We start from the raw sequence: 212,972 nt of genomic DNA, 5'->3' as shown, positions 1-212,972 counted from the left end.
GAATGACCTTCCTCATATAAATCGAAGATTTGCTGAAATGTTTCCGGTGATAGCTTGATTTTTCGCATAGAAAAACTCCCTATAAAGTTTTACTTTTTTAAGTGTCTACTTTATAGGGAGCATATCACATCCCGGTGAATCGCATTTTTTATCTTTTCTCTTTTACAGCTATAGTACAGCGGGCTATCGATACTAAACGTTCCTCCGCTGTCACGCGAACTTCCCACACTTGAGTGGATTTCCCGTGATGCAACACAGTCGCTCGCGCATACACACGTCCTGCTCTTACAGAAGAAATATGATTCGCATTGATTTCAAGTCCGAAAGCAAGCGAGTGGTTCAAGTCTATCAGGTCTACTGCACCTAATGATGCGGCAGTCTCACATAATGCCACTGTCGCGCCGCCGTGCAGATAACCGAAGGGCTGTCTGACTTTATCGGTGACAGGCATGCTGATACAAAGTTCACCTGGCTGTCTCTCTTCCAGTTGCATCTCAAAGTTCGAGAGCATATTCTGCTGTTCAAATAAAGCTTCAAAATCCATCTTCTCACCTCAACTCTTATAATACCATGGCTGCAATATAGCCGAAAATGAGAAGCGGGATATTAAAGAGCATGAAAGTCGGCACGCACGTATCCCAGATGTGATCGTGCTGCCCGTCCATATCGAGTCCTGCTGTCGGCCCGAGTGTTGAATCACTGGCCGGACTGCCGGCATCTCCCAGCGCGCCTGCTGTCCCGATGATACTGATCAATGCGAGGGGGCTGAGTCCGATCTGCTGGCCAAAAGGAATGAATAAGGCAGCGATAATCGGAACAGTCGCAAAGGAAGACCCGATGCCTAACGTAATAATCAGACCCGCAGTCAGCATAAATATAATACTGAGTGATCTATCGCCATTTGTAATATTCACCATGCCATGTACAAGCGATTCCACCTGCCCTGAATGGTTCATGACACTCGCGAAACCGTTCGCTGTCAGCATCACCACACCGATATACGCCATTATCTTGATTCCTGTCACCAGTTCATTATCAAGCGTCTTCCAGTCATAGACACGGAATAGGAAGAAGATGAGAATACCAGCCAGCGCACCAAAAATCATCGATTCTGTCAGCAGCTGAACGATAAATGTCATGACAATGGCCAAGATTGTGACAAAGACCGTGTAACGGCTGATTTCCTTCACTTCAAACGCTTCATCCGCAGTTTGACGATAGTCGCGGGGCTTACGGTAAAGAATGATACCGATCAGTAAACCGACTACAAACCCCATGGAAGGAATCAGCATCGCTTTCCAGATATCATCAAACTGGATCGTATAGTGGGCCTGATCGAATCCTTTCTTGATGATTTCGTGAAAGATATGACCGAAACCAAACGGCAGCAATGTATACGGGAAACAAAGACCGAATGTCAGGACAACTGCTATCATTCTTCTATCCAGTTTCAGTTCATTGAATAAACTGAGCAGCGGTGGAATGACAATCGGTATAAATGCGATGTGGATAGGCAGGATATTCTGTGACATACAGGCAAGAATAAGCAGGCTGACCACTATCACCACTTTTGTCCAGACTCTCGTTTTAACTGTGCTATCCTGCTTGATCAACCGGATGATACGTTCCACGAAATAATCGGTGATGCCGCTATATGATATTAAGGCAGCAAAACCTCCCAGTAAGGCATAACTGAGCGCCACTTCTGCACCGTCACCAATGCCTGCTGTAAAATAGCTGATTGTATCAGCAAGGCTCATATGGGCAGTCAGGCCTCCTACTAATGCACCGATAAACAATGACAGTACGACATTCAGCCTGCAGAGACTGAGTACAATCATCACAATTACTGCTATTAAGACAGCATTCATTTAAAAACCCCTCTTCTTTATCTTGGTAAAGTGCTACCATACTAAAGTAAATGAAATTTTATACTTTGTCAACTGTTATTATTTCGTGTATCAGTTCGACCTGGTATTTAAGAGGCAGTAAATGCGTCATTTCTGCTATCGTGAATGTCTCGCCGAATTGATCGGCAAAATAGTCATAAGACAGGACAGATAACTGCCGGTACTTAGAGGGAAATAACGTGTAGTGAGGATTCTGCATGCGATACTTCAAGGCTGTCTCACTGGAACGTTTAACACCGTATAACGTGATCTGCCTGTTGTCACCCGGTAAATAATCGAGCACAAGCGGCTGGACTTTATATTGCAGGCCATAATGAATCAGATCGTTCATGATAGCAAGTCTCACTGACTGAAGTACGACGAGTCTGCCGTCCCGTGCCAGACGTCTTGCCTCACTCATCTGATTGTCATACGCTACTGTCAGTACGACTGTCTCTCTAGTTGCTGCAAGAAGTGCCGGCTGGATTAAATCAGGATGCAGCACGATTACGACCTGATTGGCCCTCGTCCCACTACGCCATTCCGTGACTTTGACTTTATAGTCGTGATAGGTCAGGGGAAGCAGCTGATACATATCGTGCTCGCTTAGTGCATTCGGCTCAACGTGTGGTGCAGGCAGCTCCTCGTGATAGCCCAGGACTTCAGCATGTGGCCACTTATCTTTGATTGTCCAGTATAAGCCGGAGACATCCATATAGTGATTCAGCGTCGCCAGATCAACGATCAGCGCTGTATCGATATGTAAAGCCCCGATTCTGTCATGCAGCATCAGTTCGTCTTCCATGGTATATCGCTTCGGATTACCGGCAGGAATTCCGATAAGCCGTCTGTTCTCATATCGTACATCCAGTTCTGTGTCATGCTGATTATAAAAGTGTTCTATCTCTTCATCGATCCAGTGAATGCCCGTCTGCTGCCATTGATTGGACTGAAAAGGTAAAAAGCACATATAGACTGACTCTATATGTGCCGGTGGGTTAGTCATATTCATCACTCCTAGAACATCGTGTAGCCGCTGCGGCGTAGGTTTCTGATCACAATACCCGCTGCCACAGCTCCCACTAATCCTGCCGAGAGCATGATGATGTCGGCAGGCAGAAGATGCGTCAGTCCACGCCAGAGCTGACTGAACGCATAGCGTGGTTTCAAGATATAGTCAGCTGTCGAAATCTTGTCAACAATCGCAAAGACGACAAAGGGATAGAAGGCAGTCATGATCCATGTGGATTTAAGGAGCATATTTAAGATAAAGGCAATCCCGAAAAATAAGACAAAAAATAGTACAACGCTGATAATTAACTGAACTAAGGCAGTCATTGTTTCCTCCTCATGTTACAAAAAAAGTCATTGCACCTATTATAGCATGAAATATAGAACATGGCGGCTATTAAAGGCAGTCTGACCCGCACAAAAAAAGCAGGACTCCTCTGTCAGAGTCCTGCTTGATCAAGAATTATAAAAATTTACCTTTTTTAAGTGCTAAGCCCGTACCACCGATTTTGAAAACGGCACGTGTGTCAATCACTTTTTTCATGAAGGCTGCTTTTTTACCTGTGATTTCTTTACCCATTACCACACCTACGCCGTCATGAGCGCCGAGTGATGCAACCGTACCTCTTTCGTTGTAGACGAATTTTCCAAGCGGCTGGTTATTGAGTAATTTAACGATGGCATCAGCAGTGAATTCACCTTGCTGCATCGCAATCTGTGCAGTTGTAGGATAAGGACGTTTATTGTCGCCTTCACCTGCCATAACCGCTGAGCAGTCACCGATAACAAAGATGTCATCGTAACCGTCAATACGGTTATCTTCACGAACGACGATACGTCCGCGTTTCACACCTTCGAATGATTCTTCCATCAGCTTGCTGCCACGTACACCTGCAGCCCAGATCACTGTATTAGCATAGAGCTGTTCTTCCTGCTCACCGTTTTTCACAACGAAGCCATGTTTATTTGCTGCGACGATCGGCGTAGCAATTTTGAACTCGACACCACGCGCTTCAAGGTATTCTACAACGTAGTTAACAAGTTCATCTGAGAACATCGGTAACATTTTAGGCGCTGCTTCTACACAAGTTAATTTAACTTTAGCTGGGTCAACCCCATATTTTTTGCACAGTTCAGGTACGCGGTCTGTTAACTCACCTAATAATTCGATACCAGTGAACCCAGCACCACCTACCAGGATAGCAAGATCTTTGTCGTCTTTTTCTGTGCTCTGTGCATAATGAGAGAAACGCTCTTCAATGTGCTTTGCGATACGGCGGGATGTATTCACGTTTTCAATCTGGAATGCATGTTCTTTCATGCCGCTGATGCCAAATGTCTCTGACTCGAAACCAAGTGCAACGACTAAGATATCAAAATGGAAGATACCGTTCGTTGTCTCAACTGTTTTTTCATCACGGTTGATTTTAGTCACTTCTGCTTTAACGAAGTCGACTTTAGACGCATCTACTACGCTCGCAATCGGATAAAGCACATCTTGAGTTTTTAAAGTCCCTGCAGATGCTTCATGTAACCAAGTTGCTTCATAGTGATAATCATTTTTGTTGATTAAAGTGATATCGCAATCCTGTGCTGAAACTTTTTTCTGTAATTTAGTGATAGTCTGTAAGCCGGCGTAGCCCGCACCTAGTACAACAACTTTTTTTCTTTCAAAGCCCATTATATTCACCCATCTTATTTTTATTTTATTGTGATTTTCGTCACATGTTATATTTAAATCATTCCACTATAATAATAATATTAAAAACTGGAATATTCAATATATAAACTAACAGTTTTCCGGTGTGCCCGCGACTTCGCGAGTCCTAAAAGAGCTGCCACAGCCGCATGAAGCAATGGCATTCGGGTTATCAATCGCGAATCCGCCGCCCATCAATGATTGTTTGAAATCGACCACTGTTCCTTTTAAGATCGGTGCATCCGTCTGATCAACGAGTACTTTAACACCATAAAATGTCAAAATTTCGTCATTTTCTCCAGGGGCTTCTTCGGCACTCATGCCATAGGACAGACCGGTACAGCCGCCACCTTTCACTGAAATCTTCAAGTAACCATCAGGCATACCGTTCTTCTCCATCATATCCTTCACTTCATAAGCTGCCGCTTCTGTCAGTGTAATCGTCATCTTAAAACCTCCTAAAACATCCATGTTTCTTCTATATGCTTATAAATATTGGCAAGGAGCTGTTCCGGACTCTCCCCTGCCACATAATCTCCATTCACCAGGGCGTAAAGTTCATTGCTACACTGTCCGCAATAGGTCAGACACCCATATTCCAGACAATCGATATCGGGATCTTTTTCGAGCGCATCAAATACAACCTGACCGCCTTTTGCCAGATTTGAGATACAGAATTCGACGATCGGATTCATGGCTCACCTCTATTTTCAGATATTTCTACTAATCAATTGTATAATATATTATAATTTAAGCGTACATAAAAAAATAGGATTTTGACTCATGTAAGAAAAGGGGATTAACAAATGAAGAATCTTGTTTTACTTGGTGGGGGCTACGGCAACATGCGCATCATGCATCGTCTGCTTCCAGATGCTTTACCGGAAGAATATACGATTACCTTGATCGACCGGGTACCATTCCACGGTTTAAAGACAGAATTTTATGCGCTGGCAGCAGGAACTGAATCAGATAAAGATGTCCGGGTGGAGTTCCCGAAAGATGCTCGTCTTAACTTTGCGTATGGAGAGATCACGTCGATTGACCTCGAAAAACAGATTGTCTCAATGGGTGAAACACATGTTGACTATGATGAGCTGATCATCGGTCTCGGCTGCGAAGATAAGTATCATAATGTGCCGGGTGCTGAGGAATATACTTACAGCATTCAATCCATCATGCAGGCGCGTGATACATACAGCGCCATCGCAGGCCTGCCTTCAGGTAGTACTGTCGGCGTTGTCGGTGCAGGTCTAAGCGGTATTGAACTTGCAAGTGAACTCAGAGAATCACGTTCTGACCTTAACATCAGACTCTTTGACCGCGGTGAGCGTATTCTACCTGCTTTCCCGGAGAAACTGAGCAATTATGTCAAGAAATGGTTCGATCAGCACAACGTCGAAGTCATTCCGCACTCTAATGTGGTAAAAGTGGAACCTGGGAAACTGTATAACAATGATGAGACATATGACGTGGACCTGTGTGTCTGGACAGCGGGTATCCAGCCTGTCGAAATCGTGCGTAATCTGCCTGTCGAATTCGGTGAAGGCAGCAGGGTCCGCATTAACCAGTATCACCAGATTCCGACTCATCGCAATGTCTACGTCGTGGGCGACTGCGCCCTCCTGCCTCATGCGCCGAGTGCCCAACTTGCGGAAGTTCAGGCAGAACAGATTGTAGACATCCTGAAAAAGGTCTGGAAAGGCGTGGAACTCCCGGACACTATGCCGGAACTGAAACTGCAGGGTTTCCTCGGTTCTCTCGGCGAAAAAGAAGGCTTTGCCTTCCTGATGGACCGGACCGTTACAGGCCGTATCGCTCGTTTAATGAAGTCAGGTGTCCTCTGGCTTTACAAGTACCATAACGGTTAAAAAAGCATTGTCTCTATTCTGAAGAGACAATGCTTTTTATTATCTTGATACTACCCGACGAAATGCTGCTCCACATACTTCGTCAGCTGAGGCAGCTGGATGTAGCCGTCTGCGACAATTTCATCATTCATGGTGATCAATGGATAGAAAAGTTCATCGGCCTGTATACGTTCAACGATAGACTCGTCGTAGTCTGAATGATTGGCGCTGTCATTGATATCAATGTAGTTGAATGTAAAATCCACATTGTTGAACTTACGCTTTAAATTCGGCTGTACCCAGTCGAAGATATCTTTAGATGTCGGTGCATTGACACAGCTTGCGCATACGACATCTGCGCCGTAAACATTTACTTTTACCTGTTCCATGTGCAACCCCCTTAAATAATTGAATAAATTATGCTATAGTGATTATACTATACAGTAAATGAATAAAGAAAGGAGTCTATGATGACGACTGAACAACAAACTCAATTTGATCAAGTCAGTGAAGTACTTGATAAGTTACGTCCATTTCTGTTACGTGACGGCGGTGACTGTGAACTTGTAGATGTAGAAGATGGTATCGTTAAGTTACGTCTATTAGGGGCTTGCGGCACATGCCCTTCTTCTACTATTACACTTAAAGCAGGTATCGAACGCGCGCTTTTAGAAGAAGTACCGGGTATCGTAGAAGTTGAACAAGTATTTTAAGACTGCTCTTCGGAGCGGTCTTTTTTTATTCTTCAGTAAGCCCCTCTCCTATAAGACCGGGTATAGCACAGCCTGAACAGGTGACGGATGATACCGTCAGTATTTGCGGTGAAATTTTAATTAATTTAAGGGTTTACATTGTATAAATCCTGTAAAAACATATAATTAAGGTAGGCATAAAGTTTTTTCATCAATTTTGAGAGGGGTTAATACATGAGTGAAGTTATGACGGGAACCATCCAAATCACTTTAAACGGCCAGCCAATGGCAGTGCCGGCGGAAGCCAATCTGTTAGACTATTTAAGATTCAAAGGGATTGAAGTACCCGCTCTATGTTATCATCCGGATCTTGGAGCAATCGAAACATGTGACGCATGTATTATTGAGGTCAACGGGGAACTCGTGCGTTCATGTAGCACTCAGTTAAATGAAGGTGACGTTGTCAGAACCGGTACAAGCGAAGCATTTGAGGCACAGATGATCGCAATGGACCGCGTTTTACACAACCACGAACTCTACTGTACGGTCTGTGATTTCAACAACGGCAACTGTACAGTCCATAATACAGTTAAAAAATTAAAAATCGATCATCAGGCTACTCATCAGTCGCCTAAAGGTGCACCGGTCAACCGCGGTAAATTCTATCGCTATGATCCTGATCAGTGTATCCTCTGCGGACGTTGTGTACAGGCCTGTCAGAATGTCCAGGTCAATGAGACATTAATGATAGACTGGGAACTTGAACGTCCACGTGTCATCTGGGACGGTAATGGCTCTACACTCATCGACGAGTCTTCCTGCGTCAACTGCGGACACTGTTCAACTGTCTGTCCATGTAACGCCATGATGGAGGTCGGCATGGAAGGCGAAGCTGGTTTCCTGACTGGTATGCTGAAGGACGCATTCCGTCCGGCAGTTGAAGTGACGAAAGCCGTTGAAACAGGTTATACGCCTCTCATGGCTATTTCTGATATTGAAGCAGAAATGCGTGAAGACCGCATCAAGAAAACAAAGACAGTCTGTACTTATTGTGGTGTCGGCTGTTCATTCGAAGTCTGGACTAAAGGCCGTGACATTCTTAAGGTAGAACCGTCTCCTGAATCTCCGGCGAACCAGATTTCCACATGTGTGAAAGGTAAATTCGGCTGGGATTTCGTCAACTCAGGCGAGCGCTTAACGAAGCCTTTAGTACGTGAAGGCAATGAATTCCGTGAAGCTTCATGGGAAGAGGCTTATGCCCTGATTGCCAAAAACTTCAAAGAGACTATCGAAAAACGTGGACCTGAGCGTCTAGCGTTTATTACCTCTTCTAAGTGTACGAACGAAGAGTCTTATCTCATGCAGAAACTGGCTCGTGCAGTTGTCGGTACAAACAATGTCGATAACTGTTCACGTTACTGTCAGTCTCCAGCGACCATGGGCTTATGGCGTACAGTCGGTTATGGTGGTGATTCTGGTTCTATCACAGATATCGGTAGCGCGGAACTGATCATCGGTATCGGTACTAACACCGCAGAAGCACATCCTGTCATCGCGACACGTGTGAAGAGTGCACAGAAAGTCCGCGGCTCAAAGATTCTGGTCTCTGATATCCGTAAACACGAGCTTGCTGAACGTGCGGATATGTTCATCCGTCCAAATCCAGCCTCTGACTTAGTCTGGCTGAATGCTGTCACTAAATATATCATCGACAATGACTGGCATGACAAAGCGTTCATCGCTGAGCACGTCAACAACTTTGATGAACTTGTCAAAGGTCTTGAGAAATATACACTGGATTATGCCGTGCAGCATACAGGTCTGACAAAAGACGAACTGATTAAAGTGGCAACGATGATTCACGAAGCGAAATCGACAGTGGTCATGTGGGCAATGGGTATCACCCAGCAGCGTGGAGGCAGTGATGCTTCGACAGCGATTTCCAACCTCCTGCTTGCAACAGGTAACTATATGAAGCCGGGTGCAGGCGCTTATCCTCTCCGCGGTCATAACAACGTCCAGGGGGCAAGTGATATGGGTAGTATGCCGACTCACCTACCAGGTTACCAGAAGATTGACGACAAAGAAGCACTTGCCAAGTTCAGCAAAGCATGGGGCCGTGAACTGAATCCTGAAAAAGGTCAGAACAACCACCAGATGGTTGATGCGATGCATGCCGGTGAACTTGATGTTCTTTACTTAAAAGGTGAAGACATGGGTATCGTCGATTCTAACGTCAACTACGTCCGCGCCGGTTTCGAGAAACTGAAGTTTATGGTGGTCCAGGACATCTTCTTCTCTAAAACAGCAGAATATGCAGACGTGGTCTTACCTGCTGCACCAAGCTTCGAGAAAACAGGTACATTCTCCAATACAGAACGTCGTATCCAGCGTCTGTATCAGGTGATGGAACCGCTCGAAGGTTCTAAACCTGACTGGATCATCATTCAGGAGATCGCCAACCTGCTCGGTGCAGACTGGAATTACACGCACCCAAGCCAGATCATGGACGAAATCGCTGCACTGACACCTATCTATGCGGGTGTCAACTATGAACGTCTTGAAGGCTTCAACAGCTTGCAGTGGCCGGTCCATGAAGACGGCACTGATTCACCTCTTCTCTTCACAGACGGCTTCCCGTTTGATGATAAGAAAGCTCGATTCGCACCAGTGGACTGGACAGAACCGACTGAATATCCGGCAGAATATGATATCCATGTTAACAACGGCCGTCTGCTTGAACATTTCCACGAGGGGAATATGACCTATAAAGTAGAAGGTCTGGTGCTTGAGACACCGGGTGCCTTCCTGGAGGTTTCTCATGAGCTGGCAGCAGAGCGTGGCCTTGAAGACGGCACACTCGTACGTCTGCAGTCTCCTTATGGCCGTGTAGATGTTAAGACCATTGTCACTGACCGCGTTTATGGCAAAGAAGTCTACCTGCCAATGAACGACTCAGGCGACGCAGCGATCAACCTGCTGTCAAGTTCTATTGCTGATAAAGATACCTCAACACCTGCCTATAAGGAAACGAAAGCAAAATTAATCATTTTAGATAAAGGTGGTAAATCACCACTTCCTAAAACGAACTTCCGCTATGGTCACCGTGTACCGCAGATGGGTGTCAATGTCCAGAAGAAATGGGCGCGTCGTGACTATATCTTCCCGGGCACTATCGTCAAAGAAAGAAGAGGTGGTAAGTAATGGCACAAGCTACTAAAGTGATCAGAAGAACAGAAGTCGATGTTGAAGCCGTTCGCGCGAAAGAACTTCGTGAACTTGAAGATCAGCTGATTATGCATAAAGACACCCTGCATAAACTGTTCCGCCTGCTTGAACAGCTGGATGACCATGAAGTCATCAATGCGCTGAATGCCGGACTTGCTAAAAGTGACCCGATCCTGACTCGCATCCTAAAAGCAGTCAACGATACAGAGACAGATAAAGCCATCCGTAATGGTCTCCTGCTCGTCCAGGGACTCGGGAAATTCAACTTCAGTGAAATTGAACCGATGATCTTAAAGTTCAATAAAGGGCTGAAATTATCTACTGAATACAACCAGAGTAAACCACTCGGCTGGATGGGACTTCTCAATGTGCTGACGAATAAAGATTTCGTTGAAGGCTCTATCGTCCTGACGAAGTTTGTTAAAGGATTCGGTACCAGCTTTGAGCAGCTGAAGCAAGAACAGGGTATTGTCGATCCCGTTCAGACGGACGTCGGCAATATAGACAGAGTGTCAGCTGTCGAACTGCCAGGCAAAGCAGCCGGCACCCGTGAAAGTAACCGTCCGAGCGCTAACCCTAAGGTGAAGATGCTCGGGATGGCTGCAGGGGCCGCATTATCTGTCGGTGCCCTCCTCCTTAAAAAATAAAAACAATAAAGAAGACCTGGAACTTGAAGTTCCAGGTCTTCTTTATTGTACAGGTGTCTTAGGTTCTTGACCTCTTATCACCTGTTTAGCATTATCGACACAGAGCTGGATCATGGCGTCACGTGTCTCAACGGTCGCACTGCCGATATGCGGTAACACGACAATCTTGTTCTCCTTCAGGAAAGGATGTCCTTCCTTAACCGGTTCCTCGCGAAGTACATCCAGCCCTGCCGCAGCGATATCACCATTCTGGACAGCTGCGAGCAGGTCTTCCTCTACCACGTGACCGCCGCGTCCGATATTAATGAAGATTGCATGGTCATTCATCTTGCGGAATGTATCCTTATTGAAGATATCGGCTGTTTCTTTCGTGAGAGGGGCTGTGCAGACGATGTAATCTGCCTGCAGGAGTTCATCAAATGAGACATACTTTGCGCCCAGTTCTCTTTCAGCGTCTTCATGTCTTGAACGCGTATGATACATGATATCCATATCAAATCCCTTGCAGCGCCTTGCAAAGGCAGTACCGATTGACCCCATGCCGTAGATACCGACAGATTTTCTGTAGACATCTGTGCCTGCCATCAAATAAGGTTCCCAGCCTTTCCACTCGCCTGCTGCCACTAATTGAGCCGCTTCAATGATACGACGCGCCGTGATAAGCATCAGCGTGAAGCCGAGTTCTGCAGTGGTCTCTGTCAGAACGTCAGGCGTGTTGCAGACGATGACCCCTTTTTCCTTCGCATAATCGACGTCTATATTATCATAACCGACCGCTAGGTTGATGACAGCCTTCAGCTCCGGACAACTATCCAGGTATTCCCGGTCGATCTGATCACTCATCATCGTGATGACCACATCTGCATCCCGGCTCTTGTTAAGCAGCTCTTCTCTTGGCATCGCCTTTAATTTTTCGCCGTACATTTCAACGTCAGCGACACTCTGCAGGTCCTCTATAAATCGTTCAGGTATCTGTCTGGTCACTAAAACCTTCATTCTGCATCCTCCTGATAACTCTTAATGACATCATTCAAGTTCTTGACTGAATAAGACGGCGGCACTTCTTCTGCCATCACTGCATCATAAGTCGAGACCCCCGTCTGGACGTGCAACGTATCAATCCCGCTGTTGATGCCGGACAGTATATCCGTCATATAAAGGTCTCCGATCATCACCAGCTCCTCTTTCGGCAGTCCGATCATCTCGACTGCCTTATTCATGATATGGACTTCCGGCTTGCCGATGAAAAGAGGTTCTACATCCGTCGCTACTGTCAGCACACTGGTCAGTGCGCCGTTCCCCGGCAAAAGCCCTCGTTCACTCGGCAACGTCCGGTCCGGATTCGTTGAAATAAATGTGGCCCCGTTCCGAATGGCCAGTGCTGCATTCGCCAGCTTGTCATAAGTGATGTCCACATCTAATCCGATGACGACATAATCCGCCTCGACATCCTCGACAATTTCCAGTCCTTCATCTACAAGTGCCTGTCTGATGCCTTTACCGCCGACGCAGTGAACACGAGCGCCGGGCTTCTCATCGGCTATATACATCGCTGTTGCCATCGCAGACGTCACCACATTCTCAGCCGTGCAGGGGAAACCCATCCCCGTCATTTTCGCTGCGACTTCGTCCGGTGTCTTTGAAGCATTGTTGGTCACAAATAGATAAGGCAGTTCATTATCATGCAGATAATCGATGAATTCCTTTGCGCCTTCAATCACTTGTGTCCCAGCGTACATCGTTCCGTCAAGATCCAGCAGATACCCTTTATATTTTTTCATGATTGCCTCCTTTACCGAATGCAGATACAGGTCCCAGTTCTCTGTCAATAAATGATTCCACAGCACGCTGGAAATGCGTATAAGCTGCCAGATTGGCACTGAATACAGATTTCAGTTTATCGTGGTCGATGTGTGTATAGTCACGGACCATCCACTGTCTCGTCGGTAATGTCGCTGATATCATCTTGGCATCATCACCTGTAATCACTTTCTCCATTTCCATGATGTCAATCACATCCTGATAACTACCCGGGTCACGCATGATAAAGCCATCTATCATCATATTGCCGACGTCCACCGTGCTTTCAATCAGCATATGACAGATGCGTTCAAGCGCATAGCCTTCTGCAGCTGTGAAATCAGCTGTCAGTTGAGTGATATAGTCAAGCTTTAATGCGAGTTCATCTCGATCTACAAAGTACATGTTATCGCCTCCATCCCTAGTTTAACAAATTTTCTTATCGCCTTCATTACTGATATACTTGAGACGGAGGGATATTATGATAGATATGTTCTTATACGATGACTCTGAGAAGGCGAATGTCCGTTTCGTCAGCTTTCTAGGAGAATCTCGTCATGATTTGACACTCATCCAGACCGACCGCCATTACGGTAAGACCATCGTGCTGAATACGCAGTCCAATAAATTCGGCATCATCGGTCGTGATGACCTGGAAGAGGAAGGTTATATCGCCTACGTACTCGGCATCAGTGACGCTGAAGCGGCAGAAGTGACTGAATTCTTAAATGACGTCATCCATTAAAAAAAAGTAACTGCCTGCGCAGTTACTTTAAAAAATCCTTGAGCGTTTTACCAGTGGTAAGATCGTCAATCTCCTGAGCCGGTGCGAGTGTCACCGGCTCTTCTATTTGGACTGCCTCAGCCTCTACAGGCGTTTCCTCTACTGTTTCTCCGTCAACCTCTTCTGCCTGGTGGCGAATCACTTCGTGTACCGTCAGCCGTTTCAGGACGAAATAAGCACAGCCGAAGTTACAGTATTCGAGCAGATAATCCTGGATGCTTGAAAATCTACGGCTGATATCCGCTTTTTTATTTTTATCTTCATAGAAGCCTTTCAGACGCAGCTGTTCATAGCCGATATCACCGACAATAATCGGATATTTATCGAGTACTTCTGAATAGCGCGTTTCAAACTGCTCCTGATTGAAAGCATTCTTATGATCGACCATTATCTCAAAATGATGATCGCCTGCTCTCACAATCATTAAGCTTCTCCGAGCGCCTGACGTTGTTTCGCTGCCTCGTTCACCTGTTCATCAGCATGGTAAGAACTACGTACCATCGGCCCAGCCTGGCAGTGTTTGAAACCTTTGTCCATCGCTATTTTACGTAATTTACCGAATTCAAGCGGTGAATAGTATTTCTGAACTTTGATATGCTTACGAGATGGCTGCAAGTACTGGCCGATTGTCATGATGTCCACGTCATTTGCACGCAGATCATCCATCACTTCAAGGATTTCGTCCCAAGTCTCACCCAGGCCGACCATCAGGCTTGATTTAGTCGGAATATCCGGCTGCAGTTCCTTCGAACGACGGAGCACTTCAAGTGAGCGGTCATAGGTTGCACGAGCCCGAACTCTCGGCGTCAATCTGCGGACTGTTTCGATATTGTGATTCAGGATATCAGGCCGCGCATTCATGAGGCGCTCCCAGTTCTCAAAGCTGCCGCCCATATCTGATGGCAGCACTTCTATTGTCGTGTATGGATTGCGTTCGCGTACTTTGCGGATCGTTTCTGCATAGACTTCAGAACCGCCGTCTTTCAAGTCATCACGTGCCACCGCTGTGATGACAACGTGCTTCAGGTTCATCAGTTCGACTGATTCTGCCACACGTTCGGGTTCATTTAAGTCAAGTTCGTTCGGCAGACCTGTCTTAACCGCACAGAAGCGGCAGGCACGTGTACAGACTGCACCGAGAATCATGAAAGTCGCTGTACGTCGTTCACCCCAGCACTCATGGATGTTCGGACATTTTGCTTCCTCACATACCGTATGCAGGTTCTTCTCACGCATCATTTTCTTAAGTCCTGTATAGTTCTGGTTCGTATTAAGCTTTATTTTTAACCATTCAGGTTTTCTGAGAATTTCTTCATTTCTTGTCGCCACAATACATCCCTCCGATATCCATTAATTATAACGCAAAGTGATTTAAATTAAAATGTCTGCTTCATGAAAACCTTCTATCCAGTGCGAGCTGCATGACATCCCGCAGAAACTCAGGCATAAAGTAGGCTTTGTCATTCTGGACGAACTGCGGGAAAAAACGTCCGAACGTATACATATCTAGCGTGGCAAGTGTATAGGTCTGATGATCATCAATCAGCTGATCCCCCACAAAAAACTGTCGCTCGGACTGAATATAGCCGATATGATCCGTTACATACATACCGAAGACGTCACCCCTGAAGCCATATCCTTTGACAATTTCATCGCGGAACTCATGCTTGCTGCTCATAGCGATGACTTCTTTCAGCTCTCGTCCGGAAAGTGTGATCTTAACAGGATTAATGGGATGCGGCAGCATCTTATGCAGATCATATTTCGTCAAGCTGTCTCCTTCGTAACCTTCAACGATCAGTCCTGAATTGATCAAGGCACAGTCTGCATCCAGTTCAATTCTCAGTTCCCTTGCCAGCAGTGCCGTCGTGTAGGACGCGCTGTACAGTCGTCTTGGCAGACTGATCAGACTGTGATGGATGACTTCACTGAGCAAGTCACGGCCTTCCTCATAATAATGATCCTCACTATCGGCCAGTTCATCAGTCTCAATCAGTCTTGCCTCTTTCTGCACGAGATGTCGGCCGTCAAATTGCAGTTTGATCTCACCGATATATTCACCATATCTGCCCGCCGCACCGATAAGGACACCATTGACCCGTTCCCCCTTATCAAAATGATGATGCGTATGCGCACCGAGTATTAAATCGATACCTGGAATTTCCTCGGCGATCCGGCGGTCGGCAAAAATCCCTAGATGACTCAGAATAATGACGACATCACATTCACTGCGGATCGCTTCAACCTGCTTGCGGATGGCGTCAAGCGGCTCTGTCACCTGCCAGCCGAGTGCCTTATAAAAAGGTGTGAACTCTGCTGTTGCACCGATAAAGCCGAATTTAACACCCTTGAACTCATCGATCACATGCAGCCTGAGGTGACGGGGGAGCTGTCCTTCCATATCAAACAGGTTGCAGCATGTCACTTTAAAGTCTGCCTCATCATACAGTGCATTAAAGTCCTCATGGGTCAATGTGATGCCCTCGTTGTTGCCGATGGTCGCTACTTTGACATGTGCTTCGTTCAGCAGTTCAACGTTTCCCTTGCCCAGTGTTCCCTCGGTATAAGGATGACTTCTATCCACATGATCGCCTAGATCGACGTAATAACTGTTGTCCGGTCTGTCCTTTAAATAGCGAATAATCTTATTGAAAGTCGACAGATGACTGTGAATATCATTTGTATGGTAGAGTTTGATTTCCATAATATCCCCTCTTTAAATCAGGCTTTTTATGATCAGATAACAACCAAGAGCCAGCATAATGAGTCTCAGCATCAGTACGACTGTCTCTGACTTTGCACGTTTATTGATCTGGACACCGATTGAGGCGCCGATAAAACTTGAAACGACTAGAATAACTGCGTAATGCCAGATGACATTGCCCTGCACAATATGACTGATAGCACCAGAGATACTGGAGAACAGGATCATGAGCATGCTTGTACCGACTGCGATATGCGGCGGGAATCTGAAGGCGATAATCATGAGCGGCGTCATCAGCGCACCGCCGCCAATACCAAACAATCCCGTTAAGCAGCCGACCAGAAACGTCGCCATCACAGCAGGCACCGGCGCAATACTGTACTCGAAGGTCTGCCCTTTGGCATCAGTGAAAGACCGCATACGGGCGGGATTCTGAAAAAACCTGATCGGCCTGATCTTATCCCTGAACATCAGGACGATACTCATCATAATCATCAGCAGCCCGAAATAAAGATTGAAACTTTTCAGTGTCAGAAAATGACTGAGATAAGCGCCCACAATAGCGCCCGGCACAATGCCGAGCAGAAAGAGAAAACCGGACTTGATATCGACCTGTTTTGCCTTGATATAGCCGATTGAAGCCGATAATCCTGTGGCGATCAGGATGACCGTTGAGGTCCCGATAGCTGTCTGCGGGGTGATGCCGCCTATTAGACCTGTCCCACCTAAAAAGATGAGGGAAGGCACGATAATAATACCGCCGCCGAGACCGACTAATGAGCCGAGAATAGCTGAGCCGACGCCCAGTAAAATGAGTAGTACAATAGACATCTTGTCCTCCTTAGAACAGCGACAGCTGCTGTGCATTTAAATGATCATAATCAATCCCGAGTATCTCTTTCATCCGTAAGGCATTGCCTGCTGCATGTCCGCCTGAGTTATTATTGAAGATGACGTACACTTCTTCTGCCTTCTGATCGAGTATTCTGAACTTGGCTGCGAGAGCCTGCAGTTCTTCTTCATTGTATTCGTATAAATAGCGGACATCCCGCCATTCCTGGTCAGACATATCCTTCTTCGTCCAGCCTGCCACATTTCTGCCGTGCAGCCTGACAAGCGAGATGGGATGCGTCACCCGGTTCACCATCGGAATAGAGCCATGACCGCTCTGCGGCTCGTCGCATACCGCATGGATCAGTTTATTTTCATAGAGAAAAAGCAGCGTATTCTCTGTCATCTCTTCTGTAAACCAGCTGTCATGACGAAACTCTATCGCGATAGGCATTTCTCGTAAGTGCTGCTTCAGATATAGTATATAATTAATGTTCTGGGTATTACAGTCGAACCAGGGCGGGAACTGCACCAGGACCATGGCCAGCCGGTCTTCTTCTATCAATGGACCTACCATCAGGTTAAACTGTTCAATCAGCTGGATTCTCGTATCTGCGTACTGCTCGACTTCCGCATGACCGGTCAGTGCCTGATGAATTTTGACGACAAACTTGAAGCGGTCCGGCGTCTCACTGATCCATTTCCGTATATTCCGTTCAGGCTGGATCGCATAGTAACTTGCATCCAGTTCAACAGTCGGAAAATAACTGCCATATGTATATAATTTATCTTTTTTATTCGCCAGTTCAGGATATAATGTATCATGATCCGACCAGGCGGTTAATCCTATATTTATCATTATCATCACCTAGTCTAATCATATCATAAGTCATGAGGACACTCTCTAGAAAGGAATCTAAAAATGACGACCATCCAACTTGAAAAAATTAATGTCACTCGAAATGAGCATCATATTCTGCATGATATCACCTGCCAGTTTCCGTCCGGCACCATCACAGCACTCATCGGACCTTCAGGGGCCGGCAAAACGACTCTGCTTAAACTCCTGAACGGACTGCATAGCCCCACTTCCGGAGAAATTTACTTCAATGACACCCCTATCTCCAATATGGATATGCTGAATCTCAGACGCCATGCCGGTATGGCGCTGCAGAGTGCGCCGATGCTGCCCGGCACAGTCTTTGACAACCTGAATCTGCCAAGAGCCATTGCGGGTGACACTCTAACTGAAGATGAAGCGGTCGGCCTTCTTACCCAGGTCGATTTAGAAGATGTCCCACTGACACAGGACATCAAATCTCTGTCCGGCGGTCAGCGTCAGAGACTGTCTATAGCACGTACACTCGTCAATCAGCCGCGTGTGCTCCTGCTCGATGAAATCACTTCCAGTCTGGACCCGCGCAGTGTGAAAGAAGTGGAAAAGCTTATCCATTCTATTCATGAGAGTCAGCAAGTCACCATTATCTGGATTACACATGATGTTGACCAGGCGGTGCGGGCCACAGACCGTTATATCATGCTGAAAGACGGACGCGTCGAACATACAGGTGATTCCAAGACATTGCTGCACAGTCAAATTTCAGCAGTCAGAGAATTTATTGAAGGAGAAGAACAATGACTCTATTACAGCTCAGTCTGACGATCATCTTCGTCATCATTCCTTTAGTGCTCACAGCTTACCTGAAACTGGGTCTCGAGAAAGATATTATCATCGCGACCATCCGCAGCACCATCCAGCTTTTTATCGTCGGTTATATTCTGACATTTGTCTTTGAGGGCAATCATCCTGTCTATATCCTGCTGATGATCTTACTGATGATCACAGCAGCGACTCAGAATATCATCAAAAAAGGGCAAGGTATAAAAGGTATCACATGGAAGATTGTCGTGACACTGATCACAGTTGAAGTCATTACGATGGGGATCATGCTCGGCTTTCACATCATCCCGTTTGAAGCGCGTTATGTCATCCCTATCAGCGGCATGGTCATCGGTAACTCGATGGTCCTCTCCCTTCTGTTCTTAAACCGCTTCCTCAGTGAAATCAGAAATAACGATGAACAGATCGAACTGATATTATCGCTTGGCGGAACGAATAAACAGGCCATACATAGAAGCCTGATGTCAGCCATCAGAAGTGCGATGATACCGACAATTGAAAGTCAGAAGACGATGGGGCTCGTACAGTTGCCGGGGATGATGAGCGGCCAGATTATCGGGGGGGCAGACCCTATCGTCGCTGTCCAGTTCCAGCTGCTTATTCTTTTCCTGCTGCTCACTGCTGCGACTGTATCAAGTGTCATGGTCGGCTTCCTCAGTTATCCGACCCTCTTCAATGAAAAAGAGCAGTTTCTCGGCGAATATCAAAAATAAAGGACTGAACATATTGTTCAGTCCTTCTGCTATTTGAAGATGTTCTTTTTGACAAGGAATATATAGGTCAGTGCCATCAGAAGAAACGCGACTGATACCGTGCCTATCCAGTTCAGTTGAGGCAAGTCGACATTCATACCGAAGAAACTGAAGACAAGGGTCGGCAAGGTCAGGAATACTGTGACCAGTGTGAGGAGCCGCATGATATTGTTCATCTCATTACCGATGAGTGAAGAATAGGACCCGGCGATACTCTCCAGGATATTCGTATAGAGCTCTGTCGTACTTAAAGCCTGTGTATTCTCAATCATCAAGTCTTCCAGCAGTTCTTTATCTTCATCATAAAGCTTGATTGAACGGGAGCGGAAGATCCGCTTGATTGTATCACCATTGGCCGTGAGTGAGGTCAGGAAGTACACCAGACTTTTCTCGAGCTCCATCAGTTCATAGAGCTGCTTATTCGTCAGTGATGTTCTTAAGTTACTCTCGATGCGCAGACGTTCACGGTTCAGTCGCTTCAATGTATTGTTGTACATCGTCGCTACTGTAAAGAGTACTTCCAGCAGAAATCTCGACTTCATGCGCAGATCAAAACGTCGATTCATCAGTTTATTGAACATCTCATGTTCACGGGAACAGATCGTGATGATATAACCTTTACTTAAGATGATGCCGATCGGCACTGTGATATAGGATACAGTCTGTTTGATGTTTTCATCTATAATCGGAAAATCATTGATGATCAATGTACTGTTTGTCTCTTCATCATATTCAATACGCGCACTTTCTTCCGGATCGAGCGGATCTTCCAGGAATTCGATCGGGATATTGAAATGCTCCGCTACTTCTTCCATTTCTTCGCGCGATGGCTGCGTCATATTGATCCAGTTGTTCGGCTGGAATCGTTCAGCTTTAATAATGGTCCCTTCATCTGAATTGATATAGGTATTAATCATAAGATGTCTCCTTTCTGTCTGCCGTCGTTAACATAAAAATCTTAACGCAATTTCACTAATAAAGATACCTAAATTTTCACAAACAAAAAAAGACGAGCATCAGACTCGTCTTTTTTGTTGTGAATTAACCGATTGAACCTTCCATCTCGAACTTGATGAGACGGTTCATCTCTACTGCGTACTCCATCGGTAATTCTTTGGTGAATGGCTCGATGAAGCCCATCACGATCATTTCAGTCGCTTCTTCTTCTGAGATACCACGGCTCATCAGATAGAAGAGCTGTTCTTCAGATACTTTAGAGACTTTTGCTTCATGCTCTAAAGAGATGTTGTCGTTCATGACTTCATTGTAAGGAATCGTGTCAGAAGTTGACGCGTTGTCCATGATGAGTGTATCACATTCAATATTTGAACGTGCACCCTCAGCATCACGGCCGAAGTGAACGATACCGCGGTAAACCACTTTACCGCCTTGTTTAGAGATAGATTTAGAGACGATTGTTGAAGAGGTGTTCGGTGCTTTATGAATCATTTTCGCGCCGGCATCCTGTACCTGTCCTTTACCTGCCAAGGCGATAGATAACGTCATACCACGTGCGCCCTCGCCGAGGAGGTAACAAGCCGGGTATTTCATCGTCAGTTTAGAACCGATGTTACCATCGATCCATTCCATTGTGCCGTTTTCATAGACAAATGTACGTTTAGTCACCAGGTTGAAGACGTTGTTCGCCCAGTTCTGGATGGTTGTATAGCGGCAGTATGCGTCTTTCTTCACGATGATCTCAACGACAGCAGAGTGCAGTGAGTTGGTTGTATAAACAGGTGCTGTACAGCCTTCTACGTAGTGGACACTTGCGCCTTCATCCACAATGATCAGCGTACGTTCAAACTGCCCCATATTCTCTGAGTTGATACGGAAGTAAGCTTGCAGTGGTGTATCCAGTTTAACATTCTTCGGTACATAGATGAATGAGCCACCTGACCATACCGCAGAGTTAAGAGCCGCAAACTTGTTGTCGGCAGGCGGAATCACTGATGCGAAATGTTCTTTGAAGATATCTTCATTCTCACGTAATGCTGAGTCTGTGTCCTTAAAGATGATGCCCTGTGCTTCCAGGTCTTCCTGCATATTGTGGTATACCACTTCTGATTCATACTGGGCAGAGACACCAGCAAGATATTTCTGCTCCGCTTCAGGGATACCTAATTTATCAAAGGTCTGCTTAATTTCTTCAGGTACTTCGTCCCATGAACGCTCTGTATGTTCTGATGGTTTAACGTAGTAAGTGATTTCATCAAAGTTCAGCTCTGATAAGTCACCGCCCCACATCGGCATCGGCATTTTATAGAACTGCTTTAATGATTTTAATCGGAAGTTGAGCATCCATTCCGGTTCTTCCTTCATCTTAGAGATCTCACGCACGATATCTTCAGTCAGACCCCGTTCTGAACGGAAAATCGATACGTCTTTATCATGGAAACCATATTTATAATCGCCCACATCTGGTGCTTTTTTAGCCATTTGGTTCACTCCTTATTCTTCGTCTTTTGTTCCTTTTTCAAGTGCTTTCCAGGCAAGAGTGGCACATTTGATTCGTGCAGGGAATTTAGCGACACCTGATAACGCTTCGATGTCACCCATTTCCTCGGTGATTTCATAGTCATTGCCAAGCATCATCTGACTGAATTCATGGCCCATCGCTAATGCTTCATCAATCGTGTGTCCTTTAATCGCCTCAGTCATCATTGAAGCGCTGGACATTGAAATAGAGCATCCCTCACCTTCAAATTTTGCATCTCTGACGATATCACCGTCAACATCAAGCGTCAGACGAATGCGGTCTCCACAAGTCGGATTGTTCATATCAATGGTCAGTGAACCATCTTCAATCACCCCTTTGTTACGAGGATTTTTATAATGATCCATGATCACTGAGCGATAAAGCTGGTCTAAATTATTAAAACTCATAGCTGAAAAACTCCTTTGTTTTTTTCAAGCTATCCACTAACAGGTCTATTTCTTCTTTCGTGTTGTAGATATAGAAACTTGCGCGTGCGGTTGAAGATTGGTTCAGCCACTTCATCAGCGGCTGTGCACAGTGATGGCCTGCGCGGATAGCGATGCCATCAGAATCAAGTGCTGTTGCGAGATCATGAGGGTGAACACCGGCAAGATTGAAAGTGATCAGCCCTGCACGTTTATCCGGACCCGGACCGTAGATTTCAAGCCCTTCGAACTCTGACATCTTCTCATAGGCATAGGCAGTGAGCTCATGTTCATATGTCAGGACTTCATCCAGTCCGATGGCTTCTAAATAGTCAATGGCTGCATGTAGACCGATGGCTTCAGCTATCAGCGGCGTACCTGCTTCAAACTTGGTCGGCAGTTCTGTCCAAGTGGAGTCCTGGAGACCGACGAAGTCAATCATATCCCCGCCATATTCAATCGGTTCCATTTTATTCAGCAATGACTTGCGTCCATATAATACACCGATACCGGTCGGGCCCACCATTTTGTGACCGCTGAATGCATAGAAGTCGACATCTAAGTCCTGGACATCTACTGTCATATGCGGTACCGCCTGCGCGCCGTCTGACACCATAATCGCGCCCTTATCATGGGCAAGCTTCGCGATTGCTTTAATGTCGTTGATTGTTCCGAGTACATTGGAGACATGTGCAACAGAGACAATCTTAGTTCTGTCTGTAATCGTCGCTTCTACATCCTTTAAATCCAGTGTGCCGTCTGGCTGCAGCGGAATATATTTCAGCACAGCTTTACGACGTTTGGCAAGCTGCTGCCATGGTACAAGATTCGCATGATGCTCCATCTGAGTAATGACAATCTCATCACCTTCTTCAACCGCCATATCGCCGTAGCTGTGGGCCACAGTATTGATAGCGGTTGTCGTTCCACGCGTGAAGATGACCTCCTCAAAATACTGTGCATTGATGAAACGGCGGACGGCTTCCCGTGCGCCCTCATAGCCATCAGTAGCACGGGTACCGAGTGTGTGAACACCGCGGTGAACGTTCGCATTCTCATGCTGGTAATACTGATTCATTCTATCAATGACCTGCTGCGGCTTCTGGCTGGTCGCAGATGAATCAAGGTAGACGAGTGGTTGGCCGTTGACCGTTTCAGTCAGGATCGGAAAATCCGCTTTAACTTTATTGATATCGAATGGTGCCATTAGATCAGGACCTTTCTGTTATTTAATTGCTACTTTCTGTTCGATAACGTCTGTCAGCTGACGTCTTACCGCTTCAATCGGTAATTCATTGACAACAGGCGCCAGGAAACCATGAATGACTAAGCGTTCTGCTTCAGCCTGAGAGATACCACGGCTCATCAGGTAGAAGAGCTGCATTGGATCTACACGTCCAGCTGATGCCGCGTGCCCTGCTGTTACATCATCTTCATCAATCAACAGGATCGGATTGGCATCCCCACGTGATTTCTCTGACAGCATCAGTACACGCGATTCCTGCTGCGCATCCGCTTTAGTCGCACCGTGCTTGATATAGCCGATACCGTTGAAGATTGAAGACGCCGCATCCTTCATTACACCGTGCTTGAGAATATGACCGACAGAATTCTTACCGTACTGAATAATCTGCGTCGTGAAATTCAGTTTCTGTTCTCCGCGACCGACGACGACAGTCTTTAAGTTACTTGTTGAGTTATCCCCCATCAAGTAAGTCGTATTGTCATTGATTGTGTCACCATCGTTCATCAGACCCAGTGACCAGTCAATCGTTGCATCCTTGTGAGCGATACCACGACGGATGACGTGGCCTGTGAAACCTTTTGCCAGGAAATCAACAGTGCCGTAAGTGATTTTAGCGTTATCATTGGCGATAACTTCTGAGATCACATTCAGTTGTCCCGCTGCTTCTTCCACTGTGGATAAATAGTTCTCTACATAAGTCACTTCTGAACCTGTATCCGCTACAATCAGCAGGTGATTGAAAAGATTCGCGTCTTTGTCATCATGTAACACGACCATCTGAATCGGCGACTCAATGACCACGTTCTTTGGTACATAGATGAACAGACCGCCGTTCAGTAAGGCAGCATGTAAGGCAGTTAAACGATGCTCATCGACTTTAACCCCTTCAGTCATGAAGTACTGCTGAACAAGGTCACTATGCTCTGCCATCGCAGTGTGAATGTCTTTAATGATGACACCTTGTGCCGCTAAATTTTCGTCCACTTTCAGGAAAGCAGGCGTATTATTGTGCTGGACGTAAAGATTTTCGACAGCCTCAACATCAATGATAGATTTCACTTCTGCTGGTAACGCGTCTGTACTGTCAAAAGTTGTACTGTCCGCCGCATGATAAGTCACGTCGAAATTCCAGCGGTCAAGTCTTGTTTTGTCCGGTTTAGGCATGTCGATCGCGTATAAACGATTAAACGCATCTTCTCGAATCGCCGTCATCCATGCAGGTTCATTGCGGGATTCTGATAAACCTTTGATTTGTTCTAAGTTGATGTCACTCATTTCAGTTCCTCCTTATTCAGCTGCTTCATCCTGAATGTTTAATTCTTGCTTGATCCAGTCATAACCTTCTGCTTCAAGACGCTGAGCAAGTTCTTCTCCGCCTGACTTAACGACGCGGCCTTGCATCATCACGTGGACGAAGTCTGGTGTGATGTAGTTCAGAAGACGCTGATAGTGAGTGATGATCAGACAACCGAAGCTGTCGCCACGCATTTCATTGATACCTTTTGATACCACTTTAAGCGCATCGATATCGAGACCTGAGTCAATCTCATCTAAAATGGCAAACTTAGGTTCCAGCATCATTAACTGCAGAATTTCATTGCGTTTTTTCTCACCGCCAGAGAAGCCCTCATTTAAATAACGTGTCGCCATGTCAGGATCCATTTCAAGGAAGTCCATCTGTTTGTCCATTTTTTTGATGAACTGCATCAGGTTGATTTCCTGACCTTCCTCGCGACGAGAGTTAATCGCTGAACGTAAGAAGTCTGCATTGGTTACACCTGAGATTTCAGATGGATACTGCATCGCAAGGAAAAGACCTGCTTTCGCACGCTCATCTACTTCCATTTCAAGTACATTTTCACCATCAAGTAAAACTTCCCCTTGAGTGACCTCATATTTCGGATGACCCATGATTGCTGAAGATAAAGTTGATTTACCTGTACCGTTCGGTCCCATGATAGCGTGAACTTCACCTTGTTTGATTGTTAAGTTTACACCTTTTAAAATCTCTTTTCCTTCGATAGAAACGTGTAAATCTTTAATCTCTAATACTGATGCCATTTGTGTACCCTCCACGAATTATAATTATTTTAGACTTTTTATAGTTTATAATGATTTTAATTTACAGTCAAAGACTCTTAAATTCATTTACTCAATTATTATAACGTAAATAGATGGATTGTTAAACGGATTGAGACCATTTCATTGAGAATCATACCTGAGTGATTGAAAATAAAAAACACTCAGAACGAGTCTGAGTGTTAAAGATTAGTTTGCAGCGATAACTGCGCCTTTATATTTCTCATCGATAAATTTCTTAACGTCATCAGATTGAAGCGCTTTAACGAGTGCTTTAATTTTCGCATCGTCCTTATGGCCCTTCTGAACAGCGACTAAGTTAGCGTATGGTGAATCTTTATCTTCAAGTGCGATAGAGTCTTTCACTGGATTCAGTTTATTATCAAGTGCGAAGTTGGAGTTGATAATGACTGCATCGCCTTCGCCATTGTTGAACGTTTTAGGTAAAAATTCAGCTGCCTGTTTGTTGTTGAATTTCAGGTTCTTTTTGTTTTCAGCGATATCCTTGAATGTCGCTTTGACTGGGTCTGTACCTTCTTTTAATTTAATTAAGCCTGCTTTTGTGAAGAATGATAAGAAACGACCTTCTTCAGCCGGGTTGTTTGAGACGAAGATTTCTGCGTCGTCAGGTAGTTCATCCAGTGATTTATATTTTTTAGAATAGACAGCCATCGGTTCGATATGCACATTACCAGCAGATTCGATTTTATAGCCTTTTTCCTTCACTTCAGTGTCGAGGTAAGGTGTGTGCTGGAAGAAGTTTGCGTCTAATTCGCCATCGTTCAACAGACGGTTCGGTGTTGTATAGTCGTTGATGATTTTGATATCCAGTTTGTAGCCTTCTTTTTCAAGGATCGGTTTCACTTGCTCAAGCAGTTCTGCGTGAGGTGCCGGTGAAGCCCCTACTTTAATCGTTTTATCTTCTTTCCCGTTTTCTTTTGACTCGGAGCCACATGCTGTCAGGACAACAGCAAATAACAGCGTAAGTGCAAATACTAAAATTTTCTTCATCGTTTTTCTCCTTTGTATTTTATATTTAACGTTTGTCTGTGCGCTTCGCCAGGAAGTCACCGATAAACTGTATTGCAAAGACTATGAGCAGAATGAAGACAGTCGATACTAAGATCACATCATTCTGACTGCGGGTGAAACCTACTAAATAAGCAAGGTTACCGAGCCCGCCGGCACCGATAACACCGGCGATTGCCGTAGCACCTACCAGCGAGATCGTGGTAACCGTGATACCTGAGATCAGAGCTGGCAGTGATTCACGCAGCAGCACTTTCCAGATAAGTGTCCAGCGGCTCGCGCCCATCGCTTCTGCTGCTTCAATGACACCTTTATCGATTTCTTTCATACCGATCTCCACAAGACGGGCGTAGAAGGGAGCAGCGCCGATAATTAATGCAGGCAGCGCACCTTTGACCCCGCTGATCGTCCCCATCAGGACGTTGGTGAATGGAATAAGAAGCAGAATCAGAATAATAAACGGAATCGCCCGGAACAGATTGACAAAAAAGGCCATGATATTATAGAAAATCTTTGCCCCTCTTGATTTGCTGCGTGAAGCAAGGAATAACGCCGTTCCGATGATCAGACCGAATATAAAAGTGAAGATTGCCGAAATAATCGTCATATACAGCGTTTCATAAACAGCCACCCAGACATCCGGCCAGATGACATTCTCAAAACTGAACATTTCTCTTAACGTATCCATCATCGTATTATCCACGTCTTTCCACCTCCGCTTCAACGCCGTGCACCCTTAACTCGTCGAACATTCTTTCGACTTCAGCATTAAGGGCAGGCACATGTACGATCAGATGGCCGAAAGAACCGTTCTGCGTATGCTTAATGTTACCGGCAAGAACATTCGCATCCAGATCATACTTTCTGATCATCCGGCTGACAATCGGCTGCCCGGTAGAAGAACCGACGAACTTCAGGCGAAGAATCGCTCCGGTCGGATAATGTGCCATAATCTCATCGATAGAAGCTTCAACTTCAGCGTCTTTCAGATCATCTTTGACAAAGCGCTGTGTGACAGTTGACTGCGGATTTTCAAACACTTCCATGACAGGACCCTGCTCCACCACACGCCCATTTTCCATGACAGCGACCTGGTGACAGATTTTTCGGATGACCTGCATTTCATGCGTGATCAGAATAATCGTCAGTTTGAGCTGGCGATTGATGTTCACCAACAGCTCCAGAATTTCATCTGTCGTCTGCGGGTCAAGTGCACTGGTTGCTTCATCACAGAGCAGCACAGTCGGGTTATTGGCCAGCGAACGGGCAATGCCGACCCGCTGTTTCTGCCCCCCTGACAGCTGAGAGGGATAAGCATTTTCTCGGCCTTCAAGCCCGACCAGGCGAATCAGTTCATTGACCCGTGCAGTACGTTCAGTTTTAGAGACACCTGCAATTTCAAGCGGAAATGCAATGTTATCGAATACTGTACGTGACCATAGCAGATTGAAATGCTGGAAGATCATACCGATTTTCTGTCTTTTCTTTCTGAGGTCAGTCGGACTGAGCTCTGCAATGTTATCGCCACCGACGACCACATCACCCGTCGTCGGTTTTTCGAGGCCATTGAACATACGGATTAACGTACTTTTACCTGCACCTGAAAAGCCGATGACACCATATATTTCACCCTCGTTGATCGTCAGATTGACATCATCAACAGCGGTTATCATTCCTTTTTTTGTTGCGAACTGCTTGACAACATGATTTAACGTAATCACTTACGTACCTCCTTTAAACGAATAAAGCGTCTTTCCCGTAAAGAGAAAGACGCAATGAGTTCATCGTCTCTCATCTTCTAAAGCGTAAGCTTTATGTGAATTGGCACCATGTCATATGACGGTTGCCGGGTTTCATAGGGCACATCCCTCCACCACTCTTGATAAGAGTTATATTCAATTGTTATACATATTAGACTACAATATTTAAATCGTCAATACTTTACGAATAATTTCATAAATATTTGTGACGGATTCAAAACGATAGATGGTTTCCACTACTTCATCGTCTTTTACAATGAGCAGAACAGGCACACTCATCAGCTGATAGCGCTGCGCGAATGACGCCGAAAAATTTAAATCTACTTTCATTATATTGACTTCAATCAGTTCTGGCATGATGTCTATCATGCGCTCTGCGACCTTACATGTACCGCAGAGGGGCGTATAACCGAATATCACATAATTACCAGACGGGGCTGAAGGCAAATACTCCCTGACTTTCATCTTCCGCTTCCAGACCTTTCACTTCAAACTCATGTTTCATTAATTTTTTGGCGAGATAATCTACAGGGCAGCGGCCGACCTCACCATAAGTCGGATCAATATAGATATGCTTGCATTCACTTAAATGGCGTTTGAACCAGCTGCGAATGTTTTTCCCCGCTTTATCAGCATCAGTCATGATATAGACGTTATGGCCTGTCAGTTCATCGAGCATCTCGTCCATTTTACTGACACCCATCGTGCCGTTCGTGCAGATAATATGTACAGGTTCAGATAATACTTGTTGTAACTTTTTCTTGTCAGACTTGCCTTCCACAACTATGACTTTACTGATTACAGACATCTCATCACCTTTTCATATGCAGTTATAAAAAAATCCTTGATAAGCATCTTATCAAGGAAATTATAGCATTTACGCGTTAATCATTTCATCATATTGAGCTTGGTCAAGTAACTCATTTAATTCATCGTCACTTTCAGTCTCAACTTTAATCATCCAAGCATTTTCATAAGGAGATTCATTAACGAATTCCGGAGAATCTTCAAGTTCGCTGTTTACTTCTACAACTTTACCACTAAGCGGCGCATATAATTCTGAAACCGTTTTAACAGACTCAACGCTGCCGAAAGGTTGTCCTGCTGAAATTTCATCGCCGACTTCTGGAAGTTCAACGAAAACGATGTCTCCGAGCTCTGATTGAGCGAAGTCAGTGATACCGATTGTTTTGATGTTTCCTTCTGATTTTACCCATTCGTGATCTTTAGAATACTTTAAGCCTTCAATAGTTGCCACAAAAATCCCCTCCTAATAGTAATTACACTCTAATAATGACACAGCATGACAGCTTATTCAACATTTTTTATAGCCAGATCTGTCGATACTGTTCCTCCATGAAACCAAGCGTAATCTGCTTACCGTTGGTTGCAAGCGGTCTTTTAACGAGCATCCCATCAGATGCCAGAAGATTTAATTTTTCATCCAGTGGTAACGCTTCCAATTTATCCTTCAGTCCAAGCTCGCGGAACTTAGTGCCTTGACGGTTGAACAACTGATCGACCTCAACACCTGTATCCTCAATCAACTTCCTGAATTCAGCAGCAGTCGGTGTCAGCTCCACAATATGAATCGGTTCAAAGCTGACGCCATGCTCCTGCAGAAACTGAGCTGCTTTTCTACATGTTGAACAATTAGGTAACTGATAAAATTTTAGCATCGTCTTCCTCCATAACAGTAAGATAGAATAATAGTACCAATATTTCGACAATAGGACAAATGTCTCTCAAGCTCATCGTTTATTTTTTGACCAAGAATGGTATATACTCAATATAAAGACAAAAAGGAGCATGACTATGAGAACAATAAGTCAATATGCAGAATTCGAAGAGATTATTAATCAGGATGAACAGATTGTTGTGAAATTCTTTGCTGACTGGTGTCCGGACTGCTCAAGAATGGACTACTGGATTGATCCGATTGTTGATGAGTACCATGACATCACCTGGTACAAAATCAACCGTGATCAAGTGCCGGAAGCTGCAACGGAAAATGACGTTATGGGTATTCCGAGCTTACTGATCTTCAAGAACGGTGTGAAACAAGCCCATCTTCATTCAGCCAATGCCAAGACCCCTGAAGAAGTGAAAGCATTTCTAGCAGAACATATCGAAAAATAAAAGCCGGCATAGCCGGCTTTTTAAAATTCACTGATTAAATTGATATTTTTACGCGGCTTGCCCGCTGTCTCTTCAGGCAGCTCAGTCAGATACACTAAACCATGAATCATCTCATGATCATGAATACCGAGTGCCTCGTTGAACTTCGGCTCAGTCAGGCTGGCAGGTGTCTTGATGCAGCTGCCGATCCCTGCATCAAAGAGTAGCAGCGATAATGTCTGCATATAGCCTCCAACAGCGAGCAGGTCCTCCAGACGCTGCTTCTGTCTACGGTCTACCGGTCCTGCAATAATAAGTATGCCGCCAAGCTTGGCAGCCATATCGATAAATGCCTGTCCTTTTGCACTGTCATTCTTAAAGTTGACTTCAGCAAAAAGGCGTCCATAAGCTGGTAAACGGTCCTTCTTCACCCAGATTACGCGCCATGGTTCACGCATACCGTGATTCGGGGCATAAGCGGCCAGCTCAATCGCCTGCTGTATCTTGGCGTCCTCAAAATGACTATCCTGCTCAAACTTTTTTATGCTTCTTCTATTAATGATCAGGTCCTGAATAGACATGAGAAAAGTCCTCCTCTAGTTGATAACTATTATCAATTATAGAGAAGGACGATTATTTTGTAAATGCTTACTGATAAATCTCCATCAAGGCCTTCAACTGCTGAACGTGCAGCTGACCCGGCGCTGCTTCTTGACCGATATGGCCATAAGTCAGCGCTGAGCCGAAGACACCGCCTGCTAGACGACTGAGTTTCCCTTGTTCACCCATCGCTATGCCGACAATATGATGATCGGAATCCTGCTTCGTTTCGTAGACAGCAGTCAGAAGTTTCAGCACGTCGCGGCCATCTTCAGGCATGACCGCAAGCTTGCTGTAATCTACGTTCAGCTGCTGCATATGCTGATAAAATGCTTTCATTTCTTTCAGGCTCGGCGTGTGGTCCATCTCATGATGAGAAACCAGCACCTGGATCCCCTTGTCATGTGCAAGGTCAATCAGCTCATTCCGCAGGTCTTCATAAAGGAAAAGCTCAATATCAATGATATCGATGTGTCCTTCTTCAATAATAGAACGGTTGAGCGCATAATATTCATTAGGTTCAAGCTTGCCCTTGCCCCCTTGACCACAGGTGCGATAAGTAAAGATGATCGGCAGATTACTGAATTTCTCTTTCAATGTCTTGAGGTCTTCCAGATAATCCGCTGTCTGGTCCCCGCCACATAGGTCAGCCCTATACTCGATAATGTCAATATAGAGCTCATTATCCTCCACTTTCTTATAGAGGTCTTCCCACTGATCCTTATCGGCGGATAAGGTCACTACTATTTTAGATTTCACATTCACTTTATCCATAACGTTCCCTCCGTTCTCATTATAAATATATACCATATAAATGCTTGAAGTAAACGAATAAAAGAGCCCTGAACTAAGTTCAGAGCTCTGGTCATGCTATTGCTGATTGACATAGTTTGTCGGATCAACAGCGTATTCATTACCGACGCCACCTGCCATACGCTGGAAATGCAGATGCGGCGCAGTGGAATTGCCTGTGCTGCCGGACAATCCAATCTGCTGGCCAGCTGAAACAGTCTGTCCTGCAGAGACATTCAGTGAATTCATGTGCATGTACCACTGATAATAGTCGCTGTCCGCTTCTTTGATGGTGACCTGATTACCGCCGCCGTAATTACTCCAGCCAGCCTGAATAACAGTTCCGTCAGTGAGTGAGTAGACCGGTGTATTCTCAGGCATATCATAGTCGACACCATAATGCGCCCCGCCGCCGTAGTATTGACCGTAAGGCTGCATCTTACTGTAGTTCTTCAGCCAGCTGCTTGACGCTTGTGCATCATCAGATTGAGCCGTTTCAGTTGTCTGCTGTGATGCAGATGCTTGAGATTGTAGTTGAGTTACGTTAGTTTGAGTTGAAGCTGTGTTTTGTTTTTGAGATGATGTTTGACCTGCCGACTCATGATAGGACTGAGCTGAAGGACTTATGTTCGTCTGGCGCCCAGCCACCGGCTCTGCTTTTTCTTCATTGACATTCACAGAAGTTGGAACCTGAGCCATATTCACGTGACGACTCGGCTGTGCTATATCATAACCCTTTTTCTCAATATCTTGATGCGACTGGGATGCGGAATAGTTATTGTCCGGAATAAATATATTCAGTTCACTTTTCGGGAAATAGAAATAATGCTTTTTATGATTGCGATCCGTCAAATAGAAATACCATTCCTTATCATCAAACATGCTTTGGTCCCATTTACCATCTTTCGTATGATGATAATCGCCCTGCATATCTTTTGTATAATAAGAACTGTACTCATAAGAATAACCCGTCACAGGTTCTTGGACGATTTCATCTGCCTGAACGTCATAACCTCCGCCTGAATAAAGTGCGAATCCGACACCAAGCGCTGAAGCTGCTATAAATTTTTTCATCTGTTCATTTCCTTTCGTGTTTCGTGATAAATTAACTCTAGCAGTCTAACAGGCTGAAATAAACACATGTAACAGCTTTGTATTGCGCTTTTAAAACGATAGCAGCGATATTAATGTATTTTGTCCATTTGTTGAACATTGTTACAGAGCGTCATCTTCGGGTAATATCGAGTATGCAATATCCTCACATAAATGAACAATTGTGACAAGCCGTTTTACTGGACAGTTTCGTTTTGTAAGTCTGTTGTAATGTTTTTGGGTACAAAAAAAGTTCATCCGTTAAGATGAACTCATATATGGAGACGGCGGGAGTCGAACCCGCGTCCAAAGATCCTGCAGTTGATACTTCTACGTGCGTAGTCGCATTGTTAAGGTTTCACTATTAAGCTGACAATGGACAACCTACTTAATAGCTAGCCCGATTCATCTCTTCTGTTCAGACTCCAGGCGGAAGTGAACAGCGTATCCTACTTCAGTTGAACCTCGTGCTCAGGCACATAGGCGATGCTTGAGAGAGGTGCAGAGTGCGATTAGGCAGCTACTGCGAAATTGTTTGTTTTGCCAGTTATTATAACTGTTGTGTTGATGCGGAGACAACCCTCCGGCACGCTATACCAACCCAAGTGACCCCTGTCGAATCCGTAACGCCCCCTGGATACTATTTAACTAGCAACATATAATATAACAAATAGAGAAGAGAGGTGCAAATCATCTGCACCTTCATCTAGTATTTACCTTTCAATGCTCTATCCATCTCGCGCTTCGCTTCCTTCGCTTTCAGGGCATGTCGCTTATCGTAGTCTTTCTTACCTTTTGCGAGCCCGAGCAGCATCTTGCAGTAACCGTTCTTGATATATAGCTTGAGCGGTACGAGTGCATAGCCCTGCTCCCTTGTTTCACCGAATAACTTATCAATCTGCTTACGCTTAAGTAACAGTTTACGTGTTCTCAGCGGATCATGATTGAAGCGGTTCCCCTCTTCGTAAGGAGCGATGTGCATATTATAGACATACATCTCACCTTTGTAGACACGGGCATAGGAATCACGCAAGTTAGCACTGCCTCGTCTGATCGACTTGATTTCAGTGCCTTTCAGCTCAATGCCGGCTTCAATCGTTTCTTCAATTGTATAGTCATGACTCGCTTTTCTATTCTGTGCGAGTGTCTTGCCTTCACCTTTCGGCATATTTTCACCTCTATTTCTTCTTGCCGCGTCCAGCATTCTTTACAGCTTTTGCTTTGTAGAACGGCTTTTTATTCTGACCGCCGCTTCTGTTACTTCTTCCTTTACCTCTTCCTTTACCGCGAGGTTTACGGTTATCATCCTGACCTTTTTTCTCAGTACGGATGACTGTTCCCCGCGCCTTACGCTCTACCTGTCGTGGTTCCATACCGACGATGCTGAAGTCAATCATGCGCTCGTCGATATTGACGCTGAGTACTTTAATCTTGACTTTATCCCCAATACGGAAGACTTTGCCGCCACGTTCCCCGATCAACGCCATCTGACGTTCATCAAAGTGATAGTAGTCATCCGTCATATTCGTATTATGCACCATGCCTTCAATCGTGTTCTCAAGCTCCACAAACATGCCGAAGTTTGCCACGGACGAGATAATGCCTTCGAACTCCTCACCGACATGCTGCAGCATATATTCAGCTTTTTTGAGATCATCAGTATCACGTTCTGCATCTACTGCACGTCGTTCACGTTTTGACGTGTGATCACTGATTTCGACAAGCATTTCTTCCCATTTGTCCTGTGCGGCGTCATCCATTGATTGCTCAATCAGATACTTACGAATCAGACGATGCACGATCAAGTCCGGATAGCGACGAATCGGCGAAGTGAAATGAGTATAATACTGCGCTGACAGACCGAAGTGACCGAGTGACTGCTCGGAATACTTCGCCTGCTGCATACTCCGGAGCATCAATGTAGAAATCACCATTTCTTCCGGCTTACCTTTAATCTCTTTCGCGATGGTCTGCAATGTTTTCGGATGAATATGCTCTGTACCACCGCGCACCATAATACCGAAGTTCGCGATGAATTCGAAGAAACGTTTGATTTTATCTGCTTTCGGTTCTTCGTGGATACGGTAGATAAATGGCACCTTCATATAATGGAAATGCTCAGCAATTGTCTCGTTTGCTGCCAGCATGAACGACTCAATCAGGCGTTCACCCTTGCCGCGCTCACGGATAGCAACATCAAATGGCACGCCGTCTTCATTGACCAGAATTTTCGCTTCCTTGAAATCGAAGTCAACTTCTCCGCGGCGCTTACGCATTGCAGCCAGAATGGTATTCAGTTCCTGTGCATCTTCAATCATCGGTACTATATGGGCGTATTTGTCTCGCAGTTCTTTATCTCCAGCCAGAATCTCATTGACATCGCTGTAGGTCATCCGTTCATCTGAGTAGATGACACTCTGGAAGATATCATGATGAACAACTTCACCCTCAGGCGTAATCTCCATCTCACAGCTCATTGTCAGCCGGTCTACCTGCGGATTCAATGAACAGATGCCATTGGACAGGCGATGAGGAATCATCGGAATGACGCGGTCAACTAAATAGACACTCGTGCCGCGCTCATAAGCTTCCCTATCCAGTGCAGAACCTTCCGTCACATAATGACTGACGTCTGCGATACTGACTGTCAGAAGATAATTTTCGCCTTTACGTTCAAGACTGATGGCATCATCTAAGTCCTTCGCGTCAGCACCATCAATGGTAATCGTCAGCTTATCTCTTAAATCCCTGCGCCCTTTAATATCTGCAGGACTGATAGCATCCGGGACACGTTCCGCCTCTTTGATAGCGTCTGGCGCAAAATCAATATTGATACCATGCTGATAGATGATGGACAGAATATCGACACCCGGGTCATTTTTATGACCGAGAATCGCAGTGACATGTCCTTCAGGGTTACTGCTGCCATCTGGATAGGCTGTCAGCTCCACCAGTACTTTGTGGCCTTCCACCGCTCCTAAGTTACGTTTCTTCGGAATAAAGATATCCTGCGTGATCCGTTTATCGTCAGGCAACACAAAACCGAAGTGTTTCGCTTCTGTATAGGTGCCGACAACGGTTGTTATGGCGCGGTGGGTAATTTCCTTGATGACGCCTTCCTCGCGGCCGTCGCGACCTTTTGAGACTTTGACGAGAACCGTGTCGCCGTCCATGGCCTGATTGATAGCATTCGGCGGAATAAAGATATCTTCTATCCCTTCAGTCGTCGGACGCACAAAAGCGAAGCCTTTTTTGTTCTGACTGACAATCCCCTCAACATACTCAGAGTCAATCAGCATATAACGGTCCTCTTTTGTCCGTTTGATCTTGCCCTTTTGTTCTAATTCAACCAGTATTTTGACGAGTGCCTTGAATTCCTCCGCGTTTGACAGCGTCAGTGCCTGTTCGATATCACTGATGGCAAGCGCCTCGCCTTTTCTAGTCTGTAGAATGTTTAAAATTTCTGTTTGTGTCATAGTCTTCCCCTTTCTTTAGTGAGACCATTCCAGCCCTTCTAAAAATGCAGAATAATCATCAAAGAGCTGTTCTTTTTCCTTATCTATAGTAATGACGTGACCTGAATGTTCATACCAGTGAATCTCCTTCACATCACTTGATGACTCCTCGAAAATAATGTTGGCGGAATCCGGATTGATCATCGTATCCAGTCGGCCTTGTGCGACAAAGAGAGGTGCAAAGACGTCGTCAATCGATTCGCGCACTTTGACGATGGTCTGCTGAAGGTCTTCCAGCAGACTTGTCGGATGGAAGGCCGCCATCTCCCTTTCTATCTGGTCAGCAGCCTTGCCTTCACGTTTCTTGAATTCTCTGGCATATTCCAGGACCCCTTCAAACATATTGCCGGTTGTCTTGATATACATCGGCGAGCACATGGTCGCGACACTATGGACATCCCTGTTCTGGGAAAGTCTGAGCGCAAAATCGCCACCTAAGGAAAGGCCCGCTACAGCAATATCAGTATAACCTTTCTCATTCAGGAAGTCATAGGCTTCAAGCACCTGACCCCACCAGACATGCGGACTTGAAGCAAGCAGTTCTTCAGGGGGGACGCCATGACCTTCGTAGTGCGGTGCATAACACGTATACCCTTTCTTCTGCAGATAACGCCCTAATTGTCTGACATCAGAAGAGTTGCCGGTGAAACCGTGCAGCAAGAGGACAGCACGCGGACCTTCTTCAAAGAAAAATGGTTCAGGTAATCGAATTTTCATGATGATAACTCCTTTTATGGTATTAATACTATTGTATGTGTTTTTAAGTGCTATTCAAAATAAAAAAGCCCGGTGAATCACCGGACTTATCATCTACATGTTGAAATAAGTTAATGCCAGCATAATTAAGAAGAATAACACTGACAGTACAATCGTTGTACGCAGTAAAATCAAGTCGACACCCCGTGTCTTCTGTTTGCCGAATAATGTTTCTGCACCACCACTGATAGCACCAGATAAACCATTACTCTTACCTTCCTGCAGTAAAACAACAGTAATCAATCCGATACAAACGATGACCAATAAAATGGTTAGCACTGTATGCATATAGGGTCCTCCTACTCATAGTCACTTGCCCTATTTTACCATGAAATGCTACAAATGAAAACACAAAAAGACACGGCGTCCCGTGTCTTTCAGCCTACTTATTTATTTAAATTGTAGAAAGATTTAATGCCTTCAAACTTCGCAGTTTCATATAACTCATCTTCGATACGAAGTAATTGATTGTATTTCGCGATACGGTCTGTTCTTGATAATGAACCTGTCTTGATCTGGCCTGCATTTGTCGCAACAGCGATATCAGCGATTGTTGTATCTTCTGTTTCACCTGAGCGGTGGGAGACAACAGCTGTATAGCCTGCTTTTTTAGCCATTTCAATCGCTTCAAATGTCTCAGTTAATGTACCGATCTGATTTACTTTGATAAGGATGGAGTTACCGATGCCTTGTTCGATACCACGAGCAAGAATTTCAGTGTTTGTAACAAATAAGTCATCACCCACGAGCTGTACTTTATCGCCTAAACGTTCAGTTAAAGCTTTCCAGCCGTCCCAGTCGTTCTCGTCCATACCATCTTCAATAGAGATGATCGGGTATTTGTTGACGAGTTCTTCTAAGTAATCCACTTGTTCAGCAGAAGAACGTTTCGCGCCGTTCTCGCCTTCAAACTTCGCGTAGTTATAGACGCCGTCTTCGTAGAATTCTGAAGCGGCACAGTCAAAACCGAGGTAGACATCTTGTCCTGGTTCAAGACCTGATTTTTTGATCGCTTCTAAAATCGTTTCAACACCGTCTTCAGTTCCATCAAAGCGTGGTGCAAAACCACCTTCATCACCTACTGAAGTTTCAAGTCCACGTTCTTTTAAGATTGATTTTAAGTTATGGAAGATTTCAGCGCCCCAGCGTAAAGCTTCTTTGAATGTTTCAGCGCCGACTGGCAATACCATGAACTCCTGGAATGCGATCGGTGCATCTGAGTGAGAACCACCGTTAACGATGTTCATCATCGGAACCGGCAACTGCACACCATTGAAGCCACCTAAGTATTTGTATAAAGGCTGTCCTAAATAATCAGCAGCTGCACGCGCAACAGCCATAGAGACACCTAAGATTGTGTTCGCACCTAATTTACCTTTGTTTGGCGTACCGTCTAAAGCAATCATCATTTTGTCGATTGACACTTGTTCAAGCACAGAAAATTCACCTTCGATGATTTCTGGTGCAATAATCTCGTTTACATTTTCAACAGCTTTTTCTACACCTTTACCTGAATAGCGTTCTTTGTCGCCATCGCGTAACTCAACTGCTTCATGTTCACCCGTTGAAGCACCTGACGGCACAAGTGCACGTCCAAATGCACCGCTTTCAGTTAATACTTCTACTTCGATTGTCGGATTACCACGTGAGTCAAGGACTTCGCGTGCATATACGTCTGTAATAATTGGCATAGTTAAAACTCCTTTGAATGTATTTTCTCTTATATTATTGAATATTCACTATATTTAATCAACTAATATCTATTGCTTCTGAATCAACGATTCTCCAGTCATCTCAGCTGGTTGATCGATAGCCATCAAGTCAAGTAAAGTAGGCGCAAGATCCGCGAGACGACCGCCATCACGCAGTGTAACGGTTTCGTCTGTCACTATAACGGGAACAGGGTTCGTCGTATGCGCAGTCATCGGCTGGTCATCCATTGTAATGACTTCATCTGAGTTCCCATGATCTGCTGTGATGATCGCTTTACCGCCTTGCTCAAGGATTTTATCGACAACAGCACCCAGGCACTCATCTACCGCTTCAATCGCTTTAATGGTCGGTTCAAGCTTTCCGCTATGACCTACCATATCCGGATTAGCAAAGTTCAGAATGATGAGATCAAGGTCTTGTTTATCCAGTTCAGCAAGGAGTGCATCTTTCACTTCATATGCACTCATTTCAGGTTTAAGATCATAAGTGGCAACTTTAGGTGAATTGATCAGCACACGACGCTCGCCGGCAAACTCATCATTACGGCCGCCACTCATGAAATAAGTGACATGCGGATATTTCTCAGTTTCAGCGATACGCAGCTGTTTCTTCCCTGCACTGGCCACCACTTCACCGATTGTGTTGATGAGGTTCTCCTTCTCGAAAACAACATCTGCTTTGACAGTATCACTATACTTCGTGAACGTCACAAACTTAATACCGATCAAACGACGGTCCATCTCAAAGCCGACAAATTCTTCATTTGTATAGACTTCCGATAATTGGGCTGCACGGTCAGGACGGAAATTGAAGAAAATCATGCCGTCGCCGTCATTGACCCCTGTGTTCTCCTGATGGGTTTCATGATCTTTGACGACGAACGGAATAACGAATTCATCTGTCACACCTTCGGCATAACTTGCTTTCACGCCTTCAGCAGCGGTCTGATATTCCTTACCTTTACCATACGTCATGGCGTCATACGCCATCTGTTCACGTTCCCAGCGTTTGTCACGGTCCATGGCATAATAACGACCAGAGACAGAAGCAAACTGTCCGAGTCCGAGCTCTTTGAACTTCGCTTCAGTCTCTTCAATATACTGAAGCGCTGTTTCCTGACCTACATCTCGTCCGTCAAGAAAAGCATGCACATAGACACGTTCAACGCCTTGCTGTTTCGCCATGTCCAGCAGCGCAAATAAATGCTTGTAATGACTGTGGACACCGCCATCAGACAATAAGCCCATTAAATGCAGCGTACTGTGATGCTCCTTAACGTGCTGCATGGTATCCAGCAGCACCTGGTTTTTGAAGAAGTCGCCATCTTCAATCGATTTATTGATACGTGTCAGTGACTGATAGACGATGCGGCCCGCGCCAATATTCAGGTGACCCACTTCCGAGTTACCCATCTGCCCTTCAGGTAATCCGACATCAAGTCCGGATGCATTCAACTGATTATGCGGATACTTGTTGAAATAACGATCAAAATTCGGTTTATTCGCCTGCTTAACAGCGTTTCCTTTGATTTCATCACGATTGGCAAAACCATCTAAAATAATCAGCGCTGTAGGTTGAGTCATTATTTTGCACCTTCTAACAGCTTGACGAATGATTCCACTTCAAGAGAAGCACCGCCGACTAAAGCCCCGTCAATATCAGGTTGTGCCATATATTCCTTAATATTGTCCGGTTTAACAGAACCACCGTACTGGATGCGTACAGCTTCAGCTGCTTCCGCCGAGAAGTCTTTCGCTACTACTGAACGCACAAACTGACAGCTGTCCTGCGCATCCTGTGACGTTGCTGATTTGCCTGTTCCGATAGCCCAGATAGGTTCATATGCGATGACTGCCTGCTTGACCTGCTCCTCTGTAAAACCTTTTAAAGCAGCTGAAACCTGCTGACCGATGACTGCTTCAAATTCGTTGCCTTCACGCTGCTCTAACGTTTCGCCCACACAGATAATCGGCGTCATATCATTTTTAAAGACAGCCAGTGCTTTTTTATTAACATCCTCATCTGTCTCGTGGAAGTATTCACGGCGTTCTGAATGACCCAGTACGACATATTTAACACCTAAGTCTTTCAGTGCAGCAGGACTCGTTTCTCCAGTAAACGCACCACTCTCTTCAAAGTAGGCATTCTGGGCACCGATGTTCAATCCTTCCACATTCGCACTGACCAGCGCATCCAGCTGAATAGCCGGCGCGCAGATCACTGTGTCCACTTCTTCACTAGAAGGCAGTTCCGGTAAGTTCTGAACGAAATCCTTAGCTTCTGCTACTGTTTTATTCATCTTCCAGTTACCTGCAATAATTGGTTTTCTCATCATTAAACACTCCTATTTATCTGAAATAGATTTAATACCTGGTAATTCTTTACCTTCTAAATATTCAAGTGACGCACCGCCGCCTGTTGAGATATGAGTAAACTTGTCAGCAAAGCCCAGTTCCATTGCTGCTGCTGCTGAATCACCGCCACCGATGATCGTTGTCGCATCCTCTAAATTCGCGATTGCTTCACAGACACCGATAGTTCCTTTAGCGAAGTTGCTCATTTCAAAGACACCCATCGGTCCATTCCATACCACTGTTTTAGCACCTTTTAACTGCTCTTCGAATAATTCAACAGTTTTAGGGCCGATATCCAGGGCCTGTTCGTCTGCTGGAATTTCATCGACTGATAATTCCTTGATTTCGCCATCATTAGAAAACTCTTTTGTGACCTTCGCATCAACCGGCAGGACAATTTTGCCTTCCCCGCGTGCCAGTAAATCTTTCGCTAAGTCAATCTTATCTTCCTCTAACAATGACTGACCGATTTCTTTGCCTTGTGCTTTCAGGAATGTATAGGCCATACCGCCGCCGATAAGAACTTTGTCAGCTACTTTCAGCAGGTTCTCAATCACACCGATTTTGTCCGATACTTTGGCACCACCTAAGATGGCGACGAATGGACGCTCAGGATTCTCTACAACGCCACCGATGAATTTGATTTCTTTTTCCATCAGGAAACCTGCAGCAGAATCGAGATGCGCTGCAATCCCTACATTGGATGCGTGTTCACGGTGCGCTGTACCAAAAGCATCATTGACAAAGACATCGCCGAGAGAAGCCCAGTATTTACCGAGTTCAGGATCATTTTTACTTTCTTTTTTGCCATCAACGTCTTCAAATCGTGTATTTTCCACTAAGAACACATCGCCAGGTGTCAGATTCTGAATAGAAGCCTCTAATTTTTCACCACGCGTGACATTCGTAAAACCGACTTCTGTACCGAGTAACTCAGCTAAACGACGCGCTACAGGCTGAAGCGATAATTTTTCTTTATCCTCTTCTGTTTTTACTTTACCTAAATGAGAGAAAATAACGGGAATACCGTCTTGCTCAATGATGTACTTAATTGTAGGTAATGCTTCAACGATACGATTGTCATTCGTGATTTCGCCGTCTTTCATCGGAACATTGAAATCCGCTCTAACCAGAACCTTCTTATCTTTCAATTCTAAATCTGAAACAATCTTCTTTGCCATTACTATTCCTCCTCAATATGAGTGTCAGTATCAGTATAACAATTTTTAAGAAAAAATAAGCAGGAGAAGCGTATCTTCTCCTGCTTACGCTTAACTAGATTAAGCTTGCTGTGCTTGTTCAGCTAAATGTTGTAAAGTACGCACTAATTGAGCAGTGTAGCTCATTTCATTGTCATACCATGATACAGTTTTAACCATTTGATGGTCACCGACTGTCATTACACGAGTCTGAGTTGCATCAAATAATGAGCCGTAAGTGATACCGATGATATCAGAAGAGACGATCTGGTCTTCTGTGTAACCGAATGATTCATTTGAAGCTTCTCTCATTGCCTGGTTGATTTCTTCAACTGTCACTTCTTTTTCTAAGATACATGTTAACTCAGTGATAGAACCTGTCGCAACAGGGACACGTTGAGCTGAACCATCTAGTTTACCTTTTAATTCAGGGATAACTAGACCGATCGCTTTAGCAGCACCTGTTGAGTTAGGTACGATGTTCTGAGCTGCTGCACGCGCACGACGGAAGTCACCTTTAGCGTGTGGTGCATCAAGTGTGTTCTGGTCACCTGTATAAGCGTGAACAGTCATCATTAAACCTTCGATGATACCGAATTTGTCATTTAAAGTTTTAGCCATAGGTGCTAAACAGTTTGTTGTACAAGATGCACCTGACACGATTTCTTCAGAACCATCTAAAATGTCATGGTTGACATTATAAACAACTGTTTTAAGGTCTCCAGTTGCCGGTGCTGAAATCAATACTTTTTTAGCGCCAGCTTTAATATGAGCCTGGGCTTTTTCTTCGCTAGTGTAGAAACCTGTACATTCTAATACCACATCGATGCCCAGTTCTCCCCATGGAAGTTCTTCTGCTTTCGGGTTAGCGAATGATTTGATCTCACGACCATTGACAAGGAAACCACCTTCAACGACACGTACTTCCTCTTTGAAGCGGCCTTGTGTTGTATCGTATTTTAAAAGATGTGCAAGCATATCGTCATCTGTTAAATCGTTAACCGCTACAACTTCGATATCTTTTACTTCTTGTAATCTTCTGAATGCTAAACGACCGATACGTCCAAAACCGTTGATTGCTACTTTAACTGCCATGAATAATGGCCTCCTTTTAATTTATATTATTGTCAAAGGCAAATGCCTTCAATAACTGTTTTGCTACTGCTTCGTCTGTAATAAGTGTGGTCTGTTCCGGTGCGTTTTTCAAATAGGCTGCAATCGCATCTACTTTACTGCTCCCACCTGCCACAGCGATAATATGTTCCTTGTTGATCACATCTTCAAGTTGCAAACCAATCGTCCGCACCTTATAAACAATATTACCCTTTTTATCGAAATAGTAACCAAAAGCTTCACCGACCGCTTCATTTTCAAGCAATAATTTCTGAACAGCTGAATCGGTTTTTCTTCTGACTGCCATCTTGGCTGCATTACCGATACCATGGACTACGATATCCGCTGATTTAATTTGATCGAGCACTGAACGAATTGAAGGTTCTTCAATCAAGTTCTGATAAGTCTGTTCACTGACTTGGTCAGGTACATACAATGACTCATAACAACCGCCCGTTGATTCCGCCATTTTTGCGACGATAAAGTTCGCCTGATGAATCATATCCTCACCAAGCCCGCCGCGCGCAGGCGTAAAAGTGACGTCAAATGGCACCTGAGCCAGATGACTTGCCATACTCGCTGTACTGGAACCTCCAGTGACGGTCACCTTCATATCCGGTCGGAGCAACGACTGAAGATAACGTCCTGCTTCAACACCGAGATTAATCGATGTTTCCTGACTTTCATCTGCATCACCTTTAACGACAATCAATTTACTGATACCCGTCAATTTACTGATTTCCGTCGCTAGCGCCGACAAATCATTGTAGACTTCCATATGTCTGGCCAGTAAACTCAGAACTTCCAGTCCTTCTGAAGTGATGGTCATCCCTTTAGGATGAATATCGATAAGATGTTCAGCCTTAAGACTTTCAACATCACTCCTTAAAATCCTTTCAGTCTGATGAAGCCGTTCTGCTAAGGCACGTCTGCCAATAGGCTGAGCAAGGTGAATCATAGACAGCACATTAAAACGACGCTGCATTTTTTCAATCAAATCTGGAACCAGTCTCTGTTGAACGGCGAAAACTTGATCCATTCGACTTCCTCCAACTTAATGAGACATAAAACGTCCCAGTTGGGACAATGTGTGTTACACCTATATGGTAGCAAGATAAACTTTTATTTGCAAGAAAAAACCTCGAACATCATTTAATATTGTTCGAGGTTTTCAGTCACGGTGACAAAATCAATGATGCCTTCCTGTACAACTCTGTCCTTATAAGTCAGCACCGGCACACGGATCTGGTATGCCATCATTAATTCATCATCTTCAGTTATATTGACTTCTTCATATGTAATATCTAAATCCACAAATTCAAGCTGTCGTTTGGCTTCTTCACATAATGAGCAGTTCGGCTGCGTATAAAGCGTCAGAAAATATTTATACGCCGCCATAGACCCAGTCCTTCAAACGATTGTTTTCACAGCAAAGCTGATAGCCTTTCTCGTATTCAGGATCATCAAGCATATCCACTAACTCCAGGCGGCCTTTTTCTGTAATCTCAATATCCTTAAGAACAACCAGATCGTCTACGATGACTTCCCCGGAAATCAGCCCTTCTCTTTTCATTTCAATAAAAGAATCTTTCAGTAATTCTGTATCAATCCAGCCAAAGAAATTTGCGAGCACAGTCCCTTTCCTCAGTTCATATAAAATAATAAATTTTAAACGGTCCTTTAACATACGGCTGTCCTCCTTGACTCTATTAGCCTATATATACCCTATTCTCAGTGATTGTACACAAAAAAATCTGTCAGGAATGACAGATTTTCAAAAAATGAAGCTATAACGCCCTCGGAGGGAATCGAACCCCCATTTCAAGAACCGGAATCTTACGTGTTATCCATTACACCACGAGGGCAATTAAGTTATATTATAACGGTAATTGTTATATATTTAAATATGAAAAAATACAAGTCTGCAAGAAATTTAAAAATAAACTCTATCTTTTGACTATTTTTGACCATATATAGTATATTATTATCAAACCTTAAAGGAGGATTTATTGATGAATTTAATTCCAACAGTTATTGAATCTACTAACCGCGGTGAACGTGCATACGATATTTACTCACGCCTTCTGAAAGACCGCATCATTATGCTTGGTTCTCAGATTGATGACAATGTCGCTAACTCTATCGTTTCACAGTTACTCTTCTTACAGGCGCAGGATGCTGAAAAAGATATCTACCTTTATATCAACTCTCCAGGCGGCAGCGTGACTGCGGGTATGGCGATCTATGATACGATGCAGCACATTAAACCTGATGTACAGACAATCTGTATCGGTATGGCGGCTTCTATGGGTTCATTCTTACTGGCTGCCGGTGCGAAAGGTAAACGTTTTGCGCTGCCTAATGCAGAAGTGATGATTCACCAGCCACTTGGCGGAGCACAAGGTCAGGCGACCGAGATTGAAATTGCTGCGCGTCACATCTTAAAAACACGTGAAAAATTAAACCGCATCCTGTCAGAACGTACAGGTCAGCCGATTGAAAAAATTGAAAAAGATACAGACCGCGATAACTTCCTAAGCGCTGAAGAAGCAAAAGAATATGGTCTTATTGACGATGTGATGCATCCAGCAGTGGAAGAAAAATAGAATATCTGATCAGCACTGAGCACTAGCTCAGTGCTTTTTTTATATTAACTTTACATACTTTTTACAAGAACTGCGACTTCCCTTTACATTTTACTGATAAATTTAGTTTGTATCATAAAACTTAGGAGGATTCATTGTGAAATCATTCAATAAAGTTATTGCTTCATCAGTTATTGCTGGTCTTTTCCTATCTTCAATGCCGCCTTCCACGGGCGTTCATACTGTAGAAGCTGCGACTAAGAAGGTAACGCCTTGCAGCGAGCAGAAAGCGCCAAAAAACATCATCTTCATGATCGGTGATGGAATGGGCCCTTCTTACAACACTGCTTATCGTTATATGATGGATAACCCTGCAACTAAAAGAATGGATCTTGTCTCATTCGACCATTACTTATTAGGTACTCAACGTACGATTGCTGAAGATGAGCATGAAAATATCACAGACTCTGCTTCTGCTGCTACAGCGATGAGTGCAGGTGTCAAAACATATAACAACGCAATCGCTGTTGATAATAACAAGGCTGAAGTGAAGACTGTTCTTGAACGCTCTAAAGAAGTCGGTAAATCAACTGGTCTAGTGGCTACTTCAGAGGTGACACACGCAACTCCGGCTGCCTACGGTGCGCACGATGAATCTCGTAAAAATATGCCAGCGATCGCTGATGACTACTACGATGAAATGATCAACGGTAAACACAAAGTTGATATCATCCTGGGTGGCGGTAAAGATTACTTCCAGCGTAAAGACAGAAACTTAATTAAAGAATTTAAAAATGACGGCTACAAATATGTCGGTAATAAAAAAGGATTATTAAAAGCTGCTTCTAACTCTAAAGATAAGCAGATCCTCGGTTTATTCTCACCAGGCGGCATGCCTAAAATGATCGACCGTGACGCTAATACGCCTTCATTAAAGGATATGACTAAAACAGCGATCAAAAAATTAGATACAAACAAAAAAGGTTTCTTCTTAATGGTAGAAGGCTCTCAGATTGACTGGGCAGGTCATGCCAATGATATCACGGGCGCAATGAGCGAAATGAGAGACTTTGATTTAGCCTTCCAAGAAGCGATCAACTTCGCTAAAAAAGACTGTAATACATTGGTTATCGCAACAGCCGATCACTCTACAGGTGGTTTCTCAATCGGTGCAAACGGTATCTATAACTGGTTCACTCAGCCGATCAAACAGATGAAACACACACCTGAATACTTACGTGCACAGTTGATGAAAGACGGCGCTAATGTAGAAGAAATCATCAAAGCGAACGTCGGCTTTGAACTGAAACCAGAAGAAATGGCAGCTATCAAAGACGCAGTTGCAGCTAAAGATGCGACTAAGATCGAAAACGCCATCGAAGCACCTGTCAACGCTCGCAGCTTAACTGGCTGGACGACTGGTGGTCATACAGGCGAAGACGTTAACGTCTACGGTTACGGTCCATCAAGCAGCTTATGGAGAGGCAATATCGAGAATACAGACAACGCTAAACAAATCTTCAAGCTGATTAAATAATTAATATTTAAAAAGCCCTCTATTGAAGTGATAGAGGGCTATTTCTTTTTAAAGGAGTATTCTGATGCACAAGTATCTATACATATTGCTCGCAGCGGGTCTGCTGACCGGCTGTGCTCAAAAAGATGATTCTGCAAGTACACAGGCGACGAAGGAGAAAGTCTCTTCCGCTACAACTGAACAGCCTTCTGCCGAGAAAAACATACAGAAGACTCAGGAAGAAGATATTCATGACCATGAAGACGCCGCCTTCAAGGATACTGAAAGTCTGAAGCCGGGCGTCAAAAAAACATATCCATTGACGAAGCTTACAACAGAAACGATTGATAAGAAGGTCAGAGTAAAAGATAACGATACTGTTCTCTATACTGAAGATACAGGGCACGGCATCCCGACTAAACCAGCGGGTGACGGTCAGGAGTTCCATGCGATTCTTGAGGTGAAATTCAATCATATGACGATGTATATGCTCGATAACGGCACTTTCATCACTGCAGATCCTCAACATGTTGAAGTCATTAAAACAGGTAACAGCATGAACAAGTATCCCGTCTTTAAAATGCATGAAGATGATGAGAAATATTTAAAATCTCTGGATCAGCATGATCCTGAATATCAGGACTATGTGAAGTATGCCCATCATTTCGGCGAAAGACAGTATGACTATAAACGCGAGATGCTCATGCATACCGCTATTCATGCAGTTAATCATGCAACACCGGGCAGTCTTACCATTCCGGAAGAACACTTCAAGCCATTCGATGTCTTTAAAAACGAAAAATAACAGATGCCGCGGCATCTGTTATTTTTTTAGGTCTACGGCTTCACCATTACGCAGCTTTTCGGCTATTTCATCCAGCTTTCTTAAGCGATGATTAACACCCGACTTCGAAATCACACCCGTCGATACCATTTCTCCTAACTCTTTAAGAGAGATATCCTGATGGATGATCCGCAGTTTTGCAATTTCGCGTAACCGGTCCGGCAGCTCTTCCAGCCCGATCTCCTGCTCGATCAGTTCTATATTCTCAACCTGCCTCATCGCTGCACTGATGGTCTTGTTCAGATTAGCAGTCTCACAGTTTACCAGACGGTTCACTGAATTACGCATATCCCGTACAATACGCACATCCTCAAATTTGAGCAGTGCCTGGTATCCACCGATCAGACTGAGGAAGTCGGCAATCTTCTCCGCTTCTTTCATATAGGAGATATAGCCTTTTTTCCGTTCCAACGTTTTAGCGTTCAACTGATACTCATTCATCAGTTTCGTCAAGTCGCGTGAGTGACTTTCATATAATGAGAATATCTCCAGGTGATAAGAAGAGGTTTCAGGATTGTTGACCGAGCCTCCTGCGAGAAAAGCCCCTCTCAGATAACTTCTCTTACAGCAGTCGTTCTTGACGAGATGGTCTTCTATTTCATGTGTGAAGCTGCCTTCCACCAGGATGCCGAGTTCCTCCAGGATGTCTCTGGCCTTCGTCTTAATTCTGCAGATATAGACATTGTTTTTCTTCAGCTTCATCTTTTTACGGACCAGGAGCTCGATTTCAACGCCGAATATTTTTTTGATCAATGAGAATACACGCCGCGCTATCGCTGCATTTTCTGACTGAACATTAATCACCCATTCACGATTCGATATGCTTAAGTTACCATTCATGCGAATGAGGGCAGCAAGCTCTGCCTTACTGCAGCAGTCATCTGCTTCTATTCTTGTCAGTTCATTTTTCATTTCAGATGCAAATGACACGTTACTCTTCCTTTCTATTCATCTACCTGAATGGTACTCACTTCAGATAGAACCAGTTCATAGATCATCTCTGCCAGGACATTGTTATCATGCCGCACTGCATAGTCCTCATTGACAAGGACTAAATGATCATCGGTTAATATTTTGATGCCTTCAGCTACGATATTTTCAGTGTCGCAGTGGACAAAAGCAGAATTCCGCCGTTCATAATTAGAGGATATCTTCTCACTTAATGTTTTCTGGTTCGCAATGACGAACTGTATGAAACGCGCACCGACATGCTTATGAATCGCTTCGATATGATCCGAAACAGTATAATCTGTGGTTTCGCCCGGCTGCGTCATAATATTCGACACATACAGTTTTTTGGCCGTGCTATTGATCAGGGCTTCTGCTATCTCCTGAAGAAGCATATTCGGAATAATACTTGTATAGAGGCTGCCGGGTCCCATCACAATTAAATCTGCATCATAGAGCGCCTCCACTGCTTCATTCATCGGCTGAATGTTGGCAGGTGTCAGAAAGACATGATCAATTCTTTTATTTTTTTTCGGTATCAATGATTCCCCGACTACGATCTCCCCATCTTCCATGACGGCATTTAAAATAGGGCTGGTATTGGTCGAAGGGATGACCGTCCCTTTGACATTCAGAATTTTGCTCAGCTCTCTTACAGCGTGGCCAAAATCTGAAGTAATATCGGTCATCGCTGCCAGCATGAGATTGCCGACAGGATGACGTCCCATACTATCTGAATCAAATCGATACTGAAATAGTTTTTCAAGTAACGGCTCGACGTCGCTTAAAGCTGCAAGTACGTTCCGAATATCTCCGGGCGCCGGAATATTCATCTCATTTCTTATTTTACCGGTACTTCCCCCGTCATCAGCTACAGTTACAATCGCCGTGATATCCACGGGATACGCCTTCAGACCCCGCGCCAGAACAGACAGACCTGTCCCTCCGCCGATCAGACAAATTCTAAGCCTTCTCATTGATCTTACCTTCAATCATCGCATCCCGGTGAGATGTACTGAGTTCAAAATCGAAGAAATCTTTCAGATCATGGCTGATGCGTTCTGCCAGTGCGACGGAACGGTGCTGGCCGCCCGTACAGCCGATAGCGATGACGACTTGTGACTTACCTTCGCGCATATAGCCGGGCATGATGAACTTCAGCAAGTCCATCAGTTTATTGTAGAAGATAGTCGTCTCTTTCCATTTCATGACATAATCATAGACTGAAGCATCCAGACCGGTTAACGGCCTTAATGTCTCGATATAATAAGGGTTCGGCAGGAATCTCACATCAAATACAAGATCTGCATCTATCGGAATCCCATGCTTGAACCCGAAGCTCATCACGTTAATCTTAAAAATATTATCTTTGCCGTTGTTGAACAGCTCTAATATATGACTGCGCAATGCTTTAGGCTTCATTTCTGTGGTATCTATCATATGGGTCGCCATTCCCCGTAAATCAGCCAGCATCTGTCGTTCCTGCTGAATGGCATGCAGCGGTGAACCGCCTTCAGATAGAGGATGGTTGCGCCGCGTCTCTTTATAACGTGTCACCAGAACACGGTCTTTAGCGTCTAAATAGAGAATCTGGACAGCGATATCCGTCAGATTGGTGACTTGCTGCAGTTCGTTGGATAAATTATCAAAAAAATCCTTCCCTCTCAAATCGATGCCGATTGCGACCTTGGACAGCGATTCATTGTTCTCATGCATCAGCTCCACAATCTTAGGCAGCAGAATAGGCGGTAAATTATCGATGCAGAAATAACCTAAGTCCTCCAGACTCTGGATGGCCACCGATTTACCTGCCCCGCTCATTCCCGTTACCACAATCAGTTTTTTAATACCTTCTTCTGAATTCAAGCCGATCCCTCCTTCAATATCATTTTACACAAAATCATAAAAATAGATACGCCCATTTGGACGCATCTGTCATAAGCACATCATTTATTTTTTGTCATTAAGTTCTTCGATGTAATGTTGCGCGTTCTGAGCAGCAATACTGCCGTCGCCTGTTGCCGTAACGATCTGACGCAATGTTTTCACACGGACGTCACCCGCTGCGTAAATACCAGGGATAGCTGTTTCCATCTGCTCGTTTGTGACGATATAACCCGCTTCATTGGTAATACCGAGATCAAGGAATGGACCTGTCAATGGCTGCATACCGATATAGATGAAGACACCATCAGCCTGAACTTCAGACTCTTTCCCCTCTTTATCCACGAGGGTGACGCTGCCCACTTTACCGTCTTTTTCATTGATTGTTTTCAGCGTAGAATTCCAGATGAAATCTACTTTCTCATTTTTAAAGGCACGCTCCTGCAGAATCTTCTGGGCACGTAACTCGTCTCGACGGTGAACGATGGTCACTTTATCGGCAAATTTCGTTAAGTAGACGCCCTCTTCAACTGCTGAGTCGCCGCCACCGATGACAATCAGATTGCGGTTTTTAAAGAATGCGCCATCACAGACCGCACAGTAAGATACACCGCGTCCACCCAGTTCATTTTCACCGGGCACACCGATTTTTTTGTATTCCGCACCCGTTGCGATGATGACTGCTTTACCGACCAGTTCCTTGTCGCCTAATGAGACGATCTTATCATCACCTTCTACACGGATACCTTTAATATCCCCGTAGGCATATTCAGCGCCGAATTTCTGTGCGTGCTGAAACATTTTCGTCGAGAGGTCAGGCCCTGTAATGAGGTCAAACCCCGGGAAGTTCTCCACATCATTTGTATTGGCCATCTGGCCGCCAGGCATACCACGTTCCACCATCACAACAGAAAGGTTGGCGCGTGCAGCATATAAACCTGCTGTCATACCGGCCGGACCTGCCCCGATAATAATTACATCATATTGTTTTTGTTCAATCATAATATCCTCCTTCAGGATTGTTTAGTAGTATCATAATATCCTACATTGGCTGATTTAAATACTATTTTGCTTATAGAAATCGAGTGCTTTAGTCAAGCGGTAGCGCGTAAGCTGAAAGAGCTCAGCACAATGCTGAATGGAAATCGCCGCCGTTCTTTTCATGTATAAGTAATAGCAGGCTGCGGCATATGCTGTCACTTCTTTCAGTTCGTTCAGTTCAATCAGAGCCTGGGCCTTATCCACCCAGCTGATCAGCAGTTCTGTCGATTGATCGTGCTGCCATAACAGGACTAAGCCTTGATGAATATAGTCAAGTTTCACAAGGTGTAAATCGTTGAATATATAAGATAGATATAATTTTTCATAATCGCCCAGTTGTTCCAGCTGATCCCACAGCTCCTTGGAGATAATCGCCTCCTTATAGGGCAGCTGAGACAGCTTGAAGAGCCCTACAATTCTGGCATGTCTGTCATCGCTATGAAGTAACGGCAGGATATCCTTTTCAATGAACCGGCTTGTGTCGTGAACTTCCTTCGGACTGGGGGCAGCCTTAGAAAATGATTGTAATTTGCGCCACGTTTCTTCCGATTCCTTTTCCTGTCCTAACGCAAAATAATTGAAGCTTAACGCATGAAGCAGCTGCGCATTCCTTAAGTTCCTCTTCTTATAAAGCGGTAACAGCAGCTGCTGCGAAGCCTCGTATTGTTTCAGGAAACTCAGGACGATACCCAGTTTAAATGACTCATCTTCATTGATAGGGTGCAGCTTGTTCAGCCGCTGCAGATAATGATTGAATTTCTCATGCTGATGGGTATTATAGAGCAGCAACGTATAGTGACACAGCGCGTGTATATCTGTCTCATCTTCTGCCAGCAGCTGATCCAGAAGCGCTTCAGCTTCCTGATACTTCGACATAAAAAGGTAAGCCATCGCTTTCAGGTTGCGCATCTCTTTGCGCTCCTGGATATGAACAGGCTGACTGCTCAACCAGTCAATAGATTCATCGATACGGCCATGGGAGAACAAATACTGAAACAACTGCTGGGCGACATACAGTGTACTTTCCGCTTCCACAGCTGTCTGACTCGTATAAGTGACTTCAAATGTCTTTTTTAGCGTGTCAAAATAATCCTGATCATCGGTCAGCTGAACATAATAGAGGCCGTAGAGAAATGCTTTGTTAGGATCTCTTATCTCCGTATAGATCTGACTGAGCTGATAGAAATAAACGGCAAAATCCTCTTCGTTCACAATTCTCTCGAACAGGGTGTGGATGCCCTCTTCTGTTCTCCCTGCTTTCACCAAACACGTCGCGAGGGCAATATAATAGTCTTGCTTGCTGTTCAGACTGATGGCTTTCTCCAGATAAGGAATCGCATCCTGGTACAGTTGCTGCCTTATTTTCTTTTGCGCGATATGTGCATAGCCATCAGCGTCTACAGGTAGACTGACTATTTTTTCATTCATGTTGATTCCTACTCTCTTATCTGCATCGGATTACCATATGCAAAACTTCTGGCGGGCACATCTTTTGTCACGACAGTATGCGCCCCGATGACGGCTCCGTCCCCAATAGTCACACCCGGTAATATCAGTGCACCTGCACCAATCATGACTTCATTACCGATGATGACTTCACCGATCCGGTACTCGTCTACCAAATATTCATGGCAAAGAATGGTCGCATTGAAGCCGATCACACAGTTTGCACCAATTGTGATTTTCTCCGGATACATGATGTCCGGCGTCACCTTATAGGCAATCGAAGTCTCACGGCCGATCGTCATACCTGTCCATTCATACAGTCTTTTCTTGACCGGCATAGAAGGGCAATATCTGCCTATTTCGATGATGGCTGTATTGAAGAATGTCCGTCCGAACGGCAGTCTCTGATAGACATTCCATAACGGATTAGGACCATCAACCTTATGCTGCTCGGTACGTCTCATCATCACTGCTCCGTAAAATATGGTGGACGTCGCCGTATTTCGGCAGACGATACTTCATGCTTCTGTAAATCCAGGTGATGATGCTGACCGCAATGATGACCAGAGAAATCACTTGCGCTATTCTCAGGTATTCAGTCAGCATCAGGCTGTCTGTTCTTAAGCCCTCGATAAAGAAACGGCCGATGGAATACCAGATGGCGTACAGCAGGAAGGTCTGACCGATTCGCAGATGCTTTCTCAGCAGCAGCAGTACGATGAACCCGAGCAGACTCCATAGTGATTCATACAGGAAAGTGGGCTGGTAGTAGACGCCGTCAATCTGCATATGTCTGATAATCCAGTCAGGAATCATTAAATTCTCAAGAAAGGCCCGTGAAACCGGCCCGCCATGCGCCTCCTGATTCATAAAGTTTCCCCAGCGTCCCATGGACTGTGCCAGAATAATACTCGGTGCAATCAAGTCTGCCATATGAAAGAATGAGCGATGACGTCTCTTCACCAGGAAGTAACCCGTGGTCAGCGCACCGATCAGTCCCCCGTGAATGGCTATCCCCCCGTTCATGATCATCGGAATTTCAGCAAGATGCTCTTTATAGTAATGCCATTCAAATCCCACGTAATAGATACGGGCACAAATAATGCCCACGATAATCGGCCAGACAATTAAATCAATCAGGTCATCCTCTGCCATACCATGTTTCTTCGCTTCTCGATTGGCAATGAGAAAACCCAGCAGGATGCCTGTCGCAATAATAATGCCATACCACCGTACCGGCCATGAGCCGACATGAAAGGCAATAGGATCGATTGAGTATAACATATTAGTTCTCCTTCAGTGACTGTTTTTTGATTTGCTGATTCAGACGATTGTTGAAGTCTTCCGCTGTGTTGACACCCATTTTATTCAGACGATAATTCATGGCGGCCACTTCAATGATGACTGCGAGGTTCCGTCCAGGCTTAACAGGTATTGTTTTTTTGGTGATTTTAGAATCAAGGATAGATAAGGTTTCCTCGACCAGTCCGACACGGTCATACATCTTGTCCCGGTCCCAGGTCTCGAGATTGATATTCAGCATGACCCGCTTCTCCGGAAGAATGGATCCTGCCCCGAATAATGTCATGATATTAATGATGCCCAGCCCTCTGATCTCTAGGAGATGTTCTATCAGTTTAGGGGGGCTGCCCATCAGGACATTACGCGACACTTCCTTGATTTCAACGTTGTCATCTGCGACAAGTCGATGTCCTCGTTTAACGAGTTCCAGTGCAGTCTCACTTTTCCCGACTCCTGAGTCACCCGTGATCAGCACCCCGATGCCGTATATATCGACCAGTACACCATGCAGGCTTGTTGCCGGTGCCAGCTGGGTCTCCAGATAATTGGTCAGGCGGCTGATCAGATTCGTCGTGGCATCCTCACAGCTGAAGAGCGGTGTATCACGACGGTTACAGGCATCGATTAATTCCTCCGGCGCCTCGATGCCCCGCGCAATAATAATGCACGGCGTTTCTTTCCGACAGAGCTTGCTCATCCGCTCTGCTTTGTCTTCTTTACTGAGCATCTCAAAGAAAGAGGTCTCTGTTGTACCTAAGAGCTGTATACGGTCTGATGAGTAATGAGAAAAGTAGCCAGCCATCTCGAGACCGGGTCTTGAGATATCTGAGTTGCTGATCGGTCGCTCCAGCCCCTTTTCTCCGGCTAATAATTTAAATTTAAAATGGTTCTGTAGTTCAGCACTATTCATTCGGTTATTCCTCCATACCTTAATTTTAATGAACTTCCAGCTGAAATACAATCAAACAAAAAATCCGCATCGTTCAATGCGGATCTATCCTTATTTCTTCGTACGCGCCATCGCTTTTTTCAGGTATTGACCCGTGTAGGATTCTTTGACTTCCATAATCATCTCAGGGGTCCCTGCTGCAAGAATCGTACCGCCCCCGTCGCCTCCCTCAGGCCCAAGGTCGATGATGTGGTCTGCTGTCTTGATGACATCGAGATTGTGTTCGATGATGATGACAGAGTCCCCGTTCTCCACCAGCTGATGCAGGACTTTGAGCAAGCGGGCGATATCATCGACGTGCAGTCCTGTGGTCGGCTCATCCAGGATATACAATGTCTTGCCATTTGACCGGCGATGAAGTTCTGAAGCCAGTTTCACACGCTGCGCTTCACCACCTGATAAAGTGGTGGCGGACTGTCCCATAGCGACATAACCCAGACCGACATCGACTATCGTCTTGAGCTTCCGGCTGATCTTCGGATGATTCTCAAAGAAATGATAGCCATCCTCGACCGTCATCTCCAAGATATCAGCGATACTCTTATCTTTATAGGTAACCTCTAAAGTCTCACGGTTATACCGTTTACCATGGCAGACCTCACACGGCACATAGACATCCGGCAGGAAGTGCATCTCAATCTTGATGATGCCGTCCCCTTTACAGGCTTCGCACCGGCCACCTTTGACATTAAAGCTGAAACGGCCCTTCTGATAACCCCGAAGCTTTGCTTCATTCGTCTGACTGAAGAGGTCACGGATATCATCAAATACACCTGTATAGGTGGCAGGGTTGGAACGCGGTGTGCGGCCAATCGGTGATTGATCAATATCGATGATTTTATCGATGTGTTCAATGCCTTCTATCGAATCGTGAGCACCTGGCTTACCTTTAGTCTTATAGATTTCCTGTGCCAGTCCTTTGAATAACACATCATTCACTAATGAGCTTTTGCCGGAGCCTGAGACACCGGTTACGACAGTCATTACACCCAGCGGAATATCCACATCGATATCCTTTAAGTTATGACTGCGTGCGCCTCTTATCTTGATATACCGTCCGTCCGGTTCACGACGGCTCTCCGGGACATCAATCTGTTTCTTGCCGCTCAAATACTGGCCGGTGAGCGATTTAGGGTTCTTCATCACTTGCTTCGGTGTGCCGGCCGCTACAATCTGACCCCCATGCACCCCCGCACCTGGACCGATATCAATGAGATAATCTGCAGCGAGCATCGTGTCCTCATCATGCTCAACGACAATCAGGGTGTTACCTAGATCACGCATCGATTCCAGAGAAGAAATGAGGCGGTCGTTGTCGCGCTGATGAAGGCCGATAGACGGCTCATCCAGTATATAAAGGACGCCCGTCAACTGCGACCCGATCTGTGTGGCAAGACGGATACGCTGTGCTTCACCGCCTGATAATGTACCCGCGCGGCGATCCATCGTCAAATATTCCAAGCCGACATTATTCAGGAAAGACAGCCGGGAAGTAATTTCCTTGATGATGAGCGCTGAAATCACCTTCTCTTTTTCCGTCAGATCAATTTCTTCATAATACTGCAGGGCCTGGCCGATTGAACGTTTCACGACCTGACCGATATGCTCATCATTTATCTTGACGGCCATCGCCTGCTGATTCAGACGGTATCCTTCACATGTCTCGCATACTTCTTCAGTCATGTACTTGCGCATCTGTTCGCGTGTAAAGTCAGAAGGACTGTCATGGAAACGACGGTCGATGTTGTTGACGATACCTTCATAAGCCATTGTTCTGGAACGACTGACGCCGTTATCCTGCCTGAACTTATAGGTGATCAGCTCCGGTGAACCGTACAGAATAATGTCACGTTCTTTTTGGGTCAGCTTATTAAAGGGCTTCTTCATATCTATCTTGAAATGCTTGGCCGTCTGTCTCAGCAGAGAGGGGTAGTATTCCGAGCTGATAGGCTGCCAAGGCACCAGTGCTCCATCAGCCAGGCTGACGGATTCATCCGGTATCACCAGACTAAGGTCAACAGTCAACTTTGTGCCGAGACCATCACAGCTTGGGCAGGCTCCGAACGGACTGTTGAATGAGAACATTCTGGGTTCCAGTTCATCTATAGAAAAACCACATATTGGACAGGCATGGTTTTCGGAGAACTTCATTTCCTTGTCACCGATGACATCAATCACGACATTCCCTTCAGCAAGTTCCAGTGCATTCTGCAGGGAATCCGCTAACCGGCTCTCGATGTTCGGTTTGACAACTAAACGGTCGATGATGACGTCAATATCATGACTCGAGGTCTTCGCCAAGCTGATCTCATCTCCGATTTCCGTCATCTCACCGTCGATACGTAAGCGGGCATAGCCTTTCTTGCCGATGTCCTCAATCAGTTTCTTATGCTCACCTTTACGACCGGTGACAACAGGTGCCAGCACTTGAATTTTAGTCCGTTCCTCAAGCTCCATAATACGGTCCACCATCTGCTGGATAGTCTGGGATTCAATTTTGATGTGATGAATCGGACAATATGGCGTTCCGATTCTCGCAAACAGCAGACGTAAATAATCATATATTTCCGTCACAGTTGACACCGTGCTGCGCGGATTGTTGCTTGTCGTCTTCTGGTCAATTGAAATGGCGGGTGAAAGGCCTTCAATAGTATCCACATCAGGCTTGTCCATCTGCCCTAAAAACTGGCGCGCATAAGCACTGAGCGATTCCACATAGCGACGCTGGCCTTCTGCATAAATCGTATCAAATGCAAGGCTCGACTTCCCCGAACCAGATAGTCCTGTCATCACGACGAGCTTATCACGCGGTATTTTAATATCTACATCTTTTAAATTGTGAGCTCTTGCTCCTTTAACGACAATCTCTTTATTTTTCATAACTTCACCCTTCTGCTTTCAGTTCAAATAAGATATCACGCAGCTCTGTCGCCCGTTCGAAGTCGAGTGCCTTTGCTGCTTCTTTCATTTCGTGTTCGATCTGTTCCATACGGGTTGCACGTTCTTTTTTCGTCAGCTTTTTCTTCGGTTTAGCTTCTTTTACTGTGTCGTCTATTTCTATAGACGCACTGATAGCATCACGGATTTTCTTATGGATCGTCGTAGGGGTAATGCCATGCGCTTTATTGTACGCTTCCTGAATATCACGACGACGCTTGGTCTCATCTATTGCTGTACGCATCGAATCAGTGATTTTATCCGCATACATAATGACTTTCCCGTTCTCATTACGCGCAGCGCGCCCGATAGTCTGAATCAGCGAGCGCTCTGAACGCAGGAAGCCTTCTTTGTCTGCATCCAGAATAGTAATCAGTGACACTTCCGGTATATCCAGACCTTCACGAAGGAGGTTGATCCCGATCAGCACATCATAGACCCCGAGACGCAGATCTCTGATGATCTCTGTACGTTCCAGTGTCTTAATTTCTGAATGAAGATAGTTGACTTTAATGCCTGCTTCTTTCAGGTAAGCAGTCAGGTCTTCACTCATTTTCTTCGTGAGTGTCGTGATCAGGACACGTTCATTCCGTTCAATACGTAAGCGGACTTCTTCCATCAGGTCATCAATCTGATGCTTTGAAGGTCGAACTTCAATGATCGGATCCAGCAGGCCTGTCGGACGGATAATCTGTTCGACCATTTCGTCAGTATGTTCTATCTCAAACGGACCTGGTGTCGCAGAAACATAGACGAATTGCCGGGCTTTTTCTTCAAATTCCTCAAATTTAAGGGGACGGTTATCGAGTGCACTCGGCAATCTGAAGCCGTGATCAACCAGCACCTTTTTACGGGCCTGGTCCCCGTTATACATACCCCGAATCTGCGGCAGACTGACGTGGGACTCATCGACCATGATCAGCCAGTCGTCACCGAAGTAATCCAGTAGCGTATAGGGGGTCGAGCCTTTAGGGCGCAGCGTTAAATGAACAGAATAGTTCTCGATACCGGAACAGAAGCCCATCTCGCGCATCATCTCGATATCGTAGTTTGTCCGCTGTTCAAGGCGCTGCGCTTCCAGCAGTTTATTTTCCGCCCGAAATACTTTCAGCTGTTCTTCAAGTTCTTGTTCAATCCGTTCGATGGCGAGCTTCATTTTCTCTTCCCGCGTCACAAAGTGGCTGGCCGGGAAAATAGCGAAATGTTCTCGTTCCTTCAGGACTTCGCCTGTTAAATAGTTGATTTCACGTATTCTGTCTATCTCATCACCGAAAAATTCGACACGCACGCACTGCTCATCACGTGAAGCAGGAAATATCTCGACCACATCTCCCCGCACCCGGAAAGTCCCCCGCTGAAAGTCAATATCGTTTCTCGTATACTGGATATCCACCAGTTTACGGAGTAACGCATTGCGGTCCATCTCCATGCCAGTACGGACGCTGACCACCATATCCTTATATTCTTCGGGATTACCGAGACCATAGATACAGCTCACGGATGCGATGATAATGACGTCATCACGCTCAAAAAGCGCACTAGTCGCTGAGTGACGTAATTTATCGATTTCATCGTTGATTGAAGCATCCTTTTCAATAAAAGTATCTGTAGAGGGGACATACGCTTCCGGCTGATAGTAATCATAGTAGCTGACAAAATATTCCACACGGTTATCGGGGAAGAACTCCTTAAACTCACTGTACAGCTGACCTGCCAGCGTCTTGTTATGGGCAATGATCAATGTCGGCTTCCCGACTGCCTGGATGATATTGCTCATCGTAAACGTCTTCCCTGTCCCTGTTGCGCCGAGCAGCGTCTGATAACGTTTCCCTTCTTTAATACCGGCTACAAGCTTCTTGATCGCTTCCGGCTGATCACCGCCGGGCTTAAATTCTGACTGCAGTTTAAATGGATGATGTTCCATGTAACCCCTCCTTAACGTATTTATTTTAGCAAAGATAGCTGTAAAAATACAAACATCTGTTCGCTCTCAAAAGAAAGACACGCTCGCATGTGCGACCATGTCTGTCAATAGTGGATCGTTTGATCTAGCTTCAGCTGATCAACAGTGAAGTAGCCCAGCATCAGCGAAATGGTATCAAGAAACACAATCATTTCTGAATGAAAAAAGCCTTTATAGACAGATACCCCTATCACTAAAGCGGCTAACGCTAATCCTGTATATTTATTTTTTGTCATCTTACTGAACATGATCACCATAAGAGCAGGCAGCAAAGCGGCAAGTATATACCATATCATGATACTGACCTATGATCTCCCTTCCACTTCCTGAATGAGTGTCTCCAGTTTGCCGGCCTCCAGTTCACCGACATAAGTCGTCAGAACCCGTCCTTCTTTATTGACAAAAATCGTGGTCGGAATGTTATAGATCTTGTATTGTTTGACCATTCGTTCACTACCGATCACAATCGGGTAATCAGGCTGATACTTGTTAAGGAAAGACGTCCGTCCCTTCTCTTTATCCTGGACGTTCATCCCTATCAGTTTAATGTGATTCGGCTTCTCCTGATTGTACTGAATCAGTTCAGGCATCTCTTGATTACAAGGTTCACACCAGGAGGCCCAGAAATTAATGATATTGATGTCAGCTGACAGTTCACGACTAAGCTCCAGCTTCTGTCCTTCCAGACTCTGTACCGGCTCCTTGCTGATATTGCGATTGTTCATATAATGCGCTTGTCCGCTGACTTTCAACTCTGCGGGATCCTGATGGACGACAGTGTAGACACTGTACGCCGCCAGCAGCATAAAAATACCGCTTAATACCCACATCACTATTCGTTTCATATTCTGCCTCCTCCTTCTCCGCTATTATAGCAAGAATCCATAAAAAAAAGGATAAACATTCGTTTATCCTTGCTAAAAATTAATAGATATATTGGTAATTTCTCACTTGGTAGCTAGGGATCGTGCGGTACGTTTTAACCCCTTGACGTGGGTAGTTCATTTCTGAGACGACAATTGAGCCGTTTGTATATTTCTTTTCAACGACCGCGACGTGACCGTAGTAACCTGATTGAGAAACAAGGACCGCTCCTTTAATTGGTTTACGGCTGACAGTGTAACCGCTACTTGAAGCGTTATATGCCCAGTTCTTTGCATTGCCCCATTGGTTGGAAACATAGCGGCCGAGTTGAGCGCGACGATTGAATGCGTAGTATGCACAGCTTCCCCAAGTATAGTAGTTAGCTGCTTTATATTTAACAGGATTAGAATAAGCATGAGCAGTAGGCTGTTCAACAGCAGTAGAGAAGGTAAGTAGCATAAGGACTGTTAAGATCGACATCATCATTTTTTTCATCGTGAATTGTTCCTCCAACATTTTCTTAGTAAGATGATATTAGCATAGAAAATGAGAGGATATTTCAATGTTACTTAACCGTAATATATCTGTTATCTAATATATACTTATAGACACATTTCTATAAACTTAAACAAAAAGGACAGATTAAACTGTCCTTTTAGTATCTATAGTAGCCTGTCACACTGCCGTTAATATAACTGACGGCACGCTGCTTAACGCCTTCTCTAGGATTCAAGGCATCAATCATCTGGCCATTACCGATATAAATGCCTACATGACTCCCGTTATTAAAGAAGACAAGGTCTCCTGCGACCGGAGAAGTCACTCGCTTTCCAACCGCCATCTGCTGATAAGTCGTCCGTGGCAGTGTTTTGCCCATAGCAGCAAAAACTTGCTGAGCGAATGAAGAACAATCGACTTGTGTAGATGAATTCGCACCATAGACATACGTCTTATTGGCTGCAATCTTCAGTGCAATCTGTGCCACCTTGTTTTGCGCCTTGTCTGCAGGAGTTTCTTCTGTTTGCTTCACTACCGACTCCGTCTCTACTGACTCGGTAGAGACTAAGTCAGTAATGACTGGCTCGCTAGAGACTAAGTCAGTAATGACTGACTCGCTAGAGACTGAGTCAGTATAATCCGTGTCCTGAGAGTTGCTATTGACTTCTTCCTCATGCGGGCGGGCAACAGGGGTTGCCGGCTGAACAGGTTCTTCTTGAGTCGTGATGGTCGGCTCAGCCGCATGATTGCGTCCTGGGACAGCGGGCTCTGTTATTTCAGCTTCAGGCGTCTCTTTGATTCTGACTATCTCTATTTTAGGGTCAAGCATCGCTTTAAGTTCTTGCGCCTGTTCCACTTTTTTTTCGTCAACAATTAAGATCTTACCTGGTTTCAACTTATCAGATTTAAGATGATTCCATTTTTTGAGACGTAAAGTCGAAATGTCATATTTATCCGCTACTTTTAATAAAGTATCGCCTTTTTTCACTTTATATTCACCGGCATGCACTTTTTCAGCTGCATCAGCGCCGGTCATCGTTATCATCGACAAAGTTGTGGCTAAAGCAAGTGTCAGAACTATTTTCTTCATAAAAAACCCCCCCGCTTTTGAATCAATTTCATCATTTTGATTCAAATATAGCATAGGGGGAGATATAAAGATATCTTTTGAATGCTATCTTTATATAACTGTAATATTACTTCTGTTTGCTTAAATATTCGGCAATTTTATCAACGTCATCACCTTGTGCCTGACCTTTCGGCATATTGCCTTTACCATTTTTGATGATGTCTACAATTTCTGCCTTAGAGTATTTCGCACCGACCTGAGTAAGGTTCGGGCCACTTGCGCCTTCCAGGTTCTTGCCGTGACAGCCTACACAGGAATTATTCTGGAATGCTGTCAGCCCCGGGTCAGCGTTACTCTTATCCGCTGTCTTCGTCTCTTCTCCGTTACCACACGCTGCCAGGGCAAGCGTGCCTGCTAATACTGTACCTACTAACCATTTCTTCATCAGCAATACCCCCTTTTATTCTACACTTACCATTATATAGCATCTGTTAAACCATTACAGCTGACTTTTTAAGTAAGCATCGATAAAAAGTGAGATATCACCATCCATGACAGCTGAGGTGTTACCTGTTTCAGCGTTCGTCCGGTGATCTTTGACCATCGAATAAGGATGAAAGACATAGGAGCGAATCTGTGAGCCCCAGCCGATCTCTTTCTGTTCGCCCCGGATTGCGAGCATCTCCGCTTCCTGTTCCTCAAGTTTACGCTGATAGAGCTTCGCCTTCAGCATTTTCATCGCCTGCTCCCGGTTCTTGATCTGTGAACGTTCATTCTGACATGTCACTACAATCCCGGTCGGATGGTGGGTGATTCTGACAGCAGAGTCTGTCGTATTGATATGCTGTCCGCCTGCGCCTGTCGCCCGGTATGTGTCCACACTAATATCTTCCGGATTGATCTCAATCTCAATATGATCATTATCGAATTCAGGCACGACTTCACACGATGCAAAGGACGTATGACGTCGACCTGATGAATCAAATGGCGAAATACGTACAAGGCGATGGACCCCTTTTTCTGCTTTTAAGTAACCGTAGGCATTGTGACCTTTAATCAGCAACGTCACACTCTTAATGCCGGCCTCGTCTCCTGGCTGATAATCAAGCGTTTCTACCTTGAAGCCCTGCTTATCGCTGAAACGCTGATACATGCGCAGGAGCATCGCCCCCCAGTCCTGGGACTCTGTACCACCGGCGCCCGGATGAAGTTCAAGAATCGCATTATTGGCATCATATTCACCGTCTAAGAGCATCTTCAGTTCGAACTGATCGACCTCTTCGCTGAGACTTCTTAAGTTGTCAGCGATCTCCGCTTCCATCTCTTCGTCACTTTCTTCTCTGACCATCTCCAGCATGACTTCGATGTTCTCTTTCTCTTCGAGCAGCTTTTTATAGCCGTTCACTACTTCTTTTAAGGCGTTGCTTTTATTGATGATGTCCTGCGCCTGAGTGGCATCATCCCAGAAGCCCGGCTCAGCCATCATCTCATCATATTCCTGTATATTCGTCTCTTTTTCCTCTAAGTCAAAGAGACCCCCTGAAACTCGTTAATTTTTCATCAATTGATGAAAGAGTATGCTTGATTTCAAATGCTTCCATTAATTCTCATCTCTTCCGTGACAGTTTTTGTATTTTTTGCCGCTGCCGCATGGACAAGGTTCATTACGTCCAATTGTCGGCTCCGCTTGTTTAGGCTGTTTCTTCACTTTCTCTTTACCATCATTTGCAATCATGGCTTCACCTTGAGCCACTTGTTCACGCTCTACTTGCTCGCCTTTATCGATGATCGACTTAAGCACATATTTAGAGACGTCATCCTCAATGTTGTCGAGCATGTCCTCAAACATGGTGAGACCTTCATTCTGGTACTCACGTAATGGATTGATCTGTCCATAAGAACGTAAATGGATACCCGTTCTCAGCTGATCCATTGTATCAATATGGTCAGTCCATTTCATATCAATGGTGCGCAGTAGAATCATACGCTCGAACTCATGCATCTGTTCGCCGAGCTGAACTTCCTGACGTTTATACTGGGCGTCGATGTGATTCATGACGATATCATAGATTTCATCGTTATCCCGACGAGCAATCTCTTCCTCTTTCAGGTCACCTTCAGGCATGTACATATCTTCAATATAATTGATGAAGGTTGCGTAATCCTGCTGATCATTTTCACCTGTAAAATGGGCATTGACAGCACGGCGCACCGATTCCTGGATCATGGAGTGGACTTGAGCTGAACAGTCCTCCTGCTCGAGAATATCGTTACGCTCTTTGTAGATGATCTCACGCTGTTTACGCAGCACATCATCATACTCAAGGACACGTTTACGGCTGTCATAGTTATTGCCCTCTACTCGTTTCTGTGCAGATTCCACTGCACGTGACACCATCTTAGATTCAATCGGTGCCTCGTCGTTCATACCGAGACGTGTCATCATATTCTGCATCCGTTCAGAGCCGAATCGGACCATCAGTTCATCCTGCAGTGACAGATAGAAGCGACTGAAACCAGGGTCTCCTTGACGACCTGCACGTCCTCGCAGCTGATCATCGATACGACGGGATTCGTGACGTTCTGTCCCGATAACCGCAAGACCGCCGAGTTCTTTCACGCCTTCACCCAGCTTGATATCTGTCCCACGACCGGCCATGTTGGTCGCAATGGTCACGGCGCCTTTCTGACCGGCATTCGCTACAATCTCTGCTTCTCGTTCATGGTTTTTGGCATTCAGCACGTTGTGGCGGATGCCGCGTTTCTTAAGCAGATCTGAGATATATTCACTCGTCTCAACCGCTACGGTGCCGAGCAGCACAGGTTGTCCGGTCTTATGACGTGCAATCACTTCTTCAACGACAGCACCCAGCTTACCTTTTTCAGAGGCAAAGATTAAATCCGCATTATCTTCGCGGGCAATAGGCTTATTCGTCGGAATTTGTGTCACGACCATATTGTAGATGCTGATAAATTCCTCTTCTTCTGTTTTTGCTGTCCCCGTCATACCAGACAGTTTATTATACATACGGAAGAAGTTCTGGAATGTAATAGAGGCCATTGTTTTAGATTCATTCTGAATTTCCACGCCTTCTTTTGCTTCAATCGCCTGATGGACACCGTCAGAGAAACGGCGTCCCGGCATGGTACGGCCTGTGAACTGATCGACGATAACGATCTCGCCGTCTTCCACGACGTAATCCACATCTTTCAGCATCGAGCGATGGGCTTTTAAAGCAATGTTGATGTGATGCATCAGGCTGACATTTTTCACATCATAGAGGTTATCCACTTTGAACATTTTCTCGGCTTTATCGATACCACTTTCTGATAACTGGATACCCTTTGTTTTTTCATCATAGTTATAATCGATGTCCGGCTTCAGCATCTTGACAAAGACATTCGCCTGAATATACATGCCGGTCGATTTCTCAGCCTGGCCTGAGATGATAAGAGGGGTTCTCGCTTCATCAATTAAGATGGAGTCAACCTCGTCGATAATCGCAAAGTTCAGCGGACGCATGACGCGTTCTTCGCTGTATGTCACCATGTTATCCCGTAAATAGTCGAAGCCGAGTTCGTTATTCGTACTGTATGTAATATCAGCTGCATAGGCTTCCCGTTTCTCTGCGGTTGTCTTACTGTTCAAGTTCAGACCGACAGATAAGCCGAGGAAATTATAGAGCTGTGCCATTTCTTCAGACTGCGTGCTTGATAAGTATTCATTGACGGTAACCACATGCACACCGCGTCCTGTCAGTGCATTCAAATAGACCGGCATTGTCGCCGTCAGTGTTTTACCTTCACCGGTCTTCATTTCCGCGATATCACCGCGATGAAGAACGGTCCCACCCATAATCTGAACGGGATGAGGAAACATGTTAAGCACACGCTTCGATGCCTCACGTACAACTGCGAACGCTTCAGGCAGAATACGGTCAAGATAATCCTGCTGCGCTCTATAATCTTCTATTTCTTTCAGTTCATTCTGATACATAACGGTCATGTTTTTCAGCTCATCATCTGTTTTTGCTGCCATGATATCTTTGAAGCCATCTACTTGATCTGCAATCTTAGACAATGATTTTACTTCACGTTTATTGCCGTCCAACATCTTTTTAATGAATCCCATGTTTTTCTCTCCTTTAGTTACCATCTACAACAATTAATAATACCATTTATTCAATTGTTATAAAAACATAACGGCATGAAAAATCCCCTCTTACACGTAAGAGGGGATGCTCATTATTCTGCTGATGTCTCAATTAAACCATACTTGCCATCTTTACGACGGTAGACGATATGAGTGCCATTTGTTTCAGCATCGTTAAAGATGTAGAAATCATGCCCGAGCATATTCATCTGCAGGACGGCCTCTTCAGAATCCATCGGTTTTAAATCGAACTGTTTAGAACGGATGATTTCAATTTCAGGCTCTTCCTCTTCTTTCTCCGCTTCAGTGAAGACAGGGAAAACATCTCTTTCAATCCCTTTTTCGCGGAATTTACGATTGACTTTTGTTTTATGTTTTCTGACCTGACGTTCCAACTTCTCAACAATCAGATCAATTGCCGCGTATAGATCATCGTGACGTTCTTCTGCACGCAGGGTAACATTTTTAAGTGGAATAGTGACTTCAATTTTAGAGCGAGAATCTTGGTAAGTCTTAACTTTGACATGTGCATTCGCCTCCGGCACATTAGCAAAGTAACGCTCAAGTTTACTCAATTTCTCCTCGATGTAGTTTCGGATTGCATCTGTTACTTCGATATTCTCTCCGTGAATTTCATATCTGATCATAATGAAACAACTCCTTATGAAACCTATTCTGTGGTGTTTCTTCCTACCTTTATTCTAGCATATAATCAAGGTCTTGCAAACGTTAACACTTCAACAGTATGAACACCTTGTGCCCGCAGAACTTCGGCTGCATGATGGACGGTCAGACCTGTCGTATAGATGTCATCAATCAGCAGAATGCGGCCATCGACCGGCCTGCTGACAGCAAAAGGATTCACCTGCTTCAGCCGCTCTTTCTTGGTCAGTTCAGACTGCTTCAGCCGGCTGCTCATTGTCAGGCAGCGGCTGCACGGCACCGGCAAATGGGATAAGATTTCCTCCATCTGACTGAAACCCCGCTGCTTCAGTTTCTCATCACTCGTCGGTAATGCGATGACCGCATCGAACGATTTCATGTAAGATAGATGCCCGCGGAGCAGATATGCAAAAACCCGAGCAAGCTTGATATCCCCTCTGCCTTTGTATGCATGGATGACTTCTTTCATGAAATCATTGTAATCATAGAGAATCTGAATGCGGTCCAGCGGCTTAAAATACTGATGCATGAACCGACAATCTGAGCATGTCTTTTCATCGACCAGAAGACGGTGGCAGTGTGGACAGCGCTGTCCCTGCAACTGTTCAAATGCTGCCTCACATTCCATGCAGATGATCCGCGGAGGTGAGAAGTAATTGCTGAGAAACAAGGGTTCACTGACAGGTTGAAGACAAACCAGACATTTCAATCGATCCATCCCCTTTTCTTCGCGTCAATATTCATCTTTCTGATCTCCTGGACGGCCGCCTGCATCTCTCTTGAAACGCCATCATGAAAAAATCTGACCGTCCCCTCGTAAGGAATGAATTTGCGGTCTACCCGTCCGGCCATCTGGACCAGGCATTCAGCCGTGTAGGATTCTGCACCTATCACATAGACATCCAGATTCGCCATTGTAAACCCGCGTTCAAGTATAGTCGTCGTGAATATAATGGCGTGCTGTCCGGCCCTGATGGCTTCTACTTTCTCATGTCTTAAAGCATCAGCGGCATAGACTGTCACCGGCTGAAAGTCGCGATATACATCTGCCGCTTGTGCCATATCTGAGATATTGTTGAAGAAAACCAGCAGATAAGTAGCCGGCTGACGTTTCAGATAGGGCGACAATCCACCTTTCATCAGCTGCCTTTTCGACAGATATTTATAACTCGGAACAGGTAAAGGTCTTCTATGATACCTAGCCGGCAGGACGACTGTCACCTCCTTCATCTCCCTCTGCAGCTCTTTTGACGGTGTCGCTGTCAGGTAAACCAGAGCGGCATCCTTTGTCGCAGCCCGTTCCAGCGTTTGTCTCAGACGCTTATCCATCGGCAGCGGAAAGGCGTCCACTTCATCGACTATCACCAGACCAAAGTGGTTCTGATACTTGACCAGCTGCTGCACGGTGCTGATGACGAATGTACTGTTAAATTGCAGGGTCTGCCCCTGATATAAGACATCGATGTCTGTACGAAAATATTCATTCATCCGCAGATAGAGTTCTTTGACGACATCTACACGTGGCGACACTAGTGCCACGTTCTGCCCCCGCTGTCTCGCTACTTTAATGCCCTCTAATATCATCTCTGTCTTGCCGGCGCCGGTCACTGCGTGAAGCAGCTTCCGCCCTCCTTCTATGACCGTTTCCACGATGGCACGGCTGGCATATTGCTGCTGGTCGGTGAGCTCGAAGTCCAGTTGGTAATCCGCCTCTTCATATACAGGCGGCAGTTCCAGTAAATCATAGAATGTCTCGGTCGACGAGTAGGTCATCCGTATACAGGACCGGCAATAGCTCACTTCCTTCTCGAAGCCATGATGGTAGAACTGGTGGAACAGCTCCTTCTCTTCATTCATACAGTAGTGACAGCGGCCATCCTTCACACCTTGCATCTCTTTACCTTCAATAAGTAAGCCCATTCTTACCTCCAAAGAAAAAAGCACACTTAAATAAGTGTGCTGTCATAAAATATTAAGAATAAAAACAGTTTACAATTTTAAATCTCTTTTAACCACGCCGAGCGCCATCGCGCCTTCACCTAAGTGAGTGGCGATGACCGGTGTAATATCGGAGACGATGAAGTGAATGTCCGGAAATCTGTGCTGCACATCTTTCAGCCATTCGAGTGCTTCTGCCTCTGCGTTGGAATGCAGGACGCATCCAGTCACTGCTGTTTCACCATCTATAAATTCTGCCGTTAATTCCTCAATGCGTTTCAACGCTTTTTTCTTTGTTCTGACTTTTTCTGCAGCGACAATTTTAGTCTCAACAAAATGCAGAATCGGCTTCACTTGCAGCATGCTGCCCACGAAGGCTTGAGCCCCTGTCAAACGGCCGCCCTTTTTAAGGTTCTTCAGATCATCGACCATGAAATAAGCAGCCTGCTCACGAACCATCGCTTGAAGTTCTGCAACTATTTCGTCTACAAGAGCACCCTGCTCGATCATCTGCGCTGCTCTGATGCACTGAAAGGCCTGCGGTGTCAGTGAAATTTCTGAATCCACTGCATGAACCGTAATGCCTTCTACCATATCACCTGCTGTAATAGCGCTCTGATAGGTTCCACTGATACCGCTCGATAAATGGACGGCGATGACATCGGTATAACCTGCTGCCTTCAGCTCTTCCAGTTTCCCCACATATTCACCGACAGCGGGCTGGCTGGTCGTCGGCAATTCACTTTCAGCACGCATTCTGATGTAGAATTCCTCCATTGACATATCGACTTTCTCGCGGTAGGGCTGGCCATCAAGCAAGACATTCAGATAGACTTCATGAATATGATACCGTTCTTTCATTTCGTCGCTGATATTTGCGGTTGAATCTGTTAATACTGCAATCTTCATAACTTCCCTCCTTACAGTTCCCCACACAAGTATCATACCATTTTTATCCTAAAAATAAAGTTAAAGCATTGTTGATGTGTCGCAAGTTGACTATACTGAAAATGAATATGGAGGAATGCAGAATGGAGAACTATATCACGATTAAAGAGGACTTTGAAACAGAAGAACTGATCAATAAATCCCGCTTTATCACTTATCTCTTTAAAGTCGAGAATGAGGAAGAAGCAAAAGGGCGGATAGCGGAGATCAAAGCACTGCATAAGACGGCGAACCATAACTGCTCTGCCTATACAATAGGGGACCAGCACCAGATCCAAAAGGCGAATGATGACGGTGAACCATCCGGCACTGCAGGTGTCCCGATGCTGGAGACGCTGAAAAAAGAGGATATCCATAATGTCGTCGCTATCGTCACACGTTATTTCGGCGGCATCAAACTCGGTACAGGCGGCCTTATCCGTGCTTATCAGTCAGGTGTAACAGAGGCCATCAAAGCAGCCGGGAAAGTACGCATCCAGAATGCCATACTTTACGAGGTGACGCTGAACTATGATCAGACGGGCCGCTTTGAATATGATATCGCCGACCAGCCTTACGAAATCGTCGACCAAGTCTATACCGATAAGGTGACGTACAGCATCCACGTGACGGCTGAAGATGTCGCAAGCTTCGAAAGCTTTGTCAGCGAGACCACACAAGGTCAGGGCCAAATAAAAAAAGAAGCAGAACTGATGCTTCCTTTTCCACTATCTATTTAATGATTTTTCGATAGAGCTTGATGAGCGGCTTATAGTTGTCATCAATCAAACCGGTAAATTCTACAATCATCTCAATGGTAAACAGAATAAGAACGGTCATGACAATGGCACCGATATTGGTCGATAAGTAAAGAATGACGGATGCTGAACTGAAGAGCAGCGCTATGGAATAAATGAGGATAACCGTCTGCGGATGTGAGTAACCGTGATCGAGCAGCTTATGATGCAGATGAGACTTATCCGCCTGCATAACCGGCTGACCTTTCAAGTAGCGTCTGATCATCGCAAAGACCATATCGATGAATGGCACCCCCAGAATAATAATCGGGAACAGGAGCGAGATCAACGTAATATTCTTGAAGCCGAGCAGACTGAGCACCCCGATGATAAAACCGAGCGTCAAGGCACCGTTATCACCCAGAAAGATCTTCGCCGGATAAAAATTATAGCGAATAAAACCGAGCAGCGAGCCGATCAGTACGCTGCAGATCATCAAAATAAAAATATTGCCCTGGAAGATGGCAATAAGGCCGATAGTACCGAGCGCAATCATTGAAACACCCGATGCGAGACCATCCAGTCCATCCACTAAATTGATGGCATTTGTCACAGCGACAATCCAGAGAATCGTCACCGGGACACTGAGGACGCCAAACTGGATGATGACGCCAAAGGGTAACGTGATCAGATCAATTGTAATGCCATGATAGACCACGACCAGACTGATTAAGATCTGTCCGATCAGTTTAATAATAGGCTTCAGATCAAATATATCATCAATCAGGCCGAGCAAATTAATCAGGATGGCCCCTATCACCAGGGGAACAATTTCTTCCTCTATCGGCTGCGCGATTTTAATACCAATCAGAAATGAGATAAGCAGGGCTAGTCCACCGATAACTGAAACAGGCTCTTTATGAACTTTGCGTATATTAGGTTTGTCCATTGCGCCGATGTAGGGAGAGACCCAGATCAAAAGCGGCGTCAGACAGTAGGAAATAGCTGCTGTAATAGCAATCAGCTTTAAGGTAAACATAGACCACCTCGAGGTTTATCTTATCTTTAAATATAGCATAATCGTCTACATCTAGGAATTATATTAAATATTTATTATGACTGCTGACGTCATTGACGAATGTTCATTTATGACTCATAATAAGACGGTTAATGAAAAAATACAATTTATAAGAAGGAGGATTATATGAAAAATCCGGTTTTAAGAGATTATTTCTACATGATTATAGGTTCTATTCTGGTCGGTATCAGCTATAACTTTTTTCTGCTCCCCTCTGAGATAGCAGCGGGTGGGATATCGGGTGTCAGCACCATACTTTATAACGCTTTCCGCATTCAGCCTTATCTGACCCAGGCCTTGATTAATATTCCGATTTTTATTGCCGGATGGATTGTTCTCGGACGCTCGTTCAGTCTGAAGACAGCAATCGCGACTTTCCTGATCCCCTTCTTTATCTTTATCTCGAAAGATTTCGTCGTTCACGGTGTCCATAACTCTCTCCTAGGTGCTATCTACGGCGGGATTGTCCTCGGGATCGGCCTCGGTCTTGTCTACCGCGGTAAAGGCTCAACAGGCGGGACTGCGACGCTTGCTCAGATCGTAAAAAAATATACATCATTATCCAGCGGGTTCTGTCAGCTGATAGTCGATGCTGTCGTCGTGCTGCTCAGTGCATTCGTCCTCAGCTTTGAATCTGCGCTTTATGCATTAATATCCATCTACGTGACAAGTAAGGTCATCGATTTCGTCGAACTGAAAGCTGGTGACAATAAGCTCGTCTTCATCATTACAGATCAGGAGGCTGTGGTCGGTCAGCTGATTTATGACACGGTTGAACGTGGTTATACCAAAATCAGTTCTATGGGCGGTTTCACCGGCGAAGAGAAGACATTGCTGTTTTCGGTCATGGAGCAGCGGGAAGCGATTTATTTCAAGCAGGTGATCAACGATGAAAATCTCGATGCCTTCACCGTCTTCCTGAGCGCATCCGACATTATCGGCCGCGGATTCTCAAAAGAAAAAAACTATATGACTAAGGATGTGCCACATGATTGAGACCCTGATATTTAATGTTGCGATTACCATCAGCGGATTCTATCTTTTCCATCGCCTGCAGTTTTTTGAAGAGAAAGAAATTGTCTTCTCAAAAAATTATATTACGCTGCTGATGACTTTCATCAGCTGTCTGTTACTGACCAACCCGCTTCAGTTCGATGATGTCACTTTTGTGCTGGCTTTCGTTCCCTTATTGTTTCTTGCTCGTTATACTAATTTTGTCTATACGATGCTAGGTGCTGTCGTGACGAGTCTGGTGGCAGTCTTCTGGCTCGGCTACGACATGGATATTGCGATCATCCTTCTTGTCATTGCGGCTGTCACCGGGCTGATAGGTCCTTTTCTCTCCTATTCTCACTTCGTCAGTATCCAGTGGCTGACAGCCATCGGTCTCGCTATCATTGCAGCCAGTCTGTATTTCAGAGACCTGACGCATCCAATGGAATATTTCATTCTGATATTCTGTTCATCTTTTATCCTGTCCATCTGCAGCAGTCTGATGTTCGTCGATATCTGGCGCATCTCTCAGCTGATCCAGCGCTATGAAAATGAGAAGACGATGGACTATTTAACAGGCCTCGGCAATGTGAGAGAATTTGACCGCTCACTGAATAAACTGAGCTATGAAGCTGAACACCGTACTATTGCGCTCTTACTGATTGATATCGACGGCTTTAAAGATGTCAACGATGCATACGGCCATAATGCGGGTGACGCCGTCTTAAGACAGATGGGCCAGGTGCTGACCAACTATATCCCAAGAAATATTAAAGCTTATCGTAATGGCGGTGAGGAATTTTCCGTCATTCTGACAGATGTCACACTCGATGCGGCGATCAAACTTGCCGAAAGTATTCGTAAAGGCGTCAAAAATTCTGCGTTCCACCTACCGAACAAAGAAACAATTTCCTTGACTGTCTCTATCGGTGTTGGGTATCTTCAAGAAAAGGATATCAAATCGCATCGCAAAATCTTTAAAGATGCAGATGATACGCTTCATGCTGCTAAAGAACAAGGACGCGACACGGTGATGTTCAACCCTATTATTAAATAACAGAAAGGCTCCTTTCTGTTATTTTTTTTATGAACAAGGAGGTCATCATGAATCAGATAGATGAAAATAAAGTCATTGCCGTTGTCTTACTCGCCGGTAAAATCCTGCTGGAAAGCGGTGCAGAAACTTACCGCGTCGAAGATACGATGACACGAATCGCGAGACACTACGGACTACATTCCACCAACAGTTTTGTCACACCAACAGCCATCATATTCTCTGCTTCTTCAGAGTCATCATCGAGACTTCTACGGGTCTTATCACGAACAACAGACCTCGAGAAAATCGCAGAAACCAATGAGATATCACGGGCCATTACGGCGGATGTCTTATCACTTGAGACCGCCCATGAAGCGCTGCAGGATCTGGCAGCATCCAATCAGCACTTTCCTTACTGGCTGCGCATGATGTCAGCGGCTATTGTCAGCGGCCTGTTCCTTATTATGTTCAACGGAGATTTCCGGGATATCATTCCAAGCATTATCGCGGGCGGTATCGGCCTGATGGTCGCTGAATTTATCCAGGAGCATACCCGCCTGAAATTCTTCGCTGAGTTTGGCGGTGCATTTGTGATTGCGATCACTGCTCTCCTCGCCGTGAATTATTTAGGTGGGGTCTCGCTTAATAAAGTCATCATCTCTGCTGTGATGCCTCTTGTCCCGGGTGTACTCATTACAAATGCCATCCGGGATCTCATGGCGGCGCATCTTCTCGCAGGGGCAGTCAAGGGCGTCGAAGCAAGTCTGACTGCTTTTGCAATCGGAACGGGGGTTGCAGTATGTCTGATTTTACTTTAGAAATGCTCTGGTTCGCCCTGCAGTTTATCACCAGCTTCTTTGCCACGGTTTTCTTCGCCATTGTCTTCAATGCACCAAGAAGACTGCTGTTACCGTGCGGCTTTGTCGGCGCTGTCGGCTGGATCATCTATTATGTGCTCTTCACTTACGACGTCTCAGCGGTGACCGCCTCATTTGCGGGCGCTCTATTCTTAGGCATCACCGCTCACTTAATGAGCCGGTATTACAAGCAGCCGGTCATCATTTTCTATGTAGCGGGCATCATTCCGCTCGTGCCCGGAGGACTTGCTTATGATGCAACCAAAAATCTGATCATCAATGATTATGATACGGCGATTCAGAACGGAATAAAGGTTGCGCTCATATCCGGGGCTATTGCTTTCGGTCTCATCGTCGCAGAAATGATTTTCCACTCTTTCTTCAGAGTACGCAGATATGTTCACAGAAGACAAAATTCGTTATAATAAGGGGACAACAAGGGAGGGGTTCAATTGAAACAAGCATTAATCGACCGTCTGAGTCGTTATGTTCAGATCGACACACAATCAGATGCAGCAAGTACGACTACACCATCTACAGAGAAGCAGTGGGACTTACTGCGCTTACTGGAAAGCGAGATAAGCGCGTTAGGTCTTGAAGTCTCCGTCGATGATAAAGGTTATCTGATGGCGACACTGCCCGCTAACAGTGACAAAGAAGTGCCGGTTCTAGGACTTCTGGCACATGTGGACACAGCAACAGACTTTACAGGCACTCGCGTTCAGCCGCAGATCATCGAGTCTTATGACGGCAGCGATATCACCTTAAAAAATGGCTTAGTGATCGCCAAAGAGAAGTTCCCGGAGCTTCAGCACTATACTGGCCATACGTTAATGACAACAGATGGTACAACTTTACTCGGCGCTGACAATAAAGCGGGGATCACCGAGATCATGGAGACCATCATCTATCTGCAGAATCATCCAGAAATCAAGCACGGCACTATCCGCTTCGCCTTTACACCAGATGAGGAAATCGGCCGGGGTCCTCACCACTTCGATGTTGAACGTTTCGGGGCTGAATTTGCCTATACGATTGACGGCGGCCGTCGCGGAGAACTGCAATATGAAAGTTTCAATGCAGCAGGTGTTGAGGTACACTTCAAAGGAGTCAACGTACACCCTGGTTCCGCAAAAGATAAGATGGTGAATGCACAGACACTGGCAATGGCCTTTCATCAGCAGCTGCCGGCCCACGAAGTCCCTGAGCAGACGGAAGGCTACGAAGGCTTCTATCATCTTGTTGAGATGTCAGGTTCTGTGGAAGCTGCTTCTCTCTCCTATATCATCCGCGATCATGACAAAGAGAAATTCAGTGCACGTAAAGAAACCATGCAGCGTGCAGCTCAGACTATTGCTGAGACATACGGCGAGACGTCTGTGCATATAGAAATCCATGACCAGTATTTCAATATGGGTGAGAAAATCAAGCCTTATCCTCAGCTGATCGATATCCCGCTGCAAGTGATGAAGGAACTGGAAATCGAGCCGATTGTCGAGCCGATCCGGGGCGGGACAGATGGGTCACAGCTCTCTTATATGGGACTGCCGACGCCTAACCTATTCACTGGAGCTGAAAACTTCCATGGCCCCTACGAATACGTCTCTATTGATGATATGGAGAAATCCGTACACCATATCGTCGGTATCATCAGAAAATTTGAAGAACTTGCATAAAAAGAAGCCACTGACAATTCAGTGGCTTCTATTGCTTTGCAAGGGTCAGCAATGTTTTAATGCCGTTCTGCAGCTGTATGCCCAGCTTCAGTTTATCGGTATCAGTCGTCATATCCGGATAGACATTCAGAAAGTGCACGGCTTCACCCGGCGGCGCAAACTGTTGTCCTGCCGCCAGATAAATGTATAGTTGTGTGCCTGCTCTTTGTGTCATCGCTTGAGCGACGAGTGAGCTGTCAGAAGGGCTGATTGTTCCGCCGCCGTAGACCACAATATCTGCTTCTTCAAGAAGTTCCTTCAGGCTGGTCTCCTCAAAAATCATGTCTTTTGAAGACAGGATGCGCGCATCGAACAGACTCTCGAAGATACTGCGCAATCCACCTGCATGGCCACCGTTCTTCGGATTTAAAGTCAGCCCCGCTTTTTTATACTGCTCATTCAAATACCAGATGTTATTATCAATGGTCATTTTTGCCGTATCATCAAGCAGAGATGCCGCTATCTGGCTGTCATTACCGAAGAGATAATAATCCCGGTCACTGATCACTTTGAAGGTGCTCTCCGACAGACGATCATCAAGTCCGCTCAGATCCATTCTTCTGACGTACTTAATGTGTTCTGAGGATAGCGGCCCCGTCATTCTGTTATCCTCTCTATCAAAGAATACTGCGCCGAGTTTTTCAAGCAGCCCGATACCACCGTCATAGACCTCTGATTCGCCTAACGCAATAGTAAACGAACGATACCCTAGATCAAGGCCGTTCAATATCACCTGACCGAGACCATATGAAGAAGTCTTGAGCGGGTTGGCTGTAGCACCGAACAGCGGCGTACAGTCAATATAGAGACAATCCTGGATTACAGCCGTTGTCATATCACGCTGCCTGAGATCAGCATCTGGAACCTGCCATTGATATTTGATGCCTTGCTGCCAGGATAAGATGCCTTCAATCAGGTGTTTCTGACCATCAAATAAAGGGACACTGATCATATTGCCGTCAGGATAAACGGCTCTTACCCCTTCTTCGATGTAACTGGACGCCTCACCTGACGTCAATATATCTTCAAAACGATCTATCGCCACTAATATATTCATTGTAATCTCCTTCAAAAATAAATAACCAATAGCCAGGCTATCAGTTATCCCTTTTTATTCTTCTGCTGCTGATAATGAAGACACCGTAATATGATTGTGAGAGTCATGCCAGACAACCTGCTGATCTACAAAATAGAACACTTGCGGTGATTCGTGTTTGATACCGGTCTTTTCAGCAATATAATTCGAAAGTTCTCTCGCTTCCTGCACGGTCAGATAATAGCCATCCATATCACGCTCATACAGAAAATTATTATACTGGTCATAAGCGTTCAACGAAATCGGGCATGTCAGGGAATGCTTCATCACAAAGACCTTATCATGTTCCTGGATGGTCTGTTCGAATTGTTCAATACTGTTTAATTTAATAACCATTCTTTCACCTCATCATTGGTTAACTCGTTAACTTATTTATTTAATACCCCACGCCGCTTTAAATAGTCATGTTATAATCTAAATTAAAAAGGAGGGATATTATGGCCAAGCCCCCACTTCCCGTGAAACGCTGGAGTGTAGTTGACACGATCAATACTTGTCTGCTGATTGCGGTCTGCCTGTTTGTCATAGACTTTCAGGAGAACGCCACATTATCATGGGTGATTATTATCGCCTTCGGTATCTGGATTATCACCGTGATTGCGCGCAATATTTATCTGTCAAAGTTAAGGCAGAAGTAACTTGAAGAGTCAGTCCTGCTCTTCAAGTTTTTTTAGTGCCTGGTAATACCGGTTATCTAATGTCTTGATTTCTTTGGCTTTTGACAGGATATTCTGAACGGGTAATTTTCTGAGCTTCTCCTCTATTTTCATTGCGGTCTTGCGTTCTTTATAGTAACTGATCAAGCTATAGTAGATTTCAAGCTGCGACTGCCTTAAGCGTAATGTATTTTCAGCAGTCAGATGAATCTGATTAAGAGACTTTACGTGACCGTTGAGCAGCGGTATCAGTTTATTATCGATAAAAGCAATCCGTCTGGATGTTTCAGAAGTATTCATCAACTCTTCGACATGCGTTTTCAGTTCTTCGTTGTTATGATTGATGACCTGCGTTAATTGATTGTAATCTTTTGCTTCCTTTTTATCCGCTGAAGCTAATGCTGCATATTTCTCACTTGTTTTCTTATTCTTCTCAAAGATCTGGGTATAACCTAGAATTTCCTCGTTAGATTCTATTGAATGATTATAAAGTGAGATATAAGTATAGATGTTATGGATAAATGTCTTTTTCTCATCAAAGTTACTGATATAAATATCATGGACCTCCTGTATATCCGGATTATCCACCTTCACTTTATTCATTTTATCTTCATATACTGCGAGCTGAGGTAAGACTTTATTTTGAATGACCTGCTCTTTTTCCTGTAAATTTCTCTTTTTCTGGTCTGTCACTTCTGAACCTATCAGCTGGTCAACTTTGTCCAGTGCCAGCTCATCGATATATTTCACTAATTTCTTTTCTTCAGATTGAACATCTTTCATCTGCATCTTATAATCTTTAATATCGGCATGCAGACTATTCCCGCATCCCGCTAAAAAAATGATAGCGAACAGCATAAGACCATAGAATTTTATATTCATATATCTACTCCTTGCTTACCCTATTATAACTAAACCGCTCAGCAATATAAATACTAAATAATGACAGAGGTTATTTCATGACTGATATTCAGAACCAATTCAACGATAAACGCCGCATGCTGCTGGATCTTCTGGATTCACCTGTAATCGATGTTCAGCATATCGGCAGTACTGCTTTAGGTGACGAAGGAATTATGGACATCCTGGTGATTGTACCGAGTTTACATGCCATGACCACACTTGACGAGAAACGCCTCAACCAAGCAGGATTTTATCGCCTTCACCACCCTTATCACAAGAAATGTGTCTTCAGTGAGTTTCACGACCTGATTTCATTGCAGGAAAAATGCCGGCTGCACATCGTGGAAGATCAAAGCACTAAAGCTCTTCATTACCAGGCTGCTCAGGACATGCTTACCGAGTCTGAAGCGTTGGCTGCAGAGTTCAGGGCCTATAAAGCAAGTATCCGGCACCTGCAAAAGAAAGATTATGAATCAGCCAAAGCAGACTGGTTCAGGCTGCGTATCGCAAATAAGCATTAAAATTGCTATAATGGTTATTAAGATTGTACGAAAGGGCGAACGCCATGATTGAAAATTCATTACTAGAAGAACTGTCCACTCTTATCCCACGTGAACGGATTAAAGTAGACGAATCCCTGAAGAAATATACCTATACTAAAACCGGCGGCCATGCCGACCTCTATATTTCACCCCATCGCTACGAAGAAGTCAGTCTCATTATGAAGTTTGCCAAGAAACACGACATTCCGGTCACCTTTCTGGGTAACGGCTCAAATATCATCATCCGGGATGGCGGTATCCGCGGCATCGTTCTGAGCCTCCTCAACTTCACTGATGTCCAGGTCGAATATGATCAGATCATCGCAGGAAGCGGGGCAGCTATTATCGAGGTCTCAAGAATCGCACGTGACCATCATCTGACCGGGCTGGAATTCGCTTGCGGGATACCCGGCTCAATCGGCGGAGCTGTCTATATGAACGCCGGAGCATATGGCGGCGAAGTCAAAGATTGTATCGACCACGCGAAAGTGGTCAATGAAGAAGGTGACATCCTGACTCTTTCCAAGGAAGAACTCGAACTGGATTACAGAACGAGTTCTATACAGAGTCAGCATCTTGTTGTCCTTGAAGCTACATTCAAGCTAGAACGCGGTGATGTCACTGTCATTCAAGCTAAAATGGATGACCTGACGCAGCGACGTGAAGAAAAGCAGCCGCTTGAATATCCGTCATGCGGCAGTGTGTTCAGAAGACCCCCCGGCCATTTCGCTGGCCAGCTGATTCAGCAGGCGGGTCTGCAAGGTCATCGTATCGGAGGAGTCGAAGTCAGCACCAAACACGCCGGCTTCATCGTCAATGTCGATAACGGCACCGCAACAGATTATGAAGAGATGATTGCCTATGTCCAGGCCACTGTTCTTGAACATGCCGGTGTGGAATTGCAGCCGGAAGTCAGAGTAATAGGTGAAAAAGCAGCAGACTAATCTGCTGCTTTTTTGATAGGAGTGTGAATACTGATTTAGATTCTGACTGTCAGAAATACAAAAGGCGCTTACTTCCATGTTCTTTCTGTACTTGGCAGCGGCTTCCTTGCTTACACAGGTCACCTTGGGGGTAGAATTGTATATGAGAATAATAAAATCACTGCAACTCAAGGAGAATAACTATGAGAAAAACATACAGTCAGCCTCATTACTATCATCACGTTGAACACCTAAAAGAACAGCAAGGCTCCAAAAAGACGCTCTGGGCGTCTCTTTTAATCACTTTATTTTTTACAGTTGTTGAAGTTGTCGGCGGTATCCTGTCGAACTCACTCGCCCTTCTGTCTGACTCTGCCCATATGCTGAGCGATGTATTAGCACTTGGGCTGTCGATGATTGCGATTTACTTCGCAGCAAAAGCCCCTACTGCCCGTTATACCTTCGGCTACTTAAGACTTGAAATTCTGGCGGCACTGCTCAACGGGCTTGCCCTTGTCGTCATCGCTCTCGGTATCTGTTATGAAGGCATTATGCGTATTGTGCATCCACAGCAAGTCGATGTGAAACTGATGCTGACTATCTCACTGATCGGTCTGGTGGTTAACATCATCCTGACCCTTATCCTTGCCCGCTCATTGAAGGGCGAAGATAATATCAATGTTCAGAGTGCGCTCTGGCATTTCATCGGTGACCTTTTAAATTCTGTCGGCGTCATTGTTGCCGTTGTGGTCATCTATTTCACGCACTGGGTGCTGATTGACCCTATCCTAAGTATTTTGATTTCACTTATCATCTTCCGCGGTGGTTATAAGATCGTTAAGAACGCCTGGGATATTCTGATGGAGAAAGTGCCTGATGGATTGGATACAGATGAAATCATCGCGCGGATGAAAGAGCATCCGAATGTCCTGGATGTCCACGAGTTCCATTTATCCGCTATTACAACCGGTCATTATAATCTGTCTGCCCACGTCGTCGTGGATAACAGAAGTGACGCTGAGAACTATCAGGTCATCAATGAGCTGGCGGCGATGCTGAAGGAAACCTACAAGCTCGATCATACTACTTTACAGGTCGAACATCTTCAGGCCAATCACTTGGATGACCCTTATTTCGCACAAATCAAATAAGAGACAGGCAGCCGCCTGTCTCTTATTTTAATGTGAACGTCGCCTCTGTATGGACGTGGAAACCTTCTTTATTTTCCGCATGTGCGGTCACTGTATATTTCCCAGCTTCATCAAATGTTTCCTGGCCTTCATACTGACCCGCTTTTGTTTCTTTCAGGTCAACCCATTTAGTTTTACCGTCAGGCATCATCACTTCTAAACGCGTCATCAGTTTTTCTTTCGCTTTACCCGCTTCATCTTTTACGTGGATCATGAAGTCAGTCGGTTCACCTTTCACGGCTTTAATCGGCATCACGTGAATAGCACCTTCGTGATGCGCATGTTCGTTATGTTTAGCTTCGCCAATCAAAATCGTTTTATCCGGCATAGTATGCTGACTTTTAGCTGTGACGTGACTGATGACCTGATAGCTGCCATCCTTATCAAATGTATAAGGCAGTTCATAGACACCATCTTTAGCTTCTTTCACCATTTTTTTAGTCGATTTGTCTTTGTCTCCATCTTTGATGATTTCAAACATAACTTCGTCAGCATCATTGATTGCTTTTCCGTTCTGTGTAACTTTTGCTGTCAATTTAACTTCATGACCTGCTTCCGCTTTTTCCGGGACGCTGAGAGCCACTTTAACAGGCTCTACTGATGCTGTCTCCTGTTTGGCATGGTCATGCTTTTCTTCAGTCTGACCGCACGCAGCAAGTATCAGGCCGGCAGACAGGATAACGACTATTTTTTTCATTGTATAACTCCCTTTCTATTTGTCAGTCATTTCCTATTATCTTGATTCTTCCTCCATTAATCAATGTCGAAATCGTGACAGCAACTGCTGTTCATCTTATTGTTACTATTTCTGACAAAATTAAAATAATCACTTTACTTTTGTAGAGAAATAGCGTAATATAATAAATCGTAACTATTACGAATTGGAGGTGATTGTATGGCAGTCCCAATTACTGTACTCAGTGGCTTTCTAGGGGCCGGTAAAACAACGCTACTTAACCATATTCTAACCAATACACAAAATATGCGTATCGGTGTCATTGTCAACGATATGAGTGAAGTTAATATAGATGCAGAACTCGCTGTCATGAAACGCAGTGATGAAAAAATGATTCAGCTGCAGAATGGCTGCATATGTTGCACGCTTCGTGAAGATTTATTAATTGAAATAGATAAACTCGTTCAGACACATCAACTTGATTATATCGTCATCGAATCAACAGGTATCTCTGAACCGTTACCTGTCGCCCAGACATTGACACTTGAAGACGAAGTGTTAGGTATCAAATTATCTGACAATACTGTCCTTGATACAATGGTGACAGTTGTAGATGCTCACCAGTTCTGGCATGATTTCGCGTCCGGAGAATCACTCGCAGACCGCCAGATGGGCAATGATGGAACAGATGACCGCGAAGTCATTGATTTACTTATCGATCAAATAGAATTCGCAAACGTCATTCTGCTTAACAAGATTGATTTAATCACAACGGATGACTGTGAAGAGTTAAAAAGGCTGCTTATGCAGTTAAATCCAGATGCGAAGATTTACGGTACTCAGGACTCAGTAATCGATCTTAATCTCATCTTGAATACGAATCTATTTGATTTTGAGAAAGCGAGTCAAAGTGCTGGCTGGATTAAAGAACTGAACTCGGAACACATGCCAGAGACTGAAGAATATGGAATTGCATCCTTTGTATACCGGAGAAGAAAACCTTTTCATGCTGAGCGCTTTCTGACATTTCTGGAGAATTTCCCGCTCACCGTTGTGCGCTCTAAAGGATTCTACTGGCTCGCAACAAGAAATAATATGTGCGGCTTACTGTCGCAGGCCGGGAACTCGATTCAGCTGCAAGGCGCCGGTGAATGGATAGCGACATATAGCGATAAGGATATTGCGCTCGAAATGCAGGAAGATCCTACTCTGGCTGCGCGATGGGATAAGGTTTACGGAGATCGACAGACTGAACTTGTCTTCATTGGAATAGAAATGGATCAGTCAGCGATTATCCAGGCACTGGATGAGTCTCTTTTGACAGATGAAGAAATGACGCAAGACTGGTCTCAGATGCCTGACCCTCTGCCAGCATATACGGTAGAAGAAAACAATGCAGAAATCATACTATAATATAGGGAGACATTAAAATGAGAGTAAATGTAACTTTAGCTTGTACAGAATGTGGAGACCGTAACTATATCACCAAGAAAAATAAACGTAATAACCCTGAACGAATCGAACTGATGAAATACTGTCCACGTTTAAAGAAATATACCCTGCACAGAGAAACAAAATAAGAAAAGTTATGAGATTCGAATGAGCAACGTCCCGCAGATCCACTTTGCGGGACGTTGCTCTTCATATGAAGATGCTTTACACCGCGTATCGTCCCGCAGATCCATTTTGCGGGATGTTGCTCTTCATATGAAGATGCTTTACACCGCGTATCGTCCCGCAGATTCACTTTGCGGGACGTTGCTCTTCATATGAAGATGCTTTACACCGCGTATCGTCCCGCAGATTCACTTTGCGGGACGTTGCTCGGCTGCTATACAATTTGCTCTAAAAAACCCATCACAATATACACATTGTGATGGGTTCATTTTATTCAAATATGAAATCTTCGTCTGTCAGTGCTTCAACATTTAGTGCGAGCACGTAGCCATCACCTTTCACACTGAAGAAATCATGGTTCTTGGTACTTGTATTCAGTGCATTCTCGATGATTGGATTGAAGCCACGTTCTTCGAAGTAAGGTTCAAATCCTAAGTTAGCAAGCGCTTTGTTCCCGTTATATTTCACATAATTCAGTACGTCTTCTGTCAGCCCGACACGATTATATAGTTCACGTGTATATGACGCCTCATTGCGGTACAGATCATCCAGCATTGCATACATTTCTTTATCCGCTCTCAGCTTATCATCTTCTGATAATTCATTGCGCAGGCTCTGTGCATCCAGTCCTGTAAAGACACCATGAATCGATTCATCGAGCAGGATCTTACGGATGATTTCACCTGAAGTGGTCATTCTGCCCTGGCCGGCTAAGTACAGTGGATAGTAGAAGCCACTGTAGAAGAGGAATGTTTCCAGGAATACAGATGCCACACGCGCCATATACTGATCATAAACACTCGCTTCCTTCGTCCAGAGTTTATGATATTTCTCTAAAATACGGTTGGCTTTATAAGTCAAATGAGGCTCACTTGGTACCCACTCGTTCAACAGCTCATCTGTTTCATTTGATGGCAGGAGCGTCGTGAAGATATGAGAATAACTTTTCGCATGGATATTCTCCATCATCCCCATAAAGGAGTAGACCGCCTTTTTGCGCAGATCAGTTGTATGCATCATAATGAGCGGCATGCCATCATCAGCTTGCTGGGTATCGAGACCTGTCAGACCGGCCAGAGCGTGATTGAATGTATACTTTTCGTCTTCTGTCAGCTCTTTCCAGCTGGCGATATCTTTAGAAACCTTAAATTCTGTTTCCACCCACATCTGCGAGATATTCTGACGCCAGAACATGTTAGTCATATCTTCCTGTGTATTCCAGTTTACTGCTTTCATCTTTAATCCATCCTTGCATTAATTAGTTAGATTGCACAACTTGTACATTCTTCAACGCTCAGTAGTTTGTTACGTGTATAGTAAAGTGATTTAAGTCCTTTATGATGGGCATAAACGTAGAGTCGTGAAAGTTCACGCGTAGAAATCTCAGAATTGACGAACAAGATAGTAGAAATACCTTGATCGATATGCTGCTGAATTGTTGCGATTAAGTCAATCAGTTTCATCTGATCCGTACTGAAAGCTGATTTGTAGAACCACATCGTCTCTGGTGATAAGAACGGCATCGGATAGAAGGTTTCAGCATTCCCATATGTACGACGCTCAATCTGATCAACAATCGGCATGACCGAACTTGTGGCGTTCTGGACATATGAAATACTTTGTGTCGGCGCAATCGCTAAGCGGTATGCATGGAAGAGCCCGTGCTCTTTTACCTGGGCACTCAGTGCTTGCCAGTCTTCTTGTGTCGGAATATGAATGCCTTCAAAAAGTGCCTGTACTTTCTCTGATTGAGGTGCAAAGCTCTCCTTGATATATTTCTCGAAATACACCCCGGATTTATAATCTGATTTTTCAAAGTCAGCGTAGACTTCCTGACGTTCTTTGGCAATTTCCATTGATCGTTCGATGGAATAGTAGTTCATCATCATAAAGAATGTATTGGCAAAGTCTTTAGCTTCTTCTGATTCATACGCAATCTTATTTTTAGCGAGATAACCATGCAGATTCATCACACCGAGTCCGACAGAATGTAACTCCCGGTTCGCTTTTGCGACACCCGGCGCATTCTTGATGTCAGCTTCATCACTGACAGTTGTCAGTGCATCCATACCTGTATGCACTGATTCACGCACTTTACGTGATTCCATGACGTTGACGATGTTCAGTGAACCTAAATTGCATGAAATATCACGTTTAATCTCATCATCAGTGCCGTAATCGTTGATAACAGACGTTTCCTGCAGCTGGAAAATCTCCGTGCATAGATTACTCATCTTGATCTGCCCGATATTGCTGTTGGCATGGACTTTATTGGCATTATCTTTGAACATTAAGTATGGGTACCCGGACTGCAGCTGAGTCTGTGCAATCATGTTGAGCATTTCACGCGCATCTTTAGATTTCTTCATAATATTAGGGTTTGCCACTAATTTGTCATACATCTCATCCAAATTGATATCATCCAATGTCTGTCCGTATTCCGCTTCTACTGTATGAGGCGCGAACATAAAGAAGTCCTTGCCTTCTTTTGCCAGCTCAAAGAACTTAGAAGGGACAATGAGCCCTGTTGAGATAGTAGAAAGACGTAAATCTTCATCGGCGTTGACTTTCTTAGTATCTAAAAACTCGAGCACATCATAATGGAAGATATTGAGGTAGACCGCTCCTGCTCCCGGACGCTGACCCAGCTGATCGGCATAACTGAAGCCGCCTTCTAATGCTTTGGCAACCGGCAGCACACCTTTTGCGACACCTTTGATGCCTTTGATTGCTTCACCACGGGCACGAAGTTTTGAGAGATTGATGGCAACACCGCCGCCGATCTTAGACAGTTGTTTCGCTGTTGAATCGATATAGTTGATAGAGTTCAGAGAGTCATCTACCTCCAGCAGGAAACACGATACAAGTTCACCACGGCGCGCACGGCCTGCATTCAAGAAGGTCGGGGTGGCCGGCTGGTAACGTTGCTCGACCATAGCATTGATGAGTTCCTTCGCTTTCTCTTTATGGCCTTTCGCCAGGTAGAGACTGACAATTACAACGTGTTCTTTATAATCTTCGAGGTAGGCTTTTTTATCATTTGTCTTCAGCGAATAATCCTTGAAGAACTTACTTGCAGACATATAACTCGCGAACTTAAACGGCAGACGTTCTGCATAAGCGATAATTTCTTCAAGGTCAGTCTCAGAATAATCCTCAAACAGATTATAATAGAACTGATTGTCGACTAGATAATGGAGTCGTTCAAGGGGTGAATCAAAATGAATAGTCTTGTCATTGATTTCCTCTAAGTAGACAGCAAGGGCATCCTGATCTTTGTCGATATCAAAGAAGCCATCTGCACGACGCTTTGTCACCTGGTTATTAAGTTCAATATGATTGTACTGTTTGTCGTCTAAGACTTTCATTTACTTCATCCACCTTTTCGTTGAATAATTGTACGTCATGCGCGTTGCCATGGAGCTCAAATTTCATGAGTAGCGGAACATGGTATTCAGCCGCAATCAGATCACCTGACCGGGCGAAATTCTGACCCCAGTTGCGGTTTCCACTGCTGGCGACTGCTACAAGATAACGACTGTTCCGATTCAGGAACTGACGAACTGGATCAGGCACTTCACCGAAGCCAATTGTTCCTGTCACTACAATAAAAGGCTCCTCAATCGTCTGGATATCCAGCAATGATTCGCCAGTAAAATTTGATTTTTGTAAGAAACGTCTCACATTACCGGTGAGCGAATAGTAGACTATTTTCACATTTATCACTTCCTATGTAAAAAACGCTCTAAAAATGAATATGTAGGATATCTGAGGACAAAACACAATATATTGTGTTTTGTCCTCGGAAGCACCACAAGATATATGAAATATTATAGCACGTTTGTTCGCTCTTTCAATCGATTATACCCAGATTTTTTTTAATTTAGACCCTTGACTTTTAGCCGAAATTCTTAACCTGTTGCTACACATAGCTTTGAAAAATTATTACATTTTGATGACAGGATTCCAGACCGTAAGGGTGATTATGTTAAAATGAATTATCTTATTTGGAAGGTCGTCATCATGAATCATATACAAAAAGGTATCTTCGCTCTACTCATCGCCTCCCTCGGCTTCAGCCTGATGGGGGCATTTGTCAAACTGTCAGGTGATATCCCTGTTCTGCAGAAAACGCTGTTCCGCAATCTCGTCGGAATGATCATTCCGCTTTACTTTGCCATCAAGCACCGGGAACGTCTCTTCGGACGAATGCAGAATCAGCCCCTTCTGATAGCAAGAAGCACGTTCGGCCTGATCGGTGTCGTTCTGAATTATATAACCATCGATCATATGGTGCTGAGTGATTCAGATATGCTGAATAAACTGAGTCCCTTCTTTACCATCCTCCTATGTGCCCTCTTCCTGAAAGAGAAGATTAAACCTTATCAGATGACAGCTATCCTTGTCGCTTTTATCGGTTCACTTTTCATTATTAAGCCGAGCTTCTCAAGCGATATGTTCTATGCACTTATCGGTGTTGCCGGCGCTCTGTTTGCAGGTTTTGCATATACAACGTTACGGGTCCTCGGGCCGCGAGAGAAGTTCTATACCACTGTCTTCTATTTTTCTTTCTTCTCAACTGTTGTCCTGATGCCCTTCGTCCTATCTGATTTCCATGCCATGACCATGACGCAGACGTTCTATCTGATTCTGTCAGGTGTTTTCGCGACAATCGGCCAGTTCGGAATCACCATCGCCTATCAGTACGCGCCTGCAAAAGATATCTCCATATTCTTCTATGCAACGGTGCTTTTCAGCGCTATCATCAGCTTCGCCTTGTTCAATCAAGTACCGGATATATTCAGTTTTCTTGGTTACTTCATTGTCTTCAGCGCAAGTTTATATATGTTCAAAAAAGCAAAACTTGAGTAAACACCAGATTTATAGTAGTATCAGTACGATTAATGAAGGAGGTCATACCATGACACGTTCAAAAGATGAACTGCAGGACATCACACTGCTTGGCAATCAGCACAACCAATACCTATATGAATACGATCCCTCTATATTAGAGTCGTTCGATAATAAACACCCGGGCCGTGACTATTTCGTCAAGTTCAACTGTCCGGAATTCACGAGCTTATGCCCTATAACCGGTCAACCCGACTTTGCCACTATCTACATCAGCTACATTCCAAATATCAAGATGGTAGAATCTAAATCACTGAAGCTGTATCTTTTCAGCTTCCGTAACCACGGCGACTTCCACGAAGACTGCATAAATATCATCATGAATGATTTAATAGAACTGATGGATCCGCATTATATTGAAGTATGGGGCAAGTTCACACCACGCGGTGGTATTTCGATTGATCCTTATACCAACTATGGTCGTCCTGATTCAAAATATGAAGAAATAGCGAATTATCGCTTGATGAACCATGATTTATACCCGGAAACGATTACAAATAGATAAATTAGAATTGTCAGAGAATTAAAAACAGTGTATATTAGATACATTGTTTTTATTTTTTTAGGGAAAGGAAGATTAATTTGTCACAGTACACACGCGAAGAAATCGTCAACAGTATGCCAAGAACCGGTTTCTTCGGACACCCTAAGGGCCTCTTCACACTGATGGTGACAGAATTCTGGGAACGATTCAGTTACTATGGGATGAAGGCGATTCTCGCATTCTATCTTTATTATGAAGTTTCAAAAGGTGGTTTCGGACTTGAAGAAGGGACCGCTTTACAAATCGTCTCCATCTACGGCGCACTAATCTATATGAGCGGTATTATCGGCGGCTGGATAGCTGACCGTCTGCTTGGCACGAGACATTCCATCTTAATCGGTGCCATCCTCATCATGATCGGTCATATACTGCTCTCTTTACCGAACCAGTTCACCCTCTTTTTAATCGCTTTATTCTTTTTGATCATCGGTACAGGGTTACTGAAACCGAATATCTCATCTAACGTCGGTGAGCTCTACCTGAAGAACGACTCAAAAGTTGATTCAGCATTCACGTTATTCGTCATGTCGATTAACTTAGGGGCCTTCTTATCCCCGCTTCTTGTCGGTCTGCTGCAGACACGTATCGGTTTCCATGCCGGATTTGCAGCTGCGGCTATCGGGATGTTCTTCGGCCTTGTCGTTTACGTGCTGACAGCGAAAAAGACACTGGGGCTTTCAGGTCTGAATGTACCCAATCCGATTACACCGGAAACGCGTAACAAAACATGGTTATATGTCGGTGTTCTCTTAGCTGCCATTATTCTTTATCTGTTCGTTCTGAATGCGTTGAACCAACTGAACTTACAAACTATCAGCTTAACCATTTCTATATTAGGGGTTGTCTTGCCTGTCATCTATTTCGCTACCATGTTCTTATCTCGTCAGACAACCAAAGTCGAGAAATCACGACTTCTTGCCTATATCCCGTTATTCCTGGCTTCTGTGATGTTCTGGATGATTCAGGAGCAGGGTGCGACTGTACTCGCCAACTTCTCAGATAAACGCACACAGCTCGACCTGGGTATTGTCACGAATGGTCTGATCGACTTCACGATTCCTGCTGCCTGGTTCCAGTCACTGAATCCATTATTCATCGTGACATTAGCGCCGCTTGTTGCATCGCTCTGGGTGCGTCTCGGTCGTTATAACCCACCAACAGTTATCAAGTTCGGGATTGCCTTATTGCTTGCAGGTTCCAGCTTCCTGGTCATGATTTTCCCTCTGATTTCAGGTGAGCAGCTGATCAATCCTTTCTGGCTTGTGCTCAGTTTCTTCCTCGTAACAGTCGCAGAACTCTGCTTATCACCAGTCGGGTTATCAACCACCACTAAACTGGCGCCTCAAGCTTTCACGGCACAGATGATGAGTATCTGGTTCTTGTCCAATACAATGGCACAAGGCTTAAATGCTCAACTTGTCAACGTCTATACAAGTATCGACTCAGCCCATTACTTCGGCTATTTCGGTGCTATCGCCATCGGAATTGGTGTCATCGTCATGTTGTTCAGTCCGCTTATCAAAAAGTTAATGCATGGTATTCATTAAGAAAAGCACTCATGTTGAGTGCTTTTTCATTTGCCATGAATTATTTAAATATTCCAACTTTTTACACAACTATTGTCCTTTCCATTGTCCATCGCTACAATATGAGTAATCATAAAGTTAGGGGTTGGAAGTATGAAATACACGAGAGAAGAAATGGTCAACAGTGTCCCTCAGACAGGATTCTTTGGCCATCCTAAAGGACTCGGCATTCTGTTTTTCGTAGAGTTCTGGGAACGGTTCAGCTATTACGGCATGCGTGCCATTCTCGTCTATTACATGTATGACAAAGTCGTCAACGGTGGACTCGGCATCAATCAGACGACCGCATCTAGCATCGCTTCAATGTACGGCGCATTGATTTTCATGACAGGAATCATAGGGGGATGGCTCGCTGACCGAGTATTAGGTTCACGACGTTCACTAATGTATGGTGCTGTTCTCATTATGGCAGGACATGTCGCGATGAGTCTGCCGTTTGGTGTTCCCTCATTTTTAGCGTCCATGTTTCTCATTATAATAGGATCCGGGCTGATGAAACCTAACATTTCAAATGTGGTAGGTGGACTTTATCATAAAAATGATGACCGTATGGACGCCGGGTTTGTTATCTTCTACATGTCTGTCAATATGGGTGCACTGGTGTCGCCATTTATTGTCGGCGCGCTTCAGAAAAACTATAACTATCATATCGGCTTCTTAGCTGCAGCCATCGGAATGGCTCTTGCACTTATGGCTTATATTATTTTCCAGAAACGCTCACTAGGTTTAGTAGGGTCAGTACCCTCCCATCCACTCAGCGCGCAGGAGAAAGCAAGATATACAAAAATGATTTCTATTGTGTTGATTCTCTTAGTTGCCATCATAGTGATAACACTCAACATGGGAATCCTGACATTTAATACTTTCTCTATCGTCGTAACCGTGCTTGGGGTGTTATTACCGATTCTTTATTTCTTGACCATGTACCGAAGCAATGACGTGACCTCTACAGAGCGTTCGCGATTACTGGCTTATATTCCACTTTTCATTGCCGGGGTCATGTTTTGGTCCATTCAGGAGCAAGGGGCTAACGTGCTAAGTATCTTCGCTAAAGAACAGACCCAGCTCGACCTCAATAAGGTATTCGGTGTGGATTTCACTGTTCCAGCAGCATGGTTCCAATCAGTTAATCCTATCTTCATTGTCTTGCTGGCACCCTTCATCTCGGCAATGTGGACAAAGTTGGGCAAATACAACCCTTCAACACCGCTTAAATTTGCGTTAGGCTTATTCTTTGCTGGGATTTCGTTCCTCATCATGATTATTCCAGCGATGACGAGTCAAGGTGAACTTTATAATCCAATGTGGCTCGTCCTCTCCTTCTTCCTATGTGTAATCGGTGAGTTATGTCTGTCGCCAACGGGTTCTTCTGTATCCGTCAAACTTGCACCTGAAGCATTCAGCTCACAGATGCTAAGTCTCTGGTTCCTGACAAATGCCAGTGCACAGGCAATCAACGCTCAGCTTGTCAAACTCGTTGAGCCCATGGGTTATACGAATTACTTCGGCTTTATTGGTGGTATGGCTCTAGTTCTCTTCGTTATCTTACTTACATTGAATAAATGGGTTTCTCGTAAAATGGAAGGTATTCATTAATTAACACGTCCTCCTCGGACGTGTTTTTCTTTTATTTTCGGGTACTGTTAGGTAAAAGGAGATGTATCATCTATGGTTAAGTTCAATAAAGGCATTCTTTATTATCATGAAGCAGCGGGACAGGGAGATGTACACGAAGAACTGGGACAGGTCTCAACGAACCTGCTTAAGATGTGCAAGGAACTCGTCATCTACCGGAGTGACGAGGAAGGAGATATCAGGAAACACTGCCAGCTCATCAAGAAAGAGGATACTTATGATGCCATCTTCATACTGGGTGGTGACGGGACGGTCCACGAGCTCATCAACGGCGTCATTGAAGCGGAACTGAACCTGCCGATCGGTATTCTGCCTGGCGGCACATTTAATGATTTCACCAAAACGCTGAATCTCCCTCCTACCCCAAAAGAAGCATCAGAAGTCCTGCTTGATGGCCGCGTCAAACATATTGATGTCATGCAGGCCAATGACCGCTATGTGCTGAATTTTGTCGGTATGGGACTCATCGTTGAGAATGCCGAAGCCGTTGTCGATGAAAAGAAAAGTAAGCTCGGTAAATTCAGTTATCTCTTCTCTACCTTAAAGACTGTGACAGACCCGACTTTCTTTGATTATGAGATAGAGGTTAATGGACAGACCACTTCCGGCAATGCCTCTATGATAGTGGTCGCTAATGGTCAGTTCCTCGGCGGCAATCGTATACCGCTTAAAGAACTCTGCCCGGATGATGGCGTCATGCATGCCTTCATATTTAAGGAGGCAGGCATTAAATTATTCACTGAGATGATCAAGGAGAAATCGATTGATAACTGGAACAATATCAGCAAAAATGTGGAGCAGATAGAAGGAACAGAGATGATAATCAGAACCAGGGAGCCGATGGACGTTGATGTCGACGGTGAAATTGAATTATCCACACCGGTGCATATCACCATTCTCAGTAAACGGCTCCGCATGTTTGTCGGACCTGAAGTATGCTAAAAAAGAGATGTCTCTGACGAGACATCTCTTTTTTAAGCTTTACCGAAGAAATATTCTTCAACTTCCTTCCAGCTATGCACGCGGTCAAAGCCTTCTTCATGAATATTATGCGCTGCGTTGAACATGATCCCCTTGCCTTTAAAAGCAGCAAGCTGTTTCGGATTATCATCTATTAAATAGTCAGTTCCTACGACACCTTTGTTACCGCAGAAAATGAAATGCTGAGGATCAAGAAACGGGAAATGTTCCAAAAGCCATTCATATTTTGCATCGAAAGAAGTCGGCACATCCATTGCAGCTGTAGCGATGTAGACATCATAATGTTCAGTCAGACGTCTGACCACACGGACGGCATCCGGAAAAACTTCAAGGTCCCTGAAGAAGCTGCGGTCGAGCAGCAGTTCTGACAGTTTTTCAACATGCTGAGGATGTAGATCGCGCAGTTTGACACCTTGTAAGTCTTCAGCCGTCACCGTTTCTCCTGATTCTTCATTGAACTTGAAGATCACTTTCTTCAATGTATCTGCTAATACTTCATCCATATCAATTGCAATGGTTTCTCTCACTATACTTCCTCCTTAAAATATCGCTCTAACACTTCAATGATAACATCGTTCTGGTCGGCTGTTCCAATCGTCAGGCGTATGCCACCTGGCACCGGACGGGCAATGATCCCTCTTCTAAGCAGGTAGTCATTTAACCGCGCCACATCATCTGTTTGAATAAAGACAAAGTTCGTCTCTGATGGCAGAAGATGATGTTTAAAATCAGACGCGTAGTAACGTGCTCGTTCTGTCGCATTCTGTCTGACCGTTCGCTGTAAATACGCCTGATCAGCCAGCGCTGCTTCTGCTGCCTTAAGGGATAATGTGGTCACATTAAAAGGCAGTTTGACACGGTGCCAGAGGTCTGTCCATTCATCTGACGAGATCGCGTAACCGATTCTAAGAGAAGCGAGCCCATAAGCCTTCGAAAAAGTCCGCAGAATAATGATATTGTCAAACTGTTCTCTCAGCTTCATACTGTGCGGATAATCTTCGGCCGTGACATACTCAGCATAGGCCTCATCCAGGACGACAGGGATATTACCCACTTTATTCAGGAATAGCGTCAGCTCTTCCTCTGAGAAATAATGGCCGGTCGGATTGTTCGGATTACAGAGCCAGACGAGCGCTGTGTTGTCATTCACCTTATCAGCCAGTGCCTCTAAATCGAATTTGCCGTCGACAAGCGGAGCTGTCACAATTGTACAGTCCTCAATCACTGCATGGTGGGAATATTGTACAAATGTCTGCTCACCTGTCACGATTTCGTCTCCAGGCTTCAGGATGGCCCGGGAAAGCATCTGAATCACTTCGTCCAGTCCTGCACCCAGCAGCACCGCTTCAGCCGGGACTTGATAGAATTTGCTGAGCGCCTGTTTCAGATCAGACCCTGCTGCATCCGGATACTCATGGATATTCTGGATGGCAGCTTGAAGTGTCTGTTCGACTGCCGGCGAAGGCCCGTACACATTTTCATTGGAAGACAGTTTCATCATTTCACTTTCAAGATTCAGTTCGGTCCGGATTTCCTCTGCTGTTTTACCCGGTGAATAAATGTTTAGCGAGGCAAGCTGTTTCTTCATATTACAATCTCCTTACTTGATCAGCTGTTTCTTCTTCAGAAATGCATGCGCAACGTCTTCCGCCTTTTTCTTTTTGTAGGCGACCTCATAATTCATCTGCTGCATTTCTTCATCTGAAATCTGTCCGCCCAGCTTATTAAGTGCTTTCACCACTTCCGGATACTTCTTAACCGTTTCTTCTTTCAGTAACGGCGCACCTTGATAAGGCGGGAAGAGATGCTGATCATCTTTTAATACCACCATATCATATTTTTCAAGCTCAGCGTCTGTAGAATACGCATCAATCAGATCAATCTTGTTACTTTCTACCGCCTGATAACGAATTTTAGGTTCCATTGTATTGACGTGACTGAATTTCAAGTTGTATTTCTTCTGGATTCCTTTATAGCCGTCCTCACGGTCATTGAATTCCAGTGTAAATCCGGCACGGATATCATTTTTCACTTTACTGAGGTCAGAAATTGTTGTCAGTCCATTTTTTTCTGCATAACTGCGTTTCACTGCAAGGGCATAAGTATTATTGTACTGCATCGGCTCAAGCAGGGCCATCTTCTCTTGCTGCATGATACTGTCTTTAGCCTGCTGATAAACCTCAGCCTCCGTATTGGCTTTCGGCGCTTCTTTGACCAGTTCGCCGAGCACGGTACCTGTGAACTCGAGGTAGCCGTCTATTTCATCAGCCTTCAACGCATTGAACAGAAATGAAGTCTTGCCGAGTCCCGGCTTGATTTCGACAGAAACGTCAGTCTCATCTTCTATCAGTTCTTTATACATATTCGTGATAATTTCAGGTTCGGTGCCAAGTTTACCAGCAAGCTTAAGCTGTCCTTTTTCTTTGGAGAAAAGAGGGATGACTGCCATCAGCAGGGCAGCGAGCACAATAATGCCTAAGATAATGCCAATCTTCCGATAAGATAACTTTGCCATCCATCGGAGGAGGAGGTCAAAAAAAATCGCTAGAATCGCTGCAGGTATGGCACCGAGCAGTATAAGAGCCATATTGTTACGGTCAATGCCGAGTAAAATCAGGTCACCCAGTCCACCAGCCCCGATAAATGCAGCGAGTGTTGCTGTTCCGATAATGAGAACCATCGCTGTTCTGATGCCTGCCATAATGACCGGCATCGCAAGCGGCAGTTCAACGCGTGTCAACCGTCTGAACGGGTTCATACCGATACCGCTCGCCGCTTCTTTCAGCGACGGGTCTACTTCCTTGATGCCTGTATAGGTATTACGCAGAATCGGCAGCAGCGCATAGATGACAAGCGCAATAACAGCAGGCACCCGTCCGATACCAAACAGCGGAATCATGAGACCTAAAAGAGCCAGTGAGGGAATCGTCTGCAGGACAGCTGTTACATTGATAACAGGTTCAGCGACACGCTCCCGTCTGGTCAGCAGAATACCGAGTGGGACGGCGATGAGCATGGCGATGAGCAGTGCAACAAAGGAAATCTGGATATGTTCAAATAACGCAGTCCAGAGCTCTCCTTGTCTTTCCTGAAAAGTTGAGATCAATTCTTTCATTATTCAGCGACTCCTTTACTCAGTGCCTGAAAGACTGAAGGACGCGTAACAGCCCCTCTATATTCTGTATCGATGACATTCAGCTGCTCCTGCTCCGCTAACAGCTTATAGAGTTCGGAGACAGGCGTGTCAGGTCTGACTGCCGGATAACGTCCATCATAAGGCAGCGGCTGTATACAGTCAGCTGCGTGACGTTCTATCTTCGTATGGCCGATGAATGACCGTACAAATTCGCTGTTCGGTCTATCGACGAAATCTCGTGGTGTGCCGATCTGTTCAATACGGCCCTGATTCATCAGACAGATGCGGTCGCCGAGCTTGAAGGCCTCATTGATATCATGCGTGACGAAGATAATCGTTTTATTGATTTCTGACTGCAGCTGCAGTAAATCATCCTGTAATTTCTCACGGCTGATCGGATCAAGTGCACTGAAAGGTTCATCCATCAGAATAACGGGCGGATCTGCAGCGAGCGCCCGGACAACACCTATACGCTGCTGCTGTCCCCCTGACAGTTCAGATGGATAACGGTCTCTATATTGCTCATGCGGTAGTCCAACCATATCCAGCAGACGATTGATCTGTTCATCTATCCGGTCCGTTGACCACTTCTTCATCATAGGGACTTGCGCAATATTATCCCGTACTGTCATATGGGGGAAAAGCGCAATCTGCTGCAGAACGTAGCCGATATCCCAGCGCATCTCATCCAGCTTATAATGACTGATAGGCTGGTCCTTAAAGTAGATGTAACCACTCGATAACGGAATGAGTCGGTTGATCATCTTCAGAGTGGTCGTTTTCCCGCACCCTGACGGACCGATCAATACAAAGAATTCCCCTTCCTTCACCTCAAAGGAGATATGATCTACAGCAGCTTTATGGCCGTAGACTTTAGCAACATTGTCAAATTTTATCATGTCTTCACCTCTGTACTCTAATAACCTGTATCAGACGGACTAAACTGAGGATTGATAACTTTTTATCGCTTCGATGAAACGCGGACAGTAATGTTTCAGTTTATAGGAACCGACGCCTTCTATATGAAACATCTCCTGTTTGGAAGTCGGTTGTTTCTGGGCGAATAACGTCAGTGTCCGGTCAGAGAATATAGTGAAAGGCGGGACACCCAGTTCGACGGCTAACGTTTTTCTGACGCTCTTCAGATGTTCGAATAACTCCTCATCTACATTGACAAGCGTATGAATCGTCACGCGTTCATTGTAGGAAACGGGATGATAATGCGTCATGATCTTAACGTCACTTATCAAGACCTCTTTGGCACTGGGATGCACATGCAGCTTGCCATCTCTCTCATCTAAATATCCGTTGAAAAGAAGGGTATCAATGAAGCCGTGAATATCCTTGGTCTCATACTCCTTCATCAGACCGAATGTACTGAGCTGAGACATTTCACGTGACACCTGTTCGCCTCTGATCACTTTCGTCAGTATGCTCCTGCTGACAGGAATCTTGATGCGAATCAGACAACTCATCAGTTTTTTAGCTTCAACAGACATATCATACTTAGCTTCCATCAGACAGTTCGTACATCTGCCACATGGTTCAAGGTGTTCTTCCGGATTGAAATAATTGATGAGCGTCCCTTGTAGACACTGTGTGGTCTTCGTATACTGAACCATCTTCTCAAGCTTCTCTTTTTTACGTTCCTGAATGACTTCGTCCGGTGTCTGACTGATGAAAAACTGCTGCAGGCGAATATCCTGCTCGTTATAAAGAAGAATACATTCACTCTGCAGGCCATCACGACCGGCACGTCCCGCTTCCTGATAATAAGATTCCAGGTCCTGCGGCAGATTATAATGGATGACATATCTGACATTAGATTTATCGATGCCCATGCCGAATGCATTGGTAGCTATCATAACGGGACTATTATCATTCACAAAGGCCGTCTGGTTCTGTTCTCTCACTTCACTGGACAATCCAGCATGGTAAATCGTGTGGTTGAGGTGATGAGTCGTGAACTGTTCGCTGAGCGCCTCGACTTGTTTACGTGTTGTCGCATAAATAATCCCTGAATCTTTGATATGTTCTTTCACGTAGCGTCTGATCATCTTGTCTTTCTGGAATGTCGGGTCAATCTTGAAATCAAGATTATCGCGTTTAACACTTGTTTCAACGACACAGTGATCATTGATGTAAAGCAGTTCCTGAATGTCTTTTCGGACGTCTACAGTGGCAGTCGCTGTCACGGCCATACAAGGTGCGCCTATCGTCATCACACGAGAGACGACCTGGCGGTAGCTCGGTCTGAAATCATGACCCCATTTTGAGATACAGTGTGCTTCATCAAACGCAATCAATCTGATATCCAGCTGTGTCAGTAAATATCTGAAATGAGTCTGTTCAAATCGTTCCGGCGCGACATAGAGAAATTGATAAGCGCCATCTTTTAAGACTGATTCAATTTCACGTACTTCTGCCGCTTTTTGCTGACTGTTCAAGTAAGCGGCTGAAATTCCCGCTGCATTCAATGTATCGACCTGGTCTTTCATCAAGGAGATGAGCGGGCTGATGACGAGTGTCAGTCCACCCCTCGCAATACCCGGCACCTGATAACAGATGGATTTCCCGCCTCCTGTCGGTAAGATGCCGAGCGCTGACTGATGATTCAAGACATGCTCAATCAGCTCTTTCTGTCCTTCTCTGAATGTCTCATAGCCATAATATTGTTGTAGTATATCTTCCAGCTTCATTCTATTCCATCCGTTCTGCGAGTTCGCTCCACTCTAAAAATGCTTCTTCATAGCGTGTATTCAGGTCTTCTCGTAGGGCCGTCAGCTGATTCAGACGTTCATAGTTCGTGGTCTCCTGCGCTATCTGATCATCCGTATCTTCCAGCTGCTGCTCCAGTGCTTCTATCTCTCTGCCTAATTCCTCGAACCGCCTTTTATCTTTGTAGCTCACGCGGGTCTGTGTGCGTTTTTCTTTCACGGTCACTTCTTTAACGGGTGTCGTAACAATCGCTTTCTTATAAGCAAGATAGTCATTGAATTCGCCGAGGATGATATTGACTTTCCGGTCTGAAATATACCAGTACTTCGTCACGACTTTGTCCAGGAAATAGCGGTCATGGCTGACAGTGATGACTGCCCCGTTAAAATCAGCGAGATAGGCTTCCAGAATGGTCAGCGTCTCGGTATCCAGGTCATTCGTCGGCTCATCCAGAAGAAGGACATTCGGTCCTTCTATCAGAATACTGAGCAGATAAAGGCGCTTCTTCTCACCCCCTGATAAACGGTGTATCAATGTCCCGTGCATACTGGACGGGAATAAAAACCGTTCAAGCAGCTGGGTGACAGAAATTTTGGTACCGTCTTTCTGAGTGGCCTCCTCTGCTTTTTCACGTAAAAAATCAATGATACGCATTTCTTCATTCATCTTTGCGTAAGACTGCTGGTAGTAGCCGATTTTAACGGTCTGTCCTGTCTTCAGCGTGCCGGTATAGTCAGTCAGATGCGCACTCAGAATATTTAAGAGTGTTGATTTACCGCTGCCGTTCTCACCGACAATACCGATGCGGTCAGTGGTCTGGACAATAGTGGTTAAGCCGTTGAACAGCTCTTTCTCGCCCATACGGATGCCTATGTTCTCCAGTTCAAAGACCTGTTTACCGAGCCTTTGATGACTGAAATCGATTGACATCTGGTCTTTCACTTGATGCTCGCCGACTTTCTCCTCTATTGACTTAAAACGGTCAATACGAGCCTGCTGCTTAGTCGTCCGTGCTTTAGCCCCTTTTCTCATCCAGGCCAGTTCCTGCTTATAAAGCTGTTTCTCTTTATGTTGAATGCGTTCAGCTGTCAGTTCTTCTTCTGCCTTCTGGGCGATATAAGCGTCATAATTGCCGCTGTATGGGTGGAGATGTCCATTTCTCAGTTCGATGATACGGTCAGTGATTTCATTCAAGAAGAAGCGGTCATGGGTAACAACTAAAACCGCTTTCGGATACGTTTTGATGAACTGTATCAACCAGGCGATAGATTCAAAATCCAGGTGGTTGGTCGGCTCATCAAGCAATAGTAAATCCGGCCGGGACAATAAACTCTTGGCAAGAGCCACACGTTTCTGCTGACCCCCGCTCATGTCACGCAGCAATTTATCATGGTCCATTATGCCTAGCTTCGTTAAAATCGTCTTGGCTTCAGCCTGATAGCTGAAGCCGTCAACCGCTTCAATCTGTTCCTGCAGCTGATTGAATTTCTGCATGGTTTGATCAGACATGTCTGTCGTCATTTGGATCAGCACTTCATTGTAATCATTCAGCAGCCTGACAACCGGATTTCCAGGGTCCAGTACGTTCTGAACGGCGTTCTCCTCCAGATTTAATACCGGGTCCTGGGCGGCATAACCGATTTTAAAACCATTCGGATGTGTTACGACACCATTATGCGGCTCAATTTCTGCGATGGCTTTTAAAAGTGCGCTCTTACCTGTACCATTGATACCGACCAGGGCAATTTTTTCGCCTTCTGCTATGCTCAGGTTAACCTGGTCAAAAATAGTCTTGTCTCCGTACTGCTTCGTTAAATTCTCTATTTTATACGCTTCCATCGTTAACCTCTTTCTCATATGTATGCTATCATATGGTTATTGTCAAAAATTCATTTATATATTATACACTTTTAAGGAGGAGGAGACACTATGTTAGAGTGGTTTAGTCAACTCTCACATGTTTATCAGGCATTCATCGCCGGTATTTTCACCTGGAGCATGACTGCATTAGGTGCGGCTGTTGTCTTTTTAGTCAGGTCAGTCAACAACAAGCTGCTGAATACGATGCAAGGCTTTGCTGCCGGCGTCATGATTGCCGCTTCATTCTGGTCACTGCTGGCACCCGCACTTGAATTCAGTGAAAAAGCCGGTCAGATTCCCTGGATTCCGGCAGCGATCGGATTTCTGCTTGGGGGCGTTTTCATCCGGGGTCTGGATGTGATTATTCCGCATATGCACGCTCATGCATCACCTGGTCATCAGACGGAAGGACGTAAGAGCAATCTGAACAAGTCCACGCTGCTTTTACTCGCCATCACTCTTCACAATATTCCTGAAGGTCTGGCACTCGGTGTGGCATTCGGTGCAATCGGTCACGCAACGGACAGCGGACTGATGGCTGCAATCGGGCTCGCAATCGGTATCGGTATCCAGAACATCCCTGAAGGGACGGCACTCAGCCTGCCGATTCACGGGGACGGCAAATCCAAATGGCGTGCCTTTAATTTCGGACAGGCTTCTGCACTTGTTGAACCTGTCTTCGCAGTCATCGGTGCTGCAGCAGTTCTTCTTGTGACCCCTTTACTTCCTTACGCGCTTGCATTTGCAGCAGGTGCCATGATATTCGTCGTAGTAGAAGAACTGATACCTGAATCACAGTCCGGCGAGAATACCGACCTTGCGACACTTGGTCTGATGGTCGGCTTCACCATCATGATGATTCTTGATGTATCACTTGGATAAGAAAAGAGGCGATTTCATATGAAATCGCCTCTTTTTTCTATTTCATCGCACTGACTGTGCCATTCTTATATTCATAGTCAGCAGGATTGATCTTCTTGAATTCTTTATTGTCATAGAAACGCAGTAAGTCCCCGTTGAGCAGGCTATCTGACATTTCAAGTTCTGTTGCCACTGTATTTTTGATCTTCGTTGCTTTTGCAATCAATTTCTCATCTGTCAGTTGTTCATTTGTCTGATTGTCATAGAACACACCATTGATTGACTTGATCTCCGGCGTGATGAAGTCCCCGTTTCTGAAGACGACCACTTGTCGATGTTTCTTCGACAATAAATCTGTCCCAAAGAGGGTATACGGTTTAGCATCAATACCTGTCAAGTGAAGGATTGTCGGCATGACATCTACCTGGCTCGCATAAGTAGGATCCACATGTCCTTTGATACCAGGTACCTTCAGGAATAAACCAGTACGTTGTAAATCCATAAATTTAGCCGGTGTCACCGTCTCACCAATCAGCTGACCCATCGCTTTATTGTGATTCTCTGAAATACCGTAGTGATCACCGTAGATGAGGATGACGGAATTATCATAAAGTCCGTTTTTCTTTAAATCTGTTATGAATTGTCTCACGGCCTCATCTAAATAGCGTGCTGTCTGAACATAGCCATCCACTGTCGCATCACCAGTGTTCGGCGATGCAATAGTCGCTTCTGACGGATCCACTGTGAACGGATAATGGTTTGTCAGTGTAATCAGATGGGAATAGAAAGGCTGCTGCTCTTTCTTCAGGTAAGGAATCGATTCCTTGAAGAATTCCTTATCTTTCAGACCGAGGTTCTCTAAGTTTTCATCGCTCATATCATAATACGTTGCATCATAGAACTTATCAACGCCGAAACGTTTATAAATCTGGTCACGATTCCAGAACGTCTTGTAGTCACCGTGCATCACGGAAGTTGAGTAGTTCTGCTTCTGATGCAGAATAGCGGGCAGTGACTGGAACGTGTTGTCACTCTTCAATGAGAAGGCTGAACCTTGCTGGAGACCATAGATACTGTTATCCATCGTTAATTCAGCATCTGATGTCTTACCTTGGCCTGTGGAATGGAAGAAATTGCTGTAATAGACGAAATCCCCGTTACCTGTCGAAAGTGTGTTCAGGAAAGGCGTCACTTCTTTACCATTGACTTTAAGGCCGATCATCTCTGTCTGAAAACTTTCCAGATGAATTTTAATGATATTTTTTTCTTTGGCGATACCGAAATATTTTTTATTCGGTTCAGCGTATTTGGTTTTCGTATAGGACTGGAGACGTGTCAGATCGTCTGCACTAGCCAGCGCCTTCTGCTGATTGTTCTGAATCGTCTTCACACCGTCATAGACCGTGAAGTTGTAAGGGCCTAGATATTTCACTAAATATTTATGGTCAAACGTACGCGTCAGCAGTTCAGGTCTATCCATCTCTGCGAATGCCAGGTTAATGAAGAATAAGGCTATTGAAATCCCCATCATCACAGGCACAAATTTACGTTTGAATGACTGTGTGGACAGCATGTCGCGTTTAACGGTCAATAAAACCAGGTAAATAATCGTATCCAGGAAATAAACGAAATCATACCACTGGAATGAACTCCAGAGAGCGCCTGACATCGATTCCACGTTGCTGACCTGATTCAATGTACTGAATGTCAGAAAATCAGAGAAGAATCTGAAGTACACAACGTTACTGTACAGCAGCAGTGTCAGCAATGTTCCGCCGGTAAAGACCAGCCAGAATGCTTTTCTGCCCTTGAAGAAGAGGAGCGTGCTTAAAATAAGGGCCACCAGGCTATAAGGATTAAGCAGGAGAATCAGGTTCTGCACGATGCCTTTAACCCCTAGAGATAGATCAATATAATACGCAAAATATGTTTTGACTGATACTGTGAAGACAGTCATCAGAAAGAAAGTAAATATCGTTATTTTTTTATTTTTAAACATCCATTTAACAGCTCCCATCCTATACCCTTCCGGTAGTATTTACATAAAATTAACGTTCTTTAATTTAAATTAATATGATTAGCTTCAATATATAAATTTAACCTTATTTTGCTATATAAGCAAATAAAAAATAGCTTATCAGCTATTTTTTGTGTAATATGTGAATGTTTTTTGTCTATAATCAGACATCAAGCATTTACATAACTTTTCAGTTGGTAAGACAGCTGCATTAAAAGACTTTTTACCCAGTGATCATAAGAATTTTTACGCTCATTGTACTCTTCCTGAGTCACGTTCTTAAAAATAAGTTTTGAGCCCGGTCTCTTTTGAACCAGTTTCGAGAAATGATAAGGGGCAATCTGGGCAACAGCTTCCTCTCCGGTCACCGCCGACAGAATCACTCTTAATTTCTGGTCCACAGTCACCTGGATGCTGCCGGGGCTGAGGCGAGTCTCAGCCTGTTCGTGATATTGAATCAGCGGCCCTTCTAATGTAAAGCTCTGGCGACTAAGATAACTTGAAACCTCATAAACTTCATCATCCGGAATGACAATATCTTTAACAGGATAGATATGAAAAATATCAGAATAATAGACACGTGATAAAGAATAATAATCAACGCCCCATGGACATGACTCCACCACAGATAATTTCTGGATCAGCTTTTTCTGTACGTCCGTATATTGATGTGCCAGTTTAAAAGAAGTAGCTGCTTCTATCTTCTGATTCAGCACAGCCTCCTGCACGCCACCTGCCACTGCCATGTAGACACGCGTCCCTTTTGCCGCCCGTCGAAAATGCAGGGTCTCCCCTTTCGCCATCAAGTAAGGCTTGAACATCTCGATTTCCCGTTCCGATGTATAGGCATGATAATCCGCCCCTGTCAGCGCAATCAAAGTCTCTTCTTCAAAATAGATGGTTGCCGGCACCACTGCCATTTCGAATGTCGGCATTTCTGAATCATTGCCGACAAGTCCATTCGCAATAGTATGAGACAGTAGATCACTTTTCACTGTCTGATAAGTTGTATATAATCCTGCGTCTTCAAATATCATCATAGAACCTCTCTCTACTTACTAAATTTCCAGGCTGATCACTTAGTGGTGATAGAACACATCAAGCAGACTGATTAATGCCTGTCTCATACTGAAGACAAGGACGCCTACAATCAGCACAGCAGTAACGATAGCCGTATAGAGCCAGATCAATGCGCTCCTATCCTCTCCTGCTTTCAAGAAAGATATCACACGCTGATTACAATAGTATATCCAGACGCATAAACCGATGAGAAGTATTAAAGTGATAATCATAAGGTTCTCCTAACGCTCATAAGTTAATTGATTTAATTTTACGCTTTTATCTAGAACTTTGCCACGTTTTGTTGATAAAGTTCAACTTTCACCCATTCTCTAAGAGAGTTAATCATCCAGAGCTGGTCGACTGAATCAAGTTCATCTATATGCAGATCACGCCTTTTAATCCGGTTATCTGCAAGGAGTTCGGCCTGCATGCAGCCCGGCAGCTGGTCTTCTGACCGGGGCGTATATAAAGCACCGTCAAGCGCATAGACCAGATTGCCGATATTGAATTCTGTCAGATAATTATTCTCATTATAATATAAAGAAAGAAAACCGTCAGCTGACGTGTAATGATCTCGCTCTGAGGTTTTATGCTGCAGACGCTCTATAGGCACCTCTTTCATAGGCGTGAGCAGTGCCTGAGTAAAAGTCTGGGCTGGCAGCGGACGGTTCACTGCTGAGATATAGCCATCATAGACAGAAAGCCTGTAGCTGCCCGTTCCCTGACGACTGAATATATGCTGCAGAAGTTCGCGGTCAAAAGCAAAATTAAAATGTTCAAGGCTGTTTAAGAGTCTCCTATAGTGAAATTCACGCCGTCTGATGCCTGTCGGATCCAGGCGCATGGTCTCGATTAAATTAAAATCTGAATAGGGGGCCAGCTGCTTTAAAATATGAGTCTTCATGACCATTTCGTTGAATTCCGCTGTTTCATCAGAATCGATGGTGATGCCGCCGCCTACCCCATAAACGAGTTGGTTGTTTTTCTTTTCAATTGTCCGAATCGGGACATTGAAAACAGCCTGCTCCGGTGTCAGGATACCGATTGTTCCGCAGTATATCCCTCTTTCACTCTCGAGTTCATCTATGATGGTCATCGTGCTGATTTTCGGGGCCCCTGTAATCGAGCCGCAGGGAAACAGCGCCTTGAGCACATCAAAAAGGGTATGAACGGGCTTAATGACTGCTTCTACTGTAGACGTCATCTGATAGACTGTCGGATAAGCTTCGATGTCAAAAAGAGCGGGCACCTGCACAGAATTTCTCATCGCAATGCGGCTTAAATCATTGCGCAATAAATCAACTATCATCACATTCTCTGCCCGGTCCTTTTCGGAAGACTGAAGCTGCTCGAAATTCTTTCTATCTTGCTCAGGATCCGGGTGCCGTGCGAGAGTACCTTTCATTGGCTTAGTCTGAATGACACGTGACGCCCGGTCGTATTTAAAGAACAGTTCCGGCGATATACTGATGATGGCATGGTCGCCTTCTTCAATAAAAGCACAGTAGCCGCCGTTACTCATTTCCGTCAGTTTCAGATAGAGGGCATAGGCATCCACATCAGCTGCAGCCTTTAGGCGGGTCGTATAGTTGACCTGATAAGTATCTCCGAGCTTTATCCGTTCTTTGATCTCACGGATATGGTCTTCTATCATTTCTTTTGTCTCTGTAAAGGCGAATTTGACCGGCTGTTCGAGCACGGCCTTCTCAAACGGGGCAACCGGCTCGTTGAACACATAGAATTTCGCATAGCAGTCTGCTTCTTTAACCGCCATTAACGGGGAAAATGCTCCCGCTGCTTCATAGTTCAGATAGCCGACGACATAATGCGTCCTGCTCCACTCCTCCGCTGCGTCAATAACGCTCTTCACGTCATCCAGCGTGTGAGCGGTAAGTATCTGAAGCGGATCTTCAAAATATAAAGTCCCAAATTCCTTGAACTGTATGCATGCTCTCATTCTCTGCACATCCTAATAAATTGTTTTAACTGTTCATGACCCCGTTCTGTCAGCACCGATTCAGGGTGATACTGCACCCCTTCAACTAAAAACTCATGATGTCTGATTCCCATGATGATACCATCAGACGTGCTGGCTGTCACCATCAAGGATGCCGGCAGACTGACCGCGCGCAGCGAATGATAGCGCGCTACTTTCAGCGGCGTCGGCAGACCGGTGTACAGTCCTCTGCCATCATGATTGATGTCAGCGCTATGACCGTGAACTGGCTGTCCTTTATCGACCTTACCGCCGAAAGCTGTCACAATTGCCTGAAACCCGAGACATATCCCCAGCAGAGGAATGCTGCCGGCAAAAGTTCTGATCACTTCGAGTGTCAATGAAGCATCTTCCGGATGACCGGGACCCGGCGATAGCAGAATCCCTTCCGGCTGCATATCAGCTATCTCAGCAATCGTGATTTCATGCGGCTGACGTACCATGATCTCCTCGTCTATACCTTCGATATAATGGACGATATTATAAGTAAATGAGTCATAATTATCTATCATTAAAAACATGCTTTCACTCCGGTGCTCAAAATTTATCTCTTTTAGTATAGCTTTTTTTCTGCTACAATGAGTAACGAATTGAATAAGAGGTTCCTAGCGTACACCCTCTATAAAAAACTAGTCAGACATCTTGCTAGGGAAAGATGTCTTTTTTTATTGAAAAGGTGGAAATAATGAAATTAAACAATGATAAAGCCCTCGTCGTCTTCAGTGGGGGACAGGATAGTACGACCTGCATGTTCCATGCACTGAAACATTATCAGGAAGTCGAACTCGTCACTTTCAGCTATGGCCAGCGTCATGCGCTTGAAATAGAAGTCGCGACAAATATAGCCGCAGAACAAGGGCTGAAGCATCATGTGCTGGATATGTCCCTTCTCTCTCAGCTGTCACCTAACGCGTTAACAGACCATTCCATGGCTATAGAAGACGGCGACATTCCCAATACGTTCGTGCCGGCGCGCAATCTTCTTTTTATGAGTTTCGCTGCTGCCCTGGCCTATCAGATCGGTGCGAAACATATTATAACCGGTGTATGTGAAACCGACTTCTCAGGCTATCCAGACTGCCGAGATATCTTCATCAAGTCTCTGAACGTCACCGTGAACCTGGCCATGGATGAAGACTTCGTCATCCATACGCCGCTTATGTGGCTGGATAAGAAGGAAACGTGGCAGCTGGCAGATGAACTCGGTCAGCTGGATTATGTGCGATTTAAGACGCTGACATGTTACGAAGGCATCATGGCTGATGGCTGCGGAGAATGTCCAAGCTGTCAATTAAGAAAGGCGGGGCTAGAAGCCTATCTCGCAGAAAGAGGGACAAAATGATCGGTCAAATCTATCCGCAAGTTACCCACTCCTACCGTTTTGAACTGAATAAAGATATGAATTTCTCAAGCGCTCATTACATTCCTGACGCACGTGCAGGGGCCTGTGCACGTATACATGGTCATACTTACTTTCTGAATCTGACGATAGCCGGCAATGAGCTTGATGACCTCGGCTTTCTGGTCAATTTCAGCGAGTTAAAAAAACTGATACACGCCCGCTTTGACCATCAGCTTCTGAACGAACTGCCTGAAGTCGAGGGTCTGATCCCTTCCACTGAGAAGATGGCTGAACTCATCTATACGATTGTTCAAGCCTATCTGGACGGACTGGATAATCAGCCGATATGCCTGCAAGTTTTTCTTCGTGAAACACCGACAAGCTATGTCGTCTACCGAGGTGCCCTATGATACCGGTCATGGAGATATTCGGCCCTACGATACAAGGTGAGGGCAAGGTCATCGGTCGCAAAACGATGTTTGTCAGAACAGCCGGCTGTGATTTCCGCTGCAGCTGGTGTGATTCAAAGTTCACATGGGACGGTTCAATGAAGGAAGCCATCAGAATGATGACAGCTGAAGCCATTTATGCAGAGCTAAGAGAAATTGGAGGCCCGTCATTCAATCATGTGACCATCTCAGGCGGTAATCCGGCTCTTATTAAGGCTATCGGGACATTGGTTGATTTACTGCATGCTGAAGGCTGTGAGGTTGCGCTTGAAACACAAGGCTCTAAGTTCCAGACATGGATGCGGGACATTGACCAGCTGACCCTCAGTCCGAAACCGCCGTCATCAAATATGCAGCAGAATCTCACCCTTCTCGATGAGGACATCAGTCAGCTGGATCCATCTAAAATCAACTTGAAGGTCGTTGTTTTCGACGAGGCTGACTACCAGTTCGCCAAGCAGATTCATCACCGCTATTTAGGTCTGCCTTTTTATATACAGGTAGGTAACCCGTATCTTGAAGACGATGTAAATGACCATACTGCTAAGCTGTTAGAACGTTACGAAGAACTGATTGCCCGTGTCATGCAGGACGCTGAGATGAACAACGTCTATGTGACCCCTCAGCTGCATACGTTGCTATGGAGCAACAGAAAAGGGGTATAAGTTTTAGCTTTTTATGTTTGCGGGTTAAACGCCTGGGTATATATAAATCATAAGAGATAAATGTCTTATTATTCTTATTTTTCTTAACAGGAGGACACACATATGGGCTTTATTTTAATGTTAATCATGGGTGGTCTTATCGGCTGGGTAGCAGGTATGATCATGGGTACTGATATTCCAGGCGGAAAAATCGGTAATATCATCGCAGGTTTACTGGGTGCATCTATCGGTGGATCATTACTTGGACACTGGGGACCAGAAATCTGGGGCGTTTACATCTTACCAGCATTAGTAGGTACTATCCTGTTAATCGCTATCGTTTCAATCGTACTTGGTATGATGCACAAACGTCGTTAATTTTTAAAGAGCCTTCCAAGGCTCTTTTTTTATTAGGGGGAATTTGCAGTGAAGGAATTCAATTATGATCAGGATTTTGAGACGCTTGATTTCAGAGCGCATCCTGAGCTGTATCAAGTCGGCCGCGGGGAGCAGGGCGTATTATTAGTTCAGCCCTATAAAGGAGAAATTCTGCCTCACTGGCGATTTAAGACGCCTGAAATCGCTAGAGAATCAGCCGAGACCATATATGGACTCTATCAGGATTATAAGAAAGAGAACGATTTTGTCGGCATGGACATGGCCCGTAAGTTCATCCAGATGGGCTATACCCGTGCTATGCGTTACGCCCACCATAAAAGCGGCAGGAAATATGCAGAGAATGGTTCTGTCTATCTGAATGATGAGGCACCGGAAAAAAGAGAATCTGCCCTTATTTTCAAAGAATACTGGGATATCATTCGTGAAGACAAAGAATACCTGAAGATGAAAAAAGAGCATCGAGAAAAATATGAAAAATGACGACCAGATGGTCGTCATTTTTTATATTTCAATCAGGATAGCCCACTGAATTCTTCACTTCAGAAAATACAGCCCGACCATTAAAGTGACGAAGCAAGCATTCGCTATCTCCACCAGCCCTATCTTCATCGGCTTATAATTCTTGCCGTAGAACATAACCGCTCTCATCAGACTAGGTATGACAGCCATTCCAATTAAAATATGACATAAAAAGCCCGCAACCACCAGCAGTAAATGATAACTATAGGACAGCCATTTATATTTCTTATTTCTTTTTTCTCGGATCATAGTCTTAACGTAAAGAATCGTACCGACAAAGTATAAAAAGCTGAAAATAAACACTTTAACCATTTCACCATCAAAGACCTCGCGTCCGATAAAATAACTGATACAACCGGCTATTGAAAAAATGGTAACCGCGCTCAGATCATTTAATACATTTCTTTCATCCCGGATACTGGCGAAGTAAATATTAAGCCCGCCAAAAGATATCATCATCCCGAAGAAGAACAGTAAGGCCGGCTGGTGTATAACCAGCAGCAGTAGACATAATACTGCCAGCCCGCCAAACATACCCGCTGACAACAGATAGCCTTTATCTTTTTTACGTTTTTTGATGTAAAACAGTAGATTATCAACCGCAAAGAACACTAAAAACCAGCCTGTTATAAATAATAAGTGATACAAGCTGAAGACGCCGGCAAAAATACCGAATAAAAAAGGCATGATCAGCATCGCCCATACCCCATGCTGATTTGGCTTCTTAAACTTCATAGGCTTCACCTCAAGCTCATTATACTAAAGATGTATTTATAATATTTCTTTGATTATTAACAACTTTGTGGCGGTTCAGCATCCAAATCGTTATACTGGAGAAAAAAGGGAGAGAGCAGCATGAATAACCACGAAATAGATTATAAAATTTACGGTGATGATATCCAGTATGTAGAGATAGAACTTGATCCGAATGAAACAGTCATCTCTGAAGCGGGCAGTATGATGATGGTCAATCCTAACATTGAACTGGCCACTATTTTCGGTGATGGCGCCAAGCAAGGCGGCTTTATGGATAAGCTCTTCTCGGCTGGTAAACGTACTTTAACCGGTGAGAGCCTTTTTATGACGACTTTCACCAATCGCTGTCATCAGAAAGAACATGTCTATTTAGCAGCCCCTTATCCCGGCAAGATTATCCCGCTTGACCTGAACCGGTTAAATGGTGAGTTCATCTGTCAGAAGGATGCCTTTTTAGCTGCTGCCAAGGGTGTATCCATTGATATTGCATTCCAGAAAAAGCTCGGCGTCGGGTTCTTCGGTGGTGAAGGGTTTATTATGCAGCGTCTGACGGGTGATGGCATGGCCTTTATTCATGCAGGAGGCGCTATCGTTGAACGCCATCTGCAACCTGGTGAAGTGCTGCAGATTGATACAGGCTGCCTTGTCGGCATGACATCAAGCGTTCAATACGATATCGAACCGATTCCAGGTATCAAAACAAAAATGTTCGGTGGTGAAGGTCTATGGTTCGCCCGTGTCCAAGGGCCGGGAACCGTATTTATCCAATCTTTACCGTTCTCGCGTCTGGCAAGCCGCGTCTTTGCTGCAGCGCCTGCATCAGGGAAAAGTTCAAGCTACGGTGAAGGCAGCCCACTCGGTGGCCTGTTCGACATGCTTGGTGGCGAATAATAAAGCGATTACCGTCTATTAAATATATAGAAATGATAACAGCGATAAAATCTGATTCAATCAGAATTTATCGCTGTTTTTTTCATGGTATAAAGAGGCTTTTCATATGGTGAGTATCGTCCCGCTAACTGCTTCTGCGGGACTTTACGCAGCACTCATCCACTCACAACGGTGAGTATCGTCCCGCTAACTGCTTCTGCGGGACTTTACGCAGTGTCCATCCACTCATAGCGGTGAGTATCGTCCCGCAAACTGCTTCTGCGGGACTTTACGCAGCACTCATCCACTCACAACGGTGAGTATCGTCCCGCTAACTGCTTCTGCGGGACTTTACGCAGCACTCATCCACTCATCTAAAGAATCTTATTATCTTTTAGGTTGATAGTCCAGCTGCCTGAAGAGTTCGTCTTTCTCCTGCTGCGATAAATCTTTCCACTGCCCCAGTTTCAGGTCATCGACAAGTATATTCATCACTCGTACACGGCGCAACTGTCTCACTTCATAGCCAAGCGCTTCACACATCCGTCTGATCTGACGGTTAAGCCCCTGCATCAGAATAATATTAAAGGTCCGGTCATTGATCTTTCTGACCTTAGCCGGTAAGGTGGTAGTCCCAAGGATATCGACGCCCGCTGCCATCTGTTCGATAAACTCATCAGTGATTTTCTTATCGACAGACACGACATATTCCTTCTCGTGTTTATTTTCCACACGCAGGATCTCATTGACGATATCTCCGTCATTCGTCAGTAAGATCAAGCCTTCCGAATCTTTATCTAAGCGTCCGATATGAAAAATGCGCTCCTGATGGCCCACGAAATCCACGATATTCCCTTTAATATGCCGTTCGGTCGTCGAGGTGATGCCTCGCGGTTTATTCAGTTTCAGATAAACATAACTCTTCTCCAGGGTAACCGGCCGGCCATCGACAGTGACGATGTCTCCCTCTTCTACTTGACTCCCAAGTTCAGCCAGCTCTCCATTAATTTTCACACGACCGGCATCTATATATTTATCTGCACCGCGTCTAGAAGTAATACCTGATTCTGATAGATATTTATTGATTCTCATCGCTTAACCTCCAAAAAAAGAGAGACCTTCGTCTCTCTTATTCGTTTCTATAATATAAAGTCCGTTTATAGTAATGATCAAATACAAATGTACCGAATGGCAGAAAGGCCGCAATAACAGCGCCTGCGATCCATTTAAAGTGCCATTTAAGCTTAAAAGTCAGCCACAGCACCAGAATAATATAGATGGTGAAGAGGAATCCATGCACGGAACCGAAGACCATCACCACTTCCGGCTTCCCTGCCCAGTATTTCAGAGGCATCGCTATAAAGAACAGGATTAAGAGCGAGCCCCCTTCCAGATAACTGAAAAAACGAAACAAACTATTTAATGTCGAACGGTTCATGCTTCGCTCTCACCATTTTCTTCTTCTCGCGATGCATTGAAGTCCTTATGCAACGCCACTGATTTAATCTGATGATTCTCTGCATCCAGGACGACCCATTTGTCGAAGTACGTATCTACATAGTCATCTTTATCGATATCAGGATTCTGGGCCTGCATCCAGCCTCCGATCGTATCGATATCATCTGATTCTTCGAAGGTGATCCCGAACTGCTCTTCAATATCTGCTAATAAAACCCGGCCGTTAATCTGATAGGTAGCTTCACTTGTCTTGATGATATCGTTGACTTCATCATCATCGAATTCATCACGAATTTCACCGACGATTTCCTCCAGTATATCTTCCATCGTCAGAATACCCGCTGTACCGCCGTATTCATCAATAACCAGAGCCATATGGACACGTTCACGCTGCATCTTGATTAAGGCATCACTGATCCGAGTGACCTCGTGAATCAGCGGCAGTTCATGTACATGTTCTTTAATACGGACAGGATCACCTGATGCATATTTGGTCAGGAATTCTTTGACATTGATAAAACCGACAATATGGTCCTTATCACCGTCTTCTGTAATCGGATAGCGAGTAAACTGATGCTCATTGACCACTTCAAGCAGCTCCGAAATATCAAACGGCTGCGTCAATGAAATCATCTGGGTCCGTGGTACCATGATATCCTTTGCCAGACGTTCATCAAATGAAAAGATGTTCTGCATGTAAGCCAGTTCAGTCCGATTGATTTCACCGCTCTGGTAACTTTGCGTCATAATGATCTTCAGCTCATCTTCACTCATCGCCTGCTCGTGCCCGGCAGGCTGAACCCCTACCATTCTCAGAATAGTACGCGCCGTTCCATTCATCGCCCAGATCAACGGCTTCATCAGAATGCCGAAATAATACAGCGGTCTAGCGAATATTAAGGTCATGCGCTCCGCGTATTGAATTGCCAGCGACTTAGGTGCTAATTCGCCTAGCACCACATGCAGAAAGGTGACAATCAGGAAACTCAGTGCAATCGAAATCGGCTTTGCGAGTTCTACTGGAATATGCAGAAGTTCTAATCCCGGATGAATAACTGCTTCAAAAGTCGATTCACCAATCCAGCCGAGTCCAAGTGCAGTAACAGTAATACCTAACTGACAGGCAGACAGATAGTAATCCAGTTCATGAACCATGTGCTGGACTATCTTGGCAGCTTTGTTGCCTTCAGATACGAGTTGCTCAATACGGGAAAGTCTGACTTTAACTAAACTGAATTCAGATCCTACGAACAGGGCAGTCATTAAGATTAAAAATGCAAATATGAAAAGCTTGATAATGGTCTCTATGTCCAATTAATTCCCTAGAATTAGGGATTCACCTCCGGAAAATTTTGTGACTGTCTGAAACGACAGCCACTTGTCATAATAGTCTTATTCTAACATATTTTATGTCGCAGCGTTACGCATGCGACATAATGAATCGTTTTGAAATGTCATTGAAAATATCAGGCTGATCGATATTACAGACATGGCCACAGTTTTCAATGATTTCTACTTTGAAGTTACTATTCTCTTCGGCCACTTTTTTGACAGGCGGAATAAATAAATAGTCTTCAGACCCCATAATAAAGATGGTCGGAATTTTTTTAGTGGAGACCTGCAGATGGCTCAGGTAAGGATTGATCAGCTTGGTCAGACTGAACCATTTAATAAACTGCTTCTGACTCATCTTCTTAGCTTCGTTGACAAAAGCGAGTCTGGATTCCTCATGCGCTTTTCTCGGCATAATGATGTACGCAAACAATTTATAAAGGAGCATAAACGGGATGATACGCTTGATTGTTCGACCCAACCAGAGTAAAAGCTTTGTGCGGATATCAAGAGCGATAATAGCCCCACCTAAAACGAGTGACTGTACGCGCTCTGGATAACGGTCGGCTAAAGACTGAGACACAATCGTACCGAGACTCATACCGATGACATGTGTTTTCTCAATTCCGAGGTGATCACAAACTTCTATCACTTCGGCTGCCAGATGCCCGAAAGTGTCTCCTTTTTTCCACTTGTCTTCTTGAGATTTACCGTGCCCGCGTAAATCCACGAGCAAGATATTAAAATCTTTTCTGAAATACCTGATCTGTTTAAACCAGATGGCCGAACTGCCGCCTGCACCATGAATAAAGGTGATCCAGGGCGCCTCCTTATCTTTAATGTATGTTTTGTAATATAACATGGGCTCATCCTTCTCTACTAGGTTAACTATAATGTTATAAAATTTACCCCTTTATTACAATATATAACGTCAGTTATTAAAAAACATCCGACGTAGGTCGGATGCTTAGTGTTTATTCCATTGCTATTTCAGCCTGCCGTTCTTCTTCAGTGAGTTTCGGTTTAATAAAGCCGTAGATTAATGCTGACACTATTGTACCGATTGCGAGAGCAAGTAAGAACATCGGCCAGTGAGTTTTGTCGAGCCATATCACGAACATACCACCATGGGGTGCAGGGACCCGGCAGCCAAATGCCATAGCTAAAGCCCCTGCTGTCGCGCTACCTGCTATCATTGACGGAATGACACGAAGCGGATCTGCCGCTGCAAATGGAATCGCACCTTCCGTGATGAATGATGCCCCCATTACAGCATTCGAGACAGTCGATCCACGCTGAACTTTTGTGAATTTACGTCTGAAGATAATCATCGCAAGTGCAATGGCAAGCGGCGGTACCATGCCGCCAATCATTGCCGCAGTAATCGGCGCATAGTTACCTGCGTCAATCGCTGCAAGGCCAAATGCGTAGGCTGCTTTATTGAATGGCCCACCCATATCGATGGCCATCATTCCTCCCAGCACGAGACCGAGCAGGATAATATTTGTACCATTCATATTGTTCAATGTTGTTGTCAGTAAATCATTCAGCCATTTCGCCGGCGGATTGATTAAATAGTACATAATCAAACCCGTCAGACCCACCCCTAGCACGGGATAGAGCAAGGTCGGTTTAATTCCTTCAAGAGCTGGTGGTAGAACACTGAACAGCGCTTTCAGCCCTTTCACTAAGTAGCCGGCCAGGAAACCTGCGATGAGACCTCCCAAGAAACCTGAGCCCCCTTGTACAGCCATCAGACCCCCTACCATACCTGGTGCAAGAGCTGGACGGTCAGCAATACTGAGAGCGATGAAACCAGCTAGAATCGGAATCATCAGGCCGAATGCACCTTTACCACCACCGATTGTATTTAATGCTGCAGCAAATTCGTTATATTGTGCGTTAGTAGGGTCTGATGACTTAATCCCCCAGAAGAAACTAAGCGCAATCAATATTCCCCCGGCAATAACGAAGGGCAGCATATTGGATACACCACTCATCAGGTGCTTATAGAATCCTTTTTTCTCACCTGAGTCTGTTGTACGTGCTTTATTGGAAGCGGCAAATTTTGGCCGTGAATCATCCTGGGCCATATTGATCAGTTCTTCCGGACGTTTGATACCATCTGCCACTGGCACCATGACTACGTTTTTCCCATCAAAACGCGCTGTATCGACATTGACATCTGCCGCAACGATAATCCCTTTCGCGCGTCTGATTTCATCCTCAGTCAGCTTGTTTTTCACACCACCGGAGCCATTCGTCTCCACTTTAATCGGCACACCCATTTTCGCTGCTTTATTCTTCAAAGAATCCGCCGCCATATAAGTATGCGCAATACCTGTCGGACAAGCTGTGACCGCAAGAATCAGGTTATCATCAGCAGCTGGAGCTGGCGTCGCAACCACTTCCTCAACTTCTGCTGCGCTTTCATCATTCTGATCGATAATAGCAAGTACTTCTTCTTTAGAATTAGCGTTCAGTAACTGTGCTCTTACTTCTTCATTCATCAGAATACCGGACAATTTAGCCAAGGCATCCAGATGGGTCTGTGCACCGCCTGCCGGTGCGGCAATCATAAAGAAAAGATGAGCCGGCGTTCCGTCCAGTGATTCATAATCAACGCCCGGCTTTGATTTACCGAAAGCAATCGCTGGTATCTTCACCGCATCTGTCTTCGCATGTGGAATCGCGATGCCTTCTCCTATTCCTGTCGTACTCTGTGCTTCACGGGCATGGATGGCTTCACGGTATGCCTCTTTGTCGTTCAGTTTTCCTGCCTGCCATAATGTTTCCACAAGCTCATCGATCACTGTATTCTTAGTAGAAGCATTTAAATCCATCGCAATAGTTGACTGTGTCAGCAGTTCTGTAATTCTCATTGATTTACCCTCCTTATAATTAGACGATTGTCAATTTAATATCCGATAAGACATGTGCTATTTGTTCTTGTGTGGCCAGATCCTCTGTAAATGCAGTCGCTGTCCCTGAGGCCACTGCCAGTTTAAAGCTCTCTTCGATAGAAAGTCCTTGTGTCATACCCGCAATCATGCCTGCCACAGTAGAGTCTCCTGACCCTACCGTATTGACTACATGACCGCTAGGTACTTCTGCCTGATAGACCAGTGATTCACTTACATAGAGTGCGCCCTCACCGCCAAGTGAGACCATCACATTTTTGGCCCCCTTCTTGATGAGTTCTCTTGCGCAATCTATTATTTCATCGACAGTCTCAAGCTTCCTCTCAAAAATCTGCTCAAGTTCAGCTTTATTCGGTTTGATGAATTCAGGCTGACTGTCGAGCACGGATAACAGCAAGTCTTTCTCTGCATCTACCACAATTTTCCCGGGACATAACTGGGCAATCCGGCTATAGATATCTGCATCTACAGAAGACGGGATACTGCCGGCGAGTACGAGCGTGTCGTCAGGAGACAGCCTTTGAATCTGCTGGAGCAGCTGTTCTGTCTGTTCGCGTGTGACGGACGGCCCTGGGGCATTGATCTCTGTTTCAGCCATGCCTTTTAATTTAATATTGATTCTCGTATCTTCTGCCACTTCAATGAAGTCAGTCATGATGCGGTCTTCTTGTAAACTGTTTTTAATAAAATCTCCGGGAAATCCGCCTGTAAAGCCGAGTGCTGTCGATTCTACGCCGTGGGACTTCAGAACACGTGAGACATTGATACCTTTACCTCCTGCGAACTTGTAAGTCTGACTGGCTCTATTTAATTCTCCGATTTTCATCGTGTCAGTGAATACGATGTAATCCACTGATGGATTTAAAGTCACTGTGTAGATCATGCTACCCCACCTTTATATATTTAGCATATTGCTTGATGTAAGAATGATTATGGTTTGTAATGATACTGCCTTCGCTGAGCGGCACTATCGTCGCAAATGTCACATGATCAAACTTCGATTCGTCAGCCAGATAATAGCTCTGTCTGCTCTGTCTGATGGCCAGTCGCTTGATGGCCGCTTCTTCCGGGTCAGGCGTTGTAAATCCATTATCAGCATCCACCCCGTTCACGCCGATGAAAGCCATGCTGAAGTTAAATGTCCTCAGCATCTCCTCAGCAGCACAGCCGACGTTAGCCATCGTATTAGGCTTGACCAAGCCACCAATCATCAACGCCCTGATCCCCCGCTCAATGAGTGCCATCACATGGGTCACACTATTTGTCACGACTGTCAGATCGCGCTGAGTGAGATAGGGAATCATTGCGAGTGTTGAGCTCCCTGCATCCAGGTAGATGCAGGAACCGTCTTTTATCAGTGCAGCTGCCTGTTTCGCTATTCCGTCTTTCTCACGGACGAATCTTGTTGTTTTGATATTGAGCTCTGTGTCGTGCTGATCTGATATCTGTTTGGCACCACCATGGACTCGGATTAACTGACCCTTCTCTTCCAGTGCAGATAAGTCACGCCTTATAGTAGATTCACTGCTGCCTATCGTCTCTGTCAGTTGCTGCAGTGTGACAATGTCATATTGACTGAGCATGTCACAGATCATTTCATGACGTTTTTCAGTAAGCATTCTCTGACCCCCTTATCACAATTTCAGTATAATGTTACCGTTTACAAAAATCAATCAAAAACTATCAAAACCAATCAAAAACTTTCAAATTCACGCACGAAAAAAGACAATCCTCTGATTGTCTTAACTGAATTGCAGCTGGTCCAGCTGGTCCAGCATCTTATTTTTATCCAGCTGTTCGCCGATGACCACCAGCTTAAGGGGCAGGTTCATCTCTTCAGGCTCATATTGCGGGATACCATAGGAATATTGGAACAGAACCACCTGGCCAGGATTCTCTCTGAACTTGAGGTAACCTTTGATTCTGAGTACGCTTTCCGGCAACGATCTGAGCCAGCTGACGAATCTGCGACTATCTATCGGCGCAGTAAACGTATAGACCATGGACTGGATACCATGATGGTGATGTTGGTGGATGCCAGGTCTCACCCCTTCTCCTGCAAATACTGTGTCCGGGACTTCAGAGTAGGAAGTCACGAAGACCTCACCCGCGGGATTCAATGATTCAACCTGTTCAGTAACTGAACGGATATCGTCAGCACTCATTAAATCTTTCTTATTGATGATGACACTGTGTGCATAGCGCACCTGCTCCTCCATCAGGTGGACAGTCGTGACACTATACTGGGCACGGTCAAGAAACCGCGGCCCATCAACTAAGGTCAATATGGACTGTATCTGAATGAACGACGTCAAAGAAGGCGCAAGACATGCCTCATAGATTTCAACGGGATGCGCTACCCCGGTTGCTTCAATAATGATGATGTCCGGCTGATGACGATGTCTGATATCATGCAGCTGAACCTCAACATCACTTTTCAGGTCACAACAGATACAACCGTTCAGCAGTTCGTTCATCGGTGTTTTGTCACCTAGTATAGTAGAATCTACATTAAACTGTCCGAGTTCATTCATAAGAATGGCTACTTTCTGGTCGTGCCATTGTGTCAGCATCTGTTTCAGCAGTGTTGTTTTACCGCTGCCTAGAAAACCACTTATAATATAGAGTTTAATTTTACCCATAAAATCCTCCCACATACAGTTTTTAATCACATTTACATGTTATTCAAATATTATTGCCTTGAATTAGCCACGTTTTTATAATAAGGTTAGTAAGTATTATACAACTCAGAATATATTTAAGGCGGGGAATTCAATGTCCGATAATTTCAAGCTCGACAAACAGCTGTGTTTCAGTCTCTACAACGCACAGCGTAAGATGAATCGCTTCTATACTAATCAAGTATTTAAACAATATAATCTTACTTATCCGCAGTACCTCGTTCTCTCCATACTCTGGCAGATGTCACCGGTTAATGTCAAGACACTCGTTGAGGCACTGGCACTTGATACAGGTACTATCTCTCCTCTTCTCAAGCGTATGGAAGCGAATGACCTCATCGTTCGCAAGCGTTCCGAACTTGATCAGCGGGAGGTATTCGTTCATCTCACCGATAAAAGCCGGGAACTTCAGGAACCGCTCCAGAACTGTACCGACGTTTTATTGGAGAAGGATATTCTTTCAGATCAGGAAATCGACGAGCTGAAAGAATTGCTGGATAAGATGGTTCATAATATGAATAATAAAATAACCTGAGCATGTGCTCAGGTTATTTTAATTTTTAAGCCAGCCCACTGATACTGTACCATATCCTGTATGGACACTGGCGACTGCCACCATATAATCCTCGTGAATAATGAGGTCCGGATAATCCTGTTGTAATCGTTCTACATACTTCTGTGCCTCTTCTTTATCTCCGGAATTCAGTACACAGATTTCCTTGATATTATCATTTTCAATCGCATCTTCCACTATTTCTATCATTCGGTCAAATACTTTTTTCCGCGTTCTGACTTTTTCGTAAGGAATGATCTTACCTTCTTCCAGACTTAGAATCAGCTGGATACTGAGGAGACCTGCCAGGAAACTTTGTGAGGCAGTGAGCCGGCCACTTCTTCTGACCTGCTGCAGATTTTTAGGCTGCAGGTAAAGCACAGAGTCGTTCACTCGTTGCTTAATATGACTCACCGCTGTGTCGAAGGATTCTCCGTTTTCAGTCAGTGCCATCCCTTCAAGAACCATTTTCTTATAAGGATAAGAACCCGTACGTGAATCAATAACCGCTGACTTTATCTCGACTTCACTGCTCGCAGTGAGAGAATTCTGATAGGACCCTGTTAATTCGCTCGTCGGATGAACAGCGATCACAGCATCGTACCCATCTTCTTTGATTTTGTGATACGTATTCAGCATCGCCTGAAAATTCGGCTGAGAAGATTTTGCCCCTTCACCATATTGCTGCAGCAGTTGATAAAACTCCTCTGTTGACAGATTGACCTGATCGATATAGCTGTGACCGTTTAAGATCAGGCCCATCGGCACGACATATAGATCATGTTCTGCAATTTCTTCCTTCGTAAATCCCGCCGCCGTATCGACTAACCATGCTATTTTTGTCATGTTGTCCTCCTAATTAATTCTCTGGCGTTCCAATAGAAGTTGATGATAGAAAATGCCTTGTCTCTCCATTAATGACTCGAACTGACCAGACTCCATCAATTTTCCATCTTCCAATACATAAATCATATCAAAGTCCCGTAAGATTTCAAGTTCATGACTGATCACGACAACCGTTTTTTGTTGAAGAATCTGTTCAATCATCAATTTTTTATTCACGGCATCGATGCCATTGAATGGTTCATCGAGCAGCCAGAGCGTTCTATCTCTGAGCAGCATTCTTATAAAGTGCAGTCTCTGCCGCTCACCCCCGGATAAATTACGACCAAATTCACTGATTTCGCTCTCAGCTGTAAAAGGTAAGTTGAAATCTTGTAAATACTGATTGATGGCTTCAGTGTGATCGCTGAAGAGATTGTCCTGCACAGTCCCCTGGAAGAAATGATTCTTCTGTTGCATGACATTCAGTTCATTCATATAGCTTTCACGGTCGATGTCCTGCATCGATACGCCGCCCGTCACAATATCACTTGAATAGAGCCCTGCTAGCAGATTCATCAAAGTAGACTTCCCGGAACCACTGCTGCCGACAATCGCTACTTTTTCACCTTCCTGTATCGTCATATTCAAATGGTCTAAAACCGGGCGCGTCTGCCCGGGATAGCTAAAGGTGAGGTGATTAAGTTCAATCGGCAGGACACGGGCCGGCTGTGTTTTAACTTCCGGTGCAGAAAATGTCAACAGATGCTCACTCGCCCGCTTCGTTTCCTGATAATAGAAAGGGAAGTTGGTCATCGGAACGGCCATTTCAAATAAAGTAATAGTGACCATGACGATGCTTGCGTACATCAGGACGGTGCGGTCCAGCATCACAAATAGCACACCCCAGATGGCCAGCATACTGAATAGGTTGAGCAGAAAGTCATAGAGAGCGAGCAGCTGCTTCTCCCGCAGAAGATTTTTTTCAAATGCATGCTGCGCAACCTGCAGCCTGTGTTCATACCGGCCTTCCTGGTCGAACACTGCTAAATCTTCACGGCCTAATTGATAATCTGTCAGTAGAGACATAAAGCTCGATTGACTGCTTCTTGTTGCAGCCGTCAGCCGGCTGAGTATATGACTGAATATAAGCGGCAGTGCGATCAATATTATCAGCATCACGCCGGCAATAACCAGTACTGCCTGCCAGTCGTAGAAGGCATAGATGCCACAGACGCTCAGCGCAGTAAGCAGCACCACCACTGGCGGGTAGATCACTCTTAACAGGACATTCTGCAGCTTCTCGATATCATTGACAGTACGCTGCAGAAGTTCGGACAGACGCCATTTTTGATGCAGATTGACAAAGTCCAGCATCAGCTGATCAAATGCACTCACTCTGACTTCCTTCAACATACGGAATGTGGCATCATGGCTGATCAGCCGTTCAAAGTATCGAGCCACTGCACGCACTACCCCGAGCAGTTTGATGGAAGCCACGAGAATCATCAGCGAATAAAGCGGGACACCGTAGGCACTTTTCGACAACATAAGGCCGCTCAAACTGAACATACCGATAGCCGTTAAGCCACCGATCACACCGATGACAATAGCCAGTGACAGAGAGCGGTAAGTCTTTTTGTTAATCCATTTAAACATCCTGCATCACCACCTGATAAAATTCCTGCTCCCTGAAATCTGCAGGCTTACCATGCGTCACTCTGCCTGCTTCAATATAAATCAGATAGTCAGCTGACTGAATAGTTGTCCGCTGATGCGCAATCGTATAAACAATGGATCGTTCACTCAGTTCTTTCAAAGTAGCTCTCACAATGCCTGCTGTCTTTGCATCGAGCATGGCAGTCGGCTCATCAAAAATAATCATGGCTGCCGGATTCAATAGCGCTCGCATCAGCATCAGTCGATGTGTTTCTCCACCTGACAGCTGTTCGCCGCCACTGCCGAGGACGGTATCGAATCCTTGCGGCAGAGCCTGAATACGTTCCAGCATATCGACCTGTCTTGCAGCAGAGAGTAGTGCCTCTTCAGAGACCGGATTAAACATCGTGACATTATGTCGAAGTGTATCATTCATCACAAAAGGCTGCTGAGACATATAGATCATATTATTTTCAAGATAAGCAGGCAGCTCAATCTGACCATGGCCATGAGTCTCTACACCTGACAGCATTTTCGCGAAAGTGGATTTACCTGCTCCACTCGGACCGAAGATCACGGCATGACGCACTGGCAGTTCATCGTGAATCTGCATACTGAAGTTTGAATAAGCGAGTTGTGTATTCATTTTAATAGTATCACGAACTGAATAAGCATACTGAATGCGCTCTGCCCCCTGTCCGCTGAGAAGTTCCGCATAACCTTCCGCCTGTTTACCCGTATGAAAAGCAGCACCTAAATCTTTTAACGCATTATAGAATTCCGGTGCAAGCATCAGGACGACAATCGCCGTATAGAAAGAAATGGTTTTAAAGACGATCAGACCGAGTCCTATTTCAAGGGCGATAATCCCGATAGACAGCATCGTGATAAATTCAATCATCAGTGTGGACAGAAAAGCCGTCTTCAGGATAATCATCGTCTTCGCTCTGAATCCTTCAGATTTCTCTGCAATATCCTGTTTAACGCGGGCCTCATTATTAAACAGTTTGATCGTCACAATGCCGCGTATCGCATCAAGGAAATAACCGGCAAACTGATTAAGTGCCGTCATCTGATCCGTCGCTTTTTTAGCGGTATTGATGCCGATGATAATATAGAATAACGGTACAAACGGTGCAGTGATCAGCATGATCAAGGCTGCATTCCGGTGAAAGAACAGAAGAAAAACAATGATGGCTGACGGAATGATAGCAGAGCGGTAGACTTGCGGCAGATAGTCAGCATAGAAACTGTCAATCCCTTCGATTCCTTCAGTTGATAAGTTCAAAGTATCAGCGGCCGGTCGTTTCTCATCGATCACTGACCGACGCAGCTGATGCTTGATTCTGGCGCTGAGCACTACACCGAGCCATTTTATGGCAAAATGCAGGACGCTTCTTCCGATTAGTATGGCAAGAATGATAGCTAATAACTGATAAGGTATAGATTGGTGAAGAACACCATCTATCAGCTGTCCGATATTCAGACTCTGCAAAATAATAATAGCGGCCAGTGACAAGGAAGCAGCGACTAATAATACATGTATATAGAGATAACGTTTAGATAAACTTGTTAAATATTTCACATTTTCACATCCTCAGTTATATTATAATGATAAATGTGGAAAACAAAAATAATACGCTTTGCATCTCCCGCTCATTAAAAATATTATTATGACATGGTGATGTGTTATACTGTCAAAGAAAATGATATAACACAAGGTGGTTAAGAAATGGAATTCTTTATACTGTTAAAAGCGATTATTTTAGGGATTGTTGAAGGTCTGACAGAGTTTGCGCCTGTCTCTTCTACAGGTCATCAGATTTTAGTGGATGATATGTGGCTGCATTCAGCACAGGTTCTCGGATCAAAAGAATCTGCCAATACATTTAAAATTGTGATTCAGCTCGGTTCAATACTCGCTGCGGCATGGATTTTCAGACATCGTTTTGTCGATATGCTCAGCTTTAAAGCAGAACGCGGGACTCATCGTCTTAAGCTGTCGCACATCATCGTCGGCTTGTTACCGGCAGGTATTGCTGGTCTATTGTTTGATGATTTCATCGACGAACACTTATTCTCTGTACCTACTGTCCTTATAGGCCTTGCGCTCGGTGCTATATTGATGATTGCAGCAGATATATATGCGAAGAAAGTTCAGCAGCCGCAGACGGTGGACAGCATCACTTATCGTCAGGCTTTCATTATCGGTCTGGTCCAGATCCTGGCGCTCTGGCCCGGCTTCTCACGTTCTGGTTCCACCATTTCAGCAGGTGTTCTGACGAAGCTTGACCATAAAGCAGCTTCTGATTTCACTTTTATGATGGCTGTGCCTATCATGGCTGCTGCCAGTGCCAAAAGCTTGATCAGTAATTATCAGTACATCTATGCTGATCAGACATGGTTCTACATTCTAGGATTTATTTTCGCCTTCGTCTTCGGCGTTTTATCCATTAAACTGTTCCTGGAACTGATCAACCGTGTCAAACTGATACCATTTGCCATTTATCGACTGATTCTTGTCGCAATTATTGCGGTGCTCTACTTCGGTTTCGGTATCGGTAAAGGGATTTAATTTTTTATTGTTGAGGAGTAACTATGAATAAAATATCATCGCTTGATTATCATCTTTATCATGCACAGCATCAACTGATTAAATATTATAACCGCGTATTACTGAAGCCTTATCAGCTGAGTTATCAGCAGTATCTGGTTCTCATGGTATTGAACGAGTCAGACGGCCTGCCTGTCCTGAAATTAGGCGAAAGGCTGGCTTTTCAGTCCGGTACTATCACCCCTATCATTAAAAAGATGGAGCTGGCTGAATTAGTGACGAGAATCCGTTCGTGTGAAGATGAACGGATCGTACTTGTCCATTTAACATCTAAAGGTAAAACGTTGGTTGAACAAATCAATAAAATCCCTGAGGAGATGCTTGTGCATTCCGGTATCAGATACGCAGATTACAAGCATTTAATGTATTTAACAGATAAAATTACGAATAGTCTTGAAGAGTAAAATGACGGTTGTCCTTGTGACAGCCGTTTATTTTAAGCATATTCAGGGTAAGATGAAGTTATTAATACGACCTTATGAAGGAGAGAATGACGATGAATGATAAAATTAAAACCGCTGTAAACCTAGGGGCTCTTATCCTCGTCCCCCTAATTAATGAACGCCACCGCTTAAAAGAAAACCCTGATTATGTCGCTATCAAAAAGAAGACGGTGAATACGGCTATCGCTACGAAAGATGTCGCTGCAAAAGCGAAAGACCGAACAGTGGATACAACGCAGAAAGTGGTTCAGACGACGAGAAATGTAAAAGACAAAACTGTCGCTGCCTCTCATTTTGTAGCGTCGACTGCCCAGAATATTCAGGAGAACCGTGCAGAAAACAAGAAGGTCAAAGAAACAAAACAGATGGGCAAGCAGCTCGAAAAAGCTATCAGTCAACGTCAGAAAGAAGAAGAAAAACGACTGAAAGAACGCCAGCAGCAGATGAAAGAAGAGCTGACGAAAGCTGATAAAGAAGCGAAGAAAAAACATCAAGCAGAATTAAAAGGAATGAAGAAGAAAGAAGCAGATTCCGCTTCATTTTTAAGTGCATTTACACGGCTGCGTCCGCAGACAAAAGTAGAAACGCCGGAAACAGTTTACGATTTCAATCATGATGAGGATTACTCTAATGCACCATTGTTCGAGACCCATCGTCAACAGATGGCTGCTCATATCGAACGACGTGGCAAATATTAAATGGCGATTATCGTCGATGCTGATGCCTGTCCGGTGATTGACGAAATCATTGAGCTGGCGGGTAAGCATGAGCTTGAAGTGATATTGGTACGAAACTTCAATCACTTCACTTCTAAACAGTACCCTGCATACGTCTCGGTTCAGTATGTCGATGACGGCGCAGACAGTGCAGATTACAGAATCGTCGCCCTAGCACGTCCAGAAGATATCGTCATTACTCAGGATTACGGGCTAGCGAGTCTTCTTCTTAATAAGAAAGCCATCATTCTTCATCATAACGGCAACCGCTATACGCAAGATAATATTGACCAGCTGCTCGCAGTTCGACATACCTCTCAGCAGATGCGACGGGCAGGACACCGTACTAAAGGTCCGAAAGCCTTATCACCTGCTGACAAGTCCTATTTTAAAGACCAACTGAAAAAAACCATCCTTAATCAATGATTGTGGATGGTTTTTGATAATACTTTTAAGTTAAGAAATCCTTGCCGCACCATTCGTTTCCTGTCTACAAAACCTGTCTTGATAAATGCATAATAGCCATTATCATTTTTCACATTGACCATCAAGTACAGTTCTGATTTATTGAGACTAGAACAGTATTCTTCTATTGCCCGTAGCGCCTGTCTGAAATAACCCTTGCCTTGATACTGACTTGAGATAGATAAGCCGCGCAGATAGATAGCATCGGCATCCGCACCCATGACTGGCAGGATGCTGCCTGTTTCCAGGGCAAATACACCGATCACTTCATTATCTTTTAATATAACAAAAGGCTGGTAATCCGCTTTTTTTCGATTAATGATATATTTAGGATGGCCGGAAAATCTCATCTGCCCGAGTGATAATGAGTAATGTTCTAACGGAATCTCCATTCCAGGATATATTTTCATAATTCTGATCATACCGTCACCTCTTGCCCTAATGATAACATATTTAGAAAGGATTTTTTCCATGAAATCAGTAGCAGTCTTCTGCGGCTCCCGTCTCGGGGCAACTATTTATACCGAACAGGCCAAAAAATTAGGCGCTTATCTTGCCGCCCACAACATCCGTTTAGTATATGGAGGCGGTAACGTCGGACTGATGGGTGTCATTGCTGACAGCGTACTCGCGCATGGCGGTGAAGTCATCGGTGTGATTCCGGGTTTCCTGCGAGATAAAGAAGTCGCGCATACCGGACTGACAGAACTGCATATTGTCGACAATATGCATGAACGTAAAAAAATGATGGCTGATTACTCTGATGGTTTTATTATGATGCCGGGAGGTGCCGGTACATTGGAAGAGTTCTTTGAAATCTTCACTTGGGCACAGCTGGAGCTTCATCATAAACCCATCGGTATCTATAATATAGACGGCTATTATAATACGCTCTACCAGATGCTGCTTGAAATGCATGACCGCGGATTTTTAGACGAGCGTTATCTATCACTGGCAGTTCTGGAAGAAGAACCGGACGCCTTAATCCAATCCATGACCCTCAAGTAGAGGGTCTTTTTCATTGATGACCTGAATACCATTCCGTCTGAGGAGTGCTGATGTGACACCGAGCCCCGGCTGTTTAGTGCTGTCAAACTGACCGTTATAAATCATTTGAGTGCCACAGCTCGGGCTATATTCCTTTAATATCACCAGGGTCACTTGATATTGCCGGCACATAGCAAGCGTCTGCAGTGCCCCTTCCTTAAACTGCGCAGTGACGTCTTGACCGGAGCGCGTAACGACGCGCGCCTGACCTTGCCAGACCGCTTCTCCGTCCCCTCCCCTTATTTCTGCCGGCTCTCTAGGCACCTGCAGCCCGCCCATCAGTTCCGGACAAACCGGCATGGCCTTCCCGTCCTCCACTAACTGTTTAAGACGTGAATTTAACTGGTCACGACCATCATAACGAACAGGGTGCCCGACAAGACAGCTACTGATCAGTATCATTTTGATCCTTATAAAGCACATGTTTTTCGAGGGGATGGCCGGACGGAATCATAGGATGATTGAACGTTCTGTATTCAGCGAGCCCGATTTTCTGCATAACGCGAATACTCGGCAGATTTCTGACACTTGTCAGACTGTAGATAGGACCATCAATCCTTTCTCGTCCATAAGAAAGGACGGCCTCGGCCCCTTCTGTCGCATAGCCGTTCCCCCACGCCTCTTTGCGGAGACGCCAGCCAATCTCATAAAAAGGCATCTCAGCAAGGGAGAACCACTTATTCTTCTCCAGTAAGTGCATGCCGATGAAACCGATAAACGTTTCGGTCGCTTTGAGCTCTACTGCAAATAAACCGATGTTGTTTTCTGCTATATCGCGTTGCATCTGCTGAAAAATGATTTCCGATCTTTTATAGCTCAGCCGGTCTGGAAAATAGCGTCTGACTTCAGCGTCAGCATTCATCTGCTGGAATAAAGGCAGATCTTTCTGTTGCCAGTTGCGTAGAATCAGGCGGTCCGTCTCTATATAATTCATCTCCTCACCTCGTCTCTATTATAGCAAATAAAATATGCCACCGAAGTGGCATTTTTTATTTATAGACGATAACTTTACCGACTGACTTATCTTTAGATTCTGCGACCACTTTCACTTTCAGGCCGTATTGCGGTAAGATTTTACCGGCGTGTGGCTGTGCTGGGTTAGAGTAGTCATTCTGATCGTTGAAGAGAACGCTTGACTTCAGATTATTATCAACAAGCGTTGAACCATCGTCAAGTTTCAATTGAAGCGGCTCCTGCGCCGTCATGCTGAATGAGGCATCACGAACCTGATACTGCGTAGATGCATAAGATGAATTGGCACCGTTCCATTTCAGTGCGTTCTGGTCTGCATCGACGATACCGATATAACCATAGCCTGGATGTTTCGCTACATGGTTATCAGAATAGCTTTCATCCACATAATAGATGTTCAAGCCTTGGTTGAAGCTCATTAAGTTACCTGCACGTTTAATATGTGCCAGTCCTTCATCAATCTTATGATGACTTCTCCACTGCAGCAGGTAATAGTTTTTGCTGTATTTCTTACCGTCTGACACTGAGAAACCATTCAGATCAAATCTAGCAGTATTTTCTGCGCCGTCTGCCAGCAGTGTAGCGCCGTCTGCATTGACCTTGATATCATCGATATAGAGGCCTGATCCGATTGCACCCGCGTCTGTGACATATAGATAGCGCAGCTGAACTTTTTTGCCTGCATATGCTGACAGATCGAATTGAGCATCTACCCAGCCGTTGCTTGTGCCGTCGATACCATTACCCGCATTGGCACCTGAACCTTCAGGGTCATCATTATTCGTAATGTTACCTGCCAGGTTAGTCCAGTTCTTACCATCTGTAGAGGCTTGTACATAGGCATAGTCATAACCTTTTTCAATATCGTATGAAGCCTTAAATGATAATGCTGCTGCTTTTTTGCCTGTTAAATCTACTGTTGTCGTCATCGATGTCAGCAGATTGTTATCGGCACCACTGAAATAAGTTTTAGTGCCTTCAGCCGGCTTGACCACCTGTGTTTCTTTATCAGGTAACGTGATTTTCACTGCATCATCATTTGTCCCTTTACTAGAAGCTTCATCTAGTGTGAAGGACTGCGGAGTCGATGTGACGTCTTTGACATCAATTTCACTGCCTGTCTGCCAGTTACCACCGTGGTAGTTCTGCAGCAGTTCTTTCATATATGCGTCAAAACCTGTTGGTTCTGTACCTGGAATTTTACCTGCCCAGCTACCGCTTGACATGATTGACCAATATGAGACCGGTTCCCCTTTACCGGAATAGATTGTGTCATATTCATCAGGAAGTCCTAAATCATGGCCGAACTCATGAGAGAATACGCCGGTAGCGCCGTCTTCAGGTTCAATAGTATAATCAATGACCGCCAGTTTACCGCCAAACTGATTCAGTCCAGACTTGGTGTTCGGAATGGTGTAAGGTTCCCCCTGGTTATTGAAGTCAAGGCTCCAGCGATGAGACCAGATAGCATCCGGGCCTAAACGACCACCACCAGCATCCTCACCTGGTCCAGCGTGAATAATCATGACGTGGTCAACGATGCCGTCTTTTTCATTCAGCACGCCGTCACCATCTAAATCATAACGGTCCCATTGATCATAATCTGATAGATTCAGTGTTGGATCTTGTGCCGCTTTTTCAAGCGCTTCTTTTACAAGTTCCTTCGGACGAGCGTCACTGCCATCAGCGTCAGGATAGTTGCCGCCGTAATAGGCTGCCGGGTGATCAGCCGTGTACCAGCCATGGACTTCTCCATCAATATCGTAACTGCCACCTGACTGATTCTGATAGAACTGTTTCATACTAAGCAGGTTCTCACCATTCGGCCCTTTGAATCCTTTATCACCGAATACCATCTGCTGGTAATGATCAACAGGATAATCTTCATAGAACATATCACTTTCTTCTTTTGTGATAGTTGAGTTTTTGTAGTCCGGGAAATCAATGGCGAGGAGCAGGACTTTGTCTGTACGCTTTTCGCCGTTATAACCTTCCAGCTGCACAGGTTTCAGGACATTAGCATGGCCATTCTTCTGTCCTTTTCCTTTAACGAAGCGATTATCTTTTGCTTTGTTGGATTGATTGGTGACTTTCTTGAACTTCTTGACGAACTTGCCTTCATTTTTTACTTTCTCTGTCGCTGCTTCCCCTTTATTTTTCACATAAGCTTTTACTACTTTTTCGGCTTCAGCACGTGAAGCATTTTCCTTTAAGACCCCTTCTTGTTTCAGCATCTCAATTAAACGGTCTTCATTGGCAATGACACTGTCAAAGCCCGTTCCCTTATAATAGTCACTCGCAAATGCAGTACCCGATGAAATGATCCCTAGTGTCAAGACAGATGAAATAACTTTCTTCTTCAAATAAAGGCCCCCTTGTGTTTGATTAAATCTATTATGTCGGAATTCGAATGAGTTGTAAATAAGTGTTTTAAATTTTCTGATATATTTTCTTAAAAATAAAAATGCACATCTCATATTGAAATGTGCATTTTTATTATTTATATATTTTTATTTTAGCGACTGTGCCTTCTTTATTCTGCTCGACTACTCGCATTTTAATGCCGTATTGCGGCAGTACTCGTCCAGCTTCAGGCAGCATCAGATTATCCAGTTTCGCCTGGGTATAATTGTAGTCAGAAAAAACAGGTACTGGGTCTGTGTTGCTTTTCTTGAAGAAGTAATTTGACAGTTTATTATAGTTGCCGTAACGCTTCGTATTGAACGGGGCATCAAATATCTGGATATCTGTCGTCGGTGCATGACCTGTCTTAGAAGTCAGGGTCTTCGGCGTCGCATCGACTACCCCCACTAAACTTTTACCCGGGTGATTGATCAACGCGGAATTATTACGGTAATATTCGTTGACATACCAGATCAGCATGCCTTTACCGTAATAGTTTCGGCCGAATGGATCGTATATTTCACTGAGTCCGCTATCTAGCCCGTTATGGGTGCGCCACTCAACCAGATAATACTGCTGATAGTTTCTATAGCGGCCCGATTTCAGTCTTTTTCTGATGTCCGGCAGTTCGATTCGCAGAATGTCATTATTACACCCTTTACTGCTGGCCTGATCCAGCAGATAGGTTTTGCCTTTTTTCGTGATATCAGTGGATTTGATGACCGCTCCGCGCAGCCAGTTCCCGCCGTACATCATCTGCAGGTCAGATTTAGCCAGCGGACTTAAGCCGACAGGTTTCGAGCCGACCAATTTACCTGCATCTGCACCGTAACTCATCAGTGACCAGTAACGCACAGGTTCTCCTGCATGACTGCCAGCCGAGCGGGAGGTGTCATATTCATCAATGAGTCCGAGCATATGACCGAACTCATGCGTGAATGTACCGACGGAACTATCTTCTGCCATCACCCCGTATTCGCTTATCGCCAGTCGATGTCCAGGGAACTTGGAGGTCCGACTGTAAGTGCCGGGAATGGTATGAGGGCGCGAGCCTACTTCACTGACGTGCTCCCAGATTGAATTCGTGCCGAGCGCCCCGCCTCCTTCACTTTCTCCGATACCGCTGAAAACGACGATAAATTTATCAATAATGCCGTCTGGTTCGTTGATGTTGCCATCCTGATCCCGGTCATAATAATCATAGCGATCATATTTTTTCAGATTGATGGATTTGTCTTTAGCGACACGTGCCGCTGCTTCCATGATCAGTTCATGGACATGGGCATCATCATTCGCATCCTCATTGACGCCATAATAACTGAGCGGCTTCTTCGCACGATACCACCCTGATACCTGACCGCTTAATGTAAAACTGCCTCCTGAGGAAATCTCGTAATAATTTTTTACAGTGCGATAGCTTTTGCCGTCTGACCCTTTAAAACGATCCGCAAAAAATAAATCTCTGTAATGTTCCTTCGTATATTTCGGATAATAGTTTCTTGAAGCATTTGCAGCCGGTGAATAGCGGCCGACTCCCGGTTTTAGCGTCGACTGCTTGCTGTCACTGAAATCCATCATGACAATCAGTACGTTCTCTTTCGTCACAGGACCGCTATATTTTCTTGATTTAAAAGCGGGCATACCGAAAGTAGGGAGAAAATCTCTTTTTTGAACGATTTCTGGGTTAGTTTTCACTTTTTCAGCACCATCCGCTATAACGGACTGACTAGCGAGAAGGAGTGCTGCAAGTGCTGTGATCATTATTCTCTTCATTTTATCCCTCAATTATTGTTGCTCTTTCCCTAAATCATACCATGACTGTCCTTTCTTTAATATTAAAAGCATCTGATTTCCGTAAAAATCAGATGCTCTTGAGGTTATATGGATTTGTAAGATAATAGACGAAGTTTCACTGGGTCTGTTTTAAAGTTAATCTTCTCATTACGCGGTGTGGTTACCGTCGCATCCACGATATCAGCTGTCTCGTTGAATTCATAGGTGACTAGAAATGTTTCAAAGTCATCATCAAAATTCGGCTTCTGGGCAACGATACGATTGATATCCCCGAAGCTGTCCGTCACCGTATAACCCGTAATGGCTTCCAGTTCACTAGCGAGCTCTCTTAAAGTTATTTCCTTATTTTCAATCAGAACAAACTTCTCTTCATGCATGGTCATCATCCTTTTTCTAATATTCTTAGCTTTTTCATTCCCTGTCCCTTACATCGAGAAACATTAACTCTGATTATCAAGCAGAATCATTTCGTCATAGTTCAAGGATTGTCGCAGTTCAATTGCCACATCAGGGGAAATCTTGCCTCGTCCCACTAGCTGCTGCACCACTTCACGTTCCATCCCAATCATATTCAGCGCCATCAGTGCTTCCGCACCCTCAAGTTTTTCGTTCACAATATTACGCTTTAACTGTTCTACCCGGTTCAGGTAGGTGTCTGAGACAAGTGCCACTTCCATTCGGTTATGGCCGCCCGCTTCTTCCAGTAAGGCAGAGAGCACTTCAGTGTATACCTTATTGGCGATATTCTGCAGTTCAATCAGATGACTTCTGAAGGTAAGAGGACTTACTCCACTGAAACGCGTGCTCAGTTTACGTCTACTTTTACGTACGCGCATAATGAACAGTACTTTCTTAACGAAAGAAGTATGTGAAAATAACCGTGTCCGTTCGACATAGGCGACATAGTTTTGATAAGCAGTTTCAGATATAGCACCGCTGGCCGTTAAATCTTCCAGCACCGCTGCCTCGACATCGAGCGCTTTATTCTGGAGTCTGATGATTTCTTTCGGGTTTTCATCATTATCCCGGATACGCTTATAGAAGTTGAGGCGCATCGTATTCTGTCGAATCAGATTACCTGTAATCGCTGTATTCTCTTCTGTCGTCTGCTGCTGCAGGTATTCAATGGCTTTTTCAATCACGAATATACGCGCTTCTTTGAACGAATATTTGGAGGAGTTCTGGGTAACATCGTTCTCCACGAGCAGCGGCAGCAGTACCTGAGCCACAACTAAGCTGATGACCACCACCCCTGCTGTTATAAATAGCAGATCGTCTCTGTAAATGAACGACCGGTCCTGATAGATCTCATAGGGCAATGTCAGCGCAATCGCCATTGAAATAGTCCCGTGAACACCACACACTGTCGCTATAAGCGCATATTTAAAGCGTGAAGGACGTTCTTCCGACAGACCTGCATCCGGATTATTCAGTATTTTGATAAATGGATTCTCAGGTATATAAAACTTGTCATAGAGCATGAAAACCCATATAAATCTGAAGAGGTAGACCAGAAGTGAGATGATGGCTGTCAGGATTAACAGCCCCACTAAATTCTGTCTTTCGTGAGTGACGATCTCAAGCGTCACCTCCGGAATAATATAGCCGAGGATGGTGAAGACCATGCCGTTGAGCACAGTCGATAACAGGCCCCAGGTATAGTTATATCCCATCTGCAGCTTAGTCGTCGCCTGGCTGAAACGGTCGCGTTCTATGCCGTGAATAATACCACCGATAACCGCGGCGATGACACCTGATACATGAAAGGCTTCAGCAACCATGTAAATGACGAAGGGCGTCAGCAGCTGAATCAGGCTGAAAATATACTCTTCTTCAAAGCCACCATCTAACAATCTGATTCTGATCTGCACAAAGATAATGCCGATAATCAGCCCGATGATGACACCTCCGAGAGAAGTCGTCACAAACTGTATCGCAGCCCCCTGCACCGTGAAAACATGAGCAGTCAGGGCGATCACTGCGATATTGAAACTCAGAATCCCCGCCGCATCATTCAGCAGCGACTCTCCTTCAAGGATGGTCATCAGTCCTCTCGGCAGTTTTTTACCTTGTGCGATGGCCTGTACAGCAACTGCATCTGTCGGACAGATAATAGCAGCCAAGGCAAAACAAGCGGCTATCGGAATAAGCGGCATGATAAAATGTGTAATATAGCCGAGACCGATGACTGTCGTAAAAACGAGACCAATCGCCATCAGGACGACAGGTTTTATATATTTCAACAGTTTAATGCGCGAGACATGATTACCTTCCAGAAATAACAGCGGTGCGATGATACCGATCAGAAACATCTCAGGTTCAAATTCCATGACGATAGGAATCGGTGTCAGAAAGATGAGCATGCCTAAAAATATCTGAATAAAGACAAGAGGTATCCGCGGAAACTTGTAATGAATAATGGTCGATAAAATAGTAGCGATAATAAAGCTCGAGAGCATAATAAATATTTCCATCTGATCATTCCTTTCTATGCTTAACTAATCTGATAAAGGGAAATAAGCTGTTAAATAAAGGAGGTTATTTTATGAGACATACCATCTTACACGCACCCGTTTCACCATCAGCACCTAATCATATGGTGCTGCCGGTTATCATTTATCATGATATCAAAGAGGACCCGTCTGAACTATTTAAACGCAATGGCTGGCATCAGATCTGGGTGAACGGCGTATTTGATTACCACCACTTCCATCCGAATTGCCATGAAGTGCTCGGCGTTAAAGCAGGTCAGGCAGAACTACTGATCGGAGGTGAGAACGGCCGGACCGTCACGGTGCATAAAGGCGATGTGCTTCTGCTGCCCGCCGGTTACGGTCATAAGCGGCTTGCCATGTCAGAGGATTTCAGGATTGTCGGCGCTTATCCGACGGAAGATGCAGTAGAGACCGCTACTTCCTATGATGACTTAACGGCTGTCAACAGAACAATCAACCGTGTTAAGCTGCCGGGTTCAGATCCAGTCACCGGCAGTAACGGCCCCATGTTCAAAGAATGGCATAACATCTATTACTGTAACGCTGAATATTAGAAAAGGTCATGTTTCTTCAGAAACATGGCCTTTTTAAAACCAGTTTTTCCGTCTGAAGTAGAGAATCATACCGAATGTAATGACCAGCATGACTATCCAGACGCCCAAGTATCCATATTTCCAGTGGAGTTCAGGCATGACGTCGAAATTCATGCCGTAGATCCCGGCAAGCAGTGTCAGCGGCATGAATATCACGGAGTAGATGGTCAGAATCTTCATGATGTTATTCATTTTGAATGAGTTAAGTGAGATGTAATTATCACGGATGTCGGCAGTCATCTCACGTGACGATTCAATCATCTCCACCTGCTTGATCAAATGGTCGTTGATATGATGCAGAAATATTTTCTGCTTCTTCGATAACGCCATGATTCTGCCTTCCAGCAGTCTATACACCAAGTCTCTCATCGGCAGTACTGTTCGTCTGATCAAGAGCAAGTCTTCCCTTAAATCAAAGGTTTCCTCAATCAGTACCTCTGTTGAGATGTCCACTGAATGTCTGTCCTCAAAAGAGAACACTTTATCTTCAAGTTCATAGACGAACGGAAAATAGTTATCGACAATCGCATCGAGTGTCAGGAACATGATTTCAGATGTGGATGCTTTCGAGTTATCTTTCTTATGGATCATCATATTCCATACTTTATCGACTTCTTCTGAATGCTCTTTATGATAGGTCACGACTAGAATATCATTGATGAAGACATCTATTTCTTCCGGCTTCATCGTATTCAGATCAATGGCATGGAACACATAAAAGAGATAGTCGTCATATTCCTTATATTTCGGTCTTTGTCTCACTGAAACTGCATCTTCTATAGAAAGAGGATGAAAATGAAAGAACTGGCTGAGCAGAAGGTTCTCATGCAATGTCGGTTCGGACATATCCACCCACAGGAGCCGCGGCTCTGAAGTCATTTCATAAGGTGATTCGCATATCTTCAGCTCATTATTAATATCGATATATAACGTACGGATCATTGGCCACCTCTAGAGTTCGAGTCTCATTTCTTTACCTACCCAATTATAGCCTAATTTCTTGTTCAGGGCGACCATCACTCTATTAGCGGGATGGACAGTACCCTTGATATAAGCCATCCCTTGTGCTTCGCTCATTCTCTTCACTTCATTTTTCAGTCTGCTTGCATAACCTTGTCCTCTTCGGCGGGGATCTACCCACAATGATTTGATGTGTGTATGATCAGTCATCTTATACCAGATGAAGGCTACCAGTTCTTCTTCAACTACGGCTAATATCTGATCGCCCTCATGCTGCATCAGTAATTTCAGTGACTCTTCTCTTAAGAGGTAATCCAGGTCCGTCGGCTGCCAGTCTTTATAGCCAGCAGGAATTGCCTCGTGCAAATAAGCGATTTCTTTAAGCAACGGGTGATCATCATTCATGTGTATTATCATATGCTTATTTTAGCACGATGAGTAGAGAACAGACCACCGGGTAAACAACTGTTATAGAGACAGCTTTCATTTCAAAGTATGTTCTATTACAGCTCAACCCTTGATACTACTGAATCGATAAAAACAATAAAAAAAATTAATAAATAATGTGATTATATTCACGTACATGATATAATTATATTGTGAATTCAATCACATTATGTTTGGGAGGCATAAATTATGTTAAAGAATGAACAAAAACAAACAACTGCATGGTCTGGGTTCAAAACAGGGAAATGGACTAAACGAATTGATGTCAGAGAATTCATTCAGCTGAACTATACACTGTACGAAGGTAATGATGAGTTCTTAGCACCAGCAACTGCTGCAACTCAACAATTATGGAAACAAGTCATGGAACTGACTAAAGAAGAACGTGACCGCGGCGGTATGTGGGATATGGATACTAAAGTGGTCTCTTCCATCACTTCTCACGATGCAGGTTATCTGAATAAAGACCTTGAGACCATCGTCGGCGTTCAGACAGAAAAACCATTCAAACGTTCCATGCAGCCTTATGGTGGTATCCGGATGGCTAAAGCAGCATGTGAAGCTTATGGCTATGAACTTGATAAAGAAACTGAACACATCTTCACTGAATACCGTAAAACTCATAACCAAGGTGTCTTCGATGCTTATTCAAAAGAAATGCTGGCATGTCGTAAAGCGGGGATTATCACCGGTCTGCCAGATGCCTATGGCCGCGGCCGTATCATCGGTGACTATCGTCGAGTGGCTTTATACGGTGTGGACTTCTTAATGGCTGAGAAAAAACGCGACTTCGATAATATCTCCACAACCATGTCTGAAGATATCATCCGTCTACGTGAAGAAGTATCTGAACAGTACCGCGCATTAAATGAACTGAAACAATTGGGCGAAATCTACGGTTTTGATTTAAGCCGTCCGGCTGAGAACTTCAAAGAAGCTGTACAGTGGACTTACCTTGCTTATTTAGCGGCCATCAAAGAACAGAATGGGGCTGCGATGAGTTTAGGTCGTACTTCTACATTCCTGGATATCTATGCAGAACGCGATATTAAGAACGGCGTTATGACAGAAGAAGAAGTACAGGAAATTGTTGACCACTTCATCATGAAATTACGCTTAGTGAAATTCGCTCGTACACCTGACTACAATGAATTATTCTCTGGCGACCCGACATGGGTAACTGAATCAATCGGTGGTGTCGGCATGGATGGCCGTGCACTTGTGACTAAAAACTCATTCCGCTTCCTGCATTCATTAGATAACTTAGGACCTGCACCAGAACCAAACTTAACCGTACTCTGGTCTACACGTTTACCTGAGAACTTCAAGAAATACTGTGCGAAGATGAGTATTCAGACTTCATCCATCCAGTATGAAAATGATGATCTGATGCGTGAAAGCTACGGTGATGACTACGGTATCGCTTGCTGTGTTTCTGCAATGAGAATCGGTAAACAGATGCAGTTCTTCGGCGCTCGTGCTAACTTAGCGAAAACATTACTCTATGCCATCAACGGCGGTAAGGACGAAAAATCTGGCGCTCAAGTCGGTCCGGCTCTTGCACCGATCACTTCAGAATATCTGGACTACGACGAAGTGATGGTACGCTTCAACGATATGATGGAATGGCTGGCAGGTGTCTATATCAATTCATTAAACGTCATTCACTACATGCACGATAAATACAGCTATGAAAGAATTGAAATGGCTTTACATGATACAGAAATTATTCGTACAATGGCTACAGGTATCGCAGGTCTGTCAGTTGCAGCTGACTCATTATCAGCTATTAAACACGCTAAAGTGAAACCGATCCGCAACGAAGATGGATTAGTGGTTGACTTCGAGACTGAAGGTGAATTCCCTCAATATGGTAACAACGATGCACGTGTCGATGATATCGCTGTTCAATTAGTAGAAGAATTCATGACCAAATTACGTAAACACAAAACATACCGAGATTCTGAACACACTATGTCAGTGTTAACCATCACTTCAAACGTTGTATATGGTAAGAAAACAGGTAATACACCAGATGGCCGTAAAGCAGGCGAACCATTTGCACCAGGCGCAAATCCAATGCATGGACGTGATCAAAAAGGGGCTTTAGCGTCATTATCATCAGTCGCTAAATTACCATACGACTGCGCTAAAGACGGTATCTCAAACACCTTCTCCATCGTACCGAAATCGCTTGGTAAAGAAGACGCTGCACAGCAGCAGAACTTAGTCAGCGTGTTAGACGGTTACGCAATGCAGCATGGTCACCACTTAAATATCAATGTATTCAACAGAGAAACTTTACTGGATGCAATGGAACATCCAGAAGAATATCCACAGCTGACTATCCGTGTATCGGGTTACGCAGTTAACTTCATCAAATTAACACGTGAACAGCAGCTGGATGTTATCTCCAGAACATTCCACGAAAAAATGTAACTAATTGCTTAGGGGGACTTCAATTGATTAAAGGACACATTCATTCAGTCGAAAGTTTAGGAACGGTAGATGGACCCGGCTTAAGATATATCTTATTTACCCAAGGGTGCCTACTACGCTGCCTATTCTGTCACAATCCAGATACTTGGCAAATCGGTGAACCTTCACGTGAAGTGACAGCTGAGGAAATGGTTCAGGAGATCCTCCCTTATAAGCCTTATTTTGATGCATCAGGTGGCGGTGTGACAGTGAGCGGCGGCGAACCGTTCCTGCAGCTGCCCTTCCTTGAGGAATTATTTAAACAGCTCAAAGCTGAAGGTATTTCTACTTGTATAGATACATCAGCCGGCTGCTTCAATGAAACACCTGCCTTTATGAATCACTTTAATGAACTGCAGAAATATACTGATTTATTCCTGCTGGACATCAAGCATATCGATAACGATAAACATTTAAAGCTGACAGGCAAGCCTAACACCCATATTCTGAAGTTTGCGCGTCTATTGTCTGACCGTAAACAGCCTGTCTGGATCAGACACGTTCTTGTGCCGGGGCTGACAGATAGCAGAGAAGATCTGATCAAGCTCGGTGAGTTTGTTAACTCCCTGGATAATGTAGTAAAGTTTGAAATCCTCCCCTATCACCAGCTGGGCGTCCATAAATGGGAGGCGCTCGGTATCCCATATGAATTAACTGACGTCGAACCCCCTAGCGACGAAGCAGTCAAAACAGCCTATGATTTAGTCGGCTTTAAAGGATTGACCCCTCTTAACAGTTAAAAAAGATTCAGGCAGCTGCCTGAATCTTTTTTATTTGTCATCTCTTGATGGACCATAGATTGAAGGCACGTGAAGACCGGCCTGACGCATCAGCACAGTCATCTGCCCACGATGATGAACTTGATGTAAGTTCGCAGCTTGCAGCAGTGCCCCTTTTTGCATCTTTGTTCCAGTCAGGAAGATAACCGAAGAGGCCGTTCACAGCAGTGAGCGGCCTCTTCGGTTATTAAGTATTTCTTCAGAAATTGATATTTATGTCTCCTATAAACCATACCGTCATCACCATCAGCATGACGAGTTTCGCAAATGTACTGGCGAGAAAGCCCAGTAATGAACCTAAACTCGCGTCCATTGCTTTTCTCATATCCTGGACGACTAAGAGTTCCACTATAAAAACCGTTATTAGCGGGAACAGGATGATACCGAAAGGCGGAAAAGTGAAGCTGCCGATTATCACACTGATAAGGGCTGTGATCTCGCCTGCTTTACTGCCGCCGTAGCGTTTGACGAAGTAACTGCCTGCGACATAATCGCTGATGAGCATGAATGCTGTAATGATGACCATGACTATCCAGAAGAACCAGGAGAGCGTGGTACTGTCTATGGCAAAATGATAGATCAGAAATCCGAGCCACATCATCAGCACGCCCGGAATAACCGGCACGACTAAACTGACGAAGGCCAGTATAAACGAAGCAATGATAAGTAACCAGAGTAAAGTGGTCATTCTACTATATCCTCCATTCTGACGGGTTTCGTGAAGATCAGTAAGACAAAGGCCAGCATGACGAACGCTGCAGAGACGAAGAAAACATTGCTGAGTCCGACGATGTCACTCATAAAGCCACCAAGCAGATTACCGACTAACTGGCCGACAATCATCGCATTCGAGAACAGCGTTGAAGCATAACCCGGGAAATCAGGCAGGATATCCTGGAAATAACTGATGCCCAGTCCGAGTAAGATAGCCAGGAAAAAGGCAAGACCGATCTGACCGATCAGCATAGCGACGACATTATCAAAGATACCGATGGAGAAGTAATAGCCGCCGCCTAGAATAGCACCGATCATCAGCAGAGTTCGTGTTTCCATTTTTGCTGACATAATCCCCAGAATAATCATGAAAGGCACTTCAAGTCCGGCACAGAGACTCGCTAGATAACCGACGTTCGCTTCCTTAGCATGAAGGTATTCTGTGACAAATAGCGGCATGTTCAGTGTATACATCCATTGTCCCACATGCAGGAAGACAAAGGCCAGAAAAGGAATCAACAGAAACATGTCGCGTAGTAAGTTGGGTGTAACAGGCTCAACATAACCTGCTTCACGTACCACTTCTTTCTTTTCTACCTCTTTATAGAAGATGATGATTGTGAGTAGGGCAGTTAAATAGCAAAGAATCGTTCCGCCGAAAAGACCGGCATATCCAAACTGCTTCAGCAGAACTGTCCCGACAAGCGGTCCGAACAGGAAACCGAAGCTGAACATTGAACGTAAGACTGTGTTGGCAAAAGCTGCATGCTTGACGGAAGCAGACTCGTTGATACTTTCACGGGCTGATGCATAGAGCTGCGGCATGGCCGGTGCACCCATACCCGCAAAAAAGACGTACATCATGATGAAGATGACAGGCGTCTGGACAAAGAAGTAACTGCTGAACGCAATACACGACATCGACAGACTGAAGAGAATCATATACTTGCGCTTGAAATCGGCTTTATCTGAAAAACGAGCGACAATCGTATTCACAAGAAATCCTGCCAGCGCGAAGAGCGCCATCATGATGCCATACATGCCACGGGTCATACCGAGTTCCTGAGTCGCATAGAGGATGAAGAAGGGTACGGTGATCGCGAGTGCCATCCCGAGCAGTATCATGTCCAGCAGGAATAGTTTGTAGTTCTTTATTTTCATTAAATCTCGGAACATTTTCTCACGTACTTTCTTAATATATTGTATGATGGAGTAAAACTTGAGGTGATCATATGGAGTATGAAGTCATTCAAATATGTACGGGTAAAGTTGAAAAAGTATTACTGGGCGGCACCCCTAAAAGGACTGCCGTCAATAAATATCCGATTACTGAACCGAATTATTTATCGCGACTCGGTTTTGAAGAAGACGAGCATGCTTATAAAGGCCACGGCGGTGTCAATAAGGCGGTCTGTCTATACGATAAGCTGGATTATGCACTCTGGCAGGACTTCATTTCAGATATGCCGGATTACGCGATGTTCGGTGAGAATATTACGACAGTCGGTCTGACAAAAGAAAACATTGCAATTGGTGATACATTCAGACTCGGTGATGCTGTTATTCAAGTATCAGAAGGCCGTGGTCCATGCAATACCATCGCAAAGAAATATGGTGTCCCGACACTTGTCAAAATGATGAGTGCTGCCCATGCGACAGGCTGTTATTTCCGTGTGCTTGAAGAAGGCTATGTTCAGCCGGACAGTCAGCTCGAACGGTTGGAGCGTGATCCTGCACAGTTTACTCTGGATGAGTTCAACTCACTCCTGTATACAGATAAGAAAAACGTCAATCTTCTGAAGAAAGCGATCAGTGTATCAGCACTGAGTGAAGATCAACGTCAGACATTCCAGAAACGCCTGAATTAGTTGCAGCCTCAGTCATACTTAACGTCATAGCCCGCTCGCTATGACGTTTTAATCAATCAGAATCGTATTGCGGACTCTTGTCATTTTTTCATCAAGCTGACTTGATGCCTGTGCCACTTCAAACAGTTCATCCTTGATTTCCTGACTGAGTTCTTTCGTGTTGTATTTATACTGCAGTTTATGTTCTGTAGAAGCAAAGAAGTCCATCGCTAACGTGCGAATCTGAATCTCTGCCGGAACCCATCTGATGCCTTCAGAGAGAATCAGCTCAGTTTCAACGATGAGATGCAGACTTTTATAACCGCTCGGTTTCGGATTCTTTATGTAATCTTTCACTCTTTTTATTTTAAGGTCATTACGCCCTTTTAACAACTCATATATCTTATAGACGTCATCCTCGAAGCTCGTGACGATTCTTAAGCCGACGATATCAAATATATTGTCACGGATACCTTCAATCGTGAATGGCACGCCTTTTCGTTCTATCTTCTTCTGGAGTGATTGCGGTGTCTTCATCCGCGTCTTAATATGCTCAAAAGGAGAATATTCATAGCGCGTCTGCCATTCCAGTTCTATTATTTCGATATCGCTTTGCAGCTCAAGAAGAGCCATTTCGTAAAGCTTAATAAAATCATTGAACTCTTCTATGATCTGCCTATAATCTTCTCGTGCACCGAAGCTATTAAATATTGTTCTTAGATCCATCTTGTCACCTTCTACTGATATTGTCTCATCAAGCTGATGAAAGCTTCCACTTGCGGCAGGCTTAATATATCATGATCATAACTCATGTAAGTCTTACGGGTCATATGTCCCTGTCCGGCGTCCAGAAGTTCAACGGCAAATCGTTCCTGATCGATATCACCAATCACGATTTCCGGCAGCACGGTCATACCGACACCACTGAGCAGCAGTTCTTTACATGTCGCAATTTGATCGGTCCGTATTTGCGGCGCGTACAGCTGCCCGAACTGTTCGGTATACCACTCTTCAATTTCTTTCAGGTAAGCGGCGTCCGCCTGAAATTCTATGACAGGGAGCTGACTCAGCTGATGCTGTTTAGCTTTAGGATAGATAAAATAATGTCTGTCCTCTAAAAAGAGCTCGTTGGTCATGTTCATCATTTCTGTCCCGCGGATAATCGCCACATGGAAATCCCGGTGATGTGCTGAAATCTGTGCACTTGAACCTACCTGCAGCTGAATCTTCACTTCCGGATAAAGTTCGATGTAACGACCAAGCACTTTAGGCAGAACCGTCTGACCGATCAAGGAAGAAGCCCCGATTGATAACTTACCGTTGACAACCCCCTCTGAGGAATGAATCAGTTCTTTAAGGGTCTCTTCTTCCTTCAGCATTTTACGCGCATGCTGAATAATACTTTCACCATGTGTCGTCACAATCAACTTCTTCTTCGTCCGAATGAAAATAGCTGTACCCCATTCCTCTTCAATCGACTTCAGGCGCTGACTGACGGCAGGCTGCGAGATATACAGAAGCGCTGCAGCTTTCCTGAGTGTTTCTGCATCAGCTAATGTCACAATTAAACGGTAATCATCTATTTTCATCATGCGCCTCCAATTGATAGAATGAACGTGTATTATATCTGATCTGTTCCATCACTTTATTACGTGTCATCTGTTTAATGACTGCGACCTCATCTATTATAGCAGATAGTTGACCGTGAATGTCGCACTTGTCAAATCCTGTATGCGGCCAAGGACCATCCGTCTCAATCATCAGCTGTTCAAGGGGTACAAGTTCTGCTACCCGTCTTGTCTTGGTGTTCCAAAGAATATCCGGTGTGACGCTTATAAAGTGACCTGCCTTGATAACTTCATTGATTAAATCGTCTGTCGCCTTGAACCAGTGAAAGTGACCGTGGACGTTGTACTGATCAAGCAGCTGCAGCGCAATCGCAGCATCCGCATAGACGGCATGAAGAACGACCGGCAGTTCCAGCTCACCTGCAAGATGAATGAGTGTTTCGAGTAAATGGATGTATACTTGTTCGTTTTCGACTTTTCCTTCCCGTCTCAGATATTGCGGCAGTCCTATTTCACCGATGGCAGAGAGCGCTGACCGGTTGTCTCGTATCCAGTCCACGAGTTCGTTCAGCTGTGCATCTGATAATAAGGTCTGCTCAGGATGAAAGCCTGCTGTAATGGAGATATCATACCTTCTTTTTAAATCGAGCAATCTTTGACTGCTCGCCAGATCTGTCGCAACAGCAATGACCCCTTCTACTTGAGACAGAATATCCATCATTTCGACATCACGATATTGAGCTAGATGTATATGACTGTCATACATGTCGCGCCCTCTTTTCTTATTTTATTCACCTGTTGCATGGTCATAGCATTCATCTCAACTTTTACTTATATAGTATGCTATGTTTTAGGCGTCTTTATAAAAGGTATAACTAAATAATACAAATTGAGGAGGCTCACTCATGGATAAGTTTGAAAAGATTGATAAAGAGATTAAAGGTTATACACAGGAGGGTCAACCAGGCCGCGAGCATGAAATGGATCCAAAGCCTATCGCAGAAGATGAAGATTATCAAGCAGGCGGTAAACTGAAAGGTAAAGTGGCTTTAATTACAGGCGGTGACTCAGGTATTGGTCGTGCCGTAGCCATCCTATATGCAAAAGAAGGCGCGGACGTTGCCATCGGTTACTATGATGAACAGCAGGATGCAGATGATACGGTGAAACGCTTAGAAGAACTCGGCGCTAAAGCAAAAGCTTATGCCTTTGATCTAAAGGACGTAGAGCAATGTCGAAAACTCGCTGCTGATGTAGTCACCGATTTCGGTCAAATCAATATCTTAGTGAACAACGGCGGCGTACAGTACCCACAGGATGATTTCCTGGATATTACACCGGAACAGATTCAGGAGACATTTGCGACTAATATCTTCGGCATGATGTATTTAACGCAAGCTGTCCTGCCTCATATGTCTAAAGGTGATTCCATCATCAATACCAGCAGTGTAACAGCCTACCGTGGCTCTGAAACATTGATTGATTACTCAGCAACTAAAGGTGCGATTACGGCATTTACACGCTCACTGTCTCAGCAGCTGGCACCAAAAGGTATCCGTGTCAACAGTGTAGCACCAGGCCCAATCTACACACCTCTTATCCCAGCGACTTTCTCTGCTGAGAAAGTAGAGGAACACGGACAAGAAACAGCGATGGAACGTCGCGGTCAACCAAGTGAAAATGCACCTGCCTATGTCTTCCTTGCTTCGCAGGACTCTACCTACATCACGGGACAAGCGATTCATATCAACGGTGGCGACTTTATCACAAGCTAATGATTGAAGCCTCTTTTAAAGAGGCTTTTTTCATACTTATCTGTGTTTATTAAATCAGCTGCATTCAAGCGGTTGCTGACTATGAATTCAATCATTACTCTAATATTAATAAAAATAGCCTCTATATCATAGGGGCTATTTTCCGTCTGCAATATTCTACTTTTTCAGCAAAAGAGACAAAGTCACTGCTGATCCGCTGCATCAGCTCATTCGCGGTCTGATAGGCTGCATCATACTGTTCCTGCGTAATCTCACCTTTATGGAGCGCACGCTTGATATCCGCCTCATCCACCAGTTCATATTCACCTGTCGGGAGTACAAGAATGTCGAGAAACATATCAGCTGTTCTCGCCTCGCCCATCTCCAATATATTCCGTTCATTAATATCGATATAATACTGTACCGGCTTACCTGCACGGTCATACATCGCCGTGATGCTGTATTTTTTATCTTTAGGCAATAACTGCAACCATTGATATCCGGCTTCTGCGACCGTAATCGTTGTCCCTACAACCTCTACTTGTAAGGGAGCTCTCACTTTCTTCATCGTCACGAGACCCACAATGCCGTCAAACGTATGATCTTCTATTCTCAGTTCTTTATATTCTTTCTTCTGCAATCTGCGCCAGTAACGTTTATCAATATATTTCGTTTTCAAATCGCACAACTCCTTACACATTATTATATAAAATTAACCATTTCAGAGATAGTATTTTTTATTTTGACCTCATATGTAAGTGGTTCTTTATACAAAAAAAGAGAAGCATTGAGCTTCTCTTTTATGCTTCATCTGAGCGGTAATGATGTTTGCCTTTCAGGAAGAACGATAAGATAAGTGCCAGTGCACTGAGTACGGTAGCGACCCAGAAGGCATCATTGATACCATTGATGGTTGCAAGCTGCTGCATGCGGCCGAGCATCATCTGAGTACCTAGTGCATCATTCCCTACCGCTTGTCCCGCCTGCTGCATCTGATTCATGATGGCAGGGTTGGTCTTATCCAGATTATCCGCTATATCACCGAGATGCGCTGTTGCCTGCTGCGTCATAACAGTGACCAGGATAGCGGTACCGATTGAACCGGCCAGCTGACGAATTGTATTACTGAACGCGTTACCATGAGGAATTAATCTGCCTGGTAATGAATTCATACCTGCTGTCATAATCGGCATCATGATAAATGACATACCAAATGAGCGCAGAATATAGATATTCAGAATATGACTGTAAGGTGTATCCATGTTCAGTTTAGTCAGTTCCCACGTTGCATAAGTCATGATAGCAAGACCGAAGATAGCAAGCGGTTTAATGCCGATTCTATCGAATAAACGGCCTGCGATAGGTCCCATCAGACCCATTAAGAGTGATCCAGGTAATAACAGCAATCCTGAATCAAGTGGTGAGAATCCTCTGATGGATTGCAGATAAACCGGCAGAAGGATCATCCCACCGAATAATGACATCGTGACGATGATGTTGATCAATGTCGTGAATGAGAAACCTGAGTATTTCAGAGTTGAGAGATCCATCATCGGATTTTCCATTGACAGTTCTCTGAAAACGAATAAACCGATGAAAATCAGCCCGATAATAATGGTAGAATCTACAACGGCTGAGTCCCAGCCTTTGTTACCGGCTTCACTGAAACCGTATAAAACACTACCAAACCCGATAGTACTGAAAATAACACCTGGTATATCAAGTTTGGCTTGATGCGTCGGCTGTGCAATTTTGAACCACACGGCTCCAATCAGAAGTGCAATCGCACCGACGATGAACATGCCGTAAAACATGACATTCCAGTGATAGTTCTGGATGACCCAGCCTGTCAAGGTAGGACCGAGTGCAGGTGCTAAAATAAATGCGATACCCATCGTACCCATAGCCGCACCTCGTTTGTCAGGCGGGAAGATAGACATAAAGATGTTCGTACCAAGCGGCATCAAGATACCGGCACCTACTGCCTGTGTCAAACGGCCGGCCATCATCACAGGGAAGTTGCCTGCGATGGCACAAATCAGAGAGCCGATTGTGAAAAATATCATGGCCGTCATGAATAACTGACGATAAGTGAAACGTTGTATCAGAAAGGCGCTGATAGGCACTAAAATACCATTGACCAGCATAAAGCCTGTTGTCAGCCACTGTGCAGTAGAAGTCGTAATACCAAAGTCATTGATCAGGACCGGTAAGGCGACATTGATGAGCGTCTGGTTTAAGATTGCGACGAACATCCCGATCATCAGCGCAGTGATGATCTTAGGGATAGTGATATTTTTTCCGAAAGTTAAGTTCGGACCATGTGCATGAGCTGCTGATTCTCTTGGTGATTCTTCAGTAGCAACGGTCTCTCTATTATCATGTTCGCGCGCTACTTCACTGTTATAGATCACTTCTTCAGGATGCGCTTCTGTTTTTTCATGTGTACTGTGAGTTGTACTATTATAGATGACTTCCGGCTCAACATGTGTTTTGATCGGCTGCTCATAAGTCACCTTCTCCGATTGATGATTGTAGACAGGTGTTTCTTCCACGACCTGTTCTTCGCGTTCAACCGGTTTAACTTTCTTTCTTCTCAGGAAAAGGCGGTTAATAACAAAGAATACCGCCAGAGATAATAGGATATATGCAATGATAAATGAGGTCATACGATAACCTCCTTAGTTTTTATGAATGCGTACAGTTACATTCATCCCTGGTAAGATGTCTAATGATTTGTCTTTAGAAAGGCTGATTTTAACAGGCACTACTTGAGTGACTTTAGTAAAGTTCGCATTACCGTTTGAAGAAGGTAATAATGAGAAGCTAGAAGCAGTAGCATAACCAATTTGTTCTACTTCACCTTTAAGTGTCGTGTCTTTGTAACCATCAACGTATACATCAACGTCTTGACCTTTTTCGACACCATCAAGATCTGTTTCTTTAATATTTGCTGTAACGAATAATTTGTCCATGTCATAAGCGTAAGCGATAGGTGTACCAGCGCCAACAAAACCATTTTCAGTTGCTTGAGTTTTAACGATTGTACCGTCTTGAGGCATTTTAAGGTCCATTTTTGCTGGTTTGCCGTCCGCACCTTGCGTCATGACCTCACCGATTGTATCGTCCTTAGAAATTTCATCGCCGACTTGCTTGTCAAATGTAGTCAGTTTACCGGCTGCAGGACTTGCAATTGTTAATTGTGTACCGTCTACCTTTGCATTATCTGTTTTAACATAATTTGTTGCTTCATCATAGAAATGATAAGCAGCAATACCAGCAGCTGCAAGGATAAGCAACGTTAAGATATTGATTAATACTATTTTTTTCATGTGTATTCCTCCATTTAATTTTTTTCACATAAACTATATTATAGTGATTTTCATCACACTATCAACCAACAATATTCAACAAAGTGTTGGATTTCTTGCCAGTCTTCAAACCGCAAACGATTACATTTTTTATTACAGTCTGGAACTTATCAAGTACTCGTATTGATCAGGACTACAAGTCAATGAGATTTAAAGATGAGAGTCTGTATTAACAGCTATATTAATGAAGGTTTTTATTTCTTCAGAGACTTTAGAACAGAAAAATGGCCAGTCTGTGACAGCCTCTACGTAAAAGAACACCCCGTCATCAGCACGGGGTGTTCACCTTCTCTATTTCACGCTTTCTTCGACTTCCTTAATCTCATCTGCCGTCAGCTTATGAACGACTTCGCCACCATTAGAATTTTTCTTGATCGCTTCTGCTACTTCAGGTGTCTGATAATATTCAACGATTTTTTTGTATTCGGCTTTATCTTTATTTTCAGTTTTTGCAGCGATGACATTGATGTACGGCTTTGCATTTTCAGCATCCGCACTTTCAAGATAAATCGGATCGTTCTTAGTATCGAATCCTGCTTTACCCGCTACACCATTGTTGATAATACTTGCTGCTACGTCCGGTAACACTCGTGGCGTCTGCTGCGCATCAATCGCTTTGATTTTGATGTCTAATTTGTTCTCTTTTATTTTTGACGGGTCGCCTAACAGCCCAAAGTCATCATTTAATTTAATGATGCCAGCTGTTTCAAGCAGACGAAGTGCACGGGCCTGGTTAGTCGGATCATTAGGAATCGCGACTGTATCCCCTTTTTTCAGTTCCTTGATGTCTTTAATCTTCTCTGAATAAATACCCATCGGTGCAAAGACAGTTGTGCCGATCGGTGTAATATCCAAGTGATGTGCTTTCTTGAATTCCTCTAAAAACGCAAAATGCTGGAATGCGTTCAGGTCAATTTCACCTTCGTTGAGGGCATTATTAGGAATCGTGTAATCCTGGAATTCAACGAGCTCTACTTTAATACCATCTTTCGCCGCTTTTTCTTTGATGATATTCCAGACTGTTTTATCTTCCCCTGTCACACCGATTTTAACTGTTTTATCATCCTTACCTCCACACGCCGCTAAAAATACTACCACACTTAAGACAACCCAAATTAATTTTCTCATCATTTTCTCTCCTTATAATCGACTTGTATATATATTTGCAATCTTATTGCCAATGAATTGGACGATCTGAACTAGAATGATCAGTATCAGCACCGTAATGAACATGACTGCGACATCAAACCGCTGATAGCCATAGGTAAATGCGAGATACCCAATGCCGCCTGCCCCGACAAGGCCAGCAACAGCAGAGAATTCAATCAGCGACACGGTCGTAAATGTCAGTCCCAATATCAATGCGCCTGCCGCTTCAGGGACAAGCACTTTAAACAGAATGTCGAATTTTGTTGAACCCATTGCTTCCGCTGCCTCTATCACCCCTTTATCAACCGAGATGATGTTATTCTCAACAACCCGGGCGATGGACAGTGAAGCCGCGAGCGTCATCGGGAAAATAGCTGCCCAGATGCCAATAGATGTGCCCACCAAGAAACGTGTAACAGGTATCAATGCAACCAGAAATATAATGAATGGAATCGGTCTGATGGTGTTGATCACAAAGTTTAACGCCATATTCACTGAACGATTCTCAAGGACATGGCCCCGTCCTGTTGCATAGAGCAATATCCCGAGCGGAATACCTATCATTGCTGCGAGCACCAATGTAATACCGACCATAATCAATGTATGAATGAGTTCCTGCAGAATAATCGGATAAAATTCAGATAAATCAGCTTGCAAAGCCATCAACCTCCTTGATTTCAATACCATATTGCTTCAGCTCCAGCAGGGCAAACTGGACCTTGTAATCTGAGCCGACCGCCTCTATCAGTAAATTACCGAATAAACGGTCGGTCAACTCAGTTATACTGCCATACAAAATATTAAAATCGACTTCATACTTGCGGCCAATTTGGCTCAGCACGGGTTCCAGTATCTGCTGATGATTGAAGATAAATCGATACAACTTCCGTGAGGGTTCTACACCTTTTGGCACATGGTCATTCAGCACGGAATGGACAAAACGTTTCGTCGTCGGATGCACGGGATTCGTGAATAGGTCAAAGACTTTGTTCTGTTCTACAATACGCCCTTGTTCCATGACCGCCACTTCATCGCAGATTGTCTTGACGACTTCCATTTCGTGCGTAATGAGTACGATGGTGATGTTCAGTTCCTGATTGATACGTTTCAGAAGACGCAGGATTTCATCCGTTGTTTCGGGGTCCAGAGCAGACGTCGCTTCATCACAAAGCAGAATTTCCGGATTCGTTGCAAGCGCACGGGCGATACCGATACGCTGCTTCTGGCCGCCTGACAGCTGAGCCGGATAATCATGTTTCTTATCTGACAACCCGACAAACTGAAGTAATTCATCGACGCGCTGATCCAGTTCTGCTTGTGAATACTTTTTGGTCAGCTTGAGTGGATATTTAATATTATCTGCGACTGTCTTTGCCTTAAAAAGGTTGAACTGCTGAAAAATCATGCCGATATTCTGCCGTCTTTTTCTGAGCAGCTGGGGTTTTAAAGTAGTGATGTTTTCACCATCTACTATGATGCGACCGCTCGTCGGTTTTTCGAGCTTGTTGATCAACCGGATCAGAGTGGACTTACCGGCGCCTGAATAACCCACAATGCCGAATATCTGTCCTCTCTCTATATTCAGTGTCACATCTTGCAGTGCCGTCACTGTTCCTTTCTTCGTCTGAAACTGTTTTGATACTTCATCAATTTCAATAATTGCCATGATAGCCTCCTTAAAAATCAAAAAAAGACCTTTTAGCCAGAAGCTAAAAAGTCTTAAACGTCCTTTTATCTGCCAAGCTAAGCTTGATGGAATTAGCACAGTGCTCATTTCTGAGTCCGCTGCTGAGATGTCATCGGGCCATATCCCTCAATCTCTCTTGATAAGTTTTATGAAGTTATACTCATAGTACATGTACATGAATAAAGTGTCAACTTCTTTTTTAATTTTCGCAATCTTGAATCTATGATAAAATAAGTGACTATAATAGAGATAAGAAGTAGGTACTTATGACAGACAAACAAACGCTGATACAAGAACAGTTTTTAAAACTACTGGAACAACATCGTTTTCGTGAAATTACTATTAAAATGATCTGCGAAGAAGCGCATATCAACCGCTCCACTTTTTATACATACTATCTTGATAAATATGACTTGCTAGATAATATGATTGAACAGCATCTATCAGAACTCAACTTAATCGGCAGTCAATTTGCAGAAGTCATAAAGACGGATTCTGATACTCTACGTACTTCATCACGCCTTTATTTGAATCATTTGTTCTCATATATTTATGAGAATCAGAGTTTTTTTCGTACATTGATGACCGTTCATCCGGCTCAGAACTTCACACAAAAATTTATGGGGGTTCTGAAGGAAAACTACATGCACATCATTACGGATCATCACCTTCAGGATCCTGAGCATTTTGTCAATTACACGTTAGGTGGCCAGTTTGGAATTATTTATTTCTGGCTGCAGAATTATTGCGTCGAGCCCCCGGAGAAGATAGCAGATATCGTCTATCGTAACATTCTCAAGACAAATCGTTAATTTATTGTAAAACTCAGCTTTTGATCGATTGTTTCCTGTATAATAAAATCACTAAACTACTGGGGGTCCTGAATGAAGTATATTAAACGCACACTTGCATTGACCATGCTTTCCACTATTCTGTGCTCTTCTTACGCACAAGCAGACACATTAAGAATGGGACATATTAAAGATACTAACTCCATTATCATCACCAGTATGAATGCGATGACGAAAAAAGTCGCAGGTGATTATGTGAACTATACGCTTTATGTCAATGATAAAGTGATGATCAACCAACAACCTTATTATCGTGTCCAGGTGACGCCTGACATCAACAATGCAATCGGCTACGTTGCAGCAGACGACCTCGTGATTCGCCCGGTTAAAGATGCAGCAAAACCTGATACAACGCTTCAGCTTTCAGCCAGCACAAAGGTCTACAGCGTTCCTGAAGGGACAGACAGACAAATCATAGACCGCGCACCTAAAGGTGAAAGCGTTACAGTGTATCAGTCACTGCAGGTCGGAGATACACTCTATCATGAAATCACCCGGACTACCGGTTTAACAGGGTGGATAAAAGCCAGCTACAATGCACCGAAGCCGGTCACTAAGAAATCTGAGATCAAATATGCTGTCAGCCAAGAGCAGAAAGTCAGCAAGCCAGCCGAACCGAGCATTAAGAAGCCAGTGACTAAAACAGAAATTAAGGCCACCCCTATTGCAGGGGCACGCATGGTCACAGCCAGTCTTGAAGATGCTTACAAAGCGCAGATGAGACTGACACCAAGACCACAGACCTCTAATGGTATCAAGTGGTATAACGCACCTAAGACAGCCATTCTTGAAGCGATGGATACTGGCAAACTGGCAGCTGACAGCATCAACCGTTACCAGTTCCTTAATCTGACCGAACCTCAAGGTCTCTCTGTGGAGCAGCTCAATTACCTTCTTCAAGGTAAAGGTATTTTAGAAGGACGTGGACAGGCATTTAAAGTGGCCAGTGAACGTTATGGTATCAATGAAATCTATTTAATTTCACATGCTTTGCTGGAAACAGGTGAAGGGACAAGTGAACTTGCACAAGGCAAGAAAGTGAAAGGTGCTGACAAAAAGAAGAAATATTACAATATGTTCGGCATCGGCGCCTTTGATAAACATGCAGTGAAATACGGCGCGCAGTATGCAGCAAATGTCGGCTGGGATACACCTGATAAGGCTATTATCGGGGGCGCAAAGTTCATTGCTACAGGTTATTTAAGCGAGTCACAGAACACACTGTATAAGATGCGCTGGAATCCGGATGCACCCGGACAGACACAATATGCGACCGATATCCACTGGGCACATGCCAATGCAAGATACCTGGTCCAGTTCTATCAGCAGTTAGGGCTGGAAGGCACCCATTTTGACTTCGTTCAGTACAGCAAATAAAAATAGACGTTCAGCCATATAGCTGAACGTCTATTTTTTAAAAACTGGAGAGGCCGGTGAATTCCTGCAGACGATAGAGCACTGTCTTCCAGAATGATACTTCTTTCTTCACATCATAGCTATCTGTCACATGTGCCCGGTCATTATTCCATTTAGCATCAAAATCAGCATCCAGCTGCTTAAAGACAGGGAGATCGGATTTACCTGACAGGATGACATCTGTCTCCATATTATAATCCGCCAAATTTCTACGTGTAAAGTTCGCACTGCCGACAAATAAGGTGGAAGTCTGTTGCTGATCGTTTGCTATCAGCAAGTATTTGCTATGGAACTGCTCACCATGTGACACCGCCCATTTCACCTGAATACGGTCATCACTTTTCGAGACCAGTTCATGGGCGACCGCCTTATTGGGGATACCCGGCTTCTCTTTGCCGAATGCTTCTTTATTGACATCAAGAATCAGCTTGATATTGACACCACGCTCAGCTGCCCTGAGCAGTGCGTCAATCATATCGCGGTCAGACAAATAAAACATTCCTATCTTCATCGTGTCATTATCATTCGTTCTCTCAATATATTCAAGGAGTGCCTCTTTAATCTTCCCTTCTGTGACAAGGGTCGTTTCGTAATCCATCGTATTATTAAATGCACGGTTACGAATAGTAAAGTCTTCTCTTTCCAGGCTGCCTCCGCTCATATTGATGGCAGCAACCTCGCTCCTGATCAAGTCTTCCTGAATACGGCCGGACATTTTAACCGCGATATTCTGATGATGGCCGCTCGGATTATGAGGATTACTGCTGGCAATAACAGCGGCTTTTTCAGTCACCAGTGTCTTGCGATGATTCGCCTTAAAATTAAGAAGTTCTGCCATTCCCCTCACTGTTACATCAGGCGCCTTCTTTGAGAAAATATTGGTCAAGTGGCCATTCTCACTGTTACCTAAGAAATAAAATGTTGAGCGCCATAAGCCTGAATAAAGCGGATTAGAATCACGTAATTTCGTTAAATCTGTTTCATAGACATAAATATCATGGGCGCGCATCTGTTTATAATGGTGCGGCGTATAGCTGCCATAAACAGAATTAATCGGATCGGTCAGCACGTATATACGGATATCCGGATTCTCCTCTTTTTTCCTGATCAAATGTCTGGTGAGCTCGCCAGCCAGGTCAGGAAACTTCACTCGCCCGTCATAGGCATCATTAAATAAAAACATATCCAGTATGATGAAATCATCTGCCTCATCAATCGTCTGGAAGATTGTGCTGAAAATTTCCTGGTCGTACTGCTGGCCATAACTATGATCAAGCAATAGCTTCACATCATTGGTTCTGCTGGGCTCAAAACGTTTGGACAGACCAACTGGCATCGGCTTCAGCACATTAAAAACTGTAACAGCCGCAACAATTAAAAACAGGCCGCCTACTATCCATTTACCGACAGGCTTTTTCTTCTGTGATTTTGATTTCCGCCGCGCAGAAGGACTCTTGCTATTTTTAGGGACCACTTTCTTCGCTGTCATTTTCTTTGCTGATTTCTTTTTAGCAGCTGGTTTTCTACCGGCTGATTTTTGGGCTGTCGTTTTTTTCTCTGCCATAACATCCTCCATTTCCCGGGTCATAAGGAAATAAGAAGATGCAAGCATCTTCTTATTTCACTTCTTTATTCATCTTAATTATAGCAAATGATCCATCTTTACCGACAGCATATATATCATCACCCTCGATATCAGCTGAACCCTCATTCAACGCCTGATTGAAAGCCTGCTGAGTTACTTTTGTTTTCTTCAGTTTTTTCATTTCAGTGTCATCAACAGTCGTCTGACCATCAAAGTGATCCGGTTTGACATTCAGACGATAATATTCATCTGCTTTAAAGATATCACTCGGCTCATCAATCATTTTATTCTTCATCATATAGTCAATTAAATGATGATGATAAGGTGAGAGACTAAAATCAGTATATCTGCCATCTAATCGATCAAGTGAAATGGATACAGAGGAAGATGAAATACGGACCGCAGAATTTTCAGTATTGGCTACCGCCATATCTGCTTTTAATGCTTTTATAAATTCTGAATTATAGTTAGGTTCAATGACTTGTGTATCACCTTCATCGATATAGATATTAACAGTATCATTTTCCTGATCGGCCCAGTCATAACCTTCGGCGATTGCTTTGGCATAGATTTTATTGTCCACCAGCTCTGATGCTTGCTTGAACTGTTCTTCAGAGAGATCGCTATACGTGCGGTGTTGAAGGTTACCATTTTTCATCTTATACGTTACGGAGAAGCTGCCATAACCTACACTTGGATTATGATTGATAATATTCTGATGCAGCGCCACGACTTCTTTGATATAAGTGGGGTCTGTCACGTAACTTTTCAGGTGTGGTCTCATTTCCTCAGACATTTCGGTTTCCATATTCACTGATGCCACCTGATTCACGTCCGGCACGTAACCTTCCTGCCATTTACCATAGGAATAAGTCGCTGCGAGTATCAGCGCGACCACTAGAAACGTCAAAGCCATAGCGCGGACATTCAATCTTACTCTCGGACTTCGCTGATTGACTGCCTGTGCCAGCAGATAGATGATCAGGAATGACATTATATAGATGATGGCGATAATCAATAAGTTCTGCACGCCTGCAGTAAAAATAGTCCCTGCCACCATTACACCGAGTAGGACAACTAACGTGATAAACGCCCATTCAAGCCAAGAACGCTGGAAAGAATGAACAATACGCTCATTGCGCCGGCGCTCATAAAGGAAGTAGGTCAAAGCGAGCAGTAGGCATGCTACGAGCATCGCAATACCAAAATACAGCCAGTCTATCCGGTCAACGATATGATTGACCATACCAACCGGGAATGTCAGATTCTCTGACAGTGTATAGACTTTTTCCTGGCCCGGATCAAAATCCAGTATCGTCGCACCGCGGAATAAATTATTGTATATCCCTGTTGCAAGGCTGTGGAAGAGAACAGGCAGCATGAGCAATAAAGCAGTGAGCACCAGATGGCCAAAGTAATGATTGATCAGCTGGCCGACAAAAAGCGTAAATATGAACGAGAACAGTGAGACAATTAATGTCAGAATCACCCAGTCAAAGATTTTACCGGCCGTGATGTCCTTGAAATGAAGTGAAAACAGACTGAGGATAACGCCGTTAATAATTAGATTGATGGCGACTGTCGCCGTAAAAGCAGCAAGCATATGCGCCAGTATCTGATGTCTTTTAAACGGCAGGCTATGCATAAAGTCTGACGCATCTTCATTCTTCAGGAAATAAGTCATGCCTAGTGCACTCAGTACACCATAAAATAATGTGCCGACCAGAAAGATGGAAAGGATAGCAGCGTCCATACCTAGCAGATGACTATTCGTGCTATACATTTGCCCATCTTCACTATAAGTCATTAAGATATAACCAAATGGCAGCAGGAAGAATGTACAGATGATGTTGATTGCCATAAAGATTAAATTATTGAAAAAGAAATGCTGAAACAAGCCTTTATTCAACGATAATATTTTCGATAGCATAGCCGTGTCCTCCCATCTCATAAGTAAATATCTCTTCTAAAGTCAGCGGCAGAATATCATACATGAGCGGATGATATCGCGTAATGATTTCTTCTATATGGCTGTCACTGCCTACAGTGATACATGTGACGACACGACCTTTTATTTTACGGTCGAGTGCTTTTAAGTCTCTATAGAATGATTCCGGCGGCAGTGTTTCGAATGCAACCTGAACTTTGCAGTGCTCCCGTTTCAGGCTGTCGAGTTCACGATTAATCAGCATCGTTCCTTCGTGCATGATGGAGATGCTGTCACAGAAGTCTTCCATCTCACGCAGATTGTGGCTGGAAACCAGAATAGACATCTGGTGGCTTGAAACATCCTGAATAAGCAGATTTTTGATGGTATGTCTGACAACAGGATCCAGTCCGTCAAATGGTTCATCGAGCAGGAGTACTTTAGGCTGGCAGGACAACGACAGAATGAATGCTGCTTGACGCTTCATCCCTTTTGACATGCGGTTGAATCGCTGCTTCGGATTCAGCTTCAGTAGTTTGACCAACTGAAGAAAACGGCTGTCACTAAATCCCGGGTAAGATTCTTTATAAAAAGCAGACATCTCGTTTAAATTAGAATAATTGAAGAAATAAGGAATGTCCGGCATAAAGAGCATCTCTTCTTTAACAGCTGTGTTTTCATAAACCTCTTCTTCATCATAGAGAATCTGTCCGCTGTCAGCCTGGTAGATACCGGCTAACAATTTTAAGAAAGTCGTCTTTCCTGCTCCATTTGATCCCAGTAAACCATGTATGGTACCAGGAACCAGTTCTAATGTGGCTTCTCTGACCGCCTGATAACGGTCAAATGATTTACTAACTTCAATCGCCTTGACGTTCATGCTGTTCACCTCCCGCGATAATTTCAATTTTTTGCTGTAACTCTTCTTTCGTCAGACCGAGGAATAAAAGTTCCTGTATGATACGTTCCAGTTCAGTTGTCAATTCATCCACACGCTCCTTATTAATATCTGTCTCTATTTTTTGAACAAAGCTGCCTCGGCCTGGAATAGAATAAGTGAAGCCTTCGCGTTCAAGTTCTCGATATGCTTTTTGAATCGTATTCGGATTGATGGTCAGTTCCTGTGCCATCTGTCTGACAGAGGGCAGCTGCTCATCAGGTTTCATGACGCCTTTAATAATCTGCAGTTTAATGTTCTCGATTAACTGCTCATATAAAGGGGTACGACTGCGGTTATCAATTGAAATCAATAGATGACCTCCTTTATCTTTATTGTACAAACTGTATTAATTAATATAATACAGTTAGTACGGTATAAGCACAAGCACTTTTGTAAAATTTTTGTTATCAAAAAAACCACATACCCTCTAGGTATGCGGTCTACTAATAGCATAAGTTTGATTAACGTTATGAGCGATATTTCATGTTTATCGCTCATAACTCATATCATTGCTGCGGTCGTCCCTTGTTGTGAGCGATATTTCACGTTTATCGCTCATAACTCATACTATTGCTGCGGTCGTCCCTTGTTATGAGCGATATTTCATGTTTATCGCTCATAACTCATACAATTGTTGCGGTCGCCCCTTGTTATGAGCGATATTTTACGTTTATCGCTCATAACTCATATCATTGCTGCGGTCGTCCCTTGTTGTGAGCGATATTTCACGTTTATCGCTCATAACTCATACAATTGCTGCGGTCGTCCCTTGTTGTGAGCGATATTTCACGTTTATCGCTCATAACTCATACTATTGCTGCGGTTGTCCCCCGTTACGAGCGATATTTCATGTTTATCGCTCATAACTCAGCGTGTATTTAGTCAGATACTCTATAAAGCAGCTCCACTGCCACCATCGATATTAACTGCCGTACCTGTTACATAGCTTGCAGCATCTGAAACAAGGAATGAAATAACATTTGCTGCTTCTCTCGTATCACCGATTCGGCCAAGCGGAATACTGAACTTCGGATCTCTTGCATATTCTTCCCATGACTTCTCAGGCGCTTCCTGCTGCCAGCGTTTCTCAATCTGCCCACTTCGAATCAGACCGATACAGACTGCATTGACACGAATATTATAGGGTGCTAAGTCTTTGCTGAGTGTTTTAGTCAGTGCAAGTCCTGCTGCTCGTGACACAGATGTCGGTGACGATTCAGCGGGTGGTGTTTTGCCGGCAACTGCTGTCAGATTAAGGATAGCACCACCTTGTTTCTTGAGTTCAGGCAAAGAAGCATGAATCATATGCAGCCAACCAAAAAGCTTCAGATTTAAATCATTCTGCCAGTCGCTGAGTTCAACATTCTCAAAATTTTCAGCAAATGCAGAACCCGCATTGTTGATCAGAATATCCAGACGACCATATGTTTGTACTGCATGTGCAATAATTTTCTTTGCATCTTCTTCTTTTGTGACATCTGCTACGACGTAACTCAGAGTCTGGCCGGTTTTCTCTTTTATCTCCTGAACCGCTTCATCTAATCCCGTTTCATTGCGTGCCACCAAAACAACTTTCGCTCCTTCTTCAGTCAGGAGCATGGCTGTTTCTTTGCCAATTCCTTTACTTGAACCTGTAATCACTGCGACTTTATCCTTTAAACCTAAATCCATTCTATTCACTCCTTAGTTTTCATGGTATGTTCTTCTAAAGCCGTAAAATGGTCTGAATCTGGGTGTATAGTAATCCTTGGAATCCGCTGTTGCAAGAAGTTCCATTCGTGTAGAAGGATAGATATCATGTACATAATCCAGCAGAACTCTTGCATACCCCTTACCTCTGACATCTTTTCTCACTATCAGCTCACAGACATAAAGGGAGACATAGCCATCTGTCAGCGCACGAATACAGGCGACCACTTCATTTTCTAGCTCCATTACGAATGCGACACTATGTTGCCAGCTATGCAGGGTCTGTTCGTGACGAGCAACTAAATTATCCCAGCCTTCTGCCTTATTCAGAGCCTGAATCTGATCAATATCAGCCGTCCTGAATGCTCGAATCATCGCATCATCTCCTTAATCCTATTGTAATTAAATGCATCTTTATTTGCGAAAAAAACGTTCATCCATCAGGACAAACGTTTCGCTTTTGCTTTTTTGAGTAACGGGATTAAGTCCTTCTCTATATAGGGACTCAAAGTCTCCATATAGGATTTTGAAATGTGACCATTGTCTACATACACCATAACATTCCCTATGACAGGTCTACATACTTCTTCATCACAGAAAAAATCAGTGTAGTCAAAGACATGTACATTTTCCGGCGGATTCTTTAACTTAGCCCAGTCTGAAGGTTCAGGGAATAGTACTTCTCGCTTTGTCTGGCATTTAGGGCTATCTGCTCCATACTGATTGACACAAGTCGGTACATCTTTACGGAAATACGGTGTATCACGTACACCAAATACTTCAATCCCTTTTTTATTCAGTGCTTCGAATTGTTCAATATAGCCCACCGGCACTTCATGAATATTCCAGTAACCTACATCGACATTCGCAAAGACTATATCCGGTTTCTCAGCCACGATTTTATCAATAACATGCTGATTCCAGGCGATACATGATGGTTGCTTTGCTTTGTAGGTGGAAAAACGACAGCCGCTTTTCGTTATATTGAGGACGCGGATTTTATTTTTCTCTGCCATTTTGACTAGAGCAGGCTGCCAGTGAGCCGCATGAGAGCTTCCTACTAATGCGACAGTATAATCATAATTTTCTGTAACACCATACTCACAAACCTTCACCACCGGGTCACCCGCCGCCACATGACAGCCATCTGTATAAGGGTCTGCTTTGTCATTTTTGATTGCTTCTGCTTCAGGCAGATAATCTTTTTGCGGCACATTATCCATGTCAATAGAACGTGCGCCCGGATAATCATCTGAACCTATCAGTTTCTGGTCAGCCACCTGATCACTGCTCATCTGGTAGAACCAGAATGCATTGCTGCCCGCTACAATCGCCAGCAAGCTACCTAGCAGTAACGCTGTACGTGCACTTTTATTCGGAAACTTCATTTTTCGTAACGGCCGTTCGACAAAGCGTGTCGTCAGCCAGGACAGGAGAAGTGAGCCTGCTAGAATCAATAGGCCATCTGTAAGGGGAACATGCTTAACTTCTTTAAACACATGGTAGAATGTCAATACTACCCAGTGCCATAAATAAAACCCATAAGACAATGCGCCCAGTTTAACCATCCAGGCGGTGCCGAGCAGTTTCTCAACCCCGAACTTCGAAGGATTCTCACCTGAAATCAGAATGAAGACTGCTGCCAGGGTCGGCCATAATGCCACATAGCCAGGGAACAGTGATGATACATTCAGCACTAAACCGCACGATACCAGCATCAATAAACCCAGCCAGCCGAGTAAGCCAGCCAGCATATGAGGCAACTTAATACGAGTCAGAAGCAGACAAAGTAAACCGCCAAGCGCAAACTCCCAGACCCGTGTTCGTGTATCAAAATAGGCCCACGGTTGATTGATAGCAGTCAGATAAACTGAAAACACAAACGAAACAGCAAATAGAATTAAAAACAGAATGAAAAGTGGTTTTTTCACCGTTGTTTTCATCCACTTCGCACTCCAGATTGCTAACCAGATCAGCAAGAACCAGATGATATAGAACTGTCCTTGGATACTCATTGCCCAGAAATGCTGAACCGGACTTTTTGCGTTGGTATGATCCAGATAGTCAGTAGCTGTATAGGCCAGTTGCCAGTTCTCATAATAGAAAGCTGATGCAAAGATTTCCTTTATTGTCTGTGACCATTGTACTTCCGGCAAAAAGAAATAACTGAGGACAATGACTGTAAACAAGATAAAAAATGCAGCAGGCACTAGTCTTCTCAGCAGTCCGAAGATAAAGTCAAAGAAATTGACCGTACCCGTCCTTCTGACTTTAGACAATAGACTTGTCGTGATCAGAAAGCCTGACACCACGAAAAAAACGTCTACTCCTCCCGATACCTTACCCAACCAGATATGATAGACGGCTACAAGGAGCGCAGCGATGACGCGCAGGCCTTCGATCTCCGGACGAAACTTTTTATTTTGATTAACCGTCTCCACTAATCCCTGATCTCCTTCAATGCATATTTTAAAATCAGTGCTTCATGTTCAGGGTATATCTTCAGCAGTTCATCTTGCGTGAAAAGTTCAAATGTCTCGAACTTAAATCCCGGTGACACCATACACCCGACCAGGCTCCACTCATGATCCGCTTCAACTGTAGACGCGAAAATAGTGTTTTTAGGCACAAGAAACTGCGGGACTTCGCCGTTCAATACATCAAGACCGAGCTTTACATATTGATAGGTGCCATCTGCCATAATCATATGCAATGTCAGTGCATCACCGCCATGAAAATACCACAGTTCATCAGCATCAATGCGGTGAAAATGTGAGATATTGCCTGTCTCCAGTAAAAAATAAATGCTTGAATAAAGTTCGCGTCCTTCTGTTGTTAAGGTCGAACGATATGTCTCACTATAATACCCGCCTTCAGGATGCGGTGTCATATTGAGCCCACTGATCAGTTGCATTTTCTTATTATCCTTCATAGTTCCCCCTATAAAAAAGCCAAGAAAAATCTTGGCTTATAGTTCCACGTTATGATAGACGTTCTGGACGTCCTCTAAATCTTCAATCGCATCAACCAGCTTTTCAAATGTAGCCAGATCATCTTCACTTAATTCCAGCTCATTCTGGGCTAACATTGAAAGTTCTGCAACCGTAAATTCTTCAATCCCTGCATTATTCAGTGCATGCTGGACAGCTGCGAACTGATCTGGTTCAGCATAGACAATCGTTTGTCCGTCTTCTTCCATGACGTCACGTACATCGATATCTTCTTCCATCAGCAGTTCGAGCGTCTCGTCAGCTGATTTGCCTTCAAAACCGAATACCGCTGTATTATCGAACATATAGGCAACAGAACCGGAGACACCCATGTTCCCACCGTTCTTACCAAATGCAGCACGGACGTCACTCGCTGTACGATTGACATTATTGGTCAGTGCATCAACGATGAGCATAGAACCCGCCGGCCCAAAGCCTTCATAACGCAGCTCATCATAATTTTCTTCTCCGCCACCCTTCGCTTTCTCGATTGCGCGGTCAATGATATGTTTAGGTACTGAATAAGTCTTGGCGCGCTCCAGTACGAATTTCAGATTCTGGTTTGATTCCGGGTCCGGTTCGCCAGACTTCGCAGCCACATAGATTTCACGGCCGAATTTGGCATAGATTCGACTCGTATTCTTGTCCTTTGCTGCTTTCTTATCTTTGATATTATTCCATTTACGACCCATAAAGCCATCTCTCTTTCGATTTAATATAAGCTTATTATACACTATTTCACACAAAAAAAAGAGTGACTTCACGTCACTCTTAATCTCTCAGGATACTTGCCAGTCTCAGCACATCCATGATGATGTTCAATAAATTCATAAATAAGTTGAAGCCCATCTCACGCGGTGAGAAAGCGCCGCGTTTCATACGGTTGAAATCATAGATCGTATAACCGAGGAAAATAGCCAGTCCAAAAACAGTAATCACCAGGTGAAACATAGGTATATGGATAAAGAAGCCGAGAATACTCGCAAATATAAGTGCAATCAGTGCCGGGAAGAGTAAACGGCCTAAGCTGGATGCGTCACCGATTACAAAATAACCCAGGAAACCAAACATAAAGAATGCAGCAACTGCGAGTCCGACATTCTGATAAAAAGCAACTGTGCCAAGGTCATTCAGAAAATACATAAACGACGCATAGCTGACGACTCCTATCAGGAAGGCCAGTACATTTGCAATCAGGGCACTGAATTTACGTGAGGACTTCACAAATAATGAAATCAGAACGATGGCCATAATCAGTATCGAAACTGACATGCGAAGAGCAGGCGGGACGAATTGTCCGGCAAAAGTACCTACTGCAAAGATAAGCCAGTAGTACATAAAATACAGCCATGCCTGGCGAATCTGTCCGGACCTTGATATAGAAACATTTTGATAATTCATAAGCATTACCTCTTTAAGTTATTAGTAGCATTCATTGTACACGGCTCTAACTAATTTCACAAAGAATTATACTTGCGCTGGAAATCTGCTATACGTGAATATTGCTCAGTAAGTGACTGGACGGTATCCATATAAAGCGGCATTATTTCCCGGTAAATACTGACCTGCTCATCTTCAGGGATATGACAGAATGAATGGCCGACCCAGTCTGAGACATGCGAAAAATCAGCCTTCTCACCTATTGCCACCTGCCCCAGTATCACTGCACCTAGACATGAACTTTCGTGACTTGCCGGAACAATCAGCTTCTCATCGAATATATCTGCCATCATCTGGCGCCACAGCTTGCTGCGTGCAAAGCCACCGGTTGCCTTCACCGAAGTCACCGGTTCATCCATCAGAACAGTTAATGCCCTGTACACTGTATAAAGATTATAGAGAATACCTTCTAGTGCAGCACGTATCATATGCTCTTTTCGATGTGCAAGGGTAAGACCGATGTACGATCCTCTGACATCTGAATTCCATAATGGGGCACGTTCGCCTGATAGATAAGGATGAAATATCAGCCCGCTGCTGCCTGCAGGTACCTGTTCTGCTAGCCCCATCAGCACATCATAACTGTCGATGCCCAGTCGTTTCGCTTCTTCAGTATCACTGGCAGCAAGCTCGTCACGAACCCAGCGCAACACTACGCCTCCATTATTGACCGGACCGCCGATCACCCACTTATCTTTCGTCAGTGCATAACAGAAAAGCCTGCCCTCATGGTCAGTACGCGGCGCATCAACAACAGTCCGGATAGCACCACTTGTGCCGATGGTCACCGCGACTTCACCCGGTCTGAATGCATCTACACCGAGATTGCTGAGGACGCCGTCAGATGCACCGATAACAAACGGGGTCATAGGATCGAGTTTCATTCGCGCTGCAATCGAGTCATCCAGCCCTCGCAGAATAAAAGTTGTATCCACCGCGCGCGAGAGCTGCTGTTTCTCGATTCCTAGCTCATTTAAGATCTCTGCATCAAATCTCAGCTCATGAATATTAAAGAGCCCTGTCGCAGAAGCAAGCGAATAATCAATCACATACTGACCGAAGAAACGTTGAAAAACGTATTCCTTGATACCGATAAATTTAGCTGCATGGTTAAATATTTCCGGCGCTTCATGTTTCAGCCAGATGAGCTTGCAGAGCGGACTCATCGCATGTATCGGGGTCCCTGTCCTATCATATATTTGCTGCCCCCTGTTCGTCATCCTCAGTTCCTTGGCATAAGCCTGACTTCGGTTATCCGCCCAGGTGATGCTGTTTGTCAACGGCTGATGTTCTGCATCCATGACAATCAGACTATGCATCGCACTTGAAAAACTGACAAACTGAACAGCTTCTCCGTTGTCAGGGCTGACTTGTCCAATAGTTTCTATGACCGCCTCCAAAATATCATCCGGTCGCTGTTCAGCGACATCCGGGACAGGCGTCAGCAGAGAGTATTCCACATGGTGCACAGCTATCACTGCACCTGACTGATGGTATAGCACTGCCTTTGTGCTTGTCGTTCCTATATCTACACCTATAAACATCACGTTTCTCCTTATGATTCTAAAATAGGCAGCAAATCTTCTATACCTTGATGAAACTCATGTTTGCCTTCTTTTTTCGTAATGGTATTCAATCCTTTGAAGTGTTGTCGCCAGCAGTCCTGATGACTGATATTGACACGGTCATCATCTTCAGACTGAATATGATATAGAATAATCTTACTGTCTAATGCGTCTTCTGCATGTTCTTTCAGTTTATTCTCCGGTGCGCTGAATTTATCATCACACCCGAAGAAAGGTGAACCGATCAGCACCACCTTAGAGATATGATGCGTATCCTGATTTTCTGTCAGATATTTCATGACGACTGTACCCCCGAATGAATGTCCTATAATAATCAGCTCATCTTCTTCCGGAATATCAGCAAGTGTCTCTGTCAGCACTTTAACCCAGTTTTTGTAGACTTGTCCGTCTTCACGTGGGAAGGAAGGCGTGTGCCACTCGATTCCCTGCAGCTGGCTCTTTAAGTAACGAATCAGCGGATTGCTCCCGCTGTCATAGTTCTGTTCACTTGCACTATGAACAACAAGTACATGTTTCATGGTCATTCCTCCCATATAAAAAAGGTAAACTCATGATAAGTTTACCCTTTTTTAAAGTTCTATAAAAATAAATGCAATATAAAATAAGTGAGTGCAGCGATAAGAGCTGATATAGGTAATGTAATGACCCATGTCACAACCATACGCTGTGCAGTAGTCCATTTCACTCCTTTAATACGGTGAGAAGAACCGACACCCAGTATAGATGAGGATACGACATGCGTGGTTGAGACAGGCAGATGGATATGAGTCGCCCCGAAAATGATAAGCGCTGAACTGAGGTCAGCTGCGACACCATTCGCCGGACGAATTTTCATGATGTTCCCACCGACCGTCTTAATAATTTTCCAGCCGCCGACTGCCGTACCGAGACCCATCGCCGTTGCACAACATATTTGAACCCAGCGCTGTATTTCTGTCCCTGTCTGCATATTTGCGGCAATGAGAGCCATCGTGATAATACCCATCGCTTTTTGGGCATCGTTTGTACCATGAGAAAAAGCTTGAAGTCCTGCCGTGAAAATCTGAAAGAACCGGAAATTACGATTGGTTCGTGTCAGGTTACTGTTCTTAAACACGACTTTAAAGATTGAATAGACAATATAACCGACACCGAACGCCAGTAAAGGAGAGATAATCAGTGCCATAATGATTTTGACGAAGCCACTGTAATGCAGGACGCCAAATCCTGCTGATGCAATCGCGGCGCCGGCTACAGATCCTATTAATGCATGGGATGAAGAACTCGGAATGCCGTAATACCAAGTGACTAAGTTCCAGATGATTGCGGACAATAATGCCGCCAATATAACAACCGAGCCATTCTTCAATGTAAAAGGATCGACGATATCTTTTGTGACCGTCTTCGCGACCCCTGTTGAATACATAGCACCGAGAAAATTCAAGACGGCTGCCATCAAAATGGCATGTCTCGGTTTTAAGGCTTTAGTTGACACTGCTGTGGCAATCGCATTCGCTGTATCGTGAAAACCGTTGATAAAGTCAAAGACCAGCGCACAGACAACGATGGCTATAGTGATAATTAATAATTGATCCATCATGAAACTCCTAACTATTTTTCATAATGATTGATTCAAGATTGTTGGCCACTGTCTGACACTTGTTCGCAATATTTTCAAGTGCCTGATAGATATCCTTGATTTTCATGATGGTAACAGGGTCTGTTTCAACAGAAAGAATATGTTTAATCGACTGACGTAAAATATTATCGCAAATGGTTTCATGATCTTTGATATTCATTGAATGGACACGAATATGAGAGAATTTTTTTGTACCGATTAAATCAACAGCCATTTTTATTTCATCTGTACATGCCTGAATATTTTTAACGAATTCACTCATGAAGTCATCAGTATACTCTATTGAATACATCTCGAACATGGCAGACGTCTCTTCCATGCCATCCATGACATCATCAATTGCATTACCTAATGCCAGAATATCTTCGCGTTCAATCGGTGTGATGAATGTCTGATTGAGGTCTGAAATCATCTGCTGCATTAAATCATCACCATGTTTTTCGTATGACTTAATATTGTCAGCATACTTCTTGAGATCAAATGCATGATGGAAAGACATATCGCCAAACACAACAGATGCACGTTTCAGATTCTCAGCCATATCTTCCAGCTGTAATATAAACTTATCTTTCTTCTTCGTAAACATGAAAATCCTCCTAGAATTATGTGGAATAATCTCACAACATCTATTAGTGTAAAACAAAATAAAAAGAAACGATACCTTTTTGTAAAGTTTAAGTAAATTTTGTAGTGATAATATTAATTTTTTTGATATATTGCTAAATTAAAGCGTCAAAGAAACAAAAAATCTATTCTGACACTTTCAGAATAGATTTTATAGTTATCGATGGGGTGTATATGTCTTAGTCTGACCGTTCCGCTGTTCTTCATTGAACTTCTCTATTCGCATCTCCACTTCAAATATACGCATGGTCAAGGCATGAAATGGTGCCTGGAGAAGCTGATAGAATAACCACGATTTAGAAGGCTCATAGCGATGGATGCAGACCATGATTTCTTCCGTCCCGAGCATTCGCCGGAACTCAAGTGTGCCGGTGTGCTGATGTCTTATTGTCGCCAGTTCCCCGCCTGCAATATCAAATATCTGGCGGTCATTGTTGGACAAAGCTGTGCGTCTTTTAAGATGTATCAAGTCTCTTTTAGCACCTTGCAGATAATATGAGTTCTCATCAATCTCAACATTGGATAGTCCCGGCAGAACATTCTTATAATAGTCGAAGTAATGTGCCGTAAACTTTTCAAGCGTCCATGATGCCGGTATCTTGAAACGTCTGATAATCCTGACATCATCTCTTCTCGCACTTTGAAACCGCGCGAGCATGCCTTTACGTCTGATGGCTGTATGCGTCACTCTGACGGGTGTCTGATAGGAGCGTAGGATTCTCAGCGTTTCATCGTCCTCCACTGCACCTGCCACATAGATGATTTCTTTCACGTTCATCGCTTCTGCTGCACGGCCGTAGTTATCGGCCGCGAGAGCGTTCATATCATTGTAGGACGCTTCCATCGTTTTGGATGACCGTTTGGTCGGATCCAGGAAGTAGACAGCAATATCAATGTCTTTCATCGCTGTTATCACATCTTCAAGCGCAAAGATATCTCCTCTCATCCAGCTGACATCCTCATAAGCCTGTTTATACTGCGATAAGACAACCAGGTCGTGCTCCATATGTAAGGACTCATAAAGATGTTTTCCAATATAACCGCTAACGCCCGTCAATAACACTCGCATCATTCTACCTCCACTCATTCTTCATTTCATTTTAACATTTACCCATTTCAAGCACAAAAGATACAGGGTTCTCACCCTATATCTCTGAATTATGCAATATGTTTCTTCCCTTTACGTTTACGCAGAAAATATTTCACGGTGATACCCATACATAAGACAAGTCCGACGTAACCCATCAGCGGGTAAATAACATCTACTAATTCTACAAAACCAACGAAACTTAAACCGTAGCCGATGATCATTGAACCAAAGAGCAGGAGTTTATAGTTTCTTGAATAAGGTGTAGTGAACCGAGCGACGAATGAGTACATCAAACCGACGATAGTATTGTAGATGACAAGCAACATAATGATGCTCAGCGCAACGCTGATAATCGGGTGAATCTCCCGTCCCAGTAAGATGGTTGGAATCGCTGCCTGATTGACTTTATCCAGTTCAGCGAGCAATCCTGAATTCACCATCAAAATTAACACTAACAGGATGAGACCGCCGATTAAACCGCCACGCCCGGCTACTACTTTACGGCTTGCGTCTCCACCAATCGCAGTCATCATACTGAAGGCCGTTGAGAATGCAAGGGCACCGTAGAGAATACCATCCCACCACCATAGATGCGTCGGTTGTCTGGAAACATCAATATGCTCGTTCACTTCGCTGAATGGTACGGTCCCATTAAAGAAGAAATAGACAGCGATAATCGTTACAACAGTAATCAGAAACGGTGTCACCATGCCAAGTGCACCGACTATTTTATTGAAATCCATTAACAACGTAAAGCTGACAGCGAGCATCATCAGCAGTGAGCCGAGCCATGTCGGTACACCAAAGCTTTCATGTGCTGTACTTCCGGCCCCGGCAATCATAACGACTGATAAGGCATAAAGAAAGAAAATCAAGATATAGTCAATGATTTTTCCAAATTTTTCACCAAATAAGTAATGAATCGCACCGACATGATCTTCTGCATCCAGTGCATTCCCGATTTTTGAGATCTGACGCCCAAAGAATGTCAGCATCAGCCCCGCAATCAGAATAGCTAAATAACTATAAGTACCATAGTTCGTGAAAAACTTCAAAACTTCCTGACCAGTGGAAAATCCCGCTCCGACCACTACGCCCACATAGGCTGATCCGATTTTAACTGCTTCTGTATTTTTCGACACTACATCTCCTCCTAAATTGAAATAAAAACTCAAAACACAATCTCTTGTTTACCCGGCTTAGTCATGAATAAACATTTTATGAAGAGATAGGTTATAATAAGGAGGTACATCAACTTGAGAGGAGCTTGACTATGGAATTACATAAACAAGTAGTACATATGCATTTAAAAGAGCTGCATGTCCGAGATTTCGAGCAGCATTCTCCTGAAATCACTAAAATGCACCGTATCGATATTGAACAGCATCCTGAGGATAACGAGATTTTTGAGTTCACCCTCAACTTCATGTTCGGCCATTTTGGCACGCAAGTAGATGGCGTCATCCAGGCGACGATTATTGTGAAAAGTGATGATCCTTCTGCTGATGTGCTTCAGGAGCTTCTGAGCAACGAAAAGATGTATGCCGTTCCATTATTCTCTAAAGCTTCTGCTATTATCACAAAAATAACTGAAGACCGCGGTATGTTTCCGGTCATTGTTCCAGTTGAACTCTGGCTGGAAGAATAGAAAAATCCTCGGATGAGTCATCCGAGGATTTTATGCGTTTTGAGAACGGCCAAGATCATTGATATCCACAACGCCGGCATCCATTTTTTTAACTGCTCTTTTCATGAGATCTCTTGCAATCTTATTATGCGGATCCAGCTTCAGAATTTCCTTTGCCACTTGATAAGCCTGTCTATCCGTCAGGACAGGCTCCGGTACCGTGTATAGGAATAAGAGCTGCAGCAAGCTTTTGATCTCCTTGTATTCGGTCAATCCAGCAGAGCGTTCAGCATGATAATAGGCTGCTTTGAATGCATCGGTCACTTCACTGAGCGGATAAACCAGTAATAAAAATGCCAGATCGTGAAGTTCCGCACTTTCCTGTTCTTTCATCACTTCTACAATAAAGGTATAGAACATAACAGATTCTGTATTCTGAGCCGCTCCAATGAATGCCTCTTCAAAATCCAGGAAATCATTATCGGTCATCAACTGCCTGACACGCTCAAACTCACCGTTCAGAATCAGAACTTCAATTTGTTCTTTCAATTGATGATCCTCCTTCTTTTTCAGCATTTATATTGTAACATATCCTCACCTTAATACCTAATACTTCAAATGAGTAAATTTACTCTTATTATCAGGCAGCCTGAGAAGTGTTGACAACTAATATAACATGCTGCATCCTCGCCATACCTCTGAACTTTATAATTTTTTGACGACTGACGATTTCAGACCAATCTGACCAAAGCCTTCTATTTTACAGTCAATATCATGACCATCTTCAGGATCGACCAAACGGATATTCTTAACTTTTGTGCCTTGTTTAATCACAGAAGAAGCACCTTTTACTTTTAGATCTTTGATGACAGTGACTGAATCCCCGTCTGCGAGTTCATTACCGTTGACATCTCTGATTATTACCGCTTCTTCTTCATCTGCATGTATGGGCCACTCGTGCGCACACATCGGACAGACATAATTCATTCCATCCTCATAAGTATATTCAGAGCCGCACTGCGGGCATAAGGGCAAAGTCATGCGTTATTCTCCTTCATTATCATTTATTCTCTCAATCATTATAAGGGACAGCTTCAATATCCAGCAATATTCTTTTTAGATGAAGACCACTTGAGAAGCCTGTTAGTTTACCATTTTTTCCGATCACACGGTGACAGGGAACGGAAATCAGGACGGGATTGCGTCCAATTGCACCGCCCACTGCACGAACAGCTTGTGGCCGTCCAATCATGTCAGCGATATCACTGTATGTCCGCGTTGTGCCGTACGGGATGGTCTGAAGTGCATTCCATACTTCCAGCTGAAATGGTGTGCCTGTCAGATCATACGACCAGTTGAATGCTGTTCTTGCACCTGCCGCATAGGCCAGCAAGTCCTCCATATAGATATGATTTTTCTGATCTGCCGCTTCTCCAGTGACCCACGTAGCCTCTGCAATAGTCGGCATGGTATGGCTGAGTGAGCAGACACCCTGATCAGTAGAGCAGAGCACCAGTTTCTCATCCCATAATGTAAAGTCGCTTTTATAGATTTTTTTCATAAGTACGCTCCATATCAACATGTGGAATCATATCCTCAAAGTAAATAACAGACGTCTCTGCGAAACCGAATGAACGATAAAAATCAGCGAGATGCGCCTGGCCCTGTAATTTTACGGTCTTGCCCGCATAATGTTCATCAATATAGTTCAGACAGACCGTCATCAGTTCCCGTGATAAGCCTTTTCCCCGAAATTTCTGATTGACAATGACACGGCCAATATAAAGGTCATCACCTTCAATGATTCGGGCATAGGCTTCTAAGCCGTCGTCAAATTTTGTAACATGGAGAGCCGCAAGATCCTGGTCATCAATTTCTCTATAGGCACATTGCTGTTCCACGACAAACGTATCTACCCTAAGTCTTGTGATATCATACCATTCTCTCGTCGATAATTCGTCAATTTTTCTTATTTCCCACACGGTCATCACCTCATATTTTTGTTCATTCTACTACAGATGAAGCATGAATACGACATTATCGGGTATAAAATAACAAAGGAGTGAAACTATCATGAAAAAAATTCTTGTTGTCTTGACCAATACTGAAAAATATCAAGATATTAATCGTGCGACCGGCTTATGGCTAGGAGAAGCAGCACAGTTTGTAGAGGTGGTTGCAGAAGCAGGCTATGAAATCGATTATGTCAGTCCAAAGGGCGGCTTTGTACCGATTGATCCTTCCAGCATGCCGACAGCTGATGACATCGACTTTAAATGGTATGGCGACGCAGATTTTCAGCGCCGTGCCCTCGCGGAATCTCTAAAACCAGCTGATATCAATCCGGCAGATTATGCAGCGATTTATTACACAGGTGGACATGGCACTATGTGGGACTTCAAAGATAATATGGAACTTCAGCAGATTGCAGAGCAGATCTATCAGGACGGTGGCTATGTGACAGGCGTCTGTCACGGAATTGTCGGCCTTGTTAATCTACTGGACACAACAACAGGTCAGCGCTTAATCAAAGGGAAGAAAGTAACAGGTTTCAGTAACCTTGAAGAGCGTTTAAATCGCACTAAAAAACATGTGCCTTTCCTGGCAGAAGACAGTCTGGAAGAAGCAGGAGCTAAATATAAGGCTAAACGTCCAATGAAAGAATATGTGCGGACAGACGGGCGGATTATTACTGGACAGAATCCAACTTCTGCTCAAAAAGTAGGTAAAGAACTGGTGAAAGCATTAAAAAGCCGGATATCTTAGAGATATCCGGCCTTAAGCTTTTAATTAGTAGCGATAGTAACCTGTAATAGAACCATCAATATATGATACTGCACGTTGACCGACACCAGCTGATGGATTTAATGCATCAACCATCTGGCCGTTACCAATATAGACACCAACGTGTGAACCACCGTTGAAGAAGACTAAGTCACCTGGTTGTGGAGTTGAGACAGGTGTACCTGCTGCCATTTGAGCCCAAGTTGTACGTGGAATTGATTTACCCATTGCTGCTAATACTTGCTGAGCAAATGCAGAACAGTCAACAACAGTAGATGAATTACCACCGTATACGTATGAACGGCTTGCTGCCATGCTGTTTGCGATTGCCGCAACGTTGTTATTAACTGAAGCAGTTGTAGCTACTGCTTTTTTAGCAACAGGTGCTGCAGCTGTATCAGAAGATGAGACACGATCTAAATTAGCTGCTGGAGCTGCAACAGCTGGTGCTTGAACTGCAGCTGTACGGTTGAAGCCGTTTGAGTAGTTATAAGTTCTTGAACCATCTTGGTTAACTACATATGTGTAGCTGTATGATTGGTTAGATGATACTGCTGGCGATTCAGCTTGACCATTATTCACTTCATCGATAGTGTGAGCTGCTGCGTCTGCATGGTGAGAACCTAATGTTGCAAGGCCAGCTAAAGTTGTTAAAGTAAGTACTGTCTTTTTCATTATATAATATCCTCCAGAAATTCAGTTGAATGAATTTGTAATTTTTTAATAAGTGCTGCGTCATTTATCAGCGCTTTGCGATGAATTTATATTAGCATTTAAACTTTGAAAATGGGGCGTTGTTATATATTTGTTACATAAGTGATATGTTTAACGGCTAAATGTTACAATGACTGATCAGCTATGTAATAAACAGCAAAACCGCAATAAACCTTATTCTAATAAGGTTTATTGCGGTTTTTATCATATTTATTAATTCAAATTTCTACCAATTATATTACAAAGATGACTTAAGCTTCTTTTGTTTTCTTCCCTTTGTCGACCAAATAAGTGGAATCTAAAGTCTTCTCAAGGATTTTAGTTTCCCAGCCAAACAATGTCATCACAATTAAATGAATACGTGCTTGAGTCAGTTTATAGATAAACCATGGTAATGTCGGCTCATATTCATGAATCGCAATAATACATTCATTAGTATCCAGGATTCTACGGAACTCTAAGCGTGCTCTTCTCTCTTCGCCTTCTTTGACTGCTTTAGAGAATTTACCCCCTTTAATCATGAATAAAACCCGGTCATCATCTGAATAATCCTTATTTTTCTGCAGAATCAGAATCGGATCCTTGAAAATAGGCAGGCTGATGGATAACGTATCGCCATCGATTGCCGTGTTAATAAATGACATACCAATACGGGATAGCCAGTTCATATAATAATTAGCTGTCTGATCGATGGACCAGGATGATGGAATCGTAATACGTTGAACTGACTTAACATCACTTTTTTTCAGCGCTTGCCCAATGGACTTCGACTTTTTAGATTTCTTTTTATCTTCTTTATCTTCCTCGATGGCGGTTTTAATACTTTCATCCAGTGGAGTAGGCGCATTCGTAATACCTTCAACATAATTTTCCTTTGAAGGCACCATGTCATGGACGAGGCTGTCAAGAAGCGGATACACCAGTTCCTTCGGCTCTTCGGTAATCAGACTGACAATCGGTTTAGTGATGGAGACCGGAATAATCGGCAGATCCATCATCGGCAGTTTTTTACCCATGACTTTTGCGGTCGCTTTAAACATGCCTTTATAATCTGTTACATCGTTGAAAATATCAATGGATTCATTTTTCTCGGGACGACGTTCAATCAGAGCAGCCAGCCCTTTAACGACGTCTTTTAAAGCAACGGGTGCCGTTTTGCTGTATGCCCATTTAGGCAGCACAAGTGCCGGCAGACGTTCAGTTAATTTTTTCAGGATCGGGAATGACGAGCCTTTCGGTCCGATGATGAGTCCCGCCCGTAACGTTGACACGGGTACGCCATATGAACCAAGAATCTTTTCACATTCTAAGCGACTGCGCAGATGATCTGATAAATCCTCAGATTTTTCATGCGGCATAATACCACTCATAAAGATGATATGCTTGACCCCTTGTTTTTTAGCCGCACGCCCGAAGTTATCAGCGAGGATAGCATCCATATCGACAAATGAAGCCTGCGTCAATTTAGCTGAAGGCTGCATTGAATGGACAAGATAAATCGCAGTATCAATACCTTCCATCGCCTCTTCCACATCTTTAATAGAGAACAGGTCGACTTTCTTCCATTCGACATGCTGTTCATTTTCTTTATTTTTAGTACTGCGGGATGCAGCAATAATCTGATAATCATCCTTGATTTCATTAAGCAGGTTAGCACCAATGTAGCCAGAAGCACCAGTCAGTAATATTTTCTTCATGTAAACCCCTCTTTTTTTATGATGATAAACTATACCCGTATATTTCCTTTCTATGTATGAACCTTAAAGTTTTCTTAAACTGTCAGACAAACCTTAGCAACGAAATCATTCTGTGCTATATTTTAGACAGATATTCGAAAGCAGGTGTTATTTTTGATTGTAACCATGACGGCGATGGAAGCTTATAAGCGATTCTGGACGCAAGCATTTAATTTGCATGACCGGGCCAGACGTAAAGAGTTCTGGGTTCCTACCAGTCTCCATCTCCTTCTTTATTCCATTGCCTATGTTGTAGTCGGAATGTACTATAAATTAGATAATGAACATATGTATGTCATCATGAACTTAGTCAGTAACTTGATTCTGATTATCCCTACCTTCTCAGTGACATTCAGAAGACTTCAGGATTTAAACATACCTGGCTGGTTCACATTAATTGTGCCTGTGCTTCATCTACCAGCAGCCTTGCCCGCTCGATTCCTCGATATCGACATTCAGTTTTTTATCGAAATCCTTCATCTATTCATCACGCTTATCTTACTCATTATTATGACGTTTGATGGCACGGAAGGACCTAATCAATACGGCCACGATCCTAAAGAAGAAATAGATGAACTAAATCCGAGGAAATACTGATGTATCGCATGCATAAAATGACCCCACATGAACAGAACATAATAGTGTCGTGGCGTTATCCTAAGCCTTATCACCTATACAATCTGACCAAGGATGACTTTGACAGTAAAAATGACTTTTTCACTGTCTATAGAGATCAAGAACTAGTCGGTATGTTAAAACTTCATTATAATGAAGGAACTTGTACACTCGGCCTCGGTCTCAGACCTGATCTGACAGGTAAAGGGCTTGGACAAAAATTTGTGGAAGCAGCTGTTCTCTTCATTAAAGAACAGGGGTGTCAAACCATCCAGCTCGCTGTTATATCGTCAAATGAACGTGCCATTAAAGTATATGAACGCTGCGGTTTTGCTGAGAAGGATTATGAACTGATGCTTGCCGGTGATGTCCTGCAGGAGTTCCTAATCATGGAATATCAAGAAGAAAAATAATCTAACGTATCATCATTAAAATTTTGTTGTATATAGCAACTTAAAAGGAGCTTTTACCATGTCTACTCTCTGCAATTGTGCTACGCTCAGCCATATCCATGTTTCAGCGGACTACGGCGCTGATCCTATCTGGTGTGCAATCTGTCATTCTAATTTAGATGTCACTGAATTCCCTATTTCTGATACATTAGATCACGATCTATTCCGTTGGACAAACCGCTACGGTGAATGGCTTGACCTTGAAACAAATCAAGTCATATCAGGTGGCGAAGTACTTGAAACAAAGCATAACGAAGAAGGCGTCTTCCTGACAAAAAGACTGCAGACTGAACTTCCACATTACACGTTCACTTTCATTCCATCAGAAGATACAAAATAAAAGCAGCCGTCTGGCTGCTTTTATTTTTTCGGTATTAAGTTAAGTGCCTCTGACACTTCCTGGTTGACCTGCTCAAACAATGCTTCATTATCTCCTAACTTCTGACCATAGGAAGGAATGATGTCTTTCAGGCGTTCTTCAATATTCGGAATCTGACTGCCAAAACATTTGACCAATACTTGAAGCATCACATGGGCCGCTGTTGAAGCCCCTGGCGACGCACCGAGCAGTGCTGCCACTGTGCCGTCTTCTGAAGTGATGACCTCTGTACCAAACTGCAGTGTACCTTTGCCTTGTTCAGTATCTTTAATGACCTGTACACGCTGCCCCGCTACTACGATATCCCAGTCATCCGCTTTTGCATTCGGCACAAATTCTCTTAATTCTTCAATGCGCTGTTCTTTAGACTGCATCACCTGTTCAATCAGATACTGTGTCAGTTTCATTTCTTTTGCACCTGCTGAGAGCATTGTCAGCAAGTTATTCGGCTTCACTGATCCGATCAGATCCATATAAGAACCTGTTTTCAGGAACTTAGGAGAAAAGCCGGCGTAAGGACCAAATAACAGTGATTGTTCACCGTCAATATAACGCGTATCCAAGTGAGGAACTGACATTGGCGGTGCACCGATTTTAGCTTTACCATAGACTTTGGCATGATGCTTCTCAACAATAGCCGGATCCTTACATACTAGGAAGAGTCCGCTTACAGGGAAACCGCCGATATGCTTCGATTCCGGTATACCTGTCTTCTGCAGCAACGGCAGACTGTAGCCGCCCGCTCCGATAAAGACGAAATCAGCATTGTGATACTCTGTCTTCTTACGGTCTTCATCATAGACTTTAACTTGCCAGCCGCCGCCCTGCACACGGTTTAAATCTTTCACTTCATGACGGTATTCCAGGCTCACCCCTTGTGCCTGCAATACATCAAACAGATCTTCCGTCAGTTTGCCGAAGTTGATATCAGTGCCTGATTCCATCATCGTCAGGGCCATCACTTCATTCGGATCGCGCCCTTCCATCATAAGAGGCACCCATTGTTTCATTTCTTCTCTATCCTCTGTTATTTTCATGCCACGGAACAGCGGATTGTCAGTCAATGCCTTGTAGCGGTTTTTAATGAAGTGAACATTATCCTCACCACTAACATAACTCATATGCGGCACCGGCATGATAAAGTCCTGCGGGTTTTGAAGCAGCCCCTTTTTCACTAGATGCGCCCACAGCTGTTTTGACAGTTGAAACTGCTCATTGATATCCAGTGCTTTTGATATATCAACATTGCCGTCTTTATCTTCCTTTGTATAGTTGAGCTCACATAAAGCAGAGTGACCTGTTCCTGCATTGTTCCAGGCATTTGAGCTCTCAAGTCCAGGTTGATCAAGTTTTTCAAAGACAGTGATATTCAGCTCCGGCTTCAACTCTTTAAGTAATATCCCTAAAGTGGCACTCATAATACCGCCACCAATCAAAATAACATCGGTTTTGTTCGTCATGTTTCGCATCCTCCTACCTTGTTTCTACCTATTATACGCTTATCTCTTGCAAGAAAAAAGTATGCGATTACATAACTACATGATTAAAGAACCTGATTATTTTAAATCCTTTGTCGCCGGTCCTTCCAGCACACAACCTTGCCGATCGAATCTTGAGCCATGACATGGACAGTCCCATGTTTTCTCGGCACCATTAAACTTAACGACACAGCCGAGGTGCGTACAGAACGGGCTGACATGGTGCTCATTGCCTTCGTCATCTTTATAAACCGCCTGCAGTTTTCCTTCTATATTGAAGATACCGCCATCTCCGGTTTTAAGTTCAGAGGTGTCCGTACTGTAATCTTTCAGCGCCAGCGTTTCTCCTTTGACTGCATCTTTGATTTGTTTACCCAGTGCTTTCGCCTGATTTCCGAGAGTATTGATGCGTTCCGGTCTGAAGAGTGCTTCATATGGATTATGCCGACGATTGATTAAATCGCTGATCAACTGGGCTGCTGTTGCTGCTGTGGCCATCCCGAACTTATTGAAACCCGTGATCACATAAAGGTTTGGATCCTGTTTATCATACTGACCGATGAGCGGCATACGGTCCACCGTCATCATATCCTGTGCGGACCACTGTGCCGTTATATGACCTTTAAAGTTTTCCTGGGCGAATTCACCGAGCTTTTCATACGCCTCTTCAGTCCGGTCTTTGGCACCTGTGATATGATTCTCACCACCCACCAGTACCCCGATCCCCGCTTCATGATGATAATGGCGGATTGAACGTTTAGGTGCGTCCACCGTCTGATACATCCCGTGTGGAATATCGATGCCATCCGCTGCAACAATATAAGAACGTTCGATCTGCAGCTGGGACATATAGTTATTTTTCAGGTGATTGACGGGAAAGTGCGTCGCCATGACTGCCTTTTCGAAATGAATCGTGTGACCTTTTTCAGTCAGGGCTTTAATTTTCCCGAGCTCTGTAATCAAAGTTTCTTCATAGAAACTAACGCCTGCTTTCACAGCTGCTTCGACCATGCCCGACAGGAATTTAATCGGATGAAATTGAGCTTGGTCCGGCATCTCCAGTCCAAGTGTTGTTTTAAATGGCAGACCTAGATCTTCTTCGTGCAATCTCGCCTTGATTCCTAACGTCTGATAAGCCTCATATTCATCGCGTATAGCTTTTTCGTTGCGGCCATCTGTCACCTGCGTACTGGACATTTTCTCGAAATCGCAGTCTATAGCATGTTTCTGAACTAAATCTTCAATAGCCTTAATCCCATCCACTTGCGACTGATAAAAAGCTTTTGCTTTATCTTCTCCTTGAGACTTCAGAATCTCCTGGTACATGAGGTGATGCTGAGCAGTGATCTTAGCCGTTGTATTAGCTGTCGTCTCCTGCACCAGTTTACGGCCTTCAACAAGCGTGACATCTTGACCCGCTTCAGCTAAACGGTAAGCGGCAAGAATACCTGCGATCCCCCCCCCGATGACAAGCACTTCAGTTCTGATATCCTGTTCCAGTGCAGGAAAATCAGTCACTTTCGCCGACTCAGTCCAATAAGAAATATTCTCTCTTTTCATTGTATAACCTCCCTAAATGTCATTCTCTCTGCTATACCCTCTGCTGAATAAAAAATACACTGTTCACGCTATTTACATAAAAATAACACCTACCTTTGACGGTCGATGTTATGGATGTAACCTCTTGCACTTTTTACTTCTCATAAGGGACGACATCTTTGCCGAATTCCTTGTTAATATAAGCTTTCATATCTTCTGACTGCAGGACTTTAATCAGCTCCTGAAACTTTTTATCATCCTTATGCCCTTCCTGTACAGCCAGGATGTTCGCGAACGGGGATGATTTATCCTCAAGTGCAATCGCATCTTTATGAGGAATAATACCATTATCGATTGCATAGTTGGAGTTCATAATGACTGCCGCACCTTCTCCGTTCTTATAAGTCTTCGGCAGAAATTCTGCACTCTGCTTATTATTGAATTTAAGATTCTTCTTATTCTCCACGATATCCGTAAATTTGGCATCTTCTATCTTCACGCCATCCTTCAGCTTGATGACCCCTTCATTGACGAAGAAAGAGAGGAAACGGCCTTCTTCAGCCGGATTACTGGAGACAAAGATTTCTGCACCGTCCGGGATTTCAGCTAGATTCTTATATTTTTTACTATAGACTCCCATCGGTGTCGTGAATACTTTGCCGACTTCCTCAATTTTATAATGATGGGTCTTCTTTTCTGCATTAAGATATGGAACATGCTGGAATAAGTTGGCGTCTACATCGCCTTCATCGAGTAATTTATTAGGCACTTTGTAATCATTGACGATTTTAACTTCAACGTCGTAACCTTTTTTCTCCATCGCCTCAGCTGCATGTTTGACCACTTCTCCGTGCGGGGTAGGTGATGCCGCAACTACGATTTTCTTATCGTTCTCTTTTTCATCCGCTGAACCGCATGCTGTAAGCGTCACTGATAATAAGAGTGCACTTAAAATTCCTAAACCTTTTTTCATCATAGAATCCTCCTCAAATTTTTTAATAAAAAAAAATACTTTCTCCATAAAAAATAGAGAAAGTATCCGCTTTCTCTCATCTTCTAAAGCAATCGCTTTATGTGAATTAGCACCATGTCAAACTGACTGGTTGCCGGGTTTCATCGGGCACATCCCTCCACCACTCTTGATAAGAGTTTTATTAAGTTGTTAAAATCATAGCAATTGTATCGACATTCGTCAATAACTGATCAATCAAAAATTTCTTGACTAACAAACTTTTTCAGAAAACATCCAGACTTCTTCTGGTATGATAGCAAGGAGGTGAAATTATGTCTGAAGAACAAAAAGGAATTCTCTACGCTGCAGGCAGTTATGTCATGTGGGGCGTCCTACCTTTATACTGGAAACTGATCGACGGTATCCAGTCTTATGAAATTCTAGCGCATCGCATCATCTGGTCCCTAGTCTTTATGATACTTCTCGTCTTCTTTCTCGGTAAGACATCTGAACTCAAGATTCAGACAAAAAGCCTGTTCGGCGAACCGAAACAGGCACTCAGTCTATTCATTGCGGCCGTTGTCATCGCTATGAACTGGGGGCTCTTTATCTGGGCGGTCTCGAATGACCATGTGATGCAGGCGAGTCTTGGTTATTACATCAATCCTTTGATGAGTATTCTGCTCGGTCTTTTCTTCATGAAGGAACGGTTCACTAAAGTGGAATGGCTTGCTATCGCACTTGCTGCGGCCGGTGTATTCTATATGACGTTATCGCTCGGTGTATTTCCTTATATTTCTGTGCTGCTTGCTGCTTCTTTCGCAATTTACGGTCTCCTGAAAAAGAATATCCGAATCGATGCCATCTATACCATTCTGCTTGAATGTCTGTTCACCTTACCTTTCGCATTAATAGGACTGGTTTACTTGAAAAGCATTAATATGAGTCATTTCGGTATGAATCAGGACAGCTTTATTCTGCTGTTCTCAGGTGCGCTGACTGCGATTCCGCTGATCATGTTTACAGCGGGCGCACGTCGCATCCCGTTATCATTAATCGGTTTTCTGCAGTACATAGGACCGACACTTATGCTGATCCAAAGTGTCTTTCTGTTCAATGAGCAGTTTACTATCACCCACCTTATTACATTCGGACTGATCTGGACAGGACTCATTCTCTACAGTATTTCAAAAATCATGACCTACCGAAGACAAAAACGTATATAAAAAGCATCACAGCAGGCGCTGTGATGCTTTTTTGGGTAATGCAACAGAAATAAATGTCATCATGTTCATTACCCCCTTGCAGAATTTATCTTCACTGATACTATACGACATATGCCTCTTTTTTAAACGTTTTAGCGGCATCTTTACAAAATCTCAATAATTATTTCTCCTTCTCTTGCCGCAAAAAGATAATAAATATAAGCGTCAGAATAATGACGATACCGATGACATACCAGGATTCTGCCAGAACCTTAAGGTTATCCATGAGATGATAGCGATGTTCAAGTGGATGTTTAGGTTCGGAGACCACTTTCTCGCCATTTTTCGTTGGCCGTTCTGCATAAATCAGCAGTCTTTCCTGTCCGACCTTGTTAAAAAACCGACTATTAATAAATAGTCGGTTTTTTGGCGCTTATTGTCTGCTGGATCATCTAGATTGTTCTAACATTCATTACTCAATCTTTGTGAACAGCAGTTATTCTGCGGGTAGTTTAAATAAAGTTTTTCTTTTCTGCTTCAGGTGTTTCTTCCTCTTGTCGCTTAGCAGCTTCATCCTGCTCAAAACGCTTATTGGTGCGTTCTTCTTTTATTTCTTCTACATTGGTATTTTTCTCTTCAGTCATAGTAGCCTCCTGTGATAAAAGTAATAATATTATTTACCCTTTACACTTCACTGATAAACTCTTAGCACTACTCCTTTTCTGTGCATAAAAATTCAAATTGTTATTGTATTTATTCTGCATTGCGTTATAATAAATTTAATATTCAGATAATTAAGTCAAAGGGAGTGCAACTTATGCAGAAAAAGCTATTATTACTTACTTCTTTATTGACCGTCTCAAGTATGACGGCTGCTTGTTCATCAGACGGGAATAAAGAAACGAATTCAGACAACAAAAAATCTGGATCTAAACAGGAACTTAAACTCATGTCGATTTCTGATATCCCGACAATGGATTCATCTCTCGCTACTGATATGGTTGCATTCAACGTCATGAATCAGACGATGGAAGGTCTCTATGTTTTAGATGATAAAGATAAAGCGATTCCCGGTGTTGCTGAAGGAGATCCTGAAAAATCAAAGGACGGCAAGACATGGACTATCAAGCTGAACAAAGATGCTAAATGGTCCAATGGTGATCCTGTCACTGCACAAGACTTCGTATATTCATGGCAGCGTACGCTTAATCCTGATACAGGTGCCGAATATGCCTATATCATGTATGACATCAAAAACGCAGAAGATGTCAATTTAGGGAAGAAGAAGCCGGAAGAATTAGGTGTTAAGGCAATAGATGATCACACGCTGCAAATTGATCTCAACACAAACGTCCCTTACTTCCAGGAACTGCTCGCATTTGGAACATTCTATCCGCAGAATCAGAAGTTCGTTGAGAAACAAGGCAAGAACTTCGGGATTAAAGCAGATACCACCCTTTATAATGGGCCGTTTGTTTTATCAGAATGGAATGTTGAGAAAAATTATGTCCTTGAGCCTAACAAGAACTACTGGGATAAAGATAAAGTGAAACTTAAAAAAATCAATTATGCGGTCGTAAAAGATCAGCAGACGGCAGCCAGTCTCTATACGACAGGTGCGCTTGATGTCGTACAGCTTGCTGCAGAACAGGTGAGTAAATACAAAAATGAAAAAGGTTTCGATGCACAGCTTGAGGCACGTACTTACTTTATCCGTTTCAATCAGGATAAAGTACCTGAACTTAAAAACAAGAATCTGCGTCTCGCTATGGCAAAATCTATTGATAAGGAAAAATATGTTGAGAAATTGCTGAACAATGGCTCTAAGGCAACAGATGTCCTGACGCCGACTGAATTTGTGACAGGGCCAGACGGTAAAGATTATGTTGAAGGCGTTAAGTCGCCGCTTAACTATGACAAAGAAGAAGCCAAGAAACTATATGAACAAGCTAAAAAAGAACTCGGTAAAGATAAATTTGAGTTTGAATACTTAACTTACGATCAGGATACGGCCAAGAAGGATGCTGAATATGTCAAAGAACAAATTGAAACAAACTTACCAGGTGTAACCTTAACGATTAAACAGCAACCATTCAAACAGAAGCTAAGCCTCGAATCTAAAATGAACTATGAGATAGCATTTGGTCGCTGGGGTGCCGATTATCCAGACCCTATGACTTATGTCGACATGTTCCTGACAGATGGTCCTAACAATGAGACAGGCTGGTCTAACAAAGAATTCGACCAACTGGTTAAAGATGCTAAAGGTCCGCTGCTCGCAACACCAGAAAAACGCTGGACCACTTTACAGCAAGCAGAATCTATCCTTCTGGAAGATGCTGCAATCGCACCGATGTATCAGAGCGGCATGGCGCGTCTCCTCAATCCTAAAGTTAAAAACATGGTACTTCATAAGTTTGCAGGAGACACCTCTTTAAAAGAAGCCTATATGGAAGACTAATAAAAATGCGTCTATGACAATCTTGTCATGGACGCATTTTTAATAACTTCTGATGCTAGACCTTTTCTTCACACGGGTCATCTTCACATGAACGTGCTTGCCAGATTTCACGAGGCTCGTCCTCCTTTCAGATGACAATTCACTATTTTTCAGGAAGCCTTCATATTTGTGTAAGCTGTTAGATTCTAATTCAAGAAATTATTATTTGGACTTTCATCAGAATAATCTTACTCTTCTTTATTTTTACCTCATCAAAAATAGCCATAAACATTATTTGAATAAGCTCTACAAACAGCATAATAAAAAAGCTGCAGGATAATTGCAGCTTTTTTGCTAGTTAAATTGATAGAAGTATGCTCGCGCTCTAGTGCCCATGTTTAGTTTTATCTTCCTGAATGCCATAATGAAACATTCACTCTCACTTTATAGTTCCTCCGGTTCGTTCAGCATAGCTGATACATAACCGCTACCATCAAACATAATCCGGGTCTGGTAGCCATTAGTCGGATTGGTATTGTAGATAAACATATCACCCATCGGCTCTTCATTAGATTGTTCTGTCGGCTCCCCGTAAAGTTCAAGCACTTGGTCTTTAGAGATTTTTCGGCTTGGATTGATGGCTATTTTATCGGTTGGATTTATCATCGAAACTGCAATATCCCCAAATTTATAATAGCCGCCTTGGTGCCCGTCCTGACCATCTTCAGTCGGCCGACCATAGATATCCGCAATCTCATCGATCGTCATACCCGCCTTAATATCAGCAAAGTCATTCGTATGATTCTCAAAGAAGAAATAGTCATGGAATTCAGGTGAAGTCACATCAACAGTCCCTCCAATATGCACCATAATATAAGAAAATGGAAATTAAAAAGAGAGAAGCGATGAAACTTCTCTCTCACTGCTATGCTTTCTGAACCGTGATTGTCCACGATGCATCATCTAATTGTTCGTAGTTCGTTACTGGATAGTTCTGTTCGGCCGCCCAGTTTGGAATCGCTTCTGTTGCCTGTGTGCAGTCGAAGTCGATTTTCAGTTCGTCGCCTGGATTCAGTTCTTCCATTTTCTTCTGTGCTTCAATTAACGGGAATGGACAGACCATTCCTACTGTACCTAATTCGTATAACATCTCATCTCTCCTTAAGCAGTCTGTGGTTTGACTGATACCTTTTTATTTTGTCGCATCGGTTTTACAAATAAGAAATAACTCATAAACCATGTGCCGAGAATCATGAATAATAGAGATAACCAGCCTTGTGCATTCATGGTCGCAGTAGACACCAGACCATTACCAATCGAACAGCCACCTGCAAGCGAAGCACCGATACCCATAAATGCTCCGCCGATTGCACTGTTTCTGATTGTGATCTTATCAGGCAGTCGCCATTTAAATTCACGTGAACCGCGCGCTGCAATATATGACCCGATAAAAATACCAAGGACTAAGTAGACCCCCCAGTCCAGTAGCTTCGTATCTCCATTGACTAGAAACTGCAGTAAATGAGCAGATGGTGTTGTAATACCGAGGCCGTAATTACGTCCAGTTGAAATACTCACCGGCCAGGCGATAAGAGCAATCAGACCGATAGCCACTGCGGCCATAAACGGATGATACTTCTTCTCAAAGAACAGATGTCTCACACCTGTAAACTTTGGCTTCAGGGTAGGTACTGCAAACTTCGGTTTAGGTTTAGTCAGCTCTTTTCTGACACAGAATAATGTAATAAGTCCTAACACTAATATTAGCAGCCAGTACGGAATGCCGGTTACTTGACTGACATTCGAATTAACTACAGTCACACTATTCATTTTGTCCAAGAACGGCTTTAACACGCCGGCTTTTGTGATGGCCGCAAAAAGAGCATACATGCCAAGCGCAATCCAACTGCCAATCAATCCTTCACCTGCACGATACCACGTACCTGTCGCGCATCCTCCTGCTAAAATAATCCCAATCCCAAAGACGAATGAACCGATGATTGTTCCGATGACCGAAAATGATTCATAAGGTAACTGTACGATGTTGAACAATGATAAGATCCATAATCCGATACCTTGAATCGTAATTGCAATGAGTAATGCATAAAACATTTTGTTGTTCTTCTGCACATACATATCTCTAAAGCCGCCAGTCAGACAAAAGCGCGTACGCTGCATGACGAAACCAAGCATACCACCGACCAGCAGACCACTTATGATTAACCACATAAATTTTCCTCCTATTATTCCGATAAAGTTACTAAGGAATAATAACATATGCATTTATAGATGTAAATGAAATAAATTTTTTTTGAATAAAAAAGAGACAGAAGCCAAGAAGCTTCCATCTCTAAATCATTATGAGATTTTTACAGAACATAGTGAACTTTTTTATCGCTCTTTAGTTGTTAAGCAGCTTATAGTAGGTCATCGAGTTCAGTTTCAGAACGCCATCCACCTTATAATAAGTAAGGTAGAAACTATTGCTGTAATAATAGTTATACTGAACATCTGACATCTTCTTAATCAGGGGTGCCTCACCATACACTTTCTGAATCGTATCCAGCGTATATTTGTTATTGTAGTTGAAAACCATCATTTCGATAGGTGCCGTATCAAAATTATAGAGACCCTTGCTTACATCACCTGCAAATTTGACAGGTGTTGTCGAATATCCATAAGTGGCTGTGAAATTTGAAATTTTAGCTGTCCGGTTTGTCGTGAAAAACTTAGGATCGCCATAAGTTGTACGCAGTGTACCGAAAGTATCGCCCATTTTAATTTTTCTGCCGTCCGAACGTTTATAGATGTACGTTCCCTCTTTCAGCTGCTTAGCAACTGTTGCATTTGTCACACTCGGCAATGTGTAAGACGGTGTTTTAGTAGCAGCAGAAGCATGATGACCTGCTATAGGCAGAATTAGGACTGAAGCAGCAACAAGGCTCGTCATTAATTTTTTCATCGATAAATCCCCCATTTAATTTTAATAATTCCATTATATAGTCATTTATAAGAAAAGAAATAGATTTTACACTATTAATAAATAATTTATAGAAATAACTTATACCCGACTAGTAAGTGCTAGAAAATGAATTAATTGAAAGCTGAAATAAAATAGGATGCAAAAAACAGATCATTAAACATTAAAAACCTCCCTGGTAAAAGCGTCTACTTTACCCGGCAGGTTTTCATCAGTTATTTTTATTTAGAAAATGCTTGTTTTGTTTCTTTCATGACCGCTTTATTTAAATATTTATATCCAAGGAACTGTCCATCTAAATCATCATAGACCAGTGCTGTCTGTCCATACACATAATGTTCTTCACCTGCGGATACAAAATGAAACGCTGGTTTACCCCAGTATTTCTGCATATCCTTGAATTTGAGAGTTGTTGATGACCCGTAGTATTCGAAAGATTCAAGCTGATACTGTGAGATTTTCATGCCGCGTTTGCCTGTGAAGTACGCACCTACTGTATCGTAGTCCTCTGAGTCATCATCTGATTCAAAGAGCATGCTGTAGTCATAATATTTATAAAGACTTGTCACGCCTTCGTAGCCTTTACCCCATTTAGTTTTGGCATATCCCACTGTATTCCCCAGTTTAACACCTTTGAACTTCATCGTGCCATTTTTCATCGCTGTAATGGTAGATTTGCTTTTTAAGTTGACCTGTCCAAGTTCAGCGGCATCTGCTTGTTCCACTAATACAAATGTAAGTACAAATACTGCCAGAAATACGATTAGTTTCTTCATCTGAATTCCCCTTTTAGTTAGTTAATTTATTATAACTTGAAAAAGTTTTAGTGGGAATAGCCTTTTATGAATTCTTTTATCATTTATGGTATCATCTGCTAAATAGCTCGATGTGTCCCTTATTTTCTATAACTCTATCAATGGGATTGGGTTTAAAATGATATCGGTTGTGCAATGACATCATTGACAATATAAAAACCACTTATCATTAGATAAGTGGTTAGTAGTGCACCCTGACGGATTCGAACCGCCGACCCCTTGCTTGTCGAGCAAGTATTCTCCCGCTGAACTAAGGGTGCAGATATTAAGCTGATGTCTTACTATTATAGCAAACGATTCTTCTACAGCCAAGCACCTTTGGACATTTCTTTCAATTAGTTTCTAACCGTGATAATCTAGTGATACACATTTCTCTAGGAGGACTTATGGATAAAAGAATTTATATTACTATTATACTGATTGCTGCCTTCACACTCTATCAGATCTATGCCACGTATCAGGCTATTCAGGCCGGTAATCTTGCAGGCCTCATGTCACCCATTATGTATCTTGGCATCATCGGACTCGTCATCAATCAGCTGATGATATCCAACCTGAACTCTAAATGGATGAGAAAATTCACACTGCCACAAGTGATCAACTTCTCTATCAGCCTTCTCATGCTGCTGATGTTCCTCTTCACTATCACACTGATTTTTAATGTCGTTTATGGCATCTTGTTCTCTGGTATATTCAGTGCGTTGCTGCTCTATTCTGCTTATATGAGCTATCAGCAGACTAAAGCAATCAAAAATCAATATGGCATTAAATAAGGACATCTCTGTCTTTGGCAGACCCCCGCATGTTGAACTACAAAATTCAACATGCGGGGGTCTATTTTAATATCGTTTGATTTTATATGAAGTATAAAAGTGCAATAAAATGAAAAGCTGCACCAAACAGAATGAAGAAGTGCCAGATCATATGGAAATAATGACGCGACTTCTGGGCATAGAACCAGGTACCGATGGAATAAGCAAGTCCACCTGCCACAATCAAGAGAACAAATTCCATACTGACTTTACCGATGAGACTCGGGAAAAGGATAATGCCCAGCCAGCCCATTGCTAAGTATAAGGTCAGACTTATTTTCGGATTCACATTCTTCGCAGTTGCTTTATATACGATGCCTCCTATAGTGACAACCCACTGAATCACCATAATCGTCCAGCCTAATGTGCCGCCGACTATGCTTAATGCAATCGGTGTATAGGTCCCTGCAATCGCGACATAGATCATACTATGGTCGATAATACGCATGACATATTTATGAACAGAATGATTCGGCATGAGATGATAGACACAGGACGACAGGAACATCAGGAAAATACTGATGAGAAAAACTGAAATCCCGAGAGACAGTACCATGCCACCCATCAAATAAGTCTTAACCGCAAAGTATGGCAATGACAATAAAATCAAAAGCGCCGGTACACCATGCGAGACAGAGTTTCCTACTTCTTCCCCTAGTTTAAGGGGACGGATATCCCTGAAATTATAGGATTCTTTTGTTGATGACATACATTCACCTCGATATGCTTATTGCTTTTATTTTAACACTAATTTCGAGTGTTGACGATGTTAGACATATTTACCATGCTTCGGTTTAGCAAGTCTATCAAATTGCTCTGCAAGTTCCTGTAGGTTAGTTGCGAGTGTCTCTCCTGCCATTGGCATGCCATGACCTGTCACAGCAATTTTCGGCTTCAGTGCATTCAGTTTACGGACAGATTCTTTTGCGTCCTGCCAGTCTGGTGTGAAATATCTCGGCGGACCGTTCAACTCATGTTTCTGACTCATCGCTTTGTAGAGCGAATCCTGATCGGTTGTCGTCATGGCATCGCCTGCAATCAGTAGTCCTTCGCTGTCATTATAGAATGAGACATGTCCAGGTGTATGACCCGGTGTATGAAGCCATTTGTAATCGTCCAGATAAGGAACCGTACCATCCTGCGGCAGTGCCCGAACATGAGTCCCGAGATCAATTGGTTCTTTCGGAAAGATAAATGACAGTCGGCCTGAAGAGCTTCCCTCAACAAGAGGATCTGCATCTGGATAAGCAGTCTGACCCGTCAGATAAGGAAGCTCGAGAGGATGCGCATAGACAGGCACCTGCCATTCTTCAATGAGCTCAATAATAGAACCAACGTGATCAAAATGACCATGTGTCAGCAGAATAGCCTGTGGTTTGGCACCTTTGCCGTAATGCTGTTCAACCAACTCGATAATTGCCTGTGCCTTATTCGGCATGCCGGCATCAATCAGTACAAATGAGCCGTCTATATTCTCGACAAGGAAAATATTAACCATCTGCAATGTATGCTGGGTAACACCTGATTTTACTTCAGTCGTATGACCACTTGCAATAGAAGTCATGGGAATCGATTTATAGTCGCTACCGTAATTCATGATTTCAGCTCCTCTATATTATTTTCTCTGATTGGTATCATCCGCTGTTCTTCGTCGATAATAAACTGGATATTGTGTCTCATTTTTAATCGTCCATCCATCAGAGCTATATATGTGACTCCTTAAAAGAGTCTTCTATCAGCTATACCCGTTTTATTTAAAATTATAGATGACGGATCCATTGTTCTATCTGCTGCGGTGAATGAAGAATAATAACCTGCTTTTCACTTTTAAGATGATTCAATTTCTGGATAATACCAGGTCTTTTATCACGTGGATAATTCCAGACCCACTGCAGGAACTCTCTATCTATCTTTTCTTCGCAGCCCTCTGCCATATCAGGTCTTACAGTGTGACGATGCGTGAGGTACCGTTTAATGACTTGATAAAGACAGATTCTTCTGCTGATATCGAGAAAAATAATCGTATCTGCTTGATTGATTCGGATATCCATCGTACCGGAATAGTTGCCGTCTATGATCCATTCTCTATATGTCATCAACGCTGACTGAATGTCTTTCTGTTCTTCTCGGGTGGATAACGTCCAGTTCGGTTTCCACATATAGGCGTCGAGATGGAAGACAGGCAGATTCAGTCTGTCACCGAGTTTTCGGGCTAAGGTTGATTTACCGGCACCACCGGAACCAATTATCATGATTTTTTTCATAATAGATCTTCTATTTGCGGCCAGACACGCTCTTTTGTACCATTTACCACTCTGTCAGAAGCGATAAATTCAGCCAGTTTGTCAGGTTCTATCCATCTGTAATCGATTGTTTCAGTTTCCTGCAAAGTGACGCTGTCTTTGGATACATCTGTTTCAGCTAGATAGCCGAAATAATGGGTCTGGTTGACGTCATTTGACGTGTTGTAAAGGGGGATAAGTTCTGTGACAGTGATCCCCGTCTCTTCCTGCAGCTCACGCATAGCGCCCGCTTCGATTGTTTCTCCGTGTAGAACACTGCCTCCCGCTGTTATTTCAAACAGCCCCGGTCCCCCATGTTTACTCCAGTCTCGCTGCATCGCGAGAAAAGAGCCATCTTGATGTCTTAATGTCACTTCAACGACAATGTGGTATTGGTTCTGCAGAATCGGCTCTCCTCGCGTCAGAGTTGTCCCAAGATGATTTAAGTCCCTATCATATGCATCCCAGATTTCCATGATATCCCCCTTTAATGTGTTATTTTTCATGATACCGTAAAAGTTGTAGCATAACTTGTAGAGCTAGTTATAGCCGGCTATCTGTATTAAAAAAACCGGAGTGTCTACTCCGGTTCTCTATTCAGCCTTTAGCTGTAGATTGACATACCTGTCAGATAGCCCTTCGCGTCAAACGCTGCAAGATAACCACCATTTTTAGTTTTATATTTCAGGAAAGTCTCACCTGTTTTGCTGGTCGTTGTTCTCACAAGTCGATTATCTTTATGTGCTTTCTTAAAATCCGCCTGAGAGATTGTTCCTTTTTTCACTGTAAACTCAATCGTACTGACCTTGCCTTTGTTATCTTTTACAATAGTCGTGCCAAATACTTCTGATTTCTGACCTTCGCCACCTACTTTGGCATCTGGCGCCACTTTATAGCCGTTAAGCGTGAAATTCTCATTATTCAGTGCTGAAACAAAATACTTATCAAGTACAAACCCGCCGTCGTATTTCGTATAGCCTTTATAGTTATAGTATGGCTTCTGGACAGTATCAGTTTTCGCTTGAGCCGGCTGTTCAGTCACGACTGTACCCGCTACTAGTGTTGAAGCAATCATACCTGCTCCAACTAATCTGCTCCATTTATTCATTGCTATCACTCCTCAAGTTGTTGTTGCCATACCATTATAATACTTTACCTCTCATTTTACAAAAAGTTACCATTATAAATTCCATTTTTATCCATTACAGTATGCACAACTTTCCCATTTTTTGATATATAATAAATATAAACACCCATTGGAGGCTAATATGAAATTCTGTCAAAATTGCGGGGCTGAACTTGTAAAAGGACAAAGGTTTTGTACGAACTGCGGTGCCGAAGTCACTCAACAGCAAACCGTTCCCACTGAAACAGCTCACCGAAAGAAAAAGAAATTCTTGATTCCCATCATCATTGTGGCCGCCTTCTTGCTGCTTGCGTTCTTTCTTTTTACGCAGGTAGATACTTCATCAAAAACAGCTGATGCTATCGGAACTGCAATAAAAAATAAAGATTCTGCAGCTCTGTCGAAACTGCTTCTTCAGACGGCGAATCTTTAACTGCAGATCAGTCGGAAGCTTTTATGAAGTTATTAGATGATAAAGGGGCTACCGATTCATTTGTAGCTCAGCTGAAAAATCAGGCTAAGTCAGTCCCTTCTACCATCAAACTTGCTGATCGCCCTCTTCTTGAGATAGCTAATAACGGAAAGAAATACGGTATCCTCAATGACTATCAGTTCAATGTGGCAAGCCAGAAAGTGCAGCTGGAAGCTCAAGATGACTCAACATTAACTTATTCGTCGAATGGCAAAGAAAAAGAAGTCGATTTAATGAAAGGACAAACTGTTGACCTTGGGACGATGCCTGCGGGTCTATATACTATACCCGCAACAAAAAGTCTGGATGGTACAAGTTATAAAGGTGAGCTCGTGGTAGATACTACTCAGTCACCGGAAACTCAAGAGAATTTCCAGGTCGGTTATATAAAAGTGACGCTAAATGGCGATGATTCTCTGGACAATGGTGAAACAATCATTAAAGTCAATGACCAGCAGATAGAGTTTGATGAAAATAAGGAGCAATATGGGCCGTTCATTCTCGAGCATGAATTAAATGTTTCAGCTGAAGGAGAAGTTAACGGTGAAAACTTTAAAACGACTTCAAAGCTGCTGACCAAGGACGATTTCAAGAATTCAATGGCAGAGGTTCATCTTCAGTTTAATGAAGATGAAATCTCAAATTATATCGCGGAAGAAAACAGCACAGCTGAACCGAAAGTAGTAGTCATTAAGGAGAAAGAAACTGTTGAAGTTGATCGAGATGATGATGAAATTTTCATCTCTACACCTGAAGAAGCACGCGCTGCTGCTCTCCGTTTCTCAGGTGGTTCATTCAATACAGGAAGCAATGAAGTAAGAACGCCTGTCGCAAATGCTACAGGCTGGGGATTTGGTATCTTCGATGCTAATGGTAATCCTATCAAATCATTCGATATACACCATGATGGTTATGTCATTGAATATGATGAAGATGGCTCAGAAGTAGCCAGCGGTTACGTCTATTAAATAAAAAATGGTTCAGAAATGTAGTAAACCCCTAAGGTTGAATCTTAAATATTCAACCTTAGGGGTCTTTTAGTTATCGTTCACTATTTTGTTGATGCTAATTTCTTAGCGCGAACTTCTCTTAGTATCGGCATCATGTCACGTTCTATATATGTACTGAACGTTCTGGCAAACGAATCAGTCAGATGGTTTGTTGTCTCATTCAGCTCAAATTTACAAATAATTTAAATTTTTTCTTGCATTTAAAAAACCCACAGATATGGATCTGTGGGTTTAATATTATTCAACAGTAACTGATTTTGCTAAGTTACGAGGTTTATCCACGTCGCAACCTCTATGCAGAGCTGCGTAGTAAGCTAAGAGCTGTGTCACCACGACAGATACCAGTGGTGCAAGCATCTCATGAACATGAGGAATCACATAAGTATCGCCTTCTTGTTCAAGACCTTCCATTGTAATGATCAGCGGATGCGCACCACGTGCGACGACCTCTTTGACGTTACCACGGATGGATAAGTTCACTGCCTCTTGAGTAGCAAGTGCAATAACCGGTGTTCCTTCTTCGATAAGGGCAATCGTACCATGTTTAAGTTCTCCGCCGGCAAATCCTTCTGCCTGAATATAAGAGATTTCTTTCAGTTTAAGAGAGCCTTCGACACCTACATAATAATCCATCGTCCGTCCGATGAAGAATGCATTACGTGTCGTTTCAAGGAATTCTGTCGCGAAGCCTTCAATTTTATGAGCATCGTCAATCACCGCTGTTATCGCTGCTGTCACTTTTGCCAGTTCCGGCAACAGCTCGACATCTACTTTGATGCCTGCATCTTTAGCGACAACCTGCGCTAAGATCGCAAGAACAGCAATCTGAGCGGTATAAGCTTTCGTTGACGCAACAGCAATTTCAGGACCTGCGTGTAAGATTAATGTATGGTCCGCTTCACGTGATAATGTTGAACCTGGTACGTTTGTGATAGTCAGAGCAGTATGGCCGAGTTCTTTGATAGCGACAAGCACAGCACGGCTATCTGCTGTTTCACCTGATTGTGAGATGAAGATGAATAACGGTTTCTTAGAAAGGAGCGGCATGTTGTAGACAAATTCTGACGCCACATGGACTTCAGTCGGAACGCCTGCCCATTTCTCTAAATATTCTTTACCTACAAGACCTGCATTGTAAGAAGTTCCGCAAGCAACGATGTAGATACGATCTGCTTTACGTACAGCTTTCACGATGTCTTTATCGATTTTAAGTTCGCCTTTTTCATCCTGGTATTCCTGGATGATTTTACGCATCACACCTGGCTGCTCGTGAATTTCTTTTAACATATAGTGAGCATAAGTGCCTTTTTCGATATCTGAAGCATCAATTTCAGCTTTGTAAGGTTTACGAGTGATTACTTTACCGTCTAAGTTTTTAATCGTCACTTTATCTTTTTCAACAAGCACGATTTCTCCGTCAACAAGTTCAACGTAAGTATCTGTTACTTGAAGCATGGCCATTGCGTCAGAAGCGATGACATTGAAACCTTCACCAAGACCGACAAGTAAAGGTGATTTATTTTTCGCAACATAGATCACATCTGGATTTTCTTTATCCAGTAAACCAAGTGCATAAGAACCGTGAAGTAATTTAAGGACTTCAACGAATGCTTTTTCAGTGTCTAAACCTTGTTTAGAGAAGTATTCGACCAGCTGAACAATGATTTCAGTATCAGTATCTGAAGTGAAAGTCACACCTGTTAAATATTCTTTTTTAAGTTGTTCGTAGTTTTCAATCACACCGTTATGCACTAACGTGAAACGCTCTGATGCTGATTGATGCGGGTGAGAGTTCTCATGGTTAGGAACACCGTGAGTGGCCCAGCGTGTATGACCGATACCCGTAGATGTTTCAAAAGAGCTGTCCACTACTTTACGTAATTCAGCAATACGCCCTTTTTCTTTATAGACGCGAACATCCTCACCATTACGGACAGCGATACCCGCAGAATCATAACCACGATATTCTAATTTTTCAAGACCTTTAAGTAAGATTTCCTTTGCATCTTGTGTTCCAATATAGCCAACAATTCCACACATATGATAATTCCTCCGATAGTCAATTTATGATTAATATTTGATTTCGGTTTAATATTTGCTTATGCTGAGTGTCTTTGTTCAACCAGTCACCTGGAAGTTTTAACAAACAGCTGTCGAACAGCAAGTCCGGAATGGCATCCGCCGAATTTTCGATCACCATTCTCCTCGTCAACAGTCATGACTGTACTGGCGCTGTAGCCCTAATAATTCCCTATCCTCCCAAAAAGTTAAACCTAATTCATTATACAATTAAAGATTTGTAGATACAAGTTCAGACATCATTTATTCTGCTTTGTCATGAGTCGATATGACAAACTTAAGTTTACTATCCATAGTATTCGTATTTACTTCCTATTAGAATAGAATTAACAAATAAAAAAATAAAGGAGAAATATTATGGCAGAACAAAAAAGCGGCCTTCAACGTCGCGTTCAAGCATTCGGTTCTTTTTTAAGTAGTATGGTCATGCCGAATATAGCTGTCTTTATTGCATGGGGTTTTTTAACCGCCCTATTCATTCCAGACGGCTGGTGGCCAAATAAAGACTTGGCAAAAATCGTTGATCCTACTATTCACTATCTCATTCCGATTTTAATCGCATTTATGGGTGGTAAACTTGTACATGATGTTCGTGGTGGTGTCGTAGGGGCAGCTGCAACGATGGGTATCATCGCAGCATTCGATCAGCATATGCTTCTAGGTGCTATGATTATCGGTCCATTAACTGCATGGTTAATGAAACAGTTTGATAGAGTGGTTCAACCTAAAATCCGTACAGGGTTTGAAATGTTAGTGAATAACTTCTCAGCAGGTTTCCTGGCATTAGGTATGATGATTGTCTCTTACTATCTATTAGCGCCGGTTGTAGGCTGGATTATGAAGATTCTAGGTGAAGGCGTACAATTCTTAGTTAACTTGCACATTTTACCTTTAACATCACTTCTAATTGAGCCAGCTAAAGTATTGTTCTTGAACAATGCAATTAACCATGGTGTATTAACGCCACTTGCTACTGATCAGGCGGCAGAGGTAGGAAAATCTATTCTCTATACACTTGAGTCTAATCCTGGCCCAGGTCTCGGTATTTTACTTGCCTATATGGTATTCGGTAAAGGCTCAGCTCGTGCAACTTCACCGGGGGCTGCTTTGATTCATTTCGTGGGTGGTATCCATGAAATTTACTTCCCTTATGTGTTAATGAAACCAGCCATGATTATTGCAGCAATCGCAGGTGGTATGACAGGTGTGGCTATTTTCTCAGCCCTTGATTTTGGCTTGAAATCACCAGCTGCTCCGGGTTCAATATTGGCATATATGGCAGTTACACCTAAAGGTGATTTATTAACAATGTTTATGGGTGTCATCGGCGCCGCTCTTGTGTCATTCATCATCGGTTCTCTTATCCTGAAGTTCTCTAGGGACAAAGGTGAAGATGATTTAGCAGCAGCGACTGCTGAAATGGAAGCACGTAAAGGTAAAAAATCTTCTGTTTCTGGTGCTTTGACAGGTGCTTCTGCAACTACTTCTGATCGTGTGAAAGTGGTTGAAGTGGATAAAGATGAAACAACTGAACCAGATTTACTGGCTCAGTATGATACTGAAAATGTATCTGCGCATGATTATTCAAACGTCAACAAAGTCATCTTCGCTTGTGATGCAGGAATGGGTTCCAGTGCGATGGGTGCTGGTATGTTACGTAATAAATTCAAAAAAGCTGGCATCAATGCTGAAGTCACGAACTCAGCTATCAACCAGTTACCAAAAGATGCTCAGCTTGTCATCACACAAAAAGTCCTGACAGACCGTGCAATCAAGCAAGTTCCAGGTGCTATTCATATTTCAGTGGATAACTTCCTGAACTCTCCTCGTTATGACGAGCTGATTGAGAACTTAAAGCAAGACCAGTAATTAGACATCTTATGTGATCCGTCCTACAATGGAATCAAGTAATTGAATAATCTACCAGAAGAAAGGGGTGTGGATATGCAAATCAGTCATCGAGAGAAAAAAATCATCGAGTCGTTGCTGAAAAGTCCACGCTCCTTTTTGTCTATTCATCAGATTGCACAGAACTTGGGGGTCTCCAGCCGTACTGTCCATCGTGAACTGAAGTTTGTCGAAGAAACGCTTAGCCGCATGAATCTCAGCCTTGACCGGCGGACCGGTAAAGGCCTCCGCATTGCCGGTGATGATATCGACCTCGCTTTACTCAGCGAGCAACTGGATGCCTCTACTGTGCTCGATTTATCCGTTGAAGAGCGGAAAGTTATTATTCTCTACACTTTGATCAGGGCGAAAGACCCGGTCAAACTTTATAGTCTCGCCAGCGAGATTGGTGTATCCATCAATAAACTGTCTAAGGAGCTTGATGGACTCAGTCCTGACCTCACCCGTTATCATCTGACATTGCAGAAGAAACGTGGCGAAGGCCTGCAGCTATTCGGCGAAGAAGTGAACAAAAGACAGCTGCTTGCAGATATCATGCTCGATAAACTGAATTCTACGAGTGTTTACTCAGTCATTGAGGATCATTTTGTCTACCAGACTTTAAACGATACAAGTCTTAAGGATTTAGTGGATATCGATCAGATATTCAGCGTTGAACGTCTTCTTATGGATGAATTAGCTGAACTGCCTTATGTGCTGCTTGAAACTGCTTATCTTACACTTACCATCCACATTGTACTGGCCATTGAACGGATCCGTAACAATGAAAAAGTTTCAATCTCCAGTGATATTATCAAATCGCTGGAAGTGACACCTGAGTTTCAGGTCGCTCAGAATCTAGCGCGCTCATTATCAGCCGCCTACGATATTGATTTCGATTTTGAAGAAGTCATTTTTATTACGATGCACTTACGGGGCGCCAAGCGTAGAGCCGCTGAGAGTGCGGCTGAAAGTGATATCAGTCCTGCAACAGATGAGCTGATTAATGAAGTCTCCCGTCTGATGCATCATGATTTTTCCGGTAATCCCACTCTGAAAGAAGGGCTTCTTCTTCATCTTGTACCCGCATTAAATCGTATGACCGGGGGAATAGAGACCTATAACCCTTTAACCGCGATGATCATGCAGGATTACGAGCGGTTATTCAAGTCAATCAGCACTGCGCTGGAGACTGTATTTCCAGACGTATATTTCCCGGATAATGAAGTGGCGTTTCTCGTCCTCCATTTCGGGGGTGCCATGAAGAATACAAAAGCAAGTGTCCTTGTCGTCTGTACAAGCGGTCTTGGGACCAGTAGAATCCTTGCCAATCAGATAGAACAGCATTTTCCTGCTGTGCAGGTGACCAAGCTTGCTTCTGTCAGTGATTTGAAGTCTCTTCATCTAGATAGTTACAGCTATATCGTGTCGACAGTCGGGCTTGACATCAGTCAGCCCTATACTATAGTCAATCCGTTATTACCGGAAGGAGACAAGGCCCTGCTGCAGCAGGTCTTCTCTACCTCTGTATCGTCACATGTGCAATCAACTAAACGAAGCGTGTATAATGATGTTATACCATTCGTTATTGAATCTGATGCTATTTTACAGGGTATCGAATTCAAGACGATTTCCATCTCCAGCTGGGATGAATATAGAAAGCAGCTGCCGGTAGCAGATGAGCTAAGCAAAAGAGAAGCAGTCCAGGGATTCGCCCTCTCAGGTTATCCCGTTGCTCTTCCACATATTGTTCATGCTGCAGTTTCTCATCCGTTCATTGAACTGGTAACCTTAACTTCTCCGGTTCAGATGAAAAATATGGACGGCATCATGCAGGAGGTCACTTACCTGCTTATCATGCTACTGCCGGAAGAAACAACAGCCAGACCTTTTGTCAGCGAGTTAAGCACCTTACTCATGGCCCATCTGGAAGCACCTGACGAGTTATTCAGCAATTCTGAACTTGTCATTCAGCATATGCAAGATACACTGATTAAACAGATCAGCCAAAAAATCTATTAAATGGAGTGAATCAAACATGTCAAACTTAATTCCAACAGAAAATATTCTCGTTAACCAGCATTTTACATCTAAAGAAGAAGCAATCGAAGCAGCAGGACAGAAATTAGTAGAGGCAGGCGCTGTCAATCCCGGATATATTCAGGCCATGAAAGAACGTGAAGCGATTGTTTCCACTTATATGGGTAACTTCCTTGCGATTCCACATGGTACAGACGAAGCGAAAGCTGAAGTGATCAAGTCAGGTATCACCTTACTGCAAGCACCGGAAGGTATCGACTGGGATGGTAATATCGTGAAAGTAGTAGTGGGTATCGCAGGTAAAGACGGTGATCATTTAGATTTATTGTCTCAGATCGCCATTGTTTTCTCAGAGGAAGAGAATGTTGAGCGTGTGATTAATGCCCAGTCAGCTGATGAAATCAATGCCATCTTCGGGGAGGTAGAACTATAATGAAAGCTGTCCATTTCGGTGCCGGAAATATCGGCCGCGGCTTCATCGGTAAAGTTCTTTATGATAACCACTACGAAATCACATTCGCTGATGTCAGCTCACAGATTATCTACTTGATCAACAAGGAGCAGGCCTATGATGTTATTATCGCTGAAGAAAGCAAGACGCGTCAGCGAGTAGAAGGTGTTAAAGGGATTCATAGCGTTGAAGAATCAGATAAATTAGAGCAGGCATTGATGGAAGCTGATTTAATCACAACAGCTGTCGGCGTCAATATTCTGCCTATCATCGGTAAATCAATCGCCCCTGCTCTGGCTAAGCGTGATGCGTCTCGTCCCGTCAATGTCGTAGCATGTGAGAATGCCATTATGGCAACAGACCAGCTGAAAAAAGCGATTGTTGATGAAGTCGGTGAACTCGGTGAGCATATTCACTTCCCTAACTCAGCAGTCGACCGTATTGTGCCGATTCAGAAACAGCAGAATCCACTAGATGTAATGGTTGAGCCTTTCTTTGAATGGGTCATTGAAGAAGAGAAATGGTATGGGACGCAACTTGAAGGCGTCAAATATGTCCAGGATCTTCACCCCTTCATCGAACGTAAACTACTGACTGTCAACACAGGCCATGCCTTCATCGCATACTTCGGTAAATATAAGGGCTATGCAACAGTCGATGAAGCCATGAAAGATCCAGAAGTCGTTGAACAGCTCCGTCAAGTACTAGGCGAAACAAGCGACTACTTAACAAGCAAATATGATTTCACTAAAGAAGAACAGGCTGCATACGTTGAAAAAATCATCGGCCGCTTCCAGAACCCATACTTGTCAGATGACCTAAATCGTGTCGGCCGTTCACCACTACGTAAAATCAGTCCTGAAGACCGTATCATTAAGCCTCTGTCATATTTAGTGGCTGAAGGCAAACCTCATGAAGGTTTAATCAATATGGCTGCCTATTTAATGCGTTATACCGATGAGCATGACCCAGAAGCTTTCGACAAAGATCACTATATTAAAGAACACGGCCCTGCACAGTTCTTAAAAGAATATGCTAAGATAGATGACCGTTTAGCTCAAGAAATTGAAGCAAAATATCAAACATTATAATGACTCAAAGCCGCTCACTAAGAGCGGCTTTTTTTACTGGATAGCAATTAAAAACGCCTTGCAGCTGCAAGGCGTTTATTTATTGTAATCCCATTTTTTCTTTTACAACGTCTGCGATGCTATGAACAAAACGCTCGGCATCTTCATCTGTTTTCGCTTCAACCATGACACGCACAAGCGGCTCGGTACCTGACGGGCGAACAAGGACACGGCCTTCACCGTTCATCTCATCTTCTACTGCTTTAATGGCTGCTGCCACATCTGCATTATCTTCTACAGCGTGTTTATCAGTCACACGGATATTCACTAAACGCTGTGGATATTTTGTCATCTGCCCTGCCAGCTCGCTTAATGTCTGACCTGACTGCTTGATGATAGATGCTAATTGTACACCTGTTAATAAGCCGTCCCCTGTCGTATTGTAGTCCATCATAACGATGTGGCCCGACTGCTCACCGCCCAGGTTATAATGGCCTCGTCGCATTTCTTCTACGACATAACGGTCACCGACTTTTGTTTTATCGCTTTGAATATTGAAGTTTTCAAGCGCTTTATAGAAGCCGAGGTTACTCATGACTGTAGAAACCACCATATTGTCCTTCAGCTCACCACGTTTACTCATGGCTTGCGCCAGGATGAACATAATCTGATCACCATCAACAATCTGACCTTTTTCATCTACTGCGATTAATCGGTCACCGTCGCCATCAAAAGCAAGACCGAAATCACTGCCACTCTCCACAACCAGCTCAGCCAATGCTTCTGGATGCGTAGAACCTACACCGTCATTGATGTTATTACCATCTGGATTGCATCCCATCGTTACTGTATCCGCTTCTAAGTCACCGAACAGGAAGGGTGCGAGTGAATAGGTTGAACCGTGCGCACCATCGAGAGCGATTTTCAAGCCTTCTAAGTCGCCTTCAATCGTTGATTTCAAGAAGCTTAAGTAACGCTGGCCACCCTCAAAATAATCAGATGTATGACCCAGATTAACGCCTGTTGGACGAGGTACTGTGTCTTCTTCTGCATCAATCAGTGCTTCAATTTCCGCTTCCTGGTCATCAGAAAGTTTAAATCCATCTGCACCGAAGAATTTAATACCATTATCCTGCACAGGATTATGACTTGCTGAGATCATCACCCCCGCCTGTGCTTCCAGTTCACGTGTTAAATACGATACACCAGGTGTTGAGATAACGCCCAGGCGCATTACTTCAGCGCCGGTCGATAATAATCCTGCAACAAGTGCCGATTCAAGCATCTCTCCTGATACACGTGTATCACGTCCCACCAATACAGTCGGATTATCATGGCCATTATGCGCAAGTACATAGCCTCCGAAACGTCCTAATTTAAATGCAAATTCAGGTGTTAATTCGCTATTTGCAACGCCTCTTACGCCGTCTGTTCCAAAATATTTACCCATCAGTCAATACTCCTTTATTGTTCTTTTTTGTTACGTCTACTTTTATAGTCACTTGCTTCGGTGTCACCTTTGAGACATCGCTAGGCAGTGGAATCTTCTCATCGAGAGTAGTGTCTGCATTAATAGTATCCAGGTTAACCTCCACCTCAATTTCACCGATACCATCCAGCGTCGAGCGTTTACCTTGCAGTTCTACTTCATCGTCTGAAAGTGTGATACCTTTTAACGTCATTCCAGCAGGTAAGGTTCCCTTTGTGACAGGTACAATCTTGACGACTTTTGAAATCGGCTGTACTTTCATCGTCACTTTCACTTTTGCCGGTTTGACAGTAACATCCAGCTTATTAAGATTACTGTCGAAGACACCGACTTCAGCTTCTTCAGTCGTGGTCTCAGAAATTTTTGTTCTATTGCTGAGCGTTGCTTTGACATAAGCTATTTTAGCGATCTCATCACTGCTGCCTGTTATAGAAACCTGGGTAGGGTCTACTTGTTTTTCAACTAACTCATAGCCCGTTGCCAGACGACTCGGATTGATCTCTGCTTCCACCGCATGTGTGGTGCTCACTTTTTCAGCTAGTGTGATATTGGTTGTCTTCGGCTGCACTTCATAAGTCAATTTATCAGACAAACCTTCAACTTGAAAATTTTTCTTGTGATCTCCCACAAGATCTTTAGATAAATCCAGTTTGACACTGAAATCCATCATACTTTCAGTTTTTCTGACAATCGCCTGCGGTCCAGTCACTTTGACATTGACACTTTGCGGTGCACCAGACAGATAAAGATTTTTCTTGTCATAGATCGTCTCAACAGGCACATCATTAATAACCACTGTATCATCGCCACTCAGCTGTTCTTGTGTCACGAAGACGTTGAAGATATCATTGACGGACAGATACAGGACCAAGGCCAGTATAAATGAGATGATTCTGAGTCCCCATTTAGTCTCTAACATGATCTTCACCGCCCTTCTTATCCAGCTGTGCACTGAACCAGTGTTCGGTTAACAAAGCCTCAAACACTTCGAGAGAGACTTCTTTTCGCAGCCTGCCATTATAAGTGACGGAAATAGCGCCTGTTTCTTCTGAGACAACGATCGTAAAAGCATCTGATACTTCAGATATGCCTACAGCCGCACGATGTCTCGTACCTAAACTCTTCTGAATCTTGGCAGAATCAGATAGTGGCAGATAACTGGCTGCTACTGCAATCTTATCACCTTGAATGATCATTGCACCGTCATGTAAAGGTGTATTCGGAATAAAAATATTGATGAGAAGCTCTGATGAAATATTGGCATATATCGGTATACCGGTCTCAATATAATCCTGGAGTCCCGTCGTCTTCTCGATGACAATCAGCGCACCGATACGTCTTTTAGCCATATACTGTACTGACTTCACCATATCTTCTGTTAATTTTTTTTGATTGATGTTCTGAGTTGAACTTCTTTTAAACAGACTTCCTCGTCCTAACTGCTCCAGTGCTCTTCGAAGTTCCGGTTGGAATATGACAATAACAGCGAGAAACCCCCATTCAAGTACAAAATCAAATAATCGAGTGGTTGTCGTTAAACCGAGCAATAGACTGACATATTTACCGATTAAAATGAAGAATATCCCTTTTAGCAACTGTATTGCTTTGGTGCCTTTAATCGCATTGATGATTAAATAGAGAACATACCAGACAATTAACAAATCGAGGATGCTGATAATGACTTTAGCGGCATTTAAATTGCCCAATGAATCTAAAAAGTACATTGCATCTCCTCCATGCTGTGACTCTCCCTCATTATATCATGTCAGTAACGAGTTCATCATAGAAGTGCACGCTTTTTTCGTAATATTCTAATGATTTATCAATTTTTCCGACTTTACGATATAAGTCAGCAAGCTTCGGATAAAGTCTTGTTTTGAATAGCGGTTCTTCCTTTGCTTCCACTGACTTATGCAAGTATTCAATGGCAGTGTCCAAATAGCCTTCCATCACACAGATATCACCCATGATTTCGAAAGCAAAGCCAGCTGAATCTTCTGCAAGAGACTCCTGGACAAGTTTCTTCGCTTCTTTCACTTGACCGAGATGAGACATAGCCTGGGCGTAGCGTAATTTAATAGTCAGAACAAATGGATGGTCAACTTTATTATCTTCAATAATCTTAAGGGCTTTTTTCAGCTCATTATAAGCTTCTTGATACTTCTTCGTTTTAATCATTAAGATGGCCAGATTAGTGGTTATACCCGCTTCTTGCATCGGATCGTCTTCCAGTTCAGCATATTTGATAGCACGTCGGATATGCTTTTCTGCTAATTCATAGTTTTTGATCCCATATTTAGCTTTGAACAGGGAATTCTCTATACTGCATCCTTTGTGATGTGTATTCAATTTTTTGTTCAGCGCAAGGGCATCTTTATTGAAGTTGATAGATACCAGATTTTCACCCATGAGACGATAGTATTCACCCAATAGTGCCAGTATAGTGACACGAGTCGTATTAGAAATGTTCTCATAAATAGTGACGTTATTCGCTTTCGTGAGCTGTTTGATTGCTTCATCTGTATGGTATTCCTCGAATTCGATACGGGCGAGCAGTATAAGACAACGCAAGTAGAGATTGACCTCTTTCATGCCTTCTACAATTTTGATGGCTTTATTCACTTCTTCTCTTGCAGATACAAAATCTTCTTTACTGAAGAAATAGCTTGCTCTTATCCAGTAAGTATCTCCCCGCTCGTATTCAGTAATACTTTCCAGTGTCTGATAGTCTTTCGCGATAAAGTCCTCCAGGCGAGAAAAATCCTCTGATTTCACATTATTTTCCGCCCATTTTATTTCTTTCTTAATATCCAGAAGACTCAAGTTTCTTTCTGATGCAATGGTGGTGAAGTCATCAAGCGTACAGTTTAATTTAACACTTAATTTCTTCAGCACATTAGTGGAGGGATGGACAGCATTTTTCTCGATTAAGCTTAAATAAGTTCTTGAAATAATACCTTCTGCCAGTTCCTGTTGAGTCATATTAGCTGCATTTCTTAATTCCTTTACTCGTTGTCCAACCATTCTATATACTCCTTTTAGATTTATTATACAATAATTAACAAAAAAAATAATCATCTTAGTTACTATTTTTTTGCTAATTTTAAGTTAACGCCTGTAGGGATAAATATATCTATTCGTGTAGAAAGTTGACATCGCGCTTATTCAAGTTAATAATTAAGACATCAATGTATATAAAGGAGCTTCTCATGCAGGATTTTTTACTGATTGACAACCTGGCACAGCTTAAATGTATCAGTGATCCATTCCGCATCAAGTTACTGGAATGTCTCTATGATACTTCAAAGACCGGCCAGCAGCTTGCTGATGAACTGGAGATTCCACGTGCAAAGATTCACTATCATCTAAGAGAGATGGAGAAATACGGCTTTATTGAAATTGTTAAGACTGAACAGAAAATTAGTATCATCCAGAAATTCTATGCCCCCACGGCCAAAGCCTTTATTCCTGCGGATCATCTGCTGCAATTTCACCCAGATGACCAGCAGGAAAAATCGAGAAAAGAGCTGAAAGTGCAGATTGACGAAAAAGAACTGCCACAGCTGAAAAAAGATTTAAAGAAATTCCTAAAAAAAGCTTCATCTAAATCTGGTGATACACAATATGAAATCCATATCGAAACAGTTAAAAAATAAGAGCAGCCGAAGCTGCTCTTTTTCTATAATAATTTATCTCCGAAGAAAGTCACGAGTAATTCTACTGCTTGGTTCGCTGTCTTGTTATAAATATCAATCAGTGGATTCACTTCAACGATTTCCATTGATGTCACGCGTTGTGAGTCATGGAGCATCTCAAGCGCTAAATGACTTTCGCGGTAAGAAATACCGCCCGGTACTGTTGTTCCCGTTCCCGGTGTCTCCCCTGGATCCAGAGCATCTACATCGAGTGATAGATGAATGCCGTCCGTATCCTTAAGATATTCAATCGTCTCTTCGATAACTTGTCCCATACCTATTCTGTCGATATCTGACATCGTATATGTCTTGATTCCGACTTCCTTGATATAAGCTTTTTCTCCTTCATCTAAGTCACGCATACCAATCAGGACAATATTCTCTATTTTTACTTTGTTCTTATAGCCACCGATATTGACGAGGTCCGGATGACCATCACCGATAAGCGCTCTTAAAGGCATGCCGTGAATATTACCGGACGGCGATGAATCTGCAACGTTTAAGTCGCCGTGCGCATCATACCAGATGACGCCTAAATTATTGTAATGCTTTTTAACACCAGAAATGGTTCCCATAGCAATCGAATGATCGCCACCAATAACAAGTGGGTACTTTCCAGCTGCTATTGTCTCATCGACTTCATGGCAAAGTGTTTCACAGAATTCTACTACTTCAGGAAGATTACGGAGTCCACCGTCTTGCTCTCCGCGATATTTATTCATATCTATCGCCGGACTTGACACGTTTCCTTTATCATTGACGTCAAGACCTAAGTTCTCAAGTCTAGACACTAAATCTGCATATCGCATCGCATCTGGTCCTAGATTCACCCCTAATTTACGCTGGCCAAATGCATTTGGTGCCCCAATAATTTCAATTGTTTTATTCATTATAGTATCCCCTTTAAACAAGTTTAAGAAAACGTTCTCATAACTTCATTTTAAACGAGAGACTTATAATATGCAACCATGTATAAAATTCAATATTTTACCATATAATATATATATATATCTGATTTACCATATAAAAAAAACCATATCCCTAAGGATATGGTTTAAGATGAGCCATAGAGGATTCGAACCTCTGACCCTTTGATTAAAAGTCAAATGCTCTACCAACTGAGCTAATGGCTCTAATGGCTGGGGTAGCTGGATTCGAACCAACGAGTGACGGAGTCAAAGTCCGTTGCCTTACCGCTTGGCTATACCCCAATAATGGTGGAGGGGGGCAGATTCGAACTGCCGAACCCGAAGGAGCGGATTTACAGTCCGCCGCGTTTAGCCACTTCGCTACCCCTCCAGCTTATATATATAAGGATGAATTTTAAAATGGTGGAGGATGACGGGATCGAACCGCCGACCCTCTGCTTGTAAGGCAGATGCTCTCCCAGCTGAGCTAATCCTCCAAATGACCCCTACGGGATTCGAACCCGTGTTACCGCCGTGAAAGGGCGGTGTCTTAACCGCTTGACCAAGGGGCCTGGCTCCACAGGTAGGACTCGAACCTACGACCGATCGGTTAACAGCCGATAGCTCTACCACTGAGCTACTGTGGATAAATAAAAAAACTGCCCGGCAACGTCCTACTCTCGCGGAACGTAAGTCCAACTACCATCGGCGCTAGAGAGCTTAACTTCTGTGTTCGGTATGGGAACAGGTGTGACCTCTCTGCCATCATCACCAGACAGGGTGAGAA

The 212,972-nt window shown here is 43.9% G+C and carries 222 protein-coding genes, 8 tRNA genes, 1 rRNA gene, 1 other RNA gene, 1 pseudogene and 3 riboswitches; of the genes and pseudogenes, 63 read left to right on the top strand and 170 right to left on the bottom strand.

Translation table 11 applies throughout. The features are described from left to right. Positions 1-148: 148 nt before the first annotated feature. The 7 genes from ERX55_RS04910 to ERX55_RS04880 form a co-directional block, all read right to left on the bottom strand. On the bottom strand, positions 149-544 hold the full coding sequence (locus ERX55_RS04910) for a PaaI family thioesterase (protein WP_133451479.1): 396 nt from the start codon (positions 542-544) through the stop codon (positions 149-151). A 16-nt stretch (positions 545-560) separates the two neighbouring features. Next, on the bottom strand, positions 561-1,871 hold the full coding sequence (locus ERX55_RS04905) for a Na+/H+ antiporter family protein (protein WP_133451478.1): 1,311 nt from the start codon (positions 1,869-1,871) through the stop codon (positions 561-563). 58 nt (positions 1,872-1,929) lie between these two features. Further along, positions 1,930-2,895, bottom strand: a complete 966-nt coding sequence (locus tag ERX55_RS04900) for a hypothetical protein (RefSeq protein ID WP_133451477.1) — start codon at positions 2,893-2,895, stop codon at positions 1,930-1,932. Between the two features lie 11 nt (positions 2,896-2,906). Beyond that, positions 2,907-3,227: a YuiB family protein gene (locus tag ERX55_RS04895; protein ID WP_133451476.1), complete on the bottom strand. Its 321-nt coding sequence runs from the start codon at positions 3,225-3,227 to the stop codon at positions 2,907-2,909. 136 nt (positions 3,228-3,363) lie between these two features. Further along, complete coding sequence (locus ERX55_RS04890) at positions 3,364-4,581, bottom strand: NAD(P)/FAD-dependent oxidoreductase (protein WP_133451475.1); 1,218 nt, start codon at positions 4,579-4,581, stop codon at positions 3,364-3,366. A 108-nt stretch (positions 4,582-4,689) separates the two neighbouring features. Then, a complete protein-coding gene (locus ERX55_RS04885) occupies positions 4,690-5,046 on the bottom strand; it encodes a HesB/IscA family protein (protein ID WP_133451474.1) in 357 nt (118 codons plus the stop codon). Between the two features lie 11 nt (positions 5,047-5,057). Next, positions 5,058-5,294 carry a YuzB family protein gene (locus tag ERX55_RS04880; RefSeq protein WP_133451473.1) on the bottom strand — a complete coding sequence of 79 codons (237 nt, stop codon included), beginning with the start codon at positions 5,292-5,294 and terminating at the stop codon, positions 5,058-5,060. Between the two features lie 111 nt (positions 5,295-5,405). Here ERX55_RS04880 and ERX55_RS04875 point away from each other — a divergent pair, with 111 nt between their 5' ends. Then, on the top strand, positions 5,406-6,470 hold the full coding sequence (locus tag ERX55_RS04875) for an NAD(P)/FAD-dependent oxidoreductase (RefSeq protein WP_133451472.1): 1,065 nt from the start codon (positions 5,406-5,408) through the stop codon (positions 6,468-6,470). A 50-nt stretch (positions 6,471-6,520) separates the two neighbouring features. Here ERX55_RS04875 and ERX55_RS04870 read toward each other — a convergent pair whose 3' ends face one another. Continuing rightward, positions 6,521-6,838: a YuzD family protein gene (locus ERX55_RS04870; RefSeq protein WP_133451471.1), complete on the bottom strand. Its 318-nt coding sequence runs from the start codon at positions 6,836-6,838 to the stop codon at positions 6,521-6,523. Between the two features lie 81 nt (positions 6,839-6,919). On the opposite strand from ERX55_RS04870, the gene ERX55_RS04865 reads away from it, so the two are divergent. From ERX55_RS04865 to ERX55_RS04855, 3 genes are all read left to right on the top strand, one after another. Further along, a complete protein-coding gene (locus tag ERX55_RS04865; protein ID WP_133430760.1) occupies positions 6,920-7,162 on the top strand; it encodes a NifU family protein in 243 nt (80 codons plus the stop codon). A gap of 225 nt (positions 7,163-7,387) precedes the next feature. Beyond that, positions 7,388-10,345 carry a formate dehydrogenase subunit alpha gene (gene fdhF / locus ERX55_RS04860; RefSeq protein WP_133451492.1) on the top strand — a complete coding sequence of 986 codons (2,958 nt, stop codon included), beginning with the start codon at positions 7,388-7,390 and terminating at the stop codon, positions 10,343-10,345. Beyond that, entirely contained in the window at positions 10,345-11,016 is a 672-nt protein-coding gene (locus ERX55_RS04855; RefSeq protein WP_133451470.1) for a helical membrane plugin domain-containing protein, read from the top strand. The genes fdhF and ERX55_RS04855 overlap by 1 nt, the downstream gene beginning before the upstream one ends. A gap of 42 nt (positions 11,017-11,058) precedes the next feature. Here the strand turns inward: ERX55_RS04855 and ERX55_RS04850 are convergent, their stop codons facing one another. The 3 genes from ERX55_RS04850 to ERX55_RS04840 are packed head-to-tail and all read right to left on the bottom strand — an operon-like array spanning position 11,059 to position 13,221. Next, positions 11,059-12,012: a 2-hydroxyacid dehydrogenase gene (locus tag ERX55_RS04850; protein WP_133451469.1), complete on the bottom strand. Its 954-nt coding sequence runs from the start codon at positions 12,010-12,012 to the stop codon at positions 11,059-11,061. Further along, entirely contained in the window at positions 12,009-12,797 is a 789-nt protein-coding gene (locus tag ERX55_RS04845) for a TIGR01457 family HAD-type hydrolase (protein WP_133451468.1), read from the bottom strand. Before ERX55_RS04845 ends, ERX55_RS04850 begins: the two co-directional genes overlap by 4 nt. Further along, positions 12,784-13,221 carry a DUF86 domain-containing protein gene (locus ERX55_RS04840; protein WP_133451467.1) on the bottom strand — a complete coding sequence of 146 codons (438 nt, stop codon included), beginning with the start codon at positions 13,219-13,221 and terminating at the stop codon, positions 12,784-12,786. Before ERX55_RS04840 ends, ERX55_RS04845 begins: the two co-directional genes overlap by 14 nt. A 76-nt stretch (positions 13,222-13,297) precedes the next feature. Here ERX55_RS04840 and ERX55_RS04835 point away from each other — a divergent pair, with 76 nt between their 5' ends. After that, the gene (locus ERX55_RS04835) at positions 13,298-13,561 is read left to right on the top strand and encodes a DUF3055 domain-containing protein (RefSeq protein ID WP_133451466.1); all 264 of its coding nucleotides are present in this window, start codon (positions 13,298-13,300) and stop codon (positions 13,559-13,561) included. Positions 13,562-13,583: 22 nt separating this feature from the next. Here ERX55_RS04835 and ERX55_RS04830 read toward each other — a convergent pair whose 3' ends face one another. The 5 genes from ERX55_RS04830 to ERX55_RS04810 all read right to left on the bottom strand — a co-directional run bounded on the left by ERX55_RS04830 (position 13,584) and on the right by ERX55_RS04810 (position 17,994). After that, positions 13,584-14,024 (bottom strand): YutD family protein, encoded by a 441-nt coding sequence (locus tag ERX55_RS04830; RefSeq protein WP_424960681.1) that lies wholly within the window; start codon positions 14,022-14,024, stop codon positions 13,584-13,586. Then, complete coding sequence (lipA, locus tag ERX55_RS04825) at positions 14,024-14,929, bottom strand: lipoyl synthase (protein ID WP_133451465.1); 906 nt, start codon at positions 14,927-14,929, stop codon at positions 14,024-14,026. Before lipA ends, ERX55_RS04830 begins: the two co-directional genes overlap by 1 nt. A 61-nt stretch (positions 14,930-14,990) precedes the next feature. Then, entirely contained in the window at positions 14,991-16,304 is a 1,314-nt protein-coding gene (locus ERX55_RS04820) for a bifunctional metallophosphatase/5'-nucleotidase (RefSeq protein WP_133451464.1), read from the bottom strand. 12 nt (positions 16,305-16,316) lie between these two features. Continuing rightward, positions 16,317-17,135 (bottom strand): sulfite exporter TauE/SafE family protein, encoded by an 819-nt coding sequence (locus tag ERX55_RS04815; RefSeq protein WP_133451463.1) that lies wholly within the window; start codon positions 17,133-17,135, stop codon positions 16,317-16,319. Positions 17,136-17,145: 10 nt separating this feature from the next. Continuing rightward, positions 17,146-17,994, bottom strand: a complete 849-nt coding sequence (locus tag ERX55_RS04810; RefSeq protein ID WP_133451462.1) for a DUF72 domain-containing protein — start codon at positions 17,992-17,994, stop codon at positions 17,146-17,148. Between the two features lie 63 nt (positions 17,995-18,057). Between ERX55_RS04810 and ERX55_RS04805 the strand changes: the two genes are divergently transcribed. Beyond that, a complete protein-coding gene (locus ERX55_RS04805; protein WP_133451461.1) occupies positions 18,058-18,774 on the top strand; it encodes an ABC transporter ATP-binding protein in 717 nt (238 codons plus the stop codon). Beyond that, positions 18,771-19,529 carry an ABC transporter permease gene (locus ERX55_RS04800; RefSeq protein WP_133451460.1) on the top strand — a complete coding sequence of 253 codons (759 nt, stop codon included), beginning with the start codon at positions 18,771-18,773 and terminating at the stop codon, positions 19,527-19,529. The genes ERX55_RS04805 and ERX55_RS04800 overlap by 4 nt, the downstream gene beginning before the upstream one ends. A 29-nt stretch (positions 19,530-19,558) precedes the next feature. On the opposite strand, the gene ERX55_RS04795 is transcribed toward ERX55_RS04800, so the two are convergent. The 13 genes from ERX55_RS04795 to ERX55_RS04735 form a co-directional block, all read right to left on the bottom strand. Next, entirely contained in the window at positions 19,559-20,485 is a 927-nt protein-coding gene (locus tag ERX55_RS04795; RefSeq protein WP_133451459.1) for a magnesium transporter CorA family protein, read from the bottom strand. Positions 20,486-20,609: 124 nt separating this feature from the next. Then, positions 20,610-22,007 carry a Fe-S cluster assembly protein SufB gene (gene sufB / locus ERX55_RS04790; RefSeq protein WP_133451458.1) on the bottom strand — a complete coding sequence of 466 codons (1,398 nt, stop codon included), beginning with the start codon at positions 22,005-22,007 and terminating at the stop codon, positions 20,610-20,612. A 12-nt stretch (positions 22,008-22,019) separates the two neighbouring features. Next, positions 22,020-22,454 (bottom strand): Fe-S cluster assembly sulfur transfer protein SufU, encoded by a 435-nt coding sequence (gene sufU, locus ERX55_RS04785; protein WP_133451457.1) that lies wholly within the window; start codon positions 22,452-22,454, stop codon positions 22,020-22,022. Then, positions 22,444-23,679: a cysteine desulfurase gene (locus ERX55_RS04780; protein WP_133451456.1), complete on the bottom strand. Its 1,236-nt coding sequence runs from the start codon at positions 23,677-23,679 to the stop codon at positions 22,444-22,446. The genes sufU and ERX55_RS04780 overlap by 11 nt, the downstream gene beginning before the upstream one ends. Positions 23,680-23,697: 18 nt before the next feature. Beyond that, positions 23,698-24,993: a Fe-S cluster assembly protein SufD gene (gene sufD, locus ERX55_RS04775; RefSeq protein WP_133451455.1), complete on the bottom strand. Its 1,296-nt coding sequence runs from the start codon at positions 24,991-24,993 to the stop codon at positions 23,698-23,700. Between the two features lie 12 nt (positions 24,994-25,005). Continuing rightward, entirely contained in the window at positions 25,006-25,779 is a 774-nt protein-coding gene (sufC, locus tag ERX55_RS04770) for a Fe-S cluster assembly ATPase SufC (protein ID WP_133451454.1), read from the bottom strand. Positions 25,780-25,986: 207 nt separating this feature from the next. Further along, positions 25,987-26,808: a MetQ/NlpA family ABC transporter substrate-binding protein gene (locus ERX55_RS04765; protein WP_133451453.1), complete on the bottom strand. Its 822-nt coding sequence runs from the start codon at positions 26,806-26,808 to the stop codon at positions 25,987-25,989. Between the two features lie 25 nt (positions 26,809-26,833). Next, positions 26,834-27,529: a methionine ABC transporter permease gene (locus tag ERX55_RS04760; protein ID WP_424960680.1), complete on the bottom strand. Its 696-nt coding sequence runs from the start codon at positions 27,527-27,529 to the stop codon at positions 26,834-26,836. Next, the gene (locus ERX55_RS04755) at positions 27,522-28,547 is read right to left on the bottom strand and encodes a methionine ABC transporter ATP-binding protein (protein ID WP_133451452.1); all 1,026 of its coding nucleotides are present in this window, start codon (positions 28,545-28,547) and stop codon (positions 27,522-27,524) included. The genes ERX55_RS04760 and ERX55_RS04755 overlap by 8 nt, the downstream gene beginning before the upstream one ends. 67 nt (positions 28,548-28,614) lie before the next feature. Further along, positions 28,615-28,715: riboswitch (SAM riboswitch) on the bottom strand. A gap of 36 nt (positions 28,716-28,751) precedes the next feature. Then, entirely contained in the window at positions 28,752-28,955 is a 204-nt protein-coding gene (locus ERX55_RS04750; protein WP_243721456.1) for a YbbN family protein, read from the bottom strand. Positions 28,956-29,010: 55 nt separating this feature from the next. Then, on the bottom strand, positions 29,011-29,394 hold the full coding sequence (locus ERX55_RS04745) for a toprim domain-containing protein (RefSeq protein ID WP_133451450.1): 384 nt from the start codon (positions 29,392-29,394) through the stop codon (positions 29,011-29,013). A gap of 69 nt (positions 29,395-29,463) precedes the next feature. Continuing rightward, complete coding sequence (gene gcvH, locus ERX55_RS04740) at positions 29,464-29,844, bottom strand: glycine cleavage system protein GcvH (RefSeq protein WP_133451449.1); 381 nt, start codon at positions 29,842-29,844, stop codon at positions 29,464-29,466. A 67-nt stretch (positions 29,845-29,911) separates the two neighbouring features. Then, on the bottom strand, positions 29,912-30,265 hold the full coding sequence (locus ERX55_RS04735) for an arsenate reductase family protein (protein ID WP_133451448.1): 354 nt from the start codon (positions 30,263-30,265) through the stop codon (positions 29,912-29,914). A gap of 136 nt (positions 30,266-30,401) precedes the next feature. On the opposite strand from ERX55_RS04735, the gene ERX55_RS04730 reads away from it, so the two are divergent. Further along, the gene (locus tag ERX55_RS04730; protein ID WP_133451447.1) at positions 30,402-30,725 is read left to right on the top strand and encodes a thioredoxin family protein; all 324 of its coding nucleotides are present in this window, start codon (positions 30,402-30,404) and stop codon (positions 30,723-30,725) included. Between the two features lie 20 nt (positions 30,726-30,745). Here the strand turns inward: ERX55_RS04730 and ERX55_RS04725 are convergent, their stop codons facing one another. The 17 genes from ERX55_RS04725 to ERX55_RS04645 form a co-directional block, all read right to left on the bottom strand. Further along, positions 30,746-31,285, bottom strand: coding sequence for a nitroreductase family protein (locus ERX55_RS04725; RefSeq protein ID WP_133451446.1), 540 nt, complete (start codon positions 31,283-31,285; stop codon positions 30,746-30,748). 67 nt (positions 31,286-31,352) lie between these two features. Continuing rightward, positions 31,353-32,078 (bottom strand): type I 3-dehydroquinate dehydratase, encoded by a 726-nt coding sequence (aroD, locus tag ERX55_RS04720; protein WP_165983707.1) that lies wholly within the window; start codon positions 32,076-32,078, stop codon positions 31,353-31,355. A 96-nt stretch (positions 32,079-32,174) separates the two neighbouring features. Further along, positions 32,175-33,170: a M23 family metallopeptidase gene (locus ERX55_RS04715; protein WP_133451444.1), complete on the bottom strand. Its 996-nt coding sequence runs from the start codon at positions 33,168-33,170 to the stop codon at positions 32,175-32,177. Positions 33,171-33,464: 294 nt separating this feature from the next. Continuing rightward, positions 33,465-33,822, bottom strand: a transfer-messenger RNA (tmRNA) gene (gene ssrA, locus ERX55_RS04710). Positions 33,823-33,894: 72 nt separating this feature from the next. Continuing rightward, a complete protein-coding gene (gene smpB, locus ERX55_RS04705; RefSeq protein WP_133451443.1) occupies positions 33,895-34,356 on the bottom strand; it encodes an SsrA-binding protein SmpB in 462 nt (153 codons plus the stop codon). Positions 34,357-34,366: 10 nt separating this feature from the next. Next, complete coding sequence (rnr, locus tag ERX55_RS04700) at positions 34,367-36,664, bottom strand: ribonuclease R (RefSeq protein ID WP_133451442.1); 2,298 nt, start codon at positions 36,662-36,664, stop codon at positions 34,367-34,369. A 15-nt stretch (positions 36,665-36,679) separates the two neighbouring features. Further along, entirely contained in the window at positions 36,680-37,420 is a 741-nt protein-coding gene (locus tag ERX55_RS04695) for an alpha/beta hydrolase (protein WP_133451441.1), read from the bottom strand. Positions 37,421-37,513: 93 nt separating this feature from the next. Then, positions 37,514-37,747, bottom strand: coding sequence for a preprotein translocase subunit SecG (secG, locus tag ERX55_RS04690; protein WP_133451440.1), 234 nt, complete (start codon positions 37,745-37,747; stop codon positions 37,514-37,516). A 98-nt stretch (positions 37,748-37,845) separates the two neighbouring features. After that, positions 37,846-39,150, bottom strand: a complete 1,305-nt coding sequence (gene eno / locus ERX55_RS04685; protein WP_133451439.1) for a surface-displayed alpha-enolase — start codon at positions 39,148-39,150, stop codon at positions 37,846-37,848. A gap of 69 nt (positions 39,151-39,219) precedes the next feature. Beyond that, positions 39,220-40,758: a 2,3-bisphosphoglycerate-independent phosphoglycerate mutase gene (gene gpmI / locus ERX55_RS04680; RefSeq protein WP_133451438.1), complete on the bottom strand. Its 1,539-nt coding sequence runs from the start codon at positions 40,756-40,758 to the stop codon at positions 39,220-39,222. Further along, entirely contained in the window at positions 40,755-41,504 is a 750-nt protein-coding gene (gene tpiA / locus ERX55_RS04675; protein ID WP_133451437.1) for a triose-phosphate isomerase, read from the bottom strand. Before tpiA ends, gpmI begins: the two co-directional genes overlap by 4 nt. A 12-nt stretch (positions 41,505-41,516) precedes the next feature. After that, complete coding sequence (locus ERX55_RS04670) at positions 41,517-42,707, bottom strand: phosphoglycerate kinase (RefSeq protein ID WP_133451436.1); 1,191 nt, start codon at positions 42,705-42,707, stop codon at positions 41,517-41,519. A 99-nt stretch (positions 42,708-42,806) separates the two neighbouring features. Continuing rightward, entirely contained in the window at positions 42,807-43,820 is a 1,014-nt protein-coding gene (gene gap, locus ERX55_RS04665) for a type I glyceraldehyde-3-phosphate dehydrogenase (RefSeq protein ID WP_133451435.1), read from the bottom strand. A gap of 16 nt (positions 43,821-43,836) precedes the next feature. After that, positions 43,837-44,877: a sugar-binding transcriptional regulator gene (locus tag ERX55_RS04660; RefSeq protein ID WP_133451434.1), complete on the bottom strand. Its 1,041-nt coding sequence runs from the start codon at positions 44,875-44,877 to the stop codon at positions 43,837-43,839. A gap of 113 nt (positions 44,878-44,990) precedes the next feature. Further along, positions 44,991-45,236 (bottom strand): glutaredoxin family protein, encoded by a 246-nt coding sequence (locus tag ERX55_RS04655; protein ID WP_133451433.1) that lies wholly within the window; start codon positions 45,234-45,236, stop codon positions 44,991-44,993. Further along, positions 45,223-45,525: a hypothetical protein gene (locus ERX55_RS04650; RefSeq protein ID WP_133451432.1), complete on the bottom strand. Its 303-nt coding sequence runs from the start codon at positions 45,523-45,525 to the stop codon at positions 45,223-45,225. The genes ERX55_RS04655 and ERX55_RS04650 overlap by 14 nt, the downstream gene beginning before the upstream one ends. Positions 45,526-45,631: 106 nt before the next feature. Then, positions 45,632-45,703: transfer RNA gene (locus ERX55_RS04645), tRNA-Arg, on the bottom strand. A gap of 147 nt (positions 45,704-45,850) precedes the next feature. On the opposite strand from ERX55_RS04645, the gene clpP reads away from it, so the two are divergent. From clpP to ERX55_RS04630, 3 genes are all read left to right on the top strand, one after another. Continuing rightward, complete coding sequence (clpP, locus tag ERX55_RS04640; RefSeq protein WP_133451431.1) at positions 45,851-46,444, top strand: ATP-dependent Clp endopeptidase proteolytic subunit ClpP; 594 nt, start codon at positions 45,851-45,853, stop codon at positions 46,442-46,444. Between the two features lie 136 nt (positions 46,445-46,580). Beyond that, a complete protein-coding gene (locus ERX55_RS04635) occupies positions 46,581-47,960 on the top strand; it encodes an alkaline phosphatase (RefSeq protein WP_424960679.1) in 1,380 nt (459 codons plus the stop codon). Between the two features lie 64 nt (positions 47,961-48,024). Then, the gene (locus tag ERX55_RS04630; protein WP_133451430.1) at positions 48,025-48,744 is read left to right on the top strand and encodes a hypothetical protein; all 720 of its coding nucleotides are present in this window, start codon (positions 48,025-48,027) and stop codon (positions 48,742-48,744) included. A gap of 18 nt (positions 48,745-48,762) precedes the next feature. Here ERX55_RS04630 and whiA read toward each other — a convergent pair whose 3' ends face one another. The 21 genes from whiA to ERX55_RS04525 all read right to left on the bottom strand — a co-directional run bounded on the left by whiA (position 48,763) and on the right by ERX55_RS04525 (position 71,347). After that, positions 48,763-49,713, bottom strand: coding sequence for a DNA-binding protein WhiA (gene whiA / locus ERX55_RS04625; protein WP_133451429.1), 951 nt, complete (start codon positions 49,711-49,713; stop codon positions 48,763-48,765). A gap of 14 nt (positions 49,714-49,727) precedes the next feature. Next, positions 49,728-50,708, bottom strand: a complete 981-nt coding sequence (locus tag ERX55_RS04620) for a gluconeogenesis factor YvcK family protein (protein ID WP_133451428.1) — start codon at positions 50,706-50,708, stop codon at positions 49,728-49,730. Further along, positions 50,695-51,597, bottom strand: a complete 903-nt coding sequence (gene rapZ / locus ERX55_RS04615; protein ID WP_424960678.1) for an RNase adapter RapZ — start codon at positions 51,595-51,597, stop codon at positions 50,695-50,697. Before rapZ ends, ERX55_RS04620 begins: the two co-directional genes overlap by 14 nt. Before the next feature lie 84 nt (positions 51,598-51,681). After that, positions 51,682-52,617, bottom strand: coding sequence for a thioredoxin-disulfide reductase (gene trxB / locus ERX55_RS04610; RefSeq protein WP_133451426.1), 936 nt, complete (start codon positions 52,615-52,617; stop codon positions 51,682-51,684). A 54-nt stretch (positions 52,618-52,671) separates the two neighbouring features. Continuing rightward, positions 52,672-54,084, bottom strand: coding sequence for a tetratricopeptide repeat protein (locus tag ERX55_RS04605; protein ID WP_133451425.1), 1,413 nt, complete (start codon positions 54,082-54,084; stop codon positions 52,672-52,674). 8 nt (positions 54,085-54,092) lie between these two features. Further along, entirely contained in the window at positions 54,093-54,566 is a 474-nt protein-coding gene (locus tag ERX55_RS04600) for an acyltransferase (RefSeq protein WP_133451488.1), read from the bottom strand. Continuing rightward, positions 54,544-55,386 (bottom strand): prolipoprotein diacylglyceryl transferase, encoded by an 843-nt coding sequence (gene lgt, locus ERX55_RS04595; protein WP_133451424.1) that lies wholly within the window; start codon positions 55,384-55,386, stop codon positions 54,544-54,546. Before lgt ends, ERX55_RS04600 begins: the two co-directional genes overlap by 23 nt. A gap of 1 nt (position 55,387) precedes the next feature. Continuing rightward, positions 55,388-56,314 (bottom strand): HPr(Ser) kinase/phosphatase, encoded by a 927-nt coding sequence (hprK, locus tag ERX55_RS04590; RefSeq protein WP_133451423.1) that lies wholly within the window; start codon positions 56,312-56,314, stop codon positions 55,388-55,390. Positions 56,315-56,404: 90 nt separating this feature from the next. Further along, the gene (gene uvrA / locus ERX55_RS04585; RefSeq protein WP_133451422.1) at positions 56,405-59,233 is read right to left on the bottom strand and encodes an excinuclease ABC subunit UvrA; all 2,829 of its coding nucleotides are present in this window, start codon (positions 59,231-59,233) and stop codon (positions 56,405-56,407) included. A 4-nt stretch (positions 59,234-59,237) separates the two neighbouring features. Beyond that, entirely contained in the window at positions 59,238-61,214 is a 1,977-nt protein-coding gene (gene uvrB, locus ERX55_RS04580) for an excinuclease ABC subunit UvrB (RefSeq protein WP_133451421.1), read from the bottom strand. Positions 61,215-61,318: 104 nt separating this feature from the next. Further along, on the bottom strand, positions 61,319-61,549 hold the full coding sequence (locus tag ERX55_RS04575; protein WP_133451420.1) for a DUF2198 family protein: 231 nt from the start codon (positions 61,547-61,549) through the stop codon (positions 61,319-61,321). Positions 61,550-61,558: 9 nt separating this feature from the next. Continuing rightward, positions 61,559-62,098 (bottom strand): TlpA family protein disulfide reductase, encoded by a 540-nt coding sequence (locus tag ERX55_RS04570; protein WP_133451419.1) that lies wholly within the window; start codon positions 62,096-62,098, stop codon positions 61,559-61,561. Between the two features lie 79 nt (positions 62,099-62,177). Then, entirely contained in the window at positions 62,178-62,612 is a 435-nt protein-coding gene (locus tag ERX55_RS04565) for a CHAP domain-containing protein (RefSeq protein WP_243721455.1), read from the bottom strand. A 160-nt stretch (positions 62,613-62,772) separates the two neighbouring features. Next, a complete protein-coding gene (locus ERX55_RS04560; RefSeq protein ID WP_165983706.1) occupies positions 62,773-63,705 on the bottom strand; it encodes an NlpC/P60 family protein in 933 nt (310 codons plus the stop codon). Between the two features lie 106 nt (positions 63,706-63,811). After that, on the bottom strand, positions 63,812-64,129 hold the full coding sequence (gene cccB / locus ERX55_RS04555; RefSeq protein ID WP_133451417.1) for a cytochrome c551: 318 nt from the start codon (positions 64,127-64,129) through the stop codon (positions 63,812-63,814). 54 nt (positions 64,130-64,183) lie between these two features. Next, a protein-coding gene (prfB, locus tag ERX55_RS04550; protein ID WP_133451416.1) for a peptide chain release factor 2 occupies positions 64,184-65,285 on the bottom strand; the annotation gives its coding sequence in 2 pieces (ribosomal slippage) (positions 64,184-65,212 and positions 65,214-65,285; 1,101 coding nt in all). Continuing rightward, a complete protein-coding gene (gene secA, locus ERX55_RS04545; protein WP_133451415.1) occupies positions 65,285-67,816 on the bottom strand; it encodes a preprotein translocase subunit SecA in 2,532 nt (843 codons plus the stop codon). Before secA ends, prfB begins: the two co-directional genes overlap by 1 nt. 113 nt (positions 67,817-67,929) lie before the next feature. Then, entirely contained in the window at positions 67,930-68,484 is a 555-nt protein-coding gene (hpf, locus tag ERX55_RS04540) for a ribosome hibernation-promoting factor, HPF/YfiA family (RefSeq protein WP_133451414.1), read from the bottom strand. A gap of 65 nt (positions 68,485-68,549) precedes the next feature. Next, complete coding sequence (locus ERX55_RS04535) at positions 68,550-69,128, bottom strand: ComF family protein (protein WP_165983705.1); 579 nt, start codon at positions 69,126-69,128, stop codon at positions 68,550-68,552. 77 nt (positions 69,129-69,205) lie between these two features. Beyond that, positions 69,206-70,420: a DEAD/DEAH box helicase family protein gene (locus ERX55_RS04530; protein WP_133451412.1), complete on the bottom strand. Its 1,215-nt coding sequence runs from the start codon at positions 70,418-70,420 to the stop codon at positions 69,206-69,208. Positions 70,421-70,489: 69 nt separating this feature from the next. After that, entirely contained in the window at positions 70,490-71,347 is an 858-nt protein-coding gene (locus ERX55_RS04525; protein WP_133451411.1) for a DegV family protein, read from the bottom strand. 122 nt (positions 71,348-71,469) lie between these two features. Here ERX55_RS04525 and ERX55_RS04520 point away from each other — a divergent pair, with 122 nt between their 5' ends. Then, positions 71,470-72,105, top strand: a complete 636-nt coding sequence (locus ERX55_RS04520; protein WP_133451410.1) for a YigZ family protein — start codon at positions 71,470-71,472, stop codon at positions 72,103-72,105. Here the strand turns inward: ERX55_RS04520 and ERX55_RS04515 are convergent. Next, positions 72,098-73,141, bottom strand: a complete 1,044-nt coding sequence (locus ERX55_RS04515) for a glycosyltransferase family 4 protein (RefSeq protein WP_133451409.1) — start codon at positions 73,139-73,141, stop codon at positions 72,098-72,100. The two genes, ERX55_RS04520 and ERX55_RS04515, sit on opposite strands and share 8 nt — an antisense overlap. Positions 73,142-73,306: 165 nt before the next feature. Between ERX55_RS04515 and ERX55_RS04510 the strand changes: the two genes are divergently transcribed. The 5 genes from ERX55_RS04510 to pepT are packed head-to-tail and all read left to right on the top strand — an operon-like array spanning position 73,307 to position 77,742. Then, positions 73,307-74,176 (top strand): YitT family protein, encoded by an 870-nt coding sequence (locus ERX55_RS04510; protein WP_133451408.1) that lies wholly within the window; start codon positions 73,307-73,309, stop codon positions 74,174-74,176. Then, complete coding sequence (gdpS, locus tag ERX55_RS04505; protein ID WP_133451407.1) at positions 74,169-75,230, top strand: GGDEF domain-containing protein GdpS; 1,062 nt, start codon at positions 74,169-74,171, stop codon at positions 75,228-75,230. The genes ERX55_RS04510 and gdpS overlap by 8 nt, the downstream gene beginning before the upstream one ends. A 47-nt stretch (positions 75,231-75,277) precedes the next feature. Continuing rightward, positions 75,278-76,027, top strand: a complete 750-nt coding sequence (locus ERX55_RS04500) for a threonine/serine exporter family protein (protein WP_243721454.1) — start codon at positions 75,278-75,280, stop codon at positions 76,025-76,027. Between the two features lie 2 nt (positions 76,028-76,029). Continuing rightward, positions 76,030-76,491, top strand: a complete 462-nt coding sequence (locus ERX55_RS04495; RefSeq protein ID WP_133451486.1) for a threonine/serine exporter family protein — start codon at positions 76,030-76,032, stop codon at positions 76,489-76,491. A gap of 27 nt (positions 76,492-76,518) precedes the next feature. Continuing rightward, the gene (pepT, locus tag ERX55_RS04490) at positions 76,519-77,742 is read left to right on the top strand and encodes a peptidase T (RefSeq protein ID WP_133451405.1); all 1,224 of its coding nucleotides are present in this window, start codon (positions 76,519-76,521) and stop codon (positions 77,740-77,742) included. Between the two features lie 28 nt (positions 77,743-77,770). Here the strand turns inward: pepT and ERX55_RS04485 are convergent, their stop codons facing one another. Further along, entirely contained in the window at positions 77,771-78,838 is a 1,068-nt protein-coding gene (locus tag ERX55_RS04485) for a glycerate kinase (RefSeq protein ID WP_133451404.1), read from the bottom strand. 54 nt (positions 78,839-78,892) lie between these two features. Beyond that, positions 78,893-79,213 carry a bacillithiol system redox-active protein YtxJ gene (gene ytxJ, locus ERX55_RS04480; RefSeq protein WP_133451403.1) on the bottom strand — a complete coding sequence of 107 codons (321 nt, stop codon included), beginning with the start codon at positions 79,211-79,213 and terminating at the stop codon, positions 78,893-78,895. Positions 79,214-79,314: 101 nt separating this feature from the next. Here ytxJ and ERX55_RS04475 point away from each other — a divergent pair, with 101 nt between their 5' ends. Then, positions 79,315-79,515, top strand: a complete 201-nt coding sequence (locus ERX55_RS04475) for a hypothetical protein (RefSeq protein ID WP_133451402.1) — start codon at positions 79,315-79,317, stop codon at positions 79,513-79,515. Between the two features lie 9 nt (positions 79,516-79,524). Here the strand turns inward: ERX55_RS04475 and ERX55_RS04470 are convergent, their stop codons facing one another. Further along, positions 79,525-80,415 (bottom strand): EMYY motif lipoprotein, encoded by an 891-nt coding sequence (locus ERX55_RS04470; RefSeq protein ID WP_133451401.1) that lies wholly within the window; start codon positions 80,413-80,415, stop codon positions 79,525-79,527. 77 nt (positions 80,416-80,492) lie between these two features. Here ERX55_RS04470 and ERX55_RS04465 point away from each other — a divergent pair, with 77 nt between their 5' ends. From ERX55_RS04465 to ERX55_RS04455, 3 genes are all read left to right on the top strand, one after another. Then, a complete protein-coding gene (locus ERX55_RS04465) occupies positions 80,493-80,957 on the top strand; it encodes a GrpB family protein (protein ID WP_133451400.1) in 465 nt (154 codons plus the stop codon). A 44-nt stretch (positions 80,958-81,001) separates the two neighbouring features. Further along, positions 81,002-81,922, top strand: a complete 921-nt coding sequence (gene murB / locus ERX55_RS04460; protein ID WP_133451399.1) for a UDP-N-acetylmuramate dehydrogenase — start codon at positions 81,002-81,004, stop codon at positions 81,920-81,922. A gap of 182 nt (positions 81,923-82,104) precedes the next feature. Then, on the top strand, positions 82,105-83,052 hold the full coding sequence (locus ERX55_RS04455) for a cation diffusion facilitator family transporter (RefSeq protein ID WP_133451398.1): 948 nt from the start codon (positions 82,105-82,107) through the stop codon (positions 83,050-83,052). A gap of 22 nt (positions 83,053-83,074) precedes the next feature. Here ERX55_RS04455 and ERX55_RS04450 read toward each other — a convergent pair whose 3' ends face one another. Next, positions 83,075-83,788, bottom strand: coding sequence for a FixH family protein (locus ERX55_RS04450; RefSeq protein WP_133451397.1), 714 nt, complete (start codon positions 83,786-83,788; stop codon positions 83,075-83,077). 198 nt (positions 83,789-83,986) lie between these two features. Between ERX55_RS04450 and ERX55_RS04445 the strand changes: the two genes are divergently transcribed. Together ERX55_RS04445 and rpmG are read left to right on the top strand one after the other, a co-directional pair. Further along, the gene (locus ERX55_RS04445; protein ID WP_133451396.1) at positions 83,987-85,180 is read left to right on the top strand and encodes a GTP-binding protein; all 1,194 of its coding nucleotides are present in this window, start codon (positions 83,987-83,989) and stop codon (positions 85,178-85,180) included. A gap of 17 nt (positions 85,181-85,197) precedes the next feature. Continuing rightward, a complete protein-coding gene (gene rpmG, locus ERX55_RS04440) occupies positions 85,198-85,347 on the top strand; it encodes a 50S ribosomal protein L33 (RefSeq protein ID WP_133430216.1) in 150 nt (49 codons plus the stop codon). Positions 85,348-85,654: 307 nt separating this feature from the next. Here the strand turns inward: rpmG and nrdF are convergent, their stop codons facing one another. The 3 genes from nrdF to nrdI are packed head-to-tail and all read right to left on the bottom strand — an operon-like array spanning position 85,655 to position 89,101. Beyond that, positions 85,655-86,620 (bottom strand): class 1b ribonucleoside-diphosphate reductase subunit beta, encoded by a 966-nt coding sequence (gene nrdF / locus ERX55_RS04435; RefSeq protein WP_133451395.1) that lies wholly within the window; start codon positions 86,618-86,620, stop codon positions 85,655-85,657. A 26-nt stretch (positions 86,621-86,646) separates the two neighbouring features. Next, the gene (gene nrdE, locus ERX55_RS04430; RefSeq protein ID WP_133451394.1) at positions 86,647-88,752 is read right to left on the bottom strand and encodes a class 1b ribonucleoside-diphosphate reductase subunit alpha; all 2,106 of its coding nucleotides are present in this window, start codon (positions 88,750-88,752) and stop codon (positions 86,647-86,649) included. After that, positions 88,715-89,101 (bottom strand): class Ib ribonucleoside-diphosphate reductase assembly flavoprotein NrdI, encoded by a 387-nt coding sequence (gene nrdI, locus ERX55_RS04425; protein ID WP_133451393.1) that lies wholly within the window; start codon positions 89,099-89,101, stop codon positions 88,715-88,717. The genes nrdE and nrdI overlap by 38 nt, the downstream gene beginning before the upstream one ends. Before the next feature lie 306 nt (positions 89,102-89,407). Here nrdI and ERX55_RS04420 point away from each other — a divergent pair, with 306 nt between their 5' ends. From ERX55_RS04420 to ERX55_RS04400, 5 genes are all read left to right on the top strand, one after another. Next, positions 89,408-90,256 (top strand): DMT family transporter, encoded by an 849-nt coding sequence (locus ERX55_RS04420; RefSeq protein ID WP_133451485.1) that lies wholly within the window; start codon positions 89,408-89,410, stop codon positions 90,254-90,256. 49 nt (positions 90,257-90,305) lie between these two features. Then, the gene (gene queF / locus ERX55_RS04415) at positions 90,306-90,800 is read left to right on the top strand and encodes a preQ(1) synthase (protein ID WP_133451392.1); all 495 of its coding nucleotides are present in this window, start codon (positions 90,306-90,308) and stop codon (positions 90,798-90,800) included. A 113-nt stretch (positions 90,801-90,913) separates the two neighbouring features. Then, entirely contained in the window at positions 90,914-92,386 is a 1,473-nt protein-coding gene (locus ERX55_RS04410; protein ID WP_133451484.1) for a peptide MFS transporter, read from the top strand. 132 nt (positions 92,387-92,518) lie between these two features. After that, entirely contained in the window at positions 92,519-94,021 is a 1,503-nt protein-coding gene (locus ERX55_RS04405; protein WP_133451391.1) for a peptide MFS transporter, read from the top strand. 72 nt (positions 94,022-94,093) lie between these two features. After that, positions 94,094-95,002, top strand: a complete 909-nt coding sequence (locus tag ERX55_RS04400) for a diacylglycerol/lipid kinase family protein (protein ID WP_133451390.1) — start codon at positions 94,094-94,096, stop codon at positions 95,000-95,002. A 32-nt stretch (positions 95,003-95,034) separates the two neighbouring features. Here ERX55_RS04400 and ERX55_RS04395 read toward each other — a convergent pair whose 3' ends face one another. The 6 genes from ERX55_RS04395 to ERX55_RS04370 are packed head-to-tail and all read right to left on the bottom strand — an operon-like array spanning position 95,035 to position 102,734. Then, positions 95,035-95,571 (bottom strand): 5' nucleotidase, NT5C type, encoded by a 537-nt coding sequence (locus tag ERX55_RS04395; RefSeq protein ID WP_133451389.1) that lies wholly within the window; start codon positions 95,569-95,571, stop codon positions 95,035-95,037. After that, positions 95,568-96,629, bottom strand: coding sequence for a histidinol-phosphate transaminase (hisC, locus tag ERX55_RS04390; RefSeq protein ID WP_133451388.1), 1,062 nt, complete (start codon positions 96,627-96,629; stop codon positions 95,568-95,570). Before hisC ends, ERX55_RS04395 begins: the two co-directional genes overlap by 4 nt. Positions 96,630-96,641: 12 nt before the next feature. Then, on the bottom strand, positions 96,642-98,156 hold the full coding sequence (locus tag ERX55_RS04385) for an ABC transporter permease/substrate-binding protein (RefSeq protein ID WP_133451387.1): 1,515 nt from the start codon (positions 98,154-98,156) through the stop codon (positions 96,642-96,644). Further along, complete coding sequence (locus tag ERX55_RS04380) at positions 98,156-99,076, bottom strand: ABC transporter ATP-binding protein (protein WP_133451386.1); 921 nt, start codon at positions 99,074-99,076, stop codon at positions 98,156-98,158. The genes ERX55_RS04385 and ERX55_RS04380 overlap by 1 nt, the downstream gene beginning before the upstream one ends. A gap of 39 nt (positions 99,077-99,115) precedes the next feature. Continuing rightward, positions 99,116-100,870 (bottom strand): DNA helicase RecQ, encoded by a 1,755-nt coding sequence (gene recQ / locus ERX55_RS04375; RefSeq protein WP_133451483.1) that lies wholly within the window; start codon positions 100,868-100,870, stop codon positions 99,116-99,118. A 7-nt stretch (positions 100,871-100,877) separates the two neighbouring features. Next, positions 100,878-102,734, bottom strand: coding sequence for an ABC-F family ATP-binding cassette domain-containing protein (locus tag ERX55_RS04370; protein WP_133451385.1), 1,857 nt, complete (start codon positions 102,732-102,734; stop codon positions 100,878-100,880). A 90-nt stretch (positions 102,735-102,824) separates the two neighbouring features. Here ERX55_RS04370 and ERX55_RS04365 point away from each other — a divergent pair, with 90 nt between their 5' ends. Next, positions 102,825-103,637 carry a ZIP family metal transporter gene (locus ERX55_RS04365; protein WP_133451384.1) on the top strand — a complete coding sequence of 271 codons (813 nt, stop codon included), beginning with the start codon at positions 102,825-102,827 and terminating at the stop codon, positions 103,635-103,637. A gap of 37 nt (positions 103,638-103,674) precedes the next feature. On the opposite strand, the gene ltaS is transcribed toward ERX55_RS04365, so the two are convergent. From ltaS to ERX55_RS04340, 5 genes are all read right to left on the bottom strand, one after another. After that, positions 103,675-105,615 (bottom strand): polyglycerol-phosphate lipoteichoic acid synthase LtaS, encoded by a 1,941-nt coding sequence (gene ltaS / locus ERX55_RS04360; RefSeq protein WP_133451383.1) that lies wholly within the window; start codon positions 105,613-105,615, stop codon positions 103,675-103,677. Between the two features lie 188 nt (positions 105,616-105,803). Then, the gene (locus tag ERX55_RS04355; RefSeq protein WP_165983704.1) at positions 105,804-106,670 is read right to left on the bottom strand and encodes a 5-oxoprolinase subunit C family protein; all 867 of its coding nucleotides are present in this window, start codon (positions 106,668-106,670) and stop codon (positions 105,804-105,806) included. Between the two features lie 42 nt (positions 106,671-106,712). Next, complete coding sequence (locus ERX55_RS04350) at positions 106,713-106,925, bottom strand: hypothetical protein (RefSeq protein WP_133451381.1); 213 nt, start codon at positions 106,923-106,925, stop codon at positions 106,713-106,715. Positions 106,926-106,975: 50 nt separating this feature from the next. Further along, entirely contained in the window at positions 106,976-108,652 is a 1,677-nt protein-coding gene (gene pabB, locus ERX55_RS04345; RefSeq protein WP_133451380.1) for an aminodeoxychorismate synthase component I, read from the bottom strand. Continuing rightward, positions 108,649-109,212 (bottom strand): anthranilate synthase component II, encoded by a 564-nt coding sequence (locus ERX55_RS04340; RefSeq protein ID WP_133451379.1) that lies wholly within the window; start codon positions 109,210-109,212, stop codon positions 108,649-108,651. Before ERX55_RS04340 ends, pabB begins: the two co-directional genes overlap by 4 nt. 164 nt (positions 109,213-109,376) lie before the next feature. Here ERX55_RS04340 and queC point away from each other — a divergent pair, with 164 nt between their 5' ends. The 5 genes from queC to ERX55_RS04315 all read left to right on the top strand — a co-directional run bounded on the left by queC (position 109,377) and on the right by ERX55_RS04315 (position 112,005). After that, complete coding sequence (queC, locus tag ERX55_RS04335; protein WP_133451378.1) at positions 109,377-110,033, top strand: 7-cyano-7-deazaguanine synthase QueC; 657 nt, start codon at positions 109,377-109,379, stop codon at positions 110,031-110,033. Beyond that, positions 110,030-110,443 carry a 6-carboxytetrahydropterin synthase QueD gene (gene queD, locus ERX55_RS04330; protein WP_133451377.1) on the top strand — a complete coding sequence of 138 codons (414 nt, stop codon included), beginning with the start codon at positions 110,030-110,032 and terminating at the stop codon, positions 110,441-110,443. Before queC ends, queD begins: the two co-directional genes overlap by 4 nt. Then, complete coding sequence (gene queE / locus ERX55_RS04325; protein ID WP_133451376.1) at positions 110,440-111,147, top strand: 7-carboxy-7-deazaguanine synthase QueE; 708 nt, start codon at positions 110,440-110,442, stop codon at positions 111,145-111,147. The genes queD and queE overlap by 4 nt, the downstream gene beginning before the upstream one ends. A 102-nt stretch (positions 111,148-111,249) precedes the next feature. After that, the gene (locus ERX55_RS04320; RefSeq protein WP_133430865.1) at positions 111,250-111,504 is read left to right on the top strand and encodes a GlsB/YeaQ/YmgE family stress response membrane protein; all 255 of its coding nucleotides are present in this window, start codon (positions 111,250-111,252) and stop codon (positions 111,502-111,504) included. A 48-nt stretch (positions 111,505-111,552) separates the two neighbouring features. Further along, positions 111,553-112,005: a DUF4385 domain-containing protein gene (locus tag ERX55_RS04315; protein ID WP_133451375.1), complete on the top strand. Its 453-nt coding sequence runs from the start codon at positions 111,553-111,555 to the stop codon at positions 112,003-112,005. A 54-nt stretch (positions 112,006-112,059) separates the two neighbouring features. On the opposite strand, the gene ERX55_RS04310 is transcribed toward ERX55_RS04315, so the two are convergent. Beyond that, the gene (locus ERX55_RS04310) at positions 112,060-112,779 is read right to left on the bottom strand and encodes a YwiC-like family protein (protein ID WP_133451374.1); all 720 of its coding nucleotides are present in this window, start codon (positions 112,777-112,779) and stop codon (positions 112,060-112,062) included. A 120-nt stretch (positions 112,780-112,899) separates the two neighbouring features. Between ERX55_RS04310 and ERX55_RS04305 the strand changes: the two genes are divergently transcribed. Next, positions 112,900-113,691, top strand: a complete 792-nt coding sequence (locus tag ERX55_RS04305; RefSeq protein WP_133451373.1) for a TIGR00266 family protein — start codon at positions 112,900-112,902, stop codon at positions 113,689-113,691. Between the two features lie 366 nt (positions 113,692-114,057). Here ERX55_RS04305 and ERX55_RS04300 read toward each other — a convergent pair whose 3' ends face one another. The 8 genes from ERX55_RS04300 to ERX55_RS04265 form a co-directional block, all read right to left on the bottom strand. Then, positions 114,058-114,762 (bottom strand): pseudouridine synthase, encoded by a 705-nt coding sequence (locus tag ERX55_RS04300; RefSeq protein WP_133451372.1) that lies wholly within the window; start codon positions 114,760-114,762, stop codon positions 114,058-114,060. 37 nt (positions 114,763-114,799) lie between these two features. Further along, positions 114,800-115,108 (bottom strand): DUF3817 domain-containing protein, encoded by a 309-nt coding sequence (locus ERX55_RS04295; protein ID WP_133451371.1) that lies wholly within the window; start codon positions 115,106-115,108, stop codon positions 114,800-114,802. After that, positions 115,105-116,442 carry a hemolysin family protein gene (locus ERX55_RS04290; RefSeq protein WP_133451370.1) on the bottom strand — a complete coding sequence of 446 codons (1,338 nt, stop codon included), beginning with the start codon at positions 116,440-116,442 and terminating at the stop codon, positions 115,105-115,107. The genes ERX55_RS04295 and ERX55_RS04290 overlap by 4 nt, the downstream gene beginning before the upstream one ends. 106 nt (positions 116,443-116,548) lie before the next feature. Then, complete coding sequence (locus ERX55_RS04285) at positions 116,549-117,322, bottom strand: alpha/beta fold hydrolase (RefSeq protein WP_133451369.1); 774 nt, start codon at positions 117,320-117,322, stop codon at positions 116,549-116,551. A gap of 112 nt (positions 117,323-117,434) precedes the next feature. After that, on the bottom strand, positions 117,435-119,342 hold the full coding sequence (locus ERX55_RS04280) for a PTS fructose transporter subunit IIABC (protein WP_133451368.1): 1,908 nt from the start codon (positions 119,340-119,342) through the stop codon (positions 117,435-117,437). A 19-nt stretch (positions 119,343-119,361) separates the two neighbouring features. Beyond that, positions 119,362-120,264: a 1-phosphofructokinase gene (pfkB, locus tag ERX55_RS04275; protein WP_133451367.1), complete on the bottom strand. Its 903-nt coding sequence runs from the start codon at positions 120,262-120,264 to the stop codon at positions 119,362-119,364. Position 120,265: 1 nt separating this feature from the next. Beyond that, positions 120,266-121,000 (bottom strand): DeoR/GlpR family DNA-binding transcription regulator, encoded by a 735-nt coding sequence (locus tag ERX55_RS04270; RefSeq protein WP_133451366.1) that lies wholly within the window; start codon positions 120,998-121,000, stop codon positions 120,266-120,268. 123 nt (positions 121,001-121,123) lie between these two features. After that, positions 121,124-122,023, bottom strand: coding sequence for a CobW family GTP-binding protein (locus ERX55_RS04265; protein ID WP_243721453.1), 900 nt, complete (start codon positions 122,021-122,023; stop codon positions 121,124-121,126). A 133-nt stretch (positions 122,024-122,156) separates the two neighbouring features. On the opposite strand from ERX55_RS04265, the gene ERX55_RS04260 reads away from it, so the two are divergent. Next, positions 122,157-122,597, top strand: coding sequence for a MarR family winged helix-turn-helix transcriptional regulator (locus ERX55_RS04260; protein ID WP_133451364.1), 441 nt, complete (start codon positions 122,157-122,159; stop codon positions 122,595-122,597). 18 nt (positions 122,598-122,615) lie between these two features. Here ERX55_RS04260 and ERX55_RS04255 read toward each other — a convergent pair whose 3' ends face one another. The 3 genes from ERX55_RS04255 to ERX55_RS04245 are packed head-to-tail and all read right to left on the bottom strand — an operon-like array spanning position 122,616 to position 126,681. After that, positions 122,616-123,461, bottom strand: coding sequence for a DegV family protein (locus tag ERX55_RS04255; protein WP_133451363.1), 846 nt, complete (start codon positions 123,459-123,461; stop codon positions 122,616-122,618). Between the two features lie 9 nt (positions 123,462-123,470). Continuing rightward, positions 123,471-125,096 (bottom strand): amino acid ABC transporter ATP-binding/permease protein, encoded by a 1,626-nt coding sequence (locus ERX55_RS04250; protein ID WP_133451362.1) that lies wholly within the window; start codon positions 125,094-125,096, stop codon positions 123,471-123,473. Further along, positions 125,089-126,681 (bottom strand): ABC transporter ATP-binding protein/permease, encoded by a 1,593-nt coding sequence (locus ERX55_RS04245; protein WP_133451361.1) that lies wholly within the window; start codon positions 126,679-126,681, stop codon positions 125,089-125,091. Before ERX55_RS04245 ends, ERX55_RS04250 begins: the two co-directional genes overlap by 8 nt. A gap of 147 nt (positions 126,682-126,828) precedes the next feature. On the opposite strand from ERX55_RS04245, the gene ERX55_RS04240 reads away from it, so the two are divergent. The 4 genes from ERX55_RS04240 (at position 126,829) to ERX55_RS04225 (ending at position 129,295) form a co-directional block, all read left to right on the top strand. Beyond that, positions 126,829-127,671 carry an undecaprenyl-diphosphate phosphatase gene (locus ERX55_RS04240; RefSeq protein ID WP_133451360.1) on the top strand — a complete coding sequence of 281 codons (843 nt, stop codon included), beginning with the start codon at positions 126,829-126,831 and terminating at the stop codon, positions 127,669-127,671. A 23-nt stretch (positions 127,672-127,694) separates the two neighbouring features. Then, entirely contained in the window at positions 127,695-128,114 is a 420-nt protein-coding gene (locus ERX55_RS04235; RefSeq protein ID WP_133451359.1) for a MarR family winged helix-turn-helix transcriptional regulator, read from the top strand. A gap of 92 nt (positions 128,115-128,206) precedes the next feature. Then, a complete protein-coding gene (locus ERX55_RS04230; RefSeq protein WP_133451358.1) occupies positions 128,207-128,851 on the top strand; it encodes a hypothetical protein in 645 nt (214 codons plus the stop codon). After that, positions 128,852-129,295: a YaiI/YqxD family protein gene (locus tag ERX55_RS04225; RefSeq protein WP_133451357.1), complete on the top strand. Its 444-nt coding sequence runs from the start codon at positions 128,852-128,854 to the stop codon at positions 129,293-129,295. It abuts the gene before it with no gap. On the opposite strand, the gene ERX55_RS04220 is transcribed toward ERX55_RS04225, so the two are convergent. Beyond that, a complete protein-coding gene (locus tag ERX55_RS04220) occupies positions 129,289-129,756 on the bottom strand; it encodes a GNAT family N-acetyltransferase (RefSeq protein ID WP_165983703.1) in 468 nt (155 codons plus the stop codon). The genes ERX55_RS04225 and ERX55_RS04220 overlap by 7 nt on opposite strands. A 49-nt stretch (positions 129,757-129,805) precedes the next feature. Between ERX55_RS04220 and ERX55_RS04215 the strand changes: the two genes are divergently transcribed. Beyond that, a complete protein-coding gene (locus tag ERX55_RS04215; protein ID WP_133451355.1) occupies positions 129,806-130,342 on the top strand; it encodes an LOG family protein in 537 nt (178 codons plus the stop codon). On the opposite strand, the gene ERX55_RS04210 is transcribed toward ERX55_RS04215, so the two are convergent. The 6 genes from ERX55_RS04210 to ERX55_RS04185 all read right to left on the bottom strand — a co-directional run bounded on the left by ERX55_RS04210 (position 130,316) and on the right by ERX55_RS04185 (position 138,024). Then, positions 130,316-130,783: a 2-thiouracil desulfurase family protein gene (locus ERX55_RS04210; RefSeq protein WP_133451354.1), complete on the bottom strand. Its 468-nt coding sequence runs from the start codon at positions 130,781-130,783 to the stop codon at positions 130,316-130,318. The two genes, ERX55_RS04215 and ERX55_RS04210, sit on opposite strands and share 27 nt — an antisense overlap. Further along, positions 130,767-131,315, bottom strand: coding sequence for a GNAT family N-acetyltransferase (locus ERX55_RS04205; protein ID WP_133451353.1), 549 nt, complete (start codon positions 131,313-131,315; stop codon positions 130,767-130,769). The genes ERX55_RS04210 and ERX55_RS04205 overlap by 17 nt, the downstream gene beginning before the upstream one ends. Positions 131,316-131,370: 55 nt before the next feature. Continuing rightward, on the bottom strand, positions 131,371-133,716 hold the full coding sequence (locus ERX55_RS04200; RefSeq protein WP_133451352.1) for an immune inhibitor A domain-containing protein: 2,346 nt from the start codon (positions 133,714-133,716) through the stop codon (positions 131,371-131,373). Between the two features lie 133 nt (positions 133,717-133,849). Continuing rightward, on the bottom strand, positions 133,850-135,529 hold the full coding sequence (locus ERX55_RS04195; RefSeq protein ID WP_133451351.1) for an immune inhibitor A domain-containing protein: 1,680 nt from the start codon (positions 135,527-135,529) through the stop codon (positions 133,850-133,852). 104 nt (positions 135,530-135,633) lie between these two features. Continuing rightward, positions 135,634-135,927 (bottom strand): hypothetical protein, encoded by a 294-nt coding sequence (locus ERX55_RS04190; RefSeq protein WP_133451350.1) that lies wholly within the window; start codon positions 135,925-135,927, stop codon positions 135,634-135,636. 63 nt (positions 135,928-135,990) lie between these two features. Continuing rightward, a complete protein-coding gene (locus ERX55_RS04185; RefSeq protein WP_133451349.1) occupies positions 135,991-138,024 on the bottom strand; it encodes a cation:proton antiporter in 2,034 nt (677 codons plus the stop codon). Between the two features lie 71 nt (positions 138,025-138,095). Here ERX55_RS04185 and ERX55_RS04180 point away from each other — a divergent pair, with 71 nt between their 5' ends. Further along, on the top strand, positions 138,096-138,599 hold the full coding sequence (locus ERX55_RS04180; protein ID WP_133451348.1) for a cupin domain-containing protein: 504 nt from the start codon (positions 138,096-138,098) through the stop codon (positions 138,597-138,599). Between the two features lie 33 nt (positions 138,600-138,632). On the opposite strand, the gene corA is transcribed toward ERX55_RS04180, so the two are convergent. Continuing rightward, positions 138,633-139,580, bottom strand: coding sequence for a magnesium/cobalt transporter CorA (gene corA, locus ERX55_RS04175; RefSeq protein ID WP_133451347.1), 948 nt, complete (start codon positions 139,578-139,580; stop codon positions 138,633-138,635). Between the two features lie 9 nt (positions 139,581-139,589). Continuing rightward, the gene (locus tag ERX55_RS04170) at positions 139,590-140,003 is read right to left on the bottom strand and encodes a GNAT family N-acetyltransferase (protein ID WP_165983702.1); all 414 of its coding nucleotides are present in this window, start codon (positions 140,001-140,003) and stop codon (positions 139,590-139,592) included. Between the two features lie 231 nt (positions 140,004-140,234). On the opposite strand from ERX55_RS04170, the gene pflB reads away from it, so the two are divergent. Both pflB and pflA read left to right on the top strand, forming a co-directional pair. Continuing rightward, entirely contained in the window at positions 140,235-142,484 is a 2,250-nt protein-coding gene (pflB, locus tag ERX55_RS04165) for a formate C-acetyltransferase (RefSeq protein ID WP_133451345.1), read from the top strand. A 23-nt stretch (positions 142,485-142,507) separates the two neighbouring features. Further along, entirely contained in the window at positions 142,508-143,263 is a 756-nt protein-coding gene (pflA, locus tag ERX55_RS04160; protein ID WP_133451344.1) for a pyruvate formate-lyase-activating protein, read from the top strand. Positions 143,264-143,293: 30 nt separating this feature from the next. Here pflA and ERX55_RS04155 read toward each other — a convergent pair. From ERX55_RS04155 to ERX55_RS04145, 3 genes and pseudogenes are all read right to left on the bottom strand, one after another. Further along, positions 143,294-143,434 (bottom strand): annotated as a pseudogene (locus ERX55_RS04155) (DinB family protein); the annotation flags it as partial. A gap of 67 nt (positions 143,435-143,501) precedes the next feature. After that, positions 143,502-143,990: a DUF456 domain-containing protein gene (locus ERX55_RS04150; RefSeq protein ID WP_133451343.1), complete on the bottom strand. Its 489-nt coding sequence runs from the start codon at positions 143,988-143,990 to the stop codon at positions 143,502-143,504. Then, positions 143,987-145,192 (bottom strand): sugar efflux transporter, encoded by a 1,206-nt coding sequence (locus ERX55_RS04145; RefSeq protein ID WP_133451342.1) that lies wholly within the window; start codon positions 145,190-145,192, stop codon positions 143,987-143,989. Before ERX55_RS04145 ends, ERX55_RS04150 begins: the two co-directional genes overlap by 4 nt. A 56-nt stretch (positions 145,193-145,248) precedes the next feature. On the opposite strand from ERX55_RS04145, the gene ERX55_RS04140 reads away from it, so the two are divergent. Continuing rightward, positions 145,249-145,884 carry an MOSC domain-containing protein gene (locus ERX55_RS04140; RefSeq protein ID WP_133451341.1) on the top strand — a complete coding sequence of 212 codons (636 nt, stop codon included), beginning with the start codon at positions 145,249-145,251 and terminating at the stop codon, positions 145,882-145,884. Between the two features lie 48 nt (positions 145,885-145,932). Here ERX55_RS04140 and ERX55_RS04135 read toward each other — a convergent pair whose 3' ends face one another. Genes ERX55_RS04135 through ERX55_RS04125 form a run of 3 tightly spaced genes read right to left on the bottom strand, consistent with a single transcriptional unit; the run spans position 145,933 to position 148,197 of the window. Then, positions 145,933-146,589 (bottom strand): GTP pyrophosphokinase, encoded by a 657-nt coding sequence (locus ERX55_RS04135; RefSeq protein ID WP_133451340.1) that lies wholly within the window; start codon positions 146,587-146,589, stop codon positions 145,933-145,935. Positions 146,590-146,600: 11 nt separating this feature from the next. Beyond that, complete coding sequence (locus ERX55_RS04130) at positions 146,601-147,452, bottom strand: LysR family transcriptional regulator (protein ID WP_133451339.1); 852 nt, start codon at positions 147,450-147,452, stop codon at positions 146,601-146,603. Then, entirely contained in the window at positions 147,439-148,197 is a 759-nt protein-coding gene (locus ERX55_RS04125) for a TatD family hydrolase (RefSeq protein WP_133451338.1), read from the bottom strand. Before ERX55_RS04125 ends, ERX55_RS04130 begins: the two co-directional genes overlap by 14 nt. A gap of 139 nt (positions 148,198-148,336) precedes the next feature. Here ERX55_RS04125 and ERX55_RS04120 point away from each other — a divergent pair, with 139 nt between their 5' ends. Further along, on the top strand, positions 148,337-149,206 hold the full coding sequence (locus tag ERX55_RS04120; RefSeq protein WP_133451337.1) for an SDR family oxidoreductase: 870 nt from the start codon (positions 148,337-148,339) through the stop codon (positions 149,204-149,206). A gap of 121 nt (positions 149,207-149,327) precedes the next feature. Here ERX55_RS04120 and ERX55_RS04115 read toward each other — a convergent pair whose 3' ends face one another. The 6 genes from ERX55_RS04115 to ERX55_RS04090 form a co-directional block, all read right to left on the bottom strand. Continuing rightward, positions 149,328-149,864, bottom strand: a complete 537-nt coding sequence (locus ERX55_RS04115) for a ribonuclease FAU-1 family protein (protein WP_133451336.1) — start codon at positions 149,862-149,864, stop codon at positions 149,328-149,330. Between the two features lie 121 nt (positions 149,865-149,985). Then, on the bottom strand, positions 149,986-151,854 hold the full coding sequence (locus ERX55_RS04110; RefSeq protein WP_133451335.1) for a DHA2 family efflux MFS transporter permease subunit: 1,869 nt from the start codon (positions 151,852-151,854) through the stop codon (positions 149,986-149,988). Between the two features lie 12 nt (positions 151,855-151,866). Then, positions 151,867-152,517, bottom strand: a complete 651-nt coding sequence (locus ERX55_RS04105; protein WP_133451334.1) for a biotin/lipoyl-containing protein — start codon at positions 152,515-152,517, stop codon at positions 151,867-151,869. A 330-nt stretch (positions 152,518-152,847) separates the two neighbouring features. Further along, positions 152,848-153,684, bottom strand: coding sequence for a MetQ/NlpA family ABC transporter substrate-binding protein (locus tag ERX55_RS04100; protein WP_133451333.1), 837 nt, complete (start codon positions 153,682-153,684; stop codon positions 152,848-152,850). A gap of 12 nt (positions 153,685-153,696) precedes the next feature. Continuing rightward, positions 153,697-154,362 (bottom strand): methionine ABC transporter permease, encoded by a 666-nt coding sequence (locus ERX55_RS04095; RefSeq protein WP_133451481.1) that lies wholly within the window; start codon positions 154,360-154,362, stop codon positions 153,697-153,699. Then, positions 154,352-155,365 (bottom strand): methionine ABC transporter ATP-binding protein, encoded by a 1,014-nt coding sequence (locus ERX55_RS04090; protein WP_133451482.1) that lies wholly within the window; start codon positions 155,363-155,365, stop codon positions 154,352-154,354. The genes ERX55_RS04095 and ERX55_RS04090 overlap by 11 nt, the downstream gene beginning before the upstream one ends. A 68-nt stretch (positions 155,366-155,433) precedes the next feature. After that, a riboswitch (SAM riboswitch) is annotated at positions 155,434-155,538 on the bottom strand. Positions 155,539-155,658: 120 nt separating this feature from the next. Between ERX55_RS04090 and ERX55_RS04085 the strand changes: the two genes are divergently transcribed. Together ERX55_RS04085 and ERX55_RS04080 are read left to right on the top strand one after the other, a co-directional pair. Beyond that, a complete protein-coding gene (locus ERX55_RS04085) occupies positions 155,659-156,204 on the top strand; it encodes a TetR/AcrR family transcriptional regulator (RefSeq protein ID WP_133451332.1) in 546 nt (181 codons plus the stop codon). A 72-nt stretch (positions 156,205-156,276) separates the two neighbouring features. Next, positions 156,277-157,620, top strand: a complete 1,344-nt coding sequence (locus ERX55_RS04080) for an N-acetylglucosaminidase (protein WP_133451331.1) — start codon at positions 156,277-156,279, stop codon at positions 157,618-157,620. Positions 157,621-157,657: 37 nt separating this feature from the next. On the opposite strand, the gene ERX55_RS04075 is transcribed toward ERX55_RS04080, so the two are convergent. The 16 genes from ERX55_RS04075 to ERX55_RS04000 form a co-directional block, all read right to left on the bottom strand. Further along, positions 157,658-159,223 (bottom strand): phospholipase D family protein, encoded by a 1,566-nt coding sequence (locus tag ERX55_RS04075; RefSeq protein ID WP_243721452.1) that lies wholly within the window; start codon positions 159,221-159,223, stop codon positions 157,658-157,660. 52 nt (positions 159,224-159,275) lie between these two features. Then, complete coding sequence (locus tag ERX55_RS04070) at positions 159,276-161,174, bottom strand: hypothetical protein (protein ID WP_133451330.1); 1,899 nt, start codon at positions 161,172-161,174, stop codon at positions 159,276-159,278. Then, entirely contained in the window at positions 161,146-162,051 is a 906-nt protein-coding gene (locus ERX55_RS04065; RefSeq protein ID WP_133451329.1) for an ABC transporter ATP-binding protein, read from the bottom strand. The genes ERX55_RS04070 and ERX55_RS04065 overlap by 29 nt, the downstream gene beginning before the upstream one ends. Next, positions 162,032-162,421, bottom strand: coding sequence for a GntR family transcriptional regulator (locus tag ERX55_RS04060; RefSeq protein WP_133451328.1), 390 nt, complete (start codon positions 162,419-162,421; stop codon positions 162,032-162,034). The genes ERX55_RS04065 and ERX55_RS04060 overlap by 20 nt, the downstream gene beginning before the upstream one ends. Positions 162,422-163,002: 581 nt before the next feature. After that, entirely contained in the window at positions 163,003-163,782 is a 780-nt protein-coding gene (locus ERX55_RS04055; protein WP_133451327.1) for an SDR family NAD(P)-dependent oxidoreductase, read from the bottom strand. 12 nt (positions 163,783-163,794) lie between these two features. Continuing rightward, positions 163,795-164,175: a GNAT family N-acetyltransferase gene (locus tag ERX55_RS04050; protein WP_133451326.1), complete on the bottom strand. Its 381-nt coding sequence runs from the start codon at positions 164,173-164,175 to the stop codon at positions 163,795-163,797. Positions 164,176-164,240: 65 nt separating this feature from the next. Beyond that, a complete protein-coding gene (locus ERX55_RS04045; RefSeq protein ID WP_165983701.1) occupies positions 164,241-166,241 on the bottom strand; it encodes an acyltransferase family protein in 2,001 nt (666 codons plus the stop codon). Further along, entirely contained in the window at positions 166,241-166,732 is a 492-nt protein-coding gene (locus ERX55_RS04040) for a cupin domain-containing protein (RefSeq protein WP_243721451.1), read from the bottom strand. The genes ERX55_RS04045 and ERX55_RS04040 overlap by 1 nt, the downstream gene beginning before the upstream one ends. Positions 166,733-166,768: 36 nt before the next feature. Continuing rightward, the gene (locus tag ERX55_RS04035) at positions 166,769-167,482 is read right to left on the bottom strand and encodes a YebC/PmpR family DNA-binding transcriptional regulator (RefSeq protein WP_133451323.1); all 714 of its coding nucleotides are present in this window, start codon (positions 167,480-167,482) and stop codon (positions 166,769-166,771) included. 79 nt (positions 167,483-167,561) lie between these two features. Continuing rightward, complete coding sequence (locus ERX55_RS04030; protein ID WP_243721450.1) at positions 167,562-168,191, bottom strand: Bax inhibitor-1/YccA family protein; 630 nt, start codon at positions 168,189-168,191, stop codon at positions 167,562-167,564. 56 nt (positions 168,192-168,247) lie between these two features. Further along, a complete protein-coding gene (gntK, locus tag ERX55_RS04025) occupies positions 168,248-169,774 on the bottom strand; it encodes a gluconokinase (protein ID WP_133451321.1) in 1,527 nt (508 codons plus the stop codon). Between the two features lie 11 nt (positions 169,775-169,785). Beyond that, positions 169,786-170,334, bottom strand: coding sequence for an esterase/lipase family protein (locus ERX55_RS04020; protein WP_165983700.1), 549 nt, complete (start codon positions 170,332-170,334; stop codon positions 169,786-169,788). A 59-nt stretch (positions 170,335-170,393) separates the two neighbouring features. Beyond that, on the bottom strand, positions 170,394-171,392 hold the full coding sequence (locus ERX55_RS04015) for an inorganic phosphate transporter (protein WP_133451319.1): 999 nt from the start codon (positions 171,390-171,392) through the stop codon (positions 170,394-170,396). 10 nt (positions 171,393-171,402) lie between these two features. Then, positions 171,403-172,020 (bottom strand): DUF47 domain-containing protein, encoded by a 618-nt coding sequence (locus ERX55_RS04010; protein ID WP_133451318.1) that lies wholly within the window; start codon positions 172,018-172,020, stop codon positions 171,403-171,405. Between the two features lie 195 nt (positions 172,021-172,215). Beyond that, positions 172,216-173,127 (bottom strand): NAD-dependent epimerase/dehydratase family protein, encoded by a 912-nt coding sequence (locus tag ERX55_RS04005; RefSeq protein ID WP_165983699.1) that lies wholly within the window; start codon positions 173,125-173,127, stop codon positions 172,216-172,218. 89 nt (positions 173,128-173,216) lie between these two features. Further along, entirely contained in the window at positions 173,217-174,290 is a 1,074-nt protein-coding gene (locus tag ERX55_RS04000) for a YkvI family membrane protein (protein ID WP_133451316.1), read from the bottom strand. Positions 174,291-174,421: 131 nt separating this feature from the next. Here ERX55_RS04000 and ERX55_RS03995 point away from each other — a divergent pair, with 131 nt between their 5' ends. After that, on the top strand, positions 174,422-174,796 hold the full coding sequence (locus tag ERX55_RS03995; protein ID WP_133451315.1) for a hypothetical protein: 375 nt from the start codon (positions 174,422-174,424) through the stop codon (positions 174,794-174,796). Positions 174,797-174,826: 30 nt separating this feature from the next. Here the strand turns inward: ERX55_RS03995 and ERX55_RS03990 are convergent, their stop codons facing one another. The 4 genes from ERX55_RS03990 to ERX55_RS03975 form a co-directional block, all read right to left on the bottom strand. Continuing rightward, positions 174,827-175,324: a hypothetical protein gene (locus ERX55_RS03990; RefSeq protein ID WP_133451314.1), complete on the bottom strand. Its 498-nt coding sequence runs from the start codon at positions 175,322-175,324 to the stop codon at positions 174,827-174,829. A gap of 156 nt (positions 175,325-175,480) precedes the next feature. Beyond that, positions 175,481-175,816, bottom strand: a complete 336-nt coding sequence (locus ERX55_RS03985) for a zinc ribbon domain-containing protein YjdM (RefSeq protein ID WP_133451313.1) — start codon at positions 175,814-175,816, stop codon at positions 175,481-175,483. Positions 175,817-175,847: 31 nt separating this feature from the next. Next, positions 175,848-176,336 carry a methylated-DNA--[protein]-cysteine S-methyltransferase gene (locus ERX55_RS11615; RefSeq protein WP_279512552.1) on the bottom strand — a complete coding sequence of 163 codons (489 nt, stop codon included), beginning with the start codon at positions 176,334-176,336 and terminating at the stop codon, positions 175,848-175,850. Continuing rightward, entirely contained in the window at positions 176,320-176,757 is a 438-nt protein-coding gene (locus ERX55_RS03975; protein ID WP_133451311.1) for a GNAT family N-acetyltransferase, read from the bottom strand. The genes ERX55_RS11615 and ERX55_RS03975 overlap by 17 nt, the downstream gene beginning before the upstream one ends. 88 nt (positions 176,758-176,845) lie before the next feature. Between ERX55_RS03975 and ERX55_RS03970 the strand changes: the two genes are divergently transcribed. After that, positions 176,846-177,541: a type 1 glutamine amidotransferase domain-containing protein gene (locus ERX55_RS03970; RefSeq protein ID WP_243721457.1), complete on the top strand. Its 696-nt coding sequence runs from the start codon at positions 176,846-176,848 to the stop codon at positions 177,539-177,541. Positions 177,542-177,565: 24 nt separating this feature from the next. Here ERX55_RS03970 and ERX55_RS03965 read toward each other — a convergent pair whose 3' ends face one another. Further along, a complete protein-coding gene (locus ERX55_RS03965; RefSeq protein ID WP_243721449.1) occupies positions 177,566-178,141 on the bottom strand; it encodes a C40 family peptidase in 576 nt (191 codons plus the stop codon). Between the two features lie 383 nt (positions 178,142-178,524). Beyond that, a complete protein-coding gene (locus ERX55_RS03960; protein WP_133451308.1) occupies positions 178,525-179,970 on the bottom strand; it encodes an NAD(P)H-binding protein in 1,446 nt (481 codons plus the stop codon). Between the two features lie 153 nt (positions 179,971-180,123). On the opposite strand from ERX55_RS03960, the gene ERX55_RS03955 reads away from it, so the two are divergent. From ERX55_RS03955 to ERX55_RS03945, 3 genes are read left to right on the top strand one after another with little or no spacing between them, the layout of a single operon-like run. Further along, positions 180,124-180,606: a DUF805 domain-containing protein gene (locus ERX55_RS03955; RefSeq protein ID WP_133451307.1), complete on the top strand. Its 483-nt coding sequence runs from the start codon at positions 180,124-180,126 to the stop codon at positions 180,604-180,606. Between the two features lie 8 nt (positions 180,607-180,614). Beyond that, on the top strand, positions 180,615-181,037 hold the full coding sequence (locus ERX55_RS03950) for a GNAT family N-acetyltransferase (RefSeq protein WP_165983698.1): 423 nt from the start codon (positions 180,615-180,617) through the stop codon (positions 181,035-181,037). Between the two features lie 58 nt (positions 181,038-181,095). After that, positions 181,096-181,416 (top strand): hypothetical protein, encoded by a 321-nt coding sequence (locus ERX55_RS03945; protein WP_133451305.1) that lies wholly within the window; start codon positions 181,096-181,098, stop codon positions 181,414-181,416. Between the two features lie 20 nt (positions 181,417-181,436). On the opposite strand, the gene mqo is transcribed toward ERX55_RS03945, so the two are convergent. From mqo to ERX55_RS03930, 3 genes are all read right to left on the bottom strand, one after another. Then, the gene (gene mqo / locus ERX55_RS03940; protein ID WP_133451304.1) at positions 181,437-182,924 is read right to left on the bottom strand and encodes a malate dehydrogenase (quinone); all 1,488 of its coding nucleotides are present in this window, start codon (positions 182,922-182,924) and stop codon (positions 181,437-181,439) included. A gap of 87 nt (positions 182,925-183,011) precedes the next feature. Continuing rightward, complete coding sequence (locus ERX55_RS03935) at positions 183,012-184,493, bottom strand: FAD-dependent oxidoreductase (RefSeq protein WP_133451303.1); 1,482 nt, start codon at positions 184,491-184,493, stop codon at positions 183,012-183,014. A gap of 133 nt (positions 184,494-184,626) precedes the next feature. Beyond that, positions 184,627-185,445: a MetQ/NlpA family ABC transporter substrate-binding protein gene (locus tag ERX55_RS03930; protein ID WP_133451302.1), complete on the bottom strand. Its 819-nt coding sequence runs from the start codon at positions 185,443-185,445 to the stop codon at positions 184,627-184,629. Between the two features lie 73 nt (positions 185,446-185,518). Further along, a riboswitch (SAM riboswitch) is annotated at positions 185,519-185,621 on the bottom strand. 132 nt (positions 185,622-185,753) lie between these two features. Here ERX55_RS03930 and rarD point away from each other — a divergent pair. Continuing rightward, complete coding sequence (rarD, locus tag ERX55_RS03925) at positions 185,754-186,650, top strand: EamA family transporter RarD (protein WP_133451301.1); 897 nt, start codon at positions 185,754-185,756, stop codon at positions 186,648-186,650. Between the two features lie 160 nt (positions 186,651-186,810). Here rarD and ERX55_RS11390 read toward each other — a convergent pair whose 3' ends face one another. Together ERX55_RS11390 and ERX55_RS11610 are read right to left on the bottom strand one after the other, a co-directional pair. Continuing rightward, positions 186,811-186,960, bottom strand: coding sequence for a hypothetical protein (locus ERX55_RS11390; RefSeq protein ID WP_165983697.1), 150 nt, complete (start codon positions 186,958-186,960; stop codon positions 186,811-186,813). A 181-nt stretch (positions 186,961-187,141) separates the two neighbouring features. Then, positions 187,142-187,273: a hypothetical protein gene (locus ERX55_RS11610; RefSeq protein ID WP_279512551.1), complete on the bottom strand. Its 132-nt coding sequence runs from the start codon at positions 187,271-187,273 to the stop codon at positions 187,142-187,144. Between the two features lie 173 nt (positions 187,274-187,446). Here ERX55_RS11610 and ERX55_RS03920 point away from each other — a divergent pair, with 173 nt between their 5' ends. Further along, positions 187,447-189,090: a peptide ABC transporter substrate-binding protein gene (locus tag ERX55_RS03920; RefSeq protein ID WP_133451300.1), complete on the top strand. Its 1,644-nt coding sequence runs from the start codon at positions 187,447-187,449 to the stop codon at positions 189,088-189,090. Between the two features lie 423 nt (positions 189,091-189,513). Here the strand turns inward: ERX55_RS03920 and ERX55_RS03915 are convergent, their stop codons facing one another. The 6 genes from ERX55_RS03915 to ERX55_RS03890 form a co-directional block, all read right to left on the bottom strand. Further along, entirely contained in the window at positions 189,514-189,912 is a 399-nt protein-coding gene (locus tag ERX55_RS03915; protein WP_165983696.1) for a hypothetical protein, read from the bottom strand. Between the two features lie 82 nt (positions 189,913-189,994). Beyond that, positions 189,995-190,219: a sulfurtransferase TusA family protein gene (locus tag ERX55_RS03910; protein WP_133451298.1), complete on the bottom strand. Its 225-nt coding sequence runs from the start codon at positions 190,217-190,219 to the stop codon at positions 189,995-189,997. An 11-nt stretch (positions 190,220-190,230) separates the two neighbouring features. Continuing rightward, entirely contained in the window at positions 190,231-191,298 is a 1,068-nt protein-coding gene (locus tag ERX55_RS03905; protein ID WP_133451297.1) for a YeeE/YedE family protein, read from the bottom strand. Between the two features lie 172 nt (positions 191,299-191,470). Further along, entirely contained in the window at positions 191,471-192,031 is a 561-nt protein-coding gene (locus tag ERX55_RS03900; protein ID WP_133451296.1) for a hypothetical protein, read from the bottom strand. 239 nt (positions 192,032-192,270) lie between these two features. Beyond that, positions 192,271-192,825 carry a hypothetical protein gene (locus ERX55_RS03895; protein WP_133451295.1) on the bottom strand — a complete coding sequence of 185 codons (555 nt, stop codon included), beginning with the start codon at positions 192,823-192,825 and terminating at the stop codon, positions 192,271-192,273. 227 nt (positions 192,826-193,052) lie between these two features. Further along, a tRNA-Val gene (locus ERX55_RS03890) sits at positions 193,053-193,124 on the bottom strand. A gap of 126 nt (positions 193,125-193,250) precedes the next feature. On the opposite strand from ERX55_RS03890, the gene ERX55_RS03885 reads away from it, so the two are divergent. Beyond that, on the top strand, positions 193,251-193,637 hold the full coding sequence (locus ERX55_RS03885) for a hypothetical protein (RefSeq protein WP_133451294.1): 387 nt from the start codon (positions 193,251-193,253) through the stop codon (positions 193,635-193,637). Between the two features lie 82 nt (positions 193,638-193,719). Here ERX55_RS03885 and trhA read toward each other — a convergent pair whose 3' ends face one another. The 5 genes from trhA to isaB all read right to left on the bottom strand — a co-directional run bounded on the left by trhA (position 193,720) and on the right by isaB (position 197,066). Continuing rightward, complete coding sequence (trhA, locus tag ERX55_RS03880; protein WP_133451293.1) at positions 193,720-194,385, bottom strand: PAQR family membrane homeostasis protein TrhA; 666 nt, start codon at positions 194,383-194,385, stop codon at positions 193,720-193,722. Between the two features lie 60 nt (positions 194,386-194,445). Further along, entirely contained in the window at positions 194,446-195,273 is an 828-nt protein-coding gene (locus ERX55_RS03875; protein ID WP_133451292.1) for an MBL fold metallo-hydrolase, read from the bottom strand. A gap of 163 nt (positions 195,274-195,436) precedes the next feature. Beyond that, complete coding sequence (locus ERX55_RS03870) at positions 195,437-195,940, bottom strand: DNA topology modulation protein (RefSeq protein ID WP_133451291.1); 504 nt, start codon at positions 195,938-195,940, stop codon at positions 195,437-195,439. Then, a complete protein-coding gene (locus ERX55_RS03865; RefSeq protein WP_165983695.1) occupies positions 195,937-196,434 on the bottom strand; it encodes an NUDIX hydrolase in 498 nt (165 codons plus the stop codon). Before ERX55_RS03865 ends, ERX55_RS03870 begins: the two co-directional genes overlap by 4 nt. A gap of 128 nt (positions 196,435-196,562) precedes the next feature. Further along, on the bottom strand, positions 196,563-197,066 hold the full coding sequence (gene isaB / locus ERX55_RS03860; RefSeq protein ID WP_133451289.1) for an immunodominant staphylococcal antigen IsaB family protein: 504 nt from the start codon (positions 197,064-197,066) through the stop codon (positions 196,563-196,565). Between the two features lie 160 nt (positions 197,067-197,226). On the opposite strand from isaB, the gene ERX55_RS03855 reads away from it, so the two are divergent. Further along, entirely contained in the window at positions 197,227-197,517 is a 291-nt protein-coding gene (locus ERX55_RS03855; protein ID WP_133451288.1) for a zinc-ribbon domain-containing protein, read from the top strand. Positions 197,518-197,540: 23 nt separating this feature from the next. Continuing rightward, positions 197,541-198,524 (top strand): zinc ribbon domain-containing protein, encoded by a 984-nt coding sequence (locus ERX55_RS03850; protein WP_133451287.1) that lies wholly within the window; start codon positions 197,541-197,543, stop codon positions 198,522-198,524. A gap of 279 nt (positions 198,525-198,803) precedes the next feature. Here the strand turns inward: ERX55_RS03850 and glmS are convergent, their stop codons facing one another. Further along, positions 198,804-200,606, bottom strand: coding sequence for a glutamine--fructose-6-phosphate transaminase (isomerizing) (glmS, locus tag ERX55_RS03845; protein WP_133451286.1), 1,803 nt, complete (start codon positions 200,604-200,606; stop codon positions 198,804-198,806). Between the two features lie 396 nt (positions 200,607-201,002). Between glmS and ERX55_RS03840 the strand changes: the two genes are divergently transcribed. The 4 genes from ERX55_RS03840 to ERX55_RS03825 all read left to right on the top strand — a co-directional run bounded on the left by ERX55_RS03840 (position 201,003) and on the right by ERX55_RS03825 (position 206,114). Next, positions 201,003-202,514 carry a PTS mannitol transporter subunit IIBC gene (locus tag ERX55_RS03840; RefSeq protein ID WP_133451285.1) on the top strand — a complete coding sequence of 504 codons (1,512 nt, stop codon included), beginning with the start codon at positions 201,003-201,005 and terminating at the stop codon, positions 202,512-202,514. Positions 202,515-202,589: 75 nt separating this feature from the next. Then, on the top strand, positions 202,590-204,554 hold the full coding sequence (locus tag ERX55_RS03835) for a BglG family transcription antiterminator (protein ID WP_133451284.1): 1,965 nt from the start codon (positions 202,590-202,592) through the stop codon (positions 204,552-204,554). Positions 204,555-204,570: 16 nt separating this feature from the next. Then, positions 204,571-205,005, top strand: a complete 435-nt coding sequence (locus ERX55_RS03830) for a PTS mannitol transporter subunit IIA (RefSeq protein ID WP_133451283.1) — start codon at positions 204,571-204,573, stop codon at positions 205,003-205,005. Next, positions 205,005-206,114 (top strand): mannitol-1-phosphate 5-dehydrogenase, encoded by a 1,110-nt coding sequence (locus ERX55_RS03825; protein WP_133451282.1) that lies wholly within the window; start codon positions 205,005-205,007, stop codon positions 206,112-206,114. The genes ERX55_RS03830 and ERX55_RS03825 overlap by 1 nt, the downstream gene beginning before the upstream one ends. A gap of 79 nt (positions 206,115-206,193) precedes the next feature. Here ERX55_RS03825 and glmM read toward each other — a convergent pair whose 3' ends face one another. Genes glmM through ERX55_RS03805 form a run of 4 tightly spaced genes read right to left on the bottom strand, consistent with a single transcriptional unit; the run spans position 206,194 to position 210,606 of the window. Beyond that, positions 206,194-207,543, bottom strand: a complete 1,350-nt coding sequence (glmM, locus tag ERX55_RS03820) for a phosphoglucosamine mutase (protein WP_133451281.1) — start codon at positions 207,541-207,543, stop codon at positions 206,194-206,196. Beyond that, positions 207,536-208,501, bottom strand: coding sequence for a CdaR family protein (locus ERX55_RS03815; protein ID WP_133451280.1), 966 nt, complete (start codon positions 208,499-208,501; stop codon positions 207,536-207,538). Before ERX55_RS03815 ends, glmM begins: the two co-directional genes overlap by 8 nt. After that, positions 208,488-209,306 (bottom strand): diadenylate cyclase CdaA, encoded by an 819-nt coding sequence (gene cdaA / locus ERX55_RS03810; protein ID WP_133451279.1) that lies wholly within the window; start codon positions 209,304-209,306, stop codon positions 208,488-208,490. The genes ERX55_RS03815 and cdaA overlap by 14 nt, the downstream gene beginning before the upstream one ends. Before the next feature lie 31 nt (positions 209,307-209,337). After that, complete coding sequence (locus ERX55_RS03805; protein WP_165983694.1) at positions 209,338-210,606, bottom strand: helix-turn-helix domain-containing protein; 1,269 nt, start codon at positions 210,604-210,606, stop codon at positions 209,338-209,340. A 185-nt stretch (positions 210,607-210,791) separates the two neighbouring features. Here ERX55_RS03805 and ERX55_RS03800 point away from each other — a divergent pair, with 185 nt between their 5' ends. Next, positions 210,792-211,238: an ArsR/SmtB family transcription factor gene (locus ERX55_RS03800; RefSeq protein ID WP_133451277.1), complete on the top strand. Its 447-nt coding sequence runs from the start codon at positions 210,792-210,794 to the stop codon at positions 211,236-211,238. Between the two features lie 23 nt (positions 211,239-211,261). Here the strand turns inward: ERX55_RS03800 and rocF are convergent, their stop codons facing one another. The 8 genes from rocF to rrf all read right to left on the bottom strand — a co-directional run bounded on the left by rocF (position 211,262) and on the right by rrf (position 212,961). Next, positions 211,262-212,167 carry an arginase gene (rocF, locus tag ERX55_RS03795; RefSeq protein ID WP_133451276.1) on the bottom strand — a complete coding sequence of 302 codons (906 nt, stop codon included), beginning with the start codon at positions 212,165-212,167 and terminating at the stop codon, positions 211,262-211,264. Positions 212,168-212,337: 170 nt separating this feature from the next. Further along, positions 212,338-212,410: transfer RNA gene (locus ERX55_RS03790), tRNA-Lys, on the bottom strand. Between the two features lie 3 nt (positions 212,411-212,413). Then, positions 212,414-212,488, bottom strand: a tRNA-Gln gene (locus ERX55_RS03785). 4 nt (positions 212,489-212,492) lie between these two features. Beyond that, positions 212,493-212,576, bottom strand: a tRNA-Tyr gene (locus ERX55_RS03780). A gap of 30 nt (positions 212,577-212,606) precedes the next feature. Then, positions 212,607-212,682: transfer RNA gene (locus ERX55_RS03775), tRNA-Val, on the bottom strand. 3 nt (positions 212,683-212,685) lie between these two features. After that, positions 212,686-212,757, bottom strand: a tRNA-Glu gene (locus ERX55_RS03770). Beyond that, positions 212,758-212,832, bottom strand: a tRNA-Asn gene (locus ERX55_RS03765). Positions 212,833-212,846: 14 nt separating this feature from the next. After that, positions 212,847-212,961: ribosomal RNA gene (gene rrf, locus ERX55_RS03760) — 5S ribosomal RNA — on the bottom strand. Between the last annotated feature and the right edge of the window lie 11 nt (positions 212,962-212,972).

The sequence above is a fragment of the Macrococcus bovicus genome (genome assembly GCF_004359575.1).
Classification (GTDB): domain Bacteria; phylum Bacillota; class Bacilli; order Staphylococcales; family Staphylococcaceae; genus Macrococcus; species Macrococcus bovicus.
Note: the sequence above shows the minus strand (reverse complement) of the source record. Positions and strands in the feature narration are given on the sequence as shown.

Coding starts and splice junctions, on each gene's coding strand:
- ERX55_RS04910 (WP_133451479.1), bottom strand. CDS start 544: ATGGATTTTGAAGCTTTATTTGAACAGCAGAATATGCTCTCGAACTTT.
- ERX55_RS04905 (WP_133451478.1), bottom strand. CDS start 1,871: ATGAATGCTGTCTTAATAGCAGTAATTGTGATGATTGTACTCAGTCTC.
- ERX55_RS04900 (WP_133451477.1), bottom strand. CDS start 2,895: ATGACTAACCCACCGGCACATATAGAGTCAGTCTATATGTGCTTTTTA.
- ERX55_RS04895 (WP_133451476.1), bottom strand. CDS start 3,227: ATGACTGCCTTAGTTCAGTTAATTATCAGCGTTGTACTATTTTTTGTC.
- ERX55_RS04890 (WP_133451475.1), bottom strand. CDS start 4,581: ATGGGCTTTGAAAGAAAAAAAGTTGTTGTACTAGGTGCGGGCTACGCC.
- ERX55_RS04885 (WP_133451474.1), bottom strand. CDS start 5,046: ATGACGATTACACTGACAGAAGCGGCAGCTTATGAAGTGAAGGATATG.
- ERX55_RS04880 (WP_133451473.1), bottom strand. CDS start 5,294: ATGAATCCGATCGTCGAATTCTGTATCTCAAATCTGGCAAAAGGCGGT.
- ERX55_RS04875 (WP_133451472.1), top strand. CDS start 5,406: ATGAAGAATCTTGTTTTACTTGGTGGGGGCTACGGCAACATGCGCATC.
- ERX55_RS04870 (WP_133451471.1), bottom strand. CDS start 6,838: ATGGAACAGGTAAAAGTAAATGTTTACGGCGCAGATGTCGTATGCGCA.
- ERX55_RS04865 (WP_133430760.1), top strand. CDS start 6,920: ATGACGACTGAACAACAAACTCAATTTGATCAAGTCAGTGAAGTACTT.
- fdhF (WP_133451492.1), top strand. CDS start 7,388: ATGACGGGAACCATCCAAATCACTTTAAACGGCCAGCCAATGGCAGTG.
- ERX55_RS04855 (WP_133451470.1), top strand. CDS start 10,345: ATGGCACAAGCTACTAAAGTGATCAGAAGAACAGAAGTCGATGTTGAA.
- ERX55_RS04850 (WP_133451469.1), bottom strand. CDS start 12,012: ATGAAGGTTTTAGTGACCAGACAGATACCTGAACGATTTATAGAGGAC.
- ERX55_RS04845 (WP_133451468.1), bottom strand. CDS start 12,797: ATGAAAAAATATAAAGGGTATCTGCTGGATCTTGACGGAACGATGTAC.
- ERX55_RS04840 (WP_133451467.1), bottom strand. CDS start 13,221: ATGTACTTTGTAGATCGAGATGAACTCGCATTAAAGCTTGACTATATC.
- ERX55_RS04835 (WP_133451466.1), top strand. CDS start 13,298: ATGATAGATATGTTCTTATACGATGACTCTGAGAAGGCGAATGTCCGT.
- ERX55_RS04830 (WP_424960681.1), bottom strand. CDS start 14,024: ATGATTGTGAGAGCAGGCGATCATCATTTTGAGATAATGGTCGATCAT.
- ERX55_RS04820 (WP_133451464.1), bottom strand. CDS start 16,304: ATGGAAATCAAACTCTACCATACAAATGATATTCACAGTCATCTGTCG.
- ERX55_RS04815 (WP_133451463.1), bottom strand. CDS start 17,135: ATGTCTATTGTACTACTCATTTTACTGGGCGTCGGCTCAGCTATTCTC.
- ERX55_RS04810 (WP_133451462.1), bottom strand. CDS start 17,994: ATGATAAATATAGGATTAACCGCCTGGTCGGATCATGATACATTATAT.
- ERX55_RS04805 (WP_133451461.1), top strand. CDS start 18,058: ATGACGACCATCCAACTTGAAAAAATTAATGTCACTCGAAATGAGCAT.
- ERX55_RS04800 (WP_133451460.1), top strand. CDS start 18,771: ATGACTCTATTACAGCTCAGTCTGACGATCATCTTCGTCATCATTCCT.
- ERX55_RS04795 (WP_133451459.1), bottom strand. CDS start 20,485: ATGATTAATACCTATATCAATTCAGATGAAGGGACCATTATTAAAGCT.
- sufB (WP_133451458.1), bottom strand. CDS start 22,007: ATGGCTAAAAAAGCACCAGATGTGGGCGATTATAAATATGGTTTCCAT.
- sufU (WP_133451457.1), bottom strand. CDS start 22,454: ATGAGTTTTAATAATTTAGACCAGCTTTATCGCTCAGTGATCATGGAT.
- ERX55_RS04780 (WP_133451456.1), bottom strand. CDS start 23,679: ATGGCACCATTCGATATCAATAAAGTTAAAGCGGATTTTCCGATCCTG.
- sufD (WP_133451455.1), bottom strand. CDS start 24,993: ATGAGTGACATCAACTTAGAACAAATCAAAGGTTTATCAGAATCCCGC.
- sufC (WP_133451454.1), bottom strand. CDS start 25,779: ATGGCATCAGTATTAGAGATTAAAGATTTACACGTTTCTATCGAAGGA.
- ERX55_RS04765 (WP_133451453.1), bottom strand. CDS start 26,808: ATGAAGAAAATTTTAGTATTTGCACTTACGCTGTTATTTGCTGTTGTC.
- ERX55_RS04750 (WP_243721456.1), bottom strand. CDS start 28,955: ATGATAGACATCATGCCAGAACTGATTGAAGTCAATATAATGAAAGTA.
- ERX55_RS04745 (WP_133451450.1), bottom strand. CDS start 29,394: ATGTCTGTAATCAGTAAAGTCATAGTTGTGGAAGGCAAGTCTGACAAG.
- ERX55_RS04735 (WP_133451448.1), bottom strand. CDS start 30,265: ATGCTAAAATTTTATCAGTTACCTAATTGTTCAACATGTAGAAAAGCA.
- ERX55_RS04730 (WP_133451447.1), top strand. CDS start 30,402: ATGAGAACAATAAGTCAATATGCAGAATTCGAAGAGATTATTAATCAG.
- ERX55_RS04725 (WP_133451446.1), bottom strand. CDS start 31,285: ATGTCTATTCAGGACCTGATCATTAATAGAAGAAGCATAAAAAAGTTT.
- aroD (WP_165983707.1), bottom strand. CDS start 32,078: ATGGATAAAGTGAATGTGAAATCTAAAATAGTAGTGACCTTATCCGCC.
- ERX55_RS04715 (WP_133451444.1), bottom strand. CDS start 33,170: ATGAAAAAATTTATAGCAGCTTCAGCGCTTGGTGTCGGATTCGCACTT.
- smpB (WP_133451443.1), bottom strand. CDS start 34,356: ATGCCGAAAGGTGAAGGCAAGACACTCGCACAGAATAGAAAAGCGAGT.
- rnr (WP_133451442.1), bottom strand. CDS start 36,664: ATGACACAAACAGAAATTTTAAACATTCTACAGACTAGAAAAGGCGAG.
- ERX55_RS04695 (WP_133451441.1), bottom strand. CDS start 37,420: ATGAAAATTCGATTACCTGAACCATTTTTCTTTGAAGAAGGTCCGCGT.
- secG (WP_133451440.1), bottom strand. CDS start 37,747: ATGCATACAGTGCTAACCATTTTATTGGTCATCGTTTGTATCGGATTG.
- eno (WP_133451439.1), bottom strand. CDS start 39,150: ATGCCAATTATTACAGACGTATATGCACGCGAAGTCCTTGACTCACGT.
- tpiA (WP_133451437.1), bottom strand. CDS start 41,504: ATGAGAAAACCAATTATTGCAGGTAACTGGAAGATGAATAAAACAGTA.
- ERX55_RS04670 (WP_133451436.1), bottom strand. CDS start 42,707: ATGGCAAAGAAGATTGTTTCAGATTTAGAATTGAAAGATAAGAAGGTT.
- gap (WP_133451435.1), bottom strand. CDS start 43,820: ATGGCAGTTAAAGTAGCAATCAACGGTTTTGGACGTATCGGTCGTTTA.
- ERX55_RS04660 (WP_133451434.1), bottom strand. CDS start 44,877: ATGGATCAAGTTTTCGCCGTTCAACAGAGACTGGTTCCAGATTTGATT.
- ERX55_RS04655 (WP_133451433.1), bottom strand. CDS start 45,236: ATGGCGGCGTATAAATATTTTCTGACGCTTTATACGCAGCCGAACTGC.
- ERX55_RS04650 (WP_133451432.1), bottom strand. CDS start 45,525: ATGTTAAAGGACCGTTTAAAATTTATTATTTTATATGAACTGAGGAAA.
- clpP (WP_133451431.1), top strand. CDS start 45,851: ATGAATTTAATTCCAACAGTTATTGAATCTACTAACCGCGGTGAACGT.
- ERX55_RS04630 (WP_133451430.1), top strand. CDS start 48,025: ATGCACAAGTATCTATACATATTGCTCGCAGCGGGTCTGCTGACCGGC.
- ERX55_RS04620 (WP_133451428.1), bottom strand. CDS start 50,708: ATGAGAAGGCTTAGAATTTGTCTGATCGGCGGAGGGACAGGTCTGTCT.
- trxB (WP_133451426.1), bottom strand. CDS start 52,617: ATGATTGAACAAAAACAATATGATGTAATTATTATCGGGGCAGGTCCG.
- ERX55_RS04605 (WP_133451425.1), bottom strand. CDS start 54,084: ATGAATGAAAAAATAGTCAGTCTACCTGTAGACGCTGATGGCTATGCA.
- ERX55_RS04600 (WP_133451488.1), bottom strand. CDS start 54,566: ATGAGACGTACCGAGCAGCATAAGGTTGATGGTCCTAATCCGTTATGG.
- lgt (WP_133451424.1), bottom strand. CDS start 55,386: ATGTTATACTCAATCGATCCTATTGCCTTTCATGTCGGCTCATGGCCG.
- hprK (WP_133451423.1), bottom strand. CDS start 56,314: ATGAATAGTGCTGAACTACAGAACCATTTTAAATTTAAATTATTAGCC.
- uvrA (WP_133451422.1), bottom strand. CDS start 59,233: ATGAAAAATAAAGAGATTGTCGTTAAAGGAGCAAGAGCTCACAATTTA.
- uvrB (WP_133451421.1), bottom strand. CDS start 61,214: ATGGAACATCATCCATTTAAACTGCAGTCAGAATTTAAGCCCGGCGGT.
- ERX55_RS04575 (WP_133451420.1), bottom strand. CDS start 61,549: ATGATATGGTATATACTTGCCGCTTTGCTGCCTGCTCTTATGGTGATC.
- ERX55_RS04570 (WP_133451419.1), bottom strand. CDS start 62,098: ATGAAACGAATAGTGATGTGGGTATTAAGCGGTATTTTTATGCTGCTG.
- ERX55_RS04565 (WP_243721455.1), bottom strand. CDS start 62,612: ATGAAAAAAATGATGATGTCGATCTTAACAGTCCTTATGCTACTTACC.
- ERX55_RS04560 (WP_165983706.1), bottom strand. CDS start 63,705: ATGAAGAAAATAGTTCTGACACTTGCTTTAGCCACAACTTTGTCGATG.
- cccB (WP_133451417.1), bottom strand. CDS start 64,129: ATGAAGAAATGGTTAGTAGGTACAGTATTAGCAGGCACGCTTGCCCTG.
- secA (WP_133451415.1), bottom strand. CDS start 67,816: ATGGGATTCATTAAAAAGATGTTGGACGGCAATAAACGTGAAGTAAAA.
- hpf (WP_133451414.1), bottom strand. CDS start 68,484: ATGATCAGATATGAAATTCACGGAGAGAATATCGAAGTAACAGATGCA.
- ERX55_RS04535 (WP_165983705.1), bottom strand. CDS start 69,128: ATGGAATGTGAGGCAGCATTTGAACAGTTGCAGGGACAGCGCTGTCCA.
- ERX55_RS04530 (WP_133451412.1), bottom strand. CDS start 70,420: ATGGGCTTACTTATTGAAGGTAAAGAGATGCAAGGTGTGAAGGATGGC.
- ERX55_RS04525 (WP_133451411.1), bottom strand. CDS start 71,347: ATGAAGATTGCAGTATTAACAGATTCAACCGCAAATATCAGCGACGAA.
- ERX55_RS04520 (WP_133451410.1), top strand. CDS start 71,470: ATGGAGAACTATATCACGATTAAAGAGGACTTTGAAACAGAAGAACTG.
- ERX55_RS04515 (WP_133451409.1), bottom strand. CDS start 73,141: ATGTTTACCTTAAAGCTGATTGCTATTACAGCAGCTATTTCCTACTGT.
- ERX55_RS04510 (WP_133451408.1), top strand. CDS start 73,307: ATGAAAAATCCGGTTTTAAGAGATTATTTCTACATGATTATAGGTTCT.
- gdpS (WP_133451407.1), top strand. CDS start 74,169: ATGATTGAGACCCTGATATTTAATGTTGCGATTACCATCAGCGGATTC.
- ERX55_RS04500 (WP_243721454.1), top strand. CDS start 75,278: ATGAATCAGATAGATGAAAATAAAGTCATTGCCGTTGTCTTACTCGCC.
- ERX55_RS04495 (WP_133451486.1), top strand. CDS start 76,030: ATGCTCTGGTTCGCCCTGCAGTTTATCACCAGCTTCTTTGCCACGGTT.
- ERX55_RS04485 (WP_133451404.1), bottom strand. CDS start 78,838: ATGAATATATTAGTGGCGATAGATCGTTTTGAAGATATATTGACGTCA.
- ytxJ (WP_133451403.1), bottom strand. CDS start 79,213: ATGGTTATTAAATTAAACAGTATTGAACAATTCGAACAGACCATCCAG.
- ERX55_RS04475 (WP_133451402.1), top strand. CDS start 79,315: ATGGCCAAGCCCCCACTTCCCGTGAAACGCTGGAGTGTAGTTGACACG.
- ERX55_RS04470 (WP_133451401.1), bottom strand. CDS start 80,415: ATGAATATAAAATTCTATGGTCTTATGCTGTTCGCTATCATTTTTTTA.
- ERX55_RS04465 (WP_133451400.1), top strand. CDS start 80,493: ATGACTGATATTCAGAACCAATTCAACGATAAACGCCGCATGCTGCTG.
- murB (WP_133451399.1), top strand. CDS start 81,002: ATGATTGAAAATTCATTACTAGAAGAACTGTCCACTCTTATCCCACGT.
- ERX55_RS04455 (WP_133451398.1), top strand. CDS start 82,105: ATGAGAAAAACATACAGTCAGCCTCATTACTATCATCACGTTGAACAC.
- ERX55_RS04450 (WP_133451397.1), bottom strand. CDS start 83,788: ATGAAAAAAATAGTCGTTATCCTGTCTGCCGGCCTGATACTTGCTGCG.
- ERX55_RS04445 (WP_133451396.1), top strand. CDS start 83,987: ATGGCAGTCCCAATTACTGTACTCAGTGGCTTTCTAGGGGCCGGTAAA.
- rpmG (WP_133430216.1), top strand. CDS start 85,198: ATGAGAGTAAATGTAACTTTAGCTTGTACAGAATGTGGAGACCGTAAC.
- nrdF (WP_133451395.1), bottom strand. CDS start 86,620: ATGAAAGCAGTAAACTGGAATACACAGGAAGATATGACTAACATGTTC.
- nrdE (WP_133451394.1), bottom strand. CDS start 88,752: ATGAAAGTCTTAGACGACAAACAGTACAATCATATTGAACTTAATAAC.
- ERX55_RS04420 (WP_133451485.1), top strand. CDS start 89,408: ATGAATCATATACAAAAAGGTATCTTCGCTCTACTCATCGCCTCCCTC.
- queF (WP_133451392.1), top strand. CDS start 90,306: ATGACACGTTCAAAAGATGAACTGCAGGACATCACACTGCTTGGCAAT.
- ERX55_RS04410 (WP_133451484.1), top strand. CDS start 90,914: ATGCCAAGAACCGGTTTCTTCGGACACCCTAAGGGCCTCTTCACACTG.
- ERX55_RS04405 (WP_133451391.1), top strand. CDS start 92,519: ATGAAATACACGAGAGAAGAAATGGTCAACAGTGTCCCTCAGACAGGA.
- ERX55_RS04400 (WP_133451390.1), top strand. CDS start 94,094: ATGGTTAAGTTCAATAAAGGCATTCTTTATTATCATGAAGCAGCGGGA.
- hisC (WP_133451388.1), bottom strand. CDS start 96,629: ATGAAGAAACAGCTTGCCTCGCTAAACATTTATTCACCGGGTAAAACA.
- ERX55_RS04385 (WP_133451387.1), bottom strand. CDS start 98,156: ATGAAAGAATTGATCTCAACTTTTCAGGAAAGACAAGGAGAGCTCTGG.
- ERX55_RS04380 (WP_133451386.1), bottom strand. CDS start 99,076: ATGATAAAATTTGACAATGTTGCTAAAGTCTACGGCCATAAAGCTGCT.
- ERX55_RS04370 (WP_133451385.1), bottom strand. CDS start 102,734: ATGGAAGCGTATAAAATAGAGAATTTAACGAAGCAGTACGGAGACAAG.
- ERX55_RS04365 (WP_133451384.1), top strand. CDS start 102,825: ATGTTAGAGTGGTTTAGTCAACTCTCACATGTTTATCAGGCATTCATC.
- ltaS (WP_133451383.1), bottom strand. CDS start 105,615: ATGTTTAAAAATAAAAAAATAACGATATTTACTTTCTTTCTGATGACT.
- ERX55_RS04355 (WP_165983704.1), bottom strand. CDS start 106,670: ATGATATTTGAAGACGCAGGATTATATACAACTTATCAGACAGTGAAA.
- ERX55_RS04350 (WP_133451381.1), bottom strand. CDS start 106,925: ATGATTATCACTTTAATACTTCTCATCGGTTTATGCGTCTGGATATAC.
- pabB (WP_133451380.1), bottom strand. CDS start 108,652: ATGAGAGCATGCATACAGTTCAAGGAATTTGGGACTTTATATTTTGAA.
- ERX55_RS04340 (WP_133451379.1), bottom strand. CDS start 109,212: ATGTTTTTAATGATAGATAATTATGACTCATTTACTTATAATATCGTC.
- queC (WP_133451378.1), top strand. CDS start 109,377: ATGAAATTAAACAATGATAAAGCCCTCGTCGTCTTCAGTGGGGGACAG.
- queD (WP_133451377.1), top strand. CDS start 110,030: ATGATCGGTCAAATCTATCCGCAAGTTACCCACTCCTACCGTTTTGAA.
- queE (WP_133451376.1), top strand. CDS start 110,440: ATGATACCGGTCATGGAGATATTCGGCCCTACGATACAAGGTGAGGGC.
- ERX55_RS04320 (WP_133430865.1), top strand. CDS start 111,250: ATGGGCTTTATTTTAATGTTAATCATGGGTGGTCTTATCGGCTGGGTA.
- ERX55_RS04310 (WP_133451374.1), bottom strand. CDS start 112,779: ATGAAGTTTAAGAAGCCAAATCAGCATGGGGTATGGGCGATGCTGATC.
- ERX55_RS04305 (WP_133451373.1), top strand. CDS start 112,900: ATGAATAACCACGAAATAGATTATAAAATTTACGGTGATGATATCCAG.
- ERX55_RS04300 (WP_133451372.1), bottom strand. CDS start 114,762: ATGAGAATCAATAAATATCTATCAGAATCAGGTATTACTTCTAGACGC.
- ERX55_RS04295 (WP_133451371.1), bottom strand. CDS start 115,108: ATGAACCGTTCGACATTAAATAGTTTGTTTCGTTTTTTCAGTTATCTG.
- ERX55_RS04285 (WP_133451369.1), bottom strand. CDS start 117,322: ATGTTATATTACAAAACATACATTAAAGATAAGGAGGCGCCCTGGATC.
- ERX55_RS04280 (WP_133451368.1), bottom strand. CDS start 119,342: ATGAGAATTACAGAACTGCTGACACAGTCAACTATTGCGATGGATTTA.
- pfkB (WP_133451367.1), bottom strand. CDS start 120,264: ATGATCTACACAGTGACTTTAAATCCATCAGTGGATTACATCGTATTC.
- ERX55_RS04270 (WP_133451366.1), bottom strand. CDS start 121,000: ATGCTTACTGAAAAACGTCATGAAATGATCTGTGACATGCTCAGTCAA.
- ERX55_RS04265 (WP_243721453.1), bottom strand. CDS start 122,023: ATGGGTAAAATTAAACTCTATATTATAAGTGGTTTTCTAGGCAGCGGT.
- ERX55_RS04260 (WP_133451364.1), top strand. CDS start 122,157: ATGTCCGATAATTTCAAGCTCGACAAACAGCTGTGTTTCAGTCTCTAC.
- ERX55_RS04255 (WP_133451363.1), bottom strand. CDS start 123,461: ATGACAAAAATAGCATGGTTAGTCGATACGGCGGCGGGATTTACGAAG.
- ERX55_RS04250 (WP_133451362.1), bottom strand. CDS start 125,096: ATGTTTAAATGGATTAACAAAAAGACTTACCGCTCTCTGTCACTGGCT.
- ERX55_RS04240 (WP_133451360.1), top strand. CDS start 126,829: ATGGAATTCTTTATACTGTTAAAAGCGATTATTTTAGGGATTGTTGAA.
- ERX55_RS04235 (WP_133451359.1), top strand. CDS start 127,695: ATGAATAAAATATCATCGCTTGATTATCATCTTTATCATGCACAGCAT.
- ERX55_RS04230 (WP_133451358.1), top strand. CDS start 128,207: ATGAATGATAAAATTAAAACCGCTGTAAACCTAGGGGCTCTTATCCTC.
- ERX55_RS04225 (WP_133451357.1), top strand. CDS start 128,852: ATGGCGATTATCGTCGATGCTGATGCCTGTCCGGTGATTGACGAAATC.
- ERX55_RS04220 (WP_165983703.1), bottom strand. CDS start 129,756: ATGATCAGAATTATGAAAATATATCCTGGAATGGAGATTCCGTTAGAA.
- ERX55_RS04215 (WP_133451355.1), top strand. CDS start 129,806: ATGAAATCAGTAGCAGTCTTCTGCGGCTCCCGTCTCGGGGCAACTATT.
- ERX55_RS04210 (WP_133451354.1), bottom strand. CDS start 130,783: ATGATACTGATCAGTAGCTGTCTTGTCGGGCACCCTGTTCGTTATGAT.
- ERX55_RS04205 (WP_133451353.1), bottom strand. CDS start 131,315: ATGAATTATATAGAGACGGACCGCCTGATTCTACGCAACTGGCAACAG.
- ERX55_RS04195 (WP_133451351.1), bottom strand. CDS start 135,529: ATGAAGAGAATAATGATCACAGCACTTGCAGCACTCCTTCTCGCTAGT.
- ERX55_RS04190 (WP_133451350.1), bottom strand. CDS start 135,927: ATGCATGAAGAGAAGTTTGTTCTGATTGAAAATAAGGAAATAACTTTA.
- ERX55_RS04185 (WP_133451349.1), bottom strand. CDS start 138,024: ATGGAAATATTTATTATGCTCTCGAGCTTTATTATCGCTACTATTTTA.
- ERX55_RS04180 (WP_133451348.1), top strand. CDS start 138,096: ATGAGACATACCATCTTACACGCACCCGTTTCACCATCAGCACCTAAT.
- corA (WP_133451347.1), bottom strand. CDS start 139,580: ATGATCCGTACGTTATATATCGATATTAATAATGAGCTGAAGATATGC.
- ERX55_RS04170 (WP_165983702.1), bottom strand. CDS start 140,003: ATGAATGATGATCACCCGTTGCTTAAAGAAATCGCTTATTTGCACGAG.
- pflB (WP_133451345.1), top strand. CDS start 140,235: ATGTTAAAGAATGAACAAAAACAAACAACTGCATGGTCTGGGTTCAAA.
- ERX55_RS04150 (WP_133451343.1), bottom strand. CDS start 143,990: ATGACCACTTTACTCTGGTTACTTATCATTGCTTCGTTTATACTGGCC.
- ERX55_RS04145 (WP_133451342.1), bottom strand. CDS start 145,192: ATGTTCCGAGATTTAATGAAAATAAAGAACTACAAACTATTCCTGCTG.
- ERX55_RS04140 (WP_133451341.1), top strand. CDS start 145,249: ATGGAGTATGAAGTCATTCAAATATGTACGGGTAAAGTTGAAAAAGTA.
- ERX55_RS04135 (WP_133451340.1), bottom strand. CDS start 146,589: ATGGATCTAAGAACAATATTTAATAGCTTCGGTGCACGAGAAGATTAT.
- ERX55_RS04130 (WP_133451339.1), bottom strand. CDS start 147,452: ATGAAAATAGATGATTACCGTTTAATTGTGACATTAGCTGATGCAGAA.
- ERX55_RS04125 (WP_133451338.1), bottom strand. CDS start 148,197: ATGTATGACAGTCATATACATCTAGCTCAATATCGTGATGTCGAAATG.
- ERX55_RS04120 (WP_133451337.1), top strand. CDS start 148,337: ATGGATAAGTTTGAAAAGATTGATAAAGAGATTAAAGGTTATACACAG.
- ERX55_RS04110 (WP_133451335.1), bottom strand. CDS start 151,854: ATGACCTCATTTATCATTGCATATATCCTATTATCTCTGGCGGTATTC.
- ERX55_RS04105 (WP_133451334.1), bottom strand. CDS start 152,517: ATGAAAAAAATAGTATTAATCAATATCTTAACGTTGCTTATCCTTGCA.
- ERX55_RS04100 (WP_133451333.1), bottom strand. CDS start 153,684: ATGAGAAAATTAATTTGGGTTGTCTTAAGTGTGGTAGTATTTTTAGCG.
- ERX55_RS04085 (WP_133451332.1), top strand. CDS start 155,659: ATGACAGACAAACAAACGCTGATACAAGAACAGTTTTTAAAACTACTG.
- ERX55_RS04080 (WP_133451331.1), top strand. CDS start 156,277: ATGAAGTATATTAAACGCACACTTGCATTGACCATGCTTTCCACTATT.
- ERX55_RS04075 (WP_243721452.1), bottom strand. CDS start 159,223: ATGGCAGAGAAAAAAACGACAGCCCAAAAATCAGCCGGTAGAAAACCA.
- ERX55_RS04070 (WP_133451330.1), bottom strand. CDS start 161,174: ATGCTATCGAAAATATTATCGTTGAATAAAGGCTTGTTTCAGCATTTC.
- ERX55_RS04065 (WP_133451329.1), bottom strand. CDS start 162,051: ATGAACGTCAAGGCGATTGAAGTTAGTAAATCATTTGACCGTTATCAG.
- ERX55_RS04055 (WP_133451327.1), bottom strand. CDS start 163,782: ATGGATTTAGGTTTAAAGGATAAAGTCGCAGTGATTACAGGTTCAAGT.
- ERX55_RS04050 (WP_133451326.1), bottom strand. CDS start 164,175: ATGATTCGAGCATTCAGGACGGCTGATATTGATCAGATTCAGGCTCTG.
- ERX55_RS04040 (WP_243721451.1), bottom strand. CDS start 166,732: ATGAAGGATAATAAGAAAATGCAACTGATCAGTGGGCTCAATATGACA.
- ERX55_RS04035 (WP_133451323.1), bottom strand. CDS start 167,482: ATGGGTCGTAAATGGAATAATATCAAAGATAAGAAAGCAGCAAAGGAC.
- ERX55_RS04030 (WP_243721450.1), bottom strand. CDS start 168,191: ATGAATTATCAAAATGTTTCTATATCAAGGTCCGGACAGATTCGCCAG.
- gntK (WP_133451321.1), bottom strand. CDS start 169,774: ATGTTTATAGGTGTAGATATAGGAACGACAAGCACAAAGGCAGTGCTA.
- ERX55_RS04020 (WP_165983700.1), bottom strand. CDS start 170,334: ATGAAACATGTACTTGTTGTTCATAGTGCAAGTGAACAGAACTATGAC.
- ERX55_RS04015 (WP_133451319.1), bottom strand. CDS start 171,392: ATGGATCAATTATTAATTATCACTATAGCCATCGTTGTCTGTGCGCTG.
- ERX55_RS04010 (WP_133451318.1), bottom strand. CDS start 172,020: ATGTTTACGAAGAAGAAAGATAAGTTTATATTACAGCTGGAAGATATG.
- ERX55_RS04005 (WP_165983699.1), bottom strand. CDS start 173,127: ATGCGAGTGTTATTGACGGGCGTTAGCGGTTATATTGGAAAACATCTT.
- ERX55_RS03995 (WP_133451315.1), top strand. CDS start 174,422: ATGGAATTACATAAACAAGTAGTACATATGCATTTAAAAGAGCTGCAT.
- ERX55_RS03985 (WP_133451313.1), bottom strand. CDS start 175,816: ATGACTTTGCCCTTATGCCCGCAGTGCGGCTCTGAATATACTTATGAG.
- ERX55_RS11615 (WP_279512552.1), bottom strand. CDS start 176,336: ATGAAAAAAATCTATAAAAGCGACTTTACATTATGGGATGAGAAACTG.
- ERX55_RS03960 (WP_133451308.1), bottom strand. CDS start 179,970: ATGAAGAAAATATTACTGACTGGTGCTTCTGGCTACATTGGTGCTAAC.
- ERX55_RS03950 (WP_165983698.1), top strand. CDS start 180,615: ATGCATAAAATGACCCCACATGAACAGAACATAATAGTGTCGTGGCGT.
- ERX55_RS03945 (WP_133451305.1), top strand. CDS start 181,096: ATGTCTACTCTCTGCAATTGTGCTACGCTCAGCCATATCCATGTTTCA.
- mqo (WP_133451304.1), bottom strand. CDS start 182,924: ATGCGAAACATGACGAACAAAACCGATGTTATTTTGATTGGTGGCGGT.
- ERX55_RS03935 (WP_133451303.1), bottom strand. CDS start 184,493: ATGAAAAGAGAGAATATTTCTTATTGGACTGAGTCGGCGAAAGTGACT.
- ERX55_RS03930 (WP_133451302.1), bottom strand. CDS start 185,445: ATGAAAAAAGGTTTAGGAATTTTAAGTGCACTCTTATTATCAGTGACG.
- ERX55_RS11610 (WP_279512551.1), bottom strand. CDS start 187,273: ATGACTGAAGAGAAAAATACCAATGTAGAAGAAATAAAAGAAGAACGC.
- ERX55_RS03920 (WP_133451300.1), top strand. CDS start 187,447: ATGCAGAAAAAGCTATTATTACTTACTTCTTTATTGACCGTCTCAAGT.
- ERX55_RS03910 (WP_133451298.1), bottom strand. CDS start 190,219: ATGTTATACGAATTAGGTACAGTAGGAATGGTCTGTCCATTCCCGTTA.
- ERX55_RS03905 (WP_133451297.1), bottom strand. CDS start 191,298: ATGTGGTTAATCATAAGTGGTCTGCTGGTCGGTGGTATGCTTGGTTTC.
- ERX55_RS03900 (WP_133451296.1), bottom strand. CDS start 192,031: ATGAAAAAATTAATGACGAGCCTTGTTGCTGCTTCAGTCCTAATTCTG.
- ERX55_RS03895 (WP_133451295.1), bottom strand. CDS start 192,825: ATGAAGAAACTAATCGTATTTCTGGCAGTATTTGTACTTACATTTGTA.
- ERX55_RS03885 (WP_133451294.1), top strand. CDS start 193,251: ATGGATAAAAGAATTTATATTACTATTATACTGATTGCTGCCTTCACA.
- trhA (WP_133451293.1), bottom strand. CDS start 194,385: ATGTCATCAACAAAAGAATCCTATAATTTCAGGGATATCCGTCCCCTT.
- ERX55_RS03875 (WP_133451292.1), bottom strand. CDS start 195,273: ATGAATTACGGTAGCGACTATAAATCGATTCCCATGACTTCTATTGCA.
- ERX55_RS03870 (WP_133451291.1), bottom strand. CDS start 195,940: ATGAAAAAAATCATGATAATTGGTTCCGGTGGTGCCGGTAAATCAACC.
- ERX55_RS03865 (WP_165983695.1), bottom strand. CDS start 196,434: ATGGAAATCTGGGATGCATATGATAGGGACTTAAATCATCTTGGGACA.
- isaB (WP_133451289.1), bottom strand. CDS start 197,066: ATGAATAAATGGAGCAGATTAGTTGGAGCAGGTATGATTGCTTCAACA.
- ERX55_RS03855 (WP_133451288.1), top strand. CDS start 197,227: ATGAAATTCTGTCAAAATTGCGGGGCTGAACTTGTAAAAGGACAAAGG.
- ERX55_RS03850 (WP_133451287.1), top strand. CDS start 197,541: ATGAAGTTATTAGATGATAAAGGGGCTACCGATTCATTTGTAGCTCAG.
- glmS (WP_133451286.1), bottom strand. CDS start 200,606: ATGTGTGGAATTGTTGGCTATATTGGAACACAAGATGCAAAGGAAATC.
- ERX55_RS03840 (WP_133451285.1), top strand. CDS start 201,003: ATGGCAGAACAAAAAAGCGGCCTTCAACGTCGCGTTCAAGCATTCGGT.
- ERX55_RS03835 (WP_133451284.1), top strand. CDS start 202,590: ATGCAAATCAGTCATCGAGAGAAAAAAATCATCGAGTCGTTGCTGAAA.
- ERX55_RS03830 (WP_133451283.1), top strand. CDS start 204,571: ATGTCAAACTTAATTCCAACAGAAAATATTCTCGTTAACCAGCATTTT.
- ERX55_RS03825 (WP_133451282.1), top strand. CDS start 205,005: ATGAAAGCTGTCCATTTCGGTGCCGGAAATATCGGCCGCGGCTTCATC.
- glmM (WP_133451281.1), bottom strand. CDS start 207,543: ATGGGTAAATATTTTGGAACAGACGGCGTAAGAGGCGTTGCAAATAGC.
- ERX55_RS03815 (WP_133451280.1), bottom strand. CDS start 208,501: ATGTTAGAGACTAAATGGGGACTCAGAATCATCTCATTTATACTGGCC.
- cdaA (WP_133451279.1), bottom strand. CDS start 209,306: ATGTACTTTTTAGATTCATTGGGCAATTTAAATGCCGCTAAAGTCATT.
- ERX55_RS03805 (WP_165983694.1), bottom strand. CDS start 210,606: ATGGTTGGACAACGAGTAAAGGAATTAAGAAATGCAGCTAATATGACT.
- ERX55_RS03800 (WP_133451277.1), top strand. CDS start 210,792: ATGCAGGATTTTTTACTGATTGACAACCTGGCACAGCTTAAATGTATC.
- rocF (WP_133451276.1), bottom strand. CDS start 212,167: ATGAATAAAACAATTGAAATTATTGGGGCACCAAATGCATTTGGCCAG.